Annotated in this window: 192 protein-coding genes, 2 tRNA genes, 1 rRNA gene and 1 pseudogene (1 of these 196 cut by a window edge); 101 read left to right on the top strand and 95 right to left on the bottom strand. The window is 39.3% G+C overall.

What is annotated here, in order from left to right:
* Both J4N25_RS08855 and def read left to right on the top strand, forming a co-directional pair.
* Window positions 1-204: the 3' end of a M16 family metallopeptidase gene (locus tag J4N25_RS08855; protein WP_207421835.1), read on the top strand. It extends 1,032 nt beyond the left edge of the window; 204 of the gene's 1,236 nt are visible here — the last part of the coding sequence; its start codon lies beyond the left edge, outside the window; it ends in the stop codon at window positions 202-204.
* A 128-nt stretch (window positions 205-332) separates the two neighbouring features.
* Window positions 333-896: a peptide deformylase gene (def, locus tag J4N25_RS08850; protein WP_207421834.1), complete on the top strand. Its 564-nt coding sequence runs from the start codon at window positions 333-335 to the stop codon at window positions 894-896.
* A 26-nt stretch (window positions 897-922) separates the two neighbouring features.
* Here def and J4N25_RS08845 read toward each other — a convergent pair whose 3' ends face one another.
* The 3 genes from J4N25_RS08845 to J4N25_RS08835 all read right to left on the bottom strand — a co-directional run bounded on the left by J4N25_RS08845 (window position 923) and on the right by J4N25_RS08835 (window position 3,095).
* Window positions 923-1,558, bottom strand: coding sequence for a hypothetical protein (locus J4N25_RS08845; RefSeq protein ID WP_207421833.1), 636 nt, complete (start codon window positions 1,556-1,558; stop codon window positions 923-925).
* Window positions 1,559-1,709: 151 nt separating this feature from the next.
* Window positions 1,710-1,985 carry a NifU family protein gene (locus tag J4N25_RS08840; RefSeq protein ID WP_207421832.1) on the bottom strand — a complete coding sequence of 92 codons (276 nt, stop codon included), beginning with the start codon at window positions 1,983-1,985 and terminating at the stop codon, window positions 1,710-1,712.
* Window positions 1,986-2,015: 30 nt separating this feature from the next.
* Window positions 2,016-3,095 (bottom strand): Mrp/NBP35 family ATP-binding protein, encoded by a 1,080-nt coding sequence (locus tag J4N25_RS08835; RefSeq protein ID WP_207421831.1) that lies wholly within the window; start codon window positions 3,093-3,095, stop codon window positions 2,016-2,018.
* A gap of 272 nt (window positions 3,096-3,367) precedes the next feature.
* Here J4N25_RS08835 and J4N25_RS08830 point away from each other — a divergent pair, with 272 nt between their 5' ends.
* The 4 genes from J4N25_RS08830 to J4N25_RS08815 are packed head-to-tail and all read left to right on the top strand — an operon-like array spanning window position 3,368 to window position 7,009.
* Entirely contained in the window at window positions 3,368-5,521 is a 2,154-nt protein-coding gene (locus J4N25_RS08830) for a transglycosylase domain-containing protein (protein WP_207421830.1), read from the top strand.
* A 34-nt stretch (window positions 5,522-5,555) separates the two neighbouring features.
* Window positions 5,556-6,107, top strand: coding sequence for a hypoxanthine phosphoribosyltransferase (gene hpt / locus J4N25_RS08825; protein WP_207421829.1), 552 nt, complete (start codon window positions 5,556-5,558; stop codon window positions 6,105-6,107).
* A gap of 36 nt (window positions 6,108-6,143) precedes the next feature.
* Entirely contained in the window at window positions 6,144-6,809 is a 666-nt protein-coding gene (locus J4N25_RS08820; protein WP_207421828.1) for a phosphatidylserine decarboxylase family protein, read from the top strand.
* A gap of 5 nt (window positions 6,810-6,814) precedes the next feature.
* Window positions 6,815-7,009, top strand: coding sequence for a hypothetical protein (locus tag J4N25_RS08815; RefSeq protein WP_207421827.1), 195 nt, complete (start codon window positions 6,815-6,817; stop codon window positions 7,007-7,009).
* A 178-nt stretch (window positions 7,010-7,187) separates the two neighbouring features.
* Here the strand turns inward: J4N25_RS08815 and rplS are convergent, their stop codons facing one another.
* The 4 genes from rplS to J4N25_RS08795 form a co-directional block, all read right to left on the bottom strand.
* Window positions 7,188-7,535, bottom strand: a complete 348-nt coding sequence (gene rplS, locus J4N25_RS08810; RefSeq protein WP_242691586.1) for a 50S ribosomal protein L19 — start codon at window positions 7,533-7,535, stop codon at window positions 7,188-7,190.
* A 135-nt stretch (window positions 7,536-7,670) separates the two neighbouring features.
* A complete protein-coding gene (gene trmD, locus J4N25_RS08805; protein WP_207422132.1) occupies window positions 7,671-8,345 on the bottom strand; it encodes a tRNA (guanosine(37)-N1)-methyltransferase TrmD in 675 nt (224 codons plus the stop codon).
* 10 nt (window positions 8,346-8,355) lie between these two features.
* The gene (gene rimM, locus J4N25_RS08800; protein ID WP_207421826.1) at window positions 8,356-8,883 is read right to left on the bottom strand and encodes a ribosome maturation factor RimM; all 528 of its coding nucleotides are present in this window, start codon (window positions 8,881-8,883) and stop codon (window positions 8,356-8,358) included.
* A gap of 85 nt (window positions 8,884-8,968) precedes the next feature.
* Window positions 8,969-9,493 carry a 30S ribosomal protein S16 gene (locus J4N25_RS08795; RefSeq protein WP_207421825.1) on the bottom strand — a complete coding sequence of 175 codons (525 nt, stop codon included), beginning with the start codon at window positions 9,491-9,493 and terminating at the stop codon, window positions 8,969-8,971.
* A 220-nt stretch (window positions 9,494-9,713) separates the two neighbouring features.
* On the opposite strand from J4N25_RS08795, the gene J4N25_RS08790 reads away from it, so the two are divergent.
* The gene (locus tag J4N25_RS08790; RefSeq protein ID WP_207421824.1) at window positions 9,714-11,099 is read left to right on the top strand and encodes a PAS domain-containing protein; all 1,386 of its coding nucleotides are present in this window, start codon (window positions 9,714-9,716) and stop codon (window positions 11,097-11,099) included.
* Here the strand turns inward: J4N25_RS08790 and lpcA are convergent.
* The 3 genes from lpcA to J4N25_RS08775 form a co-directional block, all read right to left on the bottom strand.
* On the bottom strand, window positions 11,070-11,636 hold the full coding sequence (gene lpcA, locus J4N25_RS08785) for a D-sedoheptulose 7-phosphate isomerase (RefSeq protein WP_207421823.1): 567 nt from the start codon (window positions 11,634-11,636) through the stop codon (window positions 11,070-11,072). The two genes, J4N25_RS08790 and lpcA, sit on opposite strands and share 30 nt — an antisense overlap.
* Before the next feature lie 61 nt (window positions 11,637-11,697).
* Window positions 11,698-12,672: a 6-phosphofructokinase gene (gene pfkA, locus J4N25_RS08780; protein WP_207421822.1), complete on the bottom strand. Its 975-nt coding sequence runs from the start codon at window positions 12,670-12,672 to the stop codon at window positions 11,698-11,700.
* A 158-nt stretch (window positions 12,673-12,830) separates the two neighbouring features.
* The gene (locus J4N25_RS08775; RefSeq protein WP_207421821.1) at window positions 12,831-13,595 is read right to left on the bottom strand and encodes a biotin--[acetyl-CoA-carboxylase] ligase; all 765 of its coding nucleotides are present in this window, start codon (window positions 13,593-13,595) and stop codon (window positions 12,831-12,833) included.
* A gap of 44 nt (window positions 13,596-13,639) precedes the next feature.
* Between J4N25_RS08775 and rsfS the strand changes: the two genes are divergently transcribed.
* From rsfS to J4N25_RS08760, 3 genes are all read left to right on the top strand, one after another.
* A complete protein-coding gene (rsfS, locus tag J4N25_RS08770) occupies window positions 13,640-14,014 on the top strand; it encodes a ribosome silencing factor (RefSeq protein WP_207421820.1) in 375 nt (124 codons plus the stop codon).
* Between the two features lie 33 nt (window positions 14,015-14,047).
* A complete protein-coding gene (ftsH, locus tag J4N25_RS08765; protein WP_207421819.1) occupies window positions 14,048-16,138 on the top strand; it encodes an ATP-dependent zinc metalloprotease FtsH in 2,091 nt (696 codons plus the stop codon).
* Between the two features lie 99 nt (window positions 16,139-16,237).
* Window positions 16,238-16,873, top strand: coding sequence for a LutC/YkgG family protein (locus tag J4N25_RS08760; RefSeq protein ID WP_207421818.1), 636 nt, complete (start codon window positions 16,238-16,240; stop codon window positions 16,871-16,873).
* Window positions 16,874-16,940: 67 nt separating this feature from the next.
* Here J4N25_RS08760 and J4N25_RS08755 read toward each other — a convergent pair whose 3' ends face one another.
* The gene (locus tag J4N25_RS08755; protein ID WP_207421817.1) at window positions 16,941-17,492 is read right to left on the bottom strand and encodes a C40 family peptidase; all 552 of its coding nucleotides are present in this window, start codon (window positions 17,490-17,492) and stop codon (window positions 16,941-16,943) included.
* A gap of 313 nt (window positions 17,493-17,805) precedes the next feature.
* The gene (locus tag J4N25_RS08750) at window positions 17,806-18,090 is read right to left on the bottom strand and encodes a hypothetical protein (RefSeq protein ID WP_207421816.1); all 285 of its coding nucleotides are present in this window, start codon (window positions 18,088-18,090) and stop codon (window positions 17,806-17,808) included.
* Between the two features lie 349 nt (window positions 18,091-18,439).
* Here J4N25_RS08750 and J4N25_RS08745 point away from each other — a divergent pair.
* The 3 genes from J4N25_RS08745 to J4N25_RS08735 all read left to right on the top strand — a co-directional run bounded on the left by J4N25_RS08745 (window position 18,440) and on the right by J4N25_RS08735 (window position 21,463).
* A tRNA-Pro gene (locus tag J4N25_RS08745) sits at window positions 18,440-18,513 on the top strand.
* Window positions 18,514-18,835: 322 nt separating this feature from the next.
* Window positions 18,836-20,068, top strand: coding sequence for a site-specific integrase (locus J4N25_RS08740; RefSeq protein ID WP_207421815.1), 1,233 nt, complete (start codon window positions 18,836-18,838; stop codon window positions 20,066-20,068).
* Complete coding sequence (locus J4N25_RS08735; RefSeq protein ID WP_242695837.1) at window positions 20,069-21,463, top strand: ATP-binding protein; 1,395 nt, start codon at window positions 20,069-20,071, stop codon at window positions 21,461-21,463.
* 606 nt (window positions 21,464-22,069) lie between these two features.
* On the opposite strand, the gene J4N25_RS08730 is transcribed toward J4N25_RS08735, so the two are convergent.
* The 4 genes and pseudogenes from J4N25_RS08730 to J4N25_RS08710 form a co-directional block, all read right to left on the bottom strand.
* Window positions 22,070-23,068: an energy transducer TonB gene (locus tag J4N25_RS08730; protein ID WP_207421814.1), complete on the bottom strand. Its 999-nt coding sequence runs from the start codon at window positions 23,066-23,068 to the stop codon at window positions 22,070-22,072.
* A gap of 167 nt (window positions 23,069-23,235) precedes the next feature.
* Window positions 23,236-24,134 (bottom strand): annotated as a pseudogene (locus tag J4N25_RS08725) (DUF5712 family protein).
* Window positions 24,135-24,312: 178 nt separating this feature from the next.
* Window positions 24,313-25,119 (bottom strand): BfmA/BtgA family mobilization protein, encoded by an 807-nt coding sequence (locus J4N25_RS08715; protein ID WP_207421811.1) that lies wholly within the window; start codon window positions 25,117-25,119, stop codon window positions 24,313-24,315.
* A gap of 3 nt (window positions 25,120-25,122) precedes the next feature.
* Window positions 25,123-25,392: a helix-turn-helix domain-containing protein gene (locus J4N25_RS08710; RefSeq protein ID WP_207421810.1), complete on the bottom strand. Its 270-nt coding sequence runs from the start codon at window positions 25,390-25,392 to the stop codon at window positions 25,123-25,125.
* Between the two features lie 218 nt (window positions 25,393-25,610).
* Between J4N25_RS08710 and J4N25_RS08705 the strand changes: the two genes are divergently transcribed.
* The 3 genes from J4N25_RS08705 (at window position 25,611) to J4N25_RS08695 (ending at window position 31,558) form a co-directional block, all read left to right on the top strand.
* The gene (locus J4N25_RS08705; protein WP_207421809.1) at window positions 25,611-28,757 is read left to right on the top strand and encodes a DEAD/DEAH box helicase; all 3,147 of its coding nucleotides are present in this window, start codon (window positions 25,611-25,613) and stop codon (window positions 28,755-28,757) included.
* A gap of 34 nt (window positions 28,758-28,791) precedes the next feature.
* Window positions 28,792-30,534, top strand: coding sequence for an ATP-dependent nuclease (locus J4N25_RS08700; protein ID WP_207421808.1), 1,743 nt, complete (start codon window positions 28,792-28,794; stop codon window positions 30,532-30,534).
* 76 nt (window positions 30,535-30,610) lie between these two features.
* Window positions 30,611-31,558 (top strand): HNH endonuclease, encoded by a 948-nt coding sequence (locus tag J4N25_RS08695; protein WP_207421807.1) that lies wholly within the window; start codon window positions 30,611-30,613, stop codon window positions 31,556-31,558.
* A 900-nt stretch (window positions 31,559-32,458) separates the two neighbouring features.
* On the opposite strand, the gene J4N25_RS08690 is transcribed toward J4N25_RS08695, so the two are convergent.
* The 10 genes from J4N25_RS08690 to J4N25_RS08645 all read right to left on the bottom strand — a co-directional run bounded on the left by J4N25_RS08690 (window position 32,459) and on the right by J4N25_RS08645 (window position 46,372).
* The gene (locus J4N25_RS08690; RefSeq protein ID WP_207421806.1) at window positions 32,459-33,514 is read right to left on the bottom strand and encodes an MAC/perforin domain-containing protein; all 1,056 of its coding nucleotides are present in this window, start codon (window positions 33,512-33,514) and stop codon (window positions 32,459-32,461) included.
* Between the two features lie 113 nt (window positions 33,515-33,627).
* Window positions 33,628-34,230 carry an HD domain-containing protein gene (locus J4N25_RS08685; protein WP_207421805.1) on the bottom strand — a complete coding sequence of 201 codons (603 nt, stop codon included), beginning with the start codon at window positions 34,228-34,230 and terminating at the stop codon, window positions 33,628-33,630.
* 235 nt (window positions 34,231-34,465) lie between these two features.
* Window positions 34,466-35,992, bottom strand: a complete 1,527-nt coding sequence (locus tag J4N25_RS08680; protein ID WP_207421804.1) for a S41 family peptidase — start codon at window positions 35,990-35,992, stop codon at window positions 34,466-34,468.
* Window positions 35,993-36,135: 143 nt separating this feature from the next.
* The gene (locus J4N25_RS08675; protein ID WP_207421803.1) at window positions 36,136-37,284 is read right to left on the bottom strand and encodes a glycoside hydrolase family 76 protein; all 1,149 of its coding nucleotides are present in this window, start codon (window positions 37,282-37,284) and stop codon (window positions 36,136-36,138) included.
* 72 nt (window positions 37,285-37,356) lie between these two features.
* Window positions 37,357-38,487 (bottom strand): SusE domain-containing protein, encoded by a 1,131-nt coding sequence (locus J4N25_RS08670; RefSeq protein ID WP_207421802.1) that lies wholly within the window; start codon window positions 38,485-38,487, stop codon window positions 37,357-37,359.
* A 30-nt stretch (window positions 38,488-38,517) separates the two neighbouring features.
* Window positions 38,518-40,179 (bottom strand): RagB/SusD family nutrient uptake outer membrane protein, encoded by a 1,662-nt coding sequence (locus tag J4N25_RS08665; RefSeq protein WP_242695836.1) that lies wholly within the window; start codon window positions 40,177-40,179, stop codon window positions 38,518-38,520.
* Window positions 40,180-40,189: 10 nt separating this feature from the next.
* Window positions 40,190-43,486 (bottom strand): TonB-dependent receptor, encoded by a 3,297-nt coding sequence (locus tag J4N25_RS08660; protein ID WP_207421801.1) that lies wholly within the window; start codon window positions 43,484-43,486, stop codon window positions 40,190-40,192.
* A 183-nt stretch (window positions 43,487-43,669) separates the two neighbouring features.
* Window positions 43,670-44,812 (bottom strand): FecR family protein, encoded by a 1,143-nt coding sequence (locus J4N25_RS08655; protein ID WP_207421800.1) that lies wholly within the window; start codon window positions 44,810-44,812, stop codon window positions 43,670-43,672.
* A 91-nt stretch (window positions 44,813-44,903) separates the two neighbouring features.
* The gene (locus tag J4N25_RS08650) at window positions 44,904-45,479 is read right to left on the bottom strand and encodes an RNA polymerase sigma factor (RefSeq protein ID WP_207421799.1); all 576 of its coding nucleotides are present in this window, start codon (window positions 45,477-45,479) and stop codon (window positions 44,904-44,906) included.
* 131 nt (window positions 45,480-45,610) lie between these two features.
* Window positions 45,611-46,372 (bottom strand): response regulator transcription factor, encoded by a 762-nt coding sequence (locus J4N25_RS08645; RefSeq protein WP_207421798.1) that lies wholly within the window; start codon window positions 46,370-46,372, stop codon window positions 45,611-45,613.
* A gap of 107 nt (window positions 46,373-46,479) precedes the next feature.
* Here J4N25_RS08645 and J4N25_RS08640 point away from each other — a divergent pair, with 107 nt between their 5' ends.
* The 5 genes from J4N25_RS08640 to J4N25_RS08620 all read left to right on the top strand — a co-directional run bounded on the left by J4N25_RS08640 (window position 46,480) and on the right by J4N25_RS08620 (window position 51,741).
* The gene (locus J4N25_RS08640) at window positions 46,480-47,127 is read left to right on the top strand and encodes a DUF1349 domain-containing protein (RefSeq protein WP_207421797.1); all 648 of its coding nucleotides are present in this window, start codon (window positions 46,480-46,482) and stop codon (window positions 47,125-47,127) included.
* 237 nt (window positions 47,128-47,364) lie between these two features.
* Window positions 47,365-48,291, top strand: coding sequence for a hypothetical protein (locus J4N25_RS08635; RefSeq protein ID WP_207421796.1), 927 nt, complete (start codon window positions 47,365-47,367; stop codon window positions 48,289-48,291).
* Between the two features lie 73 nt (window positions 48,292-48,364).
* Window positions 48,365-48,973, top strand: a complete 609-nt coding sequence (locus J4N25_RS08630) for a hypothetical protein (RefSeq protein WP_207421795.1) — start codon at window positions 48,365-48,367, stop codon at window positions 48,971-48,973.
* 149 nt (window positions 48,974-49,122) lie between these two features.
* Window positions 49,123-50,973 carry an ATP-binding protein gene (locus tag J4N25_RS08625; RefSeq protein ID WP_207421794.1) on the top strand — a complete coding sequence of 617 codons (1,851 nt, stop codon included), beginning with the start codon at window positions 49,123-49,125 and terminating at the stop codon, window positions 50,971-50,973.
* 120 nt (window positions 50,974-51,093) lie between these two features.
* Entirely contained in the window at window positions 51,094-51,741 is a 648-nt protein-coding gene (locus J4N25_RS08620; RefSeq protein WP_207421793.1) for a hypothetical protein, read from the top strand.
* Window positions 51,742-51,750: 9 nt separating this feature from the next.
* Here the strand turns inward: J4N25_RS08620 and J4N25_RS08615 are convergent, their stop codons facing one another.
* The 4 genes from J4N25_RS08615 to J4N25_RS08600 form a co-directional block, all read right to left on the bottom strand.
* Complete coding sequence (locus J4N25_RS08615; RefSeq protein ID WP_207421792.1) at window positions 51,751-52,341, bottom strand: Crp/Fnr family transcriptional regulator; 591 nt, start codon at window positions 52,339-52,341, stop codon at window positions 51,751-51,753.
* A gap of 115 nt (window positions 52,342-52,456) precedes the next feature.
* Window positions 52,457-54,760 (bottom strand): GAF domain-containing protein, encoded by a 2,304-nt coding sequence (locus J4N25_RS08610; RefSeq protein ID WP_207421791.1) that lies wholly within the window; start codon window positions 54,758-54,760, stop codon window positions 52,457-52,459.
* A gap of 218 nt (window positions 54,761-54,978) precedes the next feature.
* Window positions 54,979-57,036 carry a polyphosphate kinase 1 gene (gene ppk1, locus J4N25_RS08605; RefSeq protein ID WP_207421790.1) on the bottom strand — a complete coding sequence of 686 codons (2,058 nt, stop codon included), beginning with the start codon at window positions 57,034-57,036 and terminating at the stop codon, window positions 54,979-54,981.
* Between the two features lie 104 nt (window positions 57,037-57,140).
* Window positions 57,141-58,016 (bottom strand): pirin family protein, encoded by an 876-nt coding sequence (locus tag J4N25_RS08600; protein WP_207421789.1) that lies wholly within the window; start codon window positions 58,014-58,016, stop codon window positions 57,141-57,143.
* Between the two features lie 239 nt (window positions 58,017-58,255).
* Between J4N25_RS08600 and J4N25_RS08595 the strand changes: the two genes are divergently transcribed.
* Entirely contained in the window at window positions 58,256-59,947 is a 1,692-nt protein-coding gene (locus tag J4N25_RS08595) for an FAD-dependent oxidoreductase (protein ID WP_207421788.1), read from the top strand.
* Between the two features lie 7 nt (window positions 59,948-59,954).
* On the opposite strand, the gene J4N25_RS08590 is transcribed toward J4N25_RS08595, so the two are convergent.
* Window positions 59,955-62,465: a TonB-dependent receptor gene (locus J4N25_RS08590; protein ID WP_207421787.1), complete on the bottom strand. Its 2,511-nt coding sequence runs from the start codon at window positions 62,463-62,465 to the stop codon at window positions 59,955-59,957.
* Between the two features lie 433 nt (window positions 62,466-62,898).
* Window positions 62,899-63,786 (bottom strand): ROK family protein, encoded by an 888-nt coding sequence (locus J4N25_RS08585; protein ID WP_207421786.1) that lies wholly within the window; start codon window positions 63,784-63,786, stop codon window positions 62,899-62,901.
* 295 nt (window positions 63,787-64,081) lie between these two features.
* On the opposite strand from J4N25_RS08585, the gene J4N25_RS08580 reads away from it, so the two are divergent.
* On the top strand, window positions 64,082-64,324 hold the full coding sequence (locus J4N25_RS08580) for a hypothetical protein (protein WP_207421785.1): 243 nt from the start codon (window positions 64,082-64,084) through the stop codon (window positions 64,322-64,324).
* 41 nt (window positions 64,325-64,365) lie between these two features.
* Here the strand turns inward: J4N25_RS08580 and wrbA are convergent, their stop codons facing one another.
* On the bottom strand, window positions 64,366-64,986 hold the full coding sequence (wrbA, locus tag J4N25_RS08575; RefSeq protein ID WP_207421784.1) for an NAD(P)H:quinone oxidoreductase type IV: 621 nt from the start codon (window positions 64,984-64,986) through the stop codon (window positions 64,366-64,368).
* A 139-nt stretch (window positions 64,987-65,125) separates the two neighbouring features.
* On the opposite strand from wrbA, the gene J4N25_RS08570 reads away from it, so the two are divergent.
* Complete coding sequence (locus J4N25_RS08570) at window positions 65,126-65,824, top strand: GAF domain-containing protein (RefSeq protein ID WP_207421783.1); 699 nt, start codon at window positions 65,126-65,128, stop codon at window positions 65,822-65,824.
* Between the two features lie 57 nt (window positions 65,825-65,881).
* On the opposite strand, the gene J4N25_RS08565 is transcribed toward J4N25_RS08570, so the two are convergent.
* Together J4N25_RS08565 and J4N25_RS08560 are read right to left on the bottom strand one after the other, a co-directional pair.
* Window positions 65,882-67,597 carry a S41 family peptidase gene (locus J4N25_RS08565; protein ID WP_207421782.1) on the bottom strand — a complete coding sequence of 572 codons (1,716 nt, stop codon included), beginning with the start codon at window positions 67,595-67,597 and terminating at the stop codon, window positions 65,882-65,884.
* A 143-nt stretch (window positions 67,598-67,740) separates the two neighbouring features.
* Complete coding sequence (locus tag J4N25_RS08560) at window positions 67,741-67,956, bottom strand: hypothetical protein (protein ID WP_207421781.1); 216 nt, start codon at window positions 67,954-67,956, stop codon at window positions 67,741-67,743.
* Between the two features lie 195 nt (window positions 67,957-68,151).
* Between J4N25_RS08560 and J4N25_RS08555 the strand changes: the two genes are divergently transcribed.
* Complete coding sequence (locus tag J4N25_RS08555; RefSeq protein ID WP_207421780.1) at window positions 68,152-68,745, top strand: porin family protein; 594 nt, start codon at window positions 68,152-68,154, stop codon at window positions 68,743-68,745.
* 58 nt (window positions 68,746-68,803) lie between these two features.
* Here the strand turns inward: J4N25_RS08555 and J4N25_RS08550 are convergent, their stop codons facing one another.
* Genes J4N25_RS08550 through J4N25_RS08540 form a run of 3 tightly spaced genes read right to left on the bottom strand, consistent with a single transcriptional unit; the run spans window position 68,804 to window position 71,971 of the window.
* Window positions 68,804-70,666, bottom strand: a complete 1,863-nt coding sequence (locus J4N25_RS08550) for a M1 family metallopeptidase (protein ID WP_207421779.1) — start codon at window positions 70,664-70,666, stop codon at window positions 68,804-68,806.
* A 41-nt stretch (window positions 70,667-70,707) separates the two neighbouring features.
* Window positions 70,708-71,397: an energy transducer TonB gene (locus J4N25_RS08545; RefSeq protein WP_207421778.1), complete on the bottom strand. Its 690-nt coding sequence runs from the start codon at window positions 71,395-71,397 to the stop codon at window positions 70,708-70,710.
* A complete protein-coding gene (locus J4N25_RS08540; protein WP_207421777.1) occupies window positions 71,390-71,971 on the bottom strand; it encodes an RNA polymerase sigma factor in 582 nt (193 codons plus the stop codon). The genes J4N25_RS08545 and J4N25_RS08540 overlap by 8 nt, the downstream gene beginning before the upstream one ends.
* 280 nt (window positions 71,972-72,251) lie before the next feature.
* On the opposite strand from J4N25_RS08540, the gene J4N25_RS08535 reads away from it, so the two are divergent.
* Window positions 72,252-72,992 (top strand): DUF4197 domain-containing protein, encoded by a 741-nt coding sequence (locus J4N25_RS08535; protein WP_207421776.1) that lies wholly within the window; start codon window positions 72,252-72,254, stop codon window positions 72,990-72,992.
* 39 nt (window positions 72,993-73,031) lie between these two features.
* Here the strand turns inward: J4N25_RS08535 and J4N25_RS08530 are convergent, their stop codons facing one another.
* Window positions 73,032-74,810: a DUF885 domain-containing protein gene (locus tag J4N25_RS08530; RefSeq protein WP_207421775.1), complete on the bottom strand. Its 1,779-nt coding sequence runs from the start codon at window positions 74,808-74,810 to the stop codon at window positions 73,032-73,034.
* Window positions 74,811-74,900: 90 nt separating this feature from the next.
* Between J4N25_RS08530 and J4N25_RS08525 the strand changes: the two genes are divergently transcribed.
* Genes J4N25_RS08525 through J4N25_RS08515 form a run of 3 tightly spaced genes read left to right on the top strand, consistent with a single transcriptional unit; the run spans window position 74,901 to window position 76,838 of the window.
* Window positions 74,901-75,413: an LVIVD repeat-containing protein gene (locus J4N25_RS08525; protein ID WP_207421774.1), complete on the top strand. Its 513-nt coding sequence runs from the start codon at window positions 74,901-74,903 to the stop codon at window positions 75,411-75,413.
* A gap of 25 nt (window positions 75,414-75,438) precedes the next feature.
* Window positions 75,439-76,176, top strand: coding sequence for an LVIVD repeat-containing protein (locus J4N25_RS08520; protein WP_207421773.1), 738 nt, complete (start codon window positions 75,439-75,441; stop codon window positions 76,174-76,176).
* Entirely contained in the window at window positions 76,173-76,838 is a 666-nt protein-coding gene (locus J4N25_RS08515; protein ID WP_207421772.1) for a hypothetical protein, read from the top strand. Before J4N25_RS08520 ends, J4N25_RS08515 begins: the two co-directional genes overlap by 4 nt.
* Here J4N25_RS08515 and J4N25_RS08510 read toward each other — a convergent pair.
* The 4 genes from J4N25_RS08510 to porX all read right to left on the bottom strand — a co-directional run bounded on the left by J4N25_RS08510 (window position 76,835) and on the right by porX (window position 81,241).
* A complete protein-coding gene (locus tag J4N25_RS08510; RefSeq protein WP_207421771.1) occupies window positions 76,835-77,788 on the bottom strand; it encodes a YihY/virulence factor BrkB family protein in 954 nt (317 codons plus the stop codon). The genes J4N25_RS08515 and J4N25_RS08510 overlap by 4 nt on opposite strands.
* Before the next feature lie 84 nt (window positions 77,789-77,872).
* The gene (locus J4N25_RS08505) at window positions 77,873-79,084 is read right to left on the bottom strand and encodes an alanine dehydrogenase (protein WP_207422129.1); all 1,212 of its coding nucleotides are present in this window, start codon (window positions 79,082-79,084) and stop codon (window positions 77,873-77,875) included.
* Window positions 79,085-79,247: 163 nt separating this feature from the next.
* Window positions 79,248-79,664, bottom strand: coding sequence for a tRNA (adenosine(37)-N6)-threonylcarbamoyltransferase complex ATPase subunit type 1 TsaE (tsaE, locus tag J4N25_RS08500; RefSeq protein ID WP_207421770.1), 417 nt, complete (start codon window positions 79,662-79,664; stop codon window positions 79,248-79,250).
* A 23-nt stretch (window positions 79,665-79,687) separates the two neighbouring features.
* Complete coding sequence (gene porX / locus J4N25_RS08495) at window positions 79,688-81,241, bottom strand: T9SS response regulator signal transducer PorX (protein ID WP_207421769.1); 1,554 nt, start codon at window positions 81,239-81,241, stop codon at window positions 79,688-79,690.
* Between the two features lie 94 nt (window positions 81,242-81,335).
* On the opposite strand from porX, the gene J4N25_RS08490 reads away from it, so the two are divergent.
* The 7 genes from J4N25_RS08490 (at window position 81,336) to J4N25_RS08460 (ending at window position 87,835) form a co-directional block, all read left to right on the top strand.
* Window positions 81,336-82,559, top strand: coding sequence for an HD domain-containing protein (locus tag J4N25_RS08490; protein ID WP_207421768.1), 1,224 nt, complete (start codon window positions 81,336-81,338; stop codon window positions 82,557-82,559).
* Window positions 82,560-82,645: 86 nt separating this feature from the next.
* Window positions 82,646-83,689 (top strand): UDP-3-O-(3-hydroxymyristoyl)glucosamine N-acyltransferase, encoded by a 1,044-nt coding sequence (gene lpxD, locus J4N25_RS08485; protein ID WP_207421767.1) that lies wholly within the window; start codon window positions 82,646-82,648, stop codon window positions 83,687-83,689.
* An 11-nt stretch (window positions 83,690-83,700) separates the two neighbouring features.
* Complete coding sequence (locus tag J4N25_RS08480; RefSeq protein ID WP_207421766.1) at window positions 83,701-85,116, top strand: bifunctional UDP-3-O-[3-hydroxymyristoyl] N-acetylglucosamine deacetylase/3-hydroxyacyl-ACP dehydratase; 1,416 nt, start codon at window positions 83,701-83,703, stop codon at window positions 85,114-85,116.
* A complete protein-coding gene (lpxA, locus tag J4N25_RS08475) occupies window positions 85,113-85,895 on the top strand; it encodes an acyl-ACP--UDP-N-acetylglucosamine O-acyltransferase (protein WP_207421765.1) in 783 nt (260 codons plus the stop codon). The genes J4N25_RS08480 and lpxA overlap by 4 nt, the downstream gene beginning before the upstream one ends.
* A 17-nt stretch (window positions 85,896-85,912) precedes the next feature.
* The gene (locus J4N25_RS08470; RefSeq protein ID WP_207421764.1) at window positions 85,913-86,533 is read left to right on the top strand and encodes an ABC transporter ATP-binding protein; all 621 of its coding nucleotides are present in this window, start codon (window positions 85,913-85,915) and stop codon (window positions 86,531-86,533) included.
* An 83-nt stretch (window positions 86,534-86,616) separates the two neighbouring features.
* Window positions 86,617-87,177, top strand: coding sequence for an elongation factor P (gene efp / locus J4N25_RS08465; RefSeq protein WP_207421763.1), 561 nt, complete (start codon window positions 86,617-86,619; stop codon window positions 87,175-87,177).
* 79 nt (window positions 87,178-87,256) lie between these two features.
* The gene (locus J4N25_RS08460) at window positions 87,257-87,835 is read left to right on the top strand and encodes a 5-formyltetrahydrofolate cyclo-ligase (RefSeq protein WP_369410841.1); all 579 of its coding nucleotides are present in this window, start codon (window positions 87,257-87,259) and stop codon (window positions 87,833-87,835) included.
* A 30-nt stretch (window positions 87,836-87,865) separates the two neighbouring features.
* Here J4N25_RS08460 and J4N25_RS08455 read toward each other — a convergent pair whose 3' ends face one another.
* From J4N25_RS08455 to J4N25_RS08445, 3 genes are read right to left on the bottom strand one after another with little or no spacing between them, the layout of a single operon-like run.
* Window positions 87,866-88,636, bottom strand: coding sequence for an exodeoxyribonuclease III (locus tag J4N25_RS08455; protein WP_207421761.1), 771 nt, complete (start codon window positions 88,634-88,636; stop codon window positions 87,866-87,868).
* Between the two features lie 15 nt (window positions 88,637-88,651).
* Window positions 88,652-89,380 (bottom strand): peptidylprolyl isomerase, encoded by a 729-nt coding sequence (locus J4N25_RS08450; protein ID WP_207421760.1) that lies wholly within the window; start codon window positions 89,378-89,380, stop codon window positions 88,652-88,654.
* A 47-nt stretch (window positions 89,381-89,427) separates the two neighbouring features.
* Entirely contained in the window at window positions 89,428-89,769 is a 342-nt protein-coding gene (locus J4N25_RS08445) for a hypothetical protein (RefSeq protein ID WP_207421759.1), read from the bottom strand.
* A 288-nt stretch (window positions 89,770-90,057) separates the two neighbouring features.
* Here J4N25_RS08445 and J4N25_RS08440 point away from each other — a divergent pair, with 288 nt between their 5' ends.
* The 6 genes from J4N25_RS08440 (at window position 90,058) to J4N25_RS08415 (ending at window position 95,705) form a co-directional block, all read left to right on the top strand.
* A complete protein-coding gene (locus J4N25_RS08440; protein ID WP_207421758.1) occupies window positions 90,058-91,461 on the top strand; it encodes a tetratricopeptide repeat protein in 1,404 nt (467 codons plus the stop codon).
* An 88-nt stretch (window positions 91,462-91,549) separates the two neighbouring features.
* Window positions 91,550-92,314: a phosphosulfolactate synthase gene (locus J4N25_RS08435; RefSeq protein ID WP_207422128.1), complete on the top strand. Its 765-nt coding sequence runs from the start codon at window positions 91,550-91,552 to the stop codon at window positions 92,312-92,314.
* Window positions 92,315-92,336: 22 nt separating this feature from the next.
* Entirely contained in the window at window positions 92,337-93,116 is a 780-nt protein-coding gene (locus tag J4N25_RS08430; RefSeq protein ID WP_207421757.1) for a shikimate dehydrogenase family protein, read from the top strand.
* A gap of 50 nt (window positions 93,117-93,166) precedes the next feature.
* Entirely contained in the window at window positions 93,167-93,751 is a 585-nt protein-coding gene (gldD, locus tag J4N25_RS08425) for a gliding motility lipoprotein GldD (protein ID WP_207421756.1), read from the top strand.
* 81 nt (window positions 93,752-93,832) lie between these two features.
* Window positions 93,833-94,474 (top strand): MBL fold metallo-hydrolase, encoded by a 642-nt coding sequence (locus J4N25_RS08420; protein ID WP_207421755.1) that lies wholly within the window; start codon window positions 93,833-93,835, stop codon window positions 94,472-94,474.
* A 4-nt stretch (window positions 94,475-94,478) separates the two neighbouring features.
* A complete protein-coding gene (locus J4N25_RS08415) occupies window positions 94,479-95,705 on the top strand; it encodes an FtsX-like permease family protein (protein WP_207421754.1) in 1,227 nt (408 codons plus the stop codon).
* A 141-nt stretch (window positions 95,706-95,846) separates the two neighbouring features.
* Here J4N25_RS08415 and rfaD read toward each other — a convergent pair whose 3' ends face one another.
* The 3 genes from rfaD to mqnB form a co-directional block, all read right to left on the bottom strand.
* Window positions 95,847-96,812, bottom strand: a complete 966-nt coding sequence (rfaD, locus tag J4N25_RS08410; protein WP_207421753.1) for an ADP-glyceromanno-heptose 6-epimerase — start codon at window positions 96,810-96,812, stop codon at window positions 95,847-95,849.
* A 75-nt stretch (window positions 96,813-96,887) separates the two neighbouring features.
* Window positions 96,888-97,790 (bottom strand): menaquinone biosynthesis family protein, encoded by a 903-nt coding sequence (locus J4N25_RS08405; protein ID WP_207421752.1) that lies wholly within the window; start codon window positions 97,788-97,790, stop codon window positions 96,888-96,890.
* 46 nt (window positions 97,791-97,836) lie between these two features.
* Window positions 97,837-98,472 carry a futalosine hydrolase gene (gene mqnB, locus J4N25_RS08400; RefSeq protein WP_207421751.1) on the bottom strand — a complete coding sequence of 212 codons (636 nt, stop codon included), beginning with the start codon at window positions 98,470-98,472 and terminating at the stop codon, window positions 97,837-97,839.
* Window positions 98,473-98,645: 173 nt separating this feature from the next.
* Between mqnB and J4N25_RS08395 the strand changes: the two genes are divergently transcribed.
* From J4N25_RS08395 to J4N25_RS08375, 5 genes are all read left to right on the top strand, one after another.
* A complete protein-coding gene (locus tag J4N25_RS08395; protein ID WP_207421750.1) occupies window positions 98,646-99,059 on the top strand; it encodes a 6-pyruvoyl trahydropterin synthase family protein in 414 nt (137 codons plus the stop codon).
* 7 nt (window positions 99,060-99,066) lie between these two features.
* On the top strand, window positions 99,067-99,711 hold the full coding sequence (folE, locus tag J4N25_RS08390) for a GTP cyclohydrolase I FolE (RefSeq protein WP_242695834.1): 645 nt from the start codon (window positions 99,067-99,069) through the stop codon (window positions 99,709-99,711).
* 97 nt (window positions 99,712-99,808) lie between these two features.
* Window positions 99,809-100,687 carry an ACP S-malonyltransferase gene (gene fabD / locus J4N25_RS08385; protein WP_207421749.1) on the top strand — a complete coding sequence of 293 codons (879 nt, stop codon included), beginning with the start codon at window positions 99,809-99,811 and terminating at the stop codon, window positions 100,685-100,687.
* 216 nt (window positions 100,688-100,903) lie between these two features.
* On the top strand, window positions 100,904-104,599 hold the full coding sequence (locus tag J4N25_RS27125; RefSeq protein ID WP_207421748.1) for an ATP-binding protein: 3,696 nt from the start codon (window positions 100,904-100,906) through the stop codon (window positions 104,597-104,599).
* Complete coding sequence (locus J4N25_RS08375; protein WP_207421747.1) at window positions 104,599-108,027, top strand: DUF8818 domain-containing protein; 3,429 nt, start codon at window positions 104,599-104,601, stop codon at window positions 108,025-108,027. Before J4N25_RS27125 ends, J4N25_RS08375 begins: the two co-directional genes overlap by 1 nt.
* Window positions 108,028-108,120: 93 nt before the next feature.
* Here the strand turns inward: J4N25_RS08375 and J4N25_RS08370 are convergent, their stop codons facing one another.
* Window positions 108,121-109,041: a DUF8428 domain-containing protein gene (locus J4N25_RS08370; protein ID WP_207421746.1), complete on the bottom strand. Its 921-nt coding sequence runs from the start codon at window positions 109,039-109,041 to the stop codon at window positions 108,121-108,123.
* A 246-nt stretch (window positions 109,042-109,287) separates the two neighbouring features.
* Between J4N25_RS08370 and J4N25_RS08365 the strand changes: the two genes are divergently transcribed.
* The 3 genes from J4N25_RS08365 (at window position 109,288) to J4N25_RS08355 (ending at window position 114,336) form a co-directional block, all read left to right on the top strand.
* Window positions 109,288-110,820, top strand: coding sequence for a glycoside hydrolase family 10-like protein (locus J4N25_RS08365; RefSeq protein ID WP_207421745.1), 1,533 nt, complete (start codon window positions 109,288-109,290; stop codon window positions 110,818-110,820).
* A 157-nt stretch (window positions 110,821-110,977) separates the two neighbouring features.
* The gene (locus J4N25_RS08360; protein WP_207421744.1) at window positions 110,978-112,117 is read left to right on the top strand and encodes a glycosyltransferase family 1 protein; all 1,140 of its coding nucleotides are present in this window, start codon (window positions 110,978-110,980) and stop codon (window positions 112,115-112,117) included.
* A 14-nt stretch (window positions 112,118-112,131) separates the two neighbouring features.
* On the top strand, window positions 112,132-114,336 hold the full coding sequence (locus J4N25_RS08355; protein ID WP_207421743.1) for a family 1 glycosylhydrolase: 2,205 nt from the start codon (window positions 112,132-112,134) through the stop codon (window positions 114,334-114,336).
* A 116-nt stretch (window positions 114,337-114,452) separates the two neighbouring features.
* Here the strand turns inward: J4N25_RS08355 and J4N25_RS08350 are convergent, their stop codons facing one another.
* The 9 genes from J4N25_RS08350 to J4N25_RS08310 all read right to left on the bottom strand — a co-directional run bounded on the left by J4N25_RS08350 (window position 114,453) and on the right by J4N25_RS08310 (window position 128,637).
* The gene (locus J4N25_RS08350; protein ID WP_207421742.1) at window positions 114,453-114,644 is read right to left on the bottom strand and encodes a hypothetical protein; all 192 of its coding nucleotides are present in this window, start codon (window positions 114,642-114,644) and stop codon (window positions 114,453-114,455) included.
* Between the two features lie 138 nt (window positions 114,645-114,782).
* Window positions 114,783-116,825 carry a M13 family metallopeptidase gene (locus J4N25_RS08345; RefSeq protein WP_207421741.1) on the bottom strand — a complete coding sequence of 681 codons (2,043 nt, stop codon included), beginning with the start codon at window positions 116,823-116,825 and terminating at the stop codon, window positions 114,783-114,785.
* Between the two features lie 288 nt (window positions 116,826-117,113).
* Complete coding sequence (locus J4N25_RS08340; RefSeq protein ID WP_207421740.1) at window positions 117,114-119,654, bottom strand: ligase-associated DNA damage response DEXH box helicase; 2,541 nt, start codon at window positions 119,652-119,654, stop codon at window positions 117,114-117,116.
* A gap of 103 nt (window positions 119,655-119,757) precedes the next feature.
* The gene (locus J4N25_RS08335; protein WP_207421739.1) at window positions 119,758-121,374 is read right to left on the bottom strand and encodes an ATP-dependent DNA ligase; all 1,617 of its coding nucleotides are present in this window, start codon (window positions 121,372-121,374) and stop codon (window positions 119,758-119,760) included.
* Window positions 121,371-122,459, bottom strand: coding sequence for a ligase-associated DNA damage response exonuclease (locus J4N25_RS08330; RefSeq protein ID WP_207421738.1), 1,089 nt, complete (start codon window positions 122,457-122,459; stop codon window positions 121,371-121,373). Before J4N25_RS08330 ends, J4N25_RS08335 begins: the two co-directional genes overlap by 4 nt.
* A 352-nt stretch (window positions 122,460-122,811) precedes the next feature.
* Window positions 122,812-124,956, bottom strand: coding sequence for a carboxy terminal-processing peptidase (locus J4N25_RS08325; RefSeq protein ID WP_207421737.1), 2,145 nt, complete (start codon window positions 124,954-124,956; stop codon window positions 122,812-122,814).
* A 206-nt stretch (window positions 124,957-125,162) separates the two neighbouring features.
* A complete protein-coding gene (locus J4N25_RS08320) occupies window positions 125,163-126,803 on the bottom strand; it encodes a tetratricopeptide repeat protein (RefSeq protein WP_207421736.1) in 1,641 nt (546 codons plus the stop codon).
* Window positions 126,804-126,814: 11 nt separating this feature from the next.
* Window positions 126,815-127,663, bottom strand: a complete 849-nt coding sequence (locus J4N25_RS08315; protein WP_207421735.1) for an isoaspartyl peptidase/L-asparaginase — start codon at window positions 127,661-127,663, stop codon at window positions 126,815-126,817.
* A 65-nt stretch (window positions 127,664-127,728) separates the two neighbouring features.
* Window positions 127,729-128,637 (bottom strand): cyanophycinase, encoded by a 909-nt coding sequence (locus tag J4N25_RS08310; protein ID WP_207421734.1) that lies wholly within the window; start codon window positions 128,635-128,637, stop codon window positions 127,729-127,731.
* 189 nt (window positions 128,638-128,826) lie between these two features.
* Here J4N25_RS08310 and cphA point away from each other — a divergent pair, with 189 nt between their 5' ends.
* Window positions 128,827-131,484 (top strand): cyanophycin synthetase, encoded by a 2,658-nt coding sequence (gene cphA / locus J4N25_RS08305; protein WP_207421733.1) that lies wholly within the window; start codon window positions 128,827-128,829, stop codon window positions 131,482-131,484.
* 600 nt (window positions 131,485-132,084) lie between these two features.
* On the opposite strand, the gene J4N25_RS08300 is transcribed toward cphA, so the two are convergent.
* The 10 genes from J4N25_RS08300 to J4N25_RS08255 all read right to left on the bottom strand — a co-directional run bounded on the left by J4N25_RS08300 (window position 132,085) and on the right by J4N25_RS08255 (window position 139,445).
* Complete coding sequence (locus J4N25_RS08300) at window positions 132,085-132,264, bottom strand: hypothetical protein (protein ID WP_207421732.1); 180 nt, start codon at window positions 132,262-132,264, stop codon at window positions 132,085-132,087.
* 394 nt (window positions 132,265-132,658) lie between these two features.
* Window positions 132,659-133,243 (bottom strand): carboxymuconolactone decarboxylase family protein, encoded by a 585-nt coding sequence (locus J4N25_RS08295; protein ID WP_207421731.1) that lies wholly within the window; start codon window positions 133,241-133,243, stop codon window positions 132,659-132,661.
* Between the two features lie 227 nt (window positions 133,244-133,470).
* A complete protein-coding gene (locus J4N25_RS08290) occupies window positions 133,471-134,016 on the bottom strand; it encodes a peroxiredoxin (protein WP_207421730.1) in 546 nt (181 codons plus the stop codon).
* 112 nt (window positions 134,017-134,128) lie between these two features.
* Entirely contained in the window at window positions 134,129-135,454 is a 1,326-nt protein-coding gene (locus tag J4N25_RS08285; protein WP_207421729.1) for a sensor histidine kinase, read from the bottom strand.
* The gene (locus J4N25_RS08280) at window positions 135,451-136,131 is read right to left on the bottom strand and encodes a response regulator transcription factor (RefSeq protein WP_207421728.1); all 681 of its coding nucleotides are present in this window, start codon (window positions 136,129-136,131) and stop codon (window positions 135,451-135,453) included. The genes J4N25_RS08285 and J4N25_RS08280 overlap by 4 nt, the downstream gene beginning before the upstream one ends.
* 2 nt (window positions 136,132-136,133) lie before the next feature.
* A complete protein-coding gene (locus tag J4N25_RS08275) occupies window positions 136,134-137,108 on the bottom strand; it encodes a porin family protein (protein ID WP_207421727.1) in 975 nt (324 codons plus the stop codon).
* Between the two features lie 24 nt (window positions 137,109-137,132).
* Window positions 137,133-137,498, bottom strand: coding sequence for a hypothetical protein (locus J4N25_RS08270; RefSeq protein WP_207421726.1), 366 nt, complete (start codon window positions 137,496-137,498; stop codon window positions 137,133-137,135).
* Window positions 137,499-137,576: 78 nt separating this feature from the next.
* Window positions 137,577-138,248, bottom strand: a complete 672-nt coding sequence (locus tag J4N25_RS08265; RefSeq protein WP_207421725.1) for a hypothetical protein — start codon at window positions 138,246-138,248, stop codon at window positions 137,577-137,579.
* Window positions 138,249-138,440: 192 nt separating this feature from the next.
* On the bottom strand, window positions 138,441-138,596 hold the full coding sequence (locus J4N25_RS08260; protein ID WP_207421724.1) for a hypothetical protein: 156 nt from the start codon (window positions 138,594-138,596) through the stop codon (window positions 138,441-138,443).
* 42 nt (window positions 138,597-138,638) lie between these two features.
* Complete coding sequence (locus J4N25_RS08255; RefSeq protein ID WP_207421723.1) at window positions 138,639-139,445, bottom strand: N-acetylmuramoyl-L-alanine amidase; 807 nt, start codon at window positions 139,443-139,445, stop codon at window positions 138,639-138,641.
* A 74-nt stretch (window positions 139,446-139,519) separates the two neighbouring features.
* Between J4N25_RS08255 and J4N25_RS08250 the strand changes: the two genes are divergently transcribed.
* On the top strand, window positions 139,520-140,383 hold the full coding sequence (locus J4N25_RS08250; RefSeq protein WP_207421722.1) for an aldose 1-epimerase family protein: 864 nt from the start codon (window positions 139,520-139,522) through the stop codon (window positions 140,381-140,383).
* 143 nt (window positions 140,384-140,526) lie between these two features.
* On the opposite strand, the gene gltX is transcribed toward J4N25_RS08250, so the two are convergent.
* A complete protein-coding gene (gltX, locus tag J4N25_RS08245; RefSeq protein ID WP_207421721.1) occupies window positions 140,527-142,041 on the bottom strand; it encodes a glutamate--tRNA ligase in 1,515 nt (504 codons plus the stop codon).
* Between the two features lie 214 nt (window positions 142,042-142,255).
* Between gltX and J4N25_RS08240 the strand changes: the two genes are divergently transcribed.
* The 10 genes from J4N25_RS08240 to J4N25_RS08195 all read left to right on the top strand — a co-directional run bounded on the left by J4N25_RS08240 (window position 142,256) and on the right by J4N25_RS08195 (window position 156,015).
* The gene (locus tag J4N25_RS08240; RefSeq protein ID WP_207421720.1) at window positions 142,256-142,972 is read left to right on the top strand and encodes a phosphoadenylyl-sulfate reductase; all 717 of its coding nucleotides are present in this window, start codon (window positions 142,256-142,258) and stop codon (window positions 142,970-142,972) included.
* Between the two features lie 18 nt (window positions 142,973-142,990).
* Window positions 142,991-143,896, top strand: a complete 906-nt coding sequence (gene cysD, locus J4N25_RS08235) for a sulfate adenylyltransferase subunit CysD (RefSeq protein WP_207421719.1) — start codon at window positions 142,991-142,993, stop codon at window positions 143,894-143,896.
* 128 nt (window positions 143,897-144,024) lie between these two features.
* Window positions 144,025-145,266, top strand: a complete 1,242-nt coding sequence (locus tag J4N25_RS08230; protein ID WP_207421718.1) for a sulfate adenylyltransferase subunit 1 — start codon at window positions 144,025-144,027, stop codon at window positions 145,264-145,266.
* A gap of 212 nt (window positions 145,267-145,478) precedes the next feature.
* The gene (locus J4N25_RS08225) at window positions 145,479-148,805 is read left to right on the top strand and encodes a coiled-coil domain-containing protein (protein WP_207421717.1); all 3,327 of its coding nucleotides are present in this window, start codon (window positions 145,479-145,481) and stop codon (window positions 148,803-148,805) included.
* 1 nt (window position 148,806) lies between these two features.
* A complete protein-coding gene (locus J4N25_RS08220; protein ID WP_207421716.1) occupies window positions 148,807-149,241 on the top strand; it encodes an ATP-binding protein in 435 nt (144 codons plus the stop codon).
* Window positions 149,241-149,666, top strand: a complete 426-nt coding sequence (ybeY, locus tag J4N25_RS08215) for an rRNA maturation RNase YbeY (protein ID WP_207421715.1) — start codon at window positions 149,241-149,243, stop codon at window positions 149,664-149,666. The genes J4N25_RS08220 and ybeY overlap by 1 nt, the downstream gene beginning before the upstream one ends.
* A gap of 148 nt (window positions 149,667-149,814) precedes the next feature.
* Window positions 149,815-150,468, top strand: a complete 654-nt coding sequence (locus tag J4N25_RS08210; protein ID WP_207421714.1) for an NAD(P)H-binding protein — start codon at window positions 149,815-149,817, stop codon at window positions 150,466-150,468.
* Window positions 150,465-152,333: an ABC-F family ATP-binding cassette domain-containing protein gene (locus tag J4N25_RS08205; RefSeq protein ID WP_207421713.1), complete on the top strand. Its 1,869-nt coding sequence runs from the start codon at window positions 150,465-150,467 to the stop codon at window positions 152,331-152,333. The genes J4N25_RS08210 and J4N25_RS08205 overlap by 4 nt, the downstream gene beginning before the upstream one ends.
* A 63-nt stretch (window positions 152,334-152,396) precedes the next feature.
* Window positions 152,397-154,256: a tRNA uridine-5-carboxymethylaminomethyl(34) synthesis enzyme MnmG gene (mnmG, locus tag J4N25_RS08200; protein WP_207421712.1), complete on the top strand. Its 1,860-nt coding sequence runs from the start codon at window positions 152,397-152,399 to the stop codon at window positions 154,254-154,256.
* A gap of 121 nt (window positions 154,257-154,377) precedes the next feature.
* Window positions 154,378-156,015, top strand: a complete 1,638-nt coding sequence (locus J4N25_RS08195) for an Ig-like domain-containing protein (protein WP_207421711.1) — start codon at window positions 154,378-154,380, stop codon at window positions 156,013-156,015.
* Here J4N25_RS08195 and J4N25_RS08190 read toward each other — a convergent pair.
* A complete protein-coding gene (locus J4N25_RS08190; RefSeq protein WP_207421710.1) occupies window positions 155,990-156,517 on the bottom strand; it encodes a gamma carbonic anhydrase family protein in 528 nt (175 codons plus the stop codon). The two genes, J4N25_RS08195 and J4N25_RS08190, sit on opposite strands and share 26 nt — an antisense overlap.
* 64 nt (window positions 156,518-156,581) lie before the next feature.
* A complete protein-coding gene (gene nadB / locus J4N25_RS08185) occupies window positions 156,582-158,168 on the bottom strand; it encodes an L-aspartate oxidase (protein WP_207421709.1) in 1,587 nt (528 codons plus the stop codon).
* A gap of 414 nt (window positions 158,169-158,582) precedes the next feature.
* Between nadB and nadA the strand changes: the two genes are divergently transcribed.
* Together nadA and thiL are read left to right on the top strand one after the other, a co-directional pair.
* A complete protein-coding gene (nadA, locus tag J4N25_RS08180) occupies window positions 158,583-159,575 on the top strand; it encodes a quinolinate synthase NadA (protein WP_207421708.1) in 993 nt (330 codons plus the stop codon).
* A gap of 183 nt (window positions 159,576-159,758) precedes the next feature.
* Entirely contained in the window at window positions 159,759-160,796 is a 1,038-nt protein-coding gene (gene thiL, locus J4N25_RS08175) for a thiamine-phosphate kinase (protein ID WP_207421707.1), read from the top strand.
* Between the two features lie 83 nt (window positions 160,797-160,879).
* On the opposite strand, the gene J4N25_RS08170 is transcribed toward thiL, so the two are convergent.
* A complete protein-coding gene (locus J4N25_RS08170; protein ID WP_207421706.1) occupies window positions 160,880-162,196 on the bottom strand; it encodes a DNA recombination protein RmuC in 1,317 nt (438 codons plus the stop codon).
* A 176-nt stretch (window positions 162,197-162,372) separates the two neighbouring features.
* Here J4N25_RS08170 and J4N25_RS08165 point away from each other — a divergent pair, with 176 nt between their 5' ends.
* Window positions 162,373-163,071 carry a zinc metallopeptidase gene (locus tag J4N25_RS08165; RefSeq protein ID WP_207421705.1) on the top strand — a complete coding sequence of 233 codons (699 nt, stop codon included), beginning with the start codon at window positions 162,373-162,375 and terminating at the stop codon, window positions 163,069-163,071.
* 83 nt (window positions 163,072-163,154) lie between these two features.
* Here J4N25_RS08165 and apaG read toward each other — a convergent pair whose 3' ends face one another.
* Complete coding sequence (gene apaG, locus J4N25_RS08160; RefSeq protein ID WP_207421704.1) at window positions 163,155-163,541, bottom strand: Co2+/Mg2+ efflux facilitator ApaG/CorD; 387 nt, start codon at window positions 163,539-163,541, stop codon at window positions 163,155-163,157.
* Between the two features lie 38 nt (window positions 163,542-163,579).
* Window positions 163,580-164,572: a tRNA dihydrouridine synthase DusB gene (gene dusB / locus J4N25_RS08155; RefSeq protein WP_207421703.1), complete on the bottom strand. Its 993-nt coding sequence runs from the start codon at window positions 164,570-164,572 to the stop codon at window positions 163,580-163,582.
* Window positions 164,573-164,697: 125 nt separating this feature from the next.
* Here dusB and J4N25_RS08150 point away from each other — a divergent pair, with 125 nt between their 5' ends.
* From J4N25_RS08150 to J4N25_RS08135, 4 genes are read left to right on the top strand one after another with little or no spacing between them, the layout of a single operon-like run.
* Window positions 164,698-165,621 (top strand): CPBP family intramembrane glutamic endopeptidase, encoded by a 924-nt coding sequence (locus tag J4N25_RS08150; RefSeq protein WP_207421702.1) that lies wholly within the window; start codon window positions 164,698-164,700, stop codon window positions 165,619-165,621.
* Window positions 165,611-165,814: a putative signal transducing protein gene (locus J4N25_RS08145; RefSeq protein WP_207421701.1), complete on the top strand. Its 204-nt coding sequence runs from the start codon at window positions 165,611-165,613 to the stop codon at window positions 165,812-165,814. The genes J4N25_RS08150 and J4N25_RS08145 overlap by 11 nt, the downstream gene beginning before the upstream one ends.
* Entirely contained in the window at window positions 165,811-166,617 is an 807-nt protein-coding gene (locus J4N25_RS08140) for a phosphatidate cytidylyltransferase (protein WP_207421700.1), read from the top strand. Before J4N25_RS08145 ends, J4N25_RS08140 begins: the two co-directional genes overlap by 4 nt.
* Window positions 166,618-166,624: 7 nt before the next feature.
* Window positions 166,625-167,674, top strand: a complete 1,050-nt coding sequence (locus J4N25_RS08135; protein WP_207421699.1) for an energy transducer TonB — start codon at window positions 166,625-166,627, stop codon at window positions 167,672-167,674.
* Window positions 167,675-167,724: 50 nt separating this feature from the next.
* Here J4N25_RS08135 and mfd read toward each other — a convergent pair whose 3' ends face one another.
* Window positions 167,725-171,078, bottom strand: a complete 3,354-nt coding sequence (gene mfd, locus J4N25_RS08130) for a transcription-repair coupling factor (RefSeq protein ID WP_207421698.1) — start codon at window positions 171,076-171,078, stop codon at window positions 167,725-167,727.
* Window positions 171,079-171,284: 206 nt separating this feature from the next.
* On the opposite strand from mfd, the gene J4N25_RS08125 reads away from it, so the two are divergent.
* Genes J4N25_RS08125 through J4N25_RS08105 form a run of 5 tightly spaced genes read left to right on the top strand, consistent with a single transcriptional unit; the run spans window position 171,285 to window position 174,305 of the window.
* Window positions 171,285-171,698 (top strand): DUF4199 domain-containing protein, encoded by a 414-nt coding sequence (locus J4N25_RS08125; RefSeq protein ID WP_207421697.1) that lies wholly within the window; start codon window positions 171,285-171,287, stop codon window positions 171,696-171,698.
* A gap of 17 nt (window positions 171,699-171,715) precedes the next feature.
* The gene (locus tag J4N25_RS08120) at window positions 171,716-171,940 is read left to right on the top strand and encodes a DUF2905 domain-containing protein (protein ID WP_207421696.1); all 225 of its coding nucleotides are present in this window, start codon (window positions 171,716-171,718) and stop codon (window positions 171,938-171,940) included.
* An 18-nt stretch (window positions 171,941-171,958) separates the two neighbouring features.
* Window positions 171,959-172,462: a hypothetical protein gene (locus tag J4N25_RS08115; RefSeq protein WP_207421695.1), complete on the top strand. Its 504-nt coding sequence runs from the start codon at window positions 171,959-171,961 to the stop codon at window positions 172,460-172,462.
* Entirely contained in the window at window positions 172,459-173,556 is a 1,098-nt protein-coding gene (locus tag J4N25_RS08110) for a Nif3-like dinuclear metal center hexameric protein (RefSeq protein WP_207421694.1), read from the top strand. The genes J4N25_RS08115 and J4N25_RS08110 overlap by 4 nt, the downstream gene beginning before the upstream one ends.
* Entirely contained in the window at window positions 173,556-174,305 is a 750-nt protein-coding gene (locus J4N25_RS08105) for a zinc ribbon domain-containing protein (RefSeq protein WP_207421693.1), read from the top strand. The genes J4N25_RS08110 and J4N25_RS08105 overlap by 1 nt, the downstream gene beginning before the upstream one ends.
* Before the next feature lie 465 nt (window positions 174,306-174,770).
* Here the strand turns inward: J4N25_RS08105 and J4N25_RS08100 are convergent, their stop codons facing one another.
* Window positions 174,771-174,980, bottom strand: a complete 210-nt coding sequence (locus tag J4N25_RS08100; RefSeq protein WP_207421692.1) for a hypothetical protein — start codon at window positions 174,978-174,980, stop codon at window positions 174,771-174,773.
* A gap of 456 nt (window positions 174,981-175,436) precedes the next feature.
* Between J4N25_RS08100 and J4N25_RS08095 the strand changes: the two genes are divergently transcribed.
* The 12 genes from J4N25_RS08095 to J4N25_RS08040 all read left to right on the top strand — a co-directional run bounded on the left by J4N25_RS08095 (window position 175,437) and on the right by J4N25_RS08040 (window position 194,260).
* Window positions 175,437-181,154: a HAMP domain-containing protein gene (locus J4N25_RS08095; RefSeq protein ID WP_207421691.1), complete on the top strand. Its 5,718-nt coding sequence runs from the start codon at window positions 175,437-175,439 to the stop codon at window positions 181,152-181,154.
* A gap of 230 nt (window positions 181,155-181,384) precedes the next feature.
* Complete coding sequence (locus J4N25_RS08090) at window positions 181,385-182,620, top strand: hybrid sensor histidine kinase/response regulator (protein ID WP_207421690.1); 1,236 nt, start codon at window positions 181,385-181,387, stop codon at window positions 182,618-182,620.
* A gap of 35 nt (window positions 182,621-182,655) precedes the next feature.
* Window positions 182,656-184,119 carry a sensor histidine kinase gene (locus tag J4N25_RS08085; protein ID WP_207421689.1) on the top strand — a complete coding sequence of 488 codons (1,464 nt, stop codon included), beginning with the start codon at window positions 182,656-182,658 and terminating at the stop codon, window positions 184,117-184,119.
* 5 nt (window positions 184,120-184,124) lie between these two features.
* Complete coding sequence (locus J4N25_RS08080) at window positions 184,125-184,562, top strand: response regulator (RefSeq protein ID WP_207421688.1); 438 nt, start codon at window positions 184,125-184,127, stop codon at window positions 184,560-184,562.
* A 109-nt stretch (window positions 184,563-184,671) separates the two neighbouring features.
* On the top strand, window positions 184,672-185,121 hold the full coding sequence (locus tag J4N25_RS08075; RefSeq protein ID WP_207421687.1) for a cytochrome B: 450 nt from the start codon (window positions 184,672-184,674) through the stop codon (window positions 185,119-185,121).
* A gap of 327 nt (window positions 185,122-185,448) precedes the next feature.
* Window positions 185,449-186,879: an anthranilate synthase component I family protein gene (locus tag J4N25_RS08070; RefSeq protein ID WP_207421686.1), complete on the top strand. Its 1,431-nt coding sequence runs from the start codon at window positions 185,449-185,451 to the stop codon at window positions 186,877-186,879.
* A gap of 80 nt (window positions 186,880-186,959) precedes the next feature.
* Window positions 186,960-187,556 carry an anthranilate synthase component II gene (locus tag J4N25_RS08065; RefSeq protein ID WP_207421685.1) on the top strand — a complete coding sequence of 199 codons (597 nt, stop codon included), beginning with the start codon at window positions 186,960-186,962 and terminating at the stop codon, window positions 187,554-187,556.
* A gap of 103 nt (window positions 187,557-187,659) precedes the next feature.
* On the top strand, window positions 187,660-188,472 hold the full coding sequence (gene trpC, locus J4N25_RS08060) for an indole-3-glycerol phosphate synthase TrpC (RefSeq protein ID WP_207421684.1): 813 nt from the start codon (window positions 187,660-187,662) through the stop codon (window positions 188,470-188,472).
* A gap of 51 nt (window positions 188,473-188,523) precedes the next feature.
* Window positions 188,524-189,729, top strand: coding sequence for a GTPase HflX (gene hflX, locus J4N25_RS08055; RefSeq protein WP_207421683.1), 1,206 nt, complete (start codon window positions 188,524-188,526; stop codon window positions 189,727-189,729).
* Window positions 189,730-189,883: 154 nt separating this feature from the next.
* On the top strand, window positions 189,884-190,258 hold the full coding sequence (gene rbfA, locus J4N25_RS08050) for a 30S ribosome-binding factor RbfA (RefSeq protein WP_207421682.1): 375 nt from the start codon (window positions 189,884-189,886) through the stop codon (window positions 190,256-190,258).
* Window positions 190,259-190,364: 106 nt separating this feature from the next.
* Complete coding sequence (locus J4N25_RS08045; RefSeq protein ID WP_207421681.1) at window positions 190,365-192,320, top strand: DUF3857 domain-containing protein; 1,956 nt, start codon at window positions 190,365-190,367, stop codon at window positions 192,318-192,320.
* Window positions 192,321-192,322: 2 nt separating this feature from the next.
* Window positions 192,323-194,260: a DUF3857 domain-containing protein gene (locus J4N25_RS08040; protein ID WP_207421680.1), complete on the top strand. Its 1,938-nt coding sequence runs from the start codon at window positions 192,323-192,325 to the stop codon at window positions 194,258-194,260.
* A 58-nt stretch (window positions 194,261-194,318) separates the two neighbouring features.
* Here the strand turns inward: J4N25_RS08040 and J4N25_RS08035 are convergent, their stop codons facing one another.
* A complete protein-coding gene (locus J4N25_RS08035) occupies window positions 194,319-195,164 on the bottom strand; it encodes an anti-sigma factor (protein ID WP_207421679.1) in 846 nt (281 codons plus the stop codon).
* A 2-nt stretch (window positions 195,165-195,166) separates the two neighbouring features.
* The gene (locus J4N25_RS08030; RefSeq protein WP_207421678.1) at window positions 195,167-195,718 is read right to left on the bottom strand and encodes an RNA polymerase sigma factor; all 552 of its coding nucleotides are present in this window, start codon (window positions 195,716-195,718) and stop codon (window positions 195,167-195,169) included.
* 232 nt (window positions 195,719-195,950) lie between these two features.
* Between J4N25_RS08030 and J4N25_RS08025 the strand changes: the two genes are divergently transcribed.
* Together J4N25_RS08025 and J4N25_RS08020 are read left to right on the top strand one after the other, a co-directional pair.
* Window positions 195,951-196,658: a ferritin-like domain-containing protein gene (locus J4N25_RS08025; RefSeq protein WP_207421677.1), complete on the top strand. Its 708-nt coding sequence runs from the start codon at window positions 195,951-195,953 to the stop codon at window positions 196,656-196,658.
* A gap of 11 nt (window positions 196,659-196,669) precedes the next feature.
* Window positions 196,670-197,506, top strand: a complete 837-nt coding sequence (locus J4N25_RS08020) for a ferritin-like domain-containing protein (RefSeq protein ID WP_207421676.1) — start codon at window positions 196,670-196,672, stop codon at window positions 197,504-197,506.
* A gap of 47 nt (window positions 197,507-197,553) precedes the next feature.
* On the opposite strand, the gene J4N25_RS08015 is transcribed toward J4N25_RS08020, so the two are convergent.
* Window positions 197,554-197,889, bottom strand: a complete 336-nt coding sequence (locus J4N25_RS08015) for a tRNA-binding protein (RefSeq protein WP_207421675.1) — start codon at window positions 197,887-197,889, stop codon at window positions 197,554-197,556.
* Window positions 197,890-198,031: 142 nt separating this feature from the next.
* Here J4N25_RS08015 and J4N25_RS08010 point away from each other — a divergent pair, with 142 nt between their 5' ends.
* Window positions 198,032-200,932 (top strand): DEAD/DEAH box helicase, encoded by a 2,901-nt coding sequence (locus tag J4N25_RS08010; protein WP_207421674.1) that lies wholly within the window; start codon window positions 198,032-198,034, stop codon window positions 200,930-200,932.
* On the opposite strand, the gene aat is transcribed toward J4N25_RS08010, so the two are convergent.
* The 5 genes from aat to J4N25_RS07990 form a co-directional block, all read right to left on the bottom strand.
* Window positions 200,929-201,561: a leucyl/phenylalanyl-tRNA--protein transferase gene (aat, locus tag J4N25_RS08005; protein WP_207421673.1), complete on the bottom strand. Its 633-nt coding sequence runs from the start codon at window positions 201,559-201,561 to the stop codon at window positions 200,929-200,931. The two genes, J4N25_RS08010 and aat, sit on opposite strands and share 4 nt — an antisense overlap.
* Before the next feature lie 34 nt (window positions 201,562-201,595).
* Window positions 201,596-202,273 (bottom strand): TonB family protein, encoded by a 678-nt coding sequence (locus J4N25_RS08000; RefSeq protein ID WP_207421672.1) that lies wholly within the window; start codon window positions 202,271-202,273, stop codon window positions 201,596-201,598.
* An 88-nt stretch (window positions 202,274-202,361) separates the two neighbouring features.
* Window positions 202,362-203,309 (bottom strand): hypothetical protein, encoded by a 948-nt coding sequence (locus tag J4N25_RS07995; RefSeq protein ID WP_207421671.1) that lies wholly within the window; start codon window positions 203,307-203,309, stop codon window positions 202,362-202,364.
* 460 nt (window positions 203,310-203,769) lie between these two features.
* On the bottom strand, window positions 203,770-203,964 hold the full coding sequence (locus J4N25_RS27120) for a DUF6358 family protein (RefSeq protein ID WP_207536368.1): 195 nt from the start codon (window positions 203,962-203,964) through the stop codon (window positions 203,770-203,772).
* Window positions 203,964-204,281, bottom strand: coding sequence for a rhodanese-like domain-containing protein (locus J4N25_RS07990; RefSeq protein WP_207421670.1), 318 nt, complete (start codon window positions 204,279-204,281; stop codon window positions 203,964-203,966). The genes J4N25_RS27120 and J4N25_RS07990 overlap by 1 nt, the downstream gene beginning before the upstream one ends.
* Before the next feature lie 141 nt (window positions 204,282-204,422).
* Here J4N25_RS07990 and J4N25_RS07985 point away from each other — a divergent pair, with 141 nt between their 5' ends.
* Together J4N25_RS07985 and J4N25_RS07980 are read left to right on the top strand one after the other, a co-directional pair.
* Window positions 204,423-205,541, top strand: a complete 1,119-nt coding sequence (locus J4N25_RS07985) for a DUF4407 domain-containing protein (protein ID WP_207421669.1) — start codon at window positions 204,423-204,425, stop codon at window positions 205,539-205,541.
* Between the two features lie 36 nt (window positions 205,542-205,577).
* On the top strand, window positions 205,578-206,876 hold the full coding sequence (locus J4N25_RS07980) for a M20/M25/M40 family metallo-hydrolase (protein WP_207421668.1): 1,299 nt from the start codon (window positions 205,578-205,580) through the stop codon (window positions 206,874-206,876).
* Between the two features lie 4 nt (window positions 206,877-206,880).
* Here J4N25_RS07980 and J4N25_RS07975 read toward each other — a convergent pair whose 3' ends face one another.
* Window positions 206,881-207,369, bottom strand: a complete 489-nt coding sequence (locus J4N25_RS07975) for a GNAT family N-acetyltransferase (protein ID WP_207421667.1) — start codon at window positions 207,367-207,369, stop codon at window positions 206,881-206,883.
* Window positions 207,370-207,372: 3 nt separating this feature from the next.
* Window positions 207,373-207,939 carry a thiamine pyrophosphokinase gene (locus J4N25_RS07970; RefSeq protein WP_207421666.1) on the bottom strand — a complete coding sequence of 189 codons (567 nt, stop codon included), beginning with the start codon at window positions 207,937-207,939 and terminating at the stop codon, window positions 207,373-207,375.
* 107 nt (window positions 207,940-208,046) lie between these two features.
* Between J4N25_RS07970 and J4N25_RS07965 the strand changes: the two genes are divergently transcribed.
* On the top strand, window positions 208,047-208,529 hold the full coding sequence (locus J4N25_RS07965; protein WP_207421665.1) for an RNA polymerase sigma factor: 483 nt from the start codon (window positions 208,047-208,049) through the stop codon (window positions 208,527-208,529).
* A gap of 2 nt (window positions 208,530-208,531) precedes the next feature.
* Complete coding sequence (locus tag J4N25_RS07960; RefSeq protein ID WP_207421664.1) at window positions 208,532-209,176, top strand: hypothetical protein; 645 nt, start codon at window positions 208,532-208,534, stop codon at window positions 209,174-209,176.
* Here J4N25_RS07960 and J4N25_RS07955 read toward each other — a convergent pair.
* The 4 genes from J4N25_RS07955 to J4N25_RS07940 form a co-directional block, all read right to left on the bottom strand.
* Window positions 209,168-210,238: a PA0069 family radical SAM protein gene (locus J4N25_RS07955; RefSeq protein WP_207421663.1), complete on the bottom strand. Its 1,071-nt coding sequence runs from the start codon at window positions 210,236-210,238 to the stop codon at window positions 209,168-209,170. The genes J4N25_RS07960 and J4N25_RS07955 overlap by 9 nt on opposite strands.
* A gap of 35 nt (window positions 210,239-210,273) precedes the next feature.
* Window positions 210,274-210,915: a response regulator gene (locus J4N25_RS07950; protein ID WP_207421662.1), complete on the bottom strand. Its 642-nt coding sequence runs from the start codon at window positions 210,913-210,915 to the stop codon at window positions 210,274-210,276.
* The gene (locus J4N25_RS07945) at window positions 210,905-211,684 is read right to left on the bottom strand and encodes a sensor histidine kinase (protein ID WP_207421661.1); all 780 of its coding nucleotides are present in this window, start codon (window positions 211,682-211,684) and stop codon (window positions 210,905-210,907) included. The genes J4N25_RS07950 and J4N25_RS07945 overlap by 11 nt, the downstream gene beginning before the upstream one ends.
* Before the next feature lie 605 nt (window positions 211,685-212,289).
* The gene (locus J4N25_RS07940; RefSeq protein WP_207421660.1) at window positions 212,290-212,664 is read right to left on the bottom strand and encodes a hypothetical protein; all 375 of its coding nucleotides are present in this window, start codon (window positions 212,662-212,664) and stop codon (window positions 212,290-212,292) included.
* Between the two features lie 284 nt (window positions 212,665-212,948).
* Between J4N25_RS07940 and J4N25_RS07935 the strand changes: the two genes are divergently transcribed.
* Entirely contained in the window at window positions 212,949-213,086 is a 138-nt protein-coding gene (locus tag J4N25_RS07935; protein ID WP_207421659.1) for a hypothetical protein, read from the top strand.
* A 4-nt stretch (window positions 213,087-213,090) separates the two neighbouring features.
* On the opposite strand, the gene J4N25_RS07930 is transcribed toward J4N25_RS07935, so the two are convergent.
* Together J4N25_RS07930 and J4N25_RS07925 are read right to left on the bottom strand one after the other, a co-directional pair.
* Complete coding sequence (locus J4N25_RS07930) at window positions 213,091-214,668, bottom strand: PspC domain-containing protein (RefSeq protein WP_242695833.1); 1,578 nt, start codon at window positions 214,666-214,668, stop codon at window positions 213,091-213,093.
* Between the two features lie 20 nt (window positions 214,669-214,688).
* Window positions 214,689-215,030, bottom strand: a complete 342-nt coding sequence (locus J4N25_RS07925; RefSeq protein ID WP_207421658.1) for a PadR family transcriptional regulator — start codon at window positions 215,028-215,030, stop codon at window positions 214,689-214,691.
* 215 nt (window positions 215,031-215,245) lie between these two features.
* On the opposite strand from J4N25_RS07925, the gene J4N25_RS07920 reads away from it, so the two are divergent.
* From J4N25_RS07920 to J4N25_RS07905, 4 genes are all read left to right on the top strand, one after another.
* A complete protein-coding gene (locus J4N25_RS07920; protein ID WP_207421657.1) occupies window positions 215,246-218,284 on the top strand; it encodes a SusC/RagA family TonB-linked outer membrane protein in 3,039 nt (1,012 codons plus the stop codon).
* An 8-nt stretch (window positions 218,285-218,292) separates the two neighbouring features.
* Window positions 218,293-219,789 carry a RagB/SusD family nutrient uptake outer membrane protein gene (locus J4N25_RS07915; RefSeq protein WP_207421656.1) on the top strand — a complete coding sequence of 499 codons (1,497 nt, stop codon included), beginning with the start codon at window positions 218,293-218,295 and terminating at the stop codon, window positions 219,787-219,789.
* Window positions 219,790-220,303: 514 nt separating this feature from the next.
* Window positions 220,304-223,387 (top strand): SusC/RagA family TonB-linked outer membrane protein, encoded by a 3,084-nt coding sequence (locus J4N25_RS07910; protein ID WP_207421655.1) that lies wholly within the window; start codon window positions 220,304-220,306, stop codon window positions 223,385-223,387.
* A gap of 11 nt (window positions 223,388-223,398) precedes the next feature.
* On the top strand, window positions 223,399-224,763 hold the full coding sequence (locus J4N25_RS07905; RefSeq protein ID WP_207421654.1) for a SusD/RagB family nutrient-binding outer membrane lipoprotein: 1,365 nt from the start codon (window positions 223,399-223,401) through the stop codon (window positions 224,761-224,763).
* Between the two features lie 39 nt (window positions 224,764-224,802).
* Here J4N25_RS07905 and J4N25_RS07900 read toward each other — a convergent pair whose 3' ends face one another.
* Both J4N25_RS07900 and J4N25_RS07895 read right to left on the bottom strand, forming a co-directional pair.
* The gene (locus J4N25_RS07900) at window positions 224,803-226,026 is read right to left on the bottom strand and encodes an OmpA family protein (RefSeq protein WP_207421653.1); all 1,224 of its coding nucleotides are present in this window, start codon (window positions 226,024-226,026) and stop codon (window positions 224,803-224,805) included.
* Window positions 226,027-226,066: 40 nt separating this feature from the next.
* Window positions 226,067-226,969 (bottom strand): S66 peptidase family protein, encoded by a 903-nt coding sequence (locus J4N25_RS07895; protein ID WP_207421652.1) that lies wholly within the window; start codon window positions 226,967-226,969, stop codon window positions 226,067-226,069.
* Between the two features lie 248 nt (window positions 226,970-227,217).
* Between J4N25_RS07895 and metG the strand changes: the two genes are divergently transcribed.
* The 3 genes from metG to J4N25_RS07880 all read left to right on the top strand — a co-directional run.
* Window positions 227,218-229,281 (top strand): methionine--tRNA ligase, encoded by a 2,064-nt coding sequence (metG, locus tag J4N25_RS07890; protein ID WP_207421651.1) that lies wholly within the window; start codon window positions 227,218-227,220, stop codon window positions 229,279-229,281.
* A gap of 122 nt (window positions 229,282-229,403) precedes the next feature.
* Window positions 229,404-229,478: transfer RNA gene (locus tag J4N25_RS07885), tRNA-Arg, on the top strand.
* Between the two features lie 1,129 nt (window positions 229,479-230,607).
* Window positions 230,608-230,686: ribosomal RNA gene (locus J4N25_RS07880) — 16S ribosomal RNA — on the top strand; the annotation flags it as partial.

Below are 230,686 nucleotides of genomic sequence, written 5' to 3'. Positions count from 1 at the left end.
ATTGCTCTTGCAGAAGAGAACAGGCTTAATCTGCTCATTACCATGACAAAATGCCTTATTGATTATGGGAAAGCAGATACCCTTGAAGAGGTTTTTGAAAAAGTGAACGCGGTTACTGCAAGTCAACTTCAAGATATGTCAAATGAAGTTTTTGATCCTCAAAAGCTTACTACGCTCGCTTTTGAACCAGGAGAAGAAGATTAATAAGACCCGAGTAATACTATTTTCCTAATTTTGCACAATTATCAGTAAAGCAATCGTTAATAAAAAGATAAAGTATGCTTTGATAATGCTGGCACATAAAGCGGAATGTTAAAGCAAGAAAGTTTATTATGAAGTTACCCATTATTGCCTATGGCGATCCTGTTTTAAAAAAGAAAGCAGTTGAGATCACTCCGGATTATCCTAACCTTTCGGAGCTGCTTAAAAATATGTTCGATACGATGTACAGCGCCAGCGGTGTAGGACTAGCGGCTCCACAAGTAGGTCTGTCAATCCGCCTATTCATTGTTGACATTACTGACAGGGATGAACCAGATTATCAGGATTTCAAAAAGGTATTTATCAATCCTATTATTAAAGAGGAATCAGGTGAACTTTGGGACTTCAATGAAGGCTGCCTTAGTATCCCTGACATCCGTGAAGATATCAGGCGTCATAGCAACGTATTACTTTCCTACTACGATGAGAACTTTGTGCATCACGAGGAAACTTTTAGCGGAATGGCTGCCCGCGTTATTCAGCACGAGTACGATCATATAGAAGGGAAGCTTTTTACAGACAAACTTGGACCCTTAAAAAGAGCTATGATAAAAAATAAGCTCGATGCCATCTCTCGAGGAGCTATCAAAGTAGGGTATAAAATGAAGTTCCCTTCAGCAAGCAGAAAAAAATAATTCGTTTGAAAAGGCAGGTGGAAGGATTACTCTTTTTCCCTGCTTTTATCTCCCTGCATAATTTGATTAATAAATGAAGCCCAGGCAAATGGATTTAATAAAGGGTTAGCGCCGCGTGGGTTAATTACTTTATTGCTAAGTGCTATGTGGTTGTTTTGAAAATTAATCATTCCAATCTCCTGCGCATCTCTGGGCAGAGATTTAGACATAGCCATCAAAGAAGATCGATTAACATTTTTCTTGGCAATTTCAAGATCATCATCTGCGAACTTCATTGCCATAAACTCCCTGTTAAATTCATCCATACTAGCCCAAGGATATACAGTTACAGCCGGAAGATTCTTCACTTCCTGTTTCATTTTCACAATAACAGTATATTTTCTTTCGGGAAGATTTTTAGGGATCACTAGAGCTTCTCTTCTATATCCAATTGCGCTAAAAACTATGGTATCGCCTTCCCTGGCCACAAAAGAAAAATAGCCCTGATAATTCGCTGAAAAGGTTCTATTACGGTCAGTCCTGTTGGTAAGGTTTACGTATGGCACCACCACATTCGAATCAACATTATAAATCACCCCAGAGAATTGCACTAAAGGCCTTTCCTGAGCTCCTGCAAAGTTGAAACATAAAATCAAAAACGCTATCGCAAACAACTGCTTCATCAACGTAAACCTACCAAAAATTGTGCTACACCTGTGTTAAAATCTGTTAAAAGGCATCCTTTTAAAAATGCTTCTGTACCACCAGAGCTAAAATAAAAAAGCGACGCATCTTTACAACGCTATCGCTCTTTTATATATTATTGCCTTATGCTTAATTCGCGTTTGGCATAACTGCATTCGGGTCATCTATATCGGTTAAGTTTACAGCTTCAACCGCCGAAACTTCAGGTACTGCTTTCTTGATAGCCTGCTCTATACCGGCTTTCATAGTCATGATACTCATTGGACAAGAACCGCAAGCACCTAATAAACGCAGCCTCACTACATTCTCAGGCGTAATCTCCTCCACAGAAACATTCCCCCCATCTGCTTCCAGATAAGGTCTTATTGTATCAAGCGCACCTTCAACTCTTTGCAACAAATCCATAAAATATATTTTTATAAAAGTAGTAAAAATTTAAGAAACCCCAACCTGGCGAGCTTTTGCATTCTGAATAGACACTTGCTGTGCAACTCTTTCCGCTACTTCGATAAACGCCGCCGACATAGGATTCCCTTCATTTAAGATCACCGGCTCTCCTTTATCCCCAGCATCACTGATGCTTTTTACTAATGGAATTTCACCCAGGAATGGAGCATTAAACTTCTCAGCTAACACCTTTCCTCCGCCCTGACCGAAAATGTAATACTTGTTATTTGGTAATTCAGCAGGAGTAAAGTAAGACATATTTTCAACCACACCCAGCAGAGGAACATTAATCGTCTCCATCAGGAACATGCCAATACCTTTTTTAGCATCGGATAAAGCTACGTTCTGAGGAGTAGTTACAATTACCGCACCTGCAACCGGATAATTTTGAGTAAGAGTAATATGAATATCCCCTGTACCTGGAGGCAAATCAACAACCAGGTAATCCAGGTCTCCCCAATCAGCATCATTAAATAACTGTTTGATTGCGTTCGAAGCCATCGGTCCCCTCCATGGAATAGGCTGCTCAGGATCCGTAAAGAAGCCAATTGAAAGGAGCTTTACTCCGTACTTCTCTACTGGTTCAATCCTTGTTTTCCCATCAGGTGTTTGAATAGCTGCGGGCTTGGCATCCTCTAGTCCAAACATTATTGGCATTGAAGGACCATAGATATCAGCATCGATCAAACCAACGCTGGCCCCTTTCTTAGCAAGCCCGATGGCAAGATTGGCAGCGACAGTTGATTTTCCAACACCGCCCTTCCCAGAAGCAACAACAATTATATTCTTTATATTATCTGTCAATTGATTTTTCTGGTGGGTAACACGTGAAGTCATATTAATCTGAACTTCAGCATTTGCGCTCACGAAGTGAGCAATTGCATTTCTACAGGCATTTGCAATTAAATCTTTAAGTGGGCAAGCCGGAGTAGTTAAAACTACGGTAAACTCTACCTTGCTTCCTTCAATCTTTATATCCTCGATCATGTTTAAGGTAACCAGGTCCTTTTTAAGGTCAGGCTCTTCAACATGTCTTAAAGCATCTAATACTTGTTCTTTAGTGATCATTGATACAATATATCTAATGCAAACTTAGATAAAATTTTTTGGGAGATTTTCATTAGAATAACATATCTATAAGGATGCAGGACTTTTCATGAATCGATCACAATCTATCTTCCGGCCAACCCAGTGCTCATTTGATGGGTTCTAAATCTTTTTTCAAACTCCCAGACAAACTACTTGTTTCAGAGTTGATTTTACAGATATTTACAGGGCAGAAATAAATGCCGCTCTTCTACGTTTTTTTAAACTTAAGCAGGGTAAACTTTCAGAATTAAATGCGAAGAAAACGCTCCAAATATTTAAAGATAGCGCTTATCAGTTTTATTGTCCTGATCATACTAGCTGGCATAGGCGTATCAATAGTTTATGCAAAACGCGAAGCAATCCTTAAGTCGGTCATCGTTAAAGCTGTTAACAAAGCCAGGCATGACTATAACGTAGATCTAAAAATTAATAATCCAAAGTTTGAAGGTCTCGCATCCGTAGCCTTTGATGATATTTCAGTAGTTCCCTACAACAGGGATAGCCTTCTATTTATTAATGACCTTCATGTGAGTGTTCGAATACTTCCGTTAATATTCGGGAATATCAAAATAGGTGCATTGAAGATAAAATCTGGTAAATTAAATATTACTAAGAGAGACAGTATCCGAAATTATGATTTTCTTTTCAATAGGAAACGCGATAGTACAAAAACAAGAAGCAAAGCAGACCTTGCTGACCTCGCTCATAAACTTCTTAATAATGCATTAGACAAAGTCCCTGAAGATATGGAGGTAAATAACCTTGACGTCTTTGTTCAGAGGGACGAGGATCAATTCAGGTTCTTCACCACTACTGCTAATATCGAGAATGGCAATCTTAAATCGACTATAATCGTAAATAATGGCGAATCCAGCTGGCACTTCAATGGAATAGTGGAACCAGACGACGAAAGACTGGAATTTCAACTTTTTGCGGATGGCAAGAAAGTCGAACTGCCGGTAATTGAGGAGAAGTTTGGGCTAAAACTTAATGTAGACACACTTTACATGTCACTAAAAGAAGCTAAGAAAAGTGGAGGCGACTTCAAGATATACAGCTATTTCGGTGTTAAAAACTTCCTTCTTAATCATCCAAAAATTGCTTCTAATGATATTATTGTGCCTTCGGGATCTATCGACGCAGATATTATTATAGGCGAAAACTATGTTGGATTGGATAGTACGTCGGTCATTCACTTAAATAAAATCAAAGCAAACCCATTTATAAAGTATACACTTAAGCCAACAAAGACATACGAGCTTAAGTTAAAAACTGACAAAATGGAAGGTCAGGACCTTTTTGACTCCTTCCCAATCGGGATTTTCGAATCTCTTGACGGCATTAAAGTCCGCGGTCAATTGCAATATGAAATGAGTTTCTTCCTTGATACGAAGAATCCGGATGGCGTTCGCTTTAATTCTGCCTTGCATAAAACAAACTTTGCAATTGTCCAATGGGGAAAAACTAACCTGCAAAAAATAAACAGCCCATTTGTTTATACACCATACGAATATGGGAAGCCAATGAGGGATATAATTGTTGGCCCTCAAAATCCCGATTATGTTCCATTAAACCAAATATCACCCTACCTAAGGAATGCCGTTCTCACAGCAGAAGACCCTTCTTTTTTTACCCATCACGGATTTGTAGAAAAGGCCTTTCAACGGTCTATTGCTACCAACTTTAAAGAAAAATCTTTTAAACGTGGCGGAAGTACTATTTCGATGCAGCTTGTAAAGAATGTTTTCCTAAGCCGGCAAAAAACGATGGCCAGAAAAATTGAAGAAATCCTGATAGTATGGCTTATGGAAAACAATAAGGTATCTACCAAAGAAAGAATGTACGAGGTATATCTTAACCTTATTGAATGGGGGCAGAATGTTTACGGTATTGGGGAGGCTGCCAGATTCTATTTTGATAAGCATCCATCACAACTGGACCTAGGTGAAAGTATATTCCTGGCTAACATTGTACCTCGACCGAAGAAGGGATTGTATTTCTTCGAGGGCGACGGAAGTCTTCGCGTAAGCCTCCGGGGCTACTTCAAACTTATAGGAAATCTGATGGCGCGGAGAGGATATGTGTCAAGAGACACAAATGCTTATGGATTCTACAGCGTGCGGTTGAAGCCAAGTCTCAGAAGAGGTGGTCCTTCTTCCATTGATACAACATCTGTCGACTCACTGATGATGGATGAAGAACCACCTGTAATGATGGATGAGCAGACAGAAGAAGAGCGTGGAAACTTTTTAAGTAGGATTTTTGGCAGGAAGAAGAAGCCAGACACTGCTTATGTTTCCTCTGATGGCAAGATCAGGATTATAAAAGACTCTTCAAATCTGTCAAGGAGAGAAAGAAGAGAACTGCGCAAACGGGAACGGGAACAAAAGAAAATTGAAAACTAAATCTCTACCTTTGGTACATTTCAAAATGCTTTAGATGAGAGTACAGATTGACGATAAGGAATTCGACCTGATGTTAGAGTATGACCAGATAAAAAAGCGTACGCGTTTACTGGGTATACAGCTTAACCTTGATTATGAAAATAAAGTTCCAATTTTCATAGGTGTTCTTAATGGAAGCTTTCTTTTTATGGCAGATCTTGTTAAGGAAGTAAATGTACCCTGCGAGATGGCCTTTTTAAGAGTCTCTTCATATAAAGGGGACTCCAGTACAGGAATTGTTAGAGAAGTGATAGGCCTTGACATAGATATCAACGGACGCGATATTATTATTGTTGAAGACATCGTAGATACTGGCCTCACCCTTAGCTATCTCATTAAGCAACTTAAGGAGAAAAAACCCGCTTCTATCCAAGTTTGCAGTTTACTTTATAAACCAACAGCACTTCAGGCAGAAATAGAAGAACTAACCTACATAGGCTTTGAGATCGCAAATGAATTCGTAGTAGGATACGGACTGGATTATAATGGCTTAGGACGAAATCTGAAAGATATTTACAGAGTTTCTAAGGTTCCATCTGAGACATAAACTTAATTTTTACCATCTTTACACAAAATTTTTCAAATGACCATCCATAAAGAAGGCTACACCTCCATTGCACTTACTGTGCTTTTTATTTTCATTATCAACGCCTTTGCCAACTATTATTTTGCTGATGTGAAATGGTTGTTATGGCTGCTTTATTTTCTCTCTTTCCTTTTGTTTATTATCGTTTTGCAGTTTTTCAGGCATCCAAGCCGAAAGATCAATCCAGACGACTTGCACGTTTTATGCCCGGCAGACGGAAAGGTTGTAGTTATTGAAGAAACCGTTGAACAAGAATACTTTAAAGACAAACGTATACAAGTATCAATATTCATGTCGCCGGTAAACGTGCATGTGAATAGAAATCCAGTGTCAGGCATAGTTAAGTTTTTTAAATATCACCCTGGTAAATACTTAGTTGCATGGGATCCAAAATCATCAACGGACAACGAAAGAACAACCACTGTTGTTGAAAACCCAATAGGAATACCAGTATTATTCAGACAGATAGCAGGGGCATTAGCCCGTAGGATTGTTTGGTATGTTAATGAAGGAGACCAGGTTAAGCAAGGGGATCAATTTGGATTTATCAAATTTGGTTCACGTGTAGATGTGTTCCTTCCACCTGGTACAAAAATAAAAGTTAATTTAGGAGATATTGTAAAAGGCGGAATCACCGTTTTAGCAGAGTTCGACAATAAGTGATCCATATGAAGAAATTATTATTAATTGCAGCTGCAATCGCTTCAATATCTGCAGCTTCAGCACAAACGAAACCTGCAAAGAAAGCAGATACAAATCAAAAGGAGCACTGTAAGAAAGAGGGAGGCAATTGCTGCTCTCCTTCTAGCAAGGCAAAAGCCCTATTGAAAGCAAAGCCAGCGACTACAGAGAAAAAAGGATAAACTTTCCAGCATTGAATTTAAAGCTCATTGGTATCAGATCAATGGGCTTTTTTTAGCTTAAAATTCCATTAAAGAGATTGGTAAAAAGGAAGCGATGAAAGAAACGGAAAAAGTAGCAAATAAAAAAACCTTTCTGGAATACAGAAAGGTTTGAAATATCTTTAGGATAGCTCCTGGATTAAACTCTCTTAGATTTGATACGAGCAGCTTTACCAGTAAGTGCACGTAAGTAGAACAATTTAGCTCTACGAACTTTACCGTAGCTATTTACTTCAATTTTCTCAATGTTTGGAGAATTGATAGGGAAAATACGCTCAACTCCTACACCATTTGACATTTTGCGCACAGTAAAAGTCTCTGTAGCGCCTACTCCATTGCGTTGGATAACTACTCCCTGATAAATCTGGATACGTTCTTTATTTCCTTCGCGGATCTTATAATGAACACTGATTGTATCGCCAGATTTGAATGCAGGAACTTCTTTCTTCGCAACCGCCTGCTCTTCAACAAATTTTACTAAATCCATGATTTTAAGCTCTTAATATCGATTTTTAACCCGTAAAAATCGGACTGCAATATTAGGGATTTTTTGTTAGAATAAAAAGGATATTTTTAATTTTTCCACATTCTCCAAAAAATCCACATTTGAATATAATTAACACTATTTCAGCAAGTCTGGCCGCCGCTCTTTTGTTCTTTCCAGCGCTTGCTCATCCCTCCACTCTGCAATTTTTGCTTCATTTCCGCTCAGTAGAACTGCAGGTACTTGATAGCCCTTCCAATCAGCTGGGCGGGTGTAAATTGGAGCGTCAAGCAACTCTCCCTGAAAAGAATCAGAAAGTGCTGAAGTTTCATCTGAAAGAACACCAGGCACAAGTCGTACAATAGCATCTACCAGTACAGCAGCAGGCAGTTCTCCCCCTGATAAAACGTAATCACCTATAGATATTTCCCGGGTAACATAAATGTCGCGAACACGCTGATCTATTCCCTTGTAATGACCACAAAGAATAATTATATTCTTTTTATCGGAAAGATGATTGGCAATGGTTTGATTTAAAGTAACTCCGTCTGGAGTCATAAAAATAACTTCATCGTACTCCCGCTCAGCTTTCAACTTATCAATGCACCGAGCAAACGGCTCTACCGACATTACCATACCACTTCCGCCGCCATAAGGATAATCATCAACACTGCGATGTTTATTAGTAGAATAATCCCGTAAGTTATGTACGTGGATTTCTGTTAAGCCCTTTTTTTGCGCTCTTTGAAGAATTGAATGCGCAAAGGGACTTTCCAATAGTCCGGGTAAAACGGTGATAATATCAAAACGCATCATAATTCAATTACTCGTTTACATATATATCAATCAGACCCTCCGGAAGTTTAACTTCCAAAACAGAAGTCTCCTCGTCTATTGATACTATAATATCATCATTCAAAGGGAACATTACTTCTCGGAACTTATAAGGTACAACTGCAATGAATTGTTGTGGGTACTCGAGAACCTCCGTAATTTCACCTAACTCCCCGGCCTGCTCATCTTTAACCGTATATCCTACCAGGTCCTCATAATAAAAATCACCTTCCTCTCTCTCAGGCTTTTTAGAATTGGGCAAGTAAATCTTCTTACGAATTAATTTCTCAGCTTTCTCTACTGTATCAATGTCCTCGAAATAAAAATAGCCAGTACTATTAGTGTGCAGTTTACTAGCGGCCGTAAAATAAGGGATCAATTTCCCATTTATTTCTATAAATACCGAATCCAGCTCCAAATCTTCGTAGTCCGAGAACTCAAAATAAATTTGCACCTCCCCTTTAAGACCCTTTGTCTTGGTAATGTATCCGATATAAAAACAATCTTCTAATTTCATACTGAGAAAAACTTAGAGATTTAAATTAAAAAAAACGCCATTACGAAGAGACTCGCAATGGCGTATTAATACTTTTAAAAGCAGATTACTCTGCGCCTTCTTCAGCTGGCGCTTCTGCACCTTCTTCAGCAGCAGGAGCTTCTTCTGCAGGAGGAGTATTTTTAGCAGCGATAGCTGCTGCTTTTTCCTCTTTACGTTTAGCTTCAGCAGCAAGAGCAGCTTTCCTAGCTTCCTCTTTAGTCTGTACTAAACCTTGTTTTTTACCTTGGATTTTAGAGTCTTTAGACTGTAACCACTCGTTGAACTTAGCTTCTGCTTGTTCAGCAGTTAAAGCTCCTTTTTTAACGCCACCTTCCAGGTGTTTTTTGTAAAGCACACCTTTGTATGAAAGGATAGCACGAGCAGTATCAGTTGGTTGAGCACCATTATTAACCCACTCTAATGCTTTCTCGAAATTGATATCGATTGTTGCAGGGTTTGTGTTTGGGTTATAAGAACCTAAACGCTCAATAAATCTACCATCTCTTGGAGCACGAGAATCTGCCACCACTACATAGTAAAAAGGTTTTCCTTTTTTACCGTGTCTTTGCAATCTGATTTTAGTTGCCATTCTTTGATTTTAAAATTTATGTATTCAACATAGTTCCCGGAGTCTCCTGCGGGGATGCAAAGATAGGCTTTTAAACAAATAAAAAAAATTATAAATACCTGTTTTATAGCTAAAAAAGAAAGCAGGAGCAGATAATCGTAATTTGCGTATCTTTATCCAGGAACAATTCAGACAAACCACTCAATAATTCTTGATGTTAAGTTATTGAGGAATATCATTAATGAATACTGTGACATATGCCCCTTCCTCAATAACAGCTGAAGCTATCTGGTCTTTTGATCTGTCAATGGGCAGGTTTAACTATGTTAGCCCTCAACTTGCTGATATTTTTGAAGTATCACTAAGCACTATCGAAACTAATCCTGTTTTTTGGACTGAACTTATACATCCTGACGATTATAAAAATGTGCTTACCGCGACAAAAAGAGCGCATTTGCGAAAGCAGTTTGACATAGAATACAGAATTTGCACTAACAATAAAATCAAGTGGGTAAAAGACAGGAGGAACCTTCTTCTTAATATTGAAGGCAGAGCTATAGCAGTAAGCGGCATCTTGTCTGACATTACCGTATTGAAACAAACAGAAACGAGACTCTCAGAGTCAGAACTAACCTCCCGGTATCTTTTCCTCAATAACCCCAATCCCTTGTGGATTTATGAAATATCTTCCTTAAAGTTTCTGGAAGTGAATCACGCCGCAATTGCTATGTACGGATACACAAAGGACGAATTTTTATCAATGACTATTGCGGATATACGACCAGCAGAGGATGTTGACGAATTGCTTAAATGTGTGAGGAAGGTTGAAGGCAAGTTTTCGAGTCCTCAACATGTATGGCGTCACAGAAAAAAAGACAGAGAAATTATTTATGTGAACATCTCGGGACATGGAATCAGATACCAGGGATCCGACTGTGAAATGGTAATGGTACATGATGTCTCTGAACAGATCAAAAGTAAACAGGAAATAACATTAGCTAAGGAAAGCCTCGACGCGCTGATTAATAATATAGAGGACCAGATTTGGTCTGTAGACTCAAACTATAATCTACTTTCGGCCAATATCTCATTTAAAATAGCTGTGTCGAGAATTATAGGAAGAGACCTTATTCTCGGTGAATCTATATATTTTCCTGAGTTACAAGGAAAAGACGCCAAGATATGGAAGAACCATTACGATAGAGCTCTGAAAGGTGAAGCCTTTCAGATTATAGAAATAATAAATTATCCAGAACTACCTCCCTACTGTGCAGAAACCAAGTTTAGTCCAATAAAAATAAATGATAAAATTGTTGGAGTAGCTTGCACATCCCGGAATATTCAGGAGCGGCTGGAAACGCAAAAAAGAATATTAGAACAAAACGGCAAGTTGCTAGAGCTAATATCTCTTGTTTCTCATGAGATAAGAGGCCCTATTGCTTCAATAATGGGCCTTACTAATATCTTTAATAACAAAGATTATAATGATCCTTTTAATGCAGAAGTGATTAAACTTATACAGGGACTCACTACTGAGCTAGATTCCCTGCTATACACCCTTATTGACAAAACGTATGACTTACAACAAAGCACTCAACTAAATGCCCCTCTCGATGAAGTCGATTAAAGAATGGATAACCTTAATATGAATTTCCTGAGCCCTGTCTGCATAGTCTGACTTTGGAGCTCTTATTTCCACATCACACTCAACAGCCATTTTCCCTCCGTCCTTACCGGTCAAACCAACTACCTTCATTCCTTTCGCTCGTGCAGCTGATATCGCCTTTAGTACATTTTCAGAATTGCCACTAGTACTAATTCCCAGCAGAACATCCCCTTCCTGACCTATAGCTTCTACCATTCTTGAGAAGACATCTGAATAGCCATAATCGTTGGAAACGCAGGAAATATGAGAGGGATCTGAAATAGATATAGCAGGAAGAGCTCTCCTGTCGTTCCTGTACCGACCAGACAGCTCCTCTGCGAAATGCATCGCGTCGCACATTGATCCTCCATTACCACAGGAAATTATTTTTTTCCCGGCTTTAATGGCATCTACAAGTAAAACGCCTGCTCGTTCAATATTTTCAAAATTCTGAGGATCACTCAAAAAGGAATTAAGAACCTTTTCAGCCTCAACGAAATGCAGTTTTATTGATTCCATCGTTTAATTCTCGCGGGACAAACATAGCTATTTCATTCAATCCCCCGTTAATCTCTAATTCTTAGAGTGACAGAATATCTACTATTCGTAAAAGGTTTGGATTAATCTCAGAAATATGTTTAATCGCATTATGAAAAGGCGTAAAATGAATAGCATTATTTACAACACCCACCATTTCTCCTTTATGACCGGCCAATAACGCATCTACCGCAGCAACGCCGAGCCTGCTTGCTAAAACACGGTCCATGCAGGTAGGGCTACCACCTCTTTGTATATGACCCAGGATAGACAGGCGAACATCATATTTAGGAAAACGCTCTTTGATCTTCTCTGAAACCTCTAAACCTCCTGCATGTCTTCCCTCTGCAACCATAATAATACGAGAAGACTTGTACGTCCGGCTTTCTTCCAAACGGCGGAAAAGCTCTTCAATATCGGTTTCAGATTCCGGGATTAAAATAGCTTCGGCACCCGACCCAATTCCACTCCTTAAGGCAATCAGTCCCGAGTCACGCCCCATCACTTCTATAATAAACACGCGTGCATGCGACTCAGCCGTATCACGAATCTTATCCACAGCACTAATCACATTGTTTATAGCAGTATCGTAGCCGATGGTATAATCGGTACCGATCAAATCATTATCAATTGTGCCCGGTAAACCTAAAACCGGCAATCCGTATTCTTGAGAGAAAACATTAGCACCCGTAAAGGTCCCCTCCCCTCCAATAACAACCAGGGCATCAATTTTAAACTTCTGAATATTTTCAAAGGCAGCCATCCGGCCTTCAGGCGTTCTGAAAGCAGCACTTCTTGTAGTCTTTAAAATGGTTCCGCCCCTTCCTATAATATTCGAAACAGACTTCCTGTTCATCGGAACTAATTCACCGGCAATCAGTCCCTCATAACCACGCATTACACCGACAACATTTAAGTTGTGGTACAAACTCGTACGCACTACCGCACGGATAGCCGCGTTCATTCCGGGAGAATCTCCCCCCGATGTTAAAACACCTATTGTTTTAATTTCACCCATGGCAATAAAACTGTTGTAGAAAGCTCAGACAAATCTCAGGTTACTGCAGGCGCCTGAACCTTTATTTCTAAATAATATAATCCGAACCAACCCGATGGAAGTTCGAAGTGCAATGATATTAAATTTTTAGTGTATAAAGTACACTTTCATAATCTTATTTAAATAATAAAACTGAGCTCTTTAGATGAAAATTTGCGTCTTTCCCCCCCAATATCAAGCACGAGTCTGCCAGCCTCATCCACCTCACGAATTACTCCCAGTACTGGCTGTCCGCCAATCTCGAAAAAGTGCGGCTCACCGAACCGGAAAAGTCGCTGTAAATACTCCTCTCTATGCCGATCATTATGTTTGTTTAAGTCGAGGTATCTGCTTTCAACCGCCTTGCAAAAATCCAATAACAACAACTTCAATTCATAGTTTTGTCCAGTAATCTGCTTAAGAGAGCTCACGTTAGTTAAAAGGGGATCAAACTCCGTCTGATTTACATTCAAGCCAATCCCTACAATTGAGTTCTTCATTCGCTTACCCTGCAGTGAATTCTCGATCAGGATTCCTCCTATCTTCTGGTTTCTGTAATAAATGTCATTTGGCCATTTTATTTTCACCTCCTCGCCAATAATTGGCAACAGAACATCGTTAGTAGCTAAACTTATAGCAATATTGAGTTCGAATTGATTTTCAGGGGATATAGAAGTGGGAAAAAGGAGGATACTGAAAGTTAAGTTTAAACCAGGCAGACTAAGCCATTTGTTTTGCGATTGTCCGCGGCCGGCAAATTGTTCTTCTGCCATTATTACAGTACCTTCAGGAAATGGCGTAGATTTTGCCAACTCTCTCTTTAAATAATCATTGGTAGAATCAATTCGTTCTAAAACAACAATTTTTTGTCCAACAATTAATCTTGAAAAAGTGTTAATTTGCAAAAGAGCGGAGTTTTATTAAATTCATCCAAAACTAATTTTTTTTAATGGTAAAAAGTAAAACAATTAACGAATCAACTTTTATTTCAGAACTTGTTATACATGGCATACAAGAGAAAAAAGGGAACGAAATAGTAAGATTAGATTTAAGAAATATACACAGCTCCGTAGCTGATTATTTTGTCATTTGTCACGCAGAATCCTCTACACAGGTGAGAGCAATCGCATCAAGCATAGAGGAGGAAGTTTTTAAAGCATCTAAACAAGGTCCTGTACGTGTAGAAGGGCTGGAATATGGAGAGTGGGTATTACTGGACTATGTGGATGTTGTAGTACACGTCTTCAAGACAGATAAACGCCAATTTTACGGGATAGAGGAATTGTGGGGAGATGCTGAAATGCAGTTTTATAAAAGTGCGTGATCACAACATTCTAACCCGGTTTAATTATAAGAAATGAAAGAGAAAAAAGCTGATAACTTTAAGAAAACAATAAAAAAGCGCTCAACTAAAAAGATTGTGCCTAAGCCTCCTAAATTTAATATCATGTGGCTTTACGCTGCAATTATTATAGGGTTGTTTGCGGTACAATACTTCTTCAACGGATCGAGCGCTAAGAAGATTAACTATCAGCAGTTCGAAAGCCAAATGCTAAGGCCAAGGGACGTTGAAAAGATAATTGCCTACAAGAACAACGACCTGATAATGGCCGAGGTTTATATCAAAAAAGACAGGTTAAGTCAACCCAAGTATGCCGACGTAAATAAAGAAGAGAACTTCAGCATGTCAGGAACAAGCCCTCAGTATTTTTTTACCGATGGCTCTTTTGATGCCTTGCAGGCGAAGCTAAGAGAAGCTGAAAAGGATATTCCATTAGAGCAACGTACCCCGGTAAGCATAGAATCAAGAGAAAACTTCTGGGCAAGCTGGTTTATGTCAATTATCCTTCCGGTACTTCTTTTAATCGGCTTTTGGGTATTCATTATGCGTCGAATGGGCGGCGGTGCAGGTGGAGGCGCAGGGGGTCAGATCTTCAACATTGGAAAATCAAAAGCGACTCTATTTGATAAGGAATCACAGGTAAACGTAACGTTCAATGATGTTGCAGGCCTTGAAGAAGCGAAGCTCGAAGTGATGGAGATTGTGGATTTCTTGAAGAACCCTCAAAAGTACACTAACCTTGGAGGTAAGATTCCTAAAGGAGCACTTCTTGTTGGTTCTCCTGGTACAGGTAAAACTTTACTTGCAAAAGCAGTTGCCGGAGAAGCACAGGTACCATTCTTCTCACTGTCAGGATCTGATTTCGTAGAAATGTTTGTGGGTGTGGGAGCTTCCCGTGTTCGTGACTTATTCCGCCAGGCTAAAGATAAGGCTCCATGTATCATCTTTATAGATGAGATCGATGCAATCGGTCGTGCTCGTGGAAAGAACAACATTGTAGGTGGAAATGACGAGCGCGAAAATACGCTTAATCAGCTCCTTGTTGAGATGGATGGTTTTGGCACTGACTCAGGGATTATCATCATGGCAGCTACAAACCGCCCTGACGTATTAGACTCTGCGCTACTTCGTCCCGGACGTTTTGACAGGCAGATCTCTATTGATAAACCAGATTTAGTAGGTCGTGAACAAATCTTTAAGGTTCACCTTGCACCAATAAAGTTATCTCCTGAAGTTGATCCTAAAAAACTATCGGCACAAACGCCGGGATTTGCTGGGGCAGAGATCGCCAACGTATGTAACGAAGCAGCCCTTATAGCTGCACGTAAGAATAAAGAGGCGGTAGATATGCAGGACTTCCAGGATGCAATTGACCGTGTGATCGGAGGATTAGAGAAAAAGAACAAGATCATATCTCCTGAAGAGAAACGGATAGTTGCTTATCACGAGGCAGGTCACGCAATTGCTGGTTGGTTCCTGGAGCATGCAGACCCATTGGTTAAAGTTTCAATTGTCCCTCGCGGTGTTGCAGCCTTAGGATATGCACAGTACCTTCCAAAAGAGCAGTTCCTATATACTACAGAACAGCTTATTGATGGTATGTGTATGACAATGGGGGGCCGTGTTGCTGAAGATCTTACATTCGGTAAAATCTCAACAGGAGCCCAGAACGACCTTGAAAGGATTACGAAACTTTCTTACGCTATGATCACTCTTTACGGTATGAATCCAAGAGTTGGTAATATTTCCTTCAACGACCAGCAAGAGCAGTTTAATAGGCCCTACTCTGAAAAGACAGCTGAAATGATCGATGAGGAAGTAAGAAATCTAATCAATTCAGTATATGCAAGAACTAAACAACTATTAACCGATAAAGGTGAAGGTTTAGAAAAACTTGCGCAAAAACTCCTTGAGAAGGAAATTCTATTCCAATCCGATCTTGAAGAGATCTTAGGTAAACGCCCGTTCAATCACCGCACTACTTATGATGAGTTTGTGAATGGTGATGATAGTGGTAACCAAAGGCCGGTAGCTGAAAATCTTCACCCGGAGCCAGTAAGCGACGCTACTGATCCTCTTAAGAGTACACAATCGAACGATTTATAATATTTAATTTTATAAGTTCAAAGAAAAAGCCTCGAATTTTCGGGGCTTTTTCTTTGAACTGAGATTTCCAAAAACGACTTTTGCACAATGGCCAGAGAGATGAAAGAAACTACTGCTAAGGAAAGAATGCTGAAAAAGATAAGGAAGGCATTACTTGAAAAGAGAGACAATCCCTACCCTAATCTTGAAGAAGCACCTTTATATGAGGCCTATGACGATTATCTTGAGGTACTCTTTGCTGAACAACTAAGTCTGGTAGCGGGCAAATTCGTATTCTGTGAAGATGAGATCCAGCTTATTGAAAATCTGTTGCTACTTGCCGACGAAAAGAGCTGGAGAAGAATTTATTGTTGGGAACCTCAGTTACAAGAGATGCTCACCCAATATGAATTTCCTTTTTATAAGACGGATAAAGACTTTCTTCAGGCTGAGGTTAGTATTACCCTTTGCGAATCTCTAATCGCCAGGAATGGTACTGTATTGGTGTCTAATGCCAATGCCGCAGGAAGAAGGCTAGGTATTTACCCTCCACACCACATCGTGATCGCATATACCTCTCAGTTAGTACTAGACCTAAAGGATGCTTTGGCAAATTTAAAAACAAAATATCAAGATAGACTGCCGACCATGATATCTGCGGTAACTGGCCCTAGCCGTACAGCAGATATAGAGAAGACATTAGTTCTGGGTGCACACGGACCTAAAGAGCTGATCGTTTTCCTCCTTGAAGGCTAGAACAAATATCAGCTTAATAAAAAAGCCGTCTTCCGACGGCTTTCTTTACTTTTAAATATTTTTAAATCTAGTTCTCTAACTTTTCTCTTAGTGATTCAATCAACCGGCCACCTTTATAATAATAACGCTTCCAGTAAGCTTCATTAAGGTTGCTGATCATTACTCCCCTGCTACTTGATGCATGAGCAAACTTATCATCTCCGAGGTAAACACCAACATGAGAGATTGATTTACTATTAATCTTAAAAAATACCAGGTCCCCTTCCTTTAACTCTTCCTTGTTAACCGGATTTACCATGCTGAAGATGTTCCTGGAATTGTTTCCTATTACTGTATTGAATACTTTGTCGTATAACTGATAAGCAAACCCCGAGCAATCAATTCCTTTTTCAGTATCGCCACCCAATCTATAGGGAGTGCCTAACCAGTCGTACACAAATTGATACAATTTTACGTTCGACGTAGCAGAAGCAGCAATTCCCATTATTTGAGAAAAATAATCCTTTGCTAAATTATCAGGATCAGCTGTACTTTTTTCTGAACTTTTCTTCGTTGTTTGTGCCTGGGAAGACACACTCAATAATACTAGTAGAAAACCTACTATGAATTTTTTTCCCATTCTTAAACTCGTTTACAGTTAAACAACCTTACTTATAAACGCCCTCTTTGTCATAATATGACCCGAGCACCGCAAAAATATAAAAATAAATGACCAGCCAAAGGCTTCTTTATTTTTTAATGACCTCTAACAACACAAAATTGGCAAAGGTTTTGACTTATCTTCCTCTTGGGATTTAAGTCTACGGTGCAAATTTGCTTAGGTTACAATTAAAAGAAGTTTATCAGGAAGCAAGATCCTGCTAGTTAAAGAATTAAGAATCCTCACTCATCAAGTAGAAAATATTTTTTTCGAATCCCCTTTTCAAAAAAAATTATTGCTCCAATAAGGTTTGAGCTACCGCCCGGCTTATTCCATCAACCCAATGAACATTGCCCTTACTATTAAGTTTACAGGTTAACAAGCCATATTCATCTTTTTTACATTGAATGATCACACCTTTCTCCTTCACGAAGACTTGATAGTCATTTGCAGACAACTGTGTAACGTACCCATGTAGAATAAGCCCGTCTACCCCTCTATACCTGACTGTAAACGAATGATTGAGATGGCCAAAGAGCGCAGTAGTCTCCCTAATGCCAAGGTAACTGTTTTTCATAGTGCATTTAATTTGATAGAATATGTAAAGATAAATCTTTCATTTACTAAAACAATTACTTTTAAGAAAAATATTTAACACTACAAAGAACTTCCCAATACCTAAAGCTATACCGAATAACAGCAAGATAAAACAACTACGGTTGAAAATAAAATTGACAACAGAGATACGGCTATTGCTAATTGAACTCTTACACTCATGACTCAAGAAAATTGTGTTTATACTAAGACGTAGACTATAAGCGATTTGTAACACCATCCTGCATTTTTATTTTAATTTCTTTCACGGAAACCGCAGCATAATTTTCGATATAATCAGAACGCTTTATATATTTGGATTCTCAATTCCACGGGATGTAGCGTAGCCCGGTATCGCGCCAGCATGGGGTGCTGGAGGTCGTCGGTTCAAATCCGGCCATCCCGACTTTTTTGATAGCAAAATACACTAAGAGCCCTTAAATCTATGATTCAGGGGCTTTTTTAATGCTTTTTTGAGTCATTTTATCCATCCAAAACCAAACTCTAGGTGACCTATTCGGTGACCTAATTTGATTTTCTATTTTCGAGGTCACCAGAAAGGGTTTAAACAGCTATATGTCAGCTATTTAGGCGAAATATTTTCTGACTTTTTTTGGTCCATTTTAAGTCCTTTTTCAGGCCCTACTAGGTGACCTTTTCAGGGGCTTAGTGTACCAAAAGATCTCAAAAGATCTCAAAAGATGCAGTTCTGGATTAAATAGAAAATTATGAATACAGTATCAAACAGATTCAGCGTAGCATTTTTGCTGAGAAACGGAAAAGCAGATGAAGACGGCAAAGTGCCAATTTATGCAAGAATAACCGTCAACGGCAGACGGGTCGAATTATCGGTAAAAAGATATATTGATCCTAAAAATTGGAACCCCGGGAAAGGGATGGCGAAGGGAACTAAAGATGAACTAGCACAATTAAACAACTACCTTCAACGCTACCGTGCAAAGATTACGGAATGCTACCAGGAACTGTTCCTGCAAAAAAAGCTCATTACTCCCGAGCTTATCCGAGATATGTTTATGGGTAATGACCAGCTAGAGTTTACGCTTTGCAAATTGATGGATTACCATAACAGCCATCAGAAAGAGGCGTTGGAATGGGGCACTCTAAAAAACTACTTCACCACACAGAAGTACATTAAAGAATTCCTGAAAAAGAAATACAAGACATCAGACAAATTCCTGTCTGAGCTTTCTTACAAATTCATTAAAGACTTTGAGTACTACCTGCGTCATATGAAAACACCTTTGGGGGAATTTGCCCTAAGCAACAATGGAGTGATGAAACATCTTGAAAGACTACGTAAAATGATCAATCTCGCTCTACAGATGGAATGGATCGATAAAAACCCCTTCCTTGCCTACAGATTGAAATTTGAGAAAGTGGACCGGGATTACCTAAGCAAACAAGAACTTGCTAAAATAGAAGCCAAAGATTTTGAAATGCCCAGGCTTGAGTTAGTAAAAGATCTGTTCATCTTCAGTTGTTATACAGGCTTGTCCTATATTGATGTTTCAAACCTTAAACGAGAAAACATTGTAACCGGAATTGATGAGGAGAAATGGATCGTTACCAGCCGGCAAAAAACAAACACCGCAGTTAAAATGCCCATCCTACCCAAAGCTTTAGCCATCCTTGAGAAATATGCTGATCATCCAAAGTCCTTAGCGGACGGTACACTACTACCGACTTTCTCAAATCAAAAGTTAAACAGCTATTTAAAAGAGATTGCAGATCTATGTGGAATTAAAAAGCATTTAACCTTCCACACAGCCCGACATACGTTTGCCACTACTGTTACCCTAAGTAATGGCGTGCCAATAGAGAGTGTAAGTAAGATGCTTGGTCATACTAAACTTGCTACCACTCAAATTTATGCACGAGTACTGGAAACTAAACTTAGTGATGATATGGCAGCTTTGAAAAAGAGGCTGGCAGAAAGATAAATGAAGTTTGAAATTACAGGAGAGCTAATTTTTAATACTTTAGTCTCTCCTGATATCATAATATATTCCATGGAGCAAGAAAATCAAAACATAGAGTGGAAGGAATCCTGGCGGGATGAATATCTGAAATGGGTTTGCGGCTTCGCTAATGCTGAAGGCGGAGTAATATATATTGGTAAAAATGATAAAGGAGCAATCTCTGGGGTTCAAAACGCAAGGAAACTTTTAGAGGATATTCCCAACAAGGTTAAAGATATACTCGGAATAATTGTTGATGTTAATCTACTTCAAGAAGAGGGAAAAGAAATTATTGAAATCAAAACAGAGCCTTACCCTTATCCTGTAAGTTACAAAGGGGAATACCATTATAGGTCAGGGAGTACTAAACAGGAACTGAAAGGAGCTGCTTTAGATAAATTTCTATTGCAAAAACAAGGACGGACATGGGATGCTGTACCTATTCCGGGAGTTGATTTAAGCGATCTAAAGCTAGAGACACTACAGCTGTTCCGAAAAAATGCCGCTAATAGTAAAAGGGTAAACGACGAAGTCCTTTCAGATACCGACAGCGTCCTTATTGAAAATCTACACCTTAACGAGGACAAATATTTGAAACGGGCTGCAATCCTCTTATTCCATCCAGAACCCGAGAAATACGTTACTGGCGCATATTTGAAAATAGGCTTTTTTAACAGCGATGAAGACTTGCGGTACCAGGATGAAATCCACGGTAACCTATTTGAGCAAATTGAAAAAGCGTACAACTTAATTCTCTCTAAATATGTAACCGCGAATATCCGTTATGAAGGCACAAGACGTATCGAAGAATACCCATTTCCTGAAGGAGCAATAAGAGAAGCGTTATTGAATGCTATTGCACATAAAGATTATAGTAGCAGAATTCCTGTACAGATTAGCGTCTACGATCATAAGATTATTTTTTGGAATGATGGTCATTTACCGACAAACTGGACTGTCGAGAAACTAAAGACAAAGCATCCGTCCAAACCCTTTAATCCAGACGTAGCCAACACCCTCTTTAGGGCAGGGTATATAGAATCTTGGGGAAGAGGTACCATAAAGATTATTCAGGAATGTTACTCCCGTAACCTGCCTCCACCAATTTTCAGTCACGAACCTCCGGACTTTCAAGTTATCATCCATCGGTATTCGAAAGAATCATTAACTAACCTGCGCGAACCTTTGCAGCAGATAATTCTATTTGTTCAACAAGAGGGATCTGTCAATAATGCAAAAGTTCAGCAGCTATTAAACGTAACAAAACGAACAGCTAGCAGATATCTGGCGGAATTAGAAGAAGAATATATAGAGAATACCGGGACCAAAGGACCAGGTAGTAATTATGTATTTAAGAAATATGGAATAAAAAGCTAGCACTGCTGGTCCCGGTACCAAATAATAAGAACACAATAGCTAGCTAGTCTTTAAAGATTAACAACAGCACTAACTTCAAATAATGGGGACACTATAGGGACACAAATAACCAGTTAGCCGTAAAACTAACAACAGCACTAGCTTCAAATAATGGGGACACTATAGGGACACAAATAACTAGTTAGCCGAAAAACTAACAACAGCACTAACTTCAAACAATGGGGACACTATAGGGACACAAATAACTAGTTAGCCGTAAAAACTAACAACAGCACTAACTTCAAATAATGGGGACACTATAGGGACACAAATAACTGTTTAGCCGAAAAACTAACAACAGCACTAACTTCAAATAATGGGGACACTATAGGGACACAAATAACTAGTTAGCCGAAAAACTAACAACAGCGCTAGCTTCAAATAATGGGGACACTATAGGGACACAAATAACTAGTAGCCGAAAAACTAACAACAGCACTAACTTCAAATAATGGGGACACTATAGGGACACAAATAACTAGTTAGCCGAAAAACTAACAACAGCACTAACTTCTCATAATGGGGACACTGTAAGACACAAAATCTCCAGCATTATACATGAATAATCTACTTGCACCATTTTTGTAATAATTCCTTGCCTGTACTATCTCCCAACTGCTGAATCAAATTCAAATCCTTACAAGCACCTTCCTTGTTGCCCAACTCATACTTACATAAAGCACGCTTATAAAGCATTTCAATATTAGTAGGCAACTTTTCAAGACCCTTATCAAAAAAATAAAGCGCAGCCGTAAAATCATTTTCTTTCATAGCCTTGCTACCCTTCATACTATAATCCATAACAGGTAACATTGTATTTGAAGAAAAATGGTGATACTCCTGCTTCATTTGAACTGCTACCGCTTTTCCATTTAACTTTGCAGGCTGCCAATTATCTTTAGTCTTATTGAAATTCTTGATGATCTTTTTATCAAAAGCCGGGCTAAAGCTCTCAATAATCTTTAAACTATCTGCCCGGCCATCTTTTCCTACAATGTAGGTAGCAAAAAAATAAAGATTTTCAGAAGGCTGTGAAGGCACCCCCTCTTTTAATACATCAAAATAATCTCCACTTCCATTATAATATGGGTAGAGCTTGTCATTGGCAATATAAACAGTATCAACACCGGCAACTGCAAGAATATTATCCGAGGACGGAACAAAGGACTTCTGGTAAGAGGACTCAGGAACAAAAAACAGGCGAATACAATCCTCGCCTTGGAAATACACACTGCCGTTTTGCAATAAGACAAGCTCAGCTTCAGTAGCCTTTTCCACTATAAACTCATTCACTACAAATCCAGCATCAGAATTCATCTTAAAATGATTGTCAGAAAATTGATAAGCAAACGAAGTTCCTTTACTCTGATAGGATGTTGAAACATTAACCCTACCCTTCTTGGCAAAATTATACCTGATATAATTATATTTAAGTGGATTTGACTCTTCTAACTCAGCGTTATCCCGATACACTGCATTAACTTTTATCCATGAACCACTCCATTGGGCATTTGAAGACTGAAATTGTACGATAAAGCAAATAAGAAATAACAAGATCTTGTGCATAAGGCTTCTAACATTGAACAACAATCTTCAATATTACTAATTTTCAGAACCATCTCACATGTTCAGTGACTGATGTTCAGTTAGAAAACAAGAAAGGAGCCGGGAAATACCCCTAGCTCCAGTGTCAAATTTTATAAAAATGATTTTTCTTTTTTAGCCAGTCTAAGCTACCTTGTCGGTCCCTTAAATCTTTTCCTTTTCCTCTTCATGTCCTCATCTTCCGAATAATTACTGCCAAATCCGCCAAAAAGAGATTCCAAGGCATCGTCAAGATAGCCTCGCATTTTCGAAGGAGCCGCAATTTCCTCCACTTCTTGTTCCGGGACAGGATTAAGTTGCTCTTGCTGAGCTTGCAGTCGCTCGTTCAGGTCTCCATTCTTCATTGCATTTTTGTAGCTAAAAGATTCTTCAAGACCTCGGTCGAAACTAAACTGAAGGTCGAACAGTCGTTCTCCGCCAGCAATAAAAGCCTTTCGATCAAACTCGCCCATCTTTCTCGAATGCTCTGCATTGCTCCCCCTTGAGTTATTTAAAGGACTTAGCTTAATTTTATTGGTAATATCCTTCCGACTTACCATTACCTGCACATGCATTTGGTTTCCCTCCTTCCTTTCTCCTACCCTCTTCATACCCTGTTTTACTTCCCGGTCTTTCGGTGAGAAGTAGCGATTGTATTCTACTTTTCCAAACCAAAGTAAATCACTGCTGCTTGAGATCCCCGGGCGTTTAAAATTCCTGGCATATTGATCCATTACGTTAATGGCGTATTCTTTCAGCTTCTCAGGTAAAGCCTCTCTTCCAAACACGTCTTCAAGATGCTTTAACTCTTTCCACTCGGACTAATATTAATAAGAAAGAACTTTGCATCATTGGTTCCTAAACAGGCTATATTATTATCCAGTAAGATTCGCGCTTCCAGGGATAAGATATCTCTCCTCTCATGATTAAAAAAACACTCGTGCCGTTTATTTACCGGATCCCGGTTTTCTTTATCAAGATAGTTGACCAATTGGGCCGAACTACCTTTATTTCCTCCTGTTTCACTGTTTGTTATGTTGATGTGCATAAATAGATAGTGATATAAATAGATAGATAAGTATTCCGCTATAGATATAGACAGCTTGAGGACTATGTAATGAGATAAACATATATTCTGATACACAACTAGGCAACTATTCATATAGCCAACGAAATGGATATACAGATAGCCAGATAGCGGACTAAATAGCTAGCCATATATTTAGTTACAATTGCATAATCTCCCGCTTAAATCTGGATATGAGCTCCTCCTTGTCTTTATCCTTGCTGAAGACGGTTAAGCTTTCTCGCTCCTTGATATACCGCTCCAGAATCCTAATGAACCGCTCCTTAAGCGCTGCTTTAGTTTCCAGGCTTGAAGAAATGAGTCGAAGAACTGATTCTACCTGTGCAACTTTTTGGCTCTGAAGATTAACCTGATTTAGCAACTGCTGATTCTGAGGCAATAATTGCTTATCTAAAAAATTAAGTAATAGACCCTGATCCCGAGTCAGCTTATCTACGGCGAGCAACGTTGGCATCAGCAATTCCTTTTCTTGCTGCTTGATCATTCCTGCGTAACGCTTGAACCCGTTCATAAAAGTACTTTTCAAAAGGTCATCGTTAATGTCGATAGGATCCTTTTTGGTATGATAGAAATACTCAACCATTTGCTGAAACACTGTAAGCTTTGCTCTGCCAAGCTTTTCGGCAAGACTTGTCAGCTTATTATCTGTTTCTACCGGGAAGTGGATGGTTTTTACATTGAGGTCTTTCATAGTAGAGAGTAATGTATACCGGCTTGTATACAAAAAATAGGGTTTGGAATTATCTGAAGCAGGAGATGTATACCCGGAGTATACATCAAAGCCTCTTTGCAGGGCAATAGAGGCAGAAGAGTAGGACCTTGTCCAACTCCCTCTTGCTATAAAACCCCGTCCAACCAACAAACCTATTTCTGGCTTACCTAAAAGCTTAAAAGAAGGATCAGAAAAGACAGGAAAGATAGTTTTCAAAGTTAGCGCTGTTTTCATAGCTTACTTTCCTCCTCCGTTCTCTAATAATCTAATTACATCTTCATACTTGTAATACATCAAGCCTCCAATCTTGGTATAAGCAAGTGTTCCATTCACACGAAGGTTTTGAAGGGTTCCCGGAGAGATCTTTAAAAGCTTTCGAACTTCATAACTCTTAAGCCAGGGACTAGGAGCAGTTCCGGGTTTAATTTTTAAGCCTTTGATCAGATCGAACAATTCTGCTTTGAATTGCTGCAGATCTTCTTTCGTCAATAAATCGTTTAAATCCATAATCATTTGTTTTAAGGTGATTTGATGGATTCAAAAGAAAGATGTCGAGAGTGATTTATTGGGTTGGTTTATGGGTGGGTACTAAAAGTTTTCCTTGATTGATTAGAATGAATAAGTATAGAAGAATTGCGTTAATCATTAAAAAACAAGTTTTTGATACAGAATAATAACTTACATTTGAAATAGCGGCATTTAACCTTAGTGCTCGCAATTTCTGTATGATGAAAACGGAGCTCGGCTTATACGAGCAATTGATTAATAAACTTTTTTACAATAAACTTCAGACCATAACGAATGAAGATTTTTTTATCAAGACTTCTGTTTTAGATAAGGAAGAGGCTGCCCGTTACTTAAGTCAGTATTTATCAGAAACTATACGCTTCGCTTTAAGCGAACTAAAAGGAGATGATAGTCTACTGAAACAGGTTGAACTGTCAAATAAAATCATACAGGTATTGATTGAAGAACTTCCTAAGTTGGAAATCTCAAATAACCTGCTGGAAAGCGGCGAAGTCCTTCAAGCGGTATTTTCAAAGCTTGATTCTCCCTTTACTAATTTTGGAGAACGACTTAAGCAGATTACACCCTATACCCGCTTATCACAAAGTGAATTATTCACAGGAAATAATGTAGGCATCTCTCTTGAAAGCGAAATCAGAAAAGAGATTCTTTCCTCGGACGAAATTTACTGGCTGGTATCATTTATTAAATACTCGGGGATCAGAATATTTAAGGAAGAACTGGAAGAGTTTACGAACAGCGGTCGCAAACTGAAGATTATCACTACATCTTACATGGGAGCCACCGATGTAAAAGCTGTAGAGTTTCTTTCAGGATTAAAGAACACAGAAATAAAAGTATCCTATAACGGCGATCATGAGCGACTTCATGCCAAGGCATATTTGTTTTTAAGGAACACTGGCTTTCATACCGGATATATAGGTTCTTCCAACATTTCACGATCAGCCTTAACCAACGGCTTAGAGTGGAATTTAAAGGTTACGACACGAGAGATCAATCACATAATCGATAAGTTTAAGAAGACGTTTGAGACTTATTGGGAAGATAAAGAATTTGAATATTACCAGGCTGGCAGGGATACGGAGAAGTTAAGTAAGGCCTTAAGGTCGCAGAAGATTCAGGACAAGTCGGGCATTGCTAGCTTTTTTGACTTAAAGCCATTTCCATATCAACAAGAAATATTGACTAAGCTTGAATCAGAAAGGCTAGTTCACCATCGGAATAAAAACCTCATTGTAGCAGCAACTGGAACGGGAAAAACAGTCATCTCCGCCTTCGACTACAAACAATTCAAAACGAATAACCAACGGGCGAGACTACTCTTCATTACGCACACGAAGGAAATTCTGGAACAAGCACAGGAAACATTCAGACATATACTCCGGGATGCGAATTTTGGAGAATTATGGGTAGACGGAATGGAACCGAGCAATTTAGAGTACGTTTTCGCGTCTGTACAGACCCTTCGAAATCGGATAGAAGACTTAAAACTTGGTGATGATTTTTATGATTTCATTATCATTGATGAGGTACATCATGCTCCGGCCAATAGCTACCGCTTTATTTTCGACCGATTCTTGCCAAAGGTTCTTTTAGGTTTAACAGCTACTCCAGAAAGAATGGATGGCGAAGATGTACTGCGGGATTTCTGTAATACCATCGCGGCTGAAATCCGGCTCCCGGAAGCCATCAATAGAAAGTTGCTTTCTCCTTTTCAATATTTTGCGGTTTCTGATTCTGTGGATATTTCGCAGGTAGCATGGAAAAACGGCCGCTACGATATAAATGAGTTAACAAGACTTTATACAGCGGAAGACAGAAGAGTAGCCGAAGTACTTGAGAACTGCGAAAAGTATTTGACAGATCTGCAAGATGTGCGAGCATTAGGATTTTGTGTTAGTCAGGCTCATGCACAATACATGGCAGAGAAATTTACCTTGGCTGGCTTAAAGTCAGACTGGCTGACAAGTAACAGTCCAGGAGATCGAAGTGACGTACGCCGTAGATTAAGAAGCAAAGAAATAAATTACCTTTTTGTGGTTGATATTTTCAATGAGGGTGTAGACATTCCTGAAATTGATACCGTCCTCTTCCTCCGACCAACCGAAAGCTTAACAATCTTTCTGCAACAATTAGGTAGAGGATTAAGACTGGCAGACTCTAAAGAATGTTTGACCGTTCTCGATTTCGTAGGTAATGCGAATGCCCACTACGACTTCGAGCACAAATTCAGAGCCTTAGTTGGTAAAACGCATACTTCGATAGAGAAAGAGATTGAAGATGAATTATCACATCTGCCACTTGGTTGTTCTATAATTTTAGAAAAGAAAGCTAAAGAGGTAATACTTAAGAATATCAGGCAATTAATCGGTTTTAACAGGAACCAATTAATTGCTAAGATCAAAAGCTTTAAACTAAACTCTACATTACCACTAACCTTAAAGAACTTCCTGGAATTCAACCATCTGGAACTACCGCTTCTTTATAAAAAAGGAAGCTGGAAAAGACTTTTAGCAGCAGCAGGAATAATAGAAGACTTTGCGGAGCCACAGGAAAAAGAGTTAACCAGACTAATGACGCAGCGTTTGATTCAGTGCAATTCCTATAGCTACCTGACTTTTATTAAACGTTTAATCAGGGATGAATGGGAAGTATTAAGCCCAACAGCAGAGGAGGAAATAATGCTTTTGATGTTTCACTACGATCTTTGGAGAGAAGCAGGACCCAAGCTTGGATACAAAAACCTAACAAAAAGCCTTTCAGTACTTAAAAGTAACCCAGTAATGGTTTCGGAAATGGATGAGCTCCTTGATTACTTAATCGATCAGATTGATTTTGTTGAGAAAGACATTAAACTTCCTTTTCCTACTCCACTTAAACTACATAGCCGTTATAATCGCGACCAGATTCTTGCTGCTTTAGGCCTTCATACTTTCGAAAAGGCTTCCTCCAATCGTGAAGGTGTCGCCTTGAACAAGGAATTAAATGTTGAGGCTTTATTTGTAACGCTAAAGAAATCAGAAAAGGAATATTCTCCTACTACGCTTTATGATGACTATGCCATTAATGAACATCTTTTTCATTGGCAATCTCAAAACGCTACTTCGCCTGAATCTCCAAAAGGACAGTCCTATCTAAAGCATCAGGAGCTGGATAAGAGTATCCTGCTTTTCGTACGAGAGCAGAACGACGATGAGTATGGAAACACCATGTCCTACGTGTTTTTAGGAGATGCAAACTTTATGAAATCAAGCGGCTCCAAGCCGATGAATATAGAATGGAAATTAAATGAACCTATGCCGGCTTATTTGTGGAAAGAGAGTGGGAAGCTGGCGGTAGGGTAAGATGAACCCAAGAATTATATAAAAAGGCCTATATATGCTAAAAAAATTTACTCTTGAAAACTTTAGGTGCTTTCATAAGACGGAAATCACCTTCAGAGAGCTTAGTATAATAGTGGGAAAGAATAATGCGGGCAAATCCACTATTATTGAGGCCTTGCGGATATTGTCCTTAGTTGTAAACAAAGCGCGTAGCACTCACTATTTAAAGAGTCCAGAATGGCTTGGATTTGATGATGACGTATTAGGGATTCAACCGTCTATCAAAAATCTAGATATTTCGTCACAAAACATATTTCATATGTATGGTGATCCTCCAGCGAAAATATTCGCAGAGTTTGATGACGGGCTAAAAGTTCAGATTTTTGTCGGAGATGGAGCAGAGCTATTCGCAACTTTGACAGCTGCTGATGGGAAGCCTATAGAATCTAAAAAGTTTGCATCTCATGTTGGGCTACAAGAAATAAATATTCTACCTCAAATTACTCCTTTATTAAAGCATGAGTCTGTAATACGAGAAGAAACGGTGCAAAGAAATCTAGCGACCAATTTGAGTTCACGACATTTCAGGAACCAATTGAATTACTACCCTAAAGCATTTCAAAGATTTAAGGATCTATCTGAGAAGACTTGGCCTGGACTGAGTATTGACAGTAGTATCACGAGCGCTAGAACACAAGGCGATTTACTGCTATTTGTGAGGGACAATCAATTTGAGGCAGAAATTGGTTGGATGGGACAAGGATTACAAATGTGGTTACAGACTATGTGGTTTCTATCTCGGTGTCCTAGCGATTCTACTGTGATACTTGATGAACCTGATGTGTATATGCACGCAGACTTACAGCGACGACTAATTAAACTAGTTAAAAGCCATTTTAAACAAGTTATTGTCGCCACACATTCAGTGGAAATTATGTCCGAAGTAGAAGCGGAAAATATCTTACCTATAAGTAATAGCAAGCGAAAGCAGGACTATGCTAATAAAGCACCGATAGTACAAAAGATTATAGATCAAATAGGCAGCGTACACAATTTAGAAATAGCGCGGCTTTTTTCTTATAATAAGTTCCTAATTGTCGAGGGAGAAAGAGATGATGTAAAAATGCTTTCTATTTTGCAGTCTAAGATTTTTCCAGACACGTTCGAGCAATTTGATATATTGCCGAAAACCTTTGTTCAAGGATGGGGAGGCTGGCAAAGGGTCATAGGCTCTCACAAGGTGTTTAAGGACAATCAAACAAATATTAGCACCTACTGCATTTTCGACTCTGACTATCACACTATTGAAGAACAAGAAGAAAGGATAAGAGAAGCAGAGGTTCAAGGAATCAATCTTCACATCTGGAAAAAGAAGGAAATTGAGAACTACCTACTGGTACCTAGTGCTATTGTTCGACTCTGTAGAGCTCGAAAGAAAAATATTGAGTTGGATGAATCTAGCATTTCCACTGCAATAGACGTGATCTGCGAACAATTGAAGGACGACGTAATTGACAACTTTGCGACTGAAATAAGTCACAAGGACAGCAAAAAGGCATTAAAAAGTGCGTATCAAGAGGCTAGACTCTATGTGAACGGCATCTGGGGGAGCGATAAATGGTCTAGGGCTTCTGGGAAAGAAATTTTGAGTAGGTTGAGTATGTGGCTGGCCGAGAATCATAAAGTATCTGTAAGCCGCTTTGCAATCGCGAGGGAGATGAAACTAGCAGAAATATCGCCTGAAGTTGTCGAATTAATCACGACGATAGAAAATCGAAGAAATATAAAATATGCTTAAATTTTCTACTTGCTTGAGATTATAGCTCGAACGCTTATCAACAGTCATAGCAAACTGGAAGAACACCACTAAAACTTTGAATCCATTTCTCACCAAACTCAACCGTCTCAACCGTGCAAATACCGCCTACGGAAAGGCTCCTCATAAACCTGTTCTCCTCATTTCCATCATTGAGCTAATTGAAAAAGGACTGGTAACAGAAAACAGGGTTTATGTAACCACAGATCTGGTTGCGATATTTCAGGAAAACTGGAGGTTGCTGGTAAACACGATGCATCAGCCTGATTTTACCCAGCCCTTCTACTACCTGCAAAGCGATAAGGTAGAGGGCCAGCAAATCTGGTTTCTTCAGGCGAAGCTGGGTTGTCAGATCAATGCTCATATTAAGAGTGTAACGCGACTGTCGGAAGTATTGGAATATGCATACTTCTCAGAGACACTCTATCTTCTTCTAACTGATCCGGTGTCCCGGAATATCATAAAGTCTGTTCTGTTAGATACTTATTTCCCCGACACTAAGCAGCATTACATCCAAAGCAAGCAGAAGGGGCAAGGCTACATCCATGACCTGGAAAGCTTCCTGTTAAACGAACCGGAAGCCGAGTATCGAACCATTCAAATAGAAACAGAAGAAGATGTCTTTGTAAGAGGCGGCCTGTTTAAAAAGCTGGTACCAAAAGTATATGACTCAACTTGCAGCTTCACCGGAATGCGACTTGAATCTACCTTCGGTCATAACTTTATTGATGCCTGCCATATCGTGCCCTTTAGCATCAGTCATGATGATAAGGTGAATAACGGCATTGCGCTCTGTCCAAACCTGCATCGTGCTTTTGATCGTGGCTTTGTTTCCATTGATACTACTTACCGAATTATCGTTTCTTCCCATGTTGCCGAGAACGATCATCACCCCTATAGCTTGAAGCAGTTGGAAGGCCGGAAGATGCGCTTGCCGTTTGGAACGAGATACTACCCTTCACTGGAGAATTTGGACTGGCATCGCAAAAACATATTCAAAAGGTAAGCTCTACTATATGATGAATCCATCTGCTCAATCAATCTTTTATAGTATACTAAGTAGTTGTATCAGGAAAAAAAAGGAGAACCTTATGGCCCTCATAATCCTAACTTTTTTTGGTGTCTATTTTACTTCAAAATACAATAGGAATGCTGAATGCTTTAATAATGGCAAGAAAACACAGGTACTTGTAAAACGCAAGTATTATTCAGGTACCAGAGTATCAAAAAAAACTTTAGAGGTAAGTTTTGAAGATTGTCGTACATCTCTAGAAGTTTCAGACTCCCTATTTACGCATACTAGTGCTGGAGCAAGAATTACCTTAATAGGGTTTCGAGATAAATGTACCTTTTGTGAACCTAAACGTCCCTCAGCTTCTGATAGGTATGTCGGCTTGGCCTTCTTTTGCCTTGCATTAATCTACTTAATAAATCTTTTCTTTAACTTCCTTCCAACGTGGGCTAGTGATTAAGCATTAGCTGAAAGCCTAAAAACTTTTCAATTATAAGCTGAAGACCATAGATTTTAATCATTTTTTCGTCCTTCGAACCCAACATCCTATCTTTGCATGAACTCGTTCATTGAGATCATCTTCAGTTTAAGCAAGTCTTTTTAAAATTAAACTAAAAGGCAAAAAACAAAAGGTGACCTATTCGGTGACCTTGAAAAGAAGAATTGGATAAAACATTGTAGATTAAGGCATTAAAAGCTAAAAACTAAGGGCGGCCATCCCCACTTTTTATTTGATACCAAAATGTACTAAAAGCCCTTAAACCTATAATTTAGTGCTTTTTTATGCCGTGAGTTATTTCCCTCAAAAATTGCCGGGAAGAACTATAAATGATACAGCATCCGGGAGTGCTGGGACTAAAACTGTTAGAGATAAGATGACTGCTAAAACATTCTTTATCTCACTAGGATCGCAGCATTTGCCGAAAGATATTCGTCGAAGTAGGATTTAACTTCTTTCTGTTTAACGGGATCAGAAACAAATTCATAAATCGGCTGGACGTTCTGAATGTTTACCAGCTCCGCCTGTTCGTTTTTGAACAATTTAATCCATTCTCGATGGTCAACAGTAGTGACTTTAGTTACAGGATCAACAGTTACCTTAATTAAGGATGGGTCACCCCCACTGGCCTTAAAACTTATTTTTTGAGCATAATTTCCAGGCGCCGATTTGCTGTTTGAATAATCAAGATAGCCTGAAAAAGAACCAAACGTCTTAGCAAGAGCAATTGTAAATCCCTGTTGGGCGGCTTTTTCCCAATCAGGATTGGTTGTTTCTGACTGGTACATTACTGTGAACTTAGAGCCTATATTTATCCGCGTTAATACGTGTGTTCCATACTTCCTAATTATCTCTGAGGGGGTCTTTGTCTGAATATCGGATCCAAAGCTTGGTGTCAGGATAGAATCTAGGGAACCATAATTAAATGATAAAAATCCTATCGTCCTTTTTTCGCAGGATCTACCATAAATATATTTGCTCTTGAAAGGATTATTATCGGAAAAGTAAGTATTAATTTCACCCTTAAAGTACTTTTTACGCTCCTGCTCATTCATATTGAAAAATCTAAGATCCATCACATCCATCGAAATTTGCCTGGCGAGCTCCTCGGCATTGTTTGTCGTCATTATATTAGTTTCAGTAGAAGTATGCTTCCCTACCACTACCCTTGTAGGTTGTAGTCTCTGTAATTTCGCTATATCCACAACAGATCCTCGGACAGCGGAAGAATCGCTATATTCTCCCGTTACGTCATAGCCGTAGCCGAGCAAATGAAACTCTCCTCGCCGAGGAGCATTATTTTTCTCTAATGTCAGATTTTTAACTGCAATAGAATCATCAGTTAATGGAGCTTCCCCTGATGTTATTTCTTCTGTTTGGATTTCTTCTCTTTCACAGGAGACAAATGCGATACATAGAATAAAGCTTAGGTAAAATAGTACAGATCTCATAGTTTAGATTATTTCAGTACTAAATTACGAATTGTTTTTAGAAGCTCAATTTTCCATTATACTTTTCGCAGGCACTAAATAAAAAGGAACATTAATATTCAAATTAGTAGAAGCTAACCTATCCCTTTATCATCTAATATCCCATTCTCCCTACTCTCAAAAAGGAGCTTCTTAGTAAACTCCCAAACTTTCTCTGAACCCTTTCCGATAATACCCTTCTTCTCAAGCACAGTTTGATAATCAACATTGAACTCTTTCCAGGTTCCTCCGCCATTAGAAATATTCTGGAGTATTGGCTCAAGGTTATCTACAGCTCGCGCAAACAGAGCTTCCGGGGTTTCTGCTGCCTCGAACTCTCTCCATATAGTTATGAATTCTAGGGCTTGGTCTTCCGGAAGCAGCCCGAAGATCCTTTCGGCTGCTTTTTCCTCTGCAGCAGCGTTGTCTTGTCGCACTAAAGAATCAAAGAAAAATACGTCTCCTGCATCAATTTCTACAATATCATGCAACAACAGCATCTTCAGCACCTTTAACATATCCACTTCCTCATTCGAGTACTCCGCTAACACGAGAGCCATCATTGCCAAGTGCCAGCTATGCTCAGCATCATTCTCATGCCGCTCGCTATTAAATAATCTTGTCTTCCTGAAAATATACTTAATCTTATCAATCTCGTGGATGAACGACATTTGTTGTAAGAGACGGTCAAACTGCATAATGTTCTTTCTTTGTCTTGAAAGCTCCAATACTAGTAAATTATCTTTCAGGGGAAAGAATAAAAAATAAGTTCGTGAACGTCAAAGACAAGGCCTTAAAGGGCATGATTGTATCTGCTTGAATTTCATTATTGCCGGTTGTTTGATCTGTTATATCCCTACCCGTAAATCTAACATAGTAATTTGTCAAAACTTTCGCAGAAGGTTTTCAATGTGAAGAGCAATTATTAAATCCCTACTTCCCCCTAACCTCCTCCACAACCCTGCTCAATTCTGGGTCCACTCCTTTCAAGCGGTCCTGAAGAGTTGGCAAAACCTCAATATCCGGAAATATCCCCCTACCTTCTTTCCCCGTAGCATAATACGGCTCAACAGCAGCCAGACCAAAACGAAGACTAAGTTTTGAATAAGGCAGAGTATACACAGGTAAAAAACCAGCCACGCAACCGTTCTGCGCTCCGCCTGTTTCTGTGCCTACAAAAACAGCTCTTCCACTTCCCTTTAAATTAGCAGAAAGAAGACTTGCAGCAGAGAATGTTCCTCCATTTATCAACACGTAAACTTTTCCTGCAAAATGTTTTGACTTGAGCCGGAGGTTTTTAGAGGAGCTCTCTGAATAAGAGTAAACGCTTTCCCCTTCTTTTTTCATAGTCAGAGTAGGTGGAATGGCTGCGACCGTTGCCATTGCCGAAACAAATGGTTTAGCAAAAGGCGGCTTAACTTTGCTCATAAACCTATAGTTATTTAGCAAACTCGCTCTTGATGTCAGCTCCAGGCTCCTATTAAATCTAACGCTACTGTCTATCAGGTATGAGTATAGGTCAGCCGCATCCTTAGCGTAGCCTCCTGGGTTATCCCGTAGATCAATAACTAACGTCTTCGTCTTAGCCCTGCTAATTAACTCAAAACTCTTTTTGTAGAATGACCGATAGGCATCTTTACGAAAATTGCTAACCCTCATCACGGCAACACTACTATCACCTTTATAAAACCTAAGGGTCTTTGCTTTAGAGCGTGAGGTCAATACGTTTTGGTCTTTATTCTCTTTAGCCTTGCTAATGCTGCTCTTCTTTTTAGCTATAGTATCGGTTTTAGACTTCGGTATTACTACATCTAAGCTCCGCCCCTCTTTGTCCAAACTATAATTCCATACGGAATCCTTAAAGCTAAACTTATATTTAATCGGCCGGTCCTGATTCTGCTCCTTAAGGTAATAGTATAAAATAGAAGTGAATTTTTTGGGAAGGAAAGTCTCGTTATAACCATCCCTTGAAACGCCATTAAGGTATCTCCTGAAGATCTCCTTCGGACTAACCCCATTAATACTCACAATTTCTGTCCCTGGTTTTACTTTAGCAATTTTTCTGCTGTCTTTTAAAATAAAAAAACGCTCGTTAATAAAATCCGCTTTGAATGGGAACCAGGGCCGGTAGCCAAGCTGCTTTATACTTTCTTCCTCTTTTTTTTCTACTACATAAGGAATAGACAAGGTAGCATGCCCCTGCCGGACAGCAGCGACAAGCGGGCTTAATTTTAAATAAAACTGATTAGCAGGTAAAGGATTCTCAATACTGGCCTTCACACTATCAAATTTATAGTCGAGCGCCTCCTTACTGATAAATCGATAAAGCTGTGGATGATACTTTGTAAGCTTACTATGGACAAAATCAACTTCAGATCGCATCTGCTTCGGCGAGCGCTCCTCATAAAACTGCTCATTATAATCCTGAACAGATTTACAAGCAAGAAAAATGCTAGCCAAAAGAAATATTAGAATAAACCGTTTCAATTTGCTCTCTAGTCCCGCTAATATAAAACATACATTGCGCATTGAACGGCTTAACACTCCATAAAAAAAGAGCACAGTTACCTGTGCCCTTCCCGAAACTAACCAACCTGTTCAGGTTAAATCTTTCCTTGCCTCTTCAATAACGCAGCCGACTCTAGCAGCATAAGACCGCTTAACTGCGTGGAGAGATCCACGCTAGCCTCGGGCATCTTGCTCCAATTAGGACTGGCAAGCATTCCCGGCCTTGAAAGTGCCTTTGTGAAAAAGGTCTCTGCATTATATTTTAAAAACCTGGTATAATTTGCTCTGTCCGTTTCCCTTACACCAGGCTCAAGCGCGAGTAAAGTAAGGTAACGTACCAGAATGCCTTTAAATAATCCACCGTCACTTTGATTTTCATTCTTCAATAATCCACCGGGAGAGACATTAGGATCCGTAAGAATATTATTTGCAGTTCTAACAGCATCTACGAGATACATATTATTCCCAGTATTCATATAAAGCTCTAAAGCTGCTCCTACAAAAGTCCCCTGATTGTAGGTATAGACATTTTTATCTATTGCTCCATTGCCCTTGGAATTAATACCATCCCATACTTGCCCTGAAACTGGATCTACAAGCGTATTTCTCAACCAAGTATACAGAGATTGAGCTGTTTGTAGGTCCTCTGCTCGTTTCTGCGTTTCATACAACCTGCACGCCAGGATTATTGCAGGTGCATTAGCTGGGGTATTTTTATAATTCAACTGGGTTTTTCTCCATGCCAGGCCTCCTCCCTGCTCTGCATTTATACCTGTCTTTATATCTGTCCATAACAAGTTGGCAGCATTGAGATAGTCATTGTCGCCGGTGGCTTTGTAAGCCCTCAGTGTAGATAAAGCTAACCACTCCATATCGTCGTAGTAGTCATTGAAATAGCTACCTCTGTTCGTTTCTCTCAATCCATTCAACAAAAACTTCATCTTGGTTTTATAAGCATCATCGCTGGTTCTGAGATAGCCATCTACAAATACATCCATCACATGTGCATTCCACCAATAGTGGAATTGTTCGTTTCCGGTGTTATCTTGTTTAAAATACTTGGTATTAGCTGACAAATAAGTATTATAAGTGCTTTCCTGAACAGAATCAGCGGTCTTCTCCCAGGTATAATTTATCTTAATTATGCTGCCATCATACAATGGACTACCCTTGTCCATAGAGCATGAACTTACTATGGTAATTCCTGTAATGGCAACCAGTGAAATAAGAGATCTGATTTTCATTTGCTTAATGTTTTAATCGCAATAACTCTACAGCTGTTCCTGACTCTCGGTCAGGAACAGCTGTAGAAAAGATTACTTAACTGTAACTGAATGTGTGTAAGCGGCTGAATTGAATGTTACTTTAATATCGGCATTCTTATTATCAACATCTCCGTTAAACTTAAATGAGTTATTCCACCGGTCATTGCTAACTGGTACCATATACCAGTACGCGGCTTCGGTGGAGGCGGTAGGTCTTTGATTATCGCCTTTTGTACTGCCAAACCATTCCTCGGTGGTTACCCCTGCTGCATTCTTAATAGTGAACCTGAATTTATAGCGCTCATCGCGGCCCCAGCCTTCTTGCTTGAAAACAACCGGCGCATTTTTGATTTCCCAGCTGCTTCCTGAGGTATAAGGTAAATCAAACCAAATGCGATTATCTGGGGCAAACCAAAGACCAACTGATACAACCTCTGATATTTCGGTAGTAGCATTATTGAAGTTAACACGAATACGATAAGGCTTTTTAGCTGTAGTAACATCTGTACTGCCATTCTCCACCAATTTCCCACCAGCGTTAATTGAATATGAGGTAGGATTTCCGCTATTACGTTCGGTGATACGGTAGCTTCCGTTAGTTAAGGAGGTATATAGCTCAAATACTCCGTCACTTACTTTTCTAAATGCTACTGCTTTACTCAAATCCTCCCCCCCTTCAGTAGCCGTTCCTGTTAGGAAGGCGCTTGCTGGCGCAGGAAAACCTTCCGGACGTTCCAAATTAAGCTCCCTTGAGGTTGAAGATCGTTTTACATTAATTCCCTTTGATGACCAAACGGTCCATTTCACTTTACCTGTAGCAGATGGTGCAATTCCAGCAGCCGAAGCAACCTTGGTAAGATCAGCATAGGACATTGAAAGCATGCGTTGCAATCCCTTTCCATCCGAAGGTATGGAATATAGGGGCTTTGAAAAATCCCCTTCTGGTTTATCGAACAAAACCTCATAAAGTACAACTCCATTGTCTTCAGCTTTCGCCTGTTCCCATTCAAATACTACTGTCCCGTTGCCTCCAAGAAAAACATTATTTCCGTTTGCTGGTCCATAAAGATTAGTTACTTCAGATACGTTCGTATGGCTCATACTGTCATCCTCTTTACATCCGTAAAAGAGTATGGTGAAAGCCATTAAAGCAATGAATATATTATTAAAGCTCTTTTTCATATAAATATGTTTATAAGTTCAGTTAAAAATTTACCAGTTAGGATTTTGTGAGAGATTAGGATTTAAGTTCCTTTCCTCTCTTGGTACCGGCCATAGGTAATGTTTGGTTCTATCGAACGACCTAAGGTTTACCCGGATATAACCATTATCTTCATTTGCCGGACCAAACTTTGCTCCATGCGCCCATCCGTTTAACACGGTTTCCGCAATCCTCCATCTCCGGATGTCGAATATCCTTAAACCTTCTAAAGCCAACTCTGTCCTTCGCTCGTTCCTGATCACCTCTCTCAGCTGCTCCTGAGTTAAAGCCGAATTGTAATTTAAAGCCGCCGCATCAGTAAAGCCAGCTCTCACCCTTATAGGCCTAATAGTTCTATTCCATGTAGCTTCATCCAGCTTTGCCAGTTCATTTTTTGCCTCAGCATACATCAACAGAACATCGGCATATCGGATTAAGATCAGGTTTAAACCGGATGTAAAGTTTGCGGCATGCGTAGGATCGTAGTACTTTCTAATGTAGTAACCCGTAGGAGTCTTTGAACTACCCGGCGCATATTCGTCAGGCGGATTTCTTTCATTAGGGTCCATTTCTGGCTTGTTATGATTCGGGTCGCTTCCTGGCTTAATATAAATCGTCTTAGGATCACCGCTTGCCTCTTTCCATTGATAACCATGATACACTACGGTATAAGTTAGCCTTGGGTCCCGGTTTACGTAAGGATCATTCTCATCATACCCCGCTCCTGCTTCACCGATCCTTTTGCCATTTAACGTTAGATAACTATCTACTAATTCTTGAGTAGGAGCCATAACATTTACCCGTCCTCCTACAGATAGTGGAGCGAGGTCAAAAAAGTTGGACCAGGTTCTTAACAATGGAACATATTGCATATCTAGAATAACCTCGTTATTATTCTCATTTTGCGGCAGGAACAACCCTTCATAAGAATTAAACAGGCCATAAGTACCATTTGAAGTATTATCCATAAGCAAAGAGCAGGCATTCACCACCTCCTGCCAGTTCCCTTCATACAGCATTACCCTTGCCTTAAGTGCAATTGCTGCTCCCTTGGTGATCCTTCCTTTATCCTTTGGGCCATATTCTGTATTCACAGGTAGATTATTGACAATCTCATTTAGTTCTGTAACAACAAAAAACAAAACCTCTTCTCGTGGACTGCGACTTATAGTTTGAGCCTCAACAATAGTAAGATCCTTCTTTATAAGAGGAACATCACCAAACCATGTCATTAGTCTGAAGTACTGAAATGCCCTGATAAAACGTGCCTCTGCTTTCATTCGAGTACGCAGGCTTTCATCCATGTTTGGAACCCGGTCTACGTTGTCAAGAAAAACGTTACAGGTTTTTATGGCACGATAACAATCATTCCATTCATTTTTCAGCCTGGGCAAAGAGGCATCATATGCCCCTGAGGCAAGAGAAGTAGATCCAGCCTGATCACCTCTTCCGCTATAGGCATTATCAGACATCGCCTCGTTATAAAAGAAATAATCACTGCTAAAAAGTTGCGAGTAGGCGGTATTAAGCATTCCGCTCGCCTGGTCGGTCGTCTTCCAGTAAGTAAGATCAGTATAAACATTTTCTGGAGTCAGGTCCAGATCCTTACATCCCATAAATAAAAAGGCCAGTAATGCAACAAAGCCAGTTTTATTAATAATCGACTTATTCATATACAATAAGTTAAAAAGTAACATCTAAACCAAAACCATAATATACCATTGTAGGATAAGCCCTTCCGCTGTTTGCACCCGCATTATTAAGGTTGCTGTCAAACTCACTTAACTCAGGATCCACAAACTTGAGCTTAGAAAGAGTAAGCAAGTTCTGACCTGACATATAAATCCTTAGCTTCTGCATCGCTAATTTTTTCGAAAGCGCCTGGGGTAAAGTGTATCCTACCTGAACGTTTTTCAACCGGGCATAAGCGGCATTGAAAAGGTACATGTTAGACCCTCTTCTGAAATTGTTCTCATTTGACTGACTTCCATTGCTGGCTAATCGGGGGAACTGTGCGTTAGGATTTTGAGGAGTCCAATAATCCAGTTGATGCTGATACATAGTCATACCATAATTGAAATGGTAAGGCTCGATTAGTTCACCTCTAAGCATCATCGTTCTTTTTCCAACCCCTTGAACAAATAGATTCAGGTCGAAATTCTTGAAGCCTACATTATACATAAACCCATAGGTGAACCTGGGAAAGGGATTACCAAAAACGTGTAAGTCATTATTGTCAATAATTCCATCTCCATTAACATCCACATAGCGATTATCGCCTGGTTGAACATTTAAGCCTGCAGGTTTTGGTCCATTAGTTACTTCATCAATATTTTGAAAATATCCGTCTCTTTTTAAACCAACATAAGAGCGATAAGGGTACCCTTCCTTGAGTAATATCTGCAATTCCTCCACACCTGTAAGGCGCTCATTCCCTGCAAAATAAAGAACCTTATTCTGCGCGTCGCCGAGATTAAAGGACACGTTATGCCGGAATTGCTTTCCTGACTTCCTATATGCAACGGAAGCCTCCCATCCATAACTTCTTACCTCACCCGCATTAAAATCTGGAAGGTTGGTTCCGAAAACACCAGGGACAGCAGGGGGAACTAAAATATCACGTGTAGTTTTGTTGAAGTAGTCGAAAGAGAACGTTAAAGCATCTCTGAAGAAGGTAAAGTCAGAACCTAAATTTAACGTAGCCGCTCGTTCCCATTTTAAATCAGGGTTGGAGAAGTTAAATCCAGTACCAGCAACAGCTTCATTACCGAAACCATAAATGTTGCCAATGGAGAAGAACGTAGTTTGATACTGATAGTTCCCCACATTTTGATTTCCAACAATACCATACGAAGCGCGTAGTTTCAAATTACCAACTTTATTCCGGTAATCCTCCATAAAGCCCTCCTCACTCAGGCGATATCCCGCAGAAAATGCAGGGAAGAAGCCCCAGCGATTTCCTTTTCTAAATTTTGAAGAGCCATCATAGCGAAAGTTGAATTCGCCATAGTATTTATTCTTATAAGAATAGGTAGTTCTTCCAAAGAAGGAATTTAGGCTGTTTTCGCCCGAACTTCCATTAGAATTGTAAGAATTTTCTGCGATAATAGTTCCGGTAACAGGAGTACCCAGATCGGGATCAGTAAATCTTCGATAGATGGCAGATCCTCGTTCCTCGTGATTTTCGTTAGAGATACCAAGAAGGACGTCAACATCGTGGTTCTTTAGGAATGTTCTGGTGTATTGTGTAAGGAATTGGGCGTTCAAATCCTGGATTTTCCGGCTTTCGTCGTTAGTATTCCTATCAGCTCCTGAAACTCCGCCGGGGAAATAATTAACCTGCAAAGATCTTGCAAACTGACTATTGGATTTTAGACTTCCTCCAAAAACACCTCTTAATTTTAAGTGTTTTGTAAGCGCAAACTCTGCATTTAAGGTTCCGAATAGGTTATCATCATTATACCTTCTAAAACCTCCTTTTTCTAATACGCCAAGAGGGTTAAACTCAGCAAGTACATCATTAGTAAGATAACGTCCCTGATCATCTTTCATCTCATAATACAAAGGTACCCTCGCCGCATCGACCATGAGTGTGCTTGTTGATGAGGAATGATCATTAACGATACTTTTAGTATAAGCAAGTTGTGAGATAAACTTCAGCTTGCCATACTCATTACTCATATTAATGCGATAATTATAACGCTTTAGACCTTTGTCGGGACCTACAAAATTACTTTGCTGATCCGTGTAGCCCACAGATACGAGGTAGCTAGAATTCTGACTACCACCGGTAAGGCTAAGATTATGATTCTGCTGGAGAGCGTTTTCGAGGATAGTATTTACGAACCATTCCTTATCACCCTGATCCTGAAAACTCCTTATCTGCTCAGGACTATAAACAGCTGATCCCAGACCTGCATTAGCTGCAGCTTCATTTCTCAATATAGCATTCTCATATCCGCTTACCGGCTTGAAAAACATCTTAGGGTCATTTATCCCTGTTAGTCCGGTATAGGCTAAAGCAGTTCTGCTATTCTTCTTACCCATCTTAGTACTGATAAGTATCACCCCATTGGATGCTCTGGATCCATAAATGGCAGCACTTCCTGCATCCTTCAATATAGATACCGTCTCAATGTCGGCAGGATTTAGCAAGTTTATATCGCCGCCAACAATTCCATCAATTACTACCAGAGGAGAATTGTTACCCAGGGTGCTTATCCCGCGTATGTTAATATTGACTCCGCCACCTGGTTCGGAGTTCCGTTGTTGTACAACAAGATTAGCCGATACACCTTGAAGGGCCTGAGTAGTATTTACTGATGGTCTACCAGCAAGTGCAGAAGCTGATATTTGATCAACCGCACTTACTACGCTCGTTCTGCGCTGTGTGCCATATCCTACTACTACTACTTCCGAAAGAGCTTTTTGCTCTGCAACAAGCTTAACGTTAATAGAGCTTTGTCCATTGATAGAAACCTCCTGGCTTTGATAGCCAATAAAACTAAATACAAGGACACCATTTTCAGGGGCATTTATTGTAAAGCGTCCGTCAACACTTGTTGTTGCTCCGGCTGAGCCTCCTTTTAGCTTCACGCTTACTCCCGGCAAAGGAGCTCCCTCTTCATCAACAACCCTGCCTGTTACAGAAATATCCTGCCCATGTTTAGAGCCAGTAATTGTTTGAGCCTTTCTTTTAACTACAATAGTCTTTTCAGCGATGACAAAGGTGAAAGGCTGGTTGTCAAAGCATCTTTCAAGGACTTCCTGAATTGAAGCATTTTTAACAGAGATACTGACGGGCCGGCTTTCCTGCAACATGTCAAGGTCGTAGAAGAAATTATAGTCAGCTTGTCGTTTAATCTCCTTAAAAACCTTTTCAATACGTGCATTCTTTTCATTTAAACTGAGCTTTTGAGCAAAGCCCCCGGCAGTTGCCTGTAAAAATGCTGCTAAGGTGAGAACAATGGTTAGTTTCATAATTAGCAGAGATTTTTGAGTAATACAGTTCCTGTAACTGTACTTAAATCCAGTACAAATTTTATACATTTGAATGAGGTTTAATTATAAGGTATTGGGAGCCAATATCTTGATTAGTCTGATACCAGGTGCGGGCCTAATCGCCCTGGTACTTTTTCAATAAAAAATAGATTGTCAGCTTTTTTACGGCATAACAATTATCCTCCTTTCTTCTATCTTGAAATGAATTACTTCGGTTAGTTCTATTATTTTAAGCACATCTTTAATGTCCTCAAATCGCGATACTGTACCGCCAAAATGTTTCTGCCCGATGTTTCCTTTGATATCGATGTCTACGTCATACCATCTCGACAACTTTCTCATAATACTCTCAAGGCTTTCGTTATTGAATACGAAAAGGCCATTCTTCCAGGCAACAGACACAGATGGGTCTACCTCATGAACCGTGATATCCCCATTTACCCTTGCTTCTGTCCCAGGGGTTAACAGCTTGGTTCTACTTCCAGAACTTACTTTCACCGACCCTTCAAGTAACGTGGTATTCGTACTACTCTCGTCATCATACCCCATAATATTGAAGTGGGTACCAAGCACTTCCACTGTACTCTTATTTACGTCTACCAGAAAGGGCTTTACTTTATTCTTAGCAACCTCGAAATAAGCCTCGCCTTTTAGACTTACCCTTCGTTGACTACCATTGAATTGAGTCGGAAATACTAACGATGATGCCGCATTCAACCAAACTTTAGTTCCGTCGGGTAGCTCAATCTGAAATTGGCCTCCTCTAGGAGTACTGATGGTATTGTAGCTTGCTTTTGAAGCAAAATTCCCTTTATCAGATGGTAATACAGTATAAATAACCTGTCCATCCTGGTCTTTTCTTATAGAAATATTTCCCAGTTCTGCCAGAACTCCTTGTTTTGCATCATCCAGCACGATCTCTCTCCCGTCGGATAGCTTCAAGGTAGCCTTATTACCTCCCGGAACGATTTTTTTAGAAACAGCTACATATTGGGATGAGGATTCGTTTTTATTGAATAGATATAAGGCAAAGCCAAGGAAAATAACGGTAATCGCAGCTGCAACAGGAATAAGATAAGGAGTTAAAGAGTGTTTGCGTTTATTTTCTATCCCCTCACGCGCCACAATATTTTGATACATCCTCTGCTCGAGGGCTGAAGGGGTTTCGTCCGTAAGTTCAAGATAGGTGTCATCAAATTCATTATACCAGTTCTCAAACTCCAGCTTTTCTTGCTCAGAAATGGTCCCCTCCTGCCATTTTTTGGCGAGCTCCTGAATGTATCTTTCTTTTTCCTGACCGGTCATTTGATGGCTGTTTATTAAGTAGCCGATCACCTGGCACTAATCCCTTAGTGCTGAAGGATATTTTTTTAAAAAAAAATTTAAGGGTACCGAATTATAGTAAAGAAATGAGTAAAACAAGACCTGAGCCTAATGCACCTCTCAAAGTTTTTCTTGCTTTTGCCAAATGTGCCTCAACGGTTTTTTCAGAAATATTTAATTCAAGTGATATCTGATTTTGACTATAGCCTTTCTCGTATCTAAGTTTAAATACAATCCGGCATTTTTCAGGAAGCAAAAGTATACTTTCCTGGAGTTGCTTTTCGAGCTCATTGAGCTCTATGGTTTGAATTGTTGAATTATCGTTTTCAGAGAAACTATACCACGCTTCTCTCTCGTAATTGATCTGCCTGGCCTTTTTGGCAAGTAGATCGATCACCGTAAACTTTACGGCAACCGCAAAATAGTTACTGAATCCTTTTATGAGTGTGAATGATTGGCGCTTCCTCCAAAGGTTGCAGAAGATGTCCTGCACAACTTCCTCTGCCTCCGCAGAATTTTTTAGGCGATTACGGGCAATAACATAAAGCTTATTCCAATAGCGGATATAGATCTCCCTGAATGCCTCCTTGTCGCCTTCAGACAGCAGTCCCGCCAGTTCCAAATCTGTAAATTGACCGTAAAGTTGCATCAGGATAAATTGGTTAGTATTACAACTATAACAAATATAAATAAAATAGGATAAAAAGAAAGGCTAAAACGATTTATGTTATCTTTATTCCGTGATTTCGGCAACAATTACAGAACTTGATGCTCCATGCATCAAAACATTCCTGCTCCATCAGCAACTCTGCAAGCTTCCAGTGCATTGGTCACATTCAACTTCTGGAATATATTTTGCCGGTGGCGGTTAACGGTATGAAGACTTAGGGATAGCTTTTCAGCAATTTCTTTGCTTCTTCTTCCCAGCTTTATCAACTGCAGCACCTCTTTCTCCCGCAGGGTAAGTATTTCACTAAAGTCAGGTTCTCCAGGATCAACTATCGTCCCGGTGCGTGTATTCAATATCACCCCTTTAGGTACCTCAAATCCTGGGTGATCATAAAGCTTATTATACAAACAGAGCGCCAGCCATGCGCTTCCTTCTTCGGAACTACTGAGGTACAGTAGGCGGTGTTCGAGCAATACATGTTTGCCTTCTTTGTTACGGGTTCTGAGCTTGGTTACCACTCTGTAATCCGCACGCGCAGCAACATCAATAGTGTTCAACAACTGAAAGAATTGAAACTCTAACCTATATTTCTTTTGAAGATCATCTGCATGTACACGACCTAATAATTCATCTTCCCAAATAGAACTGATCTCAGTTTCCTTTTTCAGGAGGCCCAACTGATCAGCGACACCACCATAATAAATATAACTTTTTCTGGCTTTCATATCGCTCAACACACTGATGCAGTTCTCAAGCCTTGCGTACAGCTCGGCAATAAGCTTAGCATTATTTAGTTGAGCTTCGAGTTCTCCAGAAACCTTGAAAGATTGAGACAGCAGTTTGCTATCAAGAAATTTGCGAATGTTTTCCATTTCGGAAGTGGCTATTAATAACCATTGACTCTCCGCAAAATGCAGGATAAATTGCGAACATACAAGCATTACAACATTTAAGGTTTGTAATTGGAAACAAAAAATTAATGAAACTACTTATTTTCACATTAGCCCTGCTTCTTAGCCTTACCAAGATGAAAGCACAAAGCCTTGAAAAAATGCACTGGTTCAATGAGCCGGAACGTTGGGAGATTAAAAACAACAGTTTAATAATGCAGGTGACACCGAAAAGTGACTACTGGCGAATTTCTCACTATGGGTTTACTGTTGATGATGCTCCTTTCTATTACGGTAATTACGGAGGTGAATTCGAGGCGAAGGTTAAACTTACAGGTGCTTACAAGGCCCGCTTTGATCAAATGGGACTGATGGTGCGCATAGACCATAAGCACTACATAAAAACCGGTGTTGAGTTCGTCGATGGCAAATTCAACATAAGTACCGTAGTAACACACGACAAGAGCGACTGGAGTGTAACCCCTTTAGATCGTGTACCTCCTTTTATATGGATTAAAGTAGTTCGCAGATTAGATGCGGTAGAGATTTTCTACTCCTTCGACGATAAGAATTACGTAATGACAAGAAATGCTCCTTTGCAGGACAATACACCGGTGATGGTAGGGTTAATGGCTGCATCGCCTGATGGAAACGGTTTCGAGGCGAAGTTTGAGAACTTTTCGGTGAAGCACCTCCCAGATCAAAGACGACTGGAATGGCTTAAAAACCACCAATAGCCTATCAAGAAAAACCTTTACGAGCAAAGCAGATCTTTTTTCAGTCCATAGTGAGTCTATAATGAGTCCGTAGTGAGTCTATAGATTCGTTAAAAAGTATAGACTTGCTATGGATTTATTGCAGAATCATTATGAGCTGAAAAAAGACCCGTCACCGAAGTTCCTTAAAAAATGTTTCACGTCATTTTCTACTTAAACCAAGGCTATTAACTTCCATCCCAATTAACCAAACCTGCTATGGGAACTTTTAAGAAAAACAAACTCAAAGGGAAGATTGGCAAAGTTGTCAGTAGAGAATTTTTAGGTATCGAGGTTGTGCAAGCGGCACCCGGTTCCTATGAAAACACTGTTTCTTCTCATATTAGCGCTCTGGAAAAAGGGATCGCCAGCACATCGGGTAAAATTATACGCGAACTATTTCTTCCCTTGAATTGCAAATTCGATACAAGGATGTATACTCGCTTCGCTGGAAGTCTTAGAAAATGTATCCATGAAAGTAAGAGTGCTACGGCTGGCAGAAGAGACCTCCACGATGGAGACCTCTCAAATTTGATAGGTTTCCAACTTAACGAATTTTCTATCCTAAGCGAGGTAATGAGCGTTAGGCCAAAGGCCGAACTACTTCCAGATAGCCGTATCAGGGTTAATATCGACAACGTGTTACGGGAGAAGAATATAAAGAACGTTCCTCCGTATACTGACCTCATCATTAGGTTTTTATGCTTCGCCGTTAATTTCCGGCACGAGAGAATGCGTTTCTTAAACTGTAAGGATTTTACTTTTGGCTCCGGTGGTATACTAGAAGCACAGGAGTTCTTTATAAATATTGACGTTCCTGATGGCACACTTTTATTCGTAACTTGTTCTCTTCACGTAATAAAAAACCTAGGCATTACAGGGTACGAGACCGCTAATACAAAAAATTTTAGTCCAGCAGAGATAATTGGTGCATGGAATTATGCTGATGGAAAATCCGACCATCGAGATTTCAATTTCAGCAATGCTGACATAGATAACGAGCATTACCGTTGGGAAGAAATTTTAGGCTATGAGGGAAAGAGACTTCTGGAAAAAGCAGCAGAAATACTTGAAAAGTCAGGACAAGAGAGTAACACAAAGGAGAAAAAGCCGAAGGAGAAGAATCCCTTTCCATTCCCGCAATAAGCATCACGAAAACCCCAATCAGAACGATTTAGTATCTGTGTAGCAGAAACCTCTCTGCTTCCGTAAAGGTCATATGTTTAAATTGTTTCGCTTAGCTGCATTTGTAACCTTAATAGGACTTTTTAATGCTCATTGCAAAAAAGAAAATGAAACTCCCTTAGAAAAGCAAAAGGGCATCCACTATAAAGAAATTAACAGTACCCTTAATTTCAATCAGACATCTGGTCTTAAATTGGATATCAATGAGGATGGGGCGTATGACTTTGAAATATATAAGGATAAGTATAAAACGGATATGGATAGCCTTAAAGGATTCTTTGTAAAGAATCTCGGGAACCATAAGATGATAGAAATAAAGCTTACTCACAATCCACTCTTCGATTGTATGAACCTTATGTCCTACTCTGCAGAAGAAATTATTTCTGAATCATTACCTGAAGAACATTCCTGGGATTCTAAAAATGGACTTCTTGCCCTAAGGCATGAACCTAACACTACCTTCATTGCTCGCTGGAGCGATGGCGCTCCTAAAACAATGGGAATACGCTTAATGGTAGACGGAAAAAACTATTATGGTTGGATTAAACTTCAATACAGTAGAGAAAATAATAGTATTACGATATTAAGCTACGCATGTAATAGAGCAGCGGAAGAACCTATAAAGGTCGGCCAGATGCAATAAGATAAAACTTTTATCTTTTACAAAAATTTTATCTACATAAGCAACAGGGTTAGCGCTAAACGAATATCTTTGTTTAAGCCGCAGAAATAAAAGGGGAGATATTATTTTTCAGCTCAAATGAGACTGGATGGCGGGACGATTGTTGCATTATGAATACCAAACAAATTTATGACCGTACTATTCAGGTAGGGTTGGTAACAGAACTTAATTGTGCTGTTATCCTTGCTTTTAATATTATCCAGGGCTTATATATTTCTGCAGCTATTCTCGCCGGTTTTATGTTTTTTGGCGGTATCTTGCTATTTGCAATTAAAGAAGGCAAGGTAAAATACACCAAGTTTCTTATTGTTGTGTTAGTGAACTTACACCTTCTGCTCTCTTGCTTTGCAGAAGGCCTCAAAATTGGAGGGTATGTATTCTTTCTGCCGCTTCTTTTTTCCATCCCATTCTTTGTTGAGAATAAGAAAAACTTCAATAAAGAAATACTTGCCCTCTCACTCCTTACGATAATATGCTTTTGTACTTGCGTATTTCTTGTCCCTGAGTACAGTTCATGGCAGAACATCTCGGCAGAGCAATACACTTCTAACTTTTATCTCAATACTATAACTGCCGTAATATTAAGTAGTGTTATCTCTTACTTGAGTGTACGATCAGAAAGGAAATTTAACGCCATTCTAAGAAGTGAAAAGAACTCGGCGGAAGTTCTGTATGCTGAATTAAAGCTCAAATCAGATGAACTTGAGAAAAAATCTACTGAGCTAAAGCTTCAAACTGAGAACCTTCAGAAGCTAAATATTGAGTTGGAGAAGGAACGGAAGAAGGCTGATGATGCAAATAAAGCAAAAAGTGAATTTCTGGCTACTATGAGTCATGAAATCCGTACCCCGATGAACGGAATTATTGGAATGACCTCATTACTTGCTGAAAGTCCTTTGAATCAGGAACAGCAGGAATACGTAGGCACGGTAGCCAATAGTGGTCAATCGCTCCTGGCGATAATCAACGACATTCTGGACTTTTCGAAGATTGAATCAGGGAATCTGGAACTTGAGTCAATCGAGTTCAAAATCCGCAATACAATTGAAGATATCATTGACCTTTTTGCCTTTACTGCAGAAGAAAAAGGACTAGAATTATTGTATGTAATAGCTCCCGGTACTCCCGAGTCGGTTATTGGGGATAGCCTTCGTTTAAGGCAGGTACTATTAAATCTCCTTAGTAATTCCCTCAAATTCACCAGAAAGGGAAGAGTTATTCTTTCTGTCGGGTTTAACAGAAAAAATAATGGCGAAAACGAACTAACTTTCGAAGTTAAGGATACAGGAATAGGCATCCCGGAAAGTAAACGGCATAAATTGTTCAATGCTTTTTCGCAGGTCGACTCATCTACCACCCGGCAATACGGGGGAACGGGTTTAGGGCTGGTGATCTGCCAACGATTGGTACAAATGATGGGAGGGGAAATTATTGTTGAAAGTGAAGAAGGCGTTGGATCAACATTCAAGTTTAGCATAAAGGCCCCTGTTGGAAGCTTGGCAAGTACAGAAGAAGGTTCTGTTGTTGCGAATAAACGGGAACGTTTCAAAGACCAAGTCCTTTCGGAGGAAACTGCATTGCACTATCCTTTAAATATACTACTTGTGGAGGATAATTTGGTCAACCAGAAATTAGCGCTCAAGGTGTTGAATAAACTAGGTTACAACCCAGATCTCGCCAATAATGGCCGCGAAGGCCTTGACCTCATTAAATCACGGCAATACGATGTAGTTCTGATGGATATATTAATGCCCGAACTAGATGGAATAGAAACCACAAAACGAATCCGGCAAATGGACCTAAAACAACCTCATATCATCGCAATGACCGCTAATGCTTTCCCGGAAGATAAAGAGGCTTGTTTTTCGGCGGGAATGAATGATTACATTACTAAACCTTTTAACCTTCAAACGCTTGTTCTCGCTTTGCAAGCAGCGTTTGCGATACTATCAGAGGTTTAAAAATTGCCCATATTAAGTCACGTTCTTAAATCCGCATCCAACATTTTTGAGGTTATTGCAGTCCCCCTAGAATCAAGATAACTGAATTTTACTTACAACAATTTTATTAATTTTACGCTGATGATACATTCTAAAACCTTTCACATTTACTGCTATACACTTATTTTTTCTTTGTTCGCAGGCCTAAACTTAAAAGCCCAGGATCAGGGATTAAAAGACAATCAATTTAAAGCTGGAATTAAACTCCTTGGAGCCGGGGCAAGCTTTGAAAAACGACTATATCCAACCGCAACTCTATATTCAGAAGCATCGCTTAACTTTGTTACCGGGTCTGCTCATTATGGGAAATTTACTGTTGTTGATCCTTCCCAATCAGAGCCTTCTAACCTGTATTATGACGGGAACCACTACTATAAGTATAGCTTTGAGTCAAAAACTACCAGAGCATGGATGCCTAGCCTGACCACTGAATTTAGGCAATACTACAACGTAGGAAAGAGGGTGGCCAAAAAGAGAAAAACCCACAATAATGCATTCGACTTTGTTGGTGTGGGCGCAGGGTATTACTTCAAAACTAAAACAAATATTGACTTATTAAGTCAATCTGCTTTTATGAGCGGTTATGCTACCTGGGGGATTCAAAAATCCATTGCCAAAGTACTAAGCTTCGAATTCAATCTCGGTCCCGGTGTGCGCCACTTGATTGAAAGAAAAGAAACGGAATTGTTTATTAACGGAAACCTTAAACTTGATCTGGTGATAAAATAAGAATTCGCTCTAAACCTTCTTAGTTACCAGTTGCTTGCGAATACGGCTAAGCGTTTCAGGCGTTATACCCAGGTAAGAAGCTATCATAGTTTGCGGAAACCGCTGTAAAAGGGCAGGATAAATGTTCTCAAGCTCGAGATATCTTTCCTCAGCGGACAGACTTATTGAAGCATGCATTCTCCGCTGTCCGGCGATCATACCTCTTTGATCCATCACCTGGATCATTTTGCTAATTGCAGGTACCCTGGATCTTAATTCCTGAATAGCTTCATTTGTTGTTATCAGTAATTCGGTATCTTCTACCGCATCAATATTGTATTTGCTGGGTGTAAGCATTACGAAGCTCTCGTAATCTCCGGCCCACCAATTCTCAATGCTAAGCTTTACGATATGTTCGTTGCCAGCAGTATCTACAGAATATTGCCGCATGCTGCCCTTTGTAATAAAACCGGTATACTTACAAACATCTCCCTCCTGAAGGAAATATTGTCTTTTTCTTAATCTTTTGGGTTTGAAAGCTTCCTTGATAAGGGAAAACTCCTCTTCAGAGATACTAAGGGAAGAATATTCGGTAATGTATTGCCGCAGACTTTCGTACATATTAATAATTGACAAAGCCTAATATCCTATTTTTTTCTGAAATTGTGATTTGTTCCTTAATGAACACGAAGAAAGTATAAGCTATTGTTATCCTATAAATAACCCAGATATCCGGCTACCCGGCTATTCCTACACGAAGTGCTTTCAGACCGTTAACTCCCTGCAGCACCTCCAGGTCAAGCTCCTCCAGATCGTTCTCCAAAACTCCTTCTTCCTGCAATTGGTGGATGTAAACTTTATATGCCTCCCTTTCTGCTTCATGAGAATAAACAATTGCAATCTTACCCGGTTGAGTAAGGCGTTCATCTGTACCCGCTATGTGTACTTTGTCAATACGCTTTTTCACAACCTGGTACCGGATACTATAACCGCCATCGACATCAAAGCGCTTTTCATCATTACGATAACTAATATCTATAGGATGAGAATGAACGAAAATCAGTTGTGTGGTAAGTAGGGGTTTAGGGAGCGAAGGTGCAAGCCGGGTTGTTCTCCGGCCTATCTCTGCCATACTTCTAATCTGCCATATTTTAAAAGCCTCTAAATAGTTACTCTTAAAGGGCTTGTCAGGAGCGATGGTTTGTCCAAGGTAAATGTCGTATTCAACTCCATCTGTCCGAAATTTATCAAAGTAATGAGGATATTTCCTTTGAAGGTCTTTCTGATCATTCAAAAGCGCTTGGTTGATCGCACCGTTTACCTTCTGCATCGATAATTCAAGTTCTCGCCGATTTTTATGCAGAGAGCCTGTGCTATCTGAGTTTTCTGAAAAATACGCTTCGATCAATTCTGCTGCTGGTTGGGAACGTTCTGCAATTGCAGAAAGCACCGGATGGATATCGTTCTCGAGAACATGATTAAACTGGTGTTCATCCTTACCGGACCTGTAATTGTTAAAGTGTTCCCGCCAGGCCGGCAGTTGTTCTTCCAGGTCGCCCATCTCCTGCAAATCGACAAGTGTTTTGAAACACATTTCCAGATAATTGATGGTACTGATCAAATCTTCAAAAGCAGCTTTATTCCTTTCTACTGTCGATTGACGGATATCTATCGCACCATAGAACGGGTACAAGTCCCTGAAAACAATTCTCTCAGGCTCTTGATTATGCTCCTGCATTTGCTTCCACACCGCTTCATTAAATTTCCATTTAACCGAAGTTTTTAGAGAAGTGAAATTATCACGAACCGCATTATCGATTGAATATTGGAACTCCTCTGCTGTTTGTTCCAGCAATTGTGCTATATAAGGCAGAGCTGGCTGTAAGCGATTTGCTATTACTTTTGATAGTCCTGGCTGCTCTCTTGAGTATAGTTCCAAAGCTCCGATCATTTTCTTTTTAAAAAATACTGGTATCAGTGCAAAAGATTCTATTCCAGACTTCCTTAATATTCTTCGAAGCACCGGGTCGCCATTACCTTCGCCCGATAGATTGTTAAGGAAAATTGCTCTTCCAGTATTTCTATATCTTTCTACGTGCTCATGGAAGTTATTTTGAGAAACCCTGTAACTAGCTGCGGAGGACATCAGAATGCTATTGGTACAGCTTTCTTTAACATACACTGTTTTACCGTTTAGCTGCAGGAATGGAAGTAAGCCAAACTCTATCCCGGTAGTGCCTATAAGCGACTGTAGAGCATGGGTTAAGGCTTCATAATCAAATTCTGATGTTTGCTGAACAAGAATATCCTTCAAGCTTTCTATTGCATGTTCGGAAGTGATATCTTCAAGCTCAAGGATCGAAAAACCTTTTATGCTAAAAGAAGCGAGAGGTAAAACTCTCTCGAGCTTCTCCTGACCGTCTGAGTCCCATAACCAGGTCTCTAGCACATCAGGGCTTATGTTTGGCAGAGGCTCTTGATTTACAACCTGAATAAACCGCGTGTCAATCCGCACTTTATAAAAGATAGGTTGATTAGTAAGCGGATTGGTGGTTTGAATAAAGCTATCACTATTTACCCCGGCTGATATATTAAAAAGCTTTTGAAGTATAACACGATACATAAAAGCCCTTTCCTTGTCAGAGAAGATATTTTTTGAATCAAACGCCCCGGCTATGGTGCAATGCGATTCGCATGCATGAAAATCATAAAAAGCATCAGTGCTAAGCAAAACTTTCGATGGGATTGGAGTTCCAAGCGCCCATCTGTGGTTATCTTCAGCAGAAACAAGTGGAGTTAAGAACATATAGATAAGTTCAAGTAATTCATTATACTTTGAAACTTCTTCTACTTTGATTTCATCTTCCGCTCCTAATTCTCCCCTGAACTTACTGATCAGACTTTCGTAAAACGATGTTTTGATACTATTACGCGCAGCCAACTCCTCCATGTAGGCAATGAAGGGTTCAAAAGAAATACTGCTGCCCTGATGATTAATGTCTTTATCAATAAGGCTTAGATCTAGTATTTCAGTTCTCATAACAGCGCTAATTATTATTTACAAATATGCTGATTGCAGCCTTTACATAGGTAATGCTTAAGCAAATAGATGCAGAAACTTGTAATGGACTGACATCTCGTAAATACCATGCGATTATGTGAGTTAGTAATTTCATTTCGATCTGTGATTTATTACAAATCTCGGCAATACCGCTATTGGAAAAATTATCACATATCAAAGATTGACGTTGATATAAGTCAAGATGTTGAAGAAATTGCAGGCGTATCCTGCCTCAGGAATTCATAGATCTCATATTGGGAGCTGAGCGGCTCTGCTCCCCTGTCTAAAGTAAGATTTCTGCCATGCTCATCTATCGCAACAGCTTGCATATTGTCTCTTAGTTGAAGGTTAAGCAATCGAAGAACTGTTTGTTTAATCGCTTCATCATAAACCGGAAAACAAACCTCTATCCTCCTATAGATGTTCCTATACATCCAATCGGCCGAACCCATATATACTTCTGTATGGCCATTATTCGCAAAGACGAAGATTCGTCCGTGCTCGAGGTAGCGATCAATAATCCTTCTAACTGTGATATTCTCGCTGAGTCCAGGAAGACCAGGGATCAGTCGACAAATTCCTCGAATAATAAGAATGACCTTTACCCCTGCCTGAGAGGCCTGGTATAGCCGGGCAATTAGCTTTTCCTCTTCCAGGTTATTTAACTTGATCAAGATTTGGGCATCTAAGCCTTGCTTGGCATTATGGATTTCGCGGTCAATTAACTGAAAGAACCGTTCCTGCAAGTTAAACTGTGCAACCATCAGATGTTTGAAATCAATAAAATCCTCTTGCTCCGGTTTTCTTCGTTTCTCAAGGAAAATAAAGAGTTTCTCGACCTCAAACAGCATATCGGAATTTGATGTGAGAAGGATATGATCCGTATAAAAATTTGCAGTTACTTCGTTGAAGTTACCTGTAGAGAAAATACCAACATTCCTGCCATTTTTCCGCGTGACGAGAGCAATTTTAGCATGTACTTTTAATGAAGGGATACTATAAATTATTTTGATTCCTGCAGCCTTCATTCTTTTTGACCACTTAATATTATTTGCCTCATCAAAGCGAGCCTTTAACTCTACAAATACTGAAACTTTCTTACCATTTTTAGCTGCCGTTATTAAAGCATTAGCAATCCTTGAATCTGTGGCTAAACGGTACACCGTGATATAGATATTTTCAACCGATGGATCAGCAGCTGCCTCGTTGAAAAAACGGACTACATTATCATAAGATTGGAAAGGAGCGTTGATCAGGATATCCTTCCTTGAAATCATTTCCAGCAACAATTTTCCCGGGTCGACTACAAAAGGAACAGCAGGCCATTTTTCGAAAGATAATTTGCTATTTTTTACCGGAAATGAGGCGAGGTCTTTCAAATTGTGATACATTCCTCCTTCTACCAGCGTTGCCTTCTCAAACTTTAAAAACTCAACGAGAGCGTTTAGGCTGCTGGCTGGGACTGAAGCATCATATAAAAGCCTGGTAGCAAAGCCAAAGTCCCTTTTCTCGATCTGCTTCTCAATTTTTTCTGCCAGATCCCCTTCATACTCATCGGCAATGTCCAGTTCGGCATCCCGGGTAACCTTAAATGAGTATAGACCTTTAAGATGTTCGAAGCCCGGAAGCTTTGATAGATTATATTTAATTATATCGTCAATAAAAACAACATGGTGTTTATCTCCGGAAGTCATATCCCAAAACCGAGGAACATGGTCGGATGGAATCACTATGATAAAAAACTCTTCTTCACCTCGCCCATTTTCTGTAACTGCAAGCTGATAAAGCTTGTTATTCTCAGGAAAAAAAGAGCCGTCTTCAATAACGGGGATAATTTGTAGAAAGGCAAGAAGGTGTGTAAAAAAATAGTTTTCCGCCTTAGGCTCAACCTCTGCTGGAATCTTCTGTTTGTAAACTAATTCTATCCCATTTTCTTTTAATCCGGGGATAATCCTTTCTAATATTTCACCGTAGAACCGTTGCTGAATAGCGATCGTTTCATTAATTGTGTCTATCACGTCAGGCAACACTTGCAACTCATCCTTTGCAACTTTCTTCTTATTTATCTTATGCAAAGCTCGAACAGCTGGCATCCGTACCCTATAAAACTCGTCGAGGTTGGATGAGTAGATAGATAAAAACTTAAGCCGTTCCAGTAAAGGAATGTAATCCTTTGCCGCTTCAAGTAAAATACGCTCGTTGAAAGACAGCCAACTAAGGTCCCTGTTGAAAAACGACGATAAAGGTAAACTCATAGATCACAATTTTTTATGGATGAATTTGTGCGCATACTTGGGCGAACAACATGCCGCAGATTAAGTTTTATATGATGAAGTAGTTTTGATAATAGCAGGGTGTTCTATTTATCATTATTGTAGTTGATCTTCCCGTAATTGCCATTGAAGAAGCCGCTGTACGCATCTGCTATTTCGCTACGAGTATTCATCACAAAAGGTCCTTCGGCTACGATAGGCTCCTCGTACGGTGCTCCGCCAAAAAGAATGATATCTGCTATATCCGACCCCTTATTAGCTAAATGAATTTCGGTACCAGCTTCTTCAAATGCAAGCAATTCACTTTTTGCAAATACCTGGTTGTTCACTGCAACCCCTTCGGCTGGAAGGAAAATAGCATATTCCAAATCCTTATTTGCTTCAAATATAAAGTCTGTCCCAGAATCAAGTTTAATATGATAAATAAATTGTTGGGTATATGTTTGAACCGGAGACTGTTCACCTGCAAACTCTCCTATAATTACCCTCAGTTTCCCACCTGCGATCGTTACTTCAGGCACGTCTTCTGATTGCAAACCGAAGTAATCTGGGTCTTCAGCTTTATTCTCTGAGGGCAAGTTTACCCAAAATTGAAGACCGTGGAAGACCCCGCCTTTACGCTCGAAGTCGGCTGTAAACCCCTCGTCGTGAATAACTCCATTACCTGCTTTCATCCACTGAGCGCCTCCTGCTTTAACGATGCCGTGATTACCGGCACTGTCGAAATGCTCCAACTCACCACTAAAAAGGTAACTGAACGTTGCTATACCACGGTGAGGGTGAGCGTGTTTTCCATCCTTTGGAGAAGGCGTTTTAGGATACTGGTTGAAGGGATAGATATGATCGAGGAAGATGAAGGGACCAACAGCATGTATATAGCGATTAGGTAGTACTCGATTAACCCTTAATTCTCCTACCTGAGCGTCTGTTCCGCCGTATACGGCTGCAATTCTTTTTTCCATGGTTTTATATATCGTTTTTGCCTGCATTCTATACTTACAAAATTGTTTAATTAGAAACGCCAAAACCATGAGATATGCTAAGAAAGAGCATTGACATATATCAATAGGTTTGATTTATGAAGGCTAACACAAATCACGGGGTATAGAAGTGACAATTGTTAAGGAATATTTGCAGAGCAAGAACTCTTTGTTAATGAAGGTGTTTATGAAGGGATCAATAATTACAGCCGTTGTTAGCTATGTCTTCTACTACTTCAAACTTAAACGCTAATCCAAGTGATCCATACAACAGGGTAAGTCAAACGTTTCCGGTATTAACTGACGACCAGGTGGAAAGGGCAAAGCCTTTTGGCACCATCCATGATTATCGAAAAGGTACAATCTTATTTGACCGTGGTGAAAGGAGTGTCGATTTCGTTATTGTGCTAAGTGGCTGTATCGAGATCTACGAGCATGTTACTGAAGGTACACGAGTAATCACAGTGCACGAAAAGAACGAATTTACGGGGGAACTTGATTTGTTCAATGGACGGGAGATACTGGTGGGTGGACGAATGGGAGCGGATGGAACAGTGATAAGGATCACGAGGGATCAGTTTAAAAAATTATTGGCCTCGGAATCGGATTTGAGTGAGACGATCCTGCAGGCAATAATTCTAAGAAGACGGGGTCTTATTGCACACAATCAGGCATCTGTTACAATTATCACTTCTAATCACACTGCAGACTTACTGAGGATAGAGCGGTTCCTGAAGGGGAATGGGTACCCACTTGAAATAGTAGATTACAATAACGATCTGGCAAAGCCCTATGTTGAGAGATATGACATTAAGGAAGATGACCTACCATCTGTTTTCCTATATAATAGAAATGAACTTCTGAAAAAACCGGGAAATCTGCGTCTTTCACAATCTCTTGGATTATCTGAAGAGATTAAAGAAGACCACATTTACGATGTGGCCATTATTGGCGCTGGTCCCGCAGGATTATCGGCAGCTGTATACGCCGCCTCTGAAGGGTTAAGCACTGTTTTGATTGAGTCTGAGGCGCCAGGCGGACAGGCAGGTACAAGTTCTAAAATTGAGAATTACCTTGGATTCCCTCTTGGCATTTCAGGAGAAGATCTGTCTGGACGAGCGCAAGTACAAGCTCATAAGTTTGGAGCCACGATCGCTCTGCCTTACGTGGTGGAGTCGATCGATTGCGAGTCAAGACCCTACAAACTATCTCTTGACCACCATTGCCGGATTCAAAGCCGTTCAATAATTATCGCTTCAGGGGCCAGGTATAGTAAGTTGAACTTACCAGACGAAGAACGGTTTGAGGGAGCAGGGATTTATTATGCAGCGACGGCAATGGAAGGAGATATATGTAAAAACGAAGAGGTTATTGTGATAGGCGGGGGGAATTCTGCCGGTCAGGCCGCTGTGTTCCTTACACGTTTCTCAAGCCATGTTCATATCCTTATACGCAGGGAAGGTTTGGAAGCAACTATGTCTGATTATCTCATCCAGCGCATCAAGGCATCAGGTCGCATCTCTGTGCATCCTTATACAGAAGTAACGGAACTCAGGGGTGGTAGGGCTCTGGAAGAGGTAACCTGGAAAAATAATCAGACGGGAGAAACAGAGTCGCGTTCCATCAGGCATCTTTTTCTAATGATCGGTGCTTTGCCTAACACTGGCTTCATCAACAGCTGTGTCTTATTAGATAAAAAGGGATTCGTAGTTACCGGACAGGCAGCTGCAGAATCAGAATCGTGGACTTTAGACCGGTCGCCCATGATGCTTGAAACAAGTATCCCTGCTGTGTTTGCTGTTGGAGACGTACGTTCTGGTTCGACCAAGCGGGTTGCCTCAGCTGTAGGAGAAGGAGCAATGGCAGTAAGCCAACTACACCAGGCCTTGGTCGAACTGGCAGAAATGGGTTAAATTAACCCTAAAAACCGCCCTCGTCCTGGAACTGTTCCTGAGAATTTCTATCCGATTTTTTTCTTTGAGGCAAGTCGGACTTACCAAAGCGGTAGCTAAATGTAAGTGTGGACATCCTACCCTGCATCCTTCTTTGCGACTCCCGGGAGAATAAATAGGTATCTGTTAAAAATCCCCATCTTCTCGTATTAAATACATCACGCATATTGAAGGAGAGGCTGCCCTTTTTCTTCATCACATCCAGTCTTAAAGCCGCATCTGTCCCCCACATCGCCTTGCTTCTTCCTTGGGCGGTTATCCTTGGAGCATCGTAATTTGCGTTGATCTGGCCCGAAAGAGTCTTAGATAATTGAAAATTGCTTATCAGATTGGAATTCCAGTTATAACCACTGTTCGGCTGAATATTATTTTCCGGGCTTCCAAAGAACTTGTTATAGAAAATATTTGCGTTTGCAGTTATATTGAATCCTTTTGAAAACTCCATCCTACCTATTAATTCAAGCCCCGCGGCCCTGTTTCTTGTTAGGTTTATAAATTGGGTGAGTGTAGTTGCACTATCTATAGAACTTTGAACTCCTTCTACTACATCATTAACCTGGCGGGCGAAAGCTGACGATGTAAGGGTAAACCCACCAAATGATCTCATATAACTTAGCTCGAACGAATGAATATCTTCAGGAAGGAGATTAGGATTTCCTACACGGATATTGTTTGGGTCAGAAAGGTCGCGAAAAGGATTTACCTGCCATCCTCGCGGCCTGTTAACTCTCCTTGTATAACTCAACTGCAGCTGGTTTCCCCCGCCTAACTTTTGGGTTAAAAATATGCTTGGATAAACCCTGAAATACTTTAGATTACCAGGTTGAGAAGTTTTTCGAAAAGTTAATGTATCTGTTCCCTCATACTCAGTGTTGAGATAAGCTTGTTCAGCACGTAAGCCTGCTTGAAAACCAAATTTATCGGTGATCTGATTTTGATAACTTCCGTAGACCGCATGAACCTTATCCTCGAGAGAGAAATCATTAGTCTGGTTATAGTCAATTCGGTAACTGTTTGATTGAACATTGAATGTTTTACTAAGCTGGGAAGCATCTTCAAGCCGCAAGGTAGTTCTATAGCCGGTTTCTAATTTTTGGGTTTTCGAAATTGGCAGGGTATAATCCAATTGGATATTATAGTTTTTACTAAGCTCCTCACCATCGTTAGTCCTCATGTCAAGACGATTGCCCAGAGGAGCTCCATTTGGTGCAAAGAAATTTTGTTCAAGGCTCTGAAATTCATCCTCCCTGCTTCTTCCTAAACTGAAGTTAGTTACCAGCTCCTCTCCCTGACGCTTGAATTTCTTGCTAAAGTCTAGGTTGAGATCGTAACCAGTGTCCTTATCATCCTCCTGGGAAGTTCTGAAGCTCGTACTGTCCCTGCCACTGTTAAAGTTCCTATAGAAATAGTTAATATCCTCGTCCCTATCCCCATTCCTTAAATTAATATTTGCAGAAAATCCTAGTGTTGTTTTATCATTGATGTAATAATCAATTCCAGCTTTTGCTGTATTCCCTGTATTTTGTCTTCTACCATCCAGGTTGTTATTGATTGCGCTATTGTTGTTAAAAAACAGAGTATTGTTATAGCCTTGGCCAATACGGTTACCGTACCTGAAGCTGTAATTACCGTATAGATTTACATTTCTGTCGCGATAGCTTAGATTAGTATTAACATTGTAATTATCCATGTTGCCAGCCGATAGTGATACCGCCCCGTTAACCCCGACTTTTTTATTTTTCTTAAGGACGATATTGATAATTCCCGTTTGACCTTCGGGATCATACTTTGCTGAGGGATTTGTAATAAGTTCAATATTCTCGATTGAACTGGCAGGAAGCGATTGAAGTACTGTTGCAATATCTCCGCCACCTATTGCCGATGGTTTACCATCGATCAACACCCTAACGTTTCCTGATCCTCTCAAACTTACGTTACCATCTATATCGACAGCAACTGTTGGGACATTGGCCAGCAGATCTGTCGCTGAACCTCCTTCGCTTACAAGGCTTTGTTCTACGTTAAAAACTTTCCGGTCTATGCCTAGCTGCATATTACTACGCTGCCCCTGAACTACAACTTCTTTCAAGACATTAGCTTTACCTGCACTTAGCTGAATAGAGCCAAGGTTTATTTGAGGCTTCGCTTCGGATAATGTAAGGCCTGTTCGAGAGAAGGAATTAAACCCCACAAAACTGACCTTCAATGTATAGGTCCCCCAAGGAAGATTACTTATAAGAAAACTCCCATCCTGCCCTGAAGTTGCGGCCTTAACAGTTTTGCCGTTAGCAGGATCAACCAGGGCAACTGAAGCAAAGTCAACTGGCTTATTCGTACCTGCCTCGACGATCTTTCCGGTTATATTTCCCTGAGATATCTGAGCGAAGCTTGAAAAAAGCGTTGTTACGGTAAAGAATATTGCTAAAAGTACTTTCAGCGGAGATATTGGTATTAGGGTAAAGCGTTGATAATTAATCATAATTACGTGAGAGAATGGCTAGTGTTCCTGCAAAGAATGTGCAAAGAAAACCATAATCCACTAATAGACGCGGGGGTAACCTCATTATTACACTTCATCCTCGTAGAGGCCATTTAGAGTTGAATTATTGATGGCCTGGCTTATTACCCACAATATCTTTCGGAAACTTACATATTGCTGGCCTCATCATGAGAAAGTGGTTACTGAATGTGTTTGTGTTAATGAAGCAGCAATTCCTATAATAATAGAAAGAGCCGGGGATGGCCCCCAGCTCTTGAGTGTTTCATAGGTATATGTAAGTGATGTATTGCTTTAAACCAGAACCGTGCCACTACCCTATTTATACTTGCTGATTTCCTTCCACATCCTCTTTATAAGCCATTCACTGTACTGCTTTTAGTACTATCCTTTTTCATTCCGCAACGTATCCGGTTTATGAATGCAGTAATTCTGTACTCCAAAGAGAACCTGTTCCTATTACATAAGCCTTCTCTCCCAAGATAGCTTTAATAATAGGAGTCTTAAATCCACTGGCTTGTACATAATTAGTTGCAGTTTCAAAGAAAAAGCGATTGGAGCTTTCCATTTGTCCTCCAATACAAATAGCATCCGGTCGCTCATTCTGTATTATAGTTGTAATAAACTGACCCAGGTTAATTCCAAACTCCTCGAAAGTCTTTTCAACAAATTCGTTCGCATATCGCTTCATTTCTACAAGATCGGCTACTTCTATCCCTGATAAGTCATAAAACCTTTTTAGCAGCCATCTTTGTGACAAATAATCTTCTGCAATCGAGTCTTTAAATGCCGACTTCCATAAGTTAGCGTCCTCAACTCTGCCCTCGCTATAGCGAGCGGTTCCTAAGCCTACACCTAAAGTAATTCCGAAAGACCTCTGATAACCCCGAACTGCACCTGCAAAGACTTCGCCCTGGAAAAAACATGCATCTACATTTTGTATTTTAATTTGATCTTCAGGCAGTAGTAAATTAGATCCCAGAACCTGTTTCAAGTTTAGCTTGTAAAGGCTTCCATACCTCTTAGGATCATTGCCAAGATAAATTCCATTTTCGTAATCAAGTAAATTGGGAACACCCATCCCAATTCGAATACAATCAGAAGTCTTAAGAGTTAAAACTTCTTGAAAGCACTCTGTCCACGCACTAATAATTTCATCAGCACTACCCGCAGGATTTACCCGCTTCCGGCGTAATGTTTTATCTATTACTCTACGTGTTTTAAAATCGACTATACCAGCCGAAATGTAACGGTCTTCGATAGCCGCACCGATAATGTTTAGTTCGTCGCCTGACTGTACCATGTATTTTACTTAGGTTTTTAATAGCAATAGTAGTTCGCTTTCCTTTCTCTCTTCGCACTTTGCCCTGCCGGCAAAATAAAGCTTGTTAGTTCTAGCGTTGGGCATAGGCCAACGTTGGCATAAAAATAATAAATATTTCCTTATTCGATAGGTTTAAGTAAAAAAGTCGATAATATACTTTCGAATGATTGAACATTAGTCCCGAATATTTATTTAAAAGAAAGTTAGAAAAAAATAAAGCATGATGGTAACCTTTGCTAGACAGGTTCGTATAAGTGTCTAACCTTGCACGTACATGGATATCTATACTTTTCTATCACTATCAAAAGAAGAACAAGCCAACGCAATTGGGGACACCGATTACTTGTCAGAACGCGAAGAGGCTTTATTTAAAGTTAAGTTGTATGCTTTGGGGGATTTCTATGTAGAAGCTTTCTTCACAGCAAGAGAAGGGGAAATTGTAAAATTCAAGGCTTTCAAAAGCCGACGACTGTTGGTTCCGTATCTTGATAATTTTATGGAGACAGTATTAGCTTAAACGAAGCTGTATAACAGCCTCGTTTAAGAGTGATATGTTTCCTATTGATTAGAATTGTTCCGACCTGCTTTTACCCACTTAGCAACTTCCACAGTTCTTTCAGCCTGATGGGCAACTGCGTCAAGCGATCCTTGTTGAATCGTGTCTTGCGTAGTTGTTACACTTGTCCCATAAGGGTTACCTCCAGCCCCAAAGATCACTTGAGACGTATAACCAGGGGCAGCAATAATTGCTCCCCAGTGGAACATAGTTATATAGAAGGACAATAGGGTGGATTCTTGTCCTCCATGTGGATTTTGAGCGCTTGTCATTGCACTCACTACTTTGTTTGCCAGTTTTCCCTGAAACCATAGCCCCCCAGTGGTATCAATAAATTGACGAAACTGAGATGGTGGGTTACCAAACCGGGTTGGAAAACTGAAAATCAAAGCGTCTGCCCATTCAAGATCTTCAAGTGAAACAGTTGGTACATCAGCAGTAGCCTGAACATGCGCTGCCCATGCAGGATTTGATTGAATAGCTGCCTCGGGAGCTGTTTCCGCTATTTTCAGAACACGCGCTTCGGCCCCCGCCTTTACTGCCGCTTCAGCAGCCCATTGTGCCATTTGATAATTAGTACCGGTAGAGCTGTAATAGATTACAGCAAGCTTAACGTTTTCCATAAATTATTCTTATTGTTTATTATGAACATGAAAGCTTTGCCAGGGTTTTTTCCTAAATCATAAAAGGACTTCACAAATTAGCACATCTTTATTGAAAGAATAACGTAGGAGTACTTTTAATATAATCTTTTATCAGCGAATGACCGAAAAAATTAAAGAAGATCAAAGACTGGCAGCTACCAGAAGGTATCTGGATTTTCATTTGAACAGGGAGAAGGAGTTACAGGATATCACTATGCTTGCATCTGTAATTTGCCAGGCGCCTATTGCGCTGATCACCCTGATGGATGAGGACGTTCAATTTATAAATGCTAGTACTGGAGCAGATATCAGGGAAATGCCACGAAAAACTTCCTTTTGCACTCACGCTATCGAAATTGATTCGATAATGGAAGTTGTTGATGCTTCTCAGGATTTGCGTTTTGCAAATGCTCCGGTAGTTGCTAATGACCCACATATCAGATTTTACGCAAGTGCTAACCTTAAATCCTATGACGGCTACAATGTAGGCACCCTTTGTGTTTACGATGTTGCCCCTAAGAGCCTAAGTGAACAGCAGAAAAAACAACTTGAGGTTTTGGCAAAGCAAGTTAGTCACATCATGGAGTTAGATAGAACCCTGAAACAACTTCAGTCCCAAAACAATTTGTTGAAAGAAATTGCTTGGATCCAATCCCACGAATTGCGGTCCCCAGTTTCTGCAATCATAGGTTTGGTTGCTGCATTCAAAGAAAATGATTATGAAGTAGACAGAGAATATTTCAGTCTGCTTGAAGAAGCGACAAGCAAGCTGGATGAAAAGATCAGATTGATAGTAGATAAAAGCAACTCTATTTAAAATAAAAGGCTGCCTGAAAACAGGCAACCTTTTATTTTTTCTTTTCCAACTGCTTATTTACCTACCACCTAAACTCGCTGAAACGGTATTACCCGGTCTCCCTATTGATTTATAATTACCGGATCCCTGGAGGATAGATGCAAACAAGGCCCGGTTTACAAGCACACCTGAGGCTGCCTTCAACTCTTCATCATACTGAAAGCTTTGTTCGATTCTTCCCTTTTGAAAACCATATCTTCCTGCAATCTCGGTTTCCAGTACCTTGCGAACTTCTTCCTTAAATTGCGACAAGTCGTTCTTCTTGCTAAACGAAACTTTATTTTTCAAGGCCTCAAGCTCTGCTTTAACCTCAGCCAGCTTGTTCTCCTTTTCTGCTTCTGCCCGTAACTCATTTAGCAATTTCTCTGTTTTCGTGCTATAATCTACGTTCTTATCTGATACATAATTAACAAAGCTATCATATTCAGCTTCTGTAAGCTTAAAGCCCTTAAGGTTTCCAAGAGAGGTCTTTTGCTTTCTGTAATTAGTGGCGAAGTCGAAGATATAATATTTACTTAACAAGGTTTGAGTAATAGGGCTCAACTTCACCGGATCGACTGCAACGTCAGGATAAATACCGCTACCATCAAATACAGATCGACCGTTTTTAGTTTTATACTCTGTAATTAAGGAATCTGCAACTTTCTCTACACTCCCATTCGCCCCGCGATGTGCATAATCTAATGCTTGTATACACCGCCCTGAAGGAGTGTAATACTTAGCCACAGTAACTTTTATAAGACTGTTATAGGGCAGGTTGAAGGTTTGCTGAACGAGGCCTTTCCCAAAACTTCTTTGTCCGATTACAACAGCACGATCAAGGTCTTGTAATGACCCTGCCACAATTTCTGCTGCTGAGGCAGAGCGGTTATTGATAAGAACAACTAAAGGAAGCTTAGCAGCCAAAGGCCCTTCAAGTGTCTTATAGCTAATAGTTTTCTCTCTGTTACGGCCCTTTTGAGTTACAACTGTAACATTAGGATCAATAAATAAATTAACAATCTTAACAGCTTCCTGCAAAATTCCTCCCCCATTAGAACGCAAATCTAACACGAGGCCATCAGGGTTACTTTTAAGGATCTCAATTAAAGCAGATTTAACTTCGGAACTTGAGTTTTCAAGGAATTTGTCCAGCTTTATATACCCTACGTTATTGGAGAGCATTCCGGAGTAGGACACATTGGTTTGAGTAATTTCTTCCCTTAATAAAGATTTATCGAGGGTTCCTTCTCCGCGTCTGTTAATTGTTATTTTTAAAGGAGTATTTTTAGGCCCCTTTAGCATAGAACTCACCTGCTCATATGGTTTACCTTTTAAAGGCACACCATTTATCTGAACCAGCTCATCGCCCGCCCTTATATCTGCCTTCTGTGCCGGAAAGCCTTCGAAAGTATCCGCGATAATAAATTTCCCATTCCGGTTCTGAACACTAGTACCAATACCTCCATATTGAGTACTTACATATTTCATCTTATAATCCTCAATATCCGATTCCTGTACATATTCAGTATAAGGATCAAGGCTGTCAAGCATCGCATCCACACCTGTCTTCATTAACGTTGAAGGATTTATATCATCAACATAGTTCAGATTGATTTCTTTATAAAGGGAAGCAAAGATGTCTATGTTCTTAGAGTATAGAAAGAGATCTTCTCTAAAGGAAAAAGAAAATACAGCTAAACCTAAACAAGCGCCGATTACAGAATTTTTGAACAAGCCTTTGCGTTTTTTCATACATGTTTTCCGCTACTACGTACTATTAAAGCAGTTACGTAAATTTAAAATAATAGATGATTATTTAAAATGGGCAAGAACCATTTTAAAGCCTTTACGAAAAGCCGACTAAAAAGTTATGAAAAAACAGCCTGTTTCAGGAATTAAAGGATATTGGTGTCTATGTTGGCTAATCCTTTTTTTAGAGTGAATACGACATATTCCCTGTTCCTTTTCAACCTCAGCATCAAATGTTGTATTAACTTCTCTTCTTCACCGGGAGTAAATGCCAAATCTTCCTCTGAAAGTTCGCGATATTTACGTCTTACCTTCAACTTAAGTCTATCCCAGTCTTCTTTACTTATTGTGATTTCTGCCATAATTCTCTTTCGTAAATGCTGCGTATAGGCAGCTGACCTGCCTCAGGCACTATTTGGTAATAACCTGATTTTTATTGTGACAAAAGTAAAAAAATAAGCGTCTTATTGTAAAGTAAATCCTTGTGTTGAAAAGCAACTTTTATAATCTATGTTTGTTCTGAAGTAACCGTATTTAAAACACTAAAAAAAAAGATCATGAAAAAACATCTATTAGCCGCAATAACACTTCTTATAAGTTTGTCGGCCTCAGCGCAATTACCTAAAATTAATTTTGGGGTTAAAGGTGGTGTGAATGTTTCAAAATTACAGGCCGACTGGGCCAAGGAAGATAATAGGCTAGGCTATCAGGCCGGCGTTTGGGCGCGTATTGGAGCAGTTGGGTTCTACGTTCAACCGGAAGCCTACCTGGGCAGCAAGGGTGGAGAATTAAGGGCAAACGAAAATGACAATAACGTTTCCGGTGACGCTAAAATTAAATTCACCACTCTTGACGTACCAATTCTGGTAGGAAATAAAATCGGAGTTGACAAGTTAAACTTCCGCTATATGGCTGGTCCAATTTTCAGCTTTCTTCTTTCAAAAGATACGAGGTCTAACTTCGAAACAGCTGTTAACTTTCGTGACTACAAAAATCAAACGATCGGTGCGCAAGCGGGTGTCGGGGTTGACCTAGGAAATGTAACAGTAGATTTACGGTACGAGAAGGGTTTAACCAATATTAATAAAAGCGGTCAATACGATCAGAAACAGAACTTATGGCACATAAGTCTGGGATATAAATTATTTTAACTTTTGAAATAAGTTCCCGGATGGGCGCAGTCCTGCACCCCTCCGGGAATTTTAATTTCTACTTCAAAAGTTCATCGATGGTAGAATAAGCCACTGCATGATAATTCGGTCGAGCCTTATTATAAATTTTCCTAGCCCATTCCTTTCCGTCCTCCGTTTTTACTAATTCTTTGTATAGCGGGATCAGAAACTTTCGTCTGCCCACGTTAATCAGGAACGACTCTATCGCGCTTTTTGCAGGCTTATAGTTGTGCCTGATAGCATGAGTGTACCATGCGCACTGTATTTCCGCATTATTCGAGTTTGTAAGCTGAAAAGCTTCATCAAGTCTTATCATATCCTTATTATCCAAACTGTCGGGAAGCGCACTCAGTAGGTATAGCTTTTCGTTTGCTGAAGATATTTTAGGCTTCAGCAAGCTTATAGGAAGCTTGTTTTTACTCACCGATAATAACGAATCAATATTCTTGAACTTTTCTGAGGAGGGTTTTATAAAGTTAGCAGGCAATCCGGACTCGTATAGCCATTCAGACATTTTTATTTTATTGCTAAGCTTAGGATCTTTAACCAACAAATTCTTCTGAACATAAAATACAAAATCCTCTGTTGTAATTGATTTGAACTTGTGCGACTGGAAATATTCTGTGACAAATGCATCAAAAGCTGTCCGGCCTATCGATTGTTCCAATACTTTCAGAAATGCATATCCTTTCTCGTAAGCTATATCTGTTACCCCTTCGTCGGGATCTCTTCCGGCAAAATTTCCCTTAAGCTTCGTATCCTCACTCTTTGGTCCCAGTTCTTTTATAGTTGCCTGCAAAGCGCTAAAGCCGATGGCTTCCTGCATCATAGCTTCTTCCCTTCCATAAATTGCCTCAACAATCCTTCTTTCAAAATAGGTGGTAAAACCTTCATTAAGCCAGAAATCATTCCAGGTGGCATTAGTAGTAAGATTTCCACTCCAACTATGAGCAAGCTCGTGCGCGATGACACTTACAAGAGATTTATCACCTGCGATAATTGTTGGAGTAGCGAACGTAAGCATAGGATTTTCCATTCCTCCAAACGGAAAAGAAGGTGGTAGTACTAATACGTCAAATCTATTCCACAGATAAGGTCCGTATAAACTTTCGGCAGCTGTTACCATTTTACCCATATCTGAAAATTCCTTCGCAGCCTTCGTTAATGTTGCCGGCTCCGCATATACCCCTGTCCGACTATCAATGCTCTTAAATTCTATGTCTCCAACAGCTAAGGCAAGTAAATACGCAGGTATCGGGTTCGGCTGTCTAAAATGGTAAATTCCGGAAGGATTACTTTTTGTTGGATTTTCCGCACTCATTAATGCTAACATTCCTTTTGGGACCGTTACACTAGCATTATAATTAAATCGAATAGCAGGACTATCTTGACAGGGCACCCAGGTACGAGCTAGAATGGCTTGTGATTGAGTAAAGAGAAAAGGTGACTTCTTGCCCGCGGTTTGCTGGGGGTTCAACCACTGCAAAGCTCCTGATTCTTTCATCGTTTTGTACCAGATGGCTACCTTCTTTGTTCCGGGCTGTATTTTAATGGTAAGGGCTTGCCCAAGATAGGGATCATTTTTTCCTAACTTAAATTGTGCATCTTTTTGTGCATCAAGAATAACCTTTTCAATCTGTAGTTGCCGGGTATCAAAAACTATTGAATCAGTCGCATTAACGTTTTCAATCTCCCAGACTGCTTTTCCTGTCAATATTTGAGAAGAGAAATCGACTGCAAGCTCAAGATCTAAATGTCTTACAATTGCATCGGAAGGAATAGCATAAGAATGAGGGTCTGATTTATCAGTAAGGTCTGTCTGCGCGGTTTTTTTTGTTTGATCCTTATTTGATTGACAAGCAGCAAAAAGAATACTGAGACAAAGAGCAAGTTTCTTCATAAAGGGAAATTTAAGAAGAAACAACAAAGTATGGAAACGGTCTACTTTTTTCTTAAATCAATTTTGAGCCTGATTTCTTGCTTTCCGAAGTACTCCCATGCAGGCCCTTCACTCACCAACCTGATTGCTTCTTTATTTACTCCTTCGTCAATCCCTTTAATTATTCTTATATCTGCAGGCCTTCCGGTTGCTGTAACCTTAAAGGCCAGAATAACTTCACGCCCCTCACCTGGATTAGAAACCAATCTCCTGTTCTCCCTTAGGTATTTCTCAAAACTTTCCCACCCTCCTACAGGAGATGCCGGAACTTGGTTATGAATCATCTTCTGATGGTTTTTTGAGGTATACTGTTGTACACTATCAGGATCCATTAAACTTACGTCCACCTTTCGTTCCTTCCCACCAAGCTCATTTTGATTCCAACTGCCTTTCATCCAAAACAGGATGCTTGCGCTAATGAAAAGCAGGCAAGCAGCTGCCGCCACACTTATGCGTTGCCAACCAAAATGAAAGGAATTCTTTTGCTCTTGCTGAACAGCGATACGCTCTTCAAGTTGTTTTTGCAATAAACTTAAGTTAGGACCTATTGATGCATCCGTTTTTGAGTAACCTTCAAGAGCATCGGCAAGAAAAGGGTCATTAAGAGCCTGGCGTTCGAGTTCATGCATTTTCTTTTCATCCAGTTTGCCCTGAAGGTACTGCTCTATAATGCCATAGGTGATTTTATTCATTTCCACTTTTCTTCTCCATACAAATTTTCAAATTCCTTTTCCCATTCTGAATATAGCTTTTCACTTTATTGCCGTCAAATCCAGTAATTTCTGTAACTTCCTTATAGCACTTCTGCTGTAAATAGAACAATTCAACACATATCTTTTGTTCTACAGGCAACTTTTCCAAACATCTCCCCATTTGCTCAAGCTGTAATTCGGTAAGATCCTCAGAGCTTTCCGATTGAGAAAAAGGCGGCTCTACACCCGCTTCTTCCAAATTTACGAACTCATGCTTTCCAGAAAGCCTCAACTCCATCAAGCAGTAGTTTCGGGCAAGCGTATGTAACCAGCTTTTGAAATTACTTACTTCATGAACCCTTAGCTTCTTAATGAGTTGCTCGAATATCTGCATCACTGCATCTTTACTCAACTCCTCATCCTTGAAATATTTCAAGCAGAGACCGTACAACAAAGGCATATAGCGTTCATATAACTTCCCTAATACCTCGAGGTCGCCTGATTTCCGGTACTCGGCAATAAGATCGGCCTCAGTGGCTTTAGGATCAATAATTTTATTTCGGATAAATTTCAAGTGTACGGCTTACTCAGTTTATTTCCCGGAAAGTTAATTGTTTTTTAATAACTACAATAAAAGCACTGGAAAAATAGTAATCATAATACCCTTCCAAATACTAGTTATACTAATGATGCAAAAACTTACAAGATCACATAATTCTTTTTAATTTTTTATATCTGATACTATTACGCGCTTATCTTTACCTGCCACTATTATTACAATTTTTGCCACCACACTAAGTATTGATTAAACCAATACTTAAATACTGGTTCTTAATATAACACACACTTGCAACATGAAACAATTAAAACTTATAGTAGCAGCTACGAGCCTACTAATATTCAGTGGATGTGATACCTTAAATCATGCCGCCCAACAAGTTATTACACAGGGGACGGGTAGTATAAATCCGAGTGCAACCGAAATAGCTTTAGGATTAAAACAAGCTTTAGAGACTGGCACTAGTTATAGTGCGGAGAGGCTTTCGGCTCAAAACGGGTTTTTAGGCAATGCTGCTATTAAAATACTTTTCCCTCCTGAGGCTCAGAAAGCAGAAAGAACGTTAAGAAGTCTGGGATTAAATTCTCTATGCGATAACGTTATTACAAGCCTGAACCGTGCGGCTGAAGACGCAGCAAAAGAGGCAAAACCCATATTTATTAGTGCGATCAAGCAAATGACCATTAACGACGCTTCTAATATTCTTTTAAGCGGACAAACAGACGCTGCCACACAGTACTTCAAACGAGTAACTACCTCTCAGCTATCTGAAAGATTTCGCCCTGTAGTTCAAAATAGTCTTGGTAAGGTTGGAGCAACAAAATACTGGGGAGATGCGGTTACAAGATATAATCAAATTCCCTTAACTACTGATATTGATCCTGATCTGTCAGCATACGTGACTCAAATGGCAATAAACGGGCTATTCCGGGAAATTGCCCAGGAAGAACTGAAAATAAGACAAAACATATCTGCCCGAAATACCACTTTATTGCAGAGGGTATTTGGATATGCCGACCGTTATAAGGGTCAGTAATTGCAAGAACAGTATTAATATGTTATTGATACTGTTCTTTTATTTCAAAAATACAGTATTCATCTTTTCCTCCACAACCTGAAGGGGCATACAACCGTCTTTCAGAAACTCATCATGAAAGTCGGTCAATTTAAACTTCCGGCCTGCCTTCTGCGCGTAACGGTTCCTTAACTCCCGGATTTTCAATGCTCCTATTTTATAGGAAAGCGCCTGGCCGGGAACGGCCATATAACGTTCAACTTCTGCAACAGCCCCCTCTTCAGAGATAGCCTCGTTTTCCATCATATATTTTATAGCTTGCTCACGCGTCATTCCTTTCATATGTATACCCACATCAACAACCAATCTTACTGCACGGTGCATCTCATCACCCAAAGCACCCATATACTGGTATGGATCTGAATAAACTCCCAATTCCTTACCTAAAGATTCGGAATATAGCGCCCATCCCTCACCGTATGCCCCATACCATGCAAATCTTCTAAACTTTGGGAGATCAGTATTTTCCTGCTGAAGGGATATTTGATAATGATGCCCGGGAATTGCTTCGTGCAGGAATAGCGACTCCATGCCAGAAGTGATATTAAATTTTTCTGCATCAACTATTGGGATATAGAAGATCCCTGGTCTCGATCCATCAGGTGAACCTTGCATGTATTCAGCACTTGCTGAGGCGGCTCGAAATGCTTCAGTTTGACGAATTTCAAAAGGAGTTTTTGGCTTATTCCCAAAGAGGCGATTTAAATTAGGTTCGATATGTTGTTGAATCCCTCTAAATGCATTAAGTACATCTTGAGGCGTTTTAAATGGCATAAACCTGGGCTCCTTACGCATATACTCAAAAAAGGACTTGAGATCTCCGACGAAATTAGCTTCCTTCTTGACACTCTCCATTTCATCCCTTATACGCTTTACTTCGTCAAGACCTGTTTGATATATTTCATCGGGAGACTTACTTGTTGTAGTCCAGTATTTAACCAGATACATATAATTTTCTTTGCCTTGTGGAATTGCAGAAATACCCGCGGAAGTTCTTGCCGCAGGATAATATTCTTTTTGAAGGAAATCGCGTAATTTTTTATAGGATGGCACAAGTTCCCTTGAAATTGCTTCCTTGTAAGCATCCCGAAGCTCCGACTTTTCTTGTTCGCTGAAGCTACCGGGCATATTTTTTATTGGCTGATAAAACAGACTTCTTTCTGGATCAGATACTACCATCGCCTCCATTTGAGGGATCATCTTTTTTACAAGGGGTTTGGGAAGCACAACTCCAGCACGGACGCCCTTTCGGAAATTGGCAATAGCAGAATCCGTCCAGGTGCTAAAGCTTTTTACTCTACCTAACCAGTTCTTATAATCCTGTGGCGTTTTAAAAGGTTGGAAACTATCACCAGAACCAAGTTGCCCCATTGTTAAAGGCAAACCCCAAAATTGCTGTGTAGGAATCATCCACAAATTAGTTTTAAGACCTTCAAGCTGGATTCCCATCTCATATTTGAAAATATCATAGCTTAACCTGTCGTTAGCGTTTAAATCCTCTCGCTTAAAGCTATCAAGCCTGCTTAAGTAAGATTGATAAAACTGCCTCAAAGTATCCCTGAAACCCTGCGTTTGATCGTTTTGAAGAATGTGATTAAACCTGTTGTCGCCTTGCTGAGTTGCATCAAGTGGAAAAAGCTGCGATCTTTTTTCCCAATAGGAATTAAAAACATCAGAGATTTTCCCTACTTCCCTGGTTTCCACTTTATTCTGTTTCTTCTGACCACAGGCAAAAATAAACAGCACTGTAGCTACAAAAAGCACTTGTCTGAACCTCATTAACTTTCTTAGATTACAATTTCTTAATCGACTAAACATTCGTAGTTTAAGTAAACCTATTATCTTTACAGCTAAACCTAATGCATTATTATGACTAAAATATCACTTTTGGCTTCCTGCAGTTTTATTATTCTACTTTTCGCAAGTATGGGGGTACCAACTGACCCTGTTCAATATACAGATTACCGCCCTATATTGTTGAGCAGGGAATCATTAGAAAGATCTATAATCCTACAAGGTAGCCGGGAAATCAAATCCCCCGCTAAAATCTATTATAAAGACAAGTATATTTTTATCAGTGAAAACTTTAAAGGAGTACATGTGATCGACAATCAGGATCCTACGTCTCCAAAGAACATCTCGTTCATTTCTGTTCCGGGCTGTGTTGACATGGCGATCAAGGGAAACGCCCTTTATGTGGATAATGCTACTGATCTTGCAGTAATAGACCTGGAACATTTAAAAACATCGGGAATTAAAGTTACGAAGCGAGTTTCGGATGCCTTTCCCGAAGTGGCACCTCCAGATGGATATCAGATTCCGGATAAATATTCAAAAAGCAATAGGCCAGCAAACACAGTAATTGTGGAGTGGGTAAAATAAATCTCTAAATCTTATTCCCAAATTGATGAAGTACATTTTTTTTGCAGTTCAAATTATCTTACTGTTAAGTTCCTGCGGAAAGGATTCTGACGGAAGTACTGACAGCCCCAGTGCCGGGGCCGGAGTAGGCGGTTCTCTCGCACGGTTTGCTACGACTTCAACACATCTCTATACTGTCTCGACAACTGACTTAAGAACTTACGATGTATCAACCGCTACAAACCCTGTTTACCAGTCTAACTATCACCTGGGTTTTGATGTTGAGACGATATTTCCAAAAGGAGATAAATTGTTTATAGGTACTCAAACCGGAATGCGTGTGCTTGACATAAAAAACCCGGATGCACCAAAGCAAATTTCCAGTTTCTCACACATAAGGAGCTGTGATCCGGTAACAGCAAATGATAATTATGCATTCATTACTTTAAGAACTGGTAATCCATGTACGCGTGGCGTTAATGAACTAAATATTTTAAATATATCTAATATCACAAACCCAACACTCTTTAAAACCTTTCCTATGAATGAACCTAAGGGATTGGCTGTAGATGGGAACAATTTATTTGTTTGCGATGGTGGGATAAAACATTATGATATTAGCAATATCAATAATATTGTACTAAAGAAAAAGACCGTTATTGATGCAACAGATGTAATTGCACATGCGGGAATATTGATGGTAATTGGAAACAGCGGCTTGTATCAGTATGATTATACTTCGGGCGAGCTAAAACTTTTAAGCCAAATACCTGTGGCAAAATGAATAGATCGACAAACTTTATCCTTGCAGTACTTCTAATCCTCCCTAGTATTCTACTTGCACAGAAAGAGCAAAAGCATGAAAGCAAAGCCACATTTATTGTGTCTACTGACCTGTTGCACTATTTTAATGATACTTACCGGATCGATATAGAAGGAAAAAAAACTGATAGCCATTTTTCGCATTTCTTAAGTGTTGATTTTCTGAATGGCAATACCAACAACAGAGCGGCCTGGCTTTTTCATAGCGGCACTGATCCGGTTTCGGGAATTGGATTAGGTATTCATCAGAAATGGGTTTCAAAAAGGGGCAATAATAAAAGCTGTCCCTATATCGCATATGGGATTAACCTAAGAAAGGTATCTATAAGGTACTCGGAAGTAGGCTTTTCACGGTATACAGAAAACTCGCTCGATTATTATAGCTATGGGCCTTATGATGATGAAATTGAAATAAAGTCAGGAGTGGCCAATGTTATCGGTGGAATTCAGCTTACTCACTCTACCAATATTGTCTTAGACAGCTATTTAGGTGTTGCCTACAAACTCAGCGATTCTAAAAGTGGCAATCTGGGTTATAAGGAGTATAACAAGTCCTTCTCAAGTTTTGGTTCTGAAGGACTTGGCTTCCAAATGGGAGTCAAACTAGGCTTCAAAATCCATTAGCCTTTTTCCTGATCTTTGTTCTGTTTTGGCAATACGGGCACCTCTTTTTCTACCTCTATCTGCTTCAAATGGACAGCGTATGAGGCGGGCTCAATCTGTCCACAATACTTTTCTGTATATACCTGAGTAAATTCAGCGCCGAAATACAGAATGGCCGCTGAATAATAAACCCATACCAATATTACTATTATAGATCCTGCTGCTCCATATGTAGTGCCTGGCCCAACTTTCTCTATATAAAGGGAAATAACATAGCGGCCTATCATAAAAAGTAAAGCTGTGAATAATGCTCCAGCTCTCACGTACTTCCATTGGATCTTCACATCCGGCAAAAACTTAAATATTATGGAAAATAATGCTGTTAATACAAAGAATGTTAATGCGAGGTTTAGAAGCATGATAACAATCGTTATATCAGGGAAATAAACCTGAATTCGCTCACTCAAGGCTGTAATTATCCCGTTAACTACTAATGACACTATAAGGAGAAAACCTAAGGAGGCGATCATTGAAAAAGATAGCAACCTATTAGTTATTAACTTAAGCCATCCTTTTTCGGGCTTGGCCCTTACTTTCCAAATTAAATTTATTGAATCTTGAATCTCGAGAAAAACCCCGGTAGCACCAATAAAAAGAGTGATAGTACCAACTATGATTGCCCAGGCAGAATTTTGTTTGATTGCCGCATTCTGAATAACTTGCTGTACCTGTAATGCAGCCTCGGGGCCTATAAATCCATTTATCTCTTCAAATACCCTCCCTTTAAAAGCATCTTCGCCATAGATTTGTCCTGCCAAATAAATAAGCATTAGCAACATCGGAGCAAGAGAGAATAGTGTATAATAGGAAAGGGCCGCGCAGAGTTTCAAGCAGCGATCATCCATAAAACCGTTGAATGATCCTACCAGAACCTGCCACAACTTCTTGAAAGTCTTTTTACTAAAGCGCATAAATTTCAGCTTAGATAATATCTCTAAATACTGAAAATGCAGAAAGTGTTTTACTGCGGCGCTATTGTTCGAGAATAAAGATTATTACCTGTTCGAAACTATTAACAACTCCAAATCTTTTGGGGGGATATTAAATCGTTCAGCCAAATGCTTGTTAGTTAAATGGCCCTGATAAAGATATATAGCATTACGAACCCCGGGCCTTTCCCAAATGACATTCTTTATTCCACCCTTCTCACCGATATCTACAAGTATTGGCGTAAAAATATTTGTTAATGCATAAGTGGCAGTTCTCGCTACTCTTGAAGCGATATTAGGCACACAATAATGAATAACATCATACTTTCTGAAAACTGGATGAGTATGGTTCGTAATTTTGGAAGTTTCAAAGCATCCTCCCTGGTCAATGCTGACGTCAATAATTACAGAGTTGGGTTTCATTTTGCTTACTGTCTCCTCGGCAATCAGACAGGGGCTCCTGCCGTTTGTTGAACGTATGGCTCCAATTACCACGTCGCATGTTGTAATCGCTTTATTTAATACTATAGGCTGAATAACAGAGGTAAATACTTTACTACCGATATTATTTTGAAGGCGCCGTAATTTATATAAGGAACTGTCGAATACTTTTACTTCTGCACCAAGGGCGATTGCGGTTCTGGCTGCGTACTCTCCAACTGTTCCAGCACCGAGAATAACAATCTCGGTAGGAGGAACTCCGGTAATCCCACCCAACATTAAGCCCTTTCCATCAAATACATTGCTTAGATACTCCGCAGCTATGAGGATTGATGTAGCTCCCACTATTTCGCTCATAGAGCGTATCACACTTAGTATTCCACCTTCATCCCTTAAATACTCGTATGAAAGGGCTGTGATCTTTTTTTTCATCATAGCTTCAAGGCTTTCTGCCTTGAGGGATGCCATCTGCAATGTTGAAAAGAGCACCTGACCAGGTTTCATCAGGTTTATTTCCTCTTGAGTGGGAGGCCCGATCTTGATGATAATGTCTGACTTGAATATCTCTTTCTTATCATAAATTATCTGAGCTCCCTGCTCACTATAGTCTTTATCAGAAAAATTCGCACCATCTCCTGCGCCTGCTTCTAAAACTACCTGATGCCCGTTATTAACTAACAAAGCAACTGAAAGAGGAGTTAGGGCAATACGGTTCTCCTGAAAGGACGTCTCTTTCGGGATACCGATATGCAGGCTGTTTTTACGGCTTTTTACTTCGAGCATTGCCTCCTGAGGCTGCATTAGCGCCTGCTTTGCAATGTCGGAAAGTTCGCTCATCATATTATTATACTCAAATATGTTCCTTGCCTTCTATTCAGAAGCAGGAATGATGATTTATTTAAAATTATATCAGTTAAGAGACCCATGCTCTACACTTTGCGATATTTAATGTATAAAGCTAAAATACTTCTGCAATTCTTCCTAAAACAATTCCCCAAAATCATATTTTGTTTGCAGAAATTAAGCGTTCGAAGTTTTCCGTTAATTGTATCTCTACCTTCACAAACTTTTCTGGTAGTAGATTTGATACCTTTTCCGGCCACTCAATAAAGCAGTAGTTACCTGAGTAAAAGTAATCCTCATATCCCATATCCAGTGCTTCAGATTCTTGCTTCAAGCGATAAAAATCGAAGTGGAAAATGCTTCCCTGCGGAGAATTGTATTCGTTTACAATAGAGAACGTAGGACTAGAAGTGGCATCGGTAACACCTAATACAGAACATAGATGTTTAATGAAGGTGGTTTTTCCCGCTCCCATGTCTCCATAAAACAAGAACACTTTTTCCTGCTCAGCAAGTTGGAGCACACCAGAAGCAACATGTGCCAGATCTGCTGGAGAAGAAACTTTGAAATCCATTTACAAAGATAATTAGCTGCAAATTATTTGGGACTATAAGTAATGTATGGCACGATCATCTCTTCTAAAGAGATACCACCGTGTTGAAAAGTCTCGTTATAATAATTCACAAACTGGTTGTAGTTGTTCGGATAAACAAAGTATGTATCCTCTTTGGCGAAAATAAAGCTAGAGCTTACATGGAGTTTTGGCAAAAAGGCATCGTGAGGATTTTTGATATGAAGGACATCTTTTGCTATAAAGTTTAAGTTCTTCCCCTGTTTATAACGTAAATTCGTGTTTGTATTTCTGTCGCCCACTACCTTGCTGGGATGCTTCACACGGATAGTACCATGGTCTGTTGTTATAACGAGTTTAACGTTTTTCTGTGATAGCTTTCTCAAAGCGTCCAACAATGGCGAATGTTCGAACCATGACAGTGTTAGGGAGCGATATGCAGCCTCATCATTAGCTAGTTCCCGGATCATTGCCATATCTGTACGAGCATGAGACAGCATATCCACAAAATTGTAAACTATCACGTTTAACTCATTTCCCATAAGATTGCTGAGGTTTTCCACAACTTCCTTACCCTGCTCAAAGGTCAAAACTTTCGTGTAAGAGTGCTTCACTTCCTTTCTTAGAACACGCTGCAACTGATCCTGCAGGAACTGCTCTTCGAACAAGTTCTTTCCGCCTTCGTCCTCATCGTTCTGCCACATTGTAGGAAACCTTTTTTCCATCTCTGTTGGCATAAGTCCTGAGAAAATAGCATTGCGTGCGTACTGTGTGGCAGTAGGAAGGATACTGTAGTATGTATCCTCCTCATCCAATCTGAAATACTCGGTGATCATAGGATTGATGATCTTCCACTGATCATATCTCAGATTATCTATTAGAATAAAAAAAGTGGGCTTATTAGGTTCTAGAGTAGGAAAGAGTTTTTTCTTTAACAAACGATCGGATGTAAGAGGTCCTTCGTCTGGATTCTTTACCCAGGATAAGTAGTTCTTCTCAATAAACTTCGAAAACTGCGCATTGGCCTCCGATTTCTGCATCGTCAGGATTTCATGCATTCCCGCATCCTCCAACTTCTCAAGCGATAGTTCCCAGTAAATTAACTTCTTATACACGTCAGCCCATTCGCTAAAGCTAAGGTTATCATTCAGGATCATTCCAAGATTTCTGAAATCCTGTTGATAAGCCATAGAAGTTTTCTCGCTTACGAGGCGTTTATTTTCAGTCAGCTTTTTTATTGTAAGCAATACCTGCTTGGGATTTACTGGCTTAATGAGATAGTCATCAATCTTAGAACCAATAGCATCTTCCATCAGGTGCTCTTCTTCATTTTTAGTGATAAGAACGACAGGAGTATCAGGACTAATACTCTTTATCTCTGCCATTGTTTCAAGGCCTGTTAGCCCTGGCATGTTTTCGTCAAGAAAAACCAGGTCATAATAACCTTTTTTAAATGCGTCTAAAGCGTCGTTACCATTTGTATATGTATCTACCTTGTAGCCCTTATCGTTAAGTAAAAGTATGTGAGGTTTTAATAGATCTATTTCGTCGTCCGCCCAAAGGATCGTTGTTTCTTGCATTTTAAAGTAAATTATTTCAATTAGCCAAGGTATAACACTTAATTGAGTTTTTTGTATCGGGAAAAATAACAATTTTTGCAGCGAGGATTCAATTTTGAATAAGAAAAAGATAATTAATGATCCTGTATACGGGTTCATTACTATACACTCCGAGCTCCTATTCGACCTGATAGAGCATCCATACTTTCAAAGGTTAAGAAACATCAAGCAATTAGGAATGACACACCTGGTGTATCCGGGAGCACTTCATACGCGTTTCCATCATGCACTTGGGGCAATGCATTTAATGGGCCTGGCAATTGAAACATTACGAAGCAAAGGTCATGATATTACACCCGAGGAGGAGGAGGCTGTTACAGTTGCAATTTTATTGCACGATATCGGCCATGGCCCTTTTTCTCACGCTCTTGAGCACACTATAGTTGAAGGAATAAATCACGAACATATATCTACCCTTCTGATGAATAACCTGAACACGGAATTTGGAGGAAGGCTAACCATGGCGTTGGAAATATTTAACAACCGCTATCCTAAAAGCTTCCTCTATCAGCTCGTCTCTGGACAGCTTGATCTGGACAGGATGGACTATTTAAATCGTGACAGCTTTTTTACAGGAGTTTCTGAAGGAATAATTGGGTTTGATCGAATAATAAAAATGCTTGACGTTGCCGATGGACAAATTGTAATTGAGGAAAAGGGTATTTATTCTATCGAGAAGTTCCTGATAGCGCGTAGGTTGATGTACTGGCAGGTATACCTTCACAAAACGGTGATTGCCGGAGAACAATTACTAGTAAAGATTTTAGAAAGGGCGAAGTGGCTTGCCTTACAGGGACGTTCCTTGTTTGCAACTCCTAACTTTGCTCACTTTCTGAATAATTCTGTAACAAGGAAGGATTTCGAAGAAGACCCAGGACATTTAGAGTGTTTTGCGGGTTTGGACGATTTTGATATCTTCACTTCGGTAAAGGTCTGGACAAAAGACGAGGACTGGATATTATCAGAATTATGTCGAAATTTAGTTCGTAGAAACCTTTACCAGGTAGAAGTTTCAAGTGAACCACCAGAGACGTCGAGGGTGAGTAGATTAGTTGATAGTGTTGTGAAGAAATATGGCGTAAGTTATGAAGAAGCCACATTTTTTGTGTTCACCACAACTATTCGCAACAGTGCCTATAGGGCGGATGATGGCATGATTAATTTGCTTATGAAAGATGGAACCGTTCGCGACATTACTGTGGCATCAGATAATTCTAACCTTGCAGCACTTGCAAAAACCGTCAAAAAACACATCCTTTGCCACACAAAAGGACTATAAAAGCCAATAACCAAGTGGCTTTCAGCGTTTAAGTACGAGGTGGCCTTAAAATTTGTTCATAAATTAATAACATATAACTTTGCCCGATGCAATTTACTGCCCAACAAATCGGAAGTTTACTTAATGGCTCGGTGGATGGAAATCCGGAGGTTACTGTAAACAAGTTAGGTAAAATTGAAGATGCTGAGGAAGGGGCTTTGTCTTTTCTTGCAAATCCAAAGTATGAGCAGTTTTTGTATGATACGAAAGCATCTGCAGTAATTATAAATGAAAGTTTTATCCCAACTGCTCCTGTTAACACAACGCTGATAAGGGTGAAAGACGCTTACAGTGCTTTCTCCGTATTATTGGAAACATACAATTCCTTTAAATTAAACAAAGTTGGAATTGAAGAGCCTTCATTTATCCACCCTTCTGCTAAAATAGGAAAAGACGTTTATATAGGGGCTTTCGCTTATATAGGAGCAAATGCAGTTGTTGGCGATAATAGCAAAATTTATCCCCAGGTATATTTAGGAGACAATGCAGAACTAGGTAGTGAATCTACTTTGTTTTCGGGAGTTAAAATTTATGCTGATTGCAAGATAGGGAACAAGGTGGTAGTACATTCAGGAACTGTTATTGGCAGTGATGGTTTTGGGTTTGCGCCCCAAGCTGATGGAACTTATACTAAGGTTAGCCAGATTGGGAATGTTATTATCGAAGACGAGGTTGAAATTGGCTCAAATACTTCGATCGATTGTGCAACAATGGGATCAACAGTTATAAGAAAAGGGGTAAAACTTGACAATCTGGTTCAAATAGCCCATAATGTTGAAATTGGAAGCAATACTGTTATCGCAGCGCAAACAGGTATTTCAGGAAGTACGAAGATTGGAGAGCATTCTGTTATCGGAGGTCAGGTAGGAATAGTGGGGCATATAACCCTTGCGAAAGGCACGCAAATTCAAGCCAAATCGGGAATCAACCATAGTATCACCGAAGAAGGGAAACGGTGGGCTGGAGCTCCGGCTACTGCTTATACCTCTCATATGCGCTCCCAGGTGATCGTAAACAGGCTGCCCGAGTTGGAACGCCGCCTTCATGAATTAGAAAAGAAATTACTAGAACAAACAAATAAAAACGGCTGATTACATCCGATATGAATGTTAAACAACGTACTATAAAATCTGAAATTACTATTTCAGGGACAGGGTTACACACTGGCGAACATGTAAACATGACATTTAAGCCTGCTCCTGAGAACCACGGATACAAATTCAAGAGAATTGATGTTGAAGGTCAGCCTATCATTGATGCTGATGTTGATAATGTTACTGACACTTCAAGAGGAACAACCATTTCCCAAAATGGAGCAAGCGTAAGCACTGTTGAGCACGTGCTGGCTTCATTGGTAGGGTTAGAGGTTGACAATGTGCTTATTGAGATGGATGGCCCTGAAACTCCGATCATGGATGGAAGTTCTATCCAATTTATAGAAGCATTAGAGAGTGTTGGATTTGTTGAACAGGACGCCGATAGAGAATACTTTCACATTCCTTATAACATACATTATACTGAAGCAGACAGAAAAGTAGAAATGGTAGCCATGCCATTAGACGGTGACTATCGTTTTACTTGTATGATTGACTATAACTCGCCAGTTTTAGGAAGTCAGCATGCCGCGATAAGTACTATCACTGAATTTAAAAAAGAAGTTGCTTCGAGCAGAACCTTTTGCTTCTTACACGAACTTGAGATGCTCCTTAAGCACAACCTGATCAAGGGTGGCGATTTGAACAACGCTATTGTTGTTGTTGATAAAGACGTAAGCAAGGAGGAGCTAAAACATCTTGCTGTTCTTTTTAATCGTGAAGACATCGATGTTGCACGAGAAGGCATCTTAAACAACATAGAACTTCGTCATCAGAATGAACCGGCTCGTCATAAGCTGCTTGACATGATCGGAGACCTGGCTTTAGTGGGAGTTCCTCTTCGAGGACATATTATGGCGGCAAGGCCAGGGCATGCAGCTAACGTAGCATTTGCAAAAAAGATCAAAGCCCTGATCAAAAAAGAACGAAGCAAGAAGACAGTAAAGGTTTATAATCCAAACGTTCCTCCTGTTTATGATACCGTGCAGATCATGAACATTCTTCCGCATCGCCAACCATTCTTGCTGGTAGATAAGATATTAGAACTTACGAAGAGCCATGTTGTAGGGGTAAAGAATGTGACCATGAATGAAGAGCTATTTGCCGGACACTTCCCTGGATCTCCGCTGTTCCCGGGAGTGCTGCAAATTGAAGCTATGGCACAAACGGGAGGTATCCTTGTTCTAAACACAGTACCAGATCCTGAGAATTGGCTTACTTTATTCCTCAAAATCGAAAATGCGAGGTTTAAAGACAAAGTAGTTCCGGGTGATACATTAATTTTCAGATGCGATCTGATCGCTCCAATACGTAGAGGAATTGCACAAATGAAGGGCATAGGAATGGTTGGAGAAAAAATCGTAGTAGAAGCCGAATTGATGGCCCAAATAGTAAAAGTAAAAGAAAGTCAACCGCAACAATGATTCAACCCTTAGCATATATTCATCCCCAGGCAAAAATTGCAGATAATGTAGTGATCGAGCCTTTTGTAACCATCCACAAAAACGTTACTATTGGCGAAGGCACATGGATAGGTCCGAACGTAACGATAATGGATGGTGCTCGAATAGGTAAAAATTGTCGCATATTCCCTGGTGCCGTTATTTCAGGACAGCCTCAAGATCTGAAGTTTGCTGGGGAGGATACAACGGTAGAGATTGGAGATAACACGACCATTCGCGAATGCGTAACTATCAACCGTGGTACTGCTGACAGGTGGAAAACTAAGATTGGTAAGAACTGCCTTATTATGGCGTATTGTCACGTTGCTCATGACTGTGAAATTGGGGATAATTGTATTTTCTCCAACAATACTACCATAGCTGGGCACGTAACCGTTGGCGATAATGTTGTATTAGCAGGCATGGTAGCTATCCATCAATTTTGTAAGATAGGGTCTCATGCATTTGTGACCGGCGGCTCATTAGTTAGAAAAGATGTTCCTCCGTATGTAAAAGCAGCAAGAGAACCTCTTTCATATGTAGGAATTAATTCAGTGGGTCTTCGTAGACGTGGATTTTCCTCAGAAGACATTAATGAAATCCAGGATATCTACAGAACACTGTTTGTTAAGAAATATAATATTTCCACTGCATTAGATTTGATCGAAGCTGAACACCAACCAACAGAGATACGAGATGAGATCCTTGATTTTATTCGCAACTCCAACCGTGGTATTATGAAAGGTTTTTCAGGAGCATAGCTCCAATTGCCGGTACTATGACAATCGATTTGAAGAATATAGGCCGGCGGTTTAACCGGGAGTGGATTTTCAGAAATCTCAGTTATGTATTTGAACAAGATAGCTCCTATGCCATCTTAGGTGCAAACGGCTCTGGAAAATCCACTCTTTTGCAAGTAATTGCAGGAAGCCTAAGTCCCTCCGAAGGTCAAATTTCATTTTTACAAAATGGAAAAAAACTAGATGAAGAGGCACTCTTTAAATATATCAGCTTCGCAAGTCCCTATCTTGAGCTCATTGAGGAGTTCACTCTTATTGAATTAATTAATTTCCATTTCAATTTCAAGCCATATCAGCAGGATCTTAACGCCAAATCAGTAATTGATCTTCTCGGCTTGGAGAAATCAAAGCATAAGGCCATTAAATACTTCTCGTCTGGCATGAAGCAGCGAACTAAGCTCGCCCTAGCCTGTTGTTCAGATACTCCCTTTCTGCTTTTAGACGAGCCTACATCCAATTTAGATAGTCAGGGCATAGACTGGTATAAGAGCTTTATTAAGCAATTCTCTTCCAATCGCTTGGTTATCGTTTGCTCAAATCAGGAACACGAATACGATTTTTGCGAAAAATCTCTAAATATTCAGAATTACAAACCCTGATAAATGCCCTTAAATCTTCCACAGCTTTCTATATATTTTTATTAAAACCTTATCTTTGCGCCTCAAAATCCGCTAATTAAATTATGGCTAAAGCATCAGAAATAAAAAACGGCAGCATCCTTCGTTTTAACGGCGAACTGGTTGCAGTAGAAGAGTTTATACACAGAACCCCAGGCAACCTTCGTGCTTTTTATCAGGCGAGAATGAGAAACGTTAAAACTGGAAAATTAGTTGAATACCGTTTTCGCACTGATGAAGAGGTTGAAATTTGCCGTGTTGAGACCAACGATTACCAGTACCTTTATGAAGATGGCGATTTCTTTGTAGTAATGGATAATAATTCGTTCGAGCAATTTAATATTCCAAAACATCTATTTGGCTCTGGTGCCAAGTTTATGAAGGAAGGCATGAACGTTATTGTAGCATTTGAAAGCGAAGAGCCTATTCAAGCGACACTTCCAGCAAGTATCGAATTACAAATTACTTATACTGAGCCAGCAGTAAAAGGTGATACGTCTACCAACGCAACTAAATACGCTACAGTAGAAACAGGAGTTGAAATCCGGGTACCATTATTTATAAATGAAGGTGACAAGGTTCGGGTTGATACCAGAACAGGAGATTATATAGAGCGAGTTAAATAAGATCTAATAATTAAGTTTAAATTTTAGTTAGCTTACACGGTTGCAATCAAAAATTGTAACCGTTTTTTATTTTAATGCAGTGAATAAAGCTTCTTTAAGAAAAATATATATGCAGAAGCGGAGAGAATTGACAACTTCCGCCATTGAGGCTTACTCCCTCGGAATTCTTTCTAATCTTAAAACTCTAACCGTTTTCAACAATATTAAAGCTGCCCACATATTTTACCCTATTGCAGGAAAAAAGGAAGTGGATACGCTGTTGATTGTTAAATGGCTAAGAGCAGAGTTTAGCAAGTTAAAACTTGTTCTACCTAAAACCGACTTGCAAACCCATACACTTAAGCATATCATATGGAATGAAGATACGCCCTTAGCAATAAACGAATGGGGAATAACTGAACCGGAGTCGGGACAACTCATTTCTCCTAATGAAATAGATATTGTTATAATGCCTTTACTTGCCTTCGATAAAAAGGGAAATAGAGTAGGATATGGCAAAGGTTTCTATGACCGGTTTTTAACTGAGTGCAGATCTGATACTATAAAATTGGGCTTGTCTTTTTTTGAACCTGAAGAAGAGATTGAAAACATTGACAACTTCGATATCCCTTTAAATATCTGCGTTACACCAGAGAAGATTTGGGAAATAAATCCTTGATACAAATGGCATCAAGGATCTATTTCTTGACTAGAGTGAAAGTTCCAGCAAAACTGGGCAATGATCTGAATGAATAGCCTCACAAAGGATTTGTGCTCTTTTTAAATTAGGTTTTAACTCCTCGCTAACCATATTATAATCGATGCGCCATCCAAGGTTCTTTTTTCTCGCTCCTGCTCTAAAACTCCACCACGTGTAATGGTGAGGATCTTCGTTGAAGTATCTGAAAGAATCGATAAAACCTGAATTGACAAAGTTTTCAAACCACTCCCTTTCCTGCGGAAGAAAACCGGAAGAATTAGCATTAGACTTGGGATTATGAATATCTATCGGCTTGTGACAGATATTGTAATCCCCCGAAATCACCAATTTGGGATGTTCCGCCTTAAGGTTGTCGATATAATTCTGGAAGTCCTCCAGGAACCTGTACTTAAAATCTTGTCGTGAATCCCCGCTGGAGCCGGAGGGAAAATAAGAGCTCATTACCGATACTCCATTATCGAAGTCCGCCCTAACTATCCTTCCCTCAAAATCATAATCACAGTGCCCGCAACCATATTCTACATTCTTAGGGGTGATCTTAGTTAATATAGCAGTACCGCTATATCCCTTTTTTTGAGCAGGATACCAGTAATGCTCATAGCCCATTTGCTCAAGCAAATAAAGGTCTTGCAGCTGGTCTGGGTGAGCCTTGATTTCCTGAAGGCAAACGACATCAGGGTTAGCTGCCTGAAGCCATCCTATCCAATTCTTACTCATGGCAGAACGGATACCGTTAACATTATAGGTTATTATCTTCACAAAAAATCTGTAATTCTATCTTTTATTCATTATTAGGTTTCTTCTAAAAGCTTCTTGAAGTAATGCCTTCTCAAGTTTCTTGCCTTCCCGCTTCTTTAATAATGAAACCTGCATTGTAATATCTTCTAAAGGTCTGTCATTTCCGTCTGTGGAAACAGAAATAATAGCATCCACCATTTCAATTCCCTTTACCACCTCGCCAAATACTGTGTAATTTTGATCTAGAAAAGGTGCCCCTCCTAATGATTTATAAACTTCTCGTTCAGGTTCAGGGATTTTATAGCCATTAAGGCGAAACTTTTCCACTTTATTCAATTCATCATCTGTATAGGTTTTTCCTTCAACAATATAGAATTGAGAGGCATCGGAGGCTTTTTCCGGATTGTTATTTCTAGCAGCTGCCAACGCTCCTTTTTTGTGAAAGAGCTCGGGATGAAATTCAGCAGGAATTGTATAGGACAAGCTTCCTCCACCCAATAACTGTCCGGGCTTTGCTTTTTTTGAATCAGGATCGCCCCCTTGAACCATAAAATCCTTAATTACCCTGTGGAATAAAGTTTTGTTGAAAAACCCTTCCTTAGTAAGTTTGAGAAAGTTATCACGGTGCTTAGGGGTTTCGTTATACAAACGAACAATTGACTCGCCCTTACTTGTCTTAATTCTAACATAGAAATTCCTGGGCTTCTGTGCCGCGAAGGTGAGACTGCAACTAAAGACAAGTAGTGCAATTATTATTCTTCTCATTTATTTAACTTATGGTACTAGGAGTAAAAAAAGTGCTTAAGGTTTAATTAATAATGATCCGCAAAATAATTAACAATTAGAGACTTCATCAGCATCTCCTGCTCTAGCAAGGTGTAGGCAGGAATAGGTTTTACGCGCTTCCAATGAGGCCAACCCTCCTGATCTACGCCTTCAAGCTCATAAAAGCCTAACTCGCTGAACAATCTGCAGTTAGCGATATGCATCAATTCTTCCTTTTGTCGTTTTGAAAATTTTCGCGGCCCCTTTCCAAGTTCCTGAACCCCTATCAGGAAGAGCATAACTTTTATATCTGGCTTCTCGGTATCGAAATCTATAGAAATTCGTTCCTGCAAAGCGCTCCATTTACTATTTATTTCAGAAGGTGTCATTAACGGCAAAGATACGGCAGCTAACGCAGTGAAATTTCCCGGAATCGTAAAATTATATTATATTTATTTCAAGCCATTGAACGTTATAAAAGCACACAAATAACGACACGCTGCCAAAATTCCTACTGAGTTATTTTTCAGTAAGTTAGACTTATTGATGTTAAATTGTTGATAAATAAACACATAGAAATACAAGCTTTTACATTAACTTATGTGGAGTTAAGATTGGCATAGATTTTACTGATTGTTAGTTAACCTTAAAAGGGAAACGTTCTAAACTTTTTATAGATGGAAGAAGACTTTGAATTTGAATTCACTGAAGACCCTAAATTTTCCGTGGAACGTTACGAAGAAATGATCCGAAATAAAGATCAATATTTTTTTGACGCGCAAGCTTTCGAAAATATAATTGACTATTATATTGAAAAAAATGATCCTATTAAAGCGTTGCAGGTGGTGGACTATGCTGTAAACCAACACCCTTTTGCTGCAATATTTTTCATAAAACAAGCTCAGCTTTTCGTAGCAACCAACCAGTTAGACTCAGCTTTTGAAGCGCTGGACAAGGCAGAACTGCTAGAGCCATCAGAAGCTGATATATTTTTGATCAGAGGTAATATATTTCAGGTTTTAGAGCGGCATGATGAAGCTTTGGATAATTACAACAAAGCTTTGGCTCTAGCTGAGAATACCGACGAGATACTATTGCATATAGCGATGGTATATCAAAACATCGGTGATTATGAAAGCGCTGTAGCCAGCTTGAAGAAATGTCTGGAACAGAATATGGAAAATCAAGATGCACTTTACGAGCTGGCATTTTGCTATGACGTTCTGGATAAGCAGGAGGAAAGCATCCAGTTTTATAAGCAATACATAGACAACGAGCCCTATTCTTATGCCGCCTGGTATAACCTGGGTAACGCCTATCATAAAATGGCTCACTATGAAATGGCTATAGATGCTTATGATTATGCAATACTAATTAAGGAGAACTTTTCGTCTGCGTATTTCAATAAAGGCAATTCTCTGGTTCACCTCGACCGCTTCTCTGAAGCCATTGAGGTATATAAACAAACCTTCGAGTATGAACCTCCGAATGCCGACACATATTGTGCAATCGGGGAGTGCTATGAAAAGCTGGAACAGATGGAGGAAGCCCGTGCTTATTACAAGAAGGCCGTTAAAATGGATTCTAAGCTAGCAGACGCATGGTTTGGAATTGGAGTTACCCTTGATTTTGAGGACAGGCATTTTGAGGCTCTGCATTTCTACAATAAAGCGCTGGCCATAGACGATAAAAACCCTGATTATTGGTTTGCAATAGCAGATGCTCAGTATAAACTAGGTAAACTTGAAGAATCTGAAAAAGCATATGCTAAAGTAATTGAGCTAAATCCTCTGGATGTAGAAGCATGGTTAGACTATTCGTCGATCTTGTATGAGCAAACGAAATTAATAGATGCAATTGAAACGATGGCTGAGGCCATTAAAAACAACCCAGAGGCAGCAGAACTTTATTACAGGATGGTGGCGTATTTATTCGCTGACGGACAATACAATGAAGCTTTAAATTGCCTTGAAATTGCTTTAAAAATAGATCCGGAAAAACATGAAATCTTGTTTGAGTATTTGCCACAATTGCAGAACAACAAGATCATTATAGACATTATCAACAAATATCTTCTTTAGAAGAATTCTTTTTTGCAAAATTTTAACTAAATCCAATACGATAATCCTATCAGTATTGGATTTTTTTTGTGAGATTTGCGCTCTTATGATTAATTTCAGTTTAAATCAAATCCCTGAACGTACAGTTAAGCCAAGGGAAAAAGGCATTACCATGGTAATGGACAAGGGCTTAAGTATCAGGGAAATTGAGAATTTTCTTGAAGTTTCAGGACCTCATGTTGATATAGTTAAGCTAGGATGGTCTACATCTTATGTAACACCTAATCTTAAAGAAAAACTAGACGTTTACAAAAACGCCAATATCCCCTTCTACTTCGGAGGGACGCTTTTTGAAGCCTTCGTTATACGAAATCAATTTGAAGATTACGTAAGGGTATTAGAGAAGTATAACATTCAACATGCTGAAGTTTCAGACGGCTCTATAGACATAGAACACGACGAAAAGTGCGAATACATTAGAAAGTTAAGTAAGTATGTTACTGTAATTTCTGAAGTAGGTTCAAAAGATGCTCAGAAAATATTTGCTCCTTACAAATGGATTAAAATGATGAATGCTGAAATTCAGGCAGGGTCATGGAAACTGATTGCAGAATCTCGTGAAGGAGGAAATGTTGGAATTTACCGCGATTCAGGAGAAGTTAGAGAGGGATTGGTAGACGAAATCTTAACTCAAATACCAGAGGAAACGATCATTTGGGAAGCTCCTCAAAAAGATCAGCAGGTTTGGTTCATAAAACTGATAGGTGCTAACGTAAATCTTGGCAATATTGCTCCCGCGGAAGTAATTCCCTTAGAAACAATTCGTCTTGGCTTAAGAGGTGACACTTTCAATCATTTTCTTAAAACACTTTAATTAACGCTATCGGGCATTTGTAATGAAGAAGTTTGGGTTAATTGGGTTTCCTCTCGGGCACTCTTTTTCTAAAAAATACTTTACAGAAAAATTTGAAAGGGAAGGTTTAAAGGACTACGCTTACGAGCTTTATCCGATGGAGAATATTAGCGACATTGAAGAGCTATTGCGGGCGAATCCTGAGATCTGTGGGCTGAATGTTACCATACCTCATAAGATTGGGGTAATGTACTATCTGGACAAGGTGGCTAAGGATGCCAAGGCAATTGATGCTGTAAATTGTATAAAAGTTATTAGTAATAAGCCTGTAGAATCTTTTTTTTCAGGTGACTTTTCTCCTTCCAAAGTAAGGCTAGAGGGATACAATACAGATGCATATGGCTTCGAGAACTCGCTTAAACCCTTATTAAAAAAACATCACCACAAAGCTCTTGTATTGGGGAGCGGCGGTGGTTCAAGGGCAGTAACCTATGTGCTTGAAAAACTTGGTATTGACTACAAGATTGTTTCCAGAAAGAAAGGCAGACGACAAATAACCTATGGGGACCTTGGTAAAGACCTTTTGGGAGATCACCTGCTTATAATTAATACTACCCCTCTTGGCCAGGCTCCTGCAATTGAGGCTTGTCCAGATATTCCATATGAGTTTATAGGATCAAAACATCTTCTTTATGATTTGGTTTATAATCCAGCAGAAACTGAGTTCCTGAAGCGAGGTAAAGCTAATGGAGCCACAGTGAAAAATGGAGAAGAAATGCTTCATTTGCAGGCAGAAAAAGCCTGGGAAATTTGGAATAGCTAATTGTATAAAACAAGCTACTATATTATTTGCTTGTTTAGATAAGATACGGAATGAAAAAATATGCAGCTTACATATCGTTAGTTTTAGCTTTATTAAGTTGCATATCCTGCGGGCAAGATTACTCTCCTAAACCCCGGGGATACTTCCGCATTTCCTTTCCCACAAAAAGCTACCAAACTTATAACCAGAGTTGTCCCTTCTCATTTGACTACCCAACCTATGCCCAGATCGAGCCGGATAGCTCCAGAGATGCAAAGCCTTGCTGGATGAACGTTTACTTCCCCCAATTCAAAGGACGTATCCACATAAGCTACCAAGCTGTGACATCAAATAAAGTTTTTGACGAGCTTATAGAAGATGCACGAAAGCTTGCCTTCAAACACACTGTGAAAGCTACCGGAATTAATGAGGGGAGAATCTACTATCCGGACAGGAAGGTTTATGGTATTTACTATACTATAGAAGGAAATACGGCTTCCTCGGCCCAATTTTTCCTTACTGACAGTACTAAAAATTACGTTCGTGGAGCTCTTTATTTTAACGAGGCTCCTAAGTTAGATTCCATTCAACCAGTGTTGGACTTTGTCAAAAAGGATCTGGACGTATTTATTAAATCCTTCCATTGGAAAGGTTAAGCAAAAAACATTTCTGCCAGGCCAATTTAAAACTTTATCAACCTTGGAACAGTTAGCGCATTGTTACTACATTTGAGTGCTATGATCAAAGTCCATTCATTTACCTGCAATCCGTATCAGGAAAACACCTACGTATTATTTGACGAAACGAAGGAATGTGTAATAATAGACCCTGGCATGTATACGGGGACTGAACAGAATGAGCTGGTAAAGTTTATTACACAAGAAGGTTTAACACCAGTGCGACTCCTTAATACGCATTGCCACATTGATCACGTTCTTGGTAATAAATTTGTTTTTGATACTTACGCTCTTAAACCTCAATTTCACGAGGGAGAACTTCCGCTTCTGACAGCAGTCCCCTCTTACGCGCCGGCTCAGGGTTTTAATTATGAAGTATCTCCACTTCCGGATACCTTCCTTCCGGAAGAAGGCAATATCACCTTTGGTAACAGTACACTGGAATTAATTTTTGCACCAGGGCATTCCCCCGCTCACTTATGCTTTTACAATTCTGCAAACGAATTCTTAATTGGAGGCGACGTGCTATTCTATGGAAGTATAGGGCGTACAGATCTTCCTGGAGGCAACTATAACCAGCTTATTAAAAATATCAGGGAAAAGCTTTTTGATCTGCCTGATAACGTTACGGTTTATCCTGGCCACGGAAACGAGACATCGATCGGTTTCGAAAAACAACACAATCCATTCCTAAATCAGTAATAGATTGAGAACTTCCTTTTACATAGCGAAACGATACCTTTTTACCAAAAAGTCCCTAAATGCCATTAATTACATCTCGGGTATTTCTATGTTGGGAGTATTTGTAGGCAGCGCAGCTCTGGTGATTATTCTATCCGTTTTTAATGGATTTGAGAAGGTGATCTTATCAATGTATAATAACTTCACTCCAGAAATTAGGATCGAACCAGCTCAGGGAAAGTCATTTGACCCTAATTCGCCTAAAGTAAGGGACCTAAAGTACGACAAAAGGATTACTAACTACACAGAAGTATTGCAAGAAAAGGCATTATTACGCTATGAGGATGGGCAATACATTGGCACCATTAAAGGAGTATCCCCCGATTTTCTCAAACGCTCAAAACTAGATAGCACCCTTGTTCAGGGAAGTTTCGTAATTGAAGAAAATAGTAAACCTTATGCTGTTGTAGGCTCGATGGTTCAGCTATACCTCTCTATCAATGTGAACGACCAGTTTAGAGAGCTGGAAATCTATTCGCCTAAAAAAGGAGTGGCAAACGCGTTTAATCCTGCAGAAGAATTTACCCTCAAGACAATTAAGCCTGTAGGGGTATTCCAGATACAACAGAGTTTCGATGAATCAGTTATTGTTCCGTTGAGTTTTGCAAGAGAGCTTCTTGGCGAAGAAAAAAACATCTCGTCGATAGAACTTTATTTAAGCGGGGGAGAGAGTACAAGCAGTTTTCAGAAGGAACTCTCTCAGAAGCTTGGAAAAGACTTTTTAGTAAAAAACAGGGTTCAACAGGAACAAAGCCTATATAAAACGCTTAATATCGAGCGACTTATGATTTATCTCATTCTAACATTCGTTCTTATTATAGCGATATTTAATATCGTTGGAACGTTAACAATGCTGGTAATTGATAAGAAGAAAGATATTGCAATCCTAAGTAGCATTGGCGCAGATACGAGCTTAATAAGACGTATTTTTTTACTGGAAGGACTACTTATTTCATTTGTGGGATGCTTTGCAGGAATGGTAGCAGGACTAATATTTTGCATCCTGCAACAAAAATATGGATTTATACAGATGGCTGAAGCAAACTTCATCACAGAAGCTTATCCTGTTGCTATAAAGTGGACAGACTTCTTGGTTGTTTTTGGCACTGTAGCTTTTATCTCTACAATAGCATCCTCCATTTCATCCCGCCTAAGTGTGAAGAATTTAGGAGATATGAAAGAGGATCTGTAAAAAGCAAACGAATCCCTAAAATAGCTGAATGGACGAATTACACTATTCACTCTAAGAGACCGAGCTTGCAAACATTACTACTTTTACATAAAGCACTTTCTCAGGAGCGAAATGGGTGTAATTCGCGCTAGCCAAAACCTGTTAATAATATTTTCCCGGGACCAAATAGTTCTTCACATAATCCTCTACCCCCTGCTCAAGTGTATGGAAGGGTTTGTGATAACCGATTGCCGACAATTTGTCCATTTTTGCTTCAGTAAAATACTGGTACTTATCGCGGATGTCTTCCGGTGTTGGGATAAAAGTAATTTGAGGATCTTTGCCTAATGCTCTAAAGGTATTAGTAGCAAGATCAAGGAATGTACGGGCTTTACCGGAGCCGAGATTGTAAATACCGGAATTTTTTCGATGATGCATTAAGAAGTACATTACTTCCGTTACATCTTTTACATATACAAAATCTCTTTGCTGTTCGCCATCGCGGAAATCAGGATTATGGGATTGGAACAAACGCATTCCTCCAGTTTTCTGAATCTGATTAAAAGTGTGGAAAACGACGGAGGCCATCCTGCCTTTATGGTACTCGTTGGGTCCATAGACATTGAAGAACTTTAAGCCAGCCCAAAAGAAGGGTTGCCGCTCTTGCTTTATGGCCCACTTATCGAACTCGTTTTTAGAATCTCCGTAGGGATTCAAAGGCTTCAGTTCGTCCAATCGGGTCTCATCATCCTCGTAGCCAGAATCGCCTAGCCCATAAGTAGCTGCAGAAGATGCGTAAACCAGAGGTAAGCCAAAATCCACACATGCATTCCATATGTCTATAGTATAATCAAGGTTGAGTTTCTTCAAGAGTTCGTAATCGAATTCTGTAGTATCGGTACGGGCTCCAAGATGAAACACAAACTGCACATGAAGCTGATTTTCACGAAGCCACTGCGGAAAGTCCTCCCTGTTAACCTTCTTCGAGAAGCGCTTTCCCTCAAAGTTCTTATTCTGCTCTTCGCTTGAAAAATCGTCAACTAGAACAAGATCGTAATATCCTTCTTCATTCAGCTTCTGAATCAGGCAACTTCCTATGAAACCTGCAGCACCAGTAACTATAATCATGGTATCTCTTTTAACCCTTTACGTTTAAAAACTCAAAATAATTTCGCCAAAGCTATATAAAAGTGACTAAGAAAATCAGGTTAAAAATATATTGTCATCTAAAAACGGTATAATCTTCAATTCAGAAGCTTTGCTAAATAGCAATTTTATCGCCTTTCTTCCCTCATCGCCTAAATCCACAGAGTATTTATTTACATACAATTCAATGTGTTTGTACATCACTTCCTCTTCCATTGCCTGGGCGTGCTGGCGGATAAAATCAATGGAAGACTTAGGATTTGCAAAAGCAAACTCAACGCTTTTACGCAATACCCTGTTAAATTTCAATTTGACTTCCTCTGGCAGGTTTCTTTTTATCACAATTCCTCCCAAAGGAATGGCACATCCTGTTTGTCGCTCCCACAAATCACCCAAGTCAAAGATCTTTTTTAATCCCCTCTCACGATAGGTGAATCTGTTCTCGTGAATTATTAGTCCTAGATCTATATCGCCGCGAATAGCTGCATCCTCTATATCTGAAAAAACAAGCTCTTCCTTATTATTGGCATCAGGGAGAAGCCAACTTAAAAGAAAATTTGCCGTAGTGTATTTGCCAGGAATGCCAATTTTTAAATTTGATAAATACGGTTTAATGTCTTCTTCCACAATTTCGCTTGCGCTTTCTGACTCTCTATGCTGGACTCCATTTTCTAAGAGCAGTTCCATTAAAGACTTCTTGCTAATAACCAGCGGTCCTACCCCAAATCCGAGCGCGCTGCCTGCATCAAGAAGAACGTAGTGCTGAATAGCGTAAGCAAAGGCATGAAAACTTAGCTTAGTAATATCGAGTTCCTGCCGGAAAGCTTTTTGATTAAGTGTTTCAACATCATCAAAAAACACTTCAAACTCCAGACCCTCCGTATCAATTTTATGATGAATTAGAGCATCAAAAATAAAGGTATCGTTTGGGCAAGGTGAAAAGCCAAGTGTCAGCTTCATATATTTGGTTTTGTATGTTAAACGAAAGTCGGGTTTATCAAGGAAGTTATTCGTCCTTTGATAAATGTTCGACAAAACGAATTAGAGTATCATTTAAATTAGTAATAGCTAAAGTTATCTGCCAGCTATCCCTGTTCCTAGGCTCTACATAATTCGAAATACTCCGAAGCTCTACGGCAGGTATATCAACCTCCCTGCATGCGAATAAAAAGGCGGCCCCCTCCATACTTTCAACATCAGGATTGAAAAGATTAAGTGTGCTTTCAATAGAACTTAAACGCCCATGGACCTTATTTACTGTAATACCGGAGACTGCTTTTAGAGATTCAAGGAATGAATTGGTAAACGATGAAAAATATGTGCTTATACCAAATCCTAGCTCCTCAATACTTAGGAAACTTTCGTTATCTTCTGCCCCCAGTTCGACAAAACGATCATCCTTAACAACCACCGTCTCCCCAATTTCTATATTTTTATTGAAGGAGCCAGCGATCCCAGCATTTATAGCAAAATCATACCTGCCTTCCGAAAATTTCCGGCCCAATGAAAATGCTGTGGCCACCATCCCCACCCCTGTAACCAACACGTCCACGTCATGTTTCCTCTCAAGTTCTGTAGAGCTGTAATATGAAATAAAAGGCTGAATTTCAAAAGAAGTAGCCGCAACCAGCAACAATTTCATGCGCAAATTTAACTATTGTTGCCTTTCTGTTCCTTTTGTAAATAATCTCAGCAGATATTTGACTATTAAGTGGCAATAAGCAAACTAATCGAAAAGTCAGAAAATGATTATATCGGCATACTAAAATTCCTAAATATAAATTTTGTGTAAGTTTGTGCTTTATTTGATTAAGAATGATATACATAACCCGCAGAGAGCAATTCAATGCAGCCCATAAGTTGTTTAAGGAGGAATGGAGCAATGAACAAAATATGGAGGTGTTCGGTAAGTGCTCTAATCCGAATTGGCACGGGCATAACTACGAACTTTTTGTCACCGTAAAGGGTGAGGTTGATCCGGAAACCGGTTTCGTTATAGACCTTAAAGTGCTTCGGGACATTATCCGTACTCATGTAACCGATAAACTTGATCATAAAAACATCAATTTGGATGTAGATTTTATGAAAGGCAAAATGGCATCAACGGAAGTTTTAGCAATTGAAATCTTTAAACAATTGAAAGCTCAACTTGATTCTTTGAACGTTGCTCTACACGGGGTAAAACTTGTAGAGACTGAAAATAATTTTGTAGAGTACTTCGGAGAATAAAAAATTCATGGCAGATCAAGAACAGACCAATTTCATGGCCCAAGAGAACGAACTCGACGGCTATGTGAAAATCGACAGATACAATCCTAAGAAAATAGAAAGTATTGCCTCCCACTACAGTGAGATCCTAAAGGACCTGGGGGAAGATCCTAGTCGCGAAGGTTTACTTAAAACTCCAGAGCGTGTGGCAAAAGCTCTTCAGTTTCTTACTCATGGGTACGATATCAAGCCTGAGGAAATATTGAAAAGCGCTATGTTTAAGGAGGAATATAGCCAAATGGTTGTTGTAAAAGACATTGAGGTTTATTCAATGTGTGAACATCATATGCTTCCTTTTTTAGGTAAAGCACATGTTGCTTATATACCTAACGGACACATTGTTGGCTTGAGCAAGATCCCGAGGGTTGTTGAGGCATACGCAAGAAGACTACAAGTGCAGGAGAGACTAACAAATGAGATTCGGGATTGCATTCATGAAACTCTTCAACCATTAGGGGTAGCAGTGGTAATTGAATGCCGCCACCTTTGCATGAGCATGAGAGGCATTCAAAAACAAAATTCTGTTACTACAACCTCCGCATTTACCGGTGCATTTAAGGACGAAAAAACCAGGGCAGAGTTTCTGAGATTGATAACAGCCAGCCTTGATTAAGCCATCATCTGTAGAATTAATATATCAGGATCAATCTTAACCATAAATAATTAAAAAATTTATCCCAATCCTTAACAGCAAAATTGGGATGGTCATTATGAAAGCATACGTATTTCCAGGACAAGGAGCTCAATTCCCAGGTATGGGCAAAGAGCTATATGAACAATCAGCTAAAGCTAAAGATCTATTTGAAAAAGCTAATGAAATTTTAGGATTTAGGATTACTGATGTGATGTTTAATGGTACTGAAGATGATCTTAAACAAACAAATGTAACTCAACCTGCTATCTTCCTTCATTCGGTTATATTAGCTTCTGTACTGGAAGATTTTAAGCCTGAAATGGTTGCCGGGCATTCCTTAGGCGAATTTTCCGCCTTGGTAGCTGCGGGAGCCTTATCGTTTGAAGATGGCTTGAGACTTGTTGCAGCGCGGGCTAATGCAATGCAAAAAGCATGTGAGATTCAGGAAGGCGCAATGGCTGCCATACTTGGCTTAGATGACTACTCTGTTGAAGAAGTTTGTGATATGGTTAGCGAAGTTGTAGTGCCTGCAAATTATAATTGTCCGGGGCAGTTAGTTATCTCTGGCAGCGTTGAGGGAGTAGATAAAGCATGCGCATTTCTAACAGAAAGAGGCGCAAAAAGAGCGTTAAAGCTTAACGTTAGCGGAGCTTTCCATTCTCCCCTTATGGAAGCAGCAAGAGCAGAATTAGAAAGCGCCATTGCATCAACAGACGTTAAGACTCCAGTTTGCCCAGTGTATCAAAACATAGATGCAAAACCTTATACTGACCCTACCAGTATTAAGCATAATTTAATTGCTCAGCTAACAGGTGCAGTACGTTGGACACAAACCGTTAAAAAAATGCTGGAAGATGGAGCCACATCATTTACAGAAGTAGGTCCAGGGAATGTACTTCAGGGCTTAATTAAAAAAGTAGACCGAACTGTTCAAACAAGTAGCGGTACATTGTAGTTAAGTTCATATCATTGAGATGTTAAAAGACAGGTGCGGGTATGCATCTGTCTTTTTTATGAAAGTATAGTTTGTTCTTTAATACTAATATAGATCCTAATAAGTACTTTCATACCGGATCGTGATAAGTTGATGCGGGTTTTATGTTTTTTATTTGTGGTAGGTTTATTTCTATATTGCGAAAATTCATTTACCAGCTCTAAAATCTTTTAATAAGTGAGCGCTACCTTTAAAATACGACTTCTGCTTTTTTTGCTAACCATTAGCTTTGCTGCTACTGCACTTACTATTCATTTTACTTTCGATAAGTCAGAGATACTTGAGTTTGACGGCAGTACTATTGAGCGTAATTTAAATAAAAAAGAGAAGTTCATATCGAATTACCTGGCCGACAATAAGAAACTAGCTGCTGTGAAAACAGCTCACCAGGATCCTAATATTGCGATTTCTATCATAAAGGAACTGGAAAAGGAGCGATCCATTTATGTCCATACTTATTACGACCATAACCTTATTTTTTGGGGCACCAACAAAGTTGCTCCAATAACTGATGCTGGCTTGAAAGAAGGTTCATCGTTCTACAGGCCCAACAATGGCTGGTATGAAGCCGTAAAGAAGACTTATGGAAGATTTTCGGTAGTATTCCTTATACCGATCAAGGCAGAGTATAAGATTCAGAACAAACACCTTAAAAATACTTTCTCCTCAGATCTCATTAGTGAGGATAATCTCGATATAGCAAACTTCGACGATAAACAAGTATATAATATAAAAACCGCGGGAGGTAAATATTTATTTGCAGTAAGGTTAAAATCAGCTATCACAAACACTTTCTATTCGAAGCTTGAATTATGGATGTGGTTGCTGACAGCTTTTTTTGCGACCATCTTTGCTAACTACGTTGCAATTCTTATGGCCAATAAGGGCTATGTTAAATGGAGTATTGTATTATTTTTCCTCTACTTTTTAACTGTCAGGATTCTAACACTTGAATTTGCATGGTTCGATACTTATTTTGATGTACCTGTTTTCGATGCAAAATATTATCATGGTAGCTATTTCTTCCCCACATTAGGCGACTTCCTTCTCAATGCAATAATGGTTAGCTGGTTCATATGCTTTATCTTCAGCTACCGTTTCGAAATATCCCTCTTTGGTAATAGCTTCGGAAAGCTCCCGGCATTGGCCATATTCTCTTTATTGGGTATTATAATCTATTTAGTTGCTTACCAGCACAACGAAATATTCCATAGCTTAGTAACGCAATCGAACATTAATTTTGATTTAAATAACGTCATTTATCTCAGTCCGCATAGTTGGCTCGGTATTCTGTTAATGTGCGTGGCTATTTTTAATGTGTATTTGCTAATTGAGATTGTTCTGGCAATTGGTGAGAGCCTACCTCTAACCAATAAAGAGCGACTTATAATCTTTTTGGCAGGTATAGCCTTTATCCTTACCGCTCAGTTGATCTTTAATTCTGTAAGCATTCACATACTATTCTTCGGCATCATTATTTTTCTTCGCGGCTGGGCTTTCTATAATAAAAACCATGGGTACAAGCTTGTTATTTTCCTATTTACTACCCTTCTGTTTGCTATAATCGCGTCTATAAAACTCGCCTCTTTCCAATACACTAAAGAGCGGGCCCAAAGACAAGAGATAGCGCAGAGGCTCGAGTCGGCAGATGATCCAAACGCAGTACTCCTTTTCTTTTCCATCGAGCAGAACCTGTTGAAGGAAGAATTGCTTACTGAATACTTTGGGGAACAAAAAGAGGATAAAGAAGCGCTCAAAAACAAGCTGCGCAAGCTTTATTTTGATGGTTACCTCTCCAGATATGACTTCGATGTTCATCCTTACTGGCAAGGCGTTCCACTGCAGGATGAAAAAGCAGTAAATTATTACAAAAAGCTAGTTGTATCAGGATCCATAAAGGTTTCAGAATATTTCTACCGGGTTAATAATACGTTTGGCTTACAGAACTATTTTGCCCTTATTCCAGTAAACCGCGACAATCAATCATTAGGTACTTTAGCCTTCGAGCTGAAGTCAAAAACCTTCAAAGAACAAGGCTCCTTTCCTGAAGTCCTTGCCGACGCAAAGATCAATACCGATGATGAGTTAAATAACTATTCCTTTGCTTTCTACAGTAATGGGCGGCTTCTAAATCAAAATGGGGATTATATTTACAATCTTGTAAATAATGATTTTAAAGGTTATATAGGGAAGTTTGTTTACACCGAAAAGAATGGATACAGTCATATTATATATCAATCAACAGCAAGGAAACTAGTTGTAGTAAGCAAGCCCGTAATTACCTGGGTTATTCAACTTGCCTCCGTATCGTTCTTGTTCTTAGTATTGCTTTCCTTTTCTATAGTATTGATTCTTATACATCAGATTTGGGTGATTTTTCACGACGATAACTTTAGGCTGAATGGCTATCGCTGGAGCTACCTGATTTCGAGGAATAGAATCCTTTACAAAACAAGGATACAGGCTTCCCTTGTTGCTGCAATTGTTGTAACACTTATGATCGTAGGAGGCATTACCTACTTCAGCATCAGCCAGCAGTTTAAGAAACAACAGGAACAAGATCTAACGAATAATATCAATAGGATTAAAACTGCCCTTGAAAATAACAGAACTTTCACCAATGGTTTCTCCCGTGCGAACGAGCAGATCCTCCACACCTTTGCTGAAATTAACGCAACTGATCTTAACCTATATGATACTAAAGGCAGGGTAATTTTTACTACTCAGCCCAATATATATGACTATGGCTTTATTGAGCGACTAATGAATGCAGAATCTTTTATCTATTTGAATAAATATCAAAGGTCAGAGCTTCTGAACTATGAACAAATAGGACGAATGAAATTCATTACTGCCTACAAGCCTATTCGCAATAACGAAAATGAGACTATCGCATATCTAAGCCTTCCATACTATTCAAACGAACAGGACTATGACATGCGAGTAGGCTCATACCTTAATACTCTAATAAACGTCTATGCACTTGTATTGGTTGTAATTGCCTTATTTGCCATATTCCTGGCCAACGAGATCACTTATCCGCTTACTCTGGTAGGAAAAAGTCTTGGACAAATTCAGATTGGTAGTAGGAACGAGCCTATTCAATGGAAGAGTAACGATGAGATTGGCGGTCTGATCAAAGAATACAATAATATGATCATGGCACTCGAAGACAGTGCACAGAAGCTGGCGAGGTCAGAGCGGGAATCTGCTTGGAGGGAAATGGCAAAGCAGGTAGCCCATGAGATCAAAAACCCATTAACCCCACTTAAATTGGGCGTTCAATTGTTGGAGAAATCCTGGAGAGAAAAAGATCCAAATTTCGACAAGAAGTTTGAGAAATTCAGTAAGTCCTTCATTGAACAGATTGAAAGCTTATCACTTATTGCATCCGAATTCTCGAATTTTGCCAAGATGCCCGATACTCCGTTTGAGAACCTGGAGATCTGTGAAATTATCGACAAGAGTATAGATGTATACAGGAATAGCGAGGATCTTAACATTTCCTTCATCAAACTTACGGCAGGTGATATTATTGTAAAAGGCGGTAAAGATCATTTACTTAGAATTTTTAACAACTTAATTAAAAATGCTATAGAAGCAATTCCTGATTACCGGAAGGGAAATATTGAAATAATCCTAAACACCGACACTAAGAATGTTAATATTGAAGTAAAAGACAATGGAAAGGGTATACCCGAAGATTTGCGTGAAAGGATTTTTAATCCCAATTTTACTACCAAAAGTTCTGGAACCGGTCTTGGGCTAGCTTTTGTTAAACAGGCAATAGAAAACATGTTCGGAACCATTCGCTTTGAAACAGAACAAAACAAAGGGACAACATTTTATATCACACTTCCGTTAGCAAGCTGATGCTCAAACTGTTTACTTTTTGGGCTGGCTGTTTACTACTGCTTGTTCAAAAAGTAAACGGGCAGTCTTTACTTCATCAAAAAGTTATTCCAATTGTTGCCGACACGGTAATTCTTGACTCACTAAGCATTGTTCCCGGAAGTGTTGAAATAAAAACCCTTGACAGTCTTATTATATCACCAATTACTTATTCTATCGACCTGGCCAACTCAGTATTGATCTGGGTAAGGAAACCTGACGTATCAACAGTAATTGTAACCTACAAAACCTTTCCTGTACTATTTACTAAAAGATACTACAAATATTCTAGAGATAGCATCTTGGAAGAGGTGATCGATAATACTGCTTTTCGAAAGAAAGAAAAGCAGGAAACAAATACTCTTTTTAACCTTGAAGGTTTAAATAAAAGCGGCAGCATTTCGAGAAGTGTGGGCGTAGGAAACAACCACGATCTTGCTTTGAATTCGAATATGACGTTGCAGCTATCAGGTAAAATAACTGAAGATCTGGAAATCCTTGCCGCAATTTCTGACGATAACATCCCTATTCAGGCAGAAGGCAATACACAACAATTGAACGAGTTTGACAAGGTCTTTATTCAATTGAAAAGAAAAAATTCGATCCTAACGGGAGGAGACTACGAGATCAGAAGGCCCGACAGTTACTTCATGAATTTTTTTAAAAGGACACAAGGCGCTTCCTTCTCAACTTCTTATTCATCTGGCGGCTGGAATTACAAGTCGGGTTTATCAATGGCTGTAGCTAAAGGCCGTTCTTCTAGATTACAATTTAACGGAACAGAAGGAAACCAGGGGCCTTATCGAATAACGGGAAGCAATGGAGAGCAAGCCATCATCATCCTTTCAGGAACAGAACGGGTATATATTGATGGCGTATTAATGCAACGAGGACAGGAAAATGATTATATCATTAATTATAATTTGGCTGAACTAACTTTCACAGCCAAAAAGCTTATTACGCAGAATAGCCGTATTAGTATAGAATTTGAATACTCGGATAAGAATTACTCTCGGTCTTTAACCTATTTCAACCAGGAAGCTTATTCAGACAAACTACATTTTAAATTCAACTACTATAACGAGCAGGATAATAAGAACCGCCCTTTCTTACAGAATCTGTCAGACCAACAAAAAAGATATTTGAAAGAAATTGGGAATAATATTAATCAGGCCTATATATCTAATATTGATACAGTTGATTTTAATACTATAGATGTGCTGTATAAACAAGTAGATACCTTAGGTTCTTCAGAGGTATATGTTTATAGTACAGATCCTAGTCTGGCGCGTTACAGGCCTGGCTTTTCATATGTTGGACCTAACGCAGGCAATTATAGAATAAGCACAACTTCTATTGCGAACGGTAGAGTATTTGAATTCGTTCCGCCGATTGGAGGAGATAAACAAGGAGACTACGAGCCAGTATCCTTGTTAATTACCCCTAAGAAGAAACATCTTTTAACCTTTGGAACCGATCTTAAACCCTCAAAGAATACCCTGCTCAGTACAGAAGTGGCCTTTAGTGATAACGATGTTAACTTATTTTCCGCTATCGGGAATAAACAGAACCGCGGAGCTGCTTTTAAAATTTCAGCTAGAAATTCCCTAACCTTTACACCCGATTCGGCTTCAACTAAACTTATTACTTCGGTAAGCTATGAGCATACCTCTTCCAACTTCAGTTTCCTTGAACGTTACAGAACGGTGGAGTTTGAAAGGGATTTTAATCTTTTAGGATTAACAGAAAAAGCTCCCGAACACTTCGTCAACTTTAGCGCGAGTCTCTATACAAGTCACCAGAGGAATGTTACCTACCAATTTAACAGCTTTGTGAGAGAGAGTACTTATGCTGGCTTTCTTAATAGCATAGAGGGACAGTATAATGTGAAGAACTTCACCCTCCTCTATTCTGGTAAAATATTAAACTCCTCCAGTGATATTAATAACGGCAATTTTCTAAGGCAACGGATAGATTTAAGCAAAGCATTTAAGCATTTTGTTACAAGTGTTAATCTTGAGCAGGAGCATAACAAGACTAATCTAGAGAATAACCTTATATCAGGTAATAGTTTCGCCTTTGATCAATACTCGGCCTACCTTAGTTCTCCCTCTACCTCTAGTCACCTATATAAAATCCAGTACAGCAGACGATTTGACAAGCTACCATTCTTGAATAAACTTCAGAATTATTCAGTGGCAGATGTTATAAGCGGTGAACTGAGTTTAAGAAAAAGCTCTAATTCAACTCTGTCATTATTAACAACCTACCGCGATATTAACTATAAACAACGAACGTCACAGCCAAAGGAAAACTCCCTGCTGGGCCGGATCGACTACACCTTTTCTGCTATAAATGGGTTTATCAATAGTAACATCTTCTATGAAATAGGTCCGGGAAGGGAGCCTAGAAGGGAGTTCTCTTATCTGGAGGTGATTACAGGGCAAGGAGCTTATGCTTGGAATGACTATAACAATAATGGTATTAAGGAGCTGAATGAATTTGAGATTGCAAGGTACCAGGACCAGGCAAGGTATCTACGAATTTATCAGAATACAAATGAGTTTGTTAACACGAATTACACTACAATTAATTTGACAGCCCGACTAACACCTGCTGCTGTGTGGAGAAATCGGGAGGGTATTTACAAGGTCATCAATAAGTTTTCAAGCCAATCCGCATTCAAAACAGAACGAAAATCAACAGGAGAAAGTGGTTTCTCTGCCTATAACCCACTTTCTAACATTCAAAATCAAAACCTCATATCAGACAATACTTATCTTAGGAATACCCTGTTCTTTAACCGAAGTAATCCGGTCTACGGAATAGATCTAAACCTTCAACAGACATCGAACAAGTTACTTCTTATTAATGGCTTTGACAGTAGAAGTCGGAATGAACAAGGTGTACGCCTAAGATGGAACGCTAAAAAAGTCACAACAATTTTAGAGCTGAAACAGGGGCTTAGGCGATATCGGTCCGAGCTATTTCCAGAAAAAGACTTTACTATAAAAGCAATAGAGGTATTACCAGAAGCACAGTATCTTTTTACCACTAATTTCCGTTGGGGCATTAATGGAATGTATCGCTCTATGAAGAATAGGATTAACAACCGTGAAGTTTCATTTAATTATCGTTTAGGGTCGGATATTCGTTATAATATAACTGCTAAAGGAGTTTTTACAGCAGCAATTAATGGAGTAAGGAATAACTTTAATGGAGACAGAAATACTTCGCTGGCTTACGAGATGCTCGAAGGCTTGCAACCAGGGAATAACATAATATGGACAACTGTTCTGCAGAGAACAATTGCTCAGGGAATTCAGATGAACTTAACCTATGAGGGAAGAAAGTCCGAATCAGTAAGAACAATACATAATGGATCAGTTCAATTTAGAGCGTTCTTCTAATGCCTTCATTGTATAAAAAACACGAACTACACTAATCATAGCTCAAGACTATTTGACTCTTGAAGTTAATTCGTGCAACTCGTGCCATTATTTTTACCTCAGCGAGAATGTTGTTTTCCCCATACCATACCCATCTGAATAGAACATTACTGTATAAGTTCCTTTTGAAAAGGCACTTGGATTCGTCCAATCAATATTATAAATCTTGTCAGTATTATCAAACTCGATAGCAGTGCGGTAAGTGTACTGAAGGTCCTCCCCGTCTGCACTGAATATGCTGCTGTTATCAGAAGTGATCAAGTTGCCACTGGGATCAATGATTCGGATATAAACATCATGCATCCCAGTTTGAGCAAGTGAATTATTAACAATATTAAAAGTAAAACGAAGTTTCTTAGCCGAGCTTGCCTTTGTTACATCAGTCTCCTTTCCGCTATTTCTTATTCTTAAAGGCACCACACTGATGGTTCCGGTTTTTAATGCCGCAGCAACCTTAACTTTTCCACTTAACTCAGTATTTTGCGCTTCCAGCTGAGTTGCCTTTTGCGAAATATTGCTTACCGAAGTACGCAAACTGTCTCTTTCTACTGTCAGTTCCTGATTTTTCTTCTCCAGCTCAGCAATATCTGCGGTGTACTTCGTAACGAAAAATCGTAAATTTTTTAATTCGCTTTGAGCCTTCGCCAGTTCTCTTTGTGTCAGTTTACCAGCCCTTAGCTGCTCGCGAAGCTCAGAGATCTTTTCGCGGGCAAGCTCTTGCTCTTCTTTCATATCAGCCGTAAGCTGAACATTAGACTCATTAGCCTTGTCAAGTTCCGCCTCTATCTTGTCGATCTCTACTTCCATTCGAGATCTTTCGTCGTTCAGCGTTACGATTCTATCCCCTGATTTTTTGTCTTTAAAAAAAAGATAGGCGTTAGTACCTAAAAGGGCAACGATTACCGCCACTAAAAAGTAAATCTTGTTTGAATCTCTTTTAGGCGCCTGAACCTGTTCTTGATAAGTTTTTTCCATATCAGTGTCTACAATTTTGAAAATGGTAATTAATACTGCGGCTACACAATCCCTCCCCTATACTTCCAAGTATAACTTCCCAGACCTCTAAATATTGCGTTATTGGTCATCCTGATATCACAAATATATGATTTTGTGCTCCTGATGCACAGTCAGCCGCGTTTTTGTATAAAAAATATTCAGGGCAACAATAAAGCGCTTCATCTGAATGTTTGTTAATTATCTTTGCAAGCTTTGATTTAACACATGTCTATTAGATTAACAATCCTTAATATTTTTCTGGTTCTTTCGGGTATTGCTCAAGGTCAGACAGAAGTTGCTCCTATACCTAAGCGCGAATTTCGTGGGGTATGGGTGGCCACTGTCGCAAATATTGATTGGCCAAGTAAACCAGGCCTGCCTGTTGAAGTACAGCAGAAAGAGCTTCTACATTTACTTGATGAGCATCAGCAAAGTGGTATGAATGCCATCATGTTTCAGATACGTCCTGCTGCTGATGCATATTATGCAAAATCGAAGGAACCCTGGAGTAAGTACTTAAACGGAAAACAAGGGAAAGCTCCTGTCCCTTTTTATGATCCTTTGGAATATGCTATTGTAGAGGCACATAAGAGGGGTATTGAGTTGCATGCCTGGTTTAATCCCTATAGGGCAGCCATGAATTTAAATATTGCAGAGTTAGCACCTGATCACATTATAAAAAAACATCCTGAATGGTTTTTTAATTACGCCGGAAAAAAACTTTTTAATCCAGGAATACCTGAAGCCCGGCAGTACATTGTAAGTGTAGTTTTAGATGTAGTAAAAAGTTATGACATTGATGGGGTTCATTTCGACGACTACTTCTACCCATATCCTGAAACAGGCCAAGTAGTAGCAGATGACCAGCAGTTTAGAATATACGGTGGAGAGTTTGGGAATATAGCCGATTGGAGACGAAACAATGTTGATCTATTAATAAAAGAACTCTCAGACAGCATTCATTCTGTAAAGCGTTTTGTGAAATTTGGAATCAGTCCTTTCGGAATCTGGAGAAACAAAAGTCAGGACCCTGAGGGGTCTGAAAGTACAGGTTTACAGGGTTACAGTACTTTATATGCCGATGCGAGAAAATGGGTAAAAGAAGGATGGATAGATTACGTAAATCCACAGGTATATTTTCCTTTCTTTTATCGCGCAGCGCCTTTTGAAAAGTTAGTTGATTGGTGGAGTAATAATGCATTTGGAAAACATGTTTATATAGGACAAGGAGCTTATAGGGCTACTGAAAAGCGAGAGGGCTGGAATAACTGGAGCCAGCTTCCCGACCAGGTAAGGTACATAAGGAAAAATCCCCGCGTACAGGGTAGCGTTTATTTCAGCTCAAAGTCTTTAACAAATAACCTTGCTGGATTTCAAGATTCTATAAGGACTCAATTTTATCGTTCTCCTTCCTTACCTCCTCTTATGATCTGGTTGGACGACATCCCGCCACTTTCTCCACTAACACTTCAGGCAACTGTTACCAGCAACGGGTTTTGTGTCTTAAATTGGAAGGAGCCGTATATGGCCAGGGATAACGAGACCGCTTATGGATATGTCATTTACCGCTTTGCTGCCGGCGAACCTATAAATATTGAAGATGCAACCAAAATTTTGAGGGTGAGCTATGAGAAGAATTTGACCTCCTTTACTGATTATACTTTGCAACGTGGAAAAGAGTATCAGTACGTTATAACTGCTTTGGATAGAGTGAAAAATGAGAGCCTACCTTCTAATATAGCTACAGCGTCGTATTAAAAAGTTAAAACGTAGAGAAAAAAGCCCTTACTCAGGCAAAAAAGGTTGATTGTTTAACGAAAAAAAATATAAAAGATAGGATACTTGTAGAAATTTCGCCCTAATCTGCAAACGTTTCGGTTAGCATCTTGTTAAATCCTAACTAACAGACGAAACTATGAAACGTGTACCTGAAAACTTATTAGTATTTTCACACCTCCGCTGGGATTTCGTATTCCAGCGTCCACAACACTTGCTTACTCGTTTTGCACGCGAATTTAATGTATATTTTCTTGAAGAGCCAATTTGTGATGTTGCCGAAGATGGAGAAAGCTATCTTTCAATAAGTAAACGCGAAGATAAATTGTGGGTATTAGTCCCACATGTTCAAAGCGGTCTTTCCAAAAAAGAAAGTGTAAACCTGCAAAAATTGATGTTAAAATCATTTTTAAAGGATAAAAGCTTGTCTGACTTTATCTTCTGGTATTATACGCCAATGGCTTTGGAGTTCTCAAGAGAATATTTCCCGAACTTGACAATCTATGATTGTATGGACGAGCTTTCTGCATTTAAAAATGCTCCAGCTGAGTTAACATACCTTGAAAAAGAACTATTAACTCGTGCAGACGCTGTATTCACAGGTGGCCATTCTTTATACGAGGCAAAAAAACACCAACACCAAAACATCCATCCTTTCCCAAGCAGTATTGATAAAAAGCATTTTGCCCAAGCAAGGAATCAAATGGAGCAGCCGGCTGACCAAACTGGTATTACAGGTAAAAAGCTCGGGTTCTATGGAGTTATAGACGAACGATTTGACTATAAACTAATTGGAGAAGCAGCAACGGCGCGTCCTGATTGGAATTTTATTCTAATCGGCCCAACAGTGAAAATTAATCCTGAGATTCTTCCGAAGAACCAAAACATTCACTACCTGGGAGGGAAATCTTACAATGAACTACCTGCTTATTTATCTGGCTGGGACTTGGCCCTGATTCCGTTCTTATTAAATGAATCCACACGCTACATTAGTCCTACTAAAACGCCAGAATATCTTTCAGCAGGCATCCCTGTAGTTTCCACCCCTATTCGTGATGTAGTAAAACCTTATGGGAAGCTTAACCTAGTAAGTGTTGTAAGTAACTCAACTGAATTTATTGCAGCTGCGGAAGCAGAACTTAATAAGCCAAAAGAAGAATGGCTGAAAAGAGTTGACGACTTCCTTTCTACCAAGTCATGGGATCAAACGTGGTCAGACATGATGGACGTAATCCGCAACGCAATGGGCAGAAAAATAACTGTTCCGTTAAGTGCTTAACAAAGACAAATATTATGGTTAAAAGTACAAGCCCAGTTGAAATTTGGGGGGGGATAGAATGCACAATTAACCGTGTAAGAAAAACATACTTTGACCAGCTTGATTTTGCTGGTCACTACTCCCGGGAAAAAGATATTGAGCTTCTTGCTGATTTAGGGATAAAAAAATTAAGGTATCCGGTTATTTGGGAAAAACACCAGCCCGAGCCAGATACAGAAATAGACTGGAGTACCACAGAGAAAAATCTTAATCACTGTAGAGATTTAGGCATTAAGCCTATTGCAGGTCTTGTTCATCATGGAAGCGGACCAACTTACGCTTCCATTGATACAGATCGCTTTGCTACCGGATTAGCAGAATATGCAGAAAAGGTAGCTAGAAAATTCCCGTGGATAGAATACTACACACCTGTTAACGAACCACTGACAACTGCCCGTTTCTGTGGCTTATATGGTCATTGGTACCCCCATCAACGAGATAATGCCGATTTCCTGAGATTGCTTATTAACGAAAGCAAGGCAACTGTGCTTGCAATGGAGGCAATTAGAAAAGTAAATCCAACTGCAAAGTTGGTTCAAACTGAGGATCTGAGTAAAACCTACAGTACTCCTCTTTTAAAGTATCAGGCCGATTTTGAAAATAAACGGCGATGGTTAAGCTTTGACCTTATTATGGGTCGTGTCAACCAGGAACACAGCCTTTGGAGTTATTTGATGTGGTCTGGAATTAAACCCGAAGAACTAGATTTCTTTAGGGAAAAAAACTGCACACCCGATGTTCTTGGCTTCAACTATTATCCAACCTCCGAGCGGTTCCTTGACGAGAATTTATCAAAGTACCCGGTAGAAACACATGGGGGCAACCATCAGCATCAGTATGCAGATGTAGAAGCCGTGAGGATAGACCTTGAAGACGGGGAATATGGAGCGAAGATCCTGTTATCAGAAGCTTGGGAAAGATTCAAAATTCCGATTGCTGTTACCGAGGTTCATTTAGGTTGCACCCGCGACGAGCAGCTTCGCTGGTTAAATGAAATCCACTCTACAGCGAACGAATTAAAAGCCGAAGGTGCAAAAATTATAGCTATTACTGCATGGGCAATGCTGGGTTCATATGGTTGGAACAAGCTTCTGACAAAAAAAGAGGAAGCTATTTATGAACCGGGTATTTTCGATCTTAGATCTGAAACTCCCAGGCCTACTGTACTAGCACGCATGCTAAAGAACTTTGCCGAAGGAACAGTTTTTAAACATCCAGTATTGGAAGAAAAAGGATGGTGGAAGCAAGACCTGAGAGTGCTCTACTTCCAGAATAATATACGGCGCATCAGCAAGGAAAATAAAACTTCTCAACCTTTATTAATCCTTGGCAAGACAGGAACCCTTGGTAATGCCTTTGCTCGGCTATGTCGTCTGAGAGGCTTACATTTCGAGCTGCTGGGCAGAGATGAAATAAATTTAGCTGACAAGGAACAGATTGAGAAAGTAATTGCTGAAAAACGTCCATGGGCAATAGTAAATGCCGCCGGATACGTTAAAGTAGATGATGCGGAAACATGTTCTAATGATTGCTATCTTGCAAACACAGAAGGACCTGGAAACATCGCCTTACTTGCAAAAAAATACAACTTCAAGTTTCTTACCTTCTCGTCTGATCTGGTCTTCGACGGATCTAAAAATTCGTCCTATATTGAAAGCGATAAGGTTGCGCCTTTAAATATTTATGGACGCAGTAAAGCTTTGGCTGAGAAACTAGTCGTAGAACGAGATCCAAATGCCTTAATTATTAGGACCAGTGCGTTTTTTGGCCCTTGGGACCAATACAACTTTATCTTTAACGTTCTTACCTCGTTAAAAGACAAGAGCTCATTCACGGCTATTTCCGATAATTATATTTCGCCAACTTATGTTCCCGACCTCGTTCATACAAGTCTTGATCTAATGCTTGATGATGAAAGAGGAATTTGGCACCTTGCGAATCAAGGTGAAATAACCTGGGCAGAACTTGCATCCCAGGTAGCCAGACAAAGTGGTAACGACCCGTCTCTAATTGTACCCGTTGCAATTCAATCATTAAACCTGGCGGCATTACGTCCCGCCTATAGCGTCCTAAATTCTGAAAGAGCACTTTTACTTCCAACTCTTGACGATGCGCTTTCGCGGTATTTCAAGGAACAGGAATTGATCGATCTTAACTTCCCTGCAGCAGAAACTGCTTAGTTCTCTAAACTTACTAAGATAATTCCCTTATTTAGGTTTATTATCTTAAAATAAATAGGAAAGGCTGGTTGTGAAACCGGCCTTTCCTATTTATTTTAAGATCTAGTATTATTGGATCACATCTTCGCAACGTCTCTTGTATCTTTAACAAGCCCAATACCGGTAAAGAAAAAGATTACACCTAAAATTCCGAAAACTATCAGCTCTCTTGCAGATTCAGATCTTTGAGCAAAGCCAACTGCCGCATATATTAAACCAACAATACCCAGTATTGTAAGAATGGTTCCAAAAGTTCTTTTTAAGTTCATAGTGCTTATATTGATAGATAAGTAATTGCAAAACTTTTGCCAATCTTCTCCACGTATATAAACACCGGTTTAAAAAGAAAGACTGCCCTAATTAAAGAACAGTCTTCGCTAATTATAAAATTTATTGCTTTCTAAACCCTACCAGATCTTTACCCGATCGCTCTCATTCCTGTACATTTTATCTCCGGGCTTAATATTAAAAGCTCTGTAAAACTCAGGCATATTTGAAAGAGGGCCATTGACCCGGAATTCTTCAGGAGAATGTGGATCATTGCTTATTCTCATTCTCAACCTCTCATCACGGTTCTTGATTCTCCAAACTTGCGCAAAAGACAGGAAGAATCTCTGATCTGGGGTAAAGCCATCAATTTTCTGACTTCCTTTACCCTGTTCCGTTTGTTTAAAAGCTTCATAAGCGATAGCTAATCCACCGATATCAGCTATGTTCTCCCCAAGCGTAAGCTCGCCATTAACCTTCAAGTCATTTAGTACAGTATACTTCCCGTACTGATCAATCACCAGCTTAGCCTTATTGTTAAACTTATCCGCGTCAGCCTTCGTCCACCAATCTTTCAGATTTCCATCTTTATCATACTGCCTCCCCTGGTCATCAAATCCGTGAGTCATTTCATGTCCGATTACAGCTCCGATAGCACCGTAGTTGATGGCATCGTCTGCATTAAAATCAAAGAATGGAAATTGAAGAATGCCTGCAGGGAATACGATCTCGTTGAAAGGTGGATTATAATAAGCATTAACCGTTGGCGGTGTCATAAGCCACTCCATTTTATCAACCGGTTTTCCCAACTTATCGATCATTTCCTTATAGTTATGACGTGATGCAGACTGAAGGTTCTCATAATAAGTAGAACGATTTATATCAACATCATCATAACTCTTCCATTTATCCGGGTAGCCTATTTTTTTTACAAAAGTGTTTAACTTCTCTAAGGCCTTTTGCTTTGTCTCTGCACTCATCCAATCTAATCTTTCTATACGTGCCTGATATACTCGCTGAAGGTTATCTACCAGCTTTAACATCCTTTCCTTCGCTTCTGCAGGGAAATACCTTTCCGTATATAGTTGGCCCACTAATTCTCCCAGGTTTTGGTCGGTCTTACTTACCATCTGCTTCCAACGAGGCTGTTGTTGTCTTTGACCGCTTAATACTCTTCCATAAAAGTTAAATCTTGCATCTCTAAATGGACGACTTAATGCCGAAGCTGAAGAAGAAATAGTTTCAAATGCCAGTTTATCTTTCCATTGAGAAAGAGGTTTTGTTTTTAAAAGAGTTGCCAAAGTAGTATAATATTTCGGCTGCCCAACAAGTATGGTATCTGTTTCCAAGTCCAATTTGTCTAATATATCCTTGACATCCATACCCGGTAATTGCTTTTGAAACTGAGATACCGCATACTTATTGTAATTCTTTACAGGGTCACGTAGCTCAACCGGAGTAAGGTGAGATTTAGCAATTTCAGTCTCTAAAGCCATAACTGCCTGCGCTTTCCTTGCTGCTGTGGCAGCATCTGTGCCGGTTAATGTAAATAAGTTTGCTATATACTTGAGATACTCTTTGCGAATGTTTAGACTGGCGGCATCCTGCTTGAAATAGTAGTCACGATTAGGAAGACCTAAACCAGTCTGCTGAAAATTCACAGCGTTCTTTGTGCTGATCTTATCATCTGGCCCTACATAAAATTCGAATAAATAACCATCGCCCTGCTTAAAACTTTTCGCAGCAAAATCTACAAGATCTTTGGTGGTCTTTATTGCATTAATCTTTGCAAGCTGCGATTTGATCGGTCCGGATCCACGCTTATCTATAGCAACAGTATCCATTCCACTTGCAAAGAAATCTCCAACCTTCTGCTCCTTACTTCCTTTAGCATTCTGTTTTCCAGATGTTTCCTCTAATATTCTTCTAAGATTAGTAAGGTTATCATCGTTTAATACATAGAATGACCCCCAGCCAGTTTCCGAGGCCGGAATTTCGGTATTCTTTATCCAACTGCCATTAGCATAACGGAAGAAATTATCACCAGGCCGTATAGTTGTGTCCATGCCCGACTTGTCAAAAAAGACAGTACGTGGCGGATCGACCTGCTTCTGTTTGGAAGTAAACGCGGCAACAAGTATTGCAGGAACCGCAATCAAAGGAATAAATCCGATTCTTCTCATAAATTTGAAATGATGTTATATATAATTAATGATCTTCAATATGTGGCATCAAACAGGATAAAGGGCAGAATATCAACACATCCTTGATGTTCTAGAAAGTATAATACCACATCAGCTCTAAGTATTGCTTTTTTATCTGATGCTGTAATTCAATCTATTGTATCGAAGGACAAAATGCTTAACGAAATTAAAAAATCTGTTAATAAAAATTTAAATAGATAACTAAACTTTAAGTAAGTCGGGGAAAACTAAATTATCTGCACCTTTTCTCAATTTGATAAGAAAGTACTATAGAGCGAGTTTCATTTTTGCAACTCGCTCCTCTAATGTTTCGGTAGTTAGCTTCTCCCTTAACCTGTCAACCATAATTGGAAAAGCAAAAGGAGTAGGTTTGTCGCTATGGGTAATGACTACTTCTAATGTCTGTAACCGAAGTAATGCTTCCCTTAATCTGAACTCCTCCAACTGAAACTGCAATGCTTCATTATATGCTTGTCTAACTAAAAAGTTGCCGGGCTCATACTCCCTGAATACATCGAAAATTAAAGATGTTGAAGCCTGGAGGTGTCTGTTCTTCATGGTCTTTCCCGGGAATCCGGTAAAGACCAGTCCGGCAATATGTGCGATATCCCGAAAACGGCGCCGCGCCATTTCGTTAGCATTTAAGCTGTTTTGAATATCATCAATAAGGCTATCCGTGCTAAACAGGTTATTTTTCAAAGCATCTTCCAATAAGATCTCCTGATCAGAGAGTAATTCGAAGCCGTAATCATTCATAGCAATGGAGAAGCTCGCATTGCGTAGCTTTGCGATCCGGTATGCAAAGAGTGAAGCCATCCCTTCGTGCACCAACCGGCCTTCGAATGGATAGAAAAACAAATGGTACCCATCCCTTGATATGAACTTCTCAACCAGGAACTCTGAATTTAAGGGAAGGTGAGAAAGCTCAGCTTGTAAATTGAATAGAGGACGCAGGGTTTTCACCTCAATATCTTTTTCAATATGGTGAGCAACCTCGTCTAACTTAAGCCGAAACATTGCCGATAGTTGAGACGATAGAGGAACCCGTCCACCCATCCAGCTGGGTATTTTTCCACTTGACTTCGATGACTTTTTAACGAATGCTGTCATCTCCTTAACTTTGACAAGCTCCAGGCTTCTTCCCGCAAACCAGAAATTATCACCAATCTTTAGCCTGGCAATAAAATCTTCTTCAATTGTTCCAAGATAGCCTCCGGTTAGGAACTTAACCCGCATGGAAACATCTCCAACAATGGTCCCCATTGTCAGCCGGTGGCGCATAGCAACCCTTCGACTATTTACTTTATAATTTCCCTCCTCAATCTCAACTTTTAAAAATTCATCATATGCCGAGAGGGTCTTCCCCCCTTTGGTAATAAAGTCTAAAATCTGCCCGAACTCTTCCTTGCGCAGGTCTGAATAAGCATAACACGTTTTCACCTCCTGGTAGATCTGATCGGGCTTGAAACCATTCGAAAGTGCTAGTGTTACCAGGTATTGAGTAAGAACATCCATAGCGAGCAACACAGGATCCCTGCTTTCGAAAACCTCCTGTTTCATTGCCTCTTTTATGGCTGCGCCCTCAAGTAACTCAAGAGAGTGAGTAGGCACGAACCAGGCTCGGGAGGTAGCGCCAGGATGATGTCCACTTCTACCGGCCCTTTGCATGAACCTCGCTACACCCTTGGGGCTTCCTATTTGAATGACTGTATCTACCGGCCTAAAGTCTACACCCAAGTCAAGACTTGAAGTACACACCACCAACTTCAACATTTCGTTATGCAATGCCTGCTCAACCCAAGTTCGCAGCTCATTGTCTAAAGAGCCATGGTGCATAGCCATAATCCCTGCATACTGCGGATATTTGTCCAGTATTGCTTGATACCAGATCTCTGACTGTGATCGCGTATTAGTAAAGATCAGGGTAGTTTTACTTTGAGCTACAATTTCCATCACTTTAGGCAGCAACTTGATCCCAAGATGCCCTGCCCACGAAAATTCCTCAATATTATCAGGCAATATGGATTGTATTTCGATTTTCTTGTCAAGCTGAGCTCGAATTAATCGTACCCTGTCTGGACCTACATCATTACCCAATAACACTTCTGCAGCCTGTTCCAGATTCCCAATGGTTGCCGAGATCCCCCAAATTCTTAATTGAGGAATAGATACTTGTGTCTCAATACCTAGCTCCTGTACTTTCCCCTCCCCGAGTTTCTTCCTGAGTCCCTTCAGCCGTGACAGACCCAATTCAAGCTGCACACCCCTCTTGGTACCAAGTAATTCATGCCATTCATCAGCTACAACCACCTCTAGATTTTCAAAAACCTTGGGATAATCTTTCTGGGTAAGCATCAAATGCAAACTCTCGGGGGTTGTTAAGAGCACTTCAGGCAAACGCTTTTTAAGTTCCGCTTTTTCTGCTGAAGTGGTATCCCCTGTTCTTCGACCCACTTGCCAGGGAAGTCCCAAATCTTCAACAACAGTTTGCATCGCTTTACGGATGTCATTGGTTAAGGCACGCAAAGGAGTGATCCAAAGCATCCTTAAGCCATTGTTTTTTTTTGTTTGATAATCCTTAGGGTTCTTGTTGATATATTCGGCCAGAAATGGTAGGAAAAGAGCGAATGTCTTACCGCTTCCAGTCGGAGCGTTCAATAGGCCTGAATATCCTAGCAGATAAGCTTCCTCCATTTCTTTCTGAAAGGGAAATTGCTGCCATTCCTTTGTTTTGAACCAATCGGATATTACCCGTTCGCCCGGTGTTGCAAGTAGACTTGTATCATTCTCCTTCCTTATTTTCCCCATAATCAATATAACACCAAAATAGCTTTTCTGAAAGTTTAACTTGTTCCTTAAGAGTAAGATGCACAATCCTCCATTCCTAAATTTCTCCTATGAAGGTTATTTATCAATCTCCCAGCATGGCTCTTAAGACATCTATCGTGTCAGCGTCTTCAATCTTTTTATCCTGGCGCCACCTCAGTATTCTCGGAAATCGTAATGCAACTCCCGATTTATGGCGTGATGACTTGTTTATTCCTTCAAAGCCAATTTCGAATACTAGCTCTGGTTTCACTGTTCTTACAGGCCCAAACTTCTCCAAGGTATTGCGTTTGATAAAATAGTCTACCTGTTTAATTTCTTTATCAGTTAGCCCGGAATAAGCTTTTGCAAAAGGTACAAGTTTATCGCCGTCCCAAACAGCAAAGGTATAATCCGTATAAAGATCAGCTCTGCGTCCATGGCCTTTCTGTGCATAAATCATTACCGCATCAACAGATAGTGGATCTACTTTCCATTTCCACCAGTCTCCCCTCTTTCTGCCTGTCTGGTAGATAGAATTTAGTCTCTTCAACATAAAGCCTTCAGCGAAATTCTCTCGCGACTGGAGCCTTAAGTTGTAAAGATCTTCCCAAGTGGAGAATTTAACTACAGGCGAAAGGCGAAAGATTTCCTTATGATTACTTAAATCGTACAATCGTTCTAGCATAGACCGCCTGTGAGCAAGGGGCATTGACCGAATATCATCCCCTGCAAATTCAAGACAATCGTAAGCAATGAAGGCCATCGGATTATCGGCTAGTATTTTCTTGGAAAGATTCTTACGACCGATACGGGTCTGAAGTACGTTAAAGGGCATTGGATGACCATCTATGAAACAAATAGCTTCCCCATCAAGGACAGTACCTGAGGGGAGTTCATACAAAAAAGCATGGAGCTCAGGGAACTTTTCCGTTGCAAGCTCCTCTCCTCTTGACCAGATAAAGATTTTTCCTTCCCTATGGATTGCTTGAGCCCTGATTCCATCCCACTTCCACTCAGCCTGCCACTCCTCCGGATCTCCAAGTTCTGCTTCAATTTCTCCAGCAGACTTCTGCTTATCTGAGGTTTCCTGAATGGCATAGGCGAGGCAAAAAGGATAAGGTCTTGAAAGATCGTCAGATGGATCTTGCTCCTGTATAAGATCGTGAAAGCTAAACGTATCTGGACTCCAATTACCCATAATTCTATGAGTTAGTGTTGCCGCCTCCAGTCCTGATATCTCGGCAAGAGCCTTAATTATTAAGCTTTGGGAGACACCAATTCTAAAGCTGCCAGTAAGTATCTTATTAAATACAAACCTCTCTTGTCGCGTCATTGAGCCCCAAGATTCTACCAGCCAGACCTTCCGCTCTTCTTCAGTTAAAGATCCCAAACTGTTTATTTCGGCAATCCATTCTGCTAAATCTTTTTCATGTGAACCTTTCGTCTCCGGCAGCAAAAGTGCGATCGTTTCACCCAGATCGCCTACCACCTGGTAACTTTCCTCAAATAACCATTGGGGAATGTTCGCCATTTCCATGGCCCACTGCTTCACCAGGGTGGAATTGATCTGCCTCTTCGGTTTTCGACCCGTGAACAGAGCAAGGGTATGTATTTTCTCAGAGTCTGAAACGCTGGTGAAGTAATCCTTCAAAATACTCACCTTTTCATTCGTCTTATTAGTCTCGTCTAATGCAGCAAACAGCCCTGCAAAATCCCTCATAACTCTTCAGCCTCCCGTGTATCTGAAACCTCTTTATCCTTTATCACATCCCCTTCTGAATCTACAATATCTGTTGGAAGCTGATCTTCTTCAGAAGCTTCATCGCCACCGTAATAGGTATGAGCTTCATGGGCATCAAAGCCTATCTCATTCAAATAACGAGTGAAAGAAGCTGTATAACCATGGGTTAAACATACACATTCACACTGTGTGGCATCAATGGCTTGTATTAAACCATCCCAATCTGCATGATCGGATAGAACAAATCCCCTATCTGCAGCCATTCTGCGCTTAGCCCCACGGAGTGACATCCAACCGGAGCAATAGCCGAAAGAGTATGGCTGGAACTTACGGATCCATGGTGATCCTAAAGCCGATGGTGGGCATATGATCATTGCACCTTTTATTTCCTCCTTACTCGTTTCAGAAGTAATCCGCGTTGTTTCCTGAAGTTTTATTCCATTCCGGACTAACGCTTCATTGGTGTTAGCAATCACTCCATGCAGAAATACCTTTCCGATAGAGAGGTCCAGATGTTGGAGAATTCTTTGTGCTTTTCCTAAAGAATATCCAGCAATAACAGAATTCTTTCCTTCCTCTTTATTCTTTCGCCACCAGTTATTTATGTCGTCATGGATCTCTTTAGGAGATTTCCACTTATAAACCGGCATCCCAAAAGTGCATTCTGAAATAAAGGTATGACACTTTACTGGTTCGAAAGGTGCGCAAACGCCATCATCTTCCAGTTTATAATCGCCTGAAACTACCCAAACATTCCCTTTGTGTTCCACCCTTACCTGAGCCGACCCAATTACATGCCCCGCCGGATAGAAGGATATTTTTACTCCATTCTTGTAAACGGTTTCCCCATACCCTATCGTCTCAAGGGCAATATCACCTAACCGATACTTTAGTACTTCCCTTGATAGATCGTGTGCCAAATATCTCTTACTTCCCCATCTGGCATGGTCTGAATGGGCATGAGTCAGTACCGCATCATCAACCGGGCGCCAAGGGTCGATATAGAAATCGCCCGCTGAACAGTAGATACCGTTCTCATTAAATTGAAGAAGAGGATGTGCCATAGATAAAAATAACAGTTAAAATACAAAATAGTTGACTAATCGGAAGGAGACAAACAAATGAAAGAGACACGAATTGAACGAATTACACTAATCATAGTTCAAGAAGTAATCAGAAAAATGCAAGTCTCGATGAGTTGAAGAAACTTAGAACACGAATAAAGGAAACACTAATTGCGCGAATTACACTAATCATAGTTTAAGAAGGATTTAGAGAGATGGAAAGCCGTAACGAAACAAGAGGCCCAATTGCAATCAAATTAGGCGCTTTATTAGTTTCAATTAGAGCCTAATTCGTGTTAATAAAAAAGCCCGGCATCTCTGCCAGGCTTCTCTAAATTATTTCCGAACAAGCTTAGTAAACCACACTAAATTGTCCGCTTTCGTTCAATTTTATAAAGTCTCCCATGATTTGAAGGCTTTCATCTTGTATAAAGTCATTCTCTTCTTTAGGTTTTACCTGACCTGGTTTTAAGGCTGGCAGCCCTTGGAGAGCTCTTCTTGCATTGCTTCTTGCTAAAGTACTGGCTTCCTGCTCCTCACGCTCTTTCTTCAATTGCACCTCATTTAAGGTTACAGAACTTTCCGCCTCGCGTTTCTTAAAGAGATTAATATCGTCGAGCAAGTACTTATACTCCTGCGAATTCTTCATTCTACCCTCATGCTGTTGAATCAGCAAAGGTCTAATGGTTGATAGATTAGAAACAGCAGAATAGGTGCTCGGTTTAATCATATCAAAAGGAAGCGCCGCAGGCTCTGAACTTTCTCCATACTTGTCGGCAGGGAATATCATAGGGAACTCCACATCTGGAATCACACCCTTGTGCTGGGTACTGCTACCATTAATCCTGTAGAATTTAGCAATTGTAAGATTAATTTGTCCAAATTTTGGAGCGGTAGCCGGAGCGTTAGATTTATCACCCTTAGCTTTTAATAAAAGGTCGTCTAAAGGATTAATAAACCTTGACATGTCGATAGCAGACTGAACAGTGCCTTTCCCGTAAGTCTGAGTACCCATAATTACACCACGGCCATAATCTTGTATTGCAGCCGCAAAAATTTCAGAAGCAGATGCACTAAATCTATCCACCATAACTCCAAGTGGTCCTGTCCATGCTATACCAGCGTCCTCGTCTTTATCGATCTCTAATTTATTAGGGTATCGAACTTGCACTACGGGACCTGTCTTAATAAATAAACCAGTAAGTTCAATAGCTTCGGGCAGGGAACCTCCGCCATTACTTCTTAGGTCAATCACGATACCATCCACCTTTTGTTGTTTTAAAGTATCGATCAACATCCTCACATCCCGCGTGGTGCTTTTATAATTAGGGTCTCCCGCCTGGTACGCTTTCCAGTCCATATAAAAACCTGGAATGTTTATCACACCAATCTTATAGGTTTTATTTCCAGATTGGATCGTTTTAATTGATTTTTTAGCTGATTGCTCCTCAAGCACAATCTTATCTCTAACTAACTCAATCACTTTAGGCTGAGCAGTAAGTTCCTGTCCGGCAGGGATAATTTTCAATCGGACCATTGTTCCACGTGGACCTTTAATCTTCGAAACTGTATTATCAAGTCTCCAGCCAATTACATCGGTAAACTCACCACCTTTGCCTTGTGCAACAGCAATAATCCTGTCTCCAGCCTGTAGTGTTTTTGCTTTAAATGCCGGCCCTCCCGGGATTATCTCTGCCACTTTCACAACCTCATTCTCAAGTTGCAATCTCGCACCAATACCTTCAAACGTCCGTGCCATTTCCTCATTAAACTCCTGAGCTCTTTGTGGAACGAAATAATTGGTATGTGGATCAATTGCTTCCGTAAATGAGTCCATTATGACTTGAAATGCGTCCTGATTGTTGGTCTTTTTTGATTGAGCTAACAAGTTTTCATAACGTTTCTTCAAGGTTATTTTATTAGAATCGAGGCTTTTACCAGTGATCTTAAGATTTAGCAAATCATACTTTACGCGTCTTGACCATAGGTCGTTGGCTGCTGTATTTGAGCTTAACCAGGGCATCTTCTCCCGGTTATACGTATAAGTTTCGTTCTTTGTAAAGTCGTACGGTTTGTTGATCTGGGAGATAGAATATTGGATCCTTTCCTGATACCGTTTCTGATAGGTATTGAAGATCTGAAAGAAAGGGCTGAGATTTCCCTCCCTTAGAAAATCATCCATCTGATCTTTATATTTCTCGAACTCTTTCACATCAGTAGCGAGAAAATATGTCCTTCCCTCATCTAAACGCTTAAGGTAATTATTCAAAATCACGCCCGAAATTGAATCATTGATCTTCACCTTTTTATAGTGTGCATTTTCGATAACCCGAACCACTTCTTTAGCCACCAATTGCTGTGCAGGCTCAGGTTTCAAATTATTTGAGCCTTCAACATCTGTATTTACTTGAGAGTTTGCCTGACACGCTATCGTTGCGGCCACGAACAAACACAGGAAGGTTTTTTTTAGCATTTCCTTAACCGAATTAAAATCCATTATAGTTATAACCTTATCTAATACTATACCACTTTAGATATTAAATAAAAAAGAGGCAGTGTTGTTACTGCCTCTTTAACAATATTACTTCAAAAATAGTATTAATTTTAGTGTGCGAATAAAAATATTACAATGAATAAACTTGTGTGCAGCTGGGCAAGAAACTGGTAAGATATAAAGCAAAATACCGTTCCCTCCTCAGCGATCTAATTTTCAGCCACTACAACTTTATCTTCTTTTTCTCTTGTTACGTCTCTCCTAAGATGTTGTTTGTCATCCTTCTTAGCAAGGGTCTTTACAGATGTATCTGGCTTAGCTGCTGGCTTCGATGTCTTAACAGCCACTTTCTCAGAAGGCTTACTTACGACTGAAGCTTTCACAATCTTAATGGCACCAGTATCTTTCTTAAGTTCAGGTTTCCCACTAACAACAACTTTCGCACTTTTCGGAGTAGGTACTGATGATTTTACATCCTGTTTACCAGCAACACTAGCTTTGGTTTTAGCACTATCTGCTTTTCCTAAGTAAGTAGCGGATGACTTGGTAGAAGCAGCTTTAGCGTGGTTTTGTAAAACTGGCTTATTAACGGCCGAACTATCCCTTCTTACAGTAGAACTTGAAGTTATTTTGCTAACCAACTTCTCCGTTTTTACAGCTGTTGTTTTCACAGACTTTTTGAGTACAGAGTCTACCTTAGTTACAGATTTTCCTCCTTTAACAGTAGTAATTCCTGTTAACTTCTTAACGCCAGGTTTTACCGCGGCAGAATCTTTAACGGAAGTAATGGCTTCTGCCTTGGTTTGAGCGGCCATAACTTTGGCAAAGGGCTTGTTATAATATTTTGCGTACGCTACTTTCACATCGGCAGCAAGAGCAAGCTTTTTTCTTTTAATTGCCATCGCTTCTGCATCCTGAAAATCCTTTAATGCCGATTTTTTATCGCCCAAAGCAGATTTAACCTTAGCAAGATTTACGATAGACCGCACATTTCCGTCGAAATCATTCTGGTTCTTGTACATCGTCTGCGCCTGAATGTAAAACCATTTAGCTTCCGATTGGCGGTTCTGAATATAATAGATATCTCCCAGCATGTTAAAGCAAGCTATTCTCGCTTGAGGTTTACCTACAGAGCTAAAAAAAGGCATGGCCCTTTTTAGGATCAAATGTTCAGCCTGAGCATAATTTTTCTGCTTGATCTTAATGTCGGCCAACTGAACCAAGGCATCAGCGCGCTTATTCTTTTCATGGTTCAATTCAAACTGGTTTAAAGCGTCGCTGTAATACTTTTCAGCTTGCAAATACTCCTTACGTTTATAATAGCCATTAGCTAGAGCAAGCAAGGTGTAGGGTCTTTCCACCGTTAAGCCTACAGATTCCTGCAATTTTAACGCTAATAAATAATACTTCTCTGCCTCCTTCCAATCATTGCTACCCTCGTATATCGCTGCGATATCTTGCATTATGTATGCCTGACAGGAAGCATTTTTGGATTGGTTATAAAGCGACTGTGCAGCAAGCAGGTTAAGAAAGCCGTCTTTGCTATTGTTGGCCTTGAAATACATTTTGGACATGGAAAGACGAATTTCTGCCACCCAATTACTATCCTGGGCCTTTGTTTTTGCAGCTAGCGCTTTCTTGTACAGAGCAATAGCTTCTGCTGGCTGCGTTTGTTTCTCCGTCGCCTGTTTTACCAGGAGCTCAAGTTTTGTAAGTTTTACTGTATCTTTTAAAAACACTAAAGTATCAGTAGGCGTTATCAAACTGTCTGGTTTAGTAGATTTCTGAGATTTCTGGGCAAATGAGGCAGTTGCCAAAAACACCATTAAAAATGGGTATACGAATTTCATTCTTTCTTTAATTAAGAGAATACTTCTGCATTATCTATGTACGAAGCCCAGACCATATACGGATGTGAATCAGTAAAATAAACCTCTCCTTTAGCCGAAATGGCTACCACCCCCGCAAATCCATTATATGGTTTCAACTCATCCATTGACTTATCACAGGCATCTTTCAGGCTCATTCCATCAGTTACGCGGGTCACTATTTTGGCTGCTAATCCAGCACTTACAATGTCTTCGCCCACACCTGTGCATGATACAGCAGCAAAATCATTGCCAAAGTTTCCGGCAACTGTCGCTGAGTCGCTTACTCGTCCCGGCAATTCAAACCCTTTTCCACCTGTTGAGGTGGCAGCAGCAAGCTTTCCTTCTGAATCCAACGCAACGCAGCCTACTGTTCCCTTTCGCACAGACTCGGTTAACTTTTCCAGATAAGCTTCTTTACGATATTGAGTTTCAGGGTTATAGTAATTAAAACCATGCTGTCTGGCAAAACTTAAAGCTTCCTCCCCACTAAGTACGCTATCTTCAAATTCCAGAAGTTTCTCTGCAACAAATATTGGATTTTTTACCTCTTGAATGTTAATAACTCCTGAAAACTTTTTAGTAGCTCCGTCCATGATAGAGGCGCTCATTCGGATTTTCCCGTCACTTTGTATCTGAGAACCTAAACCTGCATTAAATAATTCGCAATTTTCTAACAGTGAAACAGCATAAATAACAGATTCTAAGGCAGTGTGATCTACCAAATATTTATGGGCCTCGGTGACTATGTTCTTTAAGGCCTTATGTTTTTCAACCCTGGTTTCTTCAGAATCAGATGCCTCACTAAAGAATCCTCCATGTATGATGATTTTTGGTTTCATAGCATATGTTGTAAGCCTAAGAGAACATTGTAAAATATTAATAGTTTAAATGAAGCGTCAATTAGCTAATCATAATCCTTAATCCTCAAATACACATCCTCTTCAACTTTAATTGCTTTGTTAATCTTAAGTTCGTGTTTATGGAGGTCGTACTTGTCAAAAATCGACATTACATGAACTTTTAAGTTATCAATAGAAACAGGAGAACCTATTTCTACATCATAGATGCTTGTTTCACTAATGTACCTTCCATCGACCAGAATGGTTAACCCAGAGCCTATAGCTTCCAGGCACGTACCGCCAGTGATCAATAATCCCGCATCTTCACCTAAACCAATTCCCAACATTCCCGGGTTGCTTGCCACTGCGTAAAACAATCTGCCAATCCTACCGCGTTGAACAAAGTGAGTATCAATAATAACATCATCTATAAAACCCAGACCTCCTGTGATCTGAACCTCTCCTTTTATCAAGGCTTCACTGCTATTACCCCTGTAGATCATGTTTACTGAAGCGGCCGCAGCACCAGCCGAAGTACCGGCAATCATAAAGTCCTCCTGCTCGTAGCGCCTTTTTAGAATTTCAAGAAACTCTGTGCCTCCAAAAATTGAACTAAGGCGAAGTTGATCGCCTCCTGAAAACATTACAATATCAGCATTTTTAGCCCGCTCTATTGATTCCTCCGTGAGGGCATCTTCCCGCGTTCGAATATCAAGTACATGAACTTTGCTTACCTGTAGCTGATTAAAGGATTTTATGTACTCCGCTCCGACGATTTCAGGGATCTTAGATGCTGTAGTAATAACTTCAATCACCGATTCCTCCTTCTTTGGCGACTCGGTGATCATCCTTCTCAGGATGCCTCTTTCAAAAAATTTAATATAATGCGGATGGTTAATATTCTCATTGTAGCTTAAAGAACTACCTAAATCAACAGCACCCCCTATTATAACCAGTTTCCCTTTTGGAACCATACAGAATAATTTATCAGCCTTCTATTAAATAAAATTCAGAATAATAAGTTTTTCTAGCACAAGCAAAAACCTTATAAAACGTCCTTGGTTATCTATTTTCAATTATAAAACAAGCCAAATCAGACGTATAAGTAGAAATACGCAGATATAAAATTCATCAAGACACTACTCCGCAAAAAGAATAAGAATATGAAAATTTTGAATATCCAGGTTCTTCGTGGACCAAATATCTGGTCGGTAAAAAAAACGAAGCTTATTCAAATGAGGCTAGATCTGGAAGACCTGGAGTATAGACCCAGTAACGAAATTCCGGGATTTAAACAGAGACTAGAGCAACTTGTACCGAGCTTATATACTCACTTTTGTTCGCCCGGGCATGAAGGCGGCTTTTTCGAACGAGTAGAAGAAGGCACATGGATGGGCCACATCATTGAACATATTGCACTCGAAATCCAGACCCTTGCTGGGATGGACCGTGGTTTTGGACGAACAAGAATGACCAAGACTACAGGTATATATAATGTAGTTTTCGAATACATAGAAGAGAATGTTGGTATTTACGCTGCAAAAGCTGCAGTCCGAATAGCCGAAGCCCTAATAGAAGGCAAAGAGTACGATCTTAATACAGACCTTATTAATATGCGAAAGCTTCGCGATAAAGAGCGCTTTGGCCCAAGTACAGGAGCAATTGTGGATGAGGCTGTTTCGAGAGGGATACCTTATATACGGATGAATAACTCTTCCTTGGTTCAACTCGGCTATGGGAAAAACCAAATGCGCTTCATGGCAACCTTAACTGACAAAACAAGCAGCATTGCAGTCGACATTGCCGGCGACAAGGAAGAAACGAAAAGAATACTTAAAGAGCAAGCCATCCCAGTTGCCGACGGAACTACAGTTACCGACGAGGAAGAGCTTCAAGAGGCCATTCGGACAATAGACTTTCCTCTGGTAATAAAACCACTGGATGGGAATCATGGAAACGGGGCAACTATAAACATTAAAACAACTGAAGAGGCAATAGAGGCACTGAAACACGCCCAACAATATTCGGAACGCGTAATTGTGGAACGATTTATTAAAGGACATGATTTTAGAGTACTTGTCATCAATAATAAAATGGTTGCCGCCGCTTTGAGAACTCCTGCGCATATAACTGGTGACGGGGAAAATAGCATCCAACAGTTGATCGACATAGAGAACAAAGATCCACGTAGAGGATATGGCCACGAAAACGTCCTTACATTAATTTCAGTTGACAGGGATACAGAAGACATGTTGAGAAAGTCGGGATATACGCTGGATACTGTCCCTCCAAAGGGTGAAGTGGTTTATCTTAAGTCAACCGCTAATCTAAGTACGGGAGGCACATCCCTGGATGTCACTGATATGGTCCACCCTCACAATGTCTTTGTGTGTGAACGCATTGCCAAGGTCGTGGGTCTGGACATTTGCGGTATTGATATTATGGCCGAAAATCTGTATCAACCATTAGACGAAACCGGGGGAGTAGTACTTGAGGTAAACGCGGCTCCTGGATTCAGGATGCATTTAGCTCCTAGTGAAGGATTACCCCGAAATGTGGCCGCACCGGTGCTCGACATGCTTTTTCCTCCCGGAAAGTCCGCAATGATACCAATCATAGCGATCACTGGAACCAATGGAAAAACGACTACCACCCGTCTTATTGCCCATATTATTAAAAATAATGGTTATAGAGTAGGTTACACAACCTCAGACGGCATTTATATTCAAAATACTCTTATGGTTAAAGGTGACACTACCGGACCAGCGAGTGCTGAATTCGTTTTGAAAGACCCTACTGTAGAGTTTGCGGTATTGGAAAGCGCAAGAGGTGGAATACTGAGATCCGGACTAGGATTTAATCGTTGTGATATCGCCGTAATAACCAATATCCAGGAAGACCACCTGGGAATATCAGATATTCATACTCTGGAAGATCTTGCAAGGGTAAAACAAGTATTGGTTGAATCCGTAAAACCTGATGGCTGGGCTGTATTAAATGCGGATAATCCATACTGTGTCGAGATCGGTGAGGAAACACAACATTGTAATGTTGCCTACTTTAGCATGCAGGATCATAATCCGGTGATCGAAAGGCATTGTAAATCAGGTGGCGTAGCAGCAATATGCGATGATGGCTTTCTAACAATTCGTAAGGCGGATTGGAAAATCCGGATTGCAAAGATTAGTCACATTCCTATAACTTTCAATGGCACAGTAGGATTCATGGCTCAAAACGCCATGGCTGCTTGCCTAGCATCATTTTTATGGGGATTTAAAATTGAGGATATTAGAACCTCGCTTGAAACCTTCGTTCCATCAACCGCCCATACTCCGGGAAGAATGAATTTATTTGAGTTTAAAGATTTCAAGGTACTTGTGGATTACGCCCACAATGCAGATGGATTAAGAGGCTTGAAAGGCTTCATAGTTAACTCTGACGCCAACTTTCGTACGGGAGTGATCTCGGGAACAGGGGACAGAAGAGATGAGGACATCAGAGATGTAGGTCGCATAGCTGCCTCTATGTTCGACGAGATTGTTATCTGCCAGGAAAGCCACTTAAGAGATCGCAGTTACGAAGAAATCGTTAGGCTTCTGGAGGAAGGTATCAGAGAGGTAGAGCCGGCGAAAGACTACAAAATAATTCCAAATAGTGAGGAGGCATGGGATTATATCATTAACAAAGTAAAACCGGGAGAGCTGATAACAATAATTAGCGATTCGATCAAAAATTCTTACCAGAAAGTGAAGAAGTACCAGGACGAGCAAATGAGCTTTACCTATACTCCCGTTGGCAGTAATCAACACATGAGCGACTAAAAATTTAAAATTTGTTAATACAAACAAAACAAACAGGAAATACGGTCGTTATTGAGATATAACCAGCGAGAGTTGGTTTAATTGTGATAAGGTTTAGGTTGAACCCTGACGCTGTGAAGTGTCAGGGTTTATTTTTTAACCTTAAATCAGGTGGGGATTCCCTTGCCTAGCCAACTTTACCTATCGTCCCAGCCCCAATTCACTCTTTTAGCCTTATTCATGTTCCTAACGCGTTCAAGAGACGTTGGAGAAAGAACGAAAATAACTTTGAACCTCTCTTCAATCTGGCAAAGTAAGTACCCGATCAAAGGGAGAAAAAAGGGCATTGAAGCTAAACAGGGCTCTGTTTATTATTTAGAAGCAGTCTTTATTCATTCAAAAATCGCAGAAAAAATTAGGGAATACTTGGGGATGTTTCGGTGCTTCATCCGCACCAGTTCTGATAATTTTCCATCGATTCCATCAATCGAGGAAACTTTATCTTAGGTAAAGGAACTTAAAGAAATTGATTCCCATAGCCGTGATAACTATGGGAACTTATTTTGATTAACTTTTAGCAAAAGGATCAGGTGAATCTAAAATTGTCTATAAGACAGACATCTAATATGTTCTATCCTTCACAAGAGCATTTACAAAGAAAGAAGCGAAAACGGCACCTATGATTGCACCAAAAATCGCCCACAAAATAACCTCAGCAATAGCATAGCCAGTTAAGGCTCCGAAGATTGCCCCTAAAATGAAGAATAAATTATAGTCTTTATTGTCTTTCTCTTGTGCCATTTTTCCAAATATTTTGAACAAAGGTAAGCTATTCGGAAAAATGTTATATGGAAATAATAGAAATTATTTGAAATCAATGTAATTAATTTATTTGTGTTGTAGCAATTAATACACTGACTCAAGCTAATCCTAGAAATTAAAAAACCCTCGCACGAGTCTTCGTACGAGGGCAATCCCAAAATTTACAATTAAAAACCTTGCCGTTTGAAGTCCTTCTATAATATCGAAGAAATGTGGGGTAGATCTTCAAGACTTACACGGTTAACCTTTACACTAAAATAAAAATTATTTCCAGTTTAATAAAATGTTAAGGCTCAAAGTTTTCCACAAGACGCGTTTGTGGAAAACTTTGAGCCTTAAGCTACTTCTAAATGCGAAAAGAAACAGATTTAGTCTAGAAAATAATTTTACCAGTAGCAGTAATTAAAGAAGCTATCCTTACTGTGTCGAAAATACGTTCCTCTGTAGTACCCAACTTAATCAAGGAATCTTCATGGGCATTTACACACATTTCACACCCATTTACTGCCGATACCGCTAGACTCATCAACTCAAAAAACTCCTTACCGGTAACAGGTTTCATCATTAACTGCATTCTAATACGCGCAGGAATTTGAGTATACTTCTCCTTCTGGGTAAAGTGTCTGAAACGATAAAACACATTGTTTGAAGCCAATAAAGATGCACAAGCAACTGCTTCTCCTATCTCTTCTGCTGTAGCTCCGCTCTTCTCGGCGAAATCAGTGTAGAAGGCTAAAAGAGGTTTATTGTTATTGTTAGCAGCAATTGTTACACCCATAAGGCCTATTTCTTTCGAACTTAAATGCTCAGAAGTTAAAGTGCTATTAAAATTTACTTTAAAATCCCTTAAGTATCTAGATTCGCCTTTTTCTAATAGTTCAAGAGTATTAGTTCTGTAAGACGGGTCTACACCAATACTTACCAGAAATTCGTTTATTACTTCAGTTGATTCACTCATAATTTTGGAAATTCTTGTTTCAAAAAGTACATCTTCAATCCGGCCAGCAAGCCGGCTAACAGTTCATACTTGTTGCTTTTAAAAAATATATTGATTTAAATAAAAACCCTCAATGAGCAGAAAGCCCATCTTATAGAGTAAAATGTTTGAAGGTTCTATAGTAAGCCTAAAAAAGGCAATACAGAAAAAGTCCCCGATTAACGGGGACTTTTTTGTTATGTTATTGATTAAGCTGTTAGAGTAGCTTGACCTTTTTCCCAGTTACAAGGACAAAGTTCATCAGTTTGCAGACCGTCTAATACACGTAAAACTTCTTTTACGTTACGACCAACATTTAGATCGTTTACAGATACCCAACGAACGATACCTTGAGGATCAATGATGAACGTAGCACGGTAAGCAATCTTCTCTTTCGGCTCCAAAATGCCTAAATCTTCAGCCAATGACTTAGAAGTATCCGCTAGCATAGGGAACTTAAGGTCACGTAAATCTTCATGATCTTTTCTCCAGGCTAGGTGAACGAATTCAGAATCTGTAGAAGCACCGATTAAACGTGCATCTCTATCGCGGAATTCACCATAAGCTTTGTTAAATTCAGCTATTTCAGTAGGACAAACGAAGGTAAAATCTTTTGGCCACCAGAACATTACTGTCCAAACGTTATCTTCGTTAGCAAGGTACTCAGAAGAAAGAGTTTCAAACTCTTTACCTTTTTCAAGACTTACTACCGCTGTTTTTTCGAATGAAGGGAATTTCTGACCTATAGTAATCATAAATATTTCTTTTTTAAGTTGCGGCAAAGATAAGGCAGAACAGCAGGACAATCAATTAAAAGCCGATCGTTTTTCTCAATACCCTATAGATGATGTCTATGTAACACCAAAACTAATAAATAATCTCTTTAGGAAATACCAAGGTAAAAGTAGTTCCTTTCATTACTATCGAACTTACATCAACATTAATTTTATGATAGGAGGCGATACTCTTTACAATAGATAAACCCAACCCAAACCCGCCTGCTTCTGCGAGATTAGACTTCTTGAAGCGATTAAAGATAGTAGGAATATCTTCCGCGGGAATTCCGATTCCTGTATCTTCTATAAAAATCTGATAAAAACTCCCTGAATGATAAGAATCCTGAATAATTATTTCTCCTTGGGGCTTATTGTACTTGATGGCGTTATTTATGAGATTATAGAAAAGCTGATATAATAAGTCCCTATTGCAGTTCTTTAAACTTATATCATTCTTCAGTGATACTCTAAAACGAATATCCTTCTCCTCTAACCTATGCCCTATATCGTCCATCACATCCTCAAGCAAACCTTTTAGCGATACTACTTCCGACCTGGCAAACTGCTTATTATCAATTCTAGATATCAAGAGTAACGAGTTTACAATTTTTTTGAGACGGTTTAGTGTGCGATGCATCTCAATCAACTTACTTTGCACCAAATCCGACACTTCGGTTTCTCCCAGCAGATTCTCAATCTTATTTTGAAGAATACTTATAGGGGTCATTAGTTCATGCGATGCATTTGCTGTAAATTCTCTCTCCTTTTCAAAAGCCTCATGTATTTGATTCATCAAAGTCATAAGAGAGCTATCGAGGTATTGAAAATCAGAAGTTGAAGTTCTAACGGGATGAGGGTCGTCATTGAAAGGGAAACGTCTGTTTAGAAGCTTGCTTTTAATGATTTTACCCAAAGGAGCTAGCAAAAAGCGGGTATAGATTAGATCAGCAACCAAAGTAAAAAGAATAAGGGCAACCAGTACCCAAGAAGCAATTTTCTGGAGAGGCCTGTTATATTGACTGATGGTAGCTGTGGTTTTACCAATTTCTAGCAGATATGGCTTTTTTTCAGATAAAAAGTTATGGGTAAGAAGTCGATAGTTTAACGTATCCCCTTCCACAATACGCCTTGACGTTTCAATGGTATCAGCACTAATACCTGTATCGCTAGGAGAAAGGGAAATATATTCCTCCTTCAACATAGTATAACTACCCATGCTTTCCTCCCCTTGAAGGTAATAATCAATACCGTTCTTAGAGATGATGTTCATCACCTTCTTCTTCTGCTCTCTTAGATAATCGTCTGTGTACCTGGATGCAATTCTTTCGATAAGATTAGGCAAAAGGAAAACAAAAAGCACCACAATCGCGAGCTTTGACAGCGTAATGAACAGTGTAAGCTTGGTTAATAACTTCAATCTTGCTTCCTGATTTTATACCCTACTCCTCTTACGGTTTCCAGCCAATCTACAGGTCCGTAAGCCCCTAACTTTTTCCGGATGTTTTTTATATGCACATCTATATAATTGGAGTCATAATCATCATCTACAAAGCTTCCCCAAATATGTTCACTTAATTGAATCCTTGTCAAGACCCGATTTTTATGAAGGAGCATATAGCTTAACAAATCAAATTCCTTTCTGGTGATTTCTATTTCTGCAGCATTGTGAGCAACTGTCCGTTTTTGAAGGTCTATTTCAAACTCTCCTAAATGCAAGGCCTGATTTTTTACACCAAACTTCCTTCTTGAAATTGCCTGCATCCGGGATTGAAGTTCTAACAGAGAAAAAGGCTTAGGGAGATAATCGTCTGCACCTAAGTCCAGCCCCTTAATTCTATCTTCAATATTACCTCTTGCTGTGAGGATTATAAAGGCGGCCTCAGAATTATGCTTCTTGGCATGTTCTAACACAACCAATCCGTCTTTATCGGGCAGCCCTAAATCCAGCAGCACAAAGTCATACTGATTAATCTCTATATTTTCTAAGGCCTGCCGTGCATTGTGAGCTAAATCAACCACAAAGAATGCCTTTTTAAGAAAAGCCTCTACCTCGTAGGCCAAGGTTTTTTCGTCTTCAACTATTAGTACTTTCAAAGCTATTTGTCTTTATAGAAAAGGTAAGTGAAACTAAGCGTAAAAAAAGATTGATTCTCGTGAACTACGCCGGCAAATTTCTTACTAGGAATTGATAGTTGATAAGCCGCTTCAAGTGTATAATGGGCCCGGTTATAGGCTAAAGGCAGCCTGAGGGTACTGGTAAATAGATCGAAGCTTGTAGAATATATATATTGAGGCGACGTATCCTTGCCCCCAATTTTTTTAATTCTATTAACCTTCTTTTCCTGCGATTTTACCTCATTAATGATATCCTTAGGCGAGAACCCAGGCGCTTTACCAGTTGATTTTTTACCATCCGATTCCGAATTATTATCATTATCAGGTGAGACTGGAGTCGCAAGAAACTGAGTTCCAGCTATAAAACTTACTGAAGGTGTAATTGTAATATAATCCTTATCTTTTATAATTGACCCTAAGTCAATTTCTTTAGAATTACTTAAAGTTAAATAATAATCGTTCATCCTCCTGCCCTCCTCATCCTTTACATTTCCAAAAACATAATCCCCGTTTAAAGCAGAATTCAGCCATTTGAAATCATATGTTAAGCCTGCACTTACAGTATTAGGGTTAACAGACTGTGGTAATGGAGAGTCCTTAGCAAAAAAGAAGCGTGTGTAACTAGCACTCGCCCCCAATTTTTTGGTAATATCCATACTGTAACCCACCGATAAGTTTAGCTCTGAAACTGCTGGTCCCAGATCCACTAATTTAATAGCCGATCCTGCCACGAAAAAGCCCAACCCGGACTGATAGGATAAATCAGTTGAAACAAATGGTAGCTTTTCTGCCGTTGTCTGTCCGTAATAGTTCGCTGTATTACCATAACTCGCTCCAACAGAAAAGACTGAAAGTTTATCATTATTAGCGGTATCCGGCGCAGCTTTTTCAGTAGATTGTCCAAAAGCACTAGCAGCAGACACAAGCATCAACACCTTTGCCAAAATAAATTTCATATTATCTTTGGTTATCACAATTACTTAATAGAATCCCAGTCGTTGCTTGCCGCCTCCTGGACGAACAACAGGTGGTCGTTTTATACGGACTCGATCTCTAACAACAGCTGGCTTCGGTAATTTTCTGGACCGTGGAACCTCTTTTATTACGTCTGGTCGTTCAGTAGGTTTTTTATGGTCGGGCTTTTTGTCGTCGGGTTTCTTCTCGTTTGGTTTTTTGTCGTTGCGTTCTTGAAGAGGCTTTTTGCCAGTTGAATCTAAAAACAATAAGACCTGTCCACTATATTTAGTAAGCGAATTAGACCTTCTGCTTCCTGCAGCTGAACACAATAAGGGCAACGCCGACACGAGGCAAACAAGCACAAATCTATATAACACAGGCGTTTTCATTAAAAAGTATAAAAGTAAAAAGTTTGCCCCAATTTTAGAGGCAAACTTACATAAGTGTGTGTTATATGTAGAAGCCTATTAAAGATGTAACCCTGCAGCAGTCCCCACCCTGCCTGTTACACCGGAACGGCGTAGTTGAACTTTTGTTGCCGAGCTAACTGATCCATTAGCTCGTACAGCTCTAGCTTTATTTGCAGTAGTTTTTACTGCTTTAGATGTTTCAACAGCGGCGTCTTTACTTACATCAAATGTTGCATTCGCTCTTGCGCCTACATTCGCTCTTGCCTCAACTGCGCGTTCTGCAGCTGCAGCTTTTTTCTCCGATACTGCTTCTTCTGTTTGTTCTTTCAGAGCAGCTACCTGGTCTTTTTTTGCTTCAATTGTAGCCCGCAGTTCTGCTTTGGCTTCTGCTTTCCGCGACGAAGCTTCGTCTTTCGTGTCCTCTAATGCCTTTTTCTTTGCCTCAACATTAGCCTGCAGTTCAGCCTTTGCTTCTGCTTTTTTCGTTGCAGCAGCTTCTTTTCTCGTTTTCTTCTCTTCTGTGTTGTCGGTGTGTTTAGCGGTGTGAATAGAAGACTGAGAATTTACAGAAGCTGAACTGCTAACGACTTCCCCTTTATTTGTACCTACTGTTGTTTCTGATTTTGCCGTTGTGCTTACCGTTACTCCATGATGATTTTCAGAGGAAGTCTGCGCACTTACCGACCCTGATATTACTATTGCTGTTGCTATTAGTCCCCAAATTTTCATATTCGTTAAATTAAGTGTGTGTTTGTATTTTTTTCTTATTCAAAACAACACAAGCAAAATGAAGGGAAAATGAAAAATCCAAACTTTCTTTAAATAATACAAGAATTGTTAGTCAGAGTGCTCAGTATGTATTTTGAACCTGGTTAGTTCAAAAGTGTAACTATTAAATTAATTCATCGATTGTCAGAAAGCTTAATAGGTGATTATAATCTGGGCATCCGAAAGAATGTACGATCTTACCTTTACGGATTGGTCCTTTTGTCCAAACTTTACCGGATTGACCGAAAATGCCAGAAACTTCCAACCGTCGTAGATCCGTCGGTGAACCGTCGGTCCTCCGTCATTCATCCACCCAATGTATATCCTATGCTAAGATCCGCAATAAAAACACTAATACTTCCTGAGCAAATTATTTAAAACCCTTTTAGTGCTGTCATCTAAAGCAGGATCATTGTTCTTCTGAAGGAAATGCAGTTTAAAGGCTTTAATAGCGGCAACGGAATCTTTTGTATCGTAGCCAATGATCCTCAAAGCTTGAACTGAATTGAAGCCGGCTGGTACCGAGTCGAGGACAGCATCAGGCCAGTGGCCAAATCCGTATTCAGATAACTTCTTCCAGGGAAAAAAGGCATTAGGATCTACCTTTCTCGAAGGCGCGATATCAGAATGACCAATAAAATTTGAAGAGGGTATATTATAATCCTTCTTTAGCTTCGCCAGCAATAAGGTGAGACTTTTAATTTGTTCTTCCGGAAATTCTTCATTTCCGTTATTGTCCAGCTCTATTCCTATTGATACAGAATTAATATCGGTTAAGCTACCCCATTTTGCTATCCCACCATGCCAGGCTCGTAAGTAATCATTTAACATATGATGAACTGTTCCATCTTTACAAACTACATAATGTGCACTAACCTGACTTTTTTTACTAATGAAGGTAGTCAAAGTCTTTTCACAAGCCCCTTGGGCTGTATGATGGATAATTACATAATTTGGTTTCCGTAAATTAAAATTTACCGTACCTATAGGATATGGTGCGGGTTTACCGATTTCTGATACAGCAGGAACAACAGCTAATGTTTTAGTGAAAGCTTTCGCCTGCTTTTTATACTCCTTATTCGTCGGTCCATAAGGGTTACTTGAGCAGCTGTAAATAAGTGCAGCTGTAAATAGAATGGGTAAAAATTGTTTTCTCATGTATTTTGCGTCAATACCTTTGTTCAAAAGTAATATCTTTAATCCCTATAATTAAAGATTGAATTTTCCTTCTTATGGTTACCTTAGAAAATGCTATCCTAAAAGCATCTGTTAGTCCTAAAGGTGCAGAGTTACAGAGCCTATTCCATAAAGATAACTCCGTTGAATACTTATGGAATGGTGATCCGGCTTTTTGGAACAAACATTCGCCTGTTCTTTTCCCTATTGTTGGCGGCTTGAAAGACAACACTTATATCTACAATAACATTGAATACAATTTACCAAGACACGGTTTTGCAAGGGATATGGAATTTGTTAAGGAACGTGTATTTGGAGACTCTTGCTCGTTCGTACTTAAGAATAATGAGGATACACAAAAAGTATATCCTTTCGAATTCCTGCTTAGAATTAAGTACCAACTGAATGCAAATTCTGTAACTATAACCTATGAAGTAGAAAACCCGGGTGCTGAACCGCTTTTGTTTTCAATCGGCACACATCCTGCCTTTCAAGTTCCGCTTATAAAAGGTACCACCTATGAAGATTACTATTTCCATTTTAGTGAACTAGAAAATTCGAACCGGTGGACATTAAAGAATAACCTAATTGCGGAACCAGTAGACTATTTCAAGGATCAAGATAAACTGTCGTTGAATCCGAATTTGTTTTATGATGATGCACTTGTGTTTAAAGACTTAAAATCAACCCGAATTTCGATTTGCAGTGACAAGACCACGCATGGCCTCCATTGTGATTTTGCTGGGTTTCCGTATATGGGATTGTGGGCGGCGAAAGACGCGCCATTCGTCTGTATTGAGCCTTGGTATGGAATAGCTGATTCAATAAATCATAATCAGAAACTCGAACAGAAAGAAGGGATTATAAAATTAGAAAGCGGTGGAAGCTGGAATGCGAAATGGAGTATATCCTGCTTTTAAATAACAAAGTTGTAAGATACTCAATGCATCCTCCTCCTTTTCGGATGCTTGATCTCAATATGGAAATTAGTTTTACCAAAAAATGCCCTGAAAGAGTTTTACTTCCGGGGCATTTCTTATGACTTCGAGTGTTGAAAATAACTTTACTTGAAGGCCACCAAGGCTTTTTGAATTCGGGAAACTGTTTCTTCCTTACCAACTAAAGACGCAATATCAAAAACAGCAGGGCCAAACTTTCCACCAACAAGCATGATGCGTAATGGAAGCATTACATCTCCGATTTTTAATCCCTTGTCTGCAACTAACTTTTTAAATAGAGCTTCTAATTCTACCGCCTCAAAGGCTTCAAGTTTTTCAAGTTCAGTAATGAACTCGAAAAAAAAGCCTTCCTTTTGATCATTCCATTTAGGCTTAACTGCATCAAGATCGTAACTGGCAGGTCCTTGAAAGAAATATCCCGCTTGCGAAACAAAATCAGTAAGTAAGGTACAGCGATCTTTTACCAGATCGATTATTTGAAGGAGTTTCCCAGAGTCAGCAACTTCAATATTATTAGTGGAAAGCACCCTTGCTACCTCATCCCGCAGATGCTCAGCTTTAACTTTTTTAATCCACTCGGCGTTAAACCACTTTGCTTTTTCAAAATCAAACTTGGCCCCTGAATGGTTTACTCTTTCCAAAGAGAACTTCTCAATCAACTCATCAATTGAAAAGATTTCCTGATCAGTACCATCATTCCACCCAAGCATAGCTAAGAGGTTGATGAAAGCCTCCGGAAGGAAACCCATTTCTCTGAAACCTGGTGTAACTTCACCATTAGAAGGATCAGCCCAATTCATAGCATACACCGGGAACCCTAATCTTGCACCATCTCGTTTACTTAATTTCCCATTACCGTCTGGCTTTAATATTAAAGGTAGGTGAGCCCACTGTGGCATAGCATCCTCCCAACCTAAAAACTTCCAAAGCATTAAATGCACGGGAGCAGAAGGCAACCACTCTTCGCCGCGAAAAGCATGAGTAATTTTCATCAAAAAGTCGTCCACTACTACAGCCAAATGATAAGTAGGCATTCCATCTGCTTTAAGCAATACCTTATCATCTACAAGCATAGTATCGAAACTAACGAAACCCCTGATTAAGTCAGTAAAAGATATGGTTTCATCAGAAGGCATATTAATACGAATAACATAAGGCGTACCTTCATCAAGCAATCTATGCACTTCATCCTTTGATAAAGTGAGGGAGTTTCTCAATTGATGACGAAAAGCATGTCCGTACTGAAAATTAGGAATTTCGGCACGTTTCTCTTCAAGCTCTTCCGGAGTATCGAAAGCATAATATGCTTTTCCTTCCGAAACAAGTTGATCTGCAAACTTCTTATAGATATCTTTACGTTCACTTTGACGATAGGGACCGTACTCTCCTCCTGCTTCTGTCCCTTCATCGGGATTTAAACCACACCACTTTAAGCAATTCAAAATATATTCCTCGGCCCCAGGAACAAAACGGGTTTGATCTGTATCCTCAATACGTAAAATAAAGTCTCCTCCATGCTTCTTGGCAAAAAGGTAGTTGAATAAAACCGTTCTAACTCCACCTAAATGCAGCCCTCCTGTAGGACTGGGAGCAAAGCGTACACGAACTTTATTGGTCATAATTCTAAAATATTGAGTCGCAAAGATAGACTTTTAAGCAGGTTTAGCCGAAAATTACCTCTTAATGATCCAATTTCTAAAATGATGCTTTATAAGTGCTTAATTCTATGTATTTTTGCCTACTTTTTCTATAGGCTTTACTTAAGCCTTAGTCATTCATCTGGCTAATCTTAACTTGGTGAGTGTTAAATAAATATAAATTGACTTTATAACAATGTCTGGCAATTTAGAACATAGAACAGCAGAGCTTTCTGCAGCTTTAAGCGGTTTATCACCAGAACAGGCTTTAGCTTATCTTGCTAATGAATTTGAAGGAAAAATTATTTGTTCTTCAAGTTTCAGCTGGGAAGATCAGGTAATCTCGCACATGATCTTATCTCAAAAGCTCCCTATTAAAATTTTCACTTTAGATACAGGTCGCCTATTCAGCGAAACGTATTATGTATGGAGCCGCACAAATGAAATGTATTCTACGAACATAGAAGCCTATTATCCAAATGCATCACTTATTGAAGAATTTGTGACAGCAAAGGGACCTAATTCGTTCTATGATTCAGTGGAAAATCGCAAAAGTTGCTGCTATATTCGTAAAGTAGAGCCACTTCAAAGAGCATTGAAGGGGAATGAGCTATGGATTACCGGACTTAGAGCAGAGCATTCACCGGAAAGAGGAGATCTGCCTCAAATAGAATTTGACCACACTAACAATATCATAAAATTCCATCCTCTTCTTCATTGGTCTACTGATGATTTAAGAGCTGTTATTAATCAGAACGGAATTCCATATAATACTTTACACGATAAAGGATTTGTAAGCATTGGCTGTCAGCCTTGTACCAGAGCAATTATGCCTGGGGACGATTTTAGGGCAGGCCGCTGGTGGTGGGAAGATAAAACAAGTAAAGAGTGCGGATTACACGCACATTCATAACAATTGGATAAAATAACTATGCCATCTAAATTAGATTACCTGGATTTGCTTGAATCAGAGTCTATCCACATTATGCGTGAGGTAGCAGGTCAGTTCGAGCGCCCGGCACTTTTATTTTCCGGAGGGAAAGACTCAATTACTCTTGTTCAATTAGCATTAAAAGCTTTCAAACCTGGAAAGATTCCTTTTCCGCTTGTACACATTGATACAGGCCATAACTTTCCTGAAGCTTTGGAATACCGCGACAGGCTTGCCGACGAACTTGGGGCTAAACTAATTGTACGTAAAGTTGAAGATACTATTAAAGCCAGAGGTTTAAAAGAACCTGTGGGTAAATTTGCTTCAAGAAATGCCCTCCAGTCTTATACTTTATTAGATACTATTGAAGAATTTGGCTTTGACGCTTGTATTGGCGGTGCACGCCGGGATGAAGAAAAAGCTCGTGCTAAGGAGCGTATTTTCTCCGTACGAGATGAGTTCGGTCAATGGGATCCTAAGAAGCAACGACCAGAGCTATGGAACCTTTACAACGGAAAAATTGCCAAAGGAGAGAATGTTCGCGTGTTTCCTATATCAAACTGGGTAGAACTTGACGTTTGGAACTATATTAAGCGTGAAGGGATAGAACTTCCATCAATCTATTTTACTCACGAGCGCGAAGTGTTGGTGCATGGAGAGTTTCTGGTTGCAATGTCTGAGTTTATCCGTGTTGATGAAGGAGACGTTATTGAGAAACGTAAGGTTCGTTACAGGACCGTTGGTGATATGACCTGTACTGCTGCAGTTGAGTCGACCGCTAACAATATCGATGATATCATTGGTGAAATTAACAGGACCAATATCAGCGAACGTGGTGAGACCCGTATTGATGACCAGGTTTCAGAGGCAGCAATGGAGGATAGAAAGAAGAACGGATACTTTTAGTATTAGACTGGTGAAATTGATGTGTATTTTTCACGTCCAATCTAATAATTAAACAATAAATATTTGAAAGATGGGGATAAGATAGTTCTCTCATAGCTAACATCCCGCATCTGATATCTAAACATAACATGGATTTACTTCGATTTATAACTGCAGGTAGTGTTGACGATGGAAAAAGTACTTTGATCGGTCGCTTATTGTATGACACCGACTCGATTAAAGTTGACCAGCTTGCAACTATACAGAAACAAAGTAAAAATAAAGGTGAGGGGGAAATAGACCTGGCCTTATTTACTGATGGACTTCGTGCAGAACGCGAGCAAGGCATCACTATCGATGTCGCTTACAAGTATTTCAATACAGAAAAACGTAAGTTCATCATAGCTGATGCTCCCGGACACATACAATACACTCGTAACATGGTTACTGGGGCTTCTAATTCGGATTTGATCATCATTCTTATTGATGCCCGGTTAGGAGTAATTGAACAGACCAGAAGACATAGCATCATTGCCTCTCTGTTGCAGATCCCTCACGTAGTTGTAACCATCAATAAGATGGATATGGTGGATTTCTCTGAAGAGGTATATAATAATATCGTGATCGAATACTCTAAGATTGCAAAGCAGCTAAATATTAAGGATGTAACTTTCATTCCAATCAGTGCATTGCTAGGAGACAATATAGTTAATCCATCTGAAAATACACCCTGGTATAAGGGTGAAACCCTTCTTCACCTGTTAGAAAATATAAATTTAAGTCACGACTTAAATTATACCGAGCCTCGCTTCCCTGTGCAATATGTGATTCGTCCTCAGACAGATGAATTGCATGACTATCGTGGATACGCTGGTAAAGTGATCAGTGGTACTTATAAAAAAGGTGACCTTGTAACTGTACTGCCCGATGGCATAGACTCTATAGTAGAAGCCGTAGAAATTAATGGTGAAGAAGTTGACGAAGTTTTCGCTCCTCAAAGTGCCGTGATTCGTTTAAAAGACGATATCGACATTAATCGGGGAGATATAATTGTAAATAAAGCAAATCTTCCAAACGTTTCTCAGGATATTGAGACAACTCTTTGCTGGATGGATAGCCGTCCAATGGTTACTGGAAACAAGTATCTTCTACAAGTACAGAGTAAGCGTGTGCGTTGTATCATCAAGGAGATTAACTACAAACTTGATGTGAACACTCTCGAAAAGATTGAAAATGTGGATCAGGTAGGTTTAAATGACGTGGTACATGTTACCCTGAAAACTGCTTCTCCGGTAGTATTTGATAGTTATAATAGCTTAAGGGCTAACGGCGGGGCTATCTTGATCGACGAAACAGCACATACTACCGTTGCAGGTTGTATGTTACAGTAAACTATAAGAATAACAGGCAACGACGAGGGGCCTATCGATTAAAATAAGAGTTCGGAGATTTCTTCGAACTTTTTTATTTTGATTTAACTCCACCCTTTTAGGCGCTACAAGGAAAAACGAAAAGTTATGACGAACGAAAGTTAATTAGAAGCAGGGTTATAACAATATATCATAAAATTCCGTTAATTTAGTATTTATACTTTGAGAGATAAATGGGTGCTTCTGCCAGCAATTATTCCTATCTCATCCTTAAAATAGATGAGTTTATACGTAAGTACTATTTAAATCAAGTAGTACGAGGCTCTCTTTATCTGGCAGCATCCTTATTTGCCTCCTATACATTCGTCGCAATTGCTGAATATTTCGGAAATTTCTCATCTCTTGTTCGCACTCTTCTATTCTATAGCTTCCTAACTTTTAATACCATCATTCTTATCAAATGGATTGCTATTCCGCTTCTTAAGTATTATAAGCTTGGAAAAACGATTTCACATGAGAAAGCGTCAGAAATTATAGGTTATCACTTTTCTCATATTAAAGATAAGTTGTTAAATACTTTACAATTGAAAAAGCTTGCCGACGAAAATATAAATCAAAAAGATTTAATAGAAGCGAGCATAAATCAAAAGATTGTAGAGCTTAAACCTGTCCCTTTTACTACAGCTATAAAAATTAAAGACAACAGGAGATATCTTAAATATGTACTCCCCCCCCTGGTTGTACTTGTTCTTATCGGAGCTACAGCTCCCTCTATTTTAAAAGATAGTACGGTGCGACTGATCAAGCATCACGAGAAGTTTGCGAGGAAAGCTCCATTTCAGTTCCTAGTGTTAAATAAAGATTTAAGCACTTTACAAGGGGAAGATTTTGTATTAAAAGTGAAGATAATCGGGCAAGAAATTCCCCAGGATATTTACATTGAAGACGGTGCCAATATCTTTAAATTAAATAAAGAAAATATTTTAAATTTCAGCTATACCTTTAGAAATATTCAGGAGGACAAAAAAATAGTTCTAACAGCTGGAGAATTTAGTTCAGATCCATATGTCATTGAGGTAGAAAAGAACCCCTCTCTTCTAAACTTTAACGTATTTCTTGAATACCCTAGTTATATTAATAAAAAAAACGAAAATCTTAATAACTCTGGTGATCTATCGGTGCCTCTGGGGACTAAAGTTTTCTGGAAATTTAAGACCGAAAATGCCGAGAGTGTTACACTGACAACAAAAGGTAGAAAAATAAACATCCGGCCTGCGAATGAAAACACATTCAACTATAGTTTACGCGCCTTAGAAAATACCTTTTTCTCATTAAAAACATCATCCGGATCCGTTGTTGCTAAAGAGGAAACGGAATATCACCTCACAGTAATTCCCGACTTAAGTCCGCAGATTCAAGTGAATGAACGAAAAGACTCACTGGAATCTAAAATACTCTATTTCTTGGGTCAGGTGAACGATGATTACGGCTTCTCCAATCTTAAATTCGTTTATAAAGTATCAGGGCTTTCAAAAAGCCGGAGCTCTTCTAAACGGATTTCCTTCAATAAAAATGAAAATCGAAGTAATTTTTTGTACGCGTTCGACGTAAGGACAATTGGAATTAAGCCCGGTGAGCGCTTGGATTATTACTTTGAGATTTTTGACAATGACGGGGTCAACGGTCCTAAGTCAGCAAAGTCTCCTATAAAAACACTTGAAATTCTTACTACGAAGGAAGCAGGAAAGAAAATTGAACAATCAGCTAAAGCCATTGAGAGAAAAATGGAACAGGCTATTCGGCAGGCCTCTGCTGTAGAGCGCGAAGCCAAAAGGCTTAATCAGGAACTACTTAATAAAAAGAATTTGTCCTTCGATGAGAAGAAACAAATAGAACAACTACTTGATAAACAAAGGGATTTGCAAAAACTAGTGGATGAAATAAAAGACGAAAATAAAAAGAATCTAAACGAAAGACACGATTTAAATAAAGAGACAGAGCAACTTTTAGAAAAGCAAAAGCAAATCGAGAACTTGTTTGAGAACGTACTTGACGAGAAAACTAAGGAGCTACTAAAGAATATCGAACGCTTGCTGGAACAGAATAATAAAGGTCAAACGCAGCAGGAGCTTTCCAAAATGCAAACGGATAATAAAATGCTGCAGAAAGAATTGGATAGGATTTTAGAACTTTATAAGAAATTAGAGTTTGATCAGAAGCTCAACGATATCACAGATAAGTTAGATAAACTATCAGAAAAGCAGCAAAAGTTAAAAGAAGAAACACAAAAAAACAAGTGGTCAGCTGACCTTAAAAGACAACAGGAACAGCTTAATGAGGAATTTAACGATATTAAAGAGGAGCTGAAAGACCTTGATAAGAAGAATGAGGAGCTAGACAAAAGGAACGAATTTCAGAATCCCAGCAAAGAACAAGAACAAATAGAGGGAAGCCTTGAGGAAAGTACCAAAAGCCTCGAAAGTAAGGACAATAAAAAAGCAGCCCAGAAACAACAGGTCGCTGCTCAGCAAATGAAACAGCTGTCACAAAAGTTATCTCAGATGCAACAAAAGAACGAACAGGAAGAAAATCAAGTTAACCTTCAAAGTTTACGACAAATTTTGAAAAACTTACTTTCTGCATCTTTTGACCAGGAGAAGATCATGCAGACTTTACGATCTACTTCATCTAATGACCCAAGCTATTTGGTTCTAACTCAAAAACAGAAAGGCATCAAGGATGACTTGAAAGTAGTACAGGACAGTTTATTCGCATTAAGTAAAAAAGCTCCGCAAATCGAGTCACTAGTAAATAAAGAAATCCAGGAAATAAATAAAAACATCGAAAGCGCCTTAGGTTACCTTTCTGAACGAAGAACTGCTGAAGCAAATAGAAATCAGCAGTATGCAATGACATCAATAAATAACTTGGCACTAATGTTGAGTGAGGTGGAGGATACTCTTCAACGGATGATGAAGAATGCACAGCAAGGCGGCAAAGGTAAACAGAAGAGCTTGTCTCAACTCCGTCAGATGCAGGAACAGCTCAATCAAAATATGCAGAAAGCCAGGCGTCAAATGCAACAACAAGGCATTCAATCAGGCAAGGGAGTTCAGGGTAAGGGGCAAATGAGCGAACAGATGGCAAGGATGGCTCGCGAACAGCAGTTAATCCGTCAGTCTTTGCAAGAAATTAACAGAGATCTAAACAAAGATGGAAAAGGTGGGTTAGGTAATTTAGACAAGCTAGCAAAGGAGATGGAACAAAGTGAGACGGATCTCGTAAACAAGAAGATTCAGCAGGAAACGCTTAATAGGCAGCAGGAAATTTTAACGAAGCTCCTTAATGCAGAAAAAGCTGAAAAGGAGCGTGAGCTAGACAATAAAAGAGAAAGCAAGCAGGGAAAAGAATATTTACCAAATTACAAAATCGTTCTTGACGAGTTTAAGAAAATTAAACAGAACGAAGTGGAATTATTAAAAACTGTGCCTCCTGATTTAAATTCATTTTATAAATTGAAAGTAGGCGATTATTTTAGGCTTTTAAATAGTAACCAATAGTATGACAACAAACCGGGTAGACATTTCAGACGATACTGTTTTATATACCTTACAACTGCCTTCAAGAGTTGATAGCATTACCACGGTTGAAAACTTTATAGACAAGTTAAAAGAGGAATATAACTTAGGGGATGATACGTATGCTAATATGCTTACTTGCCTTAGTGAGGCAACAATAAACGCTATTGTACACGGCAACAAGCAGGATGATAGTAAAAAGGTATATATTAACCTTGAGGTTCACAATGGCAAGAGGATGCAATTTACTGTAGCTGATGAGGGTGATGGCTTTGACTATAACCGACTTCCCGATCCTACCGCACCTGAGAACCTTGAAAACCTCACTGGTAGAGGTGTGTTCATTATAAAACATTTAGCAGATCAATGCATATTCAATCTTAAAGGGAATGAGATTGAATTACACTTTAAGATTTAATGGCTAGTATTAATTTTTTCCAGGAAGACCTTACCTTTAAATTAAAGAATAAAATTAAACTCAGAGAGTGGATTAGACGGACAATTTTCTCTGAGGGGAAAAAATTAGACGAGCTTAATTTTATTTTTTGCAGCGATAGCTATCTGCTTGAAATTAACAGGCAATACTTGAATCACGACACGTATACAGATATCATTACTTTCGATAATTCTGATGAAGAGGGAATTATAACAGGAGATATATTTATTAGTTACGAGAGAGTGTGTGATAATGCAAAAAAATTCTCAGCGACAATAGACGACGAGCTACATCGAATCATTGCCCACGGAACTCTTCATTTACTGGGCTATAAAGACAAATCAAAAGCTGATAAAGCTTTGATGACACAAAAAGAAGACGAATATTTACGATTACGAGAATTCTAAATAGAATTACTTTACCCCTATCAAAAAGCCTTCATTAAACTTCACAAACCATATTCTCATTCCTTTATCATTAATCAACTTATCTAAGAAGCATATCGAAATCAATCTTTTATTTACGTACTTTTGGCTAATTTAAGGTTCGTGTGCAGTGAAAAAGGCAGTTATAGCTGGAGCAACAGGCTTAATAGGATCTTCACTATTACAGCTATTATTAATTAATAACTCTTTTGATGAAGTCCTGGCTTTATCAAGAAGTCCGCTAAGTTTTACACATCCTAAGCTTAAACAGCTAATAATAAACTTCAATGAACTGGAGCAGCACAAAGATGAAATACGGGGAGACGTGGTATATTATTGCTTGGGAACAACAAAAAGCGCAACACCGAGTACAGAGATGTACAGAAAAATAGAGCATGAATACTTGATGAAACTGTCACTTATAGCAAAGGATAATAATATTAGTCAGTTTCATTATATCTCAGCCCTCGGAGCCAGTGCCACCTCACCATTTTTTTATTCAAAATTAAAATGGGAAACTGAAGAAGATCTAAAGAAGATAGGCGTTAAATCACTGCATATATATCAACCATCTTTGTTAACTGGAAAAAGAAAAGAGCCTAGAGTAGTTGAAAACCTATTTATAAAGTTAATGTCAGTAGTAAATCCACTGTTGATTGACAATTTTAAAAAATATCGAAGTATAGAAGCAACAACAGTTGCAAAAGCAATGTTAAATCAAACACTTAAAGAAATTGAAGGGATACACATCTACCCTTCTGATAAAATAAAGGAACTAGCATGAGTATTTTATCGGGAGAACAATTAGGCCACGCATTTAATGATAACTGGCTATTTAAAGACATTACATTTGGAATAGCAAAAGGACAAAGGGTAGCATTGGTAGGAATCAATGGCTCGGGAAAATCTACTCTTATGAAAATCCTTTGCGAAAAGCTCGTGCCCACAGAAGGGAAAGTTGTAAAAGAGAAAGGTCTCAATATAGGATATCTTGAACAGGACCCTTATTTCGGTGATCTAAAAACAATAGCTGACTATATTTATAGTTTAGAAAACAAACAACAACAAGTTATTCGCAAGTATGAGGAACTGCTAACCGAAGCAAATCCCGACGAGGATGTTCTAAGCGACTTAATGAATGAAATAAGCGAGCTTAATGCTTGGGAGTACGAACACGAAATAAAAACAATTCTACAACGTCTGTCTATTCATAACCTAGAAAAAGAAATCAAGACATTATCGGGTGGGCAAAAGAAGAGACTAGCTTTGGCAAAACTTCTTATCGACAATCCAGACGTTTATGTGCTTGATGAACCAACGAATCACCTTGACATTGAAATGATAGAGTGGTTGGAGAGTTATTTAACAAGCGGACAGAAGACATTGATAATGGTAACTCATGACAGGTATTTTCTAGATAACATATGCAACCACATATTAGAGTTAGAAAACCGGAAGCTCTATACTTACCAAGGAAACTACAGCTACTTCCTCGAAAAGAAAGCAGAGAGAGAAGAATTGGAAGCTTCTACCCTTCAAAAGAATAGAAACCTTTTGAAAAAGGAGCTGGAGTGGATGCGAAGAATGCCAAAAGCTAGAACGACGAAATCTAAGTCAAGGATAGATTCGTTCTATGACCTAGAAGAAAAAACCAGGGGAAGAAACATACAACAAAAAGTAGAATTAAGCACAAAGGTATCAAGGCAAGGAAATAAAATTTTAGAACTAGAAAATGTAGGACAAACATTCGGAAGCCATATTATTATCGATGATTTTACCTACACCTTTAAAAAGGGCGATAAGATTGGACTTGCGGGAAAGAACGGCAGCGGGAAATCCACTCTGTTAAACATCATTTCAGGAGAAGCCCAGCCAGCCAAAGGAAAGGTTCTGATAGGCGAAACTACTGTTTATGGCTACTATCGCCAATCAGGTCTAAACATAAAAGAAGACGAACGAGTTATTGATGTAGTAAAAAACGTAGCCGAATTTATCACTATGGCCGATGGGAAAACTTTGACTGCATCCCAGCTCCTTACTCATTTCTTATTCCCTCCAGCCAAGCAACACACTTTCGTAAACAAACTTAGTGGAGGAGAAAAAAAGCGCCTTCAATTAATGAGGGTTCTCATGACTAATCCTAATTTCTTAATATTAGATGAACCTACTAACGACCTTGACATTGACACCTTAAATGTTTTAGAAGAATTTTTAGAAAATTATACTGGCGTTTTACTTCTAGTATCTCACGATAGGTATTTAATGGACAAACTTACCGAGCAACTTTTTATTCTGGAAGGTGATTCTAAAGTTCGAATCTATAATGGGAACTACACTGAGTATCGGCTAGAACGAGAAGAAGAAATTAAAAACAAAGGAGTTCAGAAAAAAAATCTCGAACCCACTCCTATCACAACGACACCAAAGAAGGTCAAGTTATCATTCAAGGAGGAGAAGGAATTTGAGGAGATTGAACTTAAAATCACGGATCTGGAACAAAAAATAAAAAGTCTAACCTCCGACTTAAACTCGGGAATTTCTGACCATGTTATACTTAATAACATCTCTGAGGAAATAGAAAAACACAAAGAATCATTAGATACCCTTACGAATCGATGGGTAGAACTTTCTGAATTGAAAAATATTTAATACTTCTGCTTTTTTTGTTCCACGTGGAACAAAAAAAGCAGAAGTTCCACGTGGAACAAAAAAATGTTTAAGAAATACGATATAATTGTTGTAGGTGCGGGTCATGCAGGCTGTGAGGCAGCTGCCGCTGCCGCAAATTTAGGTTCTTCAGTACTTCTCATTACAATGAACATGGAGACAATAGCTCAGATGAGTTGTAATCCAGCGATGGGAGGCGTAGCAAAAGGGCAAATAGTTCGAGAGATAGATGCAATGGGAGGATACAGTGGTATTGTAACAGACAAAACCTCCATTCAGTTTAGAATGCTCAACTTATCTAAAGGACCAGCAATGTGGAGCCCAAGAGCTCAGAGTGATAGAAAGAGGTTTTCCGAGGAATGGCGCCTAATGTTAGAACGTACACCCAATATAGATTTCTGGCAAGATACTGTAAAAGCTATCCTGACTAAGGGTGATAAGGTAGCAGGAGTAGTAACCTCTCTAGGTATCGAGATAGAGTCTAGCGCAGTCGTATTAACAAACGGAACATTCTTAAATGGGATAATACATATCGGAGAAAAGAAGTTCGGTGGAGGTAGAACGGCAGAGAAATCAGCGACAGGACTAACCGAACAACTGGTCGAACTAGGATTTGAGGCCGGAAGAATGAAAACCGGAACTCCTCCCAGAGTTGATGGTAGAAGCCTTGATTATTCAAAAATGGAAGAACAATGGGGTGATGACAAGCGAGGACGTTTCTCCTTTACAGATGTTCCGCTGGCTACCGAGCAAAGGTGTTGCTGGATAACCTATACTAATCAAAATGTACATGATACACTAAAGGAAGGTTTCGAAAAATCTCCGATGTTTACAGGAAGAATAAAAGGTTTAGGGCCGCGATATTGTCCCTCTATTGAGGATAAAATAAACAGATTTGCTGAGAGAGAACGACACCAAATATTTGTAGAACCAGAAGGATGGAATACTGTTGAAATTTATGTCAATGGATTTTCAACTTCACTCCCAGAGGACGTTCAATATAAAGCATTAACGCAGATACCTGGATTTGAAAATGCAAAGATGTTTAGACCGGGTTATGCGATAGAATACGATTACTTCCCTCCTACTCAACTGAGCTCAACGTTAGAAACAAAGCTGATAAAAAATCTATTCTTTGCTGGTCAAATAAACGGAACTACGGGATATGAAGAAGCGGCAAGTCAGGGTTTCATTGCAGGAATTAATGCTCACCAAAAAATTAATGATTTACATGAGTTAATAATGAAACGCTCTGAATCATATATAGGAGTATTAATTGACGACCTTGTTACTAAAGGCACTGAAGAACCATATAGGATGTTTACTTCCAGAGCCGAACACAGATTACTCTTGCGTCAGGATAATGCTGACATTAGATTAACTCCTATTGCACATAAACTAGGTCTAGTTGATGATGAGAGATTGAATAAAGTAAATAGAAAAATAACGAATTCTGATAATATCGTTCGTTTTCTCAAAACTACGTCAATTGACTCTGTGGAAGTAAACTCATTACTTGAAAACCTAGGAACTTCGACCTTATCTCAAAATGTCAAGATGTTCTCTTTGATAACGCGACCACAGGTCTCAATTAGCGACTTAAAAAAAGTAAATGGAAGTTTAAATGATCTACTTAGTAAATATGATCAGGAAACAATAGAACAAGCGGAGATAAAGGTTAAATACGAAAGCTATTTTGAGAAAGAAATGGAGATAGTGGACAAAATGAAGAAGATGGAAGACCAGGAAATTAATCCTGAATTCAACTATCAATCATTGGTATCTTTATCAAAAGAAGCTCGTGAAAAACTAGTAAAGATAAAACCAAGAACACTTGGCCAAGCCTCCAGGATCTCTGGTGTATCACCAGCAGATATATCAGTTCTGATGATCCATCTGAGATAATAGCTAAGTTGCTCAAAATCAGGTAATTAAAAAAACTGTTTTAAACACCTTTAGAAGCAATAACTTTAAATTTCAGTATAAGTAATCCAAAAGAGGTAAAAAACGCTTAAAACGTCCATAAATGCCCTTAAATCAAAAACAATACTTTAAGTTAATTTTATTAACACTTATATCAACTTACTTCCTGCTAAACAGTTGTGCAAGTATTCAGCAACCTACCGGTGGACCGAAGGATACGATTGCTCCAAAAATTTTGAGAGAAACGCCAAAAAATTTTACTACTAACTTCAATTCACCACAAATTAATATTGAGTTGGATGAATATTTCAAGCTGAATAATATAGGGAAAGAAATAAGCCTTTCTCCGGATGTAAATAAGCAGCCTGATTATAGAATAAAAAAGAAAACATTAAATGTAAAATTTCAGGATACACTCGAGGCTAATACTACTTACACAATAAACTTTGGCAATGCGATAGCTGACTATAATGAAGGCAACCTCTTAAAAAACTACGTTTACGTCTTTTCTACTGGGAATAAAATAGACTCCTTATCTATTTCAGGTACTGTGATAAATTCGTTGACAAAAAAGCCACAACTTGATGCAACGGTATTCATAATACCAATGGCCCGCGATACCATATTTGGGAAAAGAAAGGCAAACATATTTACAACAACAGATTCGAGTGGAAATTTTAAGCTTCGATACTTAAAAGAAGGATCATATAAAATATACTCAGTATTTGAGAAAGAGGGTGGTGATAAGATCTATAATTCCACGAACGAGGAAGTAGCGTTCCTCAACGACCCTATCGAGCTTAAAAAAGATGTGAATGGAATACAACTTCAACTTTTTAAGGAGGAGCCAACGGTATTTCGTGTAACAGATCGAAAAATTGAAAACTCAGGAAGGATTATCATTACCTATAATCAAAAACTACCCAATCCCTCTTTGAGAATACTTGGGCCTGATGAGTTAAATAGGAATAGTACCAGAGAATTCTCAAAGACTGGAGATACGGCTTTACTATGGACAAAAGATATGACCTTCGATTCTCTTCAAGTTGTTATAAATAACAATTCGATACCTTTAGATACCGTAGTACTTAGAAGAAGTAAACGTGACGACTATAAGCAAGATATTACAATAACGGATAACGCAGGCAATAGCAGAATAAAACCCGGTAATGATTATACCTTAACTTTCTCTTCCCCAGTTGCCAGTATTGATACGAAGAACATAATATTGCTCCAGGATTCCGTTCCAGTTAAAAATTTTAGATTCGAAAAGGATACGAGTTCTACAAGAAGATATAATTTAAAGTACTCCTGGAAAGCAGAAAAAAACTATGATCTTAGTATCCCGGAGGGAGCAGTCCGAGGACTTTACGGCGGAAAATCGAAAATATTCAAGCGAACATTTCAACGCGATGTGGAGGAAAATTACGGTAATCTCAGTATTAGATTTACGATAACCGATACTACGAAAAATTACCTGATTCAATTACTAAACGAACAGGAGGAAATAATTAATTCCAGAAGCATAAAAAAGAATTCTGTTCTGAACTATACAACTTATCCTGTTGGCAAATATTCTTTCCGTATTGTGTATGATGAAAACAACAATGACAAGTGGGATACTGGTAATGTCAAAAAGGGACTCCAACCAGAAAAAACTTGGAATGCACCAACCGAAATAACATTAAGAGCTAATTGGGATTTGGAAGAAAAGATTACAATTCCGCCTCCTCCCCAGTAAAGCAACTCGCATACATTATATAATTCTTGGGTAACTGCTGCAATAAAGATCTCTGCTGTTCATTAATTGGCTTAATCTTTTTTGCAGGAGCCCCAGCATATATATGCCCAGTTTCACAGATAGTATTTTCAAGAACAATTGCGCCTGCTGCGATAATAGTAAACTCCTCAACAACAGCGTTATCCATCACAATTGCTCCCATCCCGATTAGAGTATTATTTTTTAAAGTACACCCATGGACTAGTGCATTATGGCCGATGGACACATTATCATGGATAGTAGTACCTGACCGTTGATAGGTACAATGAATTACTACACCATCCTGTATATTCACATTATTACCGATCTCTATATAATTAACATCACCTCTTATTACTGAATTGAACCAAACAGAACAATTATCGCCTATTCTTACATTTCCGACTATAGTGCTATTTTGCGCAATAAAACAGTTGCTACCCCAAACCGGAGAAATTCCCTTTACGGGTAAAACTAATGCCATTTATATAGTATAAATAAGTTAAAGAATCTCAAAACTATCTGACTAACTACCCTTTTCTGCTCTTTCAAAATAGGGTATCATATAACTCCTGTGACTTTTCCGGATAATCAGTTGTATAATGGAGTCCCCTGCTTTCTTTCCGTAACATAGCCGACTTAATTACTATAAACGCACATTGAATCACATTCCTTAATTCACAAAGTTTTACTGAAACTTTAGTACGTTTATAAAACTCCTCGGTTTCTTCATACAAAAGACCCAGCCGCCTCAGTGCCCTCTCGAGACGAAAATCAGAACGAACAATACCAACATAATCACTCATGATTTTCTGTGTTTCACGCAAATTATGAGTGACAAGGATATCTTCATTTGATAGCTTAGTATTAGAATCGTCCCATTCAGGAATATCTTCAGGCAAAACAACTACCTTATACTGCTCAACAGCATCAAGATAAATACGATGAGCAAATACAGTAGCTTCCAAAAGTGAATTACTAGCTAACCGATTTGCCCCGTGCAATCCAGTAGAAGAACACTCACCACATGCATATAACCGTCCAATCGTGGACCTTCCATTCTCATCAACATAAATACCACCACACATGTAATGACAAGCAGGTGTAACTGGTATCAAATCCTTTGTCATATCAATACCAATACTTAAACATTTCGCATAGATATTAGGAAAGTGTGATAGGATCTCGTCCTTCGACCTATGTCTGATATCAAGGTAAACGAAATCATCACCAGACTTCTTCATCTCGCTATCTATTGCCCTTGCGACAATATCCCTAGGTGCTAACGATCTACGTTCATCATAGTTCTGCATAAATTCATTTCCGTTCCTATCCTTAAGAACACCACCAAATCCCCTAACTGCTTCGGAAATAAGAAAAGAGGGATACTCTCCGGGATTGTACAAAGCTGTAGGATGAAATTGAATAAATTCCATATTCCTTACTTTCCCTTTTGCCCTGTACACCATTGCTATTCCATCGCCAGTGGCAATGGTAGGGTTAGTGGTATTAGAATAAATATGCCCCGCCCCTCCAGTAGCCATAACAGTTACCTTTGATAGTATCTTCTCAACCTTATTTGTATAGGTATTGAATGCATAAATACCATAACATTCAATATCGCTTGACTTTTTATCAACAAATTCTCCCAAATGATGCTGAGTGATAATTTCAACAGCGAAATAATGTGTAAGGATTTCAATATTTGGATCAAGATGAATTTGCTCAAGTAGAGCTCTCTCAATCTCAAAGCCCGTAATATCCTTATAATGAAGGATCCTATGCTCCGAGTGGCCACCCTCTTTTGCTAAATCATATAAACCCTGCTTAGTTTGATCGAAGTTAGTTCCATAGTCAATTATCTCCTGAATCCTTTCCGGGCCCTCCCTAACAACGGCTTGAACTATATGTTTATCACATAAACCATCTCCTGCAATAAGGGTATCTTCTATATGTTTGTCGAAAGAATCAGACTTATCCACAACCACCGCAACCCCTCCCTGAGCGTACTTAGTGTTTGATTCATCCTCATTCGCCTTTGTAACTATCAGTACCTTACCATGTTTAGCCGCCTTAAGGGCAAAACTTAAACCCGCAATGCCAGAACCTACAACTAAGAAATCAACATTCTTCATTGAAAAATATTTAGTGAAATGTAATCTTATAACGTCAATGTGGATAAACCACTGTAAAGATGTTAATTTTGTATAAAACCACGTTTAATAATTTGCAATAACAAATTTTGGAATGTGAATAACAAGAGAAACGAGCCAGTTTTAAGAAAGTTTTCAGCAAGGAGGACTACAGTTATTAACGTTTTCCCAAGAACAAAGAATTCACAGGAAAACTAAACACAATAAAACTTGCAAAATAAAACGTCCTCTATTTCAGGCACGTTGATTGCATAAACTGTTAATAATATGTGGAAAACTGATTTGAAACAAAAAAATCAAATAATAGTTTAGCGGGTTCTTAACATTACCAACACCCTAATAAACAATAAGAAGATTATTTAAATAAAATCATTGTATTTTATTGTAGCGTTGAAAATGGATATTTTTGAAGAAATAAATGTGAAGGGTTTCGTTGACGAGCCCATTGATCCAACTCTCGATTTATTTGACGAGATCGAGAAGCTTAAAAAAGAAAAGAATGCAGTAATTCTAGCACATTACTATCAAGAACCGGATATTCAGGATATTGCTGATTATATCGGAGATAGTTTAGGCTTGTCGCAAGAGGCGGCTAAGACGGATGCTGACATCATTGTTTTTGCCGGTGTACATTTTATGGCGGAGACAGCAAAGATTTTGTCCCCCAGCAAGACGGTCCTTTTGCCCGATCTGAAAGCAGGGTGTTCATTATCAGATAGCTGTCCACCACATCTCTTTGCGAAGTTTAAAGAGAAGTATCCAGACCATTTGGTAATAACATATGTGAATTGTTCAGCCGAGTTGAAGGCGTTAAGCGATATTGTATGTACATCATCAAATGCTGTTCAGATCGTCGAGAGCTTGCCGAAGGATCAGAAGATAATATTCGGGCCCGATAGAAATTTGGGAACTTATGTGGCTAAGAAAACTGGACGAGATTTAGTGTTATGGAATGGGGCATGTATGGTGCATGAAATATTTTCGGTTCAAAGGATTAATAAACTGAAAGAAAAGCATCCCGACGCAAAATTTATTGCTCATCCTGAATGCGAAGATGTTTTGCTAAATATGGCGGATTACATTGGTTCGACAACGGGCCTCTTGAAATATACCATGAACAGTGATGCTAAAGAGTTTATCGTTGCAACGGAAAGTGGGATTATTCATCAGATGGAGAAAGCTAATCCGGGAAAAGTATTTATTCCGGCTCCTCCAAATAATTCTTGTGCTTGCAATGATTGTCCTCATATGAAGCGCAATACTCTTGAGAAATTGTATTTGTGTTTGAAGAACGAATTGCCGGAAGTAGATGTGCCAATGCATGTGGTGGAAAAAGCAAGACTTCCGATAGAGAGAATGTTAGAGATATCTGAGAGATTGGGACTTTAATATGGCCTATAGCCGAATTTAAAGTAATCCAGTAATCAATATCTAGAATTTATTGAAAGGCAGTTATTGAAATTACTGTCTTTCTTTTTGATTCGAGGCTTGCTGTTTAAGTATGAATTCTTCGTACCAATAGTGTAAATGTATGGCCGTGACAGGAAGTCACTTATAATTGATTTGTAAACTGTGTTTGAAAATAAAGATAGAACTGATATTAGTAACCTGGGTGAATTTGGATTAATTGACCATCTTATCAGGAATATAGAGCTTAGTAATCCTTCTACTAACAAAGGACCAGGAGATGATGCAGCGGTACTTGATTTTTCGGGTAAGAAAACTTTAATTTCTACTGATCTTCTGTTAGATGGAATTCACTTTGATTTAAGCTATACTCCTCTTAAACACCTAGGATATAAAGCGATTCAAGTAAACTTAAGTGACATTTATGCGATGAACGGTACGGCTAGTCAGGTGACAGTGTCGCTTGGATTGTCCAGTAAATTTCCCATAGAGGCTGTTGAAGAATTATATGAAGGCATGCTTATCGCTTGTAAAAAGTATAATGTTGACATAGTAGGAGGTGATACTTCTTCCTCGAAGCAGGGACTGGTAATTAGTGTCACAAGTATTGGCTATGCTAATGAAGATGATATCACTTATAGGAATACAGCTCAAGAAGGTGATTTAATCTGCGTTTCAGGAGATTTAGGAGCAGCATATATGGGCCTTCAATTGCTTGAGCGCGAAAAGAGGGTGTTTTTGGAGAATCCGAATATTCAGCCTGATTTGGAAGGCAAAGATTATATTGTAGAACGACAGTTGAAGCCAGAGGCAAGAAAGGATATCGTTGAGTTACTAAGATCTGCTGGGATTAGGCCTACTTCAATGATTGATGTTTCAGACGGTCTTTCTTCTGAAGTTATTCATATATGTACAAACTCAGATAAAGGTTGTAACCTTTTTGAGGAAAAGATTCCCATAGATCCGATGACTTATGATACGGCTCGTCAGTTTAATCTTGATCCGACAGTCTGTGCATTAAGTGGCGGAGAGGATTATGAGCTCCTTTTTACTATTAAACAGGCAGATTATGATAAAATTAAAAATAACCCTGATATTAGTGTAATAGGTCATATCACTGAAAGTTCAGCAGGAATGAATTTAGTCTCAAAATCAGGAAATGTTCATCCTTTGAAAGCCCAGGGGTGGAATTCTTTTGCTTAAGGATATAATTAAGAGATAATCATTCTAGAAACGGAAGAAATTAAGTTTTGACGAACCATGATTTCTTCCGTCTTATATAACGCCTATTCTTCCATTAGGTATTTATCTTCGAGCTTCTTACTTGATTTAGCACCTAATTTCCTTAAATTCTCAACCCTGCCGATTAAGTTGCCACTTCCGGAGCTAAGTTTTGAAAAAGCATCCGAATAAGAGCTTTGAGCTTTTTCTATGCTCTCCCCTACCCTCTTCAAATCATTAATGAAGCCAACAAATTTATCATAGAGAGCTCCTGCTTTGCTTGCTATTTCAATAGCATTCTGTGTTTGTTGCTCTTGTTTCCAAATTGAGGCTATGGTTTTTAATGTGGCTAACAAGGTTGAGGGGGTTACCATTACTACGCGCCTGCTCCAGGAAAATTCAAATAGTTCTATATCATGTTGTATAGCAACGGCAAATGAAGATTCAATTGGAATAAAAAGTAAAACAAAATCAGGTGAATTAATGGCACTGAGACTGTTATAGTTCTTACTACTGAGATTTTTTATATGGTTTTTAATGGATAGTATATGATCGTTTAAATGTTGATTCCTCAAAAAATCATCATCGCAGTTAACCAGACGTTCGTAAGCAAGCAGAGACACCTTAGAGTCGATCACCAGATGCTTATTGTCCGGAAGATTAATAATAACATCTGGTAATAGCCGGGCGCCCTCCTGATCTGTATATGAGGTTTGCTTGGTAAAGTTCTCGCCTTTAATTAAACCAGAGGCTTCCAATACCCGGTCAAGAATCAATTCCCCCCAGTTACCCTGTTTCTTCGTATCAGTCTTTAAAGCCCTGGTTAGATTATGAGCTTCCTGACTAATCTGCCTGTTTAGTTCCATAAGTTTTGTGATTTCCCCTTTTAAGACATTTCTTTCATCAGATTCTGCTTTGTACACCTTTTCCACTTTGTCTTCAAATGCTTTTATATTTTCTTTTAGGGGATTTAAAATGAGATCTAAATTTAATTTGTTGGAGTCGGTGAATCGTTGACTTTTTTCTTCAAGAATTTTTCCGGCTATCAGCTCAAAGTCCTTCGTTAATTTGTCCTGAAGCTTCTCAATTTCAACCTTTTGCTCTGCGATTTTCTGTTGCTGTGCCACGTAGAACGTTTTTGTGCCTTCATAAGATAGATTTATATCGATTAGCTTTTGTCGTTCCTCCTCGAGCATAATGGCAAGTCTGTCTTTCTCCTCTTTGAACAACAAAGCTCTTTCTTCTGCCTTAGATAGGGATATTTGGAGGTTTTGTATTTCCGTGAGGGACTTTGAGTTTCCTTTATTGCTGTTGATTTTTATTACTAAAAAAATGAGTATTAAAAGGATCGTAATTAGAATAAATACCGGGTAAGTTTCCATTTGCTAATTTTCTTATCAAATGTAGAAACAAAAACTTGAAGTAACTTTACTATGAAGATGAATATTTGTCAGTTCTTCTATATTACCAACTGAAATAATAACGTTTTAATAGTATTTGGAAGCTTAATAGTAACCAGGGAATACTTTTTGATTAATTTTAATAAAACATTATAGAAATGAATATAGGTTTCATCTTATTTATAATTATAGCGATAGTAAGTCTAATCGTTCAATTTAGATTTAAAAGAAAGTTTACCGAATATTCGGAAACACCACTTAGATCAGGATTTACGGGTCGTGATGTGGCTGAAAAGATGCTTCGTGACAATGGAATTTATGACGTCCAGATCAGAGCCGTAGAAGGATCGTTAAGTGATCACTATAATCCTGCCGACCGTACCGTTAATTTAAGTCCGGAGGTTTACCACGGAAGAAGTATTGCAGCAGCAGCAGTGGCAGCTCACGAATGTGGCCATGCTGTCCAGCATGCTAAAGCTTATAGCTGGTTAAATTTGCGATCTGCAATGGTACCAGTTGTTAAAATAGCATCTAACCTACTTCAATGGGTCTTTATGCTAGGTTTTATTCTTCTTGCATCAGGTATCGGCTATACCCTTTTGTTAATTGCATTTGGAGCTATGATTTTTGTTACTCTGTTTAGTGTGGTTACCTTACCCGTTGAATTTGATGCCAGTAACAGGGCCTTGGCATGGTTGAATACAAATAAGGGAATAATGCAAACGAGCGTAGAGCATTCACAAGCAAAAAATGCTTTATGGTGGGCTGCAATGACCTATGTTGTGGCAGCTTTAGGATCAATTGCCCAATTAGTATACTTAGGACTTATGGTTTTTGGAGGCCGGAGAAGTGATTAAGCAATCAAGTTAAAAAATAAAAGCTCACTAATACGGTGAGCTTTTTTTATAACTGAAAGTATCAATAAAAGGTGAAAGTCTACCTAATTCAATTTGTAGGGTGCAACCATAAAAAATTCTGGTATTTTTACTTCAAAAGGACCATCGTCAACTAAACGTTTCATCTCGTAGGTTCCTGTCATACTTCCCATATCAGTTTTCAAGTTACAGCCCGAAACATATTCATGGTAGTTACCCGGTTCAATTACCGGTTGCTGTCCTACTACTCCTTCCCCTTCAACTTCTCTGTGGGAACCGTTAGAATCGAATATATACCAGTGCCTGCGCATTAGCTGTACACTATAGTCAGTAAGATTTTCGATGCAAATTTTGTAGGCAAACATATAATGATCGTTTGCCGGGTTGGAATATTCTGGCTGATAGATCGTTTCTACTGATACCTTTACGCCTTCAGTAATGTGTGTTACCATAACGTTCTTTTAATTTGATATTTATGGTCGTTCAAAAATCAAGCCATCTCTGTTTGGAACTTGTTTTTTATTTCTTCAAGTATTTCCTCAATAAGCTCTATAGTGTCTGCCGAAACTAGTTTCATGCGGTATTCTTTAAAATTTGGAATTCCCTTGAAATAATTGGAATAGTGCCTCCTCATCTCAAATATACCTGTTTTTGGTCCCTTCCATGCAATCGATTTGTCCAGGTGAGTTTTGCAAACTTCTACTCTTTCCGAGAGGGTAGGACCTTGAAGGATTTCTCCAGTTTTGAAGAAATGTTTAATCTCTCTAAAGATCCATGGATAGCCAATAGAAGCTCTTCCTATCATTATACCATCCACCTCATACTCTAATCTCCAGTCTGCTGCCTTTTCTACAGAGTCAACATCACCATTGCCAAAAATTGGAATTTGGATTCGAGGATTACGTTTTATTTCTCTTATTAAGGTCCAGTCTGCCTGTCCTTTGTACATCTGAGATCGTGTCCGTCCATGGATTGTCAAGGCTTTAATTCCGACATCCTGCAGCCTCTCAGCAACTTCATAAACATTTTTTGTGTTGTCATCCCAACCTAACCTGGTTTTAACTGTCACCGGTAAATGAGTTGATTCAACTACAGCTTTAGTCATTAACACCATCTTGTCAATGTCCTGTAACAAGCTAGCTCCGGCTCCTCGGCAGGCAACATTCTTAACAGGGCAACCATAGTTGATATCTATTAGATCAGGGCTCGCTTTGGTAGCTATTTCTGTAGCGCCCCGCATTGTTTCTATATTACTGCCAAATATTTGAATTCCAATTGGCCGTTCATACTCAAATATGTCAAGCTTCTGTATACTTTTTGCTGCATCTCTGATCAATCCTTCAGAAGAGATGAATTCCGTATACATCATGTCTACCCCACTCTGTTTACATACATACCTGAAAGGTGGATCACTTACATCTTCCATCGGAGCCAACAATAACGGGAACTCACCTAAATCTATATTTCCAATTTTTACGGACATGAGGTATTCTTAAACTACTATCTTTGCCTGATTTTATACATGTGTATAGCTCTAGTTTCTACCAGATCTTATACTATACACAAGTAAAGATTTGTTTAATTCACAAATTTACAAATAATTACCTGATGATAGCGGAAAGCACTTCAAGTACTCGTCATCCTTTTGTTTCTTTATTAGGCTTGTTCTTATGGGTAGCGATAGGAATGATAATATTTACTGTGCTTGGTATAGTAGCTTGTGGGTTGATTTTCGGATTTGAGGATATATTAAATTTCAACAAAGGGGTAGGTAGTAATATTGGGGCTCTAAAGCTGGTTCAACTGTTCTCGTCTGTAGGTACCTTTATCGTACCGGCATTTGTTTTTGCAAAGCAGGAAAGCTCTGATTCGCTTGGGTATTTAAATTTAAATAAAGGATTAAGTTTTTTATTACTTGTTTCATCAGTCGGTATTTTTTTCATTTTTACTCCTTTTATAGAGTGGACAATAGTACAAAATACTAGAATGAGTTTACCGGGGTTTCTAAGTGATCTGGAGAGCTGGATGAGGCAAAAGGAGGATGAAATGGCTTTATTAACGAAACAATTTCTCACAATGAAAACACCCGTTGATCTGGCCATCAATCTGCTGATTATTGCTATTATCCCTGGAATCGGTGAAGAATTAATATTCAGAGGGTGTTTGCAGAAAGTACTTGTGAGATGGACCAATAGTTATCACCTCGGAATTTGGCTAGCTGCAATTATTTTCAGCGCTATCCATGTTCAATTTTATGGGTTTATTCCAAGGATGTTACTTGGTGCTCTATTTGGTTACTTATATCATTCCAGTAAAAACTTAATTATTCCTATGATTGCCCATTCTATCAATAACGGGATAGCAGTCATCGGTGCTTACATTTTACAAAGGAACGGTCAGTCGCTGGACAAAATAGATGAGCAAACAGGCTATCCTTTACCGGTTGCTATATTAAGTTTAGTTATAGGGGTAGTTTTATTAGCTGCTTATCAGAGGAGGTTTGGAGCAAAGACAATTCTAGATGAGAAATGATTGGGTAAAGATTTATACTTCAAACGATTTTTATAAATCCGAAATAGTAAGACAAATACTTGTGGACCACGGAGTTGAAGGGGTTTTATTAGACAAGCAAGGCTTTCCATATAAAATAGGTGAGGTAGAAATTTATGTACACCGCGACCATTTTAATGAAGCTTTAGAAATAATTATCAAAAACGAATTATGAAGACAAGGGCAATAACAGGATTTTTCTTTGTATTAGTAATGTTGGCATCTGTATTAACCGGGGAAAAAACTTTTGCCCTTTTTTTTCTGCTACTGAGCTTGTTTTGTGTAAACGAGTTCTATGGATTGGTTCAAAGTGAGGATGTAAAACCACATAGGTTTTTGGGTATAATTCTGGCAGGAACTATCTTTATTCCGATTCTGGTTTATCTTTTAACAGGTGAGGGGCTAAGGTATATTTTAATAGCTGCTCCTGTGTCTATTGTAATTTGTATAACAGAACTTTATAAAAAATCTGAAAAGCCTTTTCATAATCTTGCTTACACTTATTTTGGAGTCTCATATTTAATAATTCCTTTTGCGTTCTTTTCAGCACTTGCATTTTTAAACGGTAGCTATAATTTTCATCTTCCTCTTGGTTTCATGCTGCTGCTCTGGGCAAGTGACACTGGTGCTTACCTGTTTGGAGTGAAGCTAGGGAAAAATAAATTATTTGAAAGACATTCACCCAAAAAATCCTGGGAAGGTTTTTTTGGAGGTATGTTTACCAGTTTACTAGTTGCTTTTATTTTAAGTACCCGATACATCGAAATTGCAGTAGTTCATTGGGCAATAATGTCATTATTAATAGTAATTGGCGGAACTTTCGGCGACCTTGTAGAATCAATGCTTAAACGAAGTGTAGGTAAGAAAGACTCCGGATCTATTCTTCCTGGACATGGAGGGTTACTAGATCGTTTTGATGGATTGTTATTCGCTGCGCCACTTGTTTTTGTATATTTATATTTTACCCTTTCTCTTTAATTAAATAATGGCTAGAACTCAGGAAAAAACCGACGATCAAATCGAGGAACAAACGTTGATTCAGAAAGATCGATCTCTACTATACATGGGAGTCATCTTAGGCGTCATTATTCTTGTAATGGGCTATCTTACTTTCTTTGTTGATGAGCCATGGAAGTTGTTTAAGGGAAAAAAAGAAGCAGTGAAAGTAGAGGCTTTAGAAGAAAATAGTGATTCAAGTCTCCTTGATGAAAGCTTTTCAATGAGTGATGAAGAAGTAAGATCATCACTTGTTAAATTTATCGAAGCTTACTATTACGATGAGAAGAGAGGTTATTTCGATCCTCCAAGCTATTTTGCTAATATTACAGAGACATTCTATAACTACCACAACTTAACCTATAGCCGTTTGAAAGACCTTTACTGGCAGCGTCGACGGGATATGGAGAATCTAAAAAGGATATGGATCGTGTCTTCTTTGAAGTTTGAACGTCAGGGGGACCGGATAGTAACCACTCATTGGGTAAAGGAGAGCTACTTTAGGCCCTCAACGAGAGACCTTTACTCTGCACAGGTTCAATACGAATTCGTTATTGATGCCGATGGTAAGATTGTATCCCTTAGAGACGTCGATGTAAAGAATGAAGAAGTTCGCCCGCTTGAACCAGATAGCATGGATTTAGCACCGGTTGAGGCTGTTAGTCCGCAACAACGTCCAATTGTTGAACCCCAGGTTGCAACAAATTTGGAGAACAAAGTTTATAATGCTAATGAGGTAGATGTTCAGCCCGAATTTAACGGTGGGCAAAGAGAGTTAATAAAATACGTATCATCAAATATCAAATATCCTGCGTCAGCCCGTCAGGCAAATATACAAGGTAAGGTCGTTGTAGCTTTTATTATAGAAAAGGATGGTTCCTTAAGTGATATAAAGGTTACTAAGGGAATCGGCGGTGGATGTGATGAGGAAGCTTTAAGACTTGTTCGAAATTCACCGAAATGGAAACCTGGAGTATTGAAGGGCAGTACCGTTCGCACAAATGCAAGTTTACCCATAACCTTTCAAACTGCTCAGTAGCATTTTAGATTATAAAAAAGGGTTAAGCGTTTTAAAACTTAACCCTTTTTTTATACCATTACTCCTCCGGATAGCTCTTCAAGTATAGCAATAGCTTCATCTAAGCTTCTGATATCCTCAAAAGCAATTCGCAAAGTTGATTTTACTTCTTTTAAATTGCATCTTCGAGGATGTTCTTTTACAAATTGGAGTACCTTTCCAAAAGCTTCGCTCTCAAAGTATGAAGATTGTTGATCAGAAATGAAATATCCTTTCAAAGAATTCTTTTTGAAAGTAACTTTTTCGAAGCCAATAGCTTTTGATAGCCATTGAAGTTTTAAGGTATTTAAAAGTTCACGTACTTGTTTTGGAAGAGGCCCAAACCTGTCTTGCAATTTTTGTGAAAACTTATCAAGTTGCTCTTCATCTTCAAGCTTAGATATGTCTGTATACAGGTTGTAACGTTCAGTAATATTTGTAACATAACTATCAGGAATCAAAACTTCAAGATCGGTATCAATTTGGGTAAAAGAGACGATTGGGCGCGGCTTTTCGTCTTTAAACAAATCTTTGAATTCTTCATCCTTTAGTTCCTGAATTGCTTCGTCAAGAATCTTATGATACATCTCAAACCCGATCTCGGCGATAAAACCGCTTTGTTCTGCCCCTAATAAATTACCGCTGCCACGAATGTCTAGGTCACGCATAGCAACATTGAATCCACTTCCAAGGTCAGAAAACTCTTCAATTGCACTTAAGCGTTTTCTAGCCTCAGGGGTAAGGGTCGATAGCGGCGGACTAAGAAGATAACAAAACGCCTTCTTATTCGATCGTCCTACCCGTCCCCGCATTTGGTGAAGATCACTTAGTCCAAACATATGGGCGTGATTTATCAGGATAGTATTCGCGTTTGGAATATCAAGGCCTGCCTCTATAATTGTAGTAGCAACAAGTACATCGTATTCAGCATTAATAAACTTTAACATAACATCTTCCAGTTCATCTCCCTCCAACTGGCCATGTGCTATTCCAACCCTTGCCTTCGGTACGAGCTTTTTAATTAAGCCTCCTAATTGAGCCAAGTCCTGAACCCGGTTATGGATGAAGAATATCTGCCCGTTCCGCGCAAGCTCAAACTCAACAGCCTCCTTGATCAGCTTCTCGTTAAATACGTGTAGTTCCGTCACTACTGGTTGACGATTAGGAGGAGGCGTCGAAATAATCGACAGATCCCTTGCTCCCATCAATGAAAAATGTAATGTCCTCGGTATAGGGGTTGCTGTTAAAGTTAATGTATCTACATTGGCCCTGAATTGTTTAAGTTTCTCCTTTACGCTAACTCCAAATTTTTGCTCTTCGTCTATTATCAATAGGCCAAGATCTTTGAACTTCACATCTTTGCTTACTATCCTATGCGTACCTATAATAATATCGATTTTTCCTTCAGCTAATTTTTGAAGTGTTTCCTTAATCTGTTTGCTTGTCTTGAAACGATTAACGTAATCGATATTACAAGGGAAATCTTTCAAACGGGAGTTGAATGTTTTAAAATGTTGCAGAGCGAGGATAGTAGTTGGAACCAGTATGGCAACCTGCTTACTATCCGCAACCGCTTTAAAAGCTGCACGAACTGCAATTTCTGTTTTACCAAAGCCCACGTCACCACAAACAAGTCGATCCATTGGATGAGGAGATTCCATATCCTTTTTTACATCGGCAGTGGCCTTTTCCTGGTCCGGAGTATCTTCGTAAATAAAAGAAGCCTCTAATTCGGCTTGCAAATACGTATCAGGATGAAAGGCGTTACCTGTTTGTGCTTTACGAACAGCATATAGTTTAATCAGGTCGCGGGCTATATCCTTAACTTTTTTTTTAGTTGTTTTCTTAAGCTTTTCCCAAGTATCGGTTCCAAGCTTATTCATTCTGGGAACTGTACCCTCCTTTCCCGAGTATTTAGAGATCCTGTTTAATGAATTGATATTTACATAAAGAAGATCGTTATCTGCATAGATCAGCCGAATCATCTCTTGGGTCTTGCCATTCACCTCTACTTTTTCGAGTCCTGCATACTTTCCGATGCCATGATCTATATGAGTAATATAATCACCCGGCTTTAGTTCTCTCAGTTCTTTAAGAGTAATAGATTGAGAGCGGGAATATCCTCTCTTGAGTTTGTATTTATAGTATCGATCAAAGATTTGATGATCAGTATAACACGCTATTTTTTGTTCGTAATCCAGGAAGCCCTCACGCAATGCAATGTGAACTGGAGTGAATTTTACGGTCTTGTCTATGTCATCAAAGATAGTGTACAGCCTTTCCGCCTGCTTTACCGAATCGGTAAATATGAAATTGCTTATTTTTTCCGATTCATTCTGCTTAATATTATGAATCAGGAGATTAAAGTCCTTATTGAAAGAAGGCTGAGGTTTAATATCAAAATGGATGACCTGCGTTGGCTGATAAAAGAACTGCTTTCCAAATTCTACTATAGCAAAATCTTTCAATTGGTCTGCTAATAGCTTCTCGTCGGTAAAATTAAATTTAGGATCTATCCAATCAGGGTTTTGCTGCTTATCTGCTGCGGCAAGAGCTTTCCAAAGTTCGTTTGCTTTCTTGTAACCCTCTTTTAAAATATCGAGGGTAAATTGAACATCTTTAAACCAAACGGAAGTGTCTTTATCAATATACTCTAATAGCGAAATATTGTGTTCTGTTAAAAATTTGGATTGAACGTTAGGGACAATTGTAATACTTCTAACCGTTTCAATACTTAGCTGTTCCTCCACACTAAAAGTTCGGATACTTTCAATATGATCTCCAAAAAACTCGATTCGATAAGGGTGGTCATGAGAAAAAGAAAAAATATCGACAATGCCTCCTCGTATAGAGAATTGACCTGGCTCATAAACAAAATCCACCCTCTCGAAGTCGTACTCAATCAAAAATTCATTGATGAAATCAATGTTGAGCTTATTCCCGGTCGAAATTTCAAGTGTATTTTTCTCAAGAGAATCTCTGTTAATTACCCTTTCTGCAATTGCCTCTGGGTAAGTTACAATAAGCTTTCCAAACTCTGTCGCATGAATCAACTCATTAAGTACTTCTGCTCTTTGTAATACATTGCCAGGATCTGGCTGGGTGAAATCGAAAGGTTTTCGGTAAGAAGATGGAAACAGGAGAATTTCTTTATCCATCAAATTTTCGAGGTCGCTTAGGAAATAAGCTGCCTCTTCCCTGTCGGGAAGCACAAAAACCATATGACCGTGTTGAAGGAAGTAAAAGGTTGAAGCTACAATTGCGTCGCTTGAACCAATTAATCCTTTTACATGCACTCGTGGGCCTTTGCTTCCGTTAAGTGCCAAAGCAAGGCTTTCGACCTTCCGGTCATTTTTATACAGATCTAAAATGTCCCTTACGTTCACAATACAAAATTCTGCAACAAATATACAAGCTGTGTTTAAGCTATTATGAAAATACTCTCCGTTCGCTTTTGTTTTACATCATTTAACTTCATATAAATTACGTAAAATGTAATTTCTTATATCATGAGAAAAGATAAAAGGAACAAATTAATACAGTCATCTGTTAGAACGCTATCTACCAATGATAATTAAAACAAATTGTTGTTATGAAAAACGCATTTAAATACGGTTCTATTATTGGGTTTATTAGCGGTATATGGATATTCGTTCTGCATCTTGCTGGTGTATATGAAAATTCTTATCCGAGTGCAGATAAAGCAAACTGGTTGGAGTACTTATCTATTATCATTCCTGTTACTGGCCTTTATTTGGGCATAAAAAATTTCAGGAACAGCATTAATGGAGGACGTATGGAGTTCTTTGAAGGAATTTTTGAAGGCTTTAAGATAATGGTTGTTGGAGGACTGATAGCCTGTTTTTTCGCTGCAGTTTATATTTCTTATGTAGCCCAGGATTTGCAGATGGATTACATGGGAAGAGTGGGAGCTGCTGGTGTTATAGGTATTTTATCGACTCTTATTATTTCTCTATTGCTGATGAACAAGCAACACAACTTGTAGCCTACTGATATTTCTTGATGAACACTGAGACTGGTAAATGGATAATAGTATTGGGAGTAGTAATTGTGCTGGCAGGTCTCTTAATCTACTTTTTCAGCGATAAACTACACTGGTTCGGTAATCTCCCCGGGGACATAAAAATCGAAAAACGCAACTTTCGATTCTACTTTCCAGTAACTACTATGTGGCTTATCAGTCTTTTAATTAATCTTATAATCCGCTTGTTCAGGTGGTTTAACTAATTATTACATTTGCGGATTATGGAATATATTAATAATCCTCAGGCTCTTACTCCTTTTTTAATAGCTACCCTAATTAAGTTGATTATTATGGTACTTTTTTGCCGTACTCAGGTAAAAACACTGGAGTTAATTGAACCTGAAAACCGGGCAGTTCAACCTTGGTTAATCTGGTTGCTTATTATTTTTGAAAGTATACTTAGCTTTTTTGTGGTAATAGGAATGTCGAGATCAATAGCTAACGAATTAAAAAGTCGTAATTTCGAGGAAGAAAACAGTCCTGCTTTGATCCCAGGTATAGTGTACGCTATTTTAGGGCTCATATCTTTTATCATATTGGGACTGGAGATGAACGGTATAAAAATTCCTGCCACTTTCGCACCATTGGTAGCTGTTATAGGTTTCAGTCAAATATTCTTTATGGTTCAGTACTGGTCGAAGGTGACCTGGTATAAGAAAATATTACAGAGTGACGACGAGGGAGACTATAGCGTTATTGATAAGAATAGAGAGGAAGAAGAATGAAATTAAAGGATATTACCTCTTACCTTGAGAGTCTTGCTCCTCTCTCCTATCAGGAAGATTATGATAATTCAGGGTTAATTGTTGGAGAACCAGAAGCCGATATAATAGCTGCTTTAATATCATTAGATTGCACAGAAGCTGTAGTAGACGACGCGATCAATAAAGGTTGTAATCTCATCATTTCTCATCATCCAATTGTATTTAAAGGTTTAAAGAAGTTTAATAATAAATCCTATATTGAAAGAGTAGTGATAAAGGCAATTCGAAATAACGTTGCTATTTATGCTATTCATACAAATTTAGACCATATTTCAGCGGGAGTTAATGCGAAAATATGTTCTAAGTTAAATATTTTAAACCCGTTAATTCTTTCGCCAAAGGCAGCAATCCTAAAGAAGTTGGTAACATTTTGTCCATTAAATGAAGCTGATAGCGTTCGTGATGCTTTGTTTAAAGCAGGTGCGGGTAACATAGGTAACTATTCTGAATGCAGCTTCAATTCAGAAGGTTTTGGAACATTTAAAGCAGGCCACAATACAAACGCTTATGTGGGCGAGAAGGGACTACAGCACCATGAGCCTGAGATTAAATTGGAAACTGTATTTCCTGAAGTGTTTGAAAAGCAAATACTTTCTGCTTTATTCAGAACTCACCCCTACGAGGAAGTTGCTTATGATATATACCCTTTAGATAATTATTATCCGAGAGTAGGTGCAGGAATGATAGGAGTACTCGAGCAGGAAATGGATGAACTCGCTTTTTTGAAAGATGTTAAAGAAAAACTGAAAGCGAAAGTTATCAGGCATAGCTCCTTACTGGGGAAAAAGGTTAAGAAGGTCGCTGTATGCGGGGGATCAGGTAGCTTTTTGCTTAATAAAGCTATTTCTGCTGGAGCTGATATTTTTATAACCGCGGATTACAAGTACCACGAGTTCTTCGATGCTGAAAATAAAATTGTAATTGCCGACGTTGGACATTTTGAAAGTGAGCAATTTACACAGGAATTATTGTTTGAACTTATTCAGAAAAAATTTTCTAACTTTGCACTCCATTTAACAGAAGTAAATACAAACCCCATAAATTATCTAATTTAATGGAACAAACTGTCGAGCAAAAATTGAAAGCTCTGTTCGAGCTTCAAAACATCCATACAAAAATTGACAAGATCAGACAAGTTCGCGGAGAACTTCCAATGGAAGTATCCGATTTGGAAGACGAAGTTGCAGGTCTTGAAACCCGTATAAATAAAATCAAAGCCGAGCTTGACGATCTTGAAGATGCTATCGTAACACGTAAAAACATGATACGTGATTCTCAGGCTGCTGTTAAGAAATACGAAGCACAACTTAACGATGTAAAAAACAACCGTGAGTATGATGCTATCTCTAAAGAAATTGAAATTCAAGGTCTTGAAATTCAGGTATGCGAGAAGAAGATTAAAGAGCATGGTTTTGAGATAACTAATAAAGTCCAGGTCTACGACAAAGCATTAGCAGATCTTGAAGAGAGAAAAAAAGACCTTGAAGCTAAAAAAGCAGAGTTAAATAATATCACCTCTGAAACTCAAAAAGAAGAGGATGAATTGAATTCAAAGGCTAAAGAAGCTGAAAGTGATATTGAAGAGCGCTTGCTTGTTGCTTATAATCGTCTTCGCCATAATGCGAAAAATGGTCTAGCTGTTGTAACAATTCAACGTGATTCGTGCTCCGGATGTTTCAACCAGATCCCTCCTCAACGTCAATTAGATATTCGCCAACATAAGAAAGTTATTGTGTGTGAGCACTGCGGACGTATCTTGGTTGATGAGGCAATTGCTGGACTTAAAGAAGAAGAAGCTTTATAATAAAACCGAATAAACGAAAACAAGCGGTCACTCATCAGTGCCGCTTTTTTTTTGTCCGTTTTTATCAGCCGGTAAAGTAGCAGGATGGGAAAAGCAGTTTTGTTATTCACCCGTCAATAGCCAGACAAGATCCATTCGAGGAGTATTCTAAAAACAAAAGGTCTTCAAACGGGGAGAATGAAGACCTTTAACTAACCAATTATAAACCGCTACAAATATAGGGACAAGAGCATGCTAACAAACTCTTTTAACAATCTTTAACATTCCAGTTCCTAATAAAGCAAAAAGCCCTCACCGGTCGGCAAGGGCTTTAAGATCATATTTGGTTAGTTGAGCGGCTCAAAAATAACAACAATTATGATGTTCGCAAATTTTTATTAAAAAAGAGTATAAGTTTTATTAAAATATAAATAAAAGCCTATAGACCCTAACTTTTTATTAATGTACAATCGATTTCCATATCAATTATTCAAAATACTTTTCTATTTCCTTCCCTATTTCTTCAACAGGTATAGGATGTGTGCCATATTGATCACAATCGCAGATCCATTCTCCTCCAGAATCTAATTTTAAATTATAACTTCCATTCCCATCAGTTACTTTATAAGTAACCTTCCCATTTCCCACAGGTTCTATGTGGTACTCTTTACTATCTAGTTTGATGCTGAATTCCATTTTTCGTATCTCCTTCAATAAATTGCTTGCATTTCTAACGGGTATAAATACCTGATGTTTTAAGTATTTTTACTATTTCACAGCGTGGTTTCTACGCTAAATTGAACTGCCTTTCTAAATTTTTATTTTGAATAAAAACAATTTAGAGCAGAATTGGTTACTGTTCTCTAGTCACGGAAGAGTGGCTCAAATAATGATTTATAAATAAAGGGGATGAATTAGTGGGTTTTATTGTAAAACATTAAAGTGACTGAATGAGAAGCTTTTAATCTTACCACTAATTGAACTTGCGGGGATTTTAAGGCGGGTTTTCCTTGCCGGAGTATGATGGATACTGGATAGATCAAAATCTTTCGTTTGTATCACTAATTAATACAAGAAACAAGAAATGCAGTTGTTCAACTTATTAAACCTTGAACATCAATTCAAAAATTACGATTCGTATTTATTTTTTATATGGAACAGGAAATCTTATTAGAAGGGGAACTCAACAGCATTCCAAAGAAAAATGGAGTCAAAGAAGACTCTCTTGACTTAAAAGAGCTTTTAAACGTTCTTTCTCAGGTTAAGAATGGAAAGCTGGATGTTCGTATGCCAGTAAAACAGGCAGGTATAAGTGGGAGGATATGTGAAGTCCTGAATGACATCATTGACATGAGCGAACAGTTTGTAACAGAAATCTGTACAGCTGAGAAGATCATTGGAAAGAAAGGTAATTTATCGAAAAGGGTTGAGATGCCTGATGCTCGTGGACAATGGGCTATCGGCGTAAAATCTCTGAATGGACTTATTACTGATCTTACCTATCCTACACTGGAAATCGCAGGTATGATTAATTCTGTTGCAAATGGTAACCTTTCAAGACAGATTCCATTAGAAATAAATGGCCAACCGTTAAAAGGCGAATTCCTTCGGATAGCAAAAGAATCCAATCAAATGCTCGAGCAATTACGCCTCTTCACCATGGAGGTAACGCGTGTTGCACGTCAGGTAGGTGCTGAAGGAAAGCTTGGAGAACAGGCGAAGATTAAAGGTGTAGCGGGTGTATGGGCCGAACTTACAGATTCGGTAAACCTGATGGCTGGTAACCTTACAGCTCAGGTACGTAACATTGCAACGGTAACGACAGCTGTGGCAAAGGGTGACCTTTCCCGGAAGATTACGGTAGAAGCTAAAGGAGAAATCCTGGAACTAAAAAATACCATCAACACGATGGTGGATCAGTTGAACTCCTTCTCTTCAGAGGTAACACGTGTGGCACTTGAGGTAGGTACGGAAGGTAAGCTGGGTGGACAAGCAAAAGTACCGGGAGTAGCAGGAACCTGGAAGGACTTAACCGATTCGGTAAACCGTATGGCAGGTAACCTTACTTCTCAGGTACGTAACATAGCAGGTGTAACCACAGCGGTTGCAAATGGTGACTTATCCAAGAAGATCACGGTTGACGTAAAAGGGGAAATGCTTGAGCTGAAAAAAACTATTAATACGATGGTGGATCAGCTTAACTCCTTCGCTTCCGAGGTAACACGTGTTGCACTTGAAGTAGGTACTGAAGGTAAACTGGGAGGTCAGGCGAAGGTGAAAGGTGTAGGCGGGGTCTGGAAAGATCTTACAGACTCGGTGAACCAGATGGGAAGTAATCTTACTGACCAGGTGCGGAACATCGCCGACGTAACAACGGCAGTAGCGAAAGGTGACCTTTCTCGCAAGATCACCGTAGATGCAAAAGGTGAGCTCCTAGAGCTTAAGAATACGATCAACACGATGGTGGATCAGCTGAACTCCTTCTCCTCCGAGGTAACTCGTGTGGCCAGGGAGGTAGGTACAGAAGGAAAACTGGGTGGACAAGCAAACGTACCGGGTGTAGGTGGCACCTGGAAAGACTTAACAGACTCTGTAAATCAGATGGCCGGAAATCTAACCGGTCAAGTACGTAACATTGCTGAGGTAACAACGGCGGTAGCGAAAGGAGACCTTTCAAAGAAAATTACGGTGGACGTAAAAGGGGAGATGCTCGAGCTTAAAGTTACAATCAATACGATGGTGGATCAGCTAAACTCCTTTGGTTCTGAGGTAACCCGTGTGGCAAAAGAGGTAGGTTCTGAAGGACAGCTGGGTGGTCAGGCTAACGTACCAGGTGTGGGTGGTACCTGGAAAGACTTAACAGACTCCGTAAATAAGATGGCGGATAACTTAACGTCGCAGGTACGTAACATCGCCGAGGTAACTACAGCGGTAGCAAAAGGTGACCTTTCCCGTAAGATCACAGTAAATGCAAAAGGAGAGCTCTTAGAGCTAAAAAATACAATTAACACAATGGTGGATCAGCTCCGTGGATTCGCATCCGAGGTAACTCGTGTGGCACGGGAGGTAGGTTCAGAAGGACAGCTGGGAGGTCAGGCCAACGTACCGGGAGTAGATGGTACCTGGAAAGACTTAACGGACTCGGTAAATAAAATGGCGGGTAACTTAACTGCCCAGCTCCGAAACATTGCCGATGTATCCATTGCAGTAGCAAATGGTGACTTGTCTAAAAAGATTACGGTCGACGTACGTGGCGAGATCCTTCAGCTGAAGGAAACTATTAATACCATGGTGGATCAGCTTCGCGGTTTTGCATCTGAGGTAACACGTGTGGCGCGGGAGGTGGGTACCGATGGTAACTTGGGAGGTCAGGCATTCGTACCGGGGGTTGCTGGTACGTGGAAAGATTTAACGGACTCGGTAAATCAGATGTCGTCCAACTTAACATCACAGGTACGGAATATCGCTGAGGTAACCAAGGCGGTAGCATCGGGAGACTTAAGTAAAACGGTGATCATTGATGCGAAAGGTGAGGTATTGGAGCTTAAAAACACGATCAACACGATGGTGGACCAGCTGAACTCCTTCGCATCTGAGGTAACCCGGGTAGCCCGTGAGGTAGGTACCGAAGGTAAACTGGGAGGTCAGGCGCACGTAAAAGGTGTTGCTGGTACCTGGAAAGACTTAACAGACTCGGTAAACCAGATGGCGTCTAACCTTACAGTTCAGATCCGTGGTATTGCGAAAGTGGCAACTTCAGTAGCAAAGGGTAACCTGAAACAACGTTTATCCATTAATGCGATGGGTGAGGTTGCGCAGTTAACGGATGCAATCAATGAGATGATTGATACACTTGCTGTATTCGCCGATCAGGTGACAACGGTGGCCCGTGAGGTGGGTGTGGAAGGTCGATTAGGGGGTCAGGCGAGTGTACCAGGTGCTTCCGGTACCTGGAAAGACTTAACCGAAAACGTAAACCAGCTAGCCCAGAACCTCACCGTCCAGGTACGTTCTATCTCTGAGGTAGCATCCGCGGTAACGAAAGGTGACTTAACCCGGACTATCCGGGTGGAAGCAAAAGGAGAGCTGGAAGCGTTAAAAGATACAATCAACCAGATGATCGCCAACCTTAAAGGAACAACATTAAGGAACCACGAGCAGGACTGGTTAAAATCAAACTTAGCGAAGTTCACGCAGATGCTTCAAGGGCAGCGTGACCGTAACGCTGTGGCCAATAAAGTTCTTTCAGAGCTTGCAGAACTGGTGAATGCAAGATATGGAGCATTCTATATCCTTGAACAGCCAGAAGCCTCTGATCCGATGTTGAAGATGTTCGCAGCTTACGCCCATGATAACAAGCGCACCTTGAGCGAATCCTTCTCAATAAATGAAGGTCTTGTAGGGCAATGTGCTCTTGATAAAGAGAGAATTTTATTGACTAATGTTCCGGGTGATTATTTACAGATCAATTCAGGAATCGGAAGTGCAACGCCTTCCGCGCTGGTGATCCTTCCAGTATTATTCGAGAACAATATTAAGGCGGTAATTGAACTCGCCTCATTCGAAACTTTTAGTCCAACCCACTTAGACTTCCTCGACCAGTTAACAGAGTCTATTGGTATCGTATTGAACAACATCGAGACCAATACGCGTACAGAGGAACTTCTTGCACAATCTCAATCCCTTGCCAACGAGCTGAAAGCACAGCAGGAAGAGTTGAGACGCGCCAACGATGAGCTTCACGATAAAGCTCAACTTCTTGAAAAACAAAAAGAAGAGGTGGAGCAGATCAACAAAGAGGTGGAAGAAGCAAGAAGGTCATTAGAAGAAAAAGCTGAGCAGCTCACGCTAACCTCCAAATATAAATCAGAATTCCTAGCAAACATGTCGCACGAGCTGAGAACGCCGCTCAACAGCTTACTTATCCTCGCGCAACAATTGTTTGAAAACCACGAAGGGAACTTAACCGAAAAACAGATCAGGTACGCTAAGACTATCCACTCTTGTGGATACGACCTGATCCAGCTGATCAACGATATCCTTGACCTTTCTAAGATCGAGTCAGGGGTTATCTCAGCTGACATTATGCCTGTTAGTTTCCGTGAGATTGCTTCGTTCGTAGAAACTACGTTCAAGCCAATCTCCGAAACTAAAAACCTTAACTTTGATATTCATATCGAAGAAGATCTTCCTGAGATCATGGAAACGGATATTCAGCGTTTAAATCAGATCCTGAAAAACTTGCTGTCGAATGCGTTTAAATTCACTGAAAAAGGAAGTGTTAAATTAAGTATTCAAAGACCAAATCCAGCTCTTAGGAATCCGCTTACGGGAGTAGATCATGTAATTGCCTTCTCTATTGAAGACACAGGTATTGGTATATCTAAGAAAACACAAGGAATTATCTTCGAAGCCTTCCAGCAGGCCGAAGGTTCTACAAGCCGTAAATATGGAGGTACAGGTCTGGGACTTTCTATCTCTAAAGGTTTTGCAGAACTATTAGGCGGTACTATTACTGTAGAAAGTGAGCTTGGAAAAGGTAGTGCCTTCACATTGTTCCTGCCATTGAAGTACAAGGAGGGAACAAAACAAATAGGTGAATATGCAGCAGCAGCAGCAGTTGCAAGTACCTACCCTGCCGCCGCAAAAGCCCCTGAGGTTACTGAGTCTTTAGTTGATGATGATAAACACAACATCCATCCTGGAGATAAAGTGATTCTGGTAATTGAAGATGATATTCGTTTCACTAAGATCATGCTGGATAAGGCCCATGACTTTGGTTTGAAGGCTGTTGTTGCAGTAAATTATATTGAAATATTCGATGCTATTCAGAATTATAATCCAATAGCGATCACACTCGACGTTAACCTGCCGGAATCTAACGGATGGAAGATTCTTAAACTGCTGAAGAATGATTACAATTTGAGGCATATTCCTGTCCATTTAATCTCCGGAGAAGATAACAGAGCACTTGCTTTAAAATATGGAGCAAAAAGTTTCCACCTTAAACCTTTATCAAATAAATCCTTAGATGAGCTACTTTCTGGTATCCTGAATTTTAGTGATCGAAAAACCAAAAAAGTATTACTCATTGAAGATGATAAAGAAGAGCTTCAACGAATTGCACAACTATTAGAAAGCGAGATTACTCAGGTTGCTTCTGTAGAAAGCGTTAAAGATGCCCTGGAGCAACTAAAAGAAGACCAGTTTGATTGTATCATTTTGGATTACAACAAGCCGGATGCAGACCAGATAGCAAACCATTTGAATTTGAACAGACAGTTCCAGACCTCTATCGTATTATATTCGGAGAAAGAAGTAACTTCTGATCAGTTGATCCACCTAAAGCGCGTCGCCCACAAAGTAATTGTAAAGTCGCAAGGGACGGAAAAACAGTTGTTGAACGAAGTTTCCAGAATGCTTCATTTGGATATTAAAGGCTTGTCGGAAGATAAGGTTAAGCTACTTAACGAGGTTAAAGGAGATAAAGATATCCTCGACGACAAGAAAGTTCTTGTAGTAGATGATGACGTGCGTAACTTGTTTGCACTAACGGCAGCATTTGAGCGTTCTAAACTTCAGGTAATAACGGCTGAAAGTGGCAGGGAAGCTCTGGAGATCCTGAATGACAATAAAGATATTGACATAGTGTTGATGGACATCATGATGCCTGAGATGGATGGATACGAAACAATTCAATGGATTCGTAAAGAGCCAAAGAATAAACAATTGCCTATTATTGCAGTAACTGCAAAAGCTATGATCGGCGACAGACAGAAATGTATAGCATCAGGAGCTTCTGATTATATTACAAAGCCAGTTAAAACCGATCAGTTGCTATCTTTAATGAAGGTTTGGTTATATCAATAGATCTAAAGCAATCATAAGGAGCCGAAGCTTCTTTATGATTGTTTTGCCTGGATGACCTCTTTCTGTTTATCGGATCCCTTGGTTCATTAAGCAAAAGAGAACAATAAAAGATACAAGTTATCTAAACCGGAAGGATGGTATTTTGTCATATAGGTTTTGATAGTGAACATTAACAACCTATGGGGTTTTCCTCATAGGTTTTTTACGATAAATGCAAACACACGCGCAAATTGGCTTCAGATACAATTAAGATATTATTGGTAGACGACCGTGAAGACAACTTAATGTCCATGGAAGTTGTGCTTGAGAAGGAAGGCTATGCATTTTCAAAAGCCACCTCTGGTATGGATGCCCTTAAGATCCTTCTTAAAGAAGATGATTTTTCGTTGATCTTGCTGGATGTTAAGATGCCGATCATGGACGGCTATGAGACCGCCGAGCTGATTTATCAGCGGGAAAAGCTCAAAAATATTCCTATAATTTTTATTACTGGTCAGGATTACGAGGAGACTAACATCTTCAAGGGGTATAAAGCCGGCGCGGTAGATTACATCCGAAAGCCTTTTAATCCTCAGATCCTACGTTCTAAAGTTGCGGTATTTGCAGAGCTTTACCAAAAAAATCAATTACTCAAAAAAGCCCAGGAAGAGCTTAGGGAATCCAACGAGAATCTAAAGAAATTGAATCACGATCTGGAAGACCGGGTAAAGGAAAGAACAATCGAATTGGAGAACCTGAATAATGAATTAAAAGATCTCAATTTGGCAAAGGATAAGATTCTTTCTGTAATATCCCACGATTTGAGGAACCCTTTCACAGCCTTATTAGCTTCTTCTGAGAAGTTATCAAGGGATATAGAGAAACTGGGCCCGTCCGAAGTAAAGAATTTTTCTCAGGTAATTCACCGTACGTCGAAAAAGATACTCAATCAGTTAAATGAACTCGTAGAATGGGCCAAAAACCAGCGGGAAAAGTCTAATTTCAATCCATCTAAGTTGCAGCTGGTTAAAGGCGCAAAAGAATCAATAGATGTTCTCCGCAATAATGCGGTTCAAAAATCTATCCGCCTTGAGTATGCTATCAATGATAGTATTTTCGTACATGCAGATGCTTTAATGCTGCGGTCGATCCTTCAAAACCTTATCACTAATGCCATTAAATTCACGCCAGAGGGTGGAGTAGTTCGGGTTAGTGCAAAGTCGAACGACAGAATGGTTGAAATATGTGTAACCGATAGCGGGGTTGGAATGAATGATGAAATGAGATCAAAGCTCTTTCAACAAGTTGCCCCGTCAATTAGTGGTACTAATAATGAACAGGGAACAGGTCTCGGCTTACTGTTAGTGAAGGATTTCGTTACTCAACATGGGGGAACAATTTCAGTAGAAAGTGAGTTGGGTAAAGGAACATGTTTCACTTTCACAATGCCGGCATTTATTGAGCAAGTTGATATAGCTATGGTGTAAGCTTTATTAATCAAGTACTAATTATACTCCTTCTTGTGAGACTTTCTACACTTATATTCTTAGGTTTTGCAGTAGTGATAGTGCTTTCACTGGTTGATTCCTATGTTAATAATTTATTGTCAGATAAGGTTAATCAAAACATAGCCTTCCTTACCCGGTCTGAGTCTGTAATACGCAACTCCAGCCGATTGCATAAAGGGATCATAGAGATGCAAAGCGGTTTTAGAGGTTATTTGCTTACCGATGAAGAAGAATTTTTACAACCTTATTTCTCGGGCCTAAAAACTATTCCAAAGCTTATTAAAGAACAGCGTGCGCTAGTAAAGGAATCTGATGTCCAGTCGCGAAAACTAGATTCTATAGCAGTTTTGCACCATGAATGGGTAATATACGCTAATTCACTGATTGAAGCAAAAAAAGAGTCTCTGAGAAAAAGTGGGGTATCGCAACGTTACCAATTCCTCTTTGAAAATAAGTTAAGGAAGCAGGTTGGAAAGAAGATTAACGACAACATATATAATATCTTTCGCCGTTTTGACCGTTTGGAATATCAAATTAGAGAGATCCGGCGCAACCAGCTTTTGCAATCAATCGATCGTACAAAGACCTTCTCTCTAATATTTTCTATGCTAACTATCGCTGTAGGTGTTATCAGCGGAATTTATATAATCGGCCTGATCTCCCGTCGAATTAAGCAAATGGTTAAACTTGCTGAGAGTATCTCAAAAGGCCAGTTCATTCTTGTAAGCGATGACAAGAATGATGAGCTAAGCAGTCTTTCAAATTCCCTTAATATCATGTCAACCGAGCTGAGTAAGAACATTAGCGAGTTAGAGAAACGGAACAATGAGCTTAATCAGTTTGCCTACGTTGTTTCACATGATTTAAAGGCTCCAATTAGAGGGATTTACAACGTGGTACAGTGGATCGAAGAGGATCTAGGTGGAGAAATCTCTTCGGAGATGAGAAAGTACCTCAACATCATTCCTCAGCGCATTAATAGAATGGAAGATCTTATTCACGGCCTTCTGGATTATGCGAGAATTAGTAGAGATAAGCCAGTAAAAGAGGTGGTCGATGTTAATTTGATGCTTAATGAAATAACTGAAATGCTTGTACCTGAGAATTTTAGGATAAAGATCGGTAAGATGCCGGTATTGTTTACAGAGAAGATAAGGTTGGAACAAGTTTTTAGCAACTTAATTAGTAACGCTGTTAAATACAGCACTGGACAAAGCCCTCTAGTCGAAATACAAATCCTGGAGAAATCGAATGAGTACGAATTCAAGGTAATAGATAATGGTATTGGTATCGACCGTCAGTATCATGCTAAGATTTTTGAAATATTTCAGACTTTAAGGGAAAAACACGATAAAGAAAGTACAGGAATTGGTTTAGCGATCGTTAAGCGTATAATAGAAGAAAAGCATAGTATAATAAAAGTAGAATCGGAGTCAGGTAAAGGAGCAGCTTTTATTTTCACCTGGCCTAAAGACTGATATTTATGGAAGTGAGGAATATTTTGTTGGTAGAAGATGATGAACTGGACGTAATCAGTGTAAAACGTTCTTTAAGAAAGCTAGAGCATCCGTATAATTTAAAAACTGCCTATAATGGCATAGAAGCCTTAGAGGTTTTACAACAGTGTAAAACCGAGGGTAATTCCCTTCCCGATGTTATTCTCCTGGATCTGAATATGCCTAAAATGAACGGTATTGAGTTTTTGAAGGCCTTAAGACAGGACGATGAGCTGAAGGATTTAAAGGTATTTGTTATGACGACGTCTGGTGATGAAGCAGACCGAAAGACGACCGAACTATTAGGAGTATCAGGCTATCTTATCAAACCTTTGAACTTCAATAATAATGATAAAAGGACAGATTCTCTGGATGGATTCTTCCAGTTTCATTTAAGAAAGATCATAAGTCCTTTAAACTCTTAAGTTAGAGGACCAGCTTATTTATTTCTTAACCTTTTTAATTTGAATTTTGCTTTTTCAATCCGTTACTTTGACAACAAAGAACCATCTCAAAAAAATAAAAAAATAAACTATGTATCCTGCTTTATTAAATACTCACTCCATTATCCGATTTGCAGTAATTATAGCAAGTGTCCTTTCAATCATCCTTGCATTTGCTGGTTGGTTCGGTAATAAAGAATATACTAAAGGCAATAAAGTATTGAATCTTCTCACTCTGATTTCTGCGCATATTCAACTTGTTGTAGGATTAATACTTTATTTCGTTAGTCCTATAGTAAACTCGGCAGATTTCGGAGCTGCAATGAAAAATAGTTCATTACGTTACTGGAAGGTAGAACACATGGCTATGATGGTCATTGCAATTGTTTTAATCACCATAGGGTATTCAAAATCTAAAAGAGCCTTGGCATCTGTAGATAAACATCGTACAATAGCTATTTTTTATACTATAGCTGCTATTGTGGTAATTGCAGCTTTGGCCATGAGTGGAAGGGGAATTTTCGGAATGACCGGAGCGTAGTCTGCAAAGGCTGCTAGTCATTAATAAGAAAGACTTTGACAAAAATTTGCTATTTAAAAAATCTTTACATTTTTTTGTACTCATGATGAACGCATTACATACTCAAAACTGGTGGTGGCAAAAAGTTATTTGCGCCGGATAAGGTATGTTTAATAGAGATATCAAGTAAAGATCTTAATAAATATAACAACCCGACGCGAACAACGTCGGGTTTTTTATTTATTGCTATTAAACACGTGTAACCCAAAGAATAAGATTTAGTAATAACAGAGGATTTAAATAAAACGAGGCTGCCTCAAATCTAAAGTCTCAAATCTCAACTCCAAAATGAAGTATATTTTAAATACCACCTATAAAAAGCTCCTTGCAGACACCACCACCCCTGTAGCTATATATCTGCGTTTAAGAGATGTTTTTCCTAACAGTATACTACTTGAAAGTTCAGACTATCATAGCCGGGAAAATAGCATGAGCTATGTTTGCTGTGATCCTATTGGAGGAATAATTCTCGATAAGGATATCTTAACAACTTATTTTCCAGACGGCAGTAAAAATGAAATCTCATCAGAAGGCATCAATCTTCAGGAAGAAGTTACAACTTTTAGAAGCAGTTTTGAGTCTAATTTAAAAGATAGCTTCAAATATATTTCAAGTGGTTTGTTCGGATACTTTGCGTATGAAACTATTGAGTTTTTCGAGGACCTAAAGCTTACAACAGAGCGAACAGGCGAACGTGATATCCCTTTATTGCAGTATCATTTGTATCGTTATGTAATAGCAATTGATCACTTTAAAAATGAAATGTACCTTTTCGAATCTAGACCTTCCGAGACTGAGCCATCGGGATTGGAAAGGATTCAATATTTGATTCAAAATAAGAATTTCCCTGAATATCCGTTTGAGACATCAGGTGAAGAGACATCAAACTTCAGCGATGAAGGCTTCATTGAGGTAGTAAATAAGATGAAGCAACATATCTTCAGGGGAGATGTTTTCCAGATTGTTCCTTCAAGAGCATTTGCAAAACCTTTTCAAGGTGATGAATTCAATGTTTACCGTGCCTTACGCTCAATAAATCCTTCACCTTACTTATTCTACTTCGATTATGGTAACTTCAAGCTCTTTGGATCTTCTCCGGAAGCACAGCTGACTATTAAGAATGGTGAGGCTTCGATCTATCCTATCGCCGGTACTTTCCGTCGTACCGGTAATGACGTATTAGATGCAGAGCTTGCGAATAAGTTGGAAAACGATCCCAAGGAAGTTGCAGAACACGTAATGCTGGTAGATTTGGCACGAAACGACCTAAGTAGACATTGCAATAATGTTAAGGTGCGTGCATTTAAAGAAGTACAGTATTACTCTCATTTAATACACCTGGTATCGAAGGTTACAGGTAGCTTACAAGAAAAAGCTCATCCTTTTTATGTTGTAGGTGATACTTTCCCTGCCGGAACTTTAAGTGGCGCTCCAAAATATATGGCTATGACTTTAATAGATCGATATGAAAATGGGCCGCGGGGATTTTATAGCGGGGCGATTGGATATATGGGTTTCAATGGCGACTTTAACCATGCAATTATGATCCGTTCATTTATGAGCCGTAACAATGTATTACATTATCAGGCAGGTGCAGGTATCGTGGCAGATTCTGATCCCCAAAGTGAGCTTAATGAAGTGAATACAAAAGTTGGGGCTCTGCGCAAGGCTTTAGAGCTAGCCGGTTCTATAGTAACACAGGTTGAAAAACCTGCTTAAAAATGGTTTGCCAGGATCACAAGGAATCTGGAAATTCATTGTGTGACAGTAAACCGATCAAGTACATTAAAAATATAAAGATGAAGATATTAGTGGTTGATAATTACGACTCCTTTACGTTCAATCTTGTTCACTTACTACACGAATGTGGTCATGAACCAACCGTTTGGAGAAATGATAAATTTGAACTCAAGGACGTAGAGCAATTTGATAAAATTCTTTTATCTCCTGGCCCAGGTATTCCTTCCGAAGCTGGTTTATTGCAGGAGGTAATAAGAACTTACGCCTCAACTAAAAGTATTCTTGGTGTTTGTTTAGGCATGCAAGCAATGGGGGAAGTGTTTGGCGGAAATCTATATAACCTGTCCTATCCTGTCCATGGCAGAGCAACTGACATGCAAGTTTTAGACGAAGAAGAATCTTTATTTAAAGGTCTTCCTAATTCCTTTAAGATCGGTCGCTATCACTCCTGGGCTGTAAGTCGCGAAGGGCTTCCAGAAACGGTTAAAGTAACAGCAAAGGACGCCGAAGGAGTTATCATGGCTTTACGTCATGTTGATTACGACGTAAGAGGAGTTCAGTTCCACCCTGAGTCAGTTTTAACTGAACATGGTAGGGAAATGATTCAAAATTGGCTTACCCAAGAACCTCAGCCCTCTGATGGCGGAGCCATATAGGGCTTTCTGGATTGGGCTTATCAAAAGCAACGAAACTGTATAGAAATTAAATTTATCCCGCTCTTATTTCCCCTTTAGGGGTTAAGGGTTTAGGGGACTTGGTATGAGAACAATATATAAAGGACAAGGAGATACAATACTAGATAAAATAGTGATCCAGAAACTGAAGGAAGTTGCGGAAGCGAAGGCATTGACACCTATTGTTGAGCTGGAAGAAAGCGAGCTCTTTCATCGTGAGTGCTTTTCAATGCGCCAATTTATTCTGGATCCTGAAAGAACCGGAATTATTTCTGAGTTTAAAAGGGCCTCTCCATCTAAGGGAATTATTAACGATAAGGTATTCGTTGAGGATGTTACACAAGCTTATGCTGCAGCAGGAGCTTCTGCCCTATCCATTTTAACAGATCCTCAGTTTTTTAAAGGCAGTAATTTCGATGTTTTGAAGGCTCGGGGTGTTAATCGAATCCCGATTCTTCGTAAAGAGTTTATAGTAGATGAATTTCAAATATTGGAAGCGAAATCAATTGGTGCAGATATTATCCTTTTGATCGCAGCTATTTTAACTCCTGAAGAAGTATCGCGATTTGCTAAGCTCGCAAAAGGTATTGGCTTAAGTGTACTTATGGAAGTTCATAACCAGGAAGAGTTAGAAGCATGTCTTTGTGAGGATTTAGATGCAGTTGGCGTCAATAACCGGAACCTCGCCGATTTTAGTGTTTCATTAGATCACTCCTACAGCCTCGTGAACCAGATCCCTGATAAGTTTTTAAAGATCTCAGAGAGCGGGATCAGTAATCCAAATACAATTAACGACTTAAAGAAAGCTGGCTTCAATGGATTTCTTATCGGCGAGAACTTTATGAAGGAGCAAGACCCCGGAAAGGCAATACAAGAATTTGTTGCACAGCTCCGTTAATATTAATTTAAAATACATCAATCCTATTATCCTTATCACTGTTTAGTATACATGGGTAGACAAAAATTTTTTGATACAGCCATAAAGCCAGAGCGGGCCGTTCTGGTTGGAATTATAACTCCTGACGAGTCGGAAGAGAAAGAAAAGGAATATCTGGAGGAACTAGAGTTTCTGGTAGACACCGCCGGAGGAGTTACAGAGAAGTGGTTCACACAGAAACTGCTAAGAGCGGATAGAGCTACATTCGTAGGTACTGGTAAACTGGAAGAAATAAAGGCTTACGTAAAGTCTGAAGAAATAGATATCGTAGTTTTTGATGATGAACTTTCGCCTTCTCAACTTCGCAATATTGAGAAAGAGTTAGAAGTTAAGATACTAGACCGCAGTAATCTTATCCTTGATATTTTTGCCAGACGTGCTCAAACAGCACAGGCAAAAACGCAGGTAGAGCTGGCTCAGTTGCAATATCTTCTTCCTCGCCTTACCAGGATGTGGACCCACTTGGAAAGACAAAAGGGGGGTATCGGTATGCGTGGACCAGGAGAAAGTCAGATTGAGACCGACCGTCGTATTATTCAGGACAAGATTGCTTTATTAAAGGAGCGTTTGACTATAATCGATAAACAGAACGCAACCCAACGCAAGAATCGTGGGCAGCTTGTACGAACAGCTTTGGTAGGATATACCAACGTAGGTAAATCCACTATTATGAATATGATATCAAAGTCGGAGGTGTTCGCCGAGAACAAGCTTTTTGCTACGCTAGATACTACGGTTCGAAAAGTAGTAATCGAGAATCTTCCGTTCCTTCTTTCAGATACTGTCGGATTTATAAGAAAGCTTCCTCACCATTTGGTAGAATGTTTTAAATCAACCCTGGATGAAGTTCGTGAAGCAGATATATTGATCCATGTTGTAGACATTTCACATCCTACATTTGAAGATCATATTCGTGCAGTGAATGAAACTTTAAAGGATTTAGGAGCCATTGACAAACCAATCATTACTGTATTCAACAAGATAGATGCCTTTAAACCGGAAGGAAGAGAAGAAGGACAATCTCTAAGCTTGGAGGAATTTAAAAGTACCTGGATGAGCAAGCACAACATGCCTGCTGTTTTCATCTCTGCAATCGAAAAAGACAACGTAGAGGAATTCAGAGCTCTGCTTTACGAGAAAGTTAAAGCGATTCACCAACAAAGGTACCCCTACGACAAACTATTATATCCTGATATAGAAAGTCAGGACTCAGAATAAATTCCATCTTTTTTAAGATGGTAATTATCCACAAAAGAATAGAGGAGACAATCAAATGTCTCCTTTTACTTATACTTGAACAAATGAAGCGGTATTATGATCTCATATACCTTATTCAGTTCCAAATTCTCAAACCATTAAATGTTATTTCATTATGGAATCTAAACGTCAACAGAAATTTGCAGGGGTAATACAGAAAGATTTAGCAGAGATCTTTCAGCGTGAAGGAATGAGATATCTTCCCAACACTCTTGTAACTATAACTAAGGTTAGAGTTACTCCCGATCTGGCCCTTGCCCGGGTTTTTCTTAGCTTTTTCAACAATCAAAATAACTCACTTGCATTAAATACTGTAAAATCTCATTCCAACGAGATTAGGTACAAGCTTGGAAGCAGAATAAAGGACCAGGTAAGGGTTATCCCGCAACTTGAGTTCTTTGTGGATGATACTAACGAGTATGTAGAGCGAATGGATAAGATCTTTGATAAGATTAGCAAAGAGCCCCGGCAACCGGATACAGAGGAATAAAAAACAAAAGGCGTCTACAAATTATAGACGCCTTTTGTTTTTTATTATAAATAGTTTAACTTAGACCGTAGTTAAATTATAGTTTTTGACCTGATTTTATCACATAATGAGAAAGCTTATTACCTCTTTTGCTCTTCTTTCAATTCCTCTATTAACTTTTTCTCAAAATTTAATTCAACCATTTGGGAAAGTGGATCAAGCCGACGTTGACCTCAAGGAATGTTCATTTGAGAAGGATGCTCACGCGATGGTTCTGTTTGACAAAGGCGACGTTTATTTTGATTTCCAGTTCGACATTGTTATGGAACGCCATAAGCGGATGAAGATATTTGATGACAAAGCCCGGGATGAGGCGAATGTTCGCATCGAGTATGATTCGTATAACAACTATGAGCAGGTATATGAAATTAGCGCGCAAACTATCAATTATGTTAATGGTAAACCTGTCATTACTAAGCTGGATAAAAAACAAATTTTCAGAGAACCGATAGATAAGTATCGTACGGCTGTTGTTTTTACCTTCCCTAATGTTCAACCGGGTTCCATTATTGAATATAAATATACTTGGAAAACTCCCGCTTTTTCGAATTTTCCTACCTGGTACTTTCAAACTGATCTACCCGTTAGGTATTCAGAATTGATTACTGCAATTCCAGATATCCTCTATTATAAAACACAATACAGAACTTTTACCCCAGCCGCCAAAAACAAGAATTCAGCAGAGTCAAAATCATTGGGAGAAAGTGCTTATACCGTAAATATTAAAGATTTTGCCCTTCAGAACATTCCATCGTTGAGTGACGAACCTTACATGACATCGAGGTTCGATAATTTACAATGCGCTCAATTTCAGTTGACAGAAATAAGACCGATTGGAGGGTTCACACAAAGAGGGACTGATACATGGGATAAGGTAGCTAAGCAGCTAATTGAGGATGAGGACTTTGGCTTACAATTCAAAAAGAAACTGGAAGGCGAAGATGCCCTGGTAACCAAAGCTAATACTTTTAAAACAGACGACCAGAAGATTGCTTACCTTTTCAATGAGGTTAGAAATTCAATGAAGTGGAACTCAGTCGACAGATGGTATACTAGTGACGGTATCTCAAAGGCTTGGCAGAAAAAGACAGGTAATTCAACAGAAATTAATCTTATCCTTTGCAGGCTTCTTAAGCAGGCAGGACTAAAGGATGTTTACGCTACCCTGGTAAGTACCCGCCCGCATGGAAAAGTTAATGTGTATTATCCCTGGCTTAGGCAATTTAACCGAACGGTGGTAACAATTCCAATAGATAGTACCCATAAATACGTTTTAGACGCCACTAATAAATATCAGACCTACAATGCATGTCCAAATACATTATTAAATTCTTATGGAGTAGCTTTAGACAAGGATAATAAAACTTACAAATTTGTCGACCTGGTAACAAGTGACCCTGTTAGAAGAAATATTTATGTGAATGCTGAAGTAAAACCAGATGGGAAGATGTCAGGAAGCGCTGTGTTAACAGCTTTTTCCTACCATAAAATCAATGAGGTTGAGGCTTTTAAGGTAGACGGAGAAGAGAAATACAAGGAGTGGTTAACACAGAAGGATAACAGTCTCAAAATTAAGGCATTTAAAATGGCAGATGCCGATGTAGATAGCCTTCCGCTTCAGGAAAACATTGATTTTGATCTTGAATTGACAGGAGCAGATGATAACTACATTTACTTTAACCCGAACTTATTCACTAATTTCCGAAAGAACCCTTTCTTAAGTGAAAACAGGAGTACCAGTATTGATTTTGGTTATAATAATAAATATACTATCACCGGAATGTTTAAAATTCCTGCAGGTTATAAAGTTGATGCTCTTCCTGGATCTATCAACTTCGTAATGCCTGATAAAAGTATTTCCTTCCAGAGGATAGTGGCCGAAGCTGAGGGGAGTGTTAATGTTCGCTTTGTTATAGACTTCAAAAAATCAATTTTTGGGGTCGAGGAATATCAGGACCTCAGACAATTTTATAAACAAGTATTTGATATGCTTAACGAACAGATCGTATTAAAGAAATCCTAATAATGATCAGTCTAAGAAAAATGAACATGCTTTTGCTTATAGCTGGAGCATGTTTTTCTGTTTTAAAAGTTTCTGCCCAGAAAGTAGAAGTTTCGCCATCCTTATATAACTCCAGTACAATACCGGACTCACTAAAAGAGAATGCGAATTCTGTCACCCGCTTCTATTATCGGGAGATGGTTGTGAAATCAGCAGGAAAGGCAGTCATTAGGGAACATAGTGTAAAAACCGTATTGAATGAAAAAGATGAGCACGAAGCGACTTCTTTCATCTATTATGACACTAAGTTCTCAGATGTGAATGCTGCTGAGTTGAAGGTGTACGACAGTAAGGGAACTTTAATCAAAAGGTACAAGAAAAGCGATTTCTATGACCGGTCGGCGGTTGAAGGTGTCACACTAATTTCTAGCAGTCGGGTTATGATTGCAGAGCACACAATTGTCAACTATCCTGTAACTATAGAGAAAATTGAGGAAATTACCTATAACAGTTTCCTTGACTTGTTCGACTGGTCTATTCAGGGTAAAGAAGAGGCCGTAGAAAATGCGTCTTGCCGAATCTCAATCAGGCCAGAAGTTGGTTTTAGATTCAAGCTGCGAAATTTCAGGCAGCAACCAAAGAAGGCAAGCGAGGATGGATATGAGGTGTATTCTTGGGAAGTGAAAGGTTTAAAAGCGATCAAGCCTGAAGAAGGCTCAGAGGATTGGACTTACCTCCCAAGAGTTTCGTTTTGCTCTAATTCCATAGATTTCGATGGCCATCCAGGCGATATGAGTACTTGGAAAGGATTTGGATTATGGCAGAAAGACTTGAACAAAGAAGTCTCGACCCTGTCTGAAAAGCGTGTTGAAGAAATTAAAAAGATGGTTGAGGGGCTTCCCACAGACAAAGAGAAGGCGAAATTTCTATACAATTACCTTCAGAAAAATTTCAGATATGTAAGTATACAGTTAGGAATAGGTGGTTTAAAGCCTTTTCCTGCGAGTTTTGTTGACGAGAAAAAATATGGTGACTGTAAGGCTCTTTCCAATTACATGTACACTCTGCTTAAATGTGTTAATATTCCTGCTTATTATGCAATCGTACGTGCAGGAGCGAACGAAGAGCCAGCAGATCCCTCTTTTGTTAATGATCCCTTCAATCACGTAATACTTTGTATTCCATTCAAAAACGACACTACGTGGTTAGAGTGCACTAGCAACACTCAACCCTTTGGTAAGCTTGGGTCTTTTACAGAAAATAGAAATGCATTACTTATTACAGAGGATGGGGGAAAATTAGTAAATACCCCTAGAAGTAATATTAGTGACCATATTTTCGATTCAGAAGTTAAAGTAAAGATCGAGCCGGATGGATTTGCCAAAGCGACATTAAATATTAAGTCGACCGGCGAATATAGGGATATGTTTATTGGCTGGTCTTCCATAAAAACCGATGAACAGAAAAAAGCATTGATTAGCTTTCTGAATCTCAGGCAGCCCGACATCTTTACCTTTAAAGAACTTAAGGATGAAAATGGTATAAAGGAGTGGGAATTGAGTCTGGATTATGAAAAGATCAGCGATATGGTCGCCGGTTCAAAATCCTTCTACAGACCTCGTTTATTTGACTTATGGAGAGCAACGATGCCGGTAGTGGAAAAGAGAAAGACCGACTATTTCTTCGATCATCCTATGTTGAAACGTAATACAACAGTAATATCTTTCCCGGCAGATATGGAGGTTGAAACACTACCAACGGATGCTTTTTTTAAATTTGCTTACGGGTCTTTCTCCGTGAAGTACAGTTATGATAAGGATAAAAATGAAATGAGGTCTATTACTCAATTTGAGCTTAATAATCATATCATTCCTGCTGCTAAATACAACGAGATGCAACAGTTTATGGAAAATATATCTAAGACGATGAATAAGAAATTAGTGATGAAAAAGAGGGTTTAGTATTAAGAAATAGGATTATCAAATTAAGGCTACAGAATTTCTGCAGCCTTAATTTGTTTTATATACTTCCCATTACTATCATTTCATCCATTGTTGGATTAACACTTCCTCCTTTGGGTTCAAGCGTAACAGCAAATGCTTGTGCATTTTTAAGAGGTTTCATTTTGATCATACCTGTGCTGTCAGGCTTCATGTCAAATACGCCTAAATCCACAGGCTTTCCGTCAACGAGGGCCCACAATTGATATTGGTGCTTTTCGTCGGTCTTTGGCATCTTTAAGGAGGCCAGATCTATCATTACCATTTCCTTTTTCGGACTAAAAGCAACCATCATCTTCGCTTCAGGAGCTTTTGGAAGGCCTTTTAGTTCAACCATTTTAAACTCCTTAGGATTCTGGTAAACGTCCAGAGTATGTTTTACGTCCGTTAATTCTTTTTCAATATAATTGGCGCGGCTGCTAAACTTTTGGTTGCTGCTTTCAAGAAGTGCTACTCGTTCATTGGATTCACTAAGCTGACTTCTTAAATTAATAATTACCACTGTACTTAACAATAGCAGGGCTACCGAAGCCGCAAATGCATATTTATAAAAATTACTATTCTTTGCTGAATTATTTGATGCTGCAGGAAATGCCTTAACAGTTGCTTCTTCTTTAAGATCTGATTCCGCTCCTTCTTTAAAATCCAATGTGCCTATAACTCTTTCCCTAACACTTTCCTCAGGCTCTAATGCATGTTTCTCTGCGTATTTCTCTAACGCTTTTTCAATTTCATTAAGCTCATATCGTAATTCGGGATGCTTTTGCAGCATCAATTCAACCTCCTGCCTTTCGCCCGGAGACAAGTCTCCTAAAGCGTAAAGCTCCAACACACCACTTTCGATATATGCCTTTAAATCTTCCAATTCTAATTAAATAACTTTCTCAGGGTATTAATTGCTAATCTAACTCTTGTTTTGACCGTACCCAAAGGTATCCCTAATTCTTCAGATGCCTCAGAATGGGTATAGCCTTTAAAATAAACTAGATCAAGAACTGCCTTCGACTCGGGTTTCAACTTATCCACCATTTCCTTTACTCCTAAAGTCTCGGGATTTAAAGTTGTATTACGCTGATCATCAATTAAATTTACGGAATTTTCCAGATCCTGGTTTTTACTGTTATTACGAAAATCCTTAGATCTTAATTTGTCAACCGCTAAATTCCTGGCAATATTTACCATCCAGGTAAAAAGTCTACCCTTCGTTTCGTCGAAAGAATCAATCGAGTTCCAAATCTTAACGAAGGTTTCTTGCAATAAGTCTTGCCCAAGTTCCTCATCCTGTACCACCCTCGAAATAACGCCAAATAGAGATGCGGAATACATATCGTAAAGCGCCTCTGCTCCTATTCGCTCCTTAGTACGAATAGCTTTGATCAGATCAGCTTCCGGTAATGATATCTTGTGTTTTTTGCTCAATGCTTATAAAAGTTTGCTTTTGACGTCAGCAGTATGCGAATGTCGGTTATTTTTTTTCAGAATGTCAATAAAAACCTTCAAAAAATTATTCCCAGTAAACATGATGAGGTTTGAATGTCCTCCCTCCTAGCTAAAGAATAATAATATTAAAAAAATCAATATTTCTTCTAACACCGAAATCCAGCCTAAGTTTTTCACCGTAAGTCAATTAAAAATAACCGATCCACTCAATATGAAAAAATTTAAACAAACAGAGGACTTGGCTTTTCTGAACGGTTCGGAAGAGCTATTAGATGCCAGGATGCAGAGGCGTTCCTTTTTGAAGTTTGCAGGCGCTGGAGCAGCAGGAATGGCTTTAGTTGCAGCCGGCTGTAAAAAGGACAATGATAACGATAATGGAATTCGCTTAGGTGAAGGAGATATCGGTATCTTGAATTACGCCTATGCTCTGGAGCAATTAGAAGCGGCCTTTTATACTCAGGTTGCTGCTACCCCAAATACTGGTTTAAGCTCCGCTGAAGCCGCTCTCTTTGTAGATATACGCGATCATGAGATTGCTCACAGAGAGTTTTTTAAAGCAGCTTTAAAAGACAAAGCAATTGGTGCTTTAGAGGTTGATTTCAGTTCAATCAATTTCACAAGCAGAGATAGCATACTGGCAACAGCCAAAGCTTTTGAGGATTTAGGTGTTTCAGCCTATAATGGAGCAGGAAGATTAATAGAAAATGCCGCCTATCTTCTTTTGGCAGGTAAGATAGTATCGGTAGAGGCTCGTCATGCTGCTTTAATCCGCGATTTAATTTCTAACGGTAGCTTCGCTGACTCTTCCGTAGTGGATAGCAACGGATTAGATTTATCAAGAAGTCCAGGCCAAGTGCTTGCCATAGCGAAACCCTACATCAAAACCGAGATCAGTTTAACCGGATTACCTAACTATTAATTTGAAAAACCATGAATTTCTTAAACATACTAGAAGAAATTGAGAAAATAGATGCGGATTTATCAGACCGTTTAAGTCCCCGTAGAAAAGCTATGAAAGCCTTAACCGGATTTGGAGGGAAAGTGGCGTTAGCCAGTCTTCCATTTGCGCTAGGATCAATGTTTAAAAAAGCATACGGACAAACATCAACGACATCTCAGATCGTGGATGTACTTCAATTTGCGCTGACGCTTGAATATCTGGAAGCAGAATTTTATACGATAGGCGTAGGTTCAACGGTCACGTTCACTATTCCATCGACTGCAGCTCGTGCTGCTCTAACTACTATCAGAGATCATGAAGTTGCCCATGTTAATTTCCTGAAAAATACTATCGCTTCACTAGGAGCATCTCCTGTAGCTAAGCCAAACTTTGATTTTACAGCAAGAGGAACATTTCCAACAGTCCGGTCTAACTATGATACTTTTTTAGCAGTAGCTCAGGCATTTGAAGATACGGGAGTTAGAGCGTATAAAGGGCAGGCAGGAAATCTATTAGGATCCAATGCCGTACTTACTGCAGCGCTAAACATACACTCAGTGGAAGCACGTCATGCTGCTCACATCCGCCAGATGCGCCAGGCTAGAGGAGCTGCTGTAAAGCCATGGATAACTATGAAGGATACAGGGGGAATAGGATCTGCTGTCCAGGCAATCTACAATGGAGAGGATCTGGATACGCAGGCAAATGTGAAGATTACCGGAATAGGAGGGTTAAGTATTTCGGCTAATGCAGCAACAGAATCGTTTGATGAGCCTTTAACAAAAAATGAAGTGCTCGCTATCGTTACTCCATTTATAGCGGCATAAGAGAGAGAATGATGTATAGTTGGGCAGCTACAAACGTAGCTGCCTTTTTATATCAACTTTGCCCCATTAGGTACAGGCCGTTCTACTGCGGCTAAAACAATATCACCGTTTTCATCAGCTAAACCAGTCACCAGGAATTCCGACATAAATTTGCCTATCTGTTTTTTAGGGAAATTTATTACTCCAATTATTTGTCTTCCAACCAGCTCTTCTTTCTTATAGTGCTTTGTGATCTGCGCACTGCTCCATTTTATTCCTAATTCACCAAAGTCCACTTTTACTTTATAGGCAGGTTTTCTGGCTTCCGGATAATCCAGAACTTCCAAAATTGTTCCTACCCTTAATTCTACTTTCTCAAAGTCTGCCCAATTTATTTCCTCCATAATTGTATGATCTGTAAAGCTGCAATTTGCAATTGTTTACAAAAATGTCAAAAGCTAATTTTTCAATTTTGAATTGCTCCATATTCTGTCTAAGTTTAGAGTTTTTTAAGTACTACCTTCTACCTTATTTTTTGCTTTTTTAATGTTACGTGTAGATAGTTCAAAGCCTTGTAAGTTAGTTTATTCTTTATGTCAGCACGAGTTTCTCGGTTTTCTGATTGAGCCTCATGTAGTTCAGCTGAATCCCGATGGCGGTTTTTCATTAACCTACCAACGGCTTTTTTCAACTACAGCAGATGAATTTGCGTCAATTCTCGATGATACAGACAGGAAGCTTATTAAGCTTTTGGAAGAGACAGAGCAAGGGAGTATTATCAAAAGATACTATAAGAAACCTATTCGCCCTATTGTATATTTTCTAAGGGTATTTGATGAGAAGCTCTTTTCTGTGATCAGACCTAAAATTGAGAAAAGATTGGTAGAAGCCCTGAGTTTGATAGGCGAGAAGCCGTTTTATCTAATGAGTAAGGAAGGATGGCCTGTTGAAAGGCAGCTCACCATAGCATCTGATCCCGCAACTGTTTTGTTTCATTTTAGAAGGAGCGAGGAGGAAACACGTTACTTTCCAACGATTAAGTATCAGGGAATCAGGATCGAGTTTATGTTCAGAGGAGCGCAGGTAGTTTGTAATCAGCCCGCCCTTTTGCTGCTGGAAGACGTCCTATATTCTTTTGAAGGGGATATCGAAGGTAAAAAACTTCAACCTTTTCTTAATAAGCGGTTCATTTCCATTCCCAAAGCGTCGGAGAAGAACTATTTCGAGCGATTCGTAGCTCCGCTGATAGAGAAGCACCATGTGTATGCCGAGGGCTTTACTATCAATACCGAAAAATTTGATGCCAGGCCAATTTTAAAAGTCATTTACGTAGAAGGCGGAGTTTCGCAGTTACAACTTTATTTCAAATATGATCATTACGTCTTTGCTGCCGGTAGCGAGAGCAAGGTCTCGGTAAGGATGGAAAAGAACGGCGACGATTATATTTTCCATAGGATAAAGCGCTCTACCATCTGGGAAAAAAATAAACTAGACGAGTTGTTGGAAAGAGGCTTAAAAACAACTTCATCTTTGTTTGTCACACTTGAACTAGGCCAAAGTAATCTCGCCGAACAGGACGCTGCTTTTTCTGTTTTTGATTGGCTAAACGAAAATCACGAAGAGCTGGTAGAATTAGGATTCGAATTCGAGCAGCCTGAAGGCGGTAAGCGCTTTATTTTTGGAACTAACAAGATTAACCTTGAAGTAACAGAAAGCAATGACTGGTTCGACCTGAATGCTATTGTTTATTTCGGCACCCATAGGATACCCTTCATTGATCTAAGGAATCATATCCTCAACAGGATACGCGAATATGTTTTGCCTTCCGGGGAGATAGCTGTAATTCCCGAAACCTGGTTTTCTCAGTACGGAAATTTGTTGAGTTTTGCCGAAAAAAGTGATGAGGGATTGAAGCTGAAGAAACATCATTTAGGTCTTTTAGCTGATTTTGCTAACAGTGAATTAGCTAGCATTACTATCGACAGGAAGCTACAGCAGTTAACGAACTTTGAACAGATCGAAGAAGCTGATTCCCCACGAGATTTTAAAGGAACCTTAAGAGCTTACCAAAAAGCCGGATACAACTGGTTCCATTTTTTAAGGAAGTTCAATTTTGGTGGCTGTCTCGCCGACGATATGGGTTTGGGCAAAACAGTGCAAACGCTTTCTCTGCTTCAAAAGGTAAAAGAAGAGAATGCGGATAGAGGCACTTTTGTTACTTCTCTGATCGTCATGCCTACTTCGTTGATCTATAACTGGATGAAGGAGGCAGAGAAATTTGCGCCAACGCTTAAAATAATGGCTCATACCGGAAGTTCCCGCTCTAAAGATATTTCTACGTTTACCCGTTACGACGTAGTTTTTACCACGTATGGCGTTACCAGGGTAGATGCGGAAATGTTATCCGGGCTGTTTTTCCATTATATCATTTTGGATGAAAGCCAAAACATTAAGAATCCCTCATCAAAAGCTTATAAAGCGGTAAAGCAGCTGAAATCTCAACATAAACTAATATTGAGTGGAACCCCGGTCGAAAATTCGGTAAATGATCTCTGGGCACAAATGTCATTTATTAACCCGGGACTTCTTGGCTCCCAGCATTTCTTTCAAGATACTTTTGTAACTCCCATTGAGAAGAAAAAAGATGAAGAAAAGGCCAGGAGGCTGCAAGCTCTTATTAAACCCTTTATTCTACGCCGGACTAAAGATCAGGTAGCAACCGAATTGCCTGCAAAGTCTGAACAAGTGTTCTATTGCAGCATGAGTGAGGACCAATTAGATTATTATGAGAAGATTAAATCAGAGTATCGCAACGACTTGTTGCAGGCTTTAGAAGATGGAACATTTGCCAAGTCGCAAGTTCAGGTTCTTCAAGGGCTTACTAAGCTTCGACAGATAGCTAATCACCCAGCCATGCTCGACAAGGATTATGAGGGAGAGTCTGGCAAGTTTGAGAGCGTGGTGAGTACACTGGAAAGCGTCCTTGCAGAAGATCATAAGGTTCTGGTATTTTCTCAGTTTGTGAAGCAATTGGACATTTATCGTAATTACTTTGATAAGCGGGGAGTGAGATATTCTTACCTCGACGGTTCCACTCAGAACCGGGGCGACATCGTTCAGGAATTCCAGGAGAACGGCGACATTAAACTTTTCCTGATTTCCTTAAAGGCGGGGGGAGTTGGATTAAATCTTACAGAAGCTGATTATGTATTCCTCCTGGATCCATGGTGGAACCCTGCAGTAGAGCAACAGGCGATAGACCGAGCCCATCGTATTGGTCAAAAGAAAAGCGTCTTTATCTATAAGTTTATCACTAAAGACACCGTGGAAGAGAAAATCCTCGCTTTACAGAACAGGAAGCGCTTAGTGGCCGAATCGCTCATTACAACGGAAGAAAGTTTTGTAAAGTCCTTAACAGCAGATGATATCCGGGAAATTCTTAATTAGGATCTAAGCACTTCCATATATTCGTCCCTACTGATAAACTCAGCCCCCATACTCTCCAGGTGCTCGGTATGCACCTGGCAGTCTATTAATCTATAAGCTTTATGCTGGCACATCCAAATGAGGGCTGATTTTGACGCATTGCTCATCCGGGAAAACATGCTTTCACCACAAAACACGTCCCCTACCTTTACTCCATACAAACCTCCAACAAGTTCCTCATTATGCCAAACCTCTATAGAGTGAGCGAAACCGGCACGATGAAGCTTGATATAAGCTTCCTGCATTTCGTCTAAGATCCAAGTTCCGTCTTGTCCTTCTCTTTCAGCCTCTGCGCAAGCTTTGATAACCAATGGGAATGCTTTATTTTCTGTGATTCTAAACTTTTCCGATCTTAAAACTTGCTTCATGCTCTTACTTATTTTCACCTTATCGGGAAATAACACGAAGCGTTCATGAGGAGAATACCACAAGATGGGTGTTTCTTCAGAGTACCAGGGAAAAATGCCTAGTTGATAAGCTTTAAGCAGGCGCTCTTCTGATAGGTCTCCGCCAACAGCAAGCAAGCCGTCTTCTTCTGCAAGCTCTGCCGGGGGAAATTGAATATCATCGTCGTTAAGGCGAAAGATCATGGAATTAAGAAAGATGTTTTGATTTCCGGGAGACTTATTTTTTGCAATTGTCAGCAATTTGCTTATCCGCCTTATTGCTGCCCAGATTTTTTACAAAGGTAAAATCTTCACAGGCTCCTTCCTTATCTCCTTGTTTCAATTTTTGATTAGCCTGACGAACAAGCCGGTCAATGAACTTTTCATCAAGCCCAAGTTGTTCTTTTATTTCAAGGATCTTTGCTTCGCTTTCTGCACTATAATTCCCTTCATTCCTGCGTTGATAATAATTGGTCACCACTTTTGTAAGATCTTCGTGCGCTCTATAGGCGCCAATAGCTTCCCGTATCTCCTCCGCGGATTTATTTTCACAGTTGTATTCCCGTAACGAAAAGTTTATGGGGATAGTTAGATATTGAGTAGTGTCAAAGGAAGCGGGTACAGTCCACTTTCCTGAAGTTAGACGTGTTACCCGAAGGGCTTCCTCATCAAGATCGATACCCATTCCTTTAGTAACTTTCGATTCAACAATCCTTCCTTTTTTGTTTAGCCGGAAGCTTACCTGGATAGTACCTTGCAGGCAATTAAACTTAGAATATTCCGGATAGATGATCGATCTGCTGATAAAACTGTTCAGGTTGGTCGCACCCCCTTTGTACTCAGGAATGTCGTCCCGCCTCATTCCAAAAAGTGAGAGTGTAACGGTGAATAGTATCAGTAAATTTTTGATGATCATATTCTAATATACTAATAAACGTTTCAATCACCTAAAAGAGTTTATACGTCTTCGATATTAGTTTCGACTGGGGATCATCATTGGTGAATTACCTTTTCATCCTGAAATCTCCAATGGGGAGTTCTGCTTCAATATCCGGAATTGGCGGCTTCTCTTTTACTTTACTTTGTATCGCCTTGGCCTGCTTAACCCATAGATCTTGAAATTTCTTAAGAATTTCCAGGCCTGAATACGGCATTTTATGTATTTCAACCTCTCCAACTATGGCTTTTTCTGCCTCACGCAGGTCTGTTGCCTCGGGCTCTTCCTGAGGGGGAGCTTGCCATCCTCCTATAATTGCGCCCGGACTCCAGGTTTTATTATTGATTCGGGTATAGCCGTCGTAATGATCATATTTATATGCATGAATAAACATGCCTAACAAAACCAGTCGTCCTGGGGGAAGTGATTCAATTATCTCAATTTCAGCTCCTTCAAAGTTTGCGCCTATATTAATCTTGATCTCTTTACTGCTTAAATAGCTGGCCATAGAGGTTTTGAAATTGAAAGAGATAGCCAGAAAGCGTATTATATAATGATCTGCCGCTGGCGCTCTAAGATCTTTTGAAGTAAAAGCAGGAACCCGGACAATTACCTTTCCTTCTTCGGTTGATGTAAGCTGTGGCTTTATGCGGAGGCAATCTTCCAGGAGAGAATTCTTATTAAACTGGAAGCCGGAAAAGGTATCCGGATCACCATCGTGAATATCCCTTTCGCCTCTTCGTTTATGACTGGCGGTTTTAATACATTTTAATGTAAGAGCAGTAAGGCGGTTAGCCATACCTCCATCATTTGCTTTATAACCAGGAATAAAAAGGGCGCGAATGTTTGCAGCTGTGCTGGCTGCCAGGCCAAACTCCAGGCTGGCTTCTTTACTGGCAATAGATTGCTTCACCTTGCCAGGCTTTATTTGAGCAATCTGCATTCCCCGATATTCCCGATAGAGAATATTATCAACTGGTCCGTGCAAAATACCTTTCTTATCAACTCTTGCCATAAGTTCTAAAGTTTAAATTGAAAATGATAAAGCAATATAAGGGGTATTGTTAAAGGAAAAAATGTTTCAAATCACAATTCTATTTTAACCGGCCTTGCCCCTGCTTTTCTCATGATTACATATGTACCCTAATTTTTGCTTTTTTAGATCCCTGATAAGTCCACATTTTATTCGTGTAAGGTGGACTCATCAGGGATTTATGTGAGACAAAACACGCAGTTGTTTTAAAGCAGCGAATAACAGGATCACCAGTAGGAACAGCTTTATCCCTCACTGGATTTAAGGATAAATTATAGGATGGAATCAGGCGGTTGGGAGTAAAAGGAAGTCGCGGGAGATTGGTCTTAGAGTACTTTTGCTACTGCAAAAAGAAAAAGTAGCACCTATCCTGCATTCAGCCCAGGTAGAAATTAAAAAGGAGCAACGTTTTAGCATTGCCCCTTTATGATCATCAGATCAATTACTTCTTTTTAGATCTGGCGTATTCTTTAACTTGCTTAATCAGTCTTAGCTTAAAGTAAACAATTAAAGCAATGGCAGCGGCAAAGGTTGCTACTACTAGATAATTTGTATGCTTAATTCCCCAGACGAGACACAAGCCAAAAGCAAAGATTGCCAGGTTATAAACAACGTTTAAAATGATCTTTCCAGTCATTAGTAAACAGGCATGTTTGGATCAAACTTATCTTTCCAGGCCAGGATTCCACCTTCCAGGTTGTATAAGTTGTCGTAACCTAATTGCTGCTCCAGTTGCATGATTGCTGCAGCACTTCTCTTCCCACTGCGACACTGAACAATTACAGGTTTGTCAGTATCAATTTTATCAGATTCGATTAAAATCCCTGCTAAAGGAATATTTTCGCCTCCAAGATTTGATACTTCATACTCAAAAGTTTCGCGCACGTCGATCAATTGAAAATCTTCTCCGTTATCTATTTTCTGCTTTAATTCTTCTACTGTAATTTCTTTCATCGTTAAGGATTTTGGAATTCAAATATAGGATTAATACAAAATGTATAAAGGTTTCAGGCTCAGCAAACAATTTATTTTACTTTCACTTGTAACAAGTAGTACCGCTGGTCGTTTTATTAAATATTTATTCTCAACGCTTTCATGAAGAAAATTAATGATTTTTTCTGGTTTTGTTCAGGCGCACATATTGGTACACTTAAACGATTTCCAACAGAACATAATAAATACGTAGGCATTGGCGCTACGATCTTTTTCACGGCTTTATTTGCAGCCTTATCAGGCGGTTATGCCATGTACTTTGTCTTCTCGGGAAGTACTGGAGCGGTATTCTTCGCTATCCTGTTTGGGGCATTATGGGGACTGGCAATTTTTAACATGGATCGCTACATCGTGTCGAGCATAAGCAAGAATGCTTCCACTAATAAGCAAATCCTTCAGGCAACACCTCGTGTCCTTCTGGCTATTATGATCGGGATAGTGATTTCCCGCCCCTTAGAGTTGAAGATATTTGACAAGGAGATACGTCAGAAGTTAAAGACGAGCTATCTCGGCGGTCAGCGGTCTAAGCTAGACACCCTAAACAGCACCTTCGCCAAAAAATACTCGGCTGAGTTGGGGAAAGTAGTTGATCTTCGGGCAGAGCGGGATTCTTTAACGAATGATATTAATCGCTCCCGCTATCAATTAAATCAGGAGATCTTTGGAGATAAGACGAACCAGACCTCCGGTAAGATGGGTTATGGTACTTACGCAAAGCAAAAGGAAGCCGTTTTGAGTCAGAAGATGGCACGATTGGAGATTGTCCGCTCTGAAATGGCTAAAATGGAAGAGCTGATCACCAGGAGAAAAGAGCTCGAAGGAATTGCTTCTGAACGAATGTTTAGCAGCAAACAACTCGACAGCCTGGCTAATGTGGCCGGTTTTGCAGATCGTAACTGGGCTCTTGGCCAGTTAAGTTTTAACAATGATGGTAGCAGGGACCTTGGTACTTACCTGGCTATTACTTTTATTGGATTGTTATTTATTTTATTCGAATGTCTTCCCGTCTTTGTTAAATTGATGAGCAATAAGGGTCCGTACGATATAGCTTTACAAAATGTAGAAGATTCAGCTGTTTACGGGTCATTTAAAGATAAGGATGCGGATGTTGCCGTGGTGGACGGCGTGCATGATACCAAAGTGGAGACTGAAATCGATAAACAGAAAAAGATAATAAGAGGGCGTTCTGCACGTGAACTTGAAAATTATTCCTGGGATTAAAATACATTTGCTGTTAATTATTCTTCTCCAATCCATATGATGAAACAATTTCTTTCTGCCCTGGCCTGCCTGGCGATTCTTAGCTCTTGCGCGGTTCAAAAGCAAGCGCAGCTTGTAAAAGAAAAGGATGTAGAGCGTATTATTAAAACGCTTTCTGCCGACGATATGCAGGGTCGGGGTGTTTTTACACCGGGAATAGATAAGGCAGCAAGTTTTATAGAGTCTGAATTCAAAACGATTGGATTGAAACCTCTTGCAGGCCTTTCCGGTTACCGGCAGGATTTTTCTATGAATAGGATTGTACCTGGTCCTTATCAAGTTAGCATTAATGGAAAAGCAGTTGAACAACAGAATGTATTCTATATCTCAGATAAGCCTTCCTTAATTTGGAACAGATCATCGGATGTGGAAACTCACTATATTAAGGCTAATCAATCTTTTACTGCAAGGTATAAAGAGATAATGCAGTTAAATAAGCCCGTCTTAGTTTATGTAGATGAATCGTTATTCTCAGCCTTCAAAAGATTCCGCGACCATTACATGGATGAAAGAGTTGTTGGGGAATTTCAGCCAACTGAAGCGGTATTTGTTCTTGGGAATGAAGATGTGGTTCAGTCTTTTTCCATTAATCTTACCAATACTATCAGTAAAGCCCCTCTTTTCAATGTGACAGGAATGATACCTGGAAAGTCTAAGGCGAATGAGTATGTTATCTTTTCAGGGCACTATGATCACCTTGGAATTATTGATGCGGTTGAAGGCGATTCTATTGCTAATGGAGCAGACGATGATGCGTCTGGTGTTACTGCTGTTATTAGCCTGGCCAGGCATTATAAGCAGTTGAATAATAACGAGCGTACGCTGATCTTCGTTGCCTTTACTGCTGAGGAAGTAGGGGGAATTGGATCTCAATACTTTTCGAAGCAACAGGATCCGGATGCAGTTGTTGCGATGTTCAACATCGAGATGATTGGGAAGGAATCGAAGTTCGGAAAAAATGCTGCTTTTATAACAGGCTTTGAGAAATCTGATTTCGGACAGATCCTTCAAAAAAACCTCGAGGGAACTGAATTTAAGTTCCACCCCGATCCTTATCCTGAGCAGAATTTGTTTTATAGAAGTGATAATGCGACTCTGGCGGCCCAAGGTGTGCCTGCTCATACGATCTCCACTGATCAGATCGATCAGGATAAGTATTATCACACTGTTAACGATGAGCTTTCAACTCTTGATATCGCCAATATCACATCCACGATAAAAGCGATTGCTCTCAGTTCCAGAAGTATTGTTGCAGGAACTGACACGCCGAAAAGAATAGAGAAGCTAAAAGAATAGTACTTCAGCTTGTTGCTAATTTCTTCCTCATAACATAATCATTGAGAATAAATTGGTGATAAGGAATGTCTACTTCTTCCAAAATCTCAAAGCCGATACGCTTGTAAAAGTTTAATGCAGGATTATTACGGTTTACATTGAGATCAAGAAAGCTTGCATTATTTTCTTTTGCATGAGCTTCGATAAAGTTTAGCAATTTTGATCCTACGCCTTTTCCTTGCTGAGAGGTATGTATGTAAAGTTTATGAATTTTATAGGCAGAACTGTTTGGGGTAAATGAGGCAAAACCCACTACAACCGCACGTTCTTCTGCTAAAAGGAATATTGCTCCCTGTTGTACCTGTTGCTCAAGAGAGACTATAGAGTACATGTCGGCAAGCATAAACTCAATCTGATCAGTGCTTAAAATATCACGATAGGCACTGCGCCAAATTTCATTGGCCAGGTGATGTACTGTTTCAAGATCGTTCTGATCTGCAATTCGAATTTCCATTTTTTAAAAAGCTTCTCCTATAAATGTAAACGGCTGATCGAATTTCAATGTGTAAAAGCCGTCTTTCTCTGTCTTGTATTTGCGATCAGACAATTTTATGAGACCAGATGTCTGAAGATTATCCACATTGTGAAGAATAGTTATTTCTTCTCCGGCAGCTTTCCACTTGCTAAATCCGGAACTTACCGGAAATATCCTCTGGGCTGGTGTTAGTACTACAAGATTAATTCTTCCTACATATAATATGTAGTCTTTTTCACAGAAGGTACTGTCGACAATATTTACTGAGGGGTACTGCTCGCCTACCAGGTACTTAAGCGCATCTTGTAATGGATTATCTTCAGTGGGAATTAATAGTGTACTTTCCTGAAGATCCGGATGAGCTTGTGAAGTAACAATGGCATCAACTTTAATTCCTAAAGAATCAACGTGTTCGTATTCCGCTTCATTTACCACAACCGTAGGGCTCCATTCCAACAGCTGCCCCAAATGCTCGAAGTTGAATTCAATGAGGTTCATGATCAATAGAGCGGGTTCCTGTTTATCCCGAACGATATGGTGTGACGACATATGGCAAATTTAGAGAAGTATTTTATAACAGATAAAATTATAATTTGCTGTAAGAAATGCAAATCGACAGCGACTAACCAGGAAAAGAATTAAAACACCGACATAAGTTGAAAGAAGAATTTCTAAAGGCGATAAAGGAACATCAGGGGATAATCCTGAAAGTATGCCGGATGTATTGTTCTGATAGCCGCGATGCCGAAGACTTATATCAGGACATCCTTTTCAGTCTGTGGAAGGCCTGGCCAAATTTCAAGGGTGAAGCCAGGATCAGTACATGGATGTACAAGGTTGGTTTAAATATGGCTATTACCAGGTTAAGGAAATCAAAACGCAATGTTCCACGTGAATCCTTAAATTTTAGTCATGACGCTATTCCCGCCAAAGAATCATATCGCCTTGACATACAGTTTGATTATGAATTGCAGGTAGCCATAGCAACCTTGGGGCAATTTGATAAGGCATTGCTTATGCTTTACCTCGATGAGAAGAGTTACAGGGAGATAGCTGAGATCCTAGGGATTTCAGAAAGTAACGTAGGAGTAAGGATTAACCGTATTAAGAAACAGTTAAAGGAAAGAATTAAGCCCTGATTATGGAATTAGATGAGTTAAAAGCCAGGTGGCAAAAAGAATCAGAAGAAAATATAAACTTAAATAATCAGTCTATGGAACAATTAGAGACAATGTTGAAGCAAAAGACTTCAACTACACTAGGCCACATTAAAAATAAATACAGGGGAATAATTTCCTATTTAATGGTTGGACTTCTGCTTAATATTATTGTAAGTCCTTTTTTGCATTTCCTTTTGGGGGATGAGGGCACAATTTTTCGCTTAACTTTTAGTGGCTTACTTTCCCTCGTTACCTTTTTAGCAATAGGCTTGATCGTGGTGTTTTTTTATTGGATCAAGTATTCTGCATTCAATATCGAAGTTTCGAATAATGATGTGCGAACCACCTTAGAACAGAAGATTAAAGCTTTGAAAAGATCGTTGAAACAGGAACTCGCATTTATTATTGCCGTTTTTATCAGCATTTTTATTGTTGGAAGAGCAAGCTCGCAGTTTTTGGGCAATGGTAACTTTGGGGATATCTTCAGGAAAGATATTTTGCTATCTATGGCCGCGGGAACCCTTATTCTTGTCTTTTATATTATTAAAAGGGTAAAAGCTTATAATAGTTATATAGACAAATTAGAAGAGTATCTGGGAGAGTTTGAGGATAAAGCCTCAAAATAAGCCCATTTGTTTTCCTCCTTTCGGAGTGAACGACTCAAGATTGTAAGAGGGCATACTTCTTCCTTGAAGGAATCTAATAGTAGATATTTTGAAGAGCTGATGAATGCTCTCTGCAATCTTTCCATCACCCTTCATTCTGTTACCCCATCGACTGTCATTTAAGGTGCCACCGTGACAACTGGCAATCATATTTAACACTTTTTCTGCCCTGTCAGGATATGCCTTATGCACCCAGTCGGAAAAGATCTCGGCAATAGCTCCATTTAATCTTACCAGAGTAAATATGGCTTCTCTTATTCCTTCATCGGCTGCTGCCTTGATCAATGCTGGAATTTCATCGCTATTTAAACCAGGCACAATTGGAGCTATCATCAATCTTACAGGAATATTTTCTGAGGCTAACTTGTTAATTACCATTAACCTGCTTCTGCCGGTAACGGTTCGCGGCTCCATTTTTTGTCGAAGGCTTTCGTTAAGTGAATTTATAGTAACAGTAACATGAACAAGATCAAGCTTGGCAAGTTCTTTCAACAGATCTATATCTCTGGTAATCAAATTGTTCTTACTTATAATGCTAACTGGGTGTTTGTATTGTAGAAAAACTTCAAGGAGAGACCTTGTTATCTTAAGCTTGCGCTCTATGGGCTGGTAACAATCAGTATTGCCAGACAGCATGATAGGCTGGGGTTCGTAGCCACGTTTGTTAAAAAACTTTTCTAGTAGGCTTGCGGCATTTCGCTTTACAATGATCTTCCGCTCGAAATCCAGGCCTGCGCTGAACCCGTAGTATTCATGGGAATTTCTAGCGTAACAGTAAATGCAGCCATGTTCACATCCCTGGTAAGGATTGATAGAAAAATTGAAGTTAAGATCGGGACTGTTAGATATGCTAACAATGCTTTTTGCGTCTTCCTCAATCAGTTGCGTTGAGATGTTCTCATACAGCTGTTCATCAAGCCCTTCAATATGCTCGGTAATGTATTTGTTTTTTAAAAATCGGTTATAGGTATTAACCTGTGCGCCCCTACCCTTAAAATAGTCACTATTATCTTCAAATGGCATTCAACAAAATTGCTAAATTTATTAGCAATATGCAATTACGCGAGATTGTTTTTTACGGCGTATAAAGCAAGCCCTACTCGGCTTTTTACCTGTAATTTCTCGAATAAGCTGTCACGGTAATTGTCGATAGTTCTCACACTTACAGACATTTCGTCTGCAATTTCTTTATAGGTGAGTTCGGTGGCAATATATTTAAGGAACTCCAGCTCGCGTTGGTTAAGTTCCGTTTTTGTTGAGGCGACTTCAGCTTCCGGTTTCTGAAGCTGTTTCATCATATGCTCGGTGACAAATTGAGGATAGTAGTATTTACCAGCAGCAACGGTATCAAGTGCAGCTTTAAACTCTTCAGGTTCACTATCTTTCAAAAGATATCCCTTTATGCCAAGCTTTAATAGCGTTAGAACTGTTTTTTCATCCTCAGCCATGGACAAAATTACAGTCTTTATCCCTGGCTCGAAGGTATGAAGCCACTTAGCTGTACTGACGCCATCCATTACAGGCATACTAAGATCAAGAAGCAAAACTTCAGGTTTTTCTCCCGATGTTATTTTTTTGATAAACTCGTCGCCATTACTTGCTTCAAGGATTATCTCATATTCTTTAAAATGTTTAATCAGGCTTTTGATCCCACTTCTAAACAGGTTATGATCATCTACAAGTGCAACCTTAATTGGCATTTAGAATTTTTTTGTCGGTTTGAATCTCTAATCTAACTTTAGTACCCGATCCAGTAGAGCTTGTAACATCTAGTTTTGCCCCTATCAGTTTTGCTCTATAGTTAATACTCCGTAATCCAAGGCCCTCTTTTAGCGTTTCAGTTTCGAAGCCTTTTCCGTCGTCATTGATACTAATAGTTAATAAAGATAGTCCATAAATCAATTCGACAAAAACATTTTTTGCGTCAGCATGCTTTAAAACATTATTTACGCATTCTTGGAATATCCTGAAAAGGAAAATTTCTGTTTGAGGATCAAAGGTATGAGACTCTCCTTGCTGTTGGTAATGGAAGAGTAAAGGAGTGCTTTTTTTTAACCGATCTACCTCGTTAGATATAAGTTCTGCTATCGATTTTCCACCAATGGCATCCGAGTGCATGCTATGAGCTAAGCTCCGCACGTCTTTTATTACTTGAGCAACGAGGTCTTTTGTTTCCTTTAATTCTGGATCGGGATTTAACGCAAGATTAAGTTTGATCACCGAGAGCAATTGGCCGATATGGTCGTGGATTTCGGCAGCGATATTATTCATCGTCTGATCCTTGATCTCCAATTCAGATTTAAGGAGTTCCTGATTAAATGCTTGTTCCATCTCCTTAATCTCATGTTGATGCTTAAGGTACCTCTTCTGATAGGAAAGCACAAAGAAAACAATAGTTGATACTAACAGGAACATAATGAAGGTTCCTGCAAGAATTACGAGTGTGATTTCCGAGATGTCGCTGAGCATATAAATCCAATACTATATAAGCTGTACATAATTATATTTAAAATATGAATAATGGTGTATAGTTGTATTGCTAGGTTCATACTTACCTGCATTATGTAGTTCAGCAATCCCATAAAGAAGATATTGCAGGAGTAGAATAACAATATCCCTGTACTTATCCAGAACATAGGGACACGCACCAGGGGTTCGGGATTGTTATCATTTAGTAACTGATGATAGTATAATAGTACTGTAGTAGTTACTAAAACGCAGGAGAAGGCGAAGCTATAATTATTGAACGTGTTGAGCCCCTGGAAAAATAGCCAGTTGGTTAAGTATGCCAGTGTTGATAATATACTAAAGGAAAGTAATACTTTTTTTAGTTTTGATGAAATGAAGAGGCTCCTGTAGATCAGAAGAATAAACGAAAATTCTACCACCCCGAAGAGATTAAACATCCAAAGATTGTTCTTCGTGAAATGGCCAATGATTTCAATAATTGTAGTTATGACAAGAAGTATGGCAAAAGCTTTAAGATATAAGGGAAATCGCCTATAGTGGTACAGCCCGGTTAAGGTGCTTAAAAAAATTGTGATAAGGTAAATTTGTTTTAGCATTTTAATCTCTTAACAAAGGGGAGGACACATGGTACCATTGTCATACGCAATGTCTTTATCCTCATCTCCCAGGAGTGAATCATCATTTGTTGCAGTTAAAATCACATTATGTAATCCTACACACTCGTCGGGGATCGGTACTCCCTGCCTGTCTTCTGGTACTACGCCGTAATGGATTTCGAGGCCAAATTTATCAGAATTTTCTTCTGTGGCCCCTGCCGCTTTAAATAATTCATCAATTGTTTTTTTTGAGAACCAGATCTTTCTGGTATCATCAATGCCGAGTTGTTCTTTAATCAGGTTTAACCTTTTCTTTTGATACTCATCTTTCATCGCTTGATAAAGCGAGGCGGGAATAGGGCTTCCCGGTTTTCTTTCTGCCATAAAAATTGTTGGGGATTAACGAAAGTGTAAAGATATTTTTCAATAGCGAAAGTCTGAAGAAGTTTTTTAACCCTAACTAGGGTTGCGTTATCCCTTTCTGGTCAGCCTGACTTTCGTATTTCACGTACTGAAAAAAGGGTGCTTTTCCCAATTGACCCGTAGACCAATTATCTTGAGATTTGTATCAACGTTTTGCCCTCATCTACCTATCGGCTTAATCTTATCCCAACTGAATAATCTCTCAGTTGGGAGGCATTAGCCTTTTAAACCATACAATTATTGTCATGAACTGGAAAAAAGCTTTTTACATTTTACTCGGCATTATTGGAGTAGTTTTATTGATGACTAAAGTAGGAAACAGCAATTCAGCTGATGTTTTCGACAAATACTCATTGTTCTCTACTCACCCTAAAGTCAAGTAGTTTTTTATTGAACAACCTGTGTCGAATCTTGCTGGTCCTTATTATCATCAAGATCTTTAATACATTTCAATCCGTCTTCAGTCATGATCACGTCCATAGGACTTGACCAGTCATCTTCTTTGACCTTGCAGTCCCACACGTTCCCATTCCTGATATGGTGAGCTACATCATTTTCAATGACCAGTCTTGTTCCTACAGGGATTTTCACTATCAAGTTAAGCTCCTGAGCACGAAACGGTACCTGATCTTTTATCTTAAAATGCTTGTCGAACATTAGTATTGAATCTTGCTCTAGCATATTATAACTTATAGCTTGAGCGTTTTTCAATGCTGCTTCCAGATTTTTCCCTCTAGCCTTAAATTGCTTTATTACTAAAGGAAAGCTAGTATCGCTTTTTTCTATGCTAATATTAATATCGAGGTTATCAAAGCCCTCGTTGTCTTCAGATATGATCTGACCTTTAAAGTTTTGATTAAGGTCCAGACTTAAGCTATCCTGCCTGCTAAGGGATCTGCTTCGATTAAGTTTAATGTGGTAAGTGGCACGCTTTGAAATTTGAACTTCCTGTTCAATCCCTGCGTCCACCTTAAACTCAGACGCTATTTTAGAGCCATAAAATACTGCCATTCCAAAACCGGTTAGCCATAGGATAAGCATTGCGAATGCTCCGGTTCTTGAGATCACCCTGTAGTTAAATATTACCCTGATAGCAAATGATATTAAAGCTACGAGTGGGATTGCCAAGAGTATAAATGCGCTGAAAAGCACTTCTGATTGGTACCTGGGACTAACAGTATTGATGATGAAGTTATAAGCTTCCCCGTCTTTGAAGAAGCCTATCCCAAAGATCAGTGCTCCTATAAGTGCAATAAGTGCCATTGATCCGGCAATAGCAATGAATAGTCCCAGTGTTTTCACTACGATTTTCACTACTCTTCCTATAAAATTGACAATACTGCCTATTACATTTGATATAGAATCGCTGCTTCTTGAATGTCCTGCAGTTCTTTCGTATTCACCTTCCGTTTCAAAGGTTTTTTTAAAGCTTTGTAAGTTGATCGGCTCGCCTTTCATTGCCATTTTCTCCTGTCTTGTGCGAGCTTCTGGTACAACAACCCATAATATAGCGTATAATATAATTGTTGTCCCGGTGGTTAGCGCCAAAACGATCATAATCAACCGAATCCACTTAGCTTCGATATCCAGGTAATGGCCAAGACCAGAGCATACGCCGGCGATCTGTTTGTCATCGGCATCACGAAGAAGACGTTTTTCAGAGCTTCCTGAGGTATTTGCGCTATTGCGATCCTCTGTGGGATAATCAAAGTCGTTAACCGAACCCATAACAGCAACAACCTCCTCCACATCCTGCAATACAATAACCTGCTTATTTGGCGAGGCAAGACGTTCGTTAAACATTTCTGCCAGCCGGTTCTCTATATCAGTGATAATCTCGTCGCTATCGGCTGAATAGGCAAAATGCCTTTTTACTTCCGTCATATAGCTTTTTAATACTTCGTAAGCATCTTCCTCGATATGGAAAACAATGCCATTTATGTTGATGATGATAGTCTTATTCATGATTTTAAAAGTTTAGCGGTTTATGATGTGGGTGTCCTTCCTTCAAGTGAAGTGTTAACTGCAAAGACAAGTTCTGTCCAGGTGTGGTCTAGCTGTGTCAATACTTCCTTGCCGGCTGCAGTAAGTGTATAATATTTTCTTGGGGGCCCGGAGGTAGATTCTATCCAGTTGTAAGAAAGAAGCCCATTGTTTTTCAACCTTGTTAGCAATGGATATAGAGTTCCTTCGACAACAAGCAGTCGTGCTTTTTTCAATTCGGATATTATATCAGAGGCGTATATCTCTCCTCTTGATATAATTGATAGAATACAATATTCAAGTATCCCCTTTCGCATTTGGGTTTGTGTATTTTCTACTATCATAACAATACAAAGATATATGTTTTAGCTTGTACTATGCAATGCATACTACCTTGTTTGTTATTTTTTTTAATTTTATAATTAAAATGTCAATCGGTTCGCATTTTTTTAATATTTCTAAACGAAAGTGGCTTTGTTTTTCAAAAATTTAGGAAACTTTAATTTGCGAGAGTAGAATAAAGAGTACATTTTTATAACTTTAAACACATAGATAAAAAATGGGCAAATTTTTATCCTGTTTACTTCTTGTGCAACTGATAGTTATTTCTGCTTTCGGGCAGCAGAAAAACATCAAAGGCAGTGTTATCTCAAATGACAACAATGAAGTTTTACCAGGAGTGAGTATTAAGGTTAAGGGGAGTAAAACAGTTACGCAGACAGATGCGGACGGGAATTTTCAAGTAGATATAGCCGGAAATAGTGAACTAGAGTTTGCCTATGTAGGTTATCAAACTTTGACTGTAAGAGTGCGGGAATCAGAAAGCTCTATTAAAGTTGGATTGATTCCTAACGATGCCTCTTTAAAGGAAGTGGTCATTACAGGTTACGGCAGGGAAAAGCGTCAGCAATTTTCAGGGGTAGCCGCCGTACTTACTGCACAACAAATTAACCAGGTGCCTGTAGGGTCTTTTGAGCACGCATTACAGGGACAAGCTTCCGGAGTTTATGTAACTGCAGGTTCGGGACAACCTGGCTCGGCTGCAAGATTAATTGTGAGAGGTGTCAGCACCATTAATGGATCTACTAACCCTTTGTTTATTGTCGATGATGTTCCTACAGAAAGTACTATTGTTTATGCCATTAATTCGGCCGATATACAATCCGTAACTGTTCTTAAAGATGCTGCGGCTACTGCTCTTTATGGATCCAGAGGTTCAAATGGTGTGGTAGTTGTGACTACCAAGCGTGGAGCCGTTGGCCCTTTGAAGTTCAACTATAATTCTCAGCTGGGGGTGAGTGTGAAGAATAATGATAATTATAGTATGATGACTTCAGCGCAGCGTCTTCAATTTGAAGAAGAGGTTGGTATTGAATCGCCGGATACCTGGAGAAGCGTAAGTGTACCTGGTTGGAACTTTTCAGATAGAAATCCTGCAAATTTGAATCTTTCTGATGCCGCAAAGGCTGTCAATGCGCGGATCCTTGATAGTTTAAGGAATATTAATACTGATTGGCGGGATGTTTTTTTCAGGAACGGTAAGTATCAACGCCATAATGTGAGTGCTTCAGGAGGTACTGATAAAATTAGGTTTTTCAGTTCTGGAGAGTATTTCGATCAAGATGGAATCGCTGAAGAATCTTATATGAAGCGTTATGCTTTTCGTACTAACCTTGATTTTACCGAAAAAAGATTTTCTGCTAATGTAAGTCTTGGTTTAGGATATTCAAGGACAAGCGGAATTGAGAATGAAAATAATTCTTCTTCCTTTAATCCTTTTGCTTCGGTTTATTATGCGCTTCCTTACGAACAACCCTATATTAATGGTGTGCTTTATCATCCTGGGAACGCTGGTTCGGCTCCTAATCCAATTTTAGATCAGCGCGAAGGGTCTTCTGCTATTGAGCGAATGCTAGACGCAACAAGTGCAAGTGACCTTATTAAAGCAATGTTTACCACAAAGCTTCAGTATAAATTAACAGATGATCTTTACGCTACCACAACCTTTGGTGTAGACTTTCGTGATTTGGATTATATCAGAACTCTGTTGACCAGAACTGTACCCACTTCTCAAGCAAAACTTGGTTCTTATACGGAAGTGGTAAATAGGAATTTACAATATGTCTCGACTTCTGGAATTAATTATAAAAAAAGCTGGGCCGATAAACACCAACTAGACTTAAAAGGACTATTTGAGCTTAATCGTCTAAAGTATAAATCGACCACCTTCGTAGGTAATGGCATTAACCCTAAATTACTTGGGTCGCCCGCAGGAATTCCTAATTCTACAACGGCGCCCTCTATGGCTACAGGTAGCAGAACCCAGAGTGCGCTAGTTTCATTAATTGGTCTTGCTACCTATAATTATGATAAGAGATATTCTATAAATGTTAATTACCGATATGATGGATCTTCTGTAGTGGGAAGAGATAATAGATGGACAGGTTTCTATTCGGCTGGATTAAGTTGGAATGCAAAAGAAGAAGAATTTTTAAAGGACATTTATTTTTTAGATGGGTTGAAATTCCGTGGTAGTTATGGTAAAACAGGTTCTCAGTTCCCGGGAAATTTTAATGCCTTTTCTACCTATGAGACAACTAAGTATAGCGGGGCAACAGGAATTGTAGCTAATTCGCCGGGTAACTCTGATTATAACTGGGAAATTACACATCAACTAAATTTTGGGACAGATTTTTCTCTACTTAAAAACCGGATCTACGGGTCGTTCGACTGGTATAATAAAACCTCTTCAAACTTATTTATTGATCAACCCCTGTCTTCCACCTCAGGCTTTATTACATCAAGGATAAATGCTGGTAAAATGAGGAATAGAGGAATAGAAGGTGAATTGTTCGGTGACATTGTGAGTAAGAAAGACTTCTTCCTAAGGATAGGTGCTAACTTTAATTACAATAAAAATAAAGTACTTGATCTGGGTCAACTTAGTGATTTTATTGTTGGAACTACTATTGTTCGTGAAGGTCTTCCCTTCGGTACACAATATGCCGTGAAATGGGCGGGAGTCTTTATGCAAACTGGCGACGCAATGTATTTTAATAGAGATGGAACTATTACAAATACGTACGATCCAGCTAATCAGAACGTGACTGGTTTTGGTTCTTACATCCCTCCTTTTGTTGGTGGTTTTACTTCAAATATTAAATACAAAGATTTCTCGTTAAATGCCTTGTTTTCTTTTGTAAATGGTTATTACCGATTAAATAACGAGCCGCTTTATAATGAGAGCCCTTCGTTTGCGACCTCAAACAAATCAACTGCTATTTTAAGAAGATGGAGAAACCCGGGGGATATAACGGATATACAGCGATATGATAGAAATAGCGCACGGAGATTATCCTCCAAAGATATTGAAGATGCATCCTACATTCGTTTTCGAAATTTGACTCTTGGTTATACGATCCCTCGGAATTTAAGTTCAAAATTGAGGGTAAGGAATGCAATGGTGTATTTGCAGGGACAGAACCTGTACACATGGACGAAATGGACCGGCTTCGATCCAGAGGACAATAATAATATATCCATGTTTGAATATCCAACAGCCCGCACTTTTTCACTTGGACTGAACGTTAATTTTTAATAGACGGTATGATTAACAGATACATAAAAAACATGATTGCAGGTGCGGTATTACTTACAGCCTCGGCATGTAATAAAACCTTAGATATCTTACCTACTGATACCATTGTGGCAAATGTCGCCATTCAAAATATGTCTGATTTAGAACAGGCAGTTTCAGGAGTATATGGCGCGATGGGAAATACTAATGTTCAGCATAGGACGGTCGGTAATGCTGATATTATTATTAGCTCCTTGATGTCGGATGAGAATTATTTGCCCACGGAGAATGTCTCCGGGAATGGTGTAAATATGTATAAGTGGCTACTTCATCCTGACGAGCAAAACACCTGGGCAAACTGGGGAAGCTCCCTTACTCCTACTAATCCAGTTGTTTTCACAGGGTCCAACTATGCTGTGATTGATCGTGCTAATAGAATACTTCGTGTTATTGATGGGGTGCCAACGGTAACCAATGATGAAATCCTACGGAAAAGCAGATTGAAAGCTGAACTTTTAACCATACGGGCTTTTTGCCATTTCCGTGTGTTAAAGAGCTATGCTGAAAGTTACGAACCCCAGGCTCTTGGAATACCTTACATGGAAATGGTAAACGATGCACCAGGGGCGGTAAAACCTTCTCGTCTAACAGTTAAACAGAGTTTCGACAAAATTGAAGGTGATCTTGAAGCTGCACGAAATCTTTATCCTGCGTCTACCATTACTGATGTAACACGCTTATCCCGGGTTGCTGTATATGCAATAAAGGCGCGTGTGTTCTTATACGAAAAAAAATGGGACAGTGCTGCTGTGGCCGCAACTGAAGTGATTAATGCCGTTCCTCTGTCTACCCGGGCACAATTCCCAGGAATTTGGACTGATGCAAATAATGCTGAGGTAATCTGGAAACTTAAAAAAGATATCGACAATGATCGTATAGGTTCATTTTACAGAACTTCTGCTGGGGTAGTTGAATATGCTGCTTCACCCAAACTTATTAATTCCTTTGACCAGGCTGCTGATGTTCGCTTCGGTTCCTATATCAAAATTGACAATACACGTGGGGCTAATAAAACGCCTTATCTGGTTAATAAATACGCTTATAATACAACCACTGTTGGTCTTGCCGATTTGAAGTTGCTGAGGGTGGCAGAAATGTATTTGATACGGGCAGAAGCTTATGCAGAGAGCTCAAGCGGTTCGGGTGGTATTACTTTAGCAAATAATGATCTTAATACATTACGAAGTGCAAGGATCGAAAATTATTCGCCTACAAGCTATACGTCTAAAGATAATCTTATTGAGGAGATCTATTTGGAGCGTTTCAGGGAATTAGCCTTCGAAGGGCACCGGTATTTCGACTTAAGAAGACGAGCAAAGGATATTGATAGAAGCATTCAGGCTCCAGATGATGCGGGAGGTTCGAGAAAGGTTCTAAAAGCTACGGATCGTGAGTATTATCTTCCCATCCCAGGTTTTGAGCTTAGAGCTAATGAGAATATGGTTCAAAACCCTATTTATAGATAAACTTTAATAGCGAGATTAAGAGGCCCTTACTTATGGTGAGGGCTTTTTTTATTTCTGCCAGTCCTATCTGTTTGTAATGGCAAGGAAGGGCATAAAAGTAGCTTCGCTTTATTTATCCTATTTTATTAAAAAAAGTCCTTTGATTTAGCTCCTTCCCCTTAACCTGTTCAATTAGCAAATTACTTAAAACCGAAAACCTTTAAGGTGTGTTAAAGTTGTATAGTTAAGATACAAGGCCTATTCTGATCAAACAAGTGACTTAATAATTACAAAAAAAACCTTTTTTGCCGGCTGAATCTATAAGAAATAGAAAAATTAGTGCGTTTAATCATTTTTTGTTACTGAAATAAGGGAAACCTTTGAGAAATAGTTCACATTCTTTAACTATATCTTATGTAGTTCATACTAAAGTTTGTTAACCTTTGAGATATTAGTAAAAAAAATATAAAATATTTTCCAGTTTTATATTTTATAGCATATATTTATAATTCGATCATTAATTTAAAAAGAGAGTATGAGAAAAAATCTATTTAGTTTCTTTCTCTTGCTGCTATTTATTACTAACGTAATTGCGCAAGAGCGTACCATTACCGGTACAGTAACGGACAAAGGTGACGGGCTACCGTTACCCGGAGTGAGTATAAGGGTGAAGGGTGGTACAACAGGAACACAAACAAATGCAAACGGTAAGTATACCCTAAGAATTCCCGGGGATAATACTGTCATCGTTTTTAGCTACATCGGCTATTCCAATCAGGAAGTAAATACTGGAACAAGAACGGTGGTAGATGTTGCATTAGGAACAGATGCAACACAACTTGGCGAAGTTGTTGTAACAGCTTTGGGTGTTACTCGTGCTGAACGTTCAATTGGATATTCTGTCTCTAAGGTTTCGGGAGAAGAGCTGACTAAGTCAGGCGAGCAAAATGTAATTCAAGGCTTAGCAGCAAAAGCTACTGGGGTTCAGGTTACTTCTTCTTCTGGTACACCTGGTGCATCTTCGAAAATTGTACTTAGAGGTCCTGCTACATTTTCTGGTGATAATCAACCTTTAATTGTTATTGACGGCGTTCCTGTAAACAACGACGTAAATAACGAAACAGCAGGTGATGATCCTTATAATGGTAACTTGTATGGAGTACAACTCTCTAACAGGGCAATTGACATCAATCCCGAAGATATCGAATCTGTTAGCATATTAAAAGGCCCTGCAGCAGCAGCCCTTTATGGACAAGCAGCTGGTAACGGAGCTATTATTTACACTACCAAAAGAGGAAAAGCTAGAAAGGGAGTTGGAATAACTTTTAGTAGCTCAGTTGAGCTTCAGAACGTTAATAAGTTGCCTGAGTTACAGGAAAGGTATGGGCAAGGAGCTAACGGAGCTTTTGCTAATACTACTCCAAATAGCTGGGGGCCCGATTTATTAGCGACAGGAGCACCTACTTTTGATAATTTAGATGCTTTCTTCAAAACAGGAACCTCTTATAACAATAATATCTCGCTTAACGGAGGCAACGAAAAGACTACCTTTAGGTTGTCATTTGGAAGTACGAACATGGAGGGGATTATTCCAAATTCAAAGTTCGACAGATACTCATTACGTTTAACAGGAGATTCAGAGTTGAGTTCCCGGATTAAGGTAGGGGGAACGGTGAACTTTACCAGTTCGATTGCTAATAGATCTCAAAATGGTTCAAATTTATCAGGTGTAATGCTTCCGTTATTGCGGATGCCTATTGGTTTTGATATTAACAATTACCAAAATCCTGATGGCACAAACAATAATTATTTCGCTAATTATGATAATCCATTATTTTCCTCATATCGGAACCCTTATAAAGATGAAACGAATAGGGTATTTGGGAATGTTTATGGAGATGCGAAGATAAGTGATGTATTTACGCTATCATTAAAAGTAGGGTCAGATGCTTATGGTACATTAGGGGACCAAATTTACGCCTTTTCATCGAGAGGAAATGATTACGGAGATGGCTCCGGACAGGTTAATAGAACGAATGTTACTTTTAGAAACCTCTATTCCGATCTACTACTGAAATTTGACAAGAAATTCGGTAATAATAATTTCAGAGTAAGTGGTTTGCTAGGAGGAAATATTAATTATTCCCAATTCCAGTCTTCATTTCAACGAGGAAGGAACATCTCAATTCCCAACTTTTATAACTTCTCCAACTTTAGTGAGTTATACGTAAGTAATAGGGATAATTACCAACGGAGCAGAGCGCTTTTGGCTGATGTTACTTTAGATTATAAGAATCTATTATTTCTTACTTTAACAGGAAGAAATGAATGGTCTTCTACGTTTGGCAAGAACAGTGATGGTTTCTTTTATCCTAAGGCGGACTTATCCTATGTATTTTCTCACTTATTAAAAAACAGGGATATTGTATCCTACGGGAAAGTAAGGTTCGCTTATTCTAATGTCGGTATTTCTCCATCTGTATATGCTGATAGAACGTACTATAGTACTCCTACAATCGCGGATGGTATGACGAATGGTTTCAGTTTCCCTTACTTTGGGCAAACTGGATTTGCGATCTCAAATGTAATCAGTGGTTTTGGTCTTGTACCTGAAAGGAATATTGGAAAGGAAGCTGGCTTAGAAATGAAGTTCCTCAATGAGCGAATTGGTTTAGATCTTACCTATTACAACCAAACCTCTAAAGACCTGCTTTTGTCGCAGCCTGTTGCTTCTAGTTCAGGGTTTGCTTATAAGTACAATAATATAGGCAAGATTAGAAACCAGGGACTTGAAATTGGATTAAGTGGTGATGTAATAAAAACTAAAGACTTCAACTGGAATGCCGTAGTAAATTGGTCTAAAAATAAAAATGAGGTATTAGAGCTCGCGCCTGGCGTGACTGAATTACAGGTAGGAAGCGGATTTTCAGACCCACAGTCATTCGCTATAGTTGGAAAGCCGTTCGGCGTATTCTATATGTCCAAGTTCCAAAGAGATGAAAGCGGCAACCTTTTAATAAGTCCTTCATCAGGTCTTCCCTTAAAGGAAGCTACTCAAAGTGAAGTTGGTAATCCATTACCAGATTGGTTAATGAACATCAATAATACATTTAGCTACAAAAACGTGTCTTTCTCATTTCTTTGGGATATAAGGAAAGGTGGTGATATATGGAATGGTACATGGCAAAACCTTAACTTTAGAGGAAGAACAAAGGAATCTGAGGCTAGAGATCAGACATACATTATCCCAGGCGTTTACGCTAGTGGAGCTAACGCTGGTCAGCCAAATACAACCCAATTGACTGGTTTTCAATATTTTTCGAACTATTTAGGCGGTGGCGGACAGTCAAATGAATTATCAGTTCAGGATGGTTCATGGGTTAGACTTCGTAGCGTGAATCTTTCATACAGATTTAACGCTCCAAAGATTTTAAGTCGGGCTTCAGTTCAATATGTAGAATTAGGGGCTAACCTTCGAAATGTTTTGTTATTCACAGATTACAAGGGCGTAGATCCTGAAACTAGTTTGACCGGTTCAGATCAGAACCTTTCTGGCTTAGATTATTTCAATAACCCAAGTACTAGATCTGTAATTTTTAATTTAAGAGTTGGATTTTAATAAGAAAATAAATGAAAAATAAATATATAGTAATCCTGCTCGCACTATTTATTTTTAGTGCCTGTAGAAAGGGAGACGAGTTATACATTAGTCCTAATGAAGCGTCTAATCCTACTCCCGCAGTAATGTTAACAGCATTAGAAGTAAATACATTTCAAAATGCTGAAGGTGAATTAGCAAGGCTTGCTTCTACCCTCGTTCAACATACGGCAGGTGCTACAGCCCAATATCAAGCATATCAAAATTATGATATAACTGAAGGAGATTTTAATAATCAATGGGAAGGGCTGTATTCTGGCACGCTCATGAACGCGAAACTGCTTATGGAGTCTACCTCAGAAGCTAATCCACATTATGCCGGAATAGCCAGGATTTTAATGGCTTTAAACTTAGGTATTGCTACTGACCTTTGGGGAGATGTTCCCTACTCAGAAGCATTGCAAGGCATGACTGGCAATTTTACTGCTAAATACGATCGGCAGGAAGACATTCTTAATTCAATCCAGTCGCTTCTTGATAATGCCATATCAGATTTAGCTCAGCCGGAGAGTGCGAATGTTATAACTCCGGGCTCTGACGACATTATTTTTGAAGGGGATACAGAACTTTGGACTAAGGCAGCATGGACATTGAAAGCGAGATATGCAAACAGGCTTTCAAAGAAAAATCCAACTGGGTCCGCGACAAATGTATTGACCTATCTATCGAAAGGGTTTGCTGCTATGGACGAGAACCTTGAAGCAAAACATAGTAGCGAGAGTTTGAACCAATGGGGTGCATTTCAGAATCAAAGGGCTGGTAATCTCGTCGTTAACCAGGTTTTTATTAGTTCAATGCAATCAAATTCGGATCCAAGGCTAAGCTTTTTTGTATCTGAAGCAAAGGGAGGTGGATACGTCGGTGGAAATCTTGCCGATGAGCAAATCAACACAAATGCTTCTACTATAGGCAAGTTCTTCAAAGTTGACCAGAACTATCCTATTCTGACTTATTATGAGGCAAAATTCCTTGAGGCTGAAGCTAAGGTGAGACTTGGCCAAGATGCTTCTGGTGCATTGAATGAAGCTATCAGGGCATCTGTAAATTATGTTACAAAAGGCGCGAATAATGGCTCTTCAATTGCTACTTATACAGCATCGACTGCAAATTTGCAGAACGTAATGACTGAAAAGTGGAAGGCAATGTTTGGGCAGTTAGAGGCTTATAATGATTATAGAAGGACGGGTATTCCAAGTTTAACTCCTCGACCAGGAGCTGCTGGAGCTATTCGCGAGTATATTCCTGTAAGGTTCCCAACGCCTCAAACAGAGAGACAAAATAATCCCAATGCTCCTATTATAGAACTTAATGTTCCTGTTTGGTGGGCTACTAATTAAGATGTAAAGAAGAGGATGGAGCTCACGCCCATCCTCTTTCTATTTTTGAACTACCTCTTCCTCTTCCCTCGACTGCAATTCAATCTCCACCCTTAAATTCTTCATTGCCTCCTTTTGAACTTTTGAAGTAGTTAGCGGTTGTTTTCCTCCTTTACCCATACAAGACAAGCGATCTTCTTTAATTCCACTTGCAATCAGACGCTTTTTAACGGCGGTAGCCCTAAAGAAGGATAGTCGTTGCAAATAGCCCTGCTCGGTAAAAGGATTACTGTTCGTATGCCCTATGATGCGAATGTCATAATCCGGATAGGCTTTTAGAAACTCAATTAAACGACTTATATCTGGATAGGAATTTGGTAAAATGAGATCTTTATTTGGGGCAAAATGTATATTGAATAATATTGCTTTGTTACCAGCAATTACCGGATCAAGATTAAAGTTAACTGTATCTATCTTTTGATTTAACTCAACATCTTCTGTTGCAAATAAATAGCCGCCGTGTTTGGCAATAATATTTATTGGCCTGTTTATTGGCACTGATATAATATAGTTCCCGGAGGAGTTTGCTACTGTTTCACTTAGTTGGATACCTGTAGAGTCATCCTCGCAAATAACCTTTCCAGCCAAAGGCTTCTTTGTACTACTGCTAATTATCTTGCCGCTTAATTTAGCAGTTAAAGGGATCTGGTTGGATAGTGAACTCTTGAAGGAAAAGCCACTGCCGTTGTGATAAATGTTGTCGATAACAAAGGCAAGCGTATCTCCTTTTTTAACATCCAATGGTTTCGAGAAACTTCTTCCTGGCCCAGGTACTGCGTAGGAGTTTTGATAGCCCTCTTTCATTCCTGTTTTGCCAGACACAGCGGGGTCTGTTCTGGAGATATTTGATCTTACTGGTCGGGCGATGTCTTTCGTAATTTCCTTAGCTAACTTATGGGAATACTTATAGATCATCCAGTCGAAATCGTCCCCTTCACTCTTAGGTGATATTTCAAAAGTCAGACATCCATTGGCGCCAATTGGCATTATAAACCATACAGTGTTCTTCTCTTCTTTAAATACAAAGGAAGCTCTATAGGCATTTTTAGGAAATTCCTGAATTGAACCATAACCTAAAGGGGAGTTGGTAAAGGAATAGTTTATATTAGGATGGATAAGGATTGCATGACTCAAATCCCCTGCACTCTTAGTAATTTTTAGAGTTTGGGCGCTGCATGAAAATGCAGTTGCAACTAATACCACAATAGCGGAAATAATGCGCATTAGAATATAAATTTTCGATACGAGGAAATTAGGTCTAAACTCAGAACCTCAGCTGAACACTTTCAGCAGAGACATTTAAATATACATTTTTTCCGAAAATAATTGCGTGATTATCAGAAAGATGGCCAGCTGGGAATCCGAAGCAAATGGGGTAATGATACTCTTGGGCAACGTTTAGTATAATTTCTTCCACGTTTTGTCCAAATGGATCATCGTTATCTTTGATACCGGTAAAACCTCCTACTATTAATCCTGCTAACCCTTCTAGTTTTCCAGATCTTCTCAAATTCCACATCATACGATCCACTGCATATAAATATTCCCCCACGTCTTCTATAAAGAGTATTTTGCCTTTAAAATCCATCTCCGACACTGAACCCATCATCATTACAAGTAGTGATAAGTTTCCTCCGATTAAAGGAGCTGTGACTTCACCTAAAGTATTATAGGTATTAGGATCCAATAAGTATTCCAAAGATTCTCCGAACAAGGCTTTCCGAAGAGACTCGAGGGATGGTTTGGTTGCATCGGGAACATTTAAAGGCATTTGGCCGTGAATAGTAGGAATATTAAGGTTGTGTATATGGCTATGCAGGACAGTGATATCGCTGAAGCCGATAAGCCATTTTGGATTTTGGCTGAACAAAGAGAAGTCAACCTGATCAATAATTCTAATGGTTCCATACCCGCCACGAGCTGCAACAATCGCTTTTATTTCGGCATCATCAAGAAACCGTTGCAAATCTTTCGTGCGTAACTGATCATCGCCTGCAAATTGATAGTGAGATGCATACACGGTTTCACCAAGAACAACCTCCAAGCCCCAACTTTCTAATAAGGCAATAGCAGAGTGGATATCATGAGGAAGTTTTTTAGCAGGACAGGTAATGGCGATCTTATCGCCTTTCTTTAAGTATGGAGGGGTGTTTAATGTGGATAGCATAGCATTAAGTTTAGCATTATGCAGATGAGAACCTTAGTTCAATATCGCTTTTGTTCGTAACCGGTTAAAGGTACTAAAGTTAGAAAAACTTGTGCTACCTACACCTGGATATCTATTAATTGGATGTCGTTACAATTCGCCCATTCCCGGTTCCTTAGGTCCAACACATACAGACTTTACAGAAAACTCTATAGTTTGAGCACTTGTTGGCTTCAAATAGTATCTTTGCTTTTTTTAAATAGAATTCAATGTCGGAATTAGATAGATTTAAAAGATATACTGTTACCTCTGCTTTGCCTTATGCAAATGGGCCTCTTCATATCGGCCATTTGGCCGGAGCTTATATTCCTGCTGATACCTTCGTTCGCCATCTGCGACTTAAAAAGAAAGATGTCGTTTACATCTGTGGATCTGACGAGCATGGAGCTGCAATTACAATTAAAGCGAAGAAAGAAGGTACAACACCTCAGGAGATCATTGATAAGTACCATACTATTATTAAAAAGAGCTTTGAGGAGTTCGGTATAGCTTTTAATATTTATCACCGCACTTCGTCTCCGGTTCATCATGATCTGTCTAAGGAGTTCTTTCTGAATCTTTATGAGAAAGGAGAATTCGTTGAGAAGGAGTCTGAGCAGTACTATGATGAGGAGTTCGACCAATTTTTGGCAGACCGTTATATTGTAGGAACTTGCCCAAATTGTAAGAGTGACGGGGCTTACGGGGATCAATGTGAAAAATGTGGAACTTCTCTGAATCCAACCGATCTTATTAATCCAAAATCAACCTTAAGTGGCAAGCCTCCTGTTTTAAAAACAACTAAACACTGGTACCTGCCATTAGATAAATATCAGCCATGGTTGGAGGAATGGTTGCTTGAAGGGAAGAAGAATAAGTGGAAAACGAATGTTTACGGGCAGTGCAGCTCCTGGCTTAAATCAGGTCTTCAGCCTCGATCTATGACTCGTGACCTCGATTGGGGTATTGATGTTCCTTTGGAAGAAGCGAAAGGTAAAAAGCTATATGTATGGATGGATGCTCCCATCGGATATATTTCTGCCACCAAACAGTGGGCGGAAGATAACGGTAAGGACTGGCAACTCTATTGGAAGAAGCAGCAGAATGAAGAGGACGAAACCTGCCTGATTCATTTTATTGGTAAGGATAACATCGTGTTCCATTGTATCACGTTCCCTTCTATTCTTCATGCGCATGGTGAGTATGTATTACCACAGAATGTTCCAGCGAATGAGTTCCTGAACCTGGAGGGAGATAAGTTATCTACTTCAAGAAATCACGCTGTTTGGTTGCATGAGTACCTGGAGGAGTTCCACGGGAAACAGGATGAATTACGCTATGTTCTTACTTCAATTCTTCCGGAAACTTCTGATAGTGAGTTCACCTGGAAGGATTACCAGGCAAGGGTGAATAATGAGCTCGTTGCTATCCTTGGAAACTTTGTGAATAGGGTGATGATCCTGATGCACAAGTATTATGAAGGAAAGCTTTCCGGAGCTGGATTAAATGATAGAGATCTGAATGCCGAAGTAATCAAAGCCTATAGTGATATAGAGGAAAGCATCGAGACTTATAAGTTTAGACAAGCATTAGCTTCTTTAATAGATCTGGCCCGTACCGGGAACAAATATCTGACAGAGAAAGAGCCTTGGAAGACCTTCAAAACTGATGAGGAAGGTACGCGCGAGGTTTTAGAGAACTGTTTGTATCTAATAGGACATCTGGGGCGACTAATGCAGCCTTTCTTGCCAAATGCATCTAAAAAGGTATTTGGCATGCTGAACCTTGATAAAAAAGTTCTGTTCTATGACGAAGAGATTAAGTTCGGGAATGGTCACCAGTTAAATGCCGCTTCACTACTTTTTGAGAAGGTGGAAGATGATGTTATTGAAAAGCAGCTTCAGAAATTAGCTAAGAAAGCAGAAGAAACTGCAGCAGCTAAGCCGGTTGAAGTGGTTCCTGCAAAAGAAAATATTAGCTACGAAACCTTTTCTACCATGGATATTCGTGTAGGAACAATCCTGGAAGCAGAAAAAGTGGCTAAGACTAAAAAATTATTAAAGCTTAAAATAGATACGGGGATAGATCAGCGGACTGTTGTATCAGGTATCGCTGAGTTTTTTGAGCCGGAAGCGATTATTGGTAAACAAGTTAGCATCTTAGTTAATCTGGAACCAAGAGAAATTAAAGGGATTTTATCGCAGGGAATGATCTTAATGGCTGAGGATGTGGATGGGAAGTTGAGTTTTGTATCCCCTTCTGCCACTGTAGGAAATGGTTCTGTAGTGAGGTAAATTGATTTTAAGTGCAAATTGATTTAGAACTTTAATTAAAATTTCTGCACATTTGCAATCTCGATAAGCGATAGGTGTTAAGGTTAAATCGTAAATCCGAAATCACTCATTCGTAATCAGATGGCCCTGTAGTTCAACGGATAGAATAGGCGTTTCCTAAACTCTAGATGTGGGTTCGATTCCCGCCGGGGCTACCAGACCGGAAAAGTGAAATAAATCTTCGCTTTTCCGGTTTTTTTGTTTATGGAATTTAGTGTTGTTAGTAAAGAAGGTTCTTCCTGGGATAAAGCTCTATTCTGGTTATTGTACTTAATATAGTTAGGCAGTCCTATTAGGTGACATACCTATAAAGGGTATTTAAGTATTGATGATAGCTGCGAGAGATACGCGGTATTCTACTCTTCGTTTGAAAAGATTAGGTATCAAGTGTACCAATTAGTGGATTTGATACTGCTTTGCCTCCTATTAAGATATATCTCATAAGTAGCAAAAGCATAGATAGTGCATAGATGGAGCATAGATGAAGCACAGATAAAGCATAGATAGTCCGATGGAAAGCACTAAATAAGTAGTAACAACAACAATAAGAAAAAATGAAGATCCATGATACTAAAGGACAAAATCCCCTCGTTTAGGAATAGGTTTTACAGGAATGAGAGATCTGATGGGGGGAAAACCAACACTAACACGCAGATCATCAACTTGTTTTAAACTATTTTAAAAAACAGCTTGACGGCTAAAGAAAAAACTCCAACCTTTGCAGTCCCAAAACGAACAGGGCTGGGAAAAACGGAAGAGCGCAAGGCTTACCGGAGTTGAAAGAAGAGAGAAAAAAGAAGGCAAAAAGAATTTTAAAATTGTTCTTGCCAGATTAAAAAAAGATTCTCACCTTTGCAGTCCCGAAACGGGAAGGTTTGAAAGCAAAAGCAAAACGCTTTAACGATACTGAAAACCAGCAGAGAGCAAGTTTAAACGAAGAAAAAAAATCTTCAAATAAATTTGCAGAGAAACAAAAAACTTCTCATCTTTGCAGTCCCAAACCAAAAGGGTCGCCGAAGCGCAACGCAGAAAGCGAAAGTTGAAAAAGTAAAATCAGTGAAATCGCCAGGTCAAATCGGTGAAATCAATTGAAATAAAGCCGAACCGAGATGGAGAGGCGCAAAAGTTCTTAAAAAGAAATAATCATGTAGCATAACGGGAAGGAAACTTTTCGTTAGAAAATTTATCCAAAATCAATTCCCTCGGATAGACAAAATTAGTCAGAGCAATCTGACATCAAACGATTCTATTTGAGATATAATAGGGTCAGAGAAACAAACATTCATTACAATGGAGAGTTTGATCCTGGCTCAGGATGAACGCTAGCGGCAGGCCTAATACATGCAAGTCGAACGCGATTGGGGAG

Source organism: Desertivirga brevis, from assembly GCF_017355835.1.
The sequence above is the reverse complement of the archived record's forward strand: the minus strand, read 5'-3'. Positions and strand labels throughout refer to the sequence as shown.

Bases quoted from the DNA above. Each gene is read 5' to 3' on its own strand.
- def (WP_207421834.1), top strand. From the start codon at position 333: ATGAAGTTACCCATTATTGCCTATGGCGATCCTGTTTTAAAAAAGAAA.
- J4N25_RS08845 (WP_207421833.1), bottom strand. From the start codon at position 1,558: ATGAAGCAGTTGTTTGCGATAGCGTTTTTGATTTTATGTTTCAACTTT.
- J4N25_RS08840 (WP_207421832.1), bottom strand. From the start codon at position 1,985: ATGGATTTGTTGCAAAGAGTTGAAGGTGCGCTTGATACAATAAGACCT.
- J4N25_RS08835 (WP_207421831.1), bottom strand. From the start codon at position 3,095: ATGATCACTAAAGAACAAGTATTAGATGCTTTAAGACATGTTGAAGAG.
- J4N25_RS08830 (WP_207421830.1), top strand. From the start codon at position 3,368: ATGCGAAGAAAACGCTCCAAATATTTAAAGATAGCGCTTATCAGTTTT.
- hpt (WP_207421829.1), top strand. From the start codon at position 5,556: ATGAGAGTACAGATTGACGATAAGGAATTCGACCTGATGTTAGAGTAT.
- J4N25_RS08820 (WP_207421828.1), top strand. From the start codon at position 6,144: ATGACCATCCATAAAGAAGGCTACACCTCCATTGCACTTACTGTGCTT.
- J4N25_RS08815 (WP_207421827.1), top strand. From the start codon at position 6,815: ATGAAGAAATTATTATTAATTGCAGCTGCAATCGCTTCAATATCTGCA.
- rplS (WP_242691586.1), bottom strand. From the start codon at position 7,535: ATGGATTTAGTAAAATTTGTTGAAGAGCAGGCGGTTGCGAAGAAAGAA.
- trmD (WP_207422132.1), bottom strand. From the start codon at position 8,345: ATGCGTTTTGATATTATCACCGTTTTACCCGGACTATTGGAAAGTCCC.
- rimM (WP_207421826.1), bottom strand. From the start codon at position 8,883: ATGAAATTAGAAGATTGTTTTTATATCGGATACATTACCAAGACAAAG.
- J4N25_RS08795 (WP_207421825.1), bottom strand. From the start codon at position 9,493: ATGGCAACTAAAATCAGATTGCAAAGACACGGTAAAAAAGGAAAACCT.
- J4N25_RS08790 (WP_207421824.1), top strand. From the start codon at position 9,714: ATGAATACTGTGACATATGCCCCTTCCTCAATAACAGCTGAAGCTATC.
- lpcA (WP_207421823.1), bottom strand. From the start codon at position 11,636: ATGGAATCAATAAAACTGCATTTCGTTGAGGCTGAAAAGGTTCTTAAT.
- pfkA (WP_207421822.1), bottom strand. From the start codon at position 12,672: ATGGGTGAAATTAAAACAATAGGTGTTTTAACATCGGGGGGAGATTCT.
- rsfS (WP_207421820.1), top strand. From the start codon at position 13,640: ATGGTAAAAAGTAAAACAATTAACGAATCAACTTTTATTTCAGAACTT.
- ftsH (WP_207421819.1), top strand. From the start codon at position 14,048: ATGAAAGAGAAAAAAGCTGATAACTTTAAGAAAACAATAAAAAAGCGC.
- J4N25_RS08760 (WP_207421818.1), top strand. From the start codon at position 16,238: ATGAAAGAAACTACTGCTAAGGAAAGAATGCTGAAAAAGATAAGGAAG.
- J4N25_RS08755 (WP_207421817.1), bottom strand. From the start codon at position 17,492: ATGGGAAAAAAATTCATAGTAGGTTTTCTACTAGTATTATTGAGTGTG.
- J4N25_RS08750 (WP_207421816.1), bottom strand. From the start codon at position 18,090: ATGAAAAACAGTTACCTTGGCATTAGGGAGACTACTGCGCTCTTTGGC.
- J4N25_RS08740 (WP_207421815.1), top strand. From the start codon at position 18,836: ATGAATACAGTATCAAACAGATTCAGCGTAGCATTTTTGCTGAGAAAC.
- J4N25_RS08735 (WP_242695837.1), top strand. From the start codon at position 20,069: ATGAAGTTTGAAATTACAGGAGAGCTAATTTTTAATACTTTAGTCTCT.
- J4N25_RS08730 (WP_207421814.1), bottom strand. From the start codon at position 23,068: ATGCACAAGATCTTGTTATTTCTTATTTGCTTTATCGTACAATTTCAG.
- J4N25_RS08715 (WP_207421811.1), bottom strand. From the start codon at position 25,119: ATGAAAACAGCGCTAACTTTGAAAACTATCTTTCCTGTCTTTTCTGAT.
- J4N25_RS08710 (WP_207421810.1), bottom strand. From the start codon at position 25,392: ATGGATTTAAACGATTTATTGACGAAAGAAGATCTGCAGCAATTCAAA.
- J4N25_RS08705 (WP_207421809.1), top strand. From the start codon at position 25,611: ATGATGAAAACGGAGCTCGGCTTATACGAGCAATTGATTAATAAACTT.
- J4N25_RS08700 (WP_207421808.1), top strand. From the start codon at position 28,792: ATGCTAAAAAAATTTACTCTTGAAAACTTTAGGTGCTTTCATAAGACG.
- J4N25_RS08690 (WP_207421806.1), bottom strand. From the start codon at position 33,514: ATGAGATCTGTACTATTTTACCTAAGCTTTATTCTATGTATCGCATTT.
- J4N25_RS08685 (WP_207421805.1), bottom strand. From the start codon at position 34,230: ATGCAGTTTGACCGTCTCTTACAACAAATGTCGTTCATCCACGAGATT.
- J4N25_RS08675 (WP_207421803.1), bottom strand. From the start codon at position 37,284: ATGAAAATCAGATCTCTTATTTCACTGGTTGCCATTACAGGAATTACC.
- J4N25_RS08670 (WP_207421802.1), bottom strand. From the start codon at position 38,487: ATGAAAAAGAGCTTTAATAATATATTCATTGCTTTAATGGCTTTCACC.
- J4N25_RS08665 (WP_242695836.1), bottom strand. From the start codon at position 40,179: ATGAATAAGTCGATTATTAATAAAACTGGCTTTGTTGCATTACTGGCC.
- J4N25_RS08660 (WP_207421801.1), bottom strand. From the start codon at position 43,486: ATGAAACTAACCATTGTTCTCACCTTAGCAGCATTTTTACAGGCAACT.
- J4N25_RS08655 (WP_207421800.1), bottom strand. From the start codon at position 44,812: ATGACCGGTCAGGAAAAAGAAAGATACATTCAGGAGCTCGCCAAAAAA.
- J4N25_RS08650 (WP_207421799.1), bottom strand. From the start codon at position 45,479: ATGCAACTTTACGGTCAATTTACAGATTTGGAACTGGCGGGACTGCTG.
- J4N25_RS08645 (WP_207421798.1), bottom strand. From the start codon at position 46,372: ATGGAAAACATTCGCAAATTTCTTGATAGCAAACTGCTGTCTCAATCT.
- J4N25_RS08640 (WP_207421797.1), top strand. From the start codon at position 46,480: ATGAAACTACTTATTTTCACATTAGCCCTGCTTCTTAGCCTTACCAAG.
- J4N25_RS08635 (WP_207421796.1), top strand. From the start codon at position 47,365: ATGGGAACTTTTAAGAAAAACAAACTCAAAGGGAAGATTGGCAAAGTT.
- J4N25_RS08630 (WP_207421795.1), top strand. From the start codon at position 48,365: ATGTTTAAATTGTTTCGCTTAGCTGCATTTGTAACCTTAATAGGACTT.
- J4N25_RS08625 (WP_207421794.1), top strand. From the start codon at position 49,123: ATGAATACCAAACAAATTTATGACCGTACTATTCAGGTAGGGTTGGTA.
- J4N25_RS08620 (WP_207421793.1), top strand. From the start codon at position 51,094: ATGATACATTCTAAAACCTTTCACATTTACTGCTATACACTTATTTTT.
- J4N25_RS08615 (WP_207421792.1), bottom strand. From the start codon at position 52,341: ATGTACGAAAGTCTGCGGCAATACATTACCGAATATTCTTCCCTTAGT.
- J4N25_RS08610 (WP_207421791.1), bottom strand. From the start codon at position 54,760: ATGAGAACTGAAATACTAGATCTAAGCCTTATTGATAAAGACATTAAT.
- ppk1 (WP_207421790.1), bottom strand. From the start codon at position 57,036: ATGAGTTTACCTTTATCGTCGTTTTTCAACAGGGACCTTAGTTGGCTG.
- J4N25_RS08600 (WP_207421789.1), bottom strand. From the start codon at position 58,016: ATGGAAAAAAGAATTGCAGCCGTATACGGCGGAACAGACGCTCAGGTA.
- J4N25_RS08595 (WP_207421788.1), top strand. From the start codon at position 58,256: ATGTCTTCTACTACTTCAAACTTAAACGCTAATCCAAGTGATCCATAC.
- J4N25_RS08590 (WP_207421787.1), bottom strand. From the start codon at position 62,465: ATGATTAATTATCAACGCTTTACCCTAATACCAATATCTCCGCTGAAA.
- J4N25_RS08585 (WP_207421786.1), bottom strand. From the start codon at position 63,786: ATGGTACAGTCAGGCGACGAACTAAACATTATCGGTGCGGCTATCGAA.
- J4N25_RS08580 (WP_207421785.1), top strand. From the start codon at position 64,082: ATGGATATCTATACTTTTCTATCACTATCAAAAGAAGAACAAGCCAAC.
- wrbA (WP_207421784.1), bottom strand. From the start codon at position 64,986: ATGGAAAACGTTAAGCTTGCTGTAATCTATTACAGCTCTACCGGTACT.
- J4N25_RS08570 (WP_207421783.1), top strand. From the start codon at position 65,126: ATGACCGAAAAAATTAAAGAAGATCAAAGACTGGCAGCTACCAGAAGG.
- J4N25_RS08565 (WP_207421782.1), bottom strand. From the start codon at position 67,597: ATGAAAAAACGCAAAGGCTTGTTCAAAAATTCTGTAATCGGCGCTTGT.
- J4N25_RS08560 (WP_207421781.1), bottom strand. From the start codon at position 67,956: ATGGCAGAAATCACAATAAGTAAAGAAGACTGGGATAGACTTAAGTTG.
- J4N25_RS08555 (WP_207421780.1), top strand. From the start codon at position 68,152: ATGAAAAAACATCTATTAGCCGCAATAACACTTCTTATAAGTTTGTCG.
- J4N25_RS08550 (WP_207421779.1), bottom strand. From the start codon at position 70,666: ATGAAGAAACTTGCTCTTTGTCTCAGTATTCTTTTTGCTGCTTGTCAA.
- J4N25_RS08545 (WP_207421778.1), bottom strand. From the start codon at position 71,397: ATGAATAAAATCACCTATGGCATTATAGAGCAGTACCTTCAGGGCAAA.
- J4N25_RS08535 (WP_207421776.1), top strand. From the start codon at position 72,252: ATGAAACAATTAAAACTTATAGTAGCAGCTACGAGCCTACTAATATTC.
- J4N25_RS08530 (WP_207421775.1), bottom strand. From the start codon at position 74,810: ATGAGGTTCAGACAAGTGCTTTTTGTAGCTACAGTGCTGTTTATTTTT.
- J4N25_RS08525 (WP_207421774.1), top strand. From the start codon at position 74,901: ATGACTAAAATATCACTTTTGGCTTCCTGCAGTTTTATTATTCTACTT.
- J4N25_RS08520 (WP_207421773.1), top strand. From the start codon at position 75,439: ATGAAGTACATTTTTTTTGCAGTTCAAATTATCTTACTGTTAAGTTCC.
- J4N25_RS08515 (WP_207421772.1), top strand. From the start codon at position 76,173: ATGAATAGATCGACAAACTTTATCCTTGCAGTACTTCTAATCCTCCCT.
- J4N25_RS08510 (WP_207421771.1), bottom strand. From the start codon at position 77,788: ATGCGCTTTAGTAAAAAGACTTTCAAGAAGTTGTGGCAGGTTCTGGTA.
- J4N25_RS08505 (WP_207422129.1), bottom strand. From the start codon at position 79,084: ATGAGCGAACTTTCCGACATTGCAAAGCAGGCGCTAATGCAGCCTCAG.
- tsaE (WP_207421770.1), bottom strand. From the start codon at position 79,664: ATGGATTTCAAAGTTTCTTCTCCAGCAGATCTGGCACATGTTGCTTCT.
- porX (WP_207421769.1), bottom strand. From the start codon at position 81,241: ATGCAAGAAACAACGATCCTTTGGGCGGACGACGAAATAGATCTATTA.
- lpxD (WP_207421767.1), top strand. From the start codon at position 82,646: ATGCAATTTACTGCCCAACAAATCGGAAGTTTACTTAATGGCTCGGTG.
- J4N25_RS08480 (WP_207421766.1), top strand. From the start codon at position 83,701: ATGAATGTTAAACAACGTACTATAAAATCTGAAATTACTATTTCAGGG.
- lpxA (WP_207421765.1), top strand. From the start codon at position 85,113: ATGATTCAACCCTTAGCATATATTCATCCCCAGGCAAAAATTGCAGAT.
- J4N25_RS08470 (WP_207421764.1), top strand. From the start codon at position 85,913: ATGACAATCGATTTGAAGAATATAGGCCGGCGGTTTAACCGGGAGTGG.
- efp (WP_207421763.1), top strand. From the start codon at position 86,617: ATGGCTAAAGCATCAGAAATAAAAAACGGCAGCATCCTTCGTTTTAAC.
- J4N25_RS08450 (WP_207421760.1), bottom strand. From the start codon at position 89,380: ATGAGAAGAATAATAATTGCACTACTTGTCTTTAGTTGCAGTCTCACC.
- J4N25_RS08445 (WP_207421759.1), bottom strand. From the start codon at position 89,769: ATGACACCTTCTGAAATAAATAGTAAATGGAGCGCTTTGCAGGAACGA.
- J4N25_RS08440 (WP_207421758.1), top strand. From the start codon at position 90,058: ATGGAAGAAGACTTTGAATTTGAATTCACTGAAGACCCTAAATTTTCC.
- J4N25_RS08430 (WP_207421757.1), top strand. From the start codon at position 92,337: ATGAAGAAGTTTGGGTTAATTGGGTTTCCTCTCGGGCACTCTTTTTCT.
- gldD (WP_207421756.1), top strand. From the start codon at position 93,167: ATGAAAAAATATGCAGCTTACATATCGTTAGTTTTAGCTTTATTAAGT.
- J4N25_RS08420 (WP_207421755.1), top strand. From the start codon at position 93,833: ATGATCAAAGTCCATTCATTTACCTGCAATCCGTATCAGGAAAACACC.
- rfaD (WP_207421753.1), bottom strand. From the start codon at position 96,812: ATGATTATAGTTACTGGTGCTGCAGGTTTCATAGGAAGTTGCCTGATT.
- J4N25_RS08405 (WP_207421752.1), bottom strand. From the start codon at position 97,790: ATGAAGCTGACACTTGGCTTTTCACCTTGCCCAAACGATACCTTTATT.
- mqnB (WP_207421751.1), bottom strand. From the start codon at position 98,472: ATGAAATTGTTGCTGGTTGCGGCTACTTCTTTTGAAATTCAGCCTTTT.
- J4N25_RS08395 (WP_207421750.1), top strand. From the start codon at position 98,646: ATGATATACATAACCCGCAGAGAGCAATTCAATGCAGCCCATAAGTTG.
- folE (WP_242695834.1), top strand. From the start codon at position 99,067: ATGGCAGATCAAGAACAGACCAATTTCATGGCCCAAGAGAACGAACTC.
- fabD (WP_207421749.1), top strand. From the start codon at position 99,809: ATGAAAGCATACGTATTTCCAGGACAAGGAGCTCAATTCCCAGGTATG.
- J4N25_RS08375 (WP_207421747.1), top strand. From the start codon at position 104,599: ATGCTCAAACTGTTTACTTTTTGGGCTGGCTGTTTACTACTGCTTGTT.
- J4N25_RS08370 (WP_207421746.1), bottom strand. From the start codon at position 109,041: ATGGAAAAAACTTATCAAGAACAGGTTCAGGCGCCTAAAAGAGATTCA.
- J4N25_RS08365 (WP_207421745.1), top strand. From the start codon at position 109,288: ATGTCTATTAGATTAACAATCCTTAATATTTTTCTGGTTCTTTCGGGT.
- J4N25_RS08360 (WP_207421744.1), top strand. From the start codon at position 110,978: ATGAAACGTGTACCTGAAAACTTATTAGTATTTTCACACCTCCGCTGG.
- J4N25_RS08355 (WP_207421743.1), top strand. From the start codon at position 112,132: ATGGTTAAAAGTACAAGCCCAGTTGAAATTTGGGGGGGGATAGAATGC.
- J4N25_RS08350 (WP_207421742.1), bottom strand. From the start codon at position 114,644: ATGAACTTAAAAAGAACTTTTGGAACCATTCTTACAATACTGGGTATT.
- J4N25_RS08345 (WP_207421741.1), bottom strand. From the start codon at position 116,825: ATGAGAAGAATCGGATTTATTCCTTTGATTGCGGTTCCTGCAATACTT.
- J4N25_RS08340 (WP_207421740.1), bottom strand. From the start codon at position 119,654: ATGGGGAAAATAAGGAAGGAGAATGATACAAGTCTACTTGCAACACCG.
- J4N25_RS08335 (WP_207421739.1), bottom strand. From the start codon at position 121,374: ATGAGGGATTTTGCAGGGCTGTTTGCTGCATTAGACGAGACTAATAAG.
- J4N25_RS08330 (WP_207421738.1), bottom strand. From the start codon at position 122,459: ATGGCACATCCTCTTCTTCAATTTAATGAGAACGGTATCTACTGTTCA.
- J4N25_RS08325 (WP_207421737.1), bottom strand. From the start codon at position 124,956: ATGGATTTTAATTCGGTTAAGGAAATGCTAAAAAAAACCTTCCTGTGT.
- J4N25_RS08320 (WP_207421736.1), bottom strand. From the start codon at position 126,803: ATGAAATTCGTATACCCATTTTTAATGGTGTTTTTGGCAACTGCCTCA.
- J4N25_RS08315 (WP_207421735.1), bottom strand. From the start codon at position 127,663: ATGAAACCAAAAATCATCATACATGGAGGATTCTTTAGTGAGGCATCT.
- J4N25_RS08310 (WP_207421734.1), bottom strand. From the start codon at position 128,637: ATGGTTCCAAAAGGGAAACTGGTTATAATAGGGGGTGCTGTTGATTTA.
- cphA (WP_207421733.1), top strand. From the start codon at position 128,827: ATGAAAATTTTGAATATCCAGGTTCTTCGTGGACCAAATATCTGGTCG.
- J4N25_RS08300 (WP_207421732.1), bottom strand. From the start codon at position 132,264: ATGGCACAAGAGAAAGACAATAAAGACTATAATTTATTCTTCATTTTA.
- J4N25_RS08295 (WP_207421731.1), bottom strand. From the start codon at position 133,243: ATGAGTGAATCAACTGAAGTAATAAACGAATTTCTGGTAAGTATTGGT.
- J4N25_RS08290 (WP_207421730.1), bottom strand. From the start codon at position 134,016: ATGATTACTATAGGTCAGAAATTCCCTTCATTCGAAAAAACAGCGGTA.
- J4N25_RS08275 (WP_207421727.1), bottom strand. From the start codon at position 137,108: ATGAAATTTATTTTGGCAAAGGTGTTGATGCTTGTGTCTGCTGCTAGT.
- J4N25_RS08270 (WP_207421726.1), bottom strand. From the start codon at position 137,498: ATGAAAACGCCTGTGTTATATAGATTTGTGCTTGTTTGCCTCGTGTCG.
- J4N25_RS08265 (WP_207421725.1), bottom strand. From the start codon at position 138,248: ATGAAAATTTGGGGACTAATAGCAACAGCAATAGTAATATCAGGGTCG.
- J4N25_RS08260 (WP_207421724.1), bottom strand. From the start codon at position 138,596: ATGAATGACGGAGGACCGACGGTTCACCGACGGATCTACGACGGTTGG.
- J4N25_RS08255 (WP_207421723.1), bottom strand. From the start codon at position 139,445: ATGAGAAAACAATTTTTACCCATTCTATTTACAGCTGCACTTATTTAC.
- J4N25_RS08250 (WP_207421722.1), top strand. From the start codon at position 139,520: ATGGTTACCTTAGAAAATGCTATCCTAAAAGCATCTGTTAGTCCTAAA.
- gltX (WP_207421721.1), bottom strand. From the start codon at position 142,041: ATGACCAATAAAGTTCGTGTACGCTTTGCTCCCAGTCCTACAGGAGGG.
- J4N25_RS08240 (WP_207421720.1), top strand. From the start codon at position 142,256: ATGTCTGGCAATTTAGAACATAGAACAGCAGAGCTTTCTGCAGCTTTA.
- cysD (WP_207421719.1), top strand. From the start codon at position 142,991: ATGCCATCTAAATTAGATTACCTGGATTTGCTTGAATCAGAGTCTATC.
- J4N25_RS08230 (WP_207421718.1), top strand. From the start codon at position 144,025: ATGGATTTACTTCGATTTATAACTGCAGGTAGTGTTGACGATGGAAAA.
- J4N25_RS08225 (WP_207421717.1), top strand. From the start codon at position 145,479: ATGGGTGCTTCTGCCAGCAATTATTCCTATCTCATCCTTAAAATAGAT.
- J4N25_RS08220 (WP_207421716.1), top strand. From the start codon at position 148,807: ATGACAACAAACCGGGTAGACATTTCAGACGATACTGTTTTATATACC.
- ybeY (WP_207421715.1), top strand. From the start codon at position 149,241: ATGGCTAGTATTAATTTTTTCCAGGAAGACCTTACCTTTAAATTAAAG.
- J4N25_RS08205 (WP_207421713.1), top strand. From the start codon at position 150,465: ATGAGTATTTTATCGGGAGAACAATTAGGCCACGCATTTAATGATAAC.
- mnmG (WP_207421712.1), top strand. From the start codon at position 152,397: ATGTTTAAGAAATACGATATAATTGTTGTAGGTGCGGGTCATGCAGGC.
- J4N25_RS08195 (WP_207421711.1), top strand. From the start codon at position 154,378: ATGCCCTTAAATCAAAAACAATACTTTAAGTTAATTTTATTAACACTT.
- J4N25_RS08190 (WP_207421710.1), bottom strand. From the start codon at position 156,517: ATGGCATTAGTTTTACCCGTAAAGGGAATTTCTCCGGTTTGGGGTAGC.
- nadB (WP_207421709.1), bottom strand. From the start codon at position 158,168: ATGAAGAATGTTGATTTCTTAGTTGTAGGTTCTGGCATTGCGGGTTTA.
- nadA (WP_207421708.1), top strand. From the start codon at position 158,583: ATGGATATTTTTGAAGAAATAAATGTGAAGGGTTTCGTTGACGAGCCC.
- J4N25_RS08170 (WP_207421706.1), bottom strand. From the start codon at position 162,196: ATGGAAACTTACCCGGTATTTATTCTAATTACGATCCTTTTAATACTC.
- J4N25_RS08165 (WP_207421705.1), top strand. From the start codon at position 162,373: ATGAATATAGGTTTCATCTTATTTATAATTATAGCGATAGTAAGTCTA.
- apaG (WP_207421704.1), bottom strand. From the start codon at position 163,541: ATGGTAACACACATTACTGAAGGCGTAAAGGTATCAGTAGAAACGATC.
- dusB (WP_207421703.1), bottom strand. From the start codon at position 164,572: ATGTCCGTAAAAATTGGAAATATAGATTTAGGTGAGTTCCCGTTATTG.
- J4N25_RS08150 (WP_207421702.1), top strand. From the start codon at position 164,698: ATGATAGCGGAAAGCACTTCAAGTACTCGTCATCCTTTTGTTTCTTTA.
- J4N25_RS08145 (WP_207421701.1), top strand. From the start codon at position 165,611: ATGAGAAATGATTGGGTAAAGATTTATACTTCAAACGATTTTTATAAA.
- J4N25_RS08140 (WP_207421700.1), top strand. From the start codon at position 165,811: ATGAAGACAAGGGCAATAACAGGATTTTTCTTTGTATTAGTAATGTTG.
- J4N25_RS08135 (WP_207421699.1), top strand. From the start codon at position 166,625: ATGGCTAGAACTCAGGAAAAAACCGACGATCAAATCGAGGAACAAACG.
- J4N25_RS08125 (WP_207421697.1), top strand. From the start codon at position 171,285: ATGAAAAACGCATTTAAATACGGTTCTATTATTGGGTTTATTAGCGGT.
- J4N25_RS08120 (WP_207421696.1), top strand. From the start codon at position 171,716: ATGAACACTGAGACTGGTAAATGGATAATAGTATTGGGAGTAGTAATT.
- J4N25_RS08115 (WP_207421695.1), top strand. From the start codon at position 171,959: ATGGAATATATTAATAATCCTCAGGCTCTTACTCCTTTTTTAATAGCT.
- J4N25_RS08110 (WP_207421694.1), top strand. From the start codon at position 172,459: ATGAAATTAAAGGATATTACCTCTTACCTTGAGAGTCTTGCTCCTCTC.
- J4N25_RS08105 (WP_207421693.1), top strand. From the start codon at position 173,556: ATGGAACAAACTGTCGAGCAAAAATTGAAAGCTCTGTTCGAGCTTCAA.
- J4N25_RS08100 (WP_207421692.1), bottom strand. From the start codon at position 174,980: ATGGAATTCAGCATCAAACTAGATAGTAAAGAGTACCACATAGAACCT.
- J4N25_RS08095 (WP_207421691.1), top strand. From the start codon at position 175,437: ATGGAACAGGAAATCTTATTAGAAGGGGAACTCAACAGCATTCCAAAG.
- J4N25_RS08080 (WP_207421688.1), top strand. From the start codon at position 184,125: ATGGAAGTGAGGAATATTTTGTTGGTAGAAGATGATGAACTGGACGTA.
- J4N25_RS08075 (WP_207421687.1), top strand. From the start codon at position 184,672: ATGTATCCTGCTTTATTAAATACTCACTCCATTATCCGATTTGCAGTA.
- J4N25_RS08070 (WP_207421686.1), top strand. From the start codon at position 185,449: ATGAAGTATATTTTAAATACCACCTATAAAAAGCTCCTTGCAGACACC.
- J4N25_RS08065 (WP_207421685.1), top strand. From the start codon at position 186,960: ATGAAGATATTAGTGGTTGATAATTACGACTCCTTTACGTTCAATCTT.
- trpC (WP_207421684.1), top strand. From the start codon at position 187,660: ATGAGAACAATATATAAAGGACAAGGAGATACAATACTAGATAAAATA.
- hflX (WP_207421683.1), top strand. From the start codon at position 188,524: ATGGGTAGACAAAAATTTTTTGATACAGCCATAAAGCCAGAGCGGGCC.
- rbfA (WP_207421682.1), top strand. From the start codon at position 189,884: ATGGAATCTAAACGTCAACAGAAATTTGCAGGGGTAATACAGAAAGAT.
- J4N25_RS08045 (WP_207421681.1), top strand. From the start codon at position 190,365: ATGAGAAAGCTTATTACCTCTTTTGCTCTTCTTTCAATTCCTCTATTA.
- J4N25_RS08040 (WP_207421680.1), top strand. From the start codon at position 192,323: ATGATCAGTCTAAGAAAAATGAACATGCTTTTGCTTATAGCTGGAGCA.
- J4N25_RS08025 (WP_207421677.1), top strand. From the start codon at position 195,951: ATGAAAAAATTTAAACAAACAGAGGACTTGGCTTTTCTGAACGGTTCG.
- J4N25_RS08020 (WP_207421676.1), top strand. From the start codon at position 196,670: ATGAATTTCTTAAACATACTAGAAGAAATTGAGAAAATAGATGCGGAT.
- J4N25_RS08015 (WP_207421675.1), bottom strand. From the start codon at position 197,889: ATGGAGGAAATAAATTGGGCAGACTTTGAGAAAGTAGAATTAAGGGTA.
- J4N25_RS08010 (WP_207421674.1), top strand. From the start codon at position 198,032: ATGTTACGTGTAGATAGTTCAAAGCCTTGTAAGTTAGTTTATTCTTTA.
- aat (WP_207421673.1), bottom strand. From the start codon at position 201,561: ATGATCTTTCGCCTTAACGACGATGATATTCAATTTCCCCCGGCAGAG.
- J4N25_RS08000 (WP_207421672.1), bottom strand. From the start codon at position 202,273: ATGATCATCAAAAATTTACTGATACTATTCACCGTTACACTCTCACTT.
- J4N25_RS07995 (WP_207421671.1), bottom strand. From the start codon at position 203,309: ATGGCAAGAGTTGATAAGAAAGGTATTTTGCACGGACCAGTTGATAAT.
- J4N25_RS27120 (WP_207536368.1), bottom strand. From the start codon at position 203,964: ATGACTGGAAAGATCATTTTAAACGTTGTTTATAACCTGGCAATCTTT.
- J4N25_RS07990 (WP_207421670.1), bottom strand. From the start codon at position 204,281: ATGAAAGAAATTACAGTAGAAGAATTAAAGCAGAAAATAGATAACGGA.
- J4N25_RS07985 (WP_207421669.1), top strand. From the start codon at position 204,423: ATGAAGAAAATTAATGATTTTTTCTGGTTTTGTTCAGGCGCACATATT.
- J4N25_RS07980 (WP_207421668.1), top strand. From the start codon at position 205,578: ATGATGAAACAATTTCTTTCTGCCCTGGCCTGCCTGGCGATTCTTAGC.
- J4N25_RS07975 (WP_207421667.1), bottom strand. From the start codon at position 207,369: ATGGAAATTCGAATTGCAGATCAGAACGATCTTGAAACAGTACATCAC.
- J4N25_RS07970 (WP_207421666.1), bottom strand. From the start codon at position 207,939: ATGTCGTCACACCATATCGTTCGGGATAAACAGGAACCCGCTCTATTG.
- J4N25_RS07960 (WP_207421664.1), top strand. From the start codon at position 208,532: ATGGAATTAGATGAGTTAAAAGCCAGGTGGCAAAAAGAATCAGAAGAA.
- J4N25_RS07955 (WP_207421663.1), bottom strand. From the start codon at position 210,238: ATGCCATTTGAAGATAATAGTGACTATTTTAAGGGTAGGGGCGCACAG.
- J4N25_RS07950 (WP_207421662.1), bottom strand. From the start codon at position 210,915: ATGCCAATTAAGGTTGCACTTGTAGATGATCATAACCTGTTTAGAAGT.
- J4N25_RS07945 (WP_207421661.1), bottom strand. From the start codon at position 211,684: ATGCTCAGCGACATCTCGGAAATCACACTCGTAATTCTTGCAGGAACC.
- J4N25_RS07940 (WP_207421660.1), bottom strand. From the start codon at position 212,664: ATGGCAGAAAGAAAACCGGGAAGCCCTATTCCCGCCTCGCTTTATCAA.
- J4N25_RS07935 (WP_207421659.1), top strand. From the start codon at position 212,949: ATGAACTGGAAAAAAGCTTTTTACATTTTACTCGGCATTATTGGAGTA.
- J4N25_RS07930 (WP_242695833.1), bottom strand. From the start codon at position 214,668: ATGAATAAGACTATCATCATCAACATAAATGGCATTGTTTTCCATATC.
- J4N25_RS07925 (WP_207421658.1), bottom strand. From the start codon at position 215,030: ATGATAGTAGAAAATACACAAACCCAAATGCGAAAGGGGATACTTGAA.
- J4N25_RS07920 (WP_207421657.1), top strand. From the start codon at position 215,246: ATGGGCAAATTTTTATCCTGTTTACTTCTTGTGCAACTGATAGTTATT.
- J4N25_RS07915 (WP_207421656.1), top strand. From the start codon at position 218,293: ATGATTAACAGATACATAAAAAACATGATTGCAGGTGCGGTATTACTT.
- J4N25_RS07910 (WP_207421655.1), top strand. From the start codon at position 220,304: ATGAGAAAAAATCTATTTAGTTTCTTTCTCTTGCTGCTATTTATTACT.
- J4N25_RS07905 (WP_207421654.1), top strand. From the start codon at position 223,399: ATGAAAAATAAATATATAGTAATCCTGCTCGCACTATTTATTTTTAGT.
- J4N25_RS07900 (WP_207421653.1), bottom strand. From the start codon at position 226,026: ATGCGCATTATTTCCGCTATTGTGGTATTAGTTGCAACTGCATTTTCA.
- J4N25_RS07895 (WP_207421652.1), bottom strand. From the start codon at position 226,969: ATGCTATCCACATTAAACACCCCTCCATACTTAAAGAAAGGCGATAAG.
- metG (WP_207421651.1), top strand. From the start codon at position 227,218: ATGTCGGAATTAGATAGATTTAAAAGATATACTGTTACCTCTGCTTTG.